This is a genomic window from Bradyrhizobium sp. 613_E4_N2_2, from assembly GCF_052075995.1.
GTDB classification, from domain to species: domain Bacteria; phylum Pseudomonadota; class Alphaproteobacteria; order Rhizobiales; family Xanthobacteraceae; genus Bradyrhizobium; species Bradyrhizobium barranii.
In genome coordinates this window covers 1-230686 of sequence record NZ_CP197234.1, presented here as the reverse complement: position 1 = coordinate 230686, position 230686 = coordinate 1, and the positions used below count along the sequence as shown (strand labels likewise).

The 230686-nt window shown below is 64.7% G+C and carries 200 protein-coding genes, 2 tRNA genes and 2 pseudogenes (1 of these 204 cut by a window edge); 91 read left to right on the top strand and 113 right to left on the bottom strand.

The window, feature by feature from the left end:
• On the top strand, nucleotides 1–524 hold the 3' portion of the coding sequence (locus AB7290_RS01020; RefSeq protein WP_441253346.1) for a tetratricopeptide repeat protein. It extends 250 nt beyond the left edge of the window; only the last 524 of its 774 coding nucleotides appear in the window; the start codon falls outside the window, past its left edge; its stop codon occupies nucleotides 522–524.
• Between the two features lie 30 nt (nucleotides 525–554).
• Here the strand turns inward: AB7290_RS01020 and AB7290_RS01015 are convergent, their stop codons facing one another.
• The 7 genes from AB7290_RS01015 to rsmI all read right to left on the bottom strand — a co-directional run bounded on the left by AB7290_RS01015 (nucleotide 555) and on the right by rsmI (nucleotide 7682).
• Nucleotides 555–1847, bottom strand: coding sequence for an AAA family ATPase (locus AB7290_RS01015; RefSeq protein WP_085404966.1), 1293 nt, complete (start codon nucleotides 1845–1847; stop codon nucleotides 555–557).
• Complete coding sequence (locus tag AB7290_RS01010; protein ID WP_085404967.1) at nucleotides 1844–2578, bottom strand: CpaD family pilus assembly protein; 735 nt, start codon at nucleotides 2576–2578, stop codon at nucleotides 1844–1846. Before AB7290_RS01010 ends, AB7290_RS01015 begins: the two co-directional genes overlap by 4 nt.
• Nucleotides 2579–2630: 52 nt before the next feature.
• Nucleotides 2631–4148, bottom strand: a complete 1518-nt coding sequence (locus tag AB7290_RS01005) for a type II and III secretion system protein family protein (protein ID WP_085404968.1) — start codon at nucleotides 4146–4148, stop codon at nucleotides 2631–2633.
• Between the two features lie 13 nt (nucleotides 4149–4161).
• The gene (gene cpaB, locus AB7290_RS01000; protein ID WP_014490823.1) at nucleotides 4162–4977 is read right to left on the bottom strand and encodes a Flp pilus assembly protein CpaB; all 816 of its coding nucleotides are present in this window, start codon (nucleotides 4975–4977) and stop codon (nucleotides 4162–4164) included.
• A 414-nt stretch (nucleotides 4978–5391) separates the two neighbouring features.
• Entirely contained in the window at nucleotides 5392–6336 is a 945-nt protein-coding gene (gshB, locus tag AB7290_RS00995) for a glutathione synthase (protein WP_085404969.1), read from the bottom strand.
• 10 nt (nucleotides 6337–6346) lie between these two features.
• Nucleotides 6347–6745: a YraN family protein gene (locus AB7290_RS00990; protein ID WP_028155515.1), complete on the bottom strand. Its 399-nt coding sequence runs from the start codon at nucleotides 6743–6745 to the stop codon at nucleotides 6347–6349.
• Complete coding sequence (rsmI, locus tag AB7290_RS00985) at nucleotides 6732–7682, bottom strand: 16S rRNA (cytidine(1402)-2'-O)-methyltransferase (protein WP_354077165.1); 951 nt, start codon at nucleotides 7680–7682, stop codon at nucleotides 6732–6734. Before rsmI ends, AB7290_RS00990 begins: the two co-directional genes overlap by 14 nt.
• 339 nt (nucleotides 7683–8021) lie before the next feature.
• Here rsmI and AB7290_RS00980 point away from each other — a divergent pair, with 339 nt between their 5' ends.
• Nucleotides 8022–9263, top strand: a complete 1242-nt coding sequence (locus AB7290_RS00980) for a penicillin-binding protein activator (protein ID WP_085404971.1) — start codon at nucleotides 8022–8024, stop codon at nucleotides 9261–9263.
• Between the two features lie 101 nt (nucleotides 9264–9364).
• On the opposite strand, the gene hemW is transcribed toward AB7290_RS00980, so the two are convergent.
• From hemW to rph, 3 genes are read right to left on the bottom strand one after another with little or no spacing between them, the layout of a single operon-like run.
• Nucleotides 9365–10519 carry a radical SAM family heme chaperone HemW gene (hemW, locus tag AB7290_RS00975; RefSeq protein ID WP_085404972.1) on the bottom strand — a complete coding sequence of 385 codons (1155 nt, stop codon included), beginning with the start codon at nucleotides 10517–10519 and terminating at the stop codon, nucleotides 9365–9367.
• Entirely contained in the window at nucleotides 10506–11141 is a 636-nt protein-coding gene (rdgB, locus tag AB7290_RS00970) for an RdgB/HAM1 family non-canonical purine NTP pyrophosphatase (protein ID WP_085404973.1), read from the bottom strand. The genes hemW and rdgB overlap by 14 nt, the downstream gene beginning before the upstream one ends.
• Nucleotides 11142–11152: 11 nt before the next feature.
• Entirely contained in the window at nucleotides 11153–11866 is a 714-nt protein-coding gene (gene rph / locus AB7290_RS00965; RefSeq protein WP_014490830.1) for a ribonuclease PH, read from the bottom strand.
• A 168-nt stretch (nucleotides 11867–12034) separates the two neighbouring features.
• On the opposite strand from rph, the gene hrcA reads away from it, so the two are divergent.
• Both hrcA and grpE read left to right on the top strand, forming a co-directional pair.
• Nucleotides 12035–13123, top strand: coding sequence for a heat-inducible transcriptional repressor HrcA (gene hrcA / locus AB7290_RS00960; RefSeq protein ID WP_063980248.1), 1089 nt, complete (start codon nucleotides 12035–12037; stop codon nucleotides 13121–13123).
• A 96-nt stretch (nucleotides 13124–13219) separates the two neighbouring features.
• Nucleotides 13220–13825, top strand: a complete 606-nt coding sequence (gene grpE, locus AB7290_RS00955; protein WP_063980247.1) for a nucleotide exchange factor GrpE — start codon at nucleotides 13220–13222, stop codon at nucleotides 13823–13825.
• A 71-nt stretch (nucleotides 13826–13896) separates the two neighbouring features.
• Here grpE and pncA read toward each other — a convergent pair whose 3' ends face one another.
• Both pncA and AB7290_RS00945 read right to left on the bottom strand, forming a co-directional pair.
• Nucleotides 13897–14619 (bottom strand): bifunctional nicotinamidase/pyrazinamidase, encoded by a 723-nt coding sequence (gene pncA / locus AB7290_RS00950; RefSeq protein WP_028155509.1) that lies wholly within the window; start codon nucleotides 14617–14619, stop codon nucleotides 13897–13899.
• Nucleotides 14620–14732: 113 nt separating this feature from the next.
• Nucleotides 14733–15674, bottom strand: a complete 942-nt coding sequence (locus tag AB7290_RS00945; protein ID WP_085404974.1) for a hypothetical protein — start codon at nucleotides 15672–15674, stop codon at nucleotides 14733–14735.
• A 395-nt stretch (nucleotides 15675–16069) separates the two neighbouring features.
• On the opposite strand from AB7290_RS00945, the gene dnaK reads away from it, so the two are divergent.
• The 13 genes from dnaK (at nucleotide 16070) to AB7290_RS00880 (ending at nucleotide 30598) form a co-directional block, all read left to right on the top strand.
• Complete coding sequence (dnaK, locus tag AB7290_RS00940) at nucleotides 16070–17971, top strand: molecular chaperone DnaK (RefSeq protein WP_028148797.1); 1902 nt, start codon at nucleotides 16070–16072, stop codon at nucleotides 17969–17971.
• Nucleotides 17972–18216: 245 nt separating this feature from the next.
• On the top strand, nucleotides 18217–19344 hold the full coding sequence (gene dnaJ / locus AB7290_RS00935) for a molecular chaperone DnaJ (RefSeq protein ID WP_063980245.1): 1128 nt from the start codon (nucleotides 18217–18219) through the stop codon (nucleotides 19342–19344).
• A gap of 88 nt (nucleotides 19345–19432) precedes the next feature.
• Nucleotides 19433–20032 carry a class I SAM-dependent methyltransferase gene (locus tag AB7290_RS00930; protein ID WP_028148799.1) on the top strand — a complete coding sequence of 200 codons (600 nt, stop codon included), beginning with the start codon at nucleotides 19433–19435 and terminating at the stop codon, nucleotides 20030–20032.
• 57 nt (nucleotides 20033–20089) lie between these two features.
• Nucleotides 20090–20668: an NADPH-dependent FMN reductase gene (locus AB7290_RS00925; RefSeq protein WP_085405104.1), complete on the top strand. Its 579-nt coding sequence runs from the start codon at nucleotides 20090–20092 to the stop codon at nucleotides 20666–20668.
• Between the two features lie 6 nt (nucleotides 20669–20674).
• Entirely contained in the window at nucleotides 20675–21388 is a 714-nt protein-coding gene (pyrF, locus tag AB7290_RS00920) for an orotidine-5'-phosphate decarboxylase (protein WP_085404975.1), read from the top strand.
• A gap of 62 nt (nucleotides 21389–21450) precedes the next feature.
• Nucleotides 21451–21753, top strand: coding sequence for a DUF1330 domain-containing protein (locus tag AB7290_RS00915; protein WP_063980243.1), 303 nt, complete (start codon nucleotides 21451–21453; stop codon nucleotides 21751–21753).
• Nucleotides 21754–22162: 409 nt separating this feature from the next.
• Nucleotides 22163–23464, top strand: coding sequence for a calcium-binding protein (locus AB7290_RS00910; protein WP_245344265.1), 1302 nt, complete (start codon nucleotides 22163–22165; stop codon nucleotides 23462–23464).
• Nucleotides 23465–23586: 122 nt separating this feature from the next.
• Nucleotides 23587–25302, top strand: coding sequence for a type I secretion system permease/ATPase (locus tag AB7290_RS00905; RefSeq protein WP_245344266.1), 1716 nt, complete (start codon nucleotides 23587–23589; stop codon nucleotides 25300–25302).
• Entirely contained in the window at nucleotides 25299–26660 is a 1362-nt protein-coding gene (locus tag AB7290_RS00900; protein WP_085404977.1) for an HlyD family type I secretion periplasmic adaptor subunit, read from the top strand. Before AB7290_RS00905 ends, AB7290_RS00900 begins: the two co-directional genes overlap by 4 nt.
• Before the next feature lie 178 nt (nucleotides 26661–26838).
• Entirely contained in the window at nucleotides 26839–27921 is a 1083-nt protein-coding gene (locus AB7290_RS00895; protein WP_085404978.1) for a helix-turn-helix transcriptional regulator, read from the top strand.
• 29 nt (nucleotides 27922–27950) lie between these two features.
• The gene (locus AB7290_RS00890) at nucleotides 27951–28949 is read left to right on the top strand and encodes a M23 family metallopeptidase (protein WP_085405106.1); all 999 of its coding nucleotides are present in this window, start codon (nucleotides 27951–27953) and stop codon (nucleotides 28947–28949) included.
• Nucleotides 28950–29052: 103 nt separating this feature from the next.
• The gene (gene dapB / locus AB7290_RS00885; protein ID WP_028148808.1) at nucleotides 29053–29868 is read left to right on the top strand and encodes a 4-hydroxy-tetrahydrodipicolinate reductase; all 816 of its coding nucleotides are present in this window, start codon (nucleotides 29053–29055) and stop codon (nucleotides 29866–29868) included.
• A 106-nt stretch (nucleotides 29869–29974) separates the two neighbouring features.
• The gene (locus AB7290_RS00880; RefSeq protein ID WP_085404979.1) at nucleotides 29975–30598 is read left to right on the top strand and encodes a 2,3-bisphosphoglycerate-dependent phosphoglycerate mutase; all 624 of its coding nucleotides are present in this window, start codon (nucleotides 29975–29977) and stop codon (nucleotides 30596–30598) included.
• A 123-nt stretch (nucleotides 30599–30721) separates the two neighbouring features.
• Here AB7290_RS00880 and AB7290_RS00875 read toward each other — a convergent pair whose 3' ends face one another.
• Together AB7290_RS00875 and AB7290_RS00870 are read right to left on the bottom strand one after the other, a co-directional pair.
• A complete protein-coding gene (locus AB7290_RS00875) occupies nucleotides 30722–31618 on the bottom strand; it encodes a methylated-DNA--[protein]-cysteine S-methyltransferase (RefSeq protein ID WP_038932694.1) in 897 nt (298 codons plus the stop codon).
• Nucleotides 31619–31673: 55 nt separating this feature from the next.
• On the bottom strand, nucleotides 31674–32207 hold the full coding sequence (locus AB7290_RS00870) for a DUF2244 domain-containing protein (protein WP_085404980.1): 534 nt from the start codon (nucleotides 32205–32207) through the stop codon (nucleotides 31674–31676).
• Nucleotides 32208–32229: 22 nt separating this feature from the next.
• Here AB7290_RS00870 and nth point away from each other — a divergent pair, with 22 nt between their 5' ends.
• The 3 genes from nth to AB7290_RS00855 are packed head-to-tail and all read left to right on the top strand — an operon-like array spanning nucleotide 32230 to nucleotide 35816.
• The gene (gene nth / locus AB7290_RS00865; RefSeq protein ID WP_085405107.1) at nucleotides 32230–32997 is read left to right on the top strand and encodes an endonuclease III; all 768 of its coding nucleotides are present in this window, start codon (nucleotides 32230–32232) and stop codon (nucleotides 32995–32997) included.
• Nucleotides 32998–33052: 55 nt separating this feature from the next.
• Nucleotides 33053–34201, top strand: coding sequence for an HlyD family secretion protein (locus AB7290_RS00860; protein ID WP_085404981.1), 1149 nt, complete (start codon nucleotides 33053–33055; stop codon nucleotides 34199–34201).
• Nucleotides 34188–35816: an MFS transporter gene (locus AB7290_RS00855; RefSeq protein ID WP_085404982.1), complete on the top strand. Its 1629-nt coding sequence runs from the start codon at nucleotides 34188–34190 to the stop codon at nucleotides 35814–35816. The genes AB7290_RS00860 and AB7290_RS00855 overlap by 14 nt, the downstream gene beginning before the upstream one ends.
• A 6-nt stretch (nucleotides 35817–35822) precedes the next feature.
• Here the strand turns inward: AB7290_RS00855 and AB7290_RS00850 are convergent, their stop codons facing one another.
• The 3 genes from AB7290_RS00850 to AB7290_RS00840 all read right to left on the bottom strand — a co-directional run bounded on the left by AB7290_RS00850 (nucleotide 35823) and on the right by AB7290_RS00840 (nucleotide 40018).
• Complete coding sequence (locus AB7290_RS00850) at nucleotides 35823–36563, bottom strand: sulfate transporter family protein (protein ID WP_063980234.1); 741 nt, start codon at nucleotides 36561–36563, stop codon at nucleotides 35823–35825.
• 191 nt (nucleotides 36564–36754) lie between these two features.
• Nucleotides 36755–38782, bottom strand: a complete 2028-nt coding sequence (locus AB7290_RS00845) for a S8 family serine peptidase (RefSeq protein ID WP_354115253.1) — start codon at nucleotides 38780–38782, stop codon at nucleotides 36755–36757.
• A 63-nt stretch (nucleotides 38783–38845) separates the two neighbouring features.
• Complete coding sequence (locus AB7290_RS00840; protein WP_085404984.1) at nucleotides 38846–40018, bottom strand: phosphorylase family protein; 1173 nt, start codon at nucleotides 40016–40018, stop codon at nucleotides 38846–38848.
• 287 nt (nucleotides 40019–40305) lie between these two features.
• On the opposite strand from AB7290_RS00840, the gene AB7290_RS00835 reads away from it, so the two are divergent.
• Nucleotides 40306–41949, top strand: a complete 1644-nt coding sequence (locus tag AB7290_RS00835) for a S53 family peptidase (protein ID WP_085404985.1) — start codon at nucleotides 40306–40308, stop codon at nucleotides 41947–41949.
• 174 nt (nucleotides 41950–42123) lie between these two features.
• Here the strand turns inward: AB7290_RS00835 and nikR are convergent, their stop codons facing one another.
• The gene (gene nikR, locus AB7290_RS00830; RefSeq protein ID WP_085404986.1) at nucleotides 42124–42570 is read right to left on the bottom strand and encodes a nickel-responsive transcriptional regulator NikR; all 447 of its coding nucleotides are present in this window, start codon (nucleotides 42568–42570) and stop codon (nucleotides 42124–42126) included.
• A 214-nt stretch (nucleotides 42571–42784) separates the two neighbouring features.
• A complete protein-coding gene (locus AB7290_RS00825) occupies nucleotides 42785–45262 on the bottom strand; it encodes a heavy metal translocating P-type ATPase (protein WP_085405108.1) in 2478 nt (825 codons plus the stop codon).
• Nucleotides 45263–45312: 50 nt separating this feature from the next.
• Between AB7290_RS00825 and AB7290_RS00820 the strand changes: the two genes are divergently transcribed.
• The gene (locus AB7290_RS00820; RefSeq protein ID WP_007598521.1) at nucleotides 45313–45588 is read left to right on the top strand and encodes a metal-sensitive transcriptional regulator; all 276 of its coding nucleotides are present in this window, start codon (nucleotides 45313–45315) and stop codon (nucleotides 45586–45588) included.
• Nucleotides 45589–45745: 157 nt separating this feature from the next.
• Here the strand turns inward: AB7290_RS00820 and AB7290_RS00815 are convergent, their stop codons facing one another.
• Complete coding sequence (locus tag AB7290_RS00815) at nucleotides 45746–46717, bottom strand: YiiX/YebB-like N1pC/P60 family cysteine hydrolase (RefSeq protein ID WP_085404987.1); 972 nt, start codon at nucleotides 46715–46717, stop codon at nucleotides 45746–45748.
• 192 nt (nucleotides 46718–46909) lie between these two features.
• Between AB7290_RS00815 and AB7290_RS00810 the strand changes: the two genes are divergently transcribed.
• A complete protein-coding gene (locus tag AB7290_RS00810) occupies nucleotides 46910–48307 on the top strand; it encodes a flavin monoamine oxidase family protein (protein WP_085404988.1) in 1398 nt (465 codons plus the stop codon).
• On the opposite strand, the gene AB7290_RS00805 is transcribed toward AB7290_RS00810, so the two are convergent.
• Genes AB7290_RS00805 through pheS form a run of 3 tightly spaced genes read right to left on the bottom strand, consistent with a single transcriptional unit; the run spans nucleotide 48304 to nucleotide 52558 of the window.
• Nucleotides 48304–49074 (bottom strand): sulfite exporter TauE/SafE family protein, encoded by a 771-nt coding sequence (locus tag AB7290_RS00805; RefSeq protein ID WP_085404989.1) that lies wholly within the window; start codon nucleotides 49072–49074, stop codon nucleotides 48304–48306. The genes AB7290_RS00810 and AB7290_RS00805 overlap by 4 nt on opposite strands.
• The gene (pheT, locus tag AB7290_RS00800; RefSeq protein ID WP_085404990.1) at nucleotides 49071–51479 is read right to left on the bottom strand and encodes a phenylalanine--tRNA ligase subunit beta; all 2409 of its coding nucleotides are present in this window, start codon (nucleotides 51477–51479) and stop codon (nucleotides 49071–49073) included. Before pheT ends, AB7290_RS00805 begins: the two co-directional genes overlap by 4 nt.
• Complete coding sequence (pheS, locus tag AB7290_RS00795; protein WP_038932708.1) at nucleotides 51476–52558, bottom strand: phenylalanine--tRNA ligase subunit alpha; 1083 nt, start codon at nucleotides 52556–52558, stop codon at nucleotides 51476–51478. The genes pheT and pheS overlap by 4 nt, the downstream gene beginning before the upstream one ends.
• Before the next feature lie 136 nt (nucleotides 52559–52694).
• Here pheS and AB7290_RS00790 point away from each other — a divergent pair, with 136 nt between their 5' ends.
• Nucleotides 52695–53102: a hypothetical protein gene (locus AB7290_RS00790; protein ID WP_028148823.1), complete on the top strand. Its 408-nt coding sequence runs from the start codon at nucleotides 52695–52697 to the stop codon at nucleotides 53100–53102.
• 26 nt (nucleotides 53103–53128) lie between these two features.
• Here the strand turns inward: AB7290_RS00790 and rplT are convergent, their stop codons facing one another.
• Both rplT and rpmI read right to left on the bottom strand, forming a co-directional pair.
• Nucleotides 53129–53488: a 50S ribosomal protein L20 gene (gene rplT, locus AB7290_RS00785; protein ID WP_014490867.1), complete on the bottom strand. Its 360-nt coding sequence runs from the start codon at nucleotides 53486–53488 to the stop codon at nucleotides 53129–53131.
• An 88-nt stretch (nucleotides 53489–53576) separates the two neighbouring features.
• Nucleotides 53577–53777 (bottom strand): 50S ribosomal protein L35, encoded by a 201-nt coding sequence (gene rpmI / locus AB7290_RS00780; RefSeq protein ID WP_008539890.1) that lies wholly within the window; start codon nucleotides 53775–53777, stop codon nucleotides 53577–53579.
• A gap of 271 nt (nucleotides 53778–54048) precedes the next feature.
• Here rpmI and AB7290_RS00775 point away from each other — a divergent pair, with 271 nt between their 5' ends.
• Nucleotides 54049–54453 carry a hypothetical protein gene (locus AB7290_RS00775; RefSeq protein WP_085404991.1) on the top strand — a complete coding sequence of 135 codons (405 nt, stop codon included), beginning with the start codon at nucleotides 54049–54051 and terminating at the stop codon, nucleotides 54451–54453.
• Nucleotides 54454–54516: 63 nt separating this feature from the next.
• Here AB7290_RS00775 and infC read toward each other — a convergent pair whose 3' ends face one another.
• Nucleotides 54517–55056: a translation initiation factor IF-3 gene (infC, locus tag AB7290_RS00770; protein WP_071917037.1), complete on the bottom strand. Its 540-nt coding sequence runs from the start codon at nucleotides 55054–55056 to the stop codon at nucleotides 54517–54519.
• Between the two features lie 248 nt (nucleotides 55057–55304).
• On the opposite strand from infC, the gene AB7290_RS00765 reads away from it, so the two are divergent.
• Both AB7290_RS00765 and AB7290_RS00760 read left to right on the top strand, forming a co-directional pair.
• Nucleotides 55305–56093 carry an alpha/beta hydrolase gene (locus AB7290_RS00765; RefSeq protein WP_085404992.1) on the top strand — a complete coding sequence of 263 codons (789 nt, stop codon included), beginning with the start codon at nucleotides 55305–55307 and terminating at the stop codon, nucleotides 56091–56093.
• Between the two features lie 216 nt (nucleotides 56094–56309).
• Nucleotides 56310–56777, top strand: a complete 468-nt coding sequence (locus AB7290_RS00760) for a nuclear transport factor 2 family protein (RefSeq protein ID WP_085404993.1) — start codon at nucleotides 56310–56312, stop codon at nucleotides 56775–56777.
• A 66-nt stretch (nucleotides 56778–56843) separates the two neighbouring features.
• On the opposite strand, the gene AB7290_RS00755 is transcribed toward AB7290_RS00760, so the two are convergent.
• From AB7290_RS00755 to AB7290_RS00745, 3 genes are all read right to left on the bottom strand, one after another.
• Nucleotides 56844–57641: an acyl-CoA thioesterase domain-containing protein gene (locus tag AB7290_RS00755; RefSeq protein WP_354115254.1), complete on the bottom strand. Its 798-nt coding sequence runs from the start codon at nucleotides 57639–57641 to the stop codon at nucleotides 56844–56846.
• Nucleotides 57642–57782: 141 nt separating this feature from the next.
• Complete coding sequence (gene queG / locus AB7290_RS00750; RefSeq protein WP_085404994.1) at nucleotides 57783–59018, bottom strand: tRNA epoxyqueuosine(34) reductase QueG; 1236 nt, start codon at nucleotides 59016–59018, stop codon at nucleotides 57783–57785.
• A complete protein-coding gene (locus AB7290_RS00745; RefSeq protein WP_014490874.1) occupies nucleotides 58967–59659 on the bottom strand; it encodes a glutathione S-transferase family protein in 693 nt (230 codons plus the stop codon). The genes queG and AB7290_RS00745 overlap by 52 nt, the downstream gene beginning before the upstream one ends.
• 169 nt (nucleotides 59660–59828) lie before the next feature.
• Here AB7290_RS00745 and AB7290_RS00740 point away from each other — a divergent pair, with 169 nt between their 5' ends.
• The 3 genes from AB7290_RS00740 (at nucleotide 59829) to AB7290_RS00730 (ending at nucleotide 62806) form a co-directional block, all read left to right on the top strand.
• Nucleotides 59829–60635, top strand: a complete 807-nt coding sequence (locus AB7290_RS00740; RefSeq protein WP_063980219.1) for an undecaprenyl-diphosphate phosphatase — start codon at nucleotides 59829–59831, stop codon at nucleotides 60633–60635.
• Nucleotides 60636–60736: 101 nt separating this feature from the next.
• The gene (locus AB7290_RS00735; RefSeq protein WP_085404995.1) at nucleotides 60737–62062 is read left to right on the top strand and encodes an FAD-binding oxidoreductase; all 1326 of its coding nucleotides are present in this window, start codon (nucleotides 60737–60739) and stop codon (nucleotides 62060–62062) included.
• A gap of 3 nt (nucleotides 62063–62065) precedes the next feature.
• A complete protein-coding gene (locus AB7290_RS00730; RefSeq protein WP_085404996.1) occupies nucleotides 62066–62806 on the top strand; it encodes an SDR family oxidoreductase in 741 nt (246 codons plus the stop codon).
• Between the two features lie 125 nt (nucleotides 62807–62931).
• On the opposite strand, the gene AB7290_RS00725 is transcribed toward AB7290_RS00730, so the two are convergent.
• Nucleotides 62932–63897 carry a complex I NDUFA9 subunit family protein gene (locus AB7290_RS00725; RefSeq protein ID WP_085405109.1) on the bottom strand — a complete coding sequence of 322 codons (966 nt, stop codon included), beginning with the start codon at nucleotides 63895–63897 and terminating at the stop codon, nucleotides 62932–62934.
• Between the two features lie 163 nt (nucleotides 63898–64060).
• On the opposite strand from AB7290_RS00725, the gene AB7290_RS00720 reads away from it, so the two are divergent.
• The 5 genes from AB7290_RS00720 (at nucleotide 64061) to AB7290_RS00700 (ending at nucleotide 71157) form a co-directional block, all read left to right on the top strand.
• Nucleotides 64061–64147: transfer RNA gene (locus AB7290_RS00720), tRNA-Leu, on the top strand.
• A 665-nt stretch (nucleotides 64148–64812) separates the two neighbouring features.
• Nucleotides 64813–65508, top strand: a complete 696-nt coding sequence (locus AB7290_RS00715) for a PIN-like domain-containing protein (RefSeq protein ID WP_144030859.1) — start codon at nucleotides 64813–64815, stop codon at nucleotides 65506–65508.
• A 1030-nt stretch (nucleotides 65509–66538) separates the two neighbouring features.
• Nucleotides 66539–69493 carry a formate dehydrogenase subunit alpha gene (locus tag AB7290_RS00710; RefSeq protein WP_354077200.1) on the top strand — a complete coding sequence of 985 codons (2955 nt, stop codon included), beginning with the start codon at nucleotides 66539–66541 and terminating at the stop codon, nucleotides 69491–69493.
• A gap of 12 nt (nucleotides 69494–69505) precedes the next feature.
• A complete protein-coding gene (fdh3B, locus tag AB7290_RS00705) occupies nucleotides 69506–70108 on the top strand; it encodes a formate dehydrogenase FDH3 subunit beta (RefSeq protein WP_014490880.1) in 603 nt (200 codons plus the stop codon).
• 50 nt (nucleotides 70109–70158) lie between these two features.
• On the top strand, nucleotides 70159–71157 hold the full coding sequence (locus tag AB7290_RS00700) for a formate dehydrogenase subunit gamma (RefSeq protein ID WP_085404999.1): 999 nt from the start codon (nucleotides 70159–70161) through the stop codon (nucleotides 71155–71157).
• 35 nt (nucleotides 71158–71192) lie between these two features.
• Here the strand turns inward: AB7290_RS00700 and AB7290_RS00695 are convergent, their stop codons facing one another.
• The gene (locus AB7290_RS00695; RefSeq protein ID WP_085405000.1) at nucleotides 71193–73178 is read right to left on the bottom strand and encodes a 4Fe-4S binding protein; all 1986 of its coding nucleotides are present in this window, start codon (nucleotides 73176–73178) and stop codon (nucleotides 71193–71195) included.
• Between the two features lie 249 nt (nucleotides 73179–73427).
• Between AB7290_RS00695 and AB7290_RS00690 the strand changes: the two genes are divergently transcribed.
• The 5 genes from AB7290_RS00690 to AB7290_RS00670 all read left to right on the top strand — a co-directional run bounded on the left by AB7290_RS00690 (nucleotide 73428) and on the right by AB7290_RS00670 (nucleotide 75659).
• Nucleotides 73428–73889, top strand: coding sequence for a DUF3305 domain-containing protein (locus AB7290_RS00690; RefSeq protein ID WP_085405001.1), 462 nt, complete (start codon nucleotides 73428–73430; stop codon nucleotides 73887–73889).
• A gap of 20 nt (nucleotides 73890–73909) precedes the next feature.
• Nucleotides 73910–74545 carry a DUF3306 domain-containing protein gene (locus AB7290_RS00685; protein WP_085405002.1) on the top strand — a complete coding sequence of 212 codons (636 nt, stop codon included), beginning with the start codon at nucleotides 73910–73912 and terminating at the stop codon, nucleotides 74543–74545.
• Between the two features lie 36 nt (nucleotides 74546–74581).
• Nucleotides 74582–75193 carry a TorD/DmsD family molecular chaperone gene (locus tag AB7290_RS00680; protein ID WP_244623067.1) on the top strand — a complete coding sequence of 204 codons (612 nt, stop codon included), beginning with the start codon at nucleotides 74582–74584 and terminating at the stop codon, nucleotides 75191–75193.
• Nucleotides 75194–75267: 74 nt separating this feature from the next.
• Nucleotides 75268–75393, top strand: coding sequence for a hypothetical protein (locus AB7290_RS00675; protein ID WP_256468676.1), 126 nt, complete (start codon nucleotides 75268–75270; stop codon nucleotides 75391–75393).
• A gap of 56 nt (nucleotides 75394–75449) precedes the next feature.
• Complete coding sequence (locus AB7290_RS00670) at nucleotides 75450–75659, top strand: hypothetical protein (RefSeq protein WP_085405004.1); 210 nt, start codon at nucleotides 75450–75452, stop codon at nucleotides 75657–75659.
• Nucleotides 75660–75691: 32 nt separating this feature from the next.
• Here the strand turns inward: AB7290_RS00670 and AB7290_RS00665 are convergent, their stop codons facing one another.
• Nucleotides 75692–76861 (bottom strand): GAF domain-containing sensor histidine kinase, encoded by a 1170-nt coding sequence (locus tag AB7290_RS00665; RefSeq protein ID WP_085405005.1) that lies wholly within the window; start codon nucleotides 76859–76861, stop codon nucleotides 75692–75694.
• Nucleotides 76862–76964: 103 nt separating this feature from the next.
• On the opposite strand from AB7290_RS00665, the gene AB7290_RS00660 reads away from it, so the two are divergent.
• Nucleotides 76965–77348, top strand: coding sequence for a response regulator (locus AB7290_RS00660; protein ID WP_071908878.1), 384 nt, complete (start codon nucleotides 76965–76967; stop codon nucleotides 77346–77348).
• 21 nt (nucleotides 77349–77369) lie between these two features.
• On the opposite strand, the gene AB7290_RS00655 is transcribed toward AB7290_RS00660, so the two are convergent.
• Nucleotides 77370–78641, bottom strand: coding sequence for an MFS transporter (locus tag AB7290_RS00655; RefSeq protein WP_085405110.1), 1272 nt, complete (start codon nucleotides 78639–78641; stop codon nucleotides 77370–77372).
• A gap of 299 nt (nucleotides 78642–78940) precedes the next feature.
• Between AB7290_RS00655 and AB7290_RS00650 the strand changes: the two genes are divergently transcribed.
• The 11 genes from AB7290_RS00650 to AB7290_RS00600 all read left to right on the top strand — a co-directional run bounded on the left by AB7290_RS00650 (nucleotide 78941) and on the right by AB7290_RS00600 (nucleotide 93794).
• Nucleotides 78941–80266, top strand: coding sequence for a UbiA family prenyltransferase (locus tag AB7290_RS00650; protein WP_085405006.1), 1326 nt, complete (start codon nucleotides 78941–78943; stop codon nucleotides 80264–80266).
• 117 nt (nucleotides 80267–80383) lie between these two features.
• Nucleotides 80384–80998, top strand: a complete 615-nt coding sequence (locus tag AB7290_RS00645) for a ribonuclease D (protein WP_071908880.1) — start codon at nucleotides 80384–80386, stop codon at nucleotides 80996–80998.
• Between the two features lie 146 nt (nucleotides 80999–81144).
• Nucleotides 81145–81876 carry an LPS export ABC transporter periplasmic protein LptC gene (gene lptC / locus AB7290_RS00640; RefSeq protein WP_063985962.1) on the top strand — a complete coding sequence of 244 codons (732 nt, stop codon included), beginning with the start codon at nucleotides 81145–81147 and terminating at the stop codon, nucleotides 81874–81876.
• Between the two features lie 5 nt (nucleotides 81877–81881).
• Nucleotides 81882–82598, top strand: coding sequence for an LptA/OstA family protein (locus tag AB7290_RS00635; protein ID WP_071917040.1), 717 nt, complete (start codon nucleotides 81882–81884; stop codon nucleotides 82596–82598).
• Between the two features lie 246 nt (nucleotides 82599–82844).
• The gene (lptB, locus tag AB7290_RS00630; RefSeq protein WP_085405007.1) at nucleotides 82845–83855 is read left to right on the top strand and encodes an LPS export ABC transporter ATP-binding protein; all 1011 of its coding nucleotides are present in this window, start codon (nucleotides 82845–82847) and stop codon (nucleotides 83853–83855) included.
• 90 nt (nucleotides 83856–83945) lie between these two features.
• Nucleotides 83946–85559, top strand: coding sequence for an RNA polymerase factor sigma-54 (gene rpoN / locus AB7290_RS00625; protein WP_063980190.1), 1614 nt, complete (start codon nucleotides 83946–83948; stop codon nucleotides 85557–85559).
• Nucleotides 85560–85643: 84 nt separating this feature from the next.
• Complete coding sequence (hpf, locus tag AB7290_RS00620) at nucleotides 85644–86243, top strand: ribosome hibernation-promoting factor, HPF/YfiA family (protein ID WP_028149778.1); 600 nt, start codon at nucleotides 85644–85646, stop codon at nucleotides 86241–86243.
• A 221-nt stretch (nucleotides 86244–86464) separates the two neighbouring features.
• Nucleotides 86465–86926, top strand: a complete 462-nt coding sequence (gene ptsN / locus AB7290_RS00615) for a PTS IIA-like nitrogen regulatory protein PtsN (RefSeq protein WP_008141251.1) — start codon at nucleotides 86465–86467, stop codon at nucleotides 86924–86926.
• 322 nt (nucleotides 86927–87248) lie between these two features.
• On the top strand, nucleotides 87249–88937 hold the full coding sequence (locus AB7290_RS00610; RefSeq protein WP_354077213.1) for a ShlB/FhaC/HecB family hemolysin secretion/activation protein: 1689 nt from the start codon (nucleotides 87249–87251) through the stop codon (nucleotides 88935–88937).
• Nucleotides 88938–88956: 19 nt separating this feature from the next.
• Nucleotides 88957–92469, top strand: coding sequence for a two-partner secretion domain-containing protein (locus AB7290_RS00605; RefSeq protein ID WP_354077215.1), 3513 nt, complete (start codon nucleotides 88957–88959; stop codon nucleotides 92467–92469).
• A 212-nt stretch (nucleotides 92470–92681) separates the two neighbouring features.
• Nucleotides 92682–93794, top strand: coding sequence for a tetratricopeptide repeat protein (locus AB7290_RS00600; RefSeq protein WP_085405010.1), 1113 nt, complete (start codon nucleotides 92682–92684; stop codon nucleotides 93792–93794).
• Between the two features lie 125 nt (nucleotides 93795–93919).
• On the opposite strand, the gene AB7290_RS00595 is transcribed toward AB7290_RS00600, so the two are convergent.
• The gene (locus AB7290_RS00595; RefSeq protein ID WP_085405011.1) at nucleotides 93920–94558 is read right to left on the bottom strand and encodes a TetR/AcrR family transcriptional regulator; all 639 of its coding nucleotides are present in this window, start codon (nucleotides 94556–94558) and stop codon (nucleotides 93920–93922) included.
• A 280-nt stretch (nucleotides 94559–94838) separates the two neighbouring features.
• On the opposite strand from AB7290_RS00595, the gene AB7290_RS00590 reads away from it, so the two are divergent.
• The 4 genes from AB7290_RS00590 to AB7290_RS00575 all read left to right on the top strand — a co-directional run bounded on the left by AB7290_RS00590 (nucleotide 94839) and on the right by AB7290_RS00575 (nucleotide 99430).
• A complete protein-coding gene (locus AB7290_RS00590; RefSeq protein WP_085405012.1) occupies nucleotides 94839–95642 on the top strand; it encodes an SDR family NAD(P)-dependent oxidoreductase in 804 nt (267 codons plus the stop codon).
• 36 nt (nucleotides 95643–95678) lie between these two features.
• On the top strand, nucleotides 95679–96809 hold the full coding sequence (locus tag AB7290_RS00585; protein ID WP_085405013.1) for a DUF5938 domain-containing protein: 1131 nt from the start codon (nucleotides 95679–95681) through the stop codon (nucleotides 96807–96809).
• Between the two features lie 57 nt (nucleotides 96810–96866).
• Complete coding sequence (locus AB7290_RS00580) at nucleotides 96867–98405, top strand: AMP-binding protein (RefSeq protein WP_085405111.1); 1539 nt, start codon at nucleotides 96867–96869, stop codon at nucleotides 98403–98405.
• Nucleotides 98406–98578: 173 nt separating this feature from the next.
• Entirely contained in the window at nucleotides 98579–99430 is an 852-nt protein-coding gene (locus tag AB7290_RS00575) for a DUF1194 domain-containing protein (protein WP_071908888.1), read from the top strand.
• Here AB7290_RS00575 and AB7290_RS00570 read toward each other — a convergent pair.
• From AB7290_RS00570 to AB7290_RS00530, 9 genes are all read right to left on the bottom strand, one after another.
• Nucleotides 99427–100794 (bottom strand): prenyltransferase, encoded by a 1368-nt coding sequence (locus AB7290_RS00570; RefSeq protein WP_085405014.1) that lies wholly within the window; start codon nucleotides 100792–100794, stop codon nucleotides 99427–99429. The genes AB7290_RS00575 and AB7290_RS00570 overlap by 4 nt on opposite strands.
• A 152-nt stretch (nucleotides 100795–100946) precedes the next feature.
• Complete coding sequence (locus AB7290_RS00565; RefSeq protein ID WP_011083553.1) at nucleotides 100947–101219, bottom strand: DUF1150 family protein; 273 nt, start codon at nucleotides 101217–101219, stop codon at nucleotides 100947–100949.
• 51 nt (nucleotides 101220–101270) lie between these two features.
• Nucleotides 101271–101696 (bottom strand): Hsp20 family protein, encoded by a 426-nt coding sequence (locus AB7290_RS00560; RefSeq protein ID WP_018645065.1) that lies wholly within the window; start codon nucleotides 101694–101696, stop codon nucleotides 101271–101273.
• A gap of 308 nt (nucleotides 101697–102004) precedes the next feature.
• Entirely contained in the window at nucleotides 102005–103090 is a 1086-nt protein-coding gene (locus tag AB7290_RS00555; protein WP_085405015.1) for a sn-glycerol-3-phosphate import ATP-binding protein UgpC, read from the bottom strand.
• Nucleotides 103091–103102: 12 nt separating this feature from the next.
• Nucleotides 103103–103951 (bottom strand): sn-glycerol-3-phosphate ABC transporter permease UgpE, encoded by an 849-nt coding sequence (gene ugpE / locus AB7290_RS00550; protein WP_063980180.1) that lies wholly within the window; start codon nucleotides 103949–103951, stop codon nucleotides 103103–103105.
• The gene (gene ugpA / locus AB7290_RS00545) at nucleotides 103951–104832 is read right to left on the bottom strand and encodes a sn-glycerol-3-phosphate ABC transporter permease UgpA (RefSeq protein WP_063980179.1); all 882 of its coding nucleotides are present in this window, start codon (nucleotides 104830–104832) and stop codon (nucleotides 103951–103953) included. The genes ugpE and ugpA overlap by 1 nt, the downstream gene beginning before the upstream one ends.
• 47 nt (nucleotides 104833–104879) lie before the next feature.
• The gene (gene ugpB, locus AB7290_RS00540) at nucleotides 104880–106196 is read right to left on the bottom strand and encodes a sn-glycerol-3-phosphate ABC transporter substrate-binding protein UgpB (protein WP_085405016.1); all 1317 of its coding nucleotides are present in this window, start codon (nucleotides 106194–106196) and stop codon (nucleotides 104880–104882) included.
• Nucleotides 106197–106416: 220 nt separating this feature from the next.
• Nucleotides 106417–107619 carry a CaiB/BaiF CoA transferase family protein gene (locus tag AB7290_RS00535; protein ID WP_085405017.1) on the bottom strand — a complete coding sequence of 401 codons (1203 nt, stop codon included), beginning with the start codon at nucleotides 107617–107619 and terminating at the stop codon, nucleotides 106417–106419.
• A gap of 185 nt (nucleotides 107620–107804) precedes the next feature.
• Nucleotides 107805–108230, bottom strand: a complete 426-nt coding sequence (locus tag AB7290_RS00530; protein ID WP_085405018.1) for an organic hydroperoxide resistance protein — start codon at nucleotides 108228–108230, stop codon at nucleotides 107805–107807.
• A gap of 151 nt (nucleotides 108231–108381) precedes the next feature.
• Between AB7290_RS00530 and AB7290_RS00525 the strand changes: the two genes are divergently transcribed.
• Nucleotides 108382–108840 carry a MarR family winged helix-turn-helix transcriptional regulator gene (locus tag AB7290_RS00525; protein ID WP_014490915.1) on the top strand — a complete coding sequence of 153 codons (459 nt, stop codon included), beginning with the start codon at nucleotides 108382–108384 and terminating at the stop codon, nucleotides 108838–108840.
• 8 nt (nucleotides 108841–108848) lie between these two features.
• On the opposite strand, the gene AB7290_RS00520 is transcribed toward AB7290_RS00525, so the two are convergent.
• The 3 genes from AB7290_RS00520 to AB7290_RS00510 all read right to left on the bottom strand — a co-directional run bounded on the left by AB7290_RS00520 (nucleotide 108849) and on the right by AB7290_RS00510 (nucleotide 109840).
• Nucleotides 108849–109085: a GIY-YIG nuclease family protein gene (locus AB7290_RS00520; RefSeq protein ID WP_161495934.1), complete on the bottom strand. Its 237-nt coding sequence runs from the start codon at nucleotides 109083–109085 to the stop codon at nucleotides 108849–108851.
• Between the two features lie 175 nt (nucleotides 109086–109260).
• Nucleotides 109261–109336, bottom strand: a tRNA-Ala gene (locus AB7290_RS00515).
• Between the two features lie 96 nt (nucleotides 109337–109432).
• On the bottom strand, nucleotides 109433–109840 hold the full coding sequence (locus tag AB7290_RS00510; RefSeq protein WP_063980175.1) for a TIGR02300 family protein: 408 nt from the start codon (nucleotides 109838–109840) through the stop codon (nucleotides 109433–109435).
• Nucleotides 109841–110010: 170 nt separating this feature from the next.
• Between AB7290_RS00510 and aroA the strand changes: the two genes are divergently transcribed.
• The 13 genes from aroA (at nucleotide 110011) to AB7290_RS00445 (ending at nucleotide 122863) form a co-directional block, all read left to right on the top strand.
• The gene (gene aroA / locus AB7290_RS00505) at nucleotides 110011–111348 is read left to right on the top strand and encodes a 3-phosphoshikimate 1-carboxyvinyltransferase (RefSeq protein WP_085405020.1); all 1338 of its coding nucleotides are present in this window, start codon (nucleotides 110011–110013) and stop codon (nucleotides 111346–111348) included.
• On the top strand, nucleotides 111345–111983 hold the full coding sequence (gene cmk / locus AB7290_RS00500; protein WP_063980173.1) for a (d)CMP kinase: 639 nt from the start codon (nucleotides 111345–111347) through the stop codon (nucleotides 111981–111983). Before aroA ends, cmk begins: the two co-directional genes overlap by 4 nt.
• A gap of 266 nt (nucleotides 111984–112249) precedes the next feature.
• Nucleotides 112250–113953, top strand: a complete 1704-nt coding sequence (gene rpsA / locus AB7290_RS00495) for a 30S ribosomal protein S1 (RefSeq protein WP_063980172.1) — start codon at nucleotides 112250–112252, stop codon at nucleotides 113951–113953.
• A gap of 397 nt (nucleotides 113954–114350) precedes the next feature.
• Complete coding sequence (gene sppA / locus AB7290_RS00490) at nucleotides 114351–115331, top strand: signal peptide peptidase SppA (RefSeq protein ID WP_085405021.1); 981 nt, start codon at nucleotides 114351–114353, stop codon at nucleotides 115329–115331.
• A 171-nt stretch (nucleotides 115332–115502) separates the two neighbouring features.
• Complete coding sequence (locus AB7290_RS00485) at nucleotides 115503–115808, top strand: integration host factor subunit beta (protein ID WP_007598410.1); 306 nt, start codon at nucleotides 115503–115505, stop codon at nucleotides 115806–115808.
• A gap of 71 nt (nucleotides 115809–115879) precedes the next feature.
• Nucleotides 115880–116272 (top strand): lipopolysaccharide assembly protein LapA domain-containing protein, encoded by a 393-nt coding sequence (locus AB7290_RS00480; RefSeq protein ID WP_085405022.1) that lies wholly within the window; start codon nucleotides 115880–115882, stop codon nucleotides 116270–116272.
• 66 nt (nucleotides 116273–116338) lie between these two features.
• The gene (locus tag AB7290_RS00475) at nucleotides 116339–117010 is read left to right on the top strand and encodes a phosphoribosylanthranilate isomerase (RefSeq protein ID WP_085405023.1); all 672 of its coding nucleotides are present in this window, start codon (nucleotides 116339–116341) and stop codon (nucleotides 117008–117010) included.
• Nucleotides 117007–118224, top strand: a complete 1218-nt coding sequence (gene trpB, locus AB7290_RS00470; RefSeq protein WP_028149800.1) for a tryptophan synthase subunit beta — start codon at nucleotides 117007–117009, stop codon at nucleotides 118222–118224. Before AB7290_RS00475 ends, trpB begins: the two co-directional genes overlap by 4 nt.
• The gene (trpA, locus tag AB7290_RS00465) at nucleotides 118221–119057 is read left to right on the top strand and encodes a tryptophan synthase subunit alpha (protein WP_085405024.1); all 837 of its coding nucleotides are present in this window, start codon (nucleotides 118221–118223) and stop codon (nucleotides 119055–119057) included. The genes trpB and trpA overlap by 4 nt, the downstream gene beginning before the upstream one ends.
• Before the next feature lie 112 nt (nucleotides 119058–119169).
• Nucleotides 119170–120111 carry an acetyl-CoA carboxylase, carboxyltransferase subunit beta gene (gene accD, locus AB7290_RS00460; RefSeq protein ID WP_063980168.1) on the top strand — a complete coding sequence of 314 codons (942 nt, stop codon included), beginning with the start codon at nucleotides 119170–119172 and terminating at the stop codon, nucleotides 120109–120111.
• Entirely contained in the window at nucleotides 120108–121451 is a 1344-nt protein-coding gene (locus AB7290_RS00455; RefSeq protein ID WP_085405025.1) for a bifunctional folylpolyglutamate synthase/dihydrofolate synthase, read from the top strand. Before accD ends, AB7290_RS00455 begins: the two co-directional genes overlap by 4 nt.
• Before the next feature lie 163 nt (nucleotides 121452–121614).
• Nucleotides 121615–122355, top strand: coding sequence for a metallophosphoesterase family protein (locus AB7290_RS00450; protein WP_085405026.1), 741 nt, complete (start codon nucleotides 121615–121617; stop codon nucleotides 122353–122355).
• Nucleotides 122356–122434: 79 nt separating this feature from the next.
• A complete protein-coding gene (locus AB7290_RS00445; RefSeq protein WP_085405027.1) occupies nucleotides 122435–122863 on the top strand; it encodes an SRPBCC family protein in 429 nt (142 codons plus the stop codon).
• Between the two features lie 74 nt (nucleotides 122864–122937).
• On the opposite strand, the gene trxA is transcribed toward AB7290_RS00445, so the two are convergent.
• The 11 genes from trxA to ubiE form a co-directional block, all read right to left on the bottom strand.
• Nucleotides 122938–123258, bottom strand: a complete 321-nt coding sequence (trxA, locus tag AB7290_RS00440) for a thioredoxin (RefSeq protein WP_007598398.1) — start codon at nucleotides 123256–123258, stop codon at nucleotides 122938–122940.
• 69 nt (nucleotides 123259–123327) lie between these two features.
• Nucleotides 123328–126837 carry a double-strand break repair helicase AddA gene (addA, locus tag AB7290_RS00435; RefSeq protein ID WP_085405028.1) on the bottom strand — a complete coding sequence of 1170 codons (3510 nt, stop codon included), beginning with the start codon at nucleotides 126835–126837 and terminating at the stop codon, nucleotides 123328–123330.
• Nucleotides 126831–129977, bottom strand: coding sequence for a double-strand break repair protein AddB (gene addB, locus AB7290_RS00430; RefSeq protein WP_085405029.1), 3147 nt, complete (start codon nucleotides 129975–129977; stop codon nucleotides 126831–126833). Before addB ends, addA begins: the two co-directional genes overlap by 7 nt.
• A gap of 243 nt (nucleotides 129978–130220) precedes the next feature.
• A complete protein-coding gene (locus AB7290_RS00425) occupies nucleotides 130221–130943 on the bottom strand; it encodes a nucleotidyltransferase family protein (protein ID WP_071908906.1) in 723 nt (240 codons plus the stop codon).
• Nucleotides 130944–131098: 155 nt separating this feature from the next.
• On the bottom strand, nucleotides 131099–131416 hold the full coding sequence (locus AB7290_RS00420; RefSeq protein ID WP_014490931.1) for a PilZ domain-containing protein: 318 nt from the start codon (nucleotides 131414–131416) through the stop codon (nucleotides 131099–131101).
• Between the two features lie 89 nt (nucleotides 131417–131505).
• On the bottom strand, nucleotides 131506–133086 hold the full coding sequence (tsaE, locus tag AB7290_RS00415) for a tRNA (adenosine(37)-N6)-threonylcarbamoyltransferase complex ATPase subunit type 1 TsaE (protein ID WP_354077233.1): 1581 nt from the start codon (nucleotides 133084–133086) through the stop codon (nucleotides 131506–131508).
• A complete protein-coding gene (locus AB7290_RS00410) occupies nucleotides 133083–135587 on the bottom strand; it encodes a sensor histidine kinase (RefSeq protein WP_063980160.1) in 2505 nt (834 codons plus the stop codon). The genes tsaE and AB7290_RS00410 overlap by 4 nt, the downstream gene beginning before the upstream one ends.
• Nucleotides 135588–135777: 190 nt before the next feature.
• A complete protein-coding gene (gene dut, locus AB7290_RS00405; protein ID WP_085405031.1) occupies nucleotides 135778–136236 on the bottom strand; it encodes a dUTP diphosphatase in 459 nt (152 codons plus the stop codon).
• The gene (gene coaBC / locus AB7290_RS00400; protein WP_085405032.1) at nucleotides 136233–137684 is read right to left on the bottom strand and encodes a bifunctional phosphopantothenoylcysteine decarboxylase/phosphopantothenate--cysteine ligase CoaBC; all 1452 of its coding nucleotides are present in this window, start codon (nucleotides 137682–137684) and stop codon (nucleotides 136233–136235) included. Before coaBC ends, dut begins: the two co-directional genes overlap by 4 nt.
• Before the next feature lie 57 nt (nucleotides 137685–137741).
• A complete protein-coding gene (ubiB, locus tag AB7290_RS00395; protein WP_085405033.1) occupies nucleotides 137742–139316 on the bottom strand; it encodes a 2-polyprenylphenol 6-hydroxylase in 1575 nt (524 codons plus the stop codon).
• Entirely contained in the window at nucleotides 139313–140074 is a 762-nt protein-coding gene (gene ubiE, locus AB7290_RS00390) for a bifunctional demethylmenaquinone methyltransferase/2-methoxy-6-polyprenyl-1,4-benzoquinol methylase UbiE (RefSeq protein ID WP_085405034.1), read from the bottom strand. Before ubiE ends, ubiB begins: the two co-directional genes overlap by 4 nt.
• An 81-nt stretch (nucleotides 140075–140155) precedes the next feature.
• Here ubiE and mutM point away from each other — a divergent pair, with 81 nt between their 5' ends.
• The gene (gene mutM, locus AB7290_RS00385; protein ID WP_028149815.1) at nucleotides 140156–141055 is read left to right on the top strand and encodes a bifunctional DNA-formamidopyrimidine glycosylase/DNA-(apurinic or apyrimidinic site) lyase; all 900 of its coding nucleotides are present in this window, start codon (nucleotides 140156–140158) and stop codon (nucleotides 141053–141055) included.
• A gap of 273 nt (nucleotides 141056–141328) precedes the next feature.
• Here the strand turns inward: mutM and AB7290_RS00380 are convergent, their stop codons facing one another.
• Nucleotides 141329–142072, bottom strand: a complete 744-nt coding sequence (locus tag AB7290_RS00380) for a ParA family protein (RefSeq protein WP_085405035.1) — start codon at nucleotides 142070–142072, stop codon at nucleotides 141329–141331.
• 244 nt (nucleotides 142073–142316) lie between these two features.
• Here AB7290_RS00380 and ggt point away from each other — a divergent pair, with 244 nt between their 5' ends.
• The gene (gene ggt, locus AB7290_RS00375) at nucleotides 142317–143996 is read left to right on the top strand and encodes a gamma-glutamyltransferase (RefSeq protein WP_354077240.1); all 1680 of its coding nucleotides are present in this window, start codon (nucleotides 142317–142319) and stop codon (nucleotides 143994–143996) included.
• Between the two features lie 372 nt (nucleotides 143997–144368).
• The gene (locus AB7290_RS00370; protein WP_245344268.1) at nucleotides 144369–145337 is read left to right on the top strand and encodes a sensor histidine kinase; all 969 of its coding nucleotides are present in this window, start codon (nucleotides 144369–144371) and stop codon (nucleotides 145335–145337) included.
• Between the two features lie 87 nt (nucleotides 145338–145424).
• Here AB7290_RS00370 and AB7290_RS00365 read toward each other — a convergent pair whose 3' ends face one another.
• Nucleotides 145425–146783 carry a serine protease gene (locus AB7290_RS00365; protein WP_085405038.1) on the bottom strand — a complete coding sequence of 453 codons (1359 nt, stop codon included), beginning with the start codon at nucleotides 146781–146783 and terminating at the stop codon, nucleotides 145425–145427.
• Nucleotides 146784–146909: 126 nt separating this feature from the next.
• On the opposite strand from AB7290_RS00365, the gene AB7290_RS00360 reads away from it, so the two are divergent.
• Complete coding sequence (locus tag AB7290_RS00360) at nucleotides 146910–147713, top strand: HesA/MoeB/ThiF family protein (protein WP_039155124.1); 804 nt, start codon at nucleotides 146910–146912, stop codon at nucleotides 147711–147713.
• 9 nt (nucleotides 147714–147722) lie between these two features.
• Here AB7290_RS00360 and AB7290_RS00355 read toward each other — a convergent pair whose 3' ends face one another.
• Nucleotides 147723–148730, bottom strand: a complete 1008-nt coding sequence (locus tag AB7290_RS00355) for an aldo/keto reductase (protein ID WP_085405039.1) — start codon at nucleotides 148728–148730, stop codon at nucleotides 147723–147725.
• A gap of 120 nt (nucleotides 148731–148850) precedes the next feature.
• On the opposite strand from AB7290_RS00355, the pseudogene AB7290_RS00350 reads away from it, so the two are divergent.
• A pseudogene (locus AB7290_RS00350) lies at nucleotides 148851–149763 on the top strand (LysR family transcriptional regulator).
• Nucleotides 149764–149899: 136 nt separating this feature from the next.
• On the opposite strand, the gene AB7290_RS00345 reads toward AB7290_RS00350, so the two are convergent.
• Nucleotides 149900–150901 (bottom strand): 2-hydroxyacid dehydrogenase, encoded by a 1002-nt coding sequence (locus tag AB7290_RS00345; protein WP_028149823.1) that lies wholly within the window; start codon nucleotides 150899–150901, stop codon nucleotides 149900–149902.
• A 312-nt stretch (nucleotides 150902–151213) separates the two neighbouring features.
• On the opposite strand from AB7290_RS00345, the gene AB7290_RS00340 reads away from it, so the two are divergent.
• Complete coding sequence (locus tag AB7290_RS00340) at nucleotides 151214–151744, top strand: SH3 domain-containing protein (RefSeq protein WP_085405040.1); 531 nt, start codon at nucleotides 151214–151216, stop codon at nucleotides 151742–151744.
• A gap of 182 nt (nucleotides 151745–151926) precedes the next feature.
• Here the strand turns inward: AB7290_RS00340 and irrA are convergent, their stop codons facing one another.
• The gene (irrA, locus tag AB7290_RS00335) at nucleotides 151927–152418 is read right to left on the bottom strand and encodes an iron response transcriptional regulator IrrA (protein ID WP_063980150.1); all 492 of its coding nucleotides are present in this window, start codon (nucleotides 152416–152418) and stop codon (nucleotides 151927–151929) included.
• A 352-nt stretch (nucleotides 152419–152770) separates the two neighbouring features.
• On the opposite strand from irrA, the gene fabA reads away from it, so the two are divergent.
• The 3 genes from fabA (at nucleotide 152771) to fabI (ending at nucleotide 155498) form a co-directional block, all read left to right on the top strand.
• Nucleotides 152771–153292 carry a bifunctional 3-hydroxydecanoyl-ACP dehydratase/trans-2-decenoyl-ACP isomerase gene (gene fabA, locus AB7290_RS00330; RefSeq protein WP_063980149.1) on the top strand — a complete coding sequence of 174 codons (522 nt, stop codon included), beginning with the start codon at nucleotides 152771–152773 and terminating at the stop codon, nucleotides 153290–153292.
• 42 nt (nucleotides 153293–153334) lie between these two features.
• Nucleotides 153335–154558: a beta-ketoacyl-ACP synthase I gene (gene fabB / locus AB7290_RS00325; protein WP_071908918.1), complete on the top strand. Its 1224-nt coding sequence runs from the start codon at nucleotides 153335–153337 to the stop codon at nucleotides 154556–154558.
• 139 nt (nucleotides 154559–154697) lie between these two features.
• On the top strand, nucleotides 154698–155498 hold the full coding sequence (gene fabI / locus AB7290_RS00320; RefSeq protein ID WP_085405041.1) for an enoyl-ACP reductase FabI: 801 nt from the start codon (nucleotides 154698–154700) through the stop codon (nucleotides 155496–155498).
• Between the two features lie 104 nt (nucleotides 155499–155602).
• On the opposite strand, the gene AB7290_RS00315 is transcribed toward fabI, so the two are convergent.
• From AB7290_RS00315 to AB7290_RS00295, 5 genes are all read right to left on the bottom strand, one after another.
• Nucleotides 155603–156199, bottom strand: coding sequence for a glutathione S-transferase family protein (locus tag AB7290_RS00315; protein ID WP_085405042.1), 597 nt, complete (start codon nucleotides 156197–156199; stop codon nucleotides 155603–155605).
• Between the two features lie 116 nt (nucleotides 156200–156315).
• Nucleotides 156316–157119 carry a hypothetical protein gene (locus tag AB7290_RS00310; RefSeq protein ID WP_354077244.1) on the bottom strand — a complete coding sequence of 268 codons (804 nt, stop codon included), beginning with the start codon at nucleotides 157117–157119 and terminating at the stop codon, nucleotides 156316–156318.
• Between the two features lie 19 nt (nucleotides 157120–157138).
• Nucleotides 157139–157954: a hypothetical protein gene (locus tag AB7290_RS00305; RefSeq protein ID WP_441253345.1), complete on the bottom strand. Its 816-nt coding sequence runs from the start codon at nucleotides 157952–157954 to the stop codon at nucleotides 157139–157141.
• A gap of 111 nt (nucleotides 157955–158065) precedes the next feature.
• Nucleotides 158066–158530, bottom strand: coding sequence for a GNAT family N-acetyltransferase (locus AB7290_RS00300; RefSeq protein ID WP_085405045.1), 465 nt, complete (start codon nucleotides 158528–158530; stop codon nucleotides 158066–158068).
• A 77-nt stretch (nucleotides 158531–158607) separates the two neighbouring features.
• On the bottom strand, nucleotides 158608–159534 hold the full coding sequence (locus AB7290_RS00295) for a hydrogen peroxide-inducible genes activator (protein ID WP_028150571.1): 927 nt from the start codon (nucleotides 159532–159534) through the stop codon (nucleotides 158608–158610).
• Between the two features lie 114 nt (nucleotides 159535–159648).
• Here AB7290_RS00295 and katG point away from each other — a divergent pair, with 114 nt between their 5' ends.
• The gene (gene katG, locus AB7290_RS00290) at nucleotides 159649–161814 is read left to right on the top strand and encodes a catalase/peroxidase HPI (protein ID WP_085405046.1); all 2166 of its coding nucleotides are present in this window, start codon (nucleotides 159649–159651) and stop codon (nucleotides 161812–161814) included.
• 76 nt (nucleotides 161815–161890) lie between these two features.
• Here katG and pnp read toward each other — a convergent pair whose 3' ends face one another.
• The 8 genes from pnp to rimP all read right to left on the bottom strand — a co-directional run bounded on the left by pnp (nucleotide 161891) and on the right by rimP (nucleotide 172257).
• Entirely contained in the window at nucleotides 161891–164047 is a 2157-nt protein-coding gene (gene pnp / locus AB7290_RS00285) for a polyribonucleotide nucleotidyltransferase (RefSeq protein ID WP_085405047.1), read from the bottom strand.
• 375 nt (nucleotides 164048–164422) lie between these two features.
• Nucleotides 164423–164692: a 30S ribosomal protein S15 gene (gene rpsO, locus AB7290_RS00280; RefSeq protein WP_008131787.1), complete on the bottom strand. Its 270-nt coding sequence runs from the start codon at nucleotides 164690–164692 to the stop codon at nucleotides 164423–164425.
• Between the two features lie 2 nt (nucleotides 164693–164694).
• On the bottom strand, nucleotides 164695–165813 hold the full coding sequence (gene truB, locus AB7290_RS00275; protein WP_063980141.1) for a tRNA pseudouridine(55) synthase TruB: 1119 nt from the start codon (nucleotides 165811–165813) through the stop codon (nucleotides 164695–164697).
• The gene (gene rbfA / locus AB7290_RS00270) at nucleotides 165810–166241 is read right to left on the bottom strand and encodes a 30S ribosome-binding factor RbfA (protein ID WP_028150575.1); all 432 of its coding nucleotides are present in this window, start codon (nucleotides 166239–166241) and stop codon (nucleotides 165810–165812) included. The genes truB and rbfA overlap by 4 nt, the downstream gene beginning before the upstream one ends.
• A gap of 156 nt (nucleotides 166242–166397) precedes the next feature.
• Nucleotides 166398–169106, bottom strand: coding sequence for a translation initiation factor IF-2 (gene infB, locus AB7290_RS00265; RefSeq protein ID WP_071908927.1), 2709 nt, complete (start codon nucleotides 169104–169106; stop codon nucleotides 166398–166400).
• A gap of 72 nt (nucleotides 169107–169178) precedes the next feature.
• Nucleotides 169179–169862, bottom strand: coding sequence for an RNA-binding protein (locus AB7290_RS00260; protein ID WP_063980138.1), 684 nt, complete (start codon nucleotides 169860–169862; stop codon nucleotides 169179–169181).
• 23 nt (nucleotides 169863–169885) lie between these two features.
• A complete protein-coding gene (gene nusA / locus AB7290_RS00255; RefSeq protein WP_085405048.1) occupies nucleotides 169886–171496 on the bottom strand; it encodes a transcription termination factor NusA in 1611 nt (536 codons plus the stop codon).
• 2 nt (nucleotides 171497–171498) lie between these two features.
• Nucleotides 171499–172257 (bottom strand): ribosome maturation factor RimP, encoded by a 759-nt coding sequence (gene rimP, locus AB7290_RS00250; RefSeq protein WP_063980137.1) that lies wholly within the window; start codon nucleotides 172255–172257, stop codon nucleotides 171499–171501.
• A 383-nt stretch (nucleotides 172258–172640) separates the two neighbouring features.
• Between rimP and AB7290_RS00245 the strand changes: the two genes are divergently transcribed.
• Nucleotides 172641–173723: a DUF2336 domain-containing protein gene (locus AB7290_RS00245; protein ID WP_071908931.1), complete on the top strand. Its 1083-nt coding sequence runs from the start codon at nucleotides 172641–172643 to the stop codon at nucleotides 173721–173723.
• Here the strand turns inward: AB7290_RS00245 and AB7290_RS00240 are convergent.
• The 12 genes from AB7290_RS00240 to tsaB form a co-directional block, all read right to left on the bottom strand.
• Nucleotides 173720–174430: a tRNA (guanine(46)-N(7))-methyltransferase TrmB gene (locus tag AB7290_RS00240; RefSeq protein ID WP_085405049.1), complete on the bottom strand. Its 711-nt coding sequence runs from the start codon at nucleotides 174428–174430 to the stop codon at nucleotides 173720–173722. The two genes, AB7290_RS00245 and AB7290_RS00240, sit on opposite strands and share 4 nt — an antisense overlap.
• The gene (locus tag AB7290_RS00235; RefSeq protein WP_085405050.1) at nucleotides 174427–175584 is read right to left on the bottom strand and encodes a M20 family metallopeptidase; all 1158 of its coding nucleotides are present in this window, start codon (nucleotides 175582–175584) and stop codon (nucleotides 174427–174429) included. The genes AB7290_RS00240 and AB7290_RS00235 overlap by 4 nt, the downstream gene beginning before the upstream one ends.
• An 86-nt stretch (nucleotides 175585–175670) precedes the next feature.
• Nucleotides 175671–176084, bottom strand: coding sequence for a helix-turn-helix domain-containing protein (locus tag AB7290_RS00230; protein WP_008131807.1), 414 nt, complete (start codon nucleotides 176082–176084; stop codon nucleotides 175671–175673).
• Nucleotides 176085–176303: 219 nt separating this feature from the next.
• Entirely contained in the window at nucleotides 176304–177917 is a 1614-nt protein-coding gene (lnt, locus tag AB7290_RS00225) for an apolipoprotein N-acyltransferase (RefSeq protein WP_085405051.1), read from the bottom strand.
• A complete protein-coding gene (locus AB7290_RS00220; protein ID WP_085405052.1) occupies nucleotides 177914–179032 on the bottom strand; it encodes a hemolysin family protein in 1119 nt (372 codons plus the stop codon). Before AB7290_RS00220 ends, lnt begins: the two co-directional genes overlap by 4 nt.
• A 1-nt stretch (nucleotide 179033) precedes the next feature.
• Complete coding sequence (gene ybeY / locus AB7290_RS00215) at nucleotides 179034–179522, bottom strand: rRNA maturation RNase YbeY (RefSeq protein ID WP_223153827.1); 489 nt, start codon at nucleotides 179520–179522, stop codon at nucleotides 179034–179036.
• Nucleotides 179523–179604: 82 nt separating this feature from the next.
• Nucleotides 179605–180600 (bottom strand): PhoH family protein, encoded by a 996-nt coding sequence (locus tag AB7290_RS00210; protein WP_071908935.1) that lies wholly within the window; start codon nucleotides 180598–180600, stop codon nucleotides 179605–179607.
• Between the two features lie 64 nt (nucleotides 180601–180664).
• A complete protein-coding gene (gene miaB, locus AB7290_RS00205) occupies nucleotides 180665–182059 on the bottom strand; it encodes a tRNA (N6-isopentenyl adenosine(37)-C2)-methylthiotransferase MiaB (protein ID WP_028150587.1) in 1395 nt (464 codons plus the stop codon).
• Nucleotides 182060–182248: 189 nt separating this feature from the next.
• Complete coding sequence (locus tag AB7290_RS00200) at nucleotides 182249–182929, bottom strand: HAD family hydrolase (RefSeq protein WP_085405053.1); 681 nt, start codon at nucleotides 182927–182929, stop codon at nucleotides 182249–182251.
• A gap of 52 nt (nucleotides 182930–182981) precedes the next feature.
• Nucleotides 182982–183437 (bottom strand): Fur family transcriptional regulator, encoded by a 456-nt coding sequence (locus AB7290_RS00195; RefSeq protein ID WP_028150589.1) that lies wholly within the window; start codon nucleotides 183435–183437, stop codon nucleotides 182982–182984.
• Between the two features lie 39 nt (nucleotides 183438–183476).
• Nucleotides 183477–183962 (bottom strand): ribosomal protein S18-alanine N-acetyltransferase, encoded by a 486-nt coding sequence (gene rimI, locus AB7290_RS00190; protein WP_063980127.1) that lies wholly within the window; start codon nucleotides 183960–183962, stop codon nucleotides 183477–183479.
• Nucleotides 183959–184654: a tRNA (adenosine(37)-N6)-threonylcarbamoyltransferase complex dimerization subunit type 1 TsaB gene (gene tsaB, locus AB7290_RS00185; protein WP_085405054.1), complete on the bottom strand. Its 696-nt coding sequence runs from the start codon at nucleotides 184652–184654 to the stop codon at nucleotides 183959–183961. The genes rimI and tsaB overlap by 4 nt, the downstream gene beginning before the upstream one ends.
• Nucleotides 184655–184960: 306 nt before the next feature.
• On the opposite strand from tsaB, the gene AB7290_RS00180 reads away from it, so the two are divergent.
• Entirely contained in the window at nucleotides 184961–186646 is a 1686-nt protein-coding gene (locus AB7290_RS00180) for a methyl-accepting chemotaxis protein (protein ID WP_167767946.1), read from the top strand.
• A gap of 110 nt (nucleotides 186647–186756) precedes the next feature.
• Here the strand turns inward: AB7290_RS00180 and AB7290_RS00175 are convergent, their stop codons facing one another.
• The 4 genes from AB7290_RS00175 to murJ all read right to left on the bottom strand — a co-directional run bounded on the left by AB7290_RS00175 (nucleotide 186757) and on the right by murJ (nucleotide 190871).
• Nucleotides 186757–187326, bottom strand: a complete 570-nt coding sequence (locus tag AB7290_RS00175) for a NifU family protein (protein WP_085405056.1) — start codon at nucleotides 187324–187326, stop codon at nucleotides 186757–186759.
• A gap of 261 nt (nucleotides 187327–187587) precedes the next feature.
• Nucleotides 187588–188082 carry a universal stress protein gene (locus tag AB7290_RS00170; RefSeq protein WP_063980124.1) on the bottom strand — a complete coding sequence of 165 codons (495 nt, stop codon included), beginning with the start codon at nucleotides 188080–188082 and terminating at the stop codon, nucleotides 187588–187590.
• A 110-nt stretch (nucleotides 188083–188192) separates the two neighbouring features.
• Nucleotides 188193–189245, bottom strand: coding sequence for a tryptophan--tRNA ligase (trpS, locus tag AB7290_RS00165; protein WP_085405057.1), 1053 nt, complete (start codon nucleotides 189243–189245; stop codon nucleotides 188193–188195).
• A gap of 75 nt (nucleotides 189246–189320) precedes the next feature.
• A complete protein-coding gene (gene murJ / locus AB7290_RS00160) occupies nucleotides 189321–190871 on the bottom strand; it encodes a murein biosynthesis integral membrane protein MurJ (RefSeq protein WP_085405058.1) in 1551 nt (516 codons plus the stop codon).
• A gap of 125 nt (nucleotides 190872–190996) precedes the next feature.
• Here murJ and AB7290_RS00155 point away from each other — a divergent pair, with 125 nt between their 5' ends.
• Complete coding sequence (locus AB7290_RS00155; protein WP_085405059.1) at nucleotides 190997–191998, top strand: adenosine kinase; 1002 nt, start codon at nucleotides 190997–190999, stop codon at nucleotides 191996–191998.
• Nucleotides 191999–192105: 107 nt separating this feature from the next.
• Here AB7290_RS00155 and AB7290_RS00150 read toward each other — a convergent pair whose 3' ends face one another.
• Both AB7290_RS00150 and AB7290_RS00145 read right to left on the bottom strand, forming a co-directional pair.
• Entirely contained in the window at nucleotides 192106–193800 is a 1695-nt protein-coding gene (locus AB7290_RS00150; RefSeq protein WP_085405112.1) for an AMP-binding protein, read from the bottom strand.
• Between the two features lie 118 nt (nucleotides 193801–193918).
• On the bottom strand, nucleotides 193919–195112 hold the full coding sequence (locus tag AB7290_RS00145) for a serine hydrolase domain-containing protein (protein WP_071908942.1): 1194 nt from the start codon (nucleotides 195110–195112) through the stop codon (nucleotides 193919–193921).
• Between the two features lie 347 nt (nucleotides 195113–195459).
• Between AB7290_RS00145 and AB7290_RS00140 the strand changes: the two genes are divergently transcribed.
• Nucleotides 195460–195780 (top strand): hypothetical protein, encoded by a 321-nt coding sequence (locus AB7290_RS00140; RefSeq protein WP_028150598.1) that lies wholly within the window; start codon nucleotides 195460–195462, stop codon nucleotides 195778–195780.
• A 112-nt stretch (nucleotides 195781–195892) separates the two neighbouring features.
• Nucleotides 195893–197386, top strand: coding sequence for an NAD-dependent succinate-semialdehyde dehydrogenase (locus AB7290_RS00135; protein WP_071908943.1), 1494 nt, complete (start codon nucleotides 195893–195895; stop codon nucleotides 197384–197386).
• A gap of 13 nt (nucleotides 197387–197399) precedes the next feature.
• On the opposite strand, the gene AB7290_RS00130 is transcribed toward AB7290_RS00135, so the two are convergent.
• Nucleotides 197400–198023: a helix-turn-helix domain-containing protein gene (locus tag AB7290_RS00130; protein WP_161495935.1), complete on the bottom strand. Its 624-nt coding sequence runs from the start codon at nucleotides 198021–198023 to the stop codon at nucleotides 197400–197402.
• Nucleotides 198024–198329: 306 nt separating this feature from the next.
• Here AB7290_RS00130 and AB7290_RS00125 point away from each other — a divergent pair, with 306 nt between their 5' ends.
• A complete protein-coding gene (locus AB7290_RS00125; RefSeq protein WP_085405061.1) occupies nucleotides 198330–199250 on the top strand; it encodes an NAD(P)H-binding protein in 921 nt (306 codons plus the stop codon).
• 8 nt (nucleotides 199251–199258) lie between these two features.
• Nucleotides 199259–199612: a nuclear transport factor 2 family protein gene (locus AB7290_RS00120; RefSeq protein WP_167767947.1), complete on the top strand. Its 354-nt coding sequence runs from the start codon at nucleotides 199259–199261 to the stop codon at nucleotides 199610–199612.
• A 45-nt stretch (nucleotides 199613–199657) separates the two neighbouring features.
• Here the strand turns inward: AB7290_RS00120 and AB7290_RS00115 are convergent, their stop codons facing one another.
• The 3 genes from AB7290_RS00115 to AB7290_RS00105 all read right to left on the bottom strand — a co-directional run bounded on the left by AB7290_RS00115 (nucleotide 199658) and on the right by AB7290_RS00105 (nucleotide 204164).
• Complete coding sequence (locus tag AB7290_RS00115) at nucleotides 199658–201874, bottom strand: SLC26A/SulP transporter family protein (protein WP_085405063.1); 2217 nt, start codon at nucleotides 201872–201874, stop codon at nucleotides 199658–199660.
• Between the two features lie 379 nt (nucleotides 201875–202253).
• Complete coding sequence (locus AB7290_RS00110) at nucleotides 202254–203168, bottom strand: phosphoribosylaminoimidazolesuccinocarboxamide synthase (protein WP_085405113.1); 915 nt, start codon at nucleotides 203166–203168, stop codon at nucleotides 202254–202256.
• A gap of 78 nt (nucleotides 203169–203246) precedes the next feature.
• On the bottom strand, nucleotides 203247–204164 hold the full coding sequence (locus AB7290_RS00105; protein WP_085405114.1) for a pirin family protein: 918 nt from the start codon (nucleotides 204162–204164) through the stop codon (nucleotides 203247–203249).
• Between the two features lie 64 nt (nucleotides 204165–204228).
• Here AB7290_RS00105 and AB7290_RS00100 point away from each other — a divergent pair, with 64 nt between their 5' ends.
• From AB7290_RS00100 to AB7290_RS00090, 3 genes are all read left to right on the top strand, one after another.
• Nucleotides 204229–204801: a GNAT family N-acetyltransferase gene (locus AB7290_RS00100; RefSeq protein WP_085405064.1), complete on the top strand. Its 573-nt coding sequence runs from the start codon at nucleotides 204229–204231 to the stop codon at nucleotides 204799–204801.
• Between the two features lie 62 nt (nucleotides 204802–204863).
• Complete coding sequence (locus AB7290_RS00095) at nucleotides 204864–205928, top strand: helix-turn-helix domain-containing protein (protein ID WP_085405115.1); 1065 nt, start codon at nucleotides 204864–204866, stop codon at nucleotides 205926–205928.
• Between the two features lie 213 nt (nucleotides 205929–206141).
• The gene (locus tag AB7290_RS00090) at nucleotides 206142–207569 is read left to right on the top strand and encodes a serine hydrolase domain-containing protein (RefSeq protein ID WP_085405065.1); all 1428 of its coding nucleotides are present in this window, start codon (nucleotides 206142–206144) and stop codon (nucleotides 207567–207569) included.
• Nucleotides 207570–207769: 200 nt separating this feature from the next.
• Here the strand turns inward: AB7290_RS00090 and AB7290_RS00085 are convergent, their stop codons facing one another.
• Nucleotides 207770–209137 (bottom strand): MmgE/PrpD family protein, encoded by a 1368-nt coding sequence (locus AB7290_RS00085; protein WP_085405066.1) that lies wholly within the window; start codon nucleotides 209135–209137, stop codon nucleotides 207770–207772.
• Between the two features lie 120 nt (nucleotides 209138–209257).
• Between AB7290_RS00085 and AB7290_RS00080 the strand changes: the two genes are divergently transcribed.
• A complete protein-coding gene (locus AB7290_RS00080) occupies nucleotides 209258–210373 on the top strand; it encodes an FUSC family protein (protein ID WP_085405067.1) in 1116 nt (371 codons plus the stop codon).
• A 6-nt stretch (nucleotides 210374–210379) separates the two neighbouring features.
• Here the strand turns inward: AB7290_RS00080 and AB7290_RS00075 are convergent, their stop codons facing one another.
• From AB7290_RS00075 to dnaA, 15 genes and pseudogenes are all read right to left on the bottom strand, one after another.
• Complete coding sequence (locus AB7290_RS00075) at nucleotides 210380–211693, bottom strand: SMI1/KNR4 family protein (protein ID WP_085405068.1); 1314 nt, start codon at nucleotides 211691–211693, stop codon at nucleotides 210380–210382.
• A 143-nt stretch (nucleotides 211694–211836) separates the two neighbouring features.
• Nucleotides 211837–212487, bottom strand: coding sequence for a 2-hydroxychromene-2-carboxylate isomerase (locus AB7290_RS00070; protein ID WP_085405069.1), 651 nt, complete (start codon nucleotides 212485–212487; stop codon nucleotides 211837–211839).
• 22 nt (nucleotides 212488–212509) lie between these two features.
• Nucleotides 212510–213904 carry an MATE family efflux transporter gene (locus tag AB7290_RS00065; protein WP_085405070.1) on the bottom strand — a complete coding sequence of 465 codons (1395 nt, stop codon included), beginning with the start codon at nucleotides 213902–213904 and terminating at the stop codon, nucleotides 212510–212512.
• A 223-nt stretch (nucleotides 213905–214127) separates the two neighbouring features.
• Complete coding sequence (gene murA, locus AB7290_RS00060) at nucleotides 214128–215423, bottom strand: UDP-N-acetylglucosamine 1-carboxyvinyltransferase (RefSeq protein WP_014491005.1); 1296 nt, start codon at nucleotides 215421–215423, stop codon at nucleotides 214128–214130.
• Between the two features lie 248 nt (nucleotides 215424–215671).
• Entirely contained in the window at nucleotides 215672–216139 is a 468-nt protein-coding gene (locus AB7290_RS00055) for a hypothetical protein (protein WP_085405071.1), read from the bottom strand.
• 241 nt (nucleotides 216140–216380) lie between these two features.
• A complete protein-coding gene (gene gyrB / locus AB7290_RS00050; protein WP_085405072.1) occupies nucleotides 216381–218816 on the bottom strand; it encodes a DNA topoisomerase (ATP-hydrolyzing) subunit B in 2436 nt (811 codons plus the stop codon).
• A 205-nt stretch (nucleotides 218817–219021) separates the two neighbouring features.
• On the bottom strand, nucleotides 219022–219843 hold the full coding sequence (locus AB7290_RS00045; RefSeq protein WP_245344269.1) for a hypothetical protein: 822 nt from the start codon (nucleotides 219841–219843) through the stop codon (nucleotides 219022–219024).
• Nucleotides 219844–219982: 139 nt separating this feature from the next.
• Nucleotides 219983–220168: pseudogene (locus tag AB7290_RS00040) on the bottom strand (hypothetical protein); the annotation flags it as partial.
• Between the two features lie 164 nt (nucleotides 220169–220332).
• Nucleotides 220333–222873, bottom strand: a complete 2541-nt coding sequence (locus tag AB7290_RS00035; protein ID WP_085405073.1) for an arylsulfatase — start codon at nucleotides 222871–222873, stop codon at nucleotides 220333–220335.
• A gap of 143 nt (nucleotides 222874–223016) precedes the next feature.
• Entirely contained in the window at nucleotides 223017–225185 is a 2169-nt protein-coding gene (locus AB7290_RS00030; RefSeq protein WP_085405074.1) for a hypothetical protein, read from the bottom strand.
• A 106-nt stretch (nucleotides 225186–225291) separates the two neighbouring features.
• Nucleotides 225292–226035, bottom strand: a complete 744-nt coding sequence (locus tag AB7290_RS00025) for a hypothetical protein (RefSeq protein WP_085405117.1) — start codon at nucleotides 226033–226035, stop codon at nucleotides 225292–225294.
• Nucleotides 226036–226154: 119 nt separating this feature from the next.
• Nucleotides 226155–227291 carry a DNA replication/repair protein RecF gene (gene recF / locus AB7290_RS00020; protein ID WP_085405075.1) on the bottom strand — a complete coding sequence of 379 codons (1137 nt, stop codon included), beginning with the start codon at nucleotides 227289–227291 and terminating at the stop codon, nucleotides 226155–226157.
• A gap of 90 nt (nucleotides 227292–227381) precedes the next feature.
• Nucleotides 227382–227747, bottom strand: coding sequence for an endonuclease domain-containing protein (locus tag AB7290_RS00015; protein WP_085405118.1), 366 nt, complete (start codon nucleotides 227745–227747; stop codon nucleotides 227382–227384).
• A 127-nt stretch (nucleotides 227748–227874) separates the two neighbouring features.
• A complete protein-coding gene (dnaN, locus tag AB7290_RS00010) occupies nucleotides 227875–228993 on the bottom strand; it encodes a DNA polymerase III subunit beta (RefSeq protein ID WP_014491013.1) in 1119 nt (372 codons plus the stop codon).
• A 280-nt stretch (nucleotides 228994–229273) separates the two neighbouring features.
• Nucleotides 229274–230686, bottom strand: a 1413-nt coding sequence (gene dnaA, locus AB7290_RS00005; RefSeq protein ID WP_063980098.1) for a chromosomal replication initiator protein DnaA, incomplete at its 5' end; no start/stop codon positions are given.

The following is a 230686-nucleotide window of genomic DNA, read 5'->3' as shown; positions in this document are numbered from 1 at the left end:
AGCGCGCCCAGGCCGTGGCGGTGATGGAGCAGGCCGTGCTCGCCCATCCGAGCAACAAGGCGCTGCTCGCCGGCTACGGCCGCGCGCTCGCCGACAGCGGCAATTTCCAGCAGGCTTTCGATGTGCTCAGCCGCGCGCATACGCCTGAGGATCCGGACTGGCGCATCCTGTCGGCGCAAGGCGCAGCGCTCGATCAGCTCGGTCGCAACGAAGAGGCGCAGCAATATTATTCGGCAGCGCTGAAGATCGTGCCCGAGGAGCCGCAGGTTCTGTCCAATCTCGGCCTGTCCTACATGCTCCAGAACAATCTGCCGCGGGCCGAGGAAACACTGCGCCGCGCCTATGAGCGCAATCGCGCCGATTCCCGCGTGCGCGCCAATCTGGCGCTCGTCGTGGGACTGCAGGGAAAGCAGGCCGAGGCCGAGACCATCGTGAAGGCCGACCTGCCGCCGGATCAGGCCGCGGCAAAGGTCACGGCGCTGCGGCAGTTGCTCGCGAAGAAGCAGCAGCGGGCGGACAAATAGCCCGCCCTCGTTTCTCGTTCTCGTTGGTGCTTACGACACCTTGCGATGCGGGGCTGACCCGCGACCCGCCCTGCCCTTGAGCCTCTTCAGGAGCGGCCCGAGCAGCGAGCGCTTCGGCTTCTTCACCTCGCCACGCCCGGCGAGGCGGTTCGCCATGTTCTGGAACAGAAGGGTGGTGCGGTGGTTCTTGGAGACCTCCGCGATCATCTGGCCGTTATTGGCCGCGGTCGAGAACAATTTCGAGTCGAACGGGATCGCCGCGATCGGCTGGCTCTCCATGGTCTTGGCGAACGCCTTGACGTCGATCTCCGCGCGCTTGTGCATGCCGACCTGGTTGATGCAGTACAGCGGCGGACGGTCGTTCGGTCGTGCCGCCTTGAGCACGCTCAGCATGTTCCTGGTGTTGCGCAGATTGGCCAGATCGGGCTCGGCCACGATGACGATGTCGTCGGCATTGACGAGCGCGCGGCGCGTCCAGCCCGACCATTGGTGGGGAACGTCGAGCACGATGCAGGGCGTGGTCATGCGCAGCGTGTCGAAGATCGCATCAAAAGCTTCGGCGCCGAAATCGTAGACGCGGTCGAGCGTTGCGGGCGCCGCGAGGAGGCTGAGGCGCTCGGTGCATTTGGCGAGCAGGCGCTCCATCAGCGCCGTGTCCGGCCGTTCCTGCGAGAGCACCGCGTTGGCGATGCCCTGCGCCGGGTCCTGGTTGTAGTCGAGGCCGGCGGTGCCGAAGGCGAGGTCGAGATCGATCACGACGGAATCGAGCGCGAGGTCGCGCGCGATGGTCCAGGCCACGTTGTGCGCGACCGTGGACGCACCGACGCCGCCCTTGGCGCCGACCACCGCGATGACGCGGCCGGTGATGATGGCTTCCGACGCCGAGAACAGGCTGCAGATGGAGCGGACGACGTCGAGGGTTTCGACCGGTCCCACCACGTAGTCGTTGACGCCGCGGCGGACCAGCTCGCGATAGGGCGCGGTGTCGTTGGGGTTGCCGATCACGACCACGCGGGTGCCGGGATCGCAGACGCCGGCGAGATCGTCGAGGCCCTCGAGGATATCGCGTGTGCCGTCGGATTCGATCACGATGACGTTCGGCGTCGGCATCGTGTCATAGACTTCGATGGCCGCGGCAAGGCCGCCGCCCTTGGCGGTGAGATGCGCCTTGGCGAGACGGCGATCCTGCCCGGCCGCGGTGATCGCGGCGAGCGTCTGCTCGGTCTCGCAAAAGGCCTGCACCGAGATGCGAGGAACCGGCGCAATATGGTCCTCGGGGTGCCGCGGGTCGTCCGCTTCTTCGTCGTCGTGAAGACTTGTCATTTGCCTGTGTCGCTGAGTTTGGCCTTTTCGGCCTCGGGATACATGGTCGTGGTCGCCATGCCCTTGCGGTAGCGCTCGAAGGCGATCTCGCGCCGTGCGGTGTAGGCAGGCGTCTCCGCCCTCGGCTGCTCGAGGTCGGCGGGGTTGTCGATCATGGCCGCGAGGTTGCGCTGGCTGGCGCAGCCCAGATTGAAGTATGGCCGGTTCTCGTTGTAGCCGGGGTCGAGGATGTTCGGACCGACGTCTTCCGGCCACAGCCCGCAGGGGCCGGCGACCGCGGCGATCTTCGAATAGCTCAGGCGGATGGTCGGCAGCAGGCCGGGATCCTCGGGGCGATAGGGATGCTGGACGATGGCGCGCGACGGCACGCCGCCGGATGCGAGCACCGACCGGATTTCGTGATAGGTCGCCGCCGCGGCGCGCGAATTCGCAGCGTCGCTCGGCACGTCGACGATCACCGAACCGGTGCCTTCGCGCACCCAGTCCCTGGCAATGCCCGCGACGTCCGCGTGCTGCGCGGTGGAGAGGCCCCCGCGCGCCTTGCCGACGAAGATCACGATCGACTTCTTGGCTTCCTGCACCGCGATCGGGTGGCGCTGGCGATAGTCGGTCGGCACCGTCTGGGTGACGATGTCACCGGTGGTGTTGCAGGCGCCGAGCATGACGGAAAGCCCCGTCAGCGCGAGCGCGATCCGCAGGTTGCGACGTCGATCGGCGATCGTCTTCGTCATCGCTTTGTCCCCTCTTGCCCCGTTTCCTGTCCCGGTCCCCAAACCGTCCGTCTCAGTCGATGATGAAGCCGAAATCGCCGCGGCTGCCTTCGATCGGATCGACGCTGCGCGCGATGCCGTAGAGCCGGTTCATGCGGCCGAGCAGCGCCGTCTGCGCGTCCGAGGCCGGCGCAAAGCCGTCGTCGGGCCGCGACAATTCCTTCTGGGCAACCGCGCGCACCACGTAGGGCGTCACGATCACCATCAGCTCGGTCTCGTTGTTGACGAAGTCCTGGCTGCGGAACAGCGCGCCGATGATCGGCACCTGGTCGACGCCGGGCAGGCCGTTGATCGCCTGCTTGGTCTTCTGCTGGATCAGGCCGGCCATCGCCATCGAGCCCCCGGAGGGAATTTCCAGCGTGGTCTCGGCGCGGCGGGTCTGGACCGAGGGGATCGTGATCGAGTTGCTCGAGGTCGAGGACACCGCCTGCGTCAGCGTGATCGCGTTGGTGTTCGACAGCTCCGAGACCTCGGTCATCACGCGCAGGCTGATACGGCCTTCGCTGAGCACGAGCGGGGTGAAGTTCAGCGAGATGCCGAACTTCTTGTAGGTGACCTGGGTGGTACAGACGTGGGTGACCGGATCGCAGGAATAGCCTGCAGGGATCGGGAATTCGCCGCCGGCGATGAAGGTGGCGGATTCGCCCGAGATCGCGGTCAGGCTCGGTTCGGCCAGCGTGCGCATGACGCCGGCGCTTTCCATTGCGCGCATCGTGGCGCTGACGGTGGCGACACCCTTGGCGAGGCCGGCCACGCCGAGCCCGTTGCTGCCGACGATCGGTCCGCCGCTGACCGAGAACGGGTTGGAATTGTTGAAGTTCACGACCGCGGTGCCGGCATTCAGGCTGGCGCTGAGGTCGACGCCCAGCTGCTTGACGATGTCGCGGCGGACTTCGCCGACGACGACCTTGAGCATCACCTGGTCGCGGCCGCGCACGACGATGTTGTTGACGACCTTGTCCGCGCCGCCAACGAGTTTTGCGGCGACGTCGCCGGCCTGCTGGGCCTCGATCGGGCTCGACACCGAGCCGGTCAGCATCACGCTGTCGCCGACGCCTTCGATCTGCACGCCCGGCAGAGATTGGCGCAGCGCCGTGCGCATGCCGTTGAGATCGCGCTTCACGGCGATGTCGTAGGCGGCAACCTGCTGGCCGTCGGCGCTGAAGAACACGACGTTGGTCTGGCCGACCTGGCCGCCGATGATATAGGCGCGCTGCGACGAGCGGATCACTGCATTGGCGATCTTGGGATCGGCCACCAGCACGTCCTTGACCTCGCGCGGCAGATCGATGACGACGGACTTGCCGACGCCGAGCGACAGCGAGCGCGTGCGCGCAGGCGCGATGGTCGAAACCGGCGACACGCCGAGATCCGGCGCCTGCATCGGCGCCTGATCGCCGACCGGCGCATCCGCCGCGTTGACGACGTCGGGGGCTGCGATCAGCCCCAGCATCAGCACCGCCCCCGTCCAGAACGAGCGCGCGCGCTTCCCCCGAATGCGCAGGCCCGTCCGATCATCCCCGTAGTTCATGGTGTCCCCATCATCACTTCTGTGACGTCAGTTGCCGTGCCTGCACCCCGTAGCGGATCACGTTCACGCCGCCGGGCCGCTTGGCCGCCAGGTCTTCGATCGAAATCTCCGACGCGTTGGCATCGGCGATGCTTCGCAACGCGAGCGTCAGCGTGCCGCCCTGGCGCGAGGCCGACAGCGTCGCAACCTGGTCCGGCTTGAGCTCGAGCGTGACGGTCTTGCCGAGCACGGCGTTCTGGCCGTCTTTTTCTTTCGGCGCCTGGTCGATCGCGAGCACGCGGATGTTGCTCAGGATGACCTCGGACAGGATCAGGTCGTTGCCGCCGGTCGCGCCGTTGGCGCCATCGGGATTCTTCAGGCGCCGCGTCAGAACGATGTCTACGCGGTCGTTCGGCAGGATGAAGCCGCCGGCGCCGGTCTCGGCTGAAATCTCGGTGGAGACGGCCCGCATGCCGGAGGGCAGGATCGCGGCCATGAAGCCCGAGCCCTCGGCCCGCACCAGCTTCTGCTCGCGGATCGGCTCGCCCTGCATCAACGGCACGCGCGCGATCGAGCCTGCGATCTGGGTCTGGGCGTCGGGCCTGCTGTCGCGGCGGATGAAGGCGCTGCTCGCGGTCGCCGCCGGCCAGGACTGCCATTGCAGATCCTCGGGCTTGACGGCCTGGCCGAGCTGGATGTCGTTCTTCGCGATCAGCACCTCGACCGTCGGCAGCTTCTCGGCGACGGGAAGGGCAGGCGCGGGCTTGTTGTCAAAGCCGCTCGCCAGATACGCAGCGACGCCGCCGGCGCCCAGCGCGATGACGAGAACGACAATGCGTGCGGTGTTCATACGCTTCTACTCTTACGCGGGGCACTCGAACCGCACGTGGCGGGTTCCCCTGCGTCGATGAGTAGGGAGTAAAAGTATAAGGGGTGTTGCGAGGCCGAGTGTGATGGCCCGTGACGATGCGCGTTCTGGGCAGATGGTGAACGTCGCGTTATCCGCTCGGCCAATGGCCCCGTAGATTCACGCAGGGCGGGACGTTCGTTCGAACGATGCGCGCGACGTCATGGTGAATGGGTGGTTAGTCATCGGCGCTTCGCGCAGCGTGCGCGGTAGTCGCTCCTCAGGGTGAGGAGCGTACTTCCTCGTGTTTCAATTGATGTCCGTAGCCCGGATGGAGCGAAGCGCAATCCGGGCTCGTGCAGCGCGTTGTGAGATCCCGGATTTCGCTGCGCTCCATCCGGGCTACGAGTGAGCGCCCTACTTCGCCCGCTTCTGCTCGATCACGTCCCAGACCTTCGCCGCGACATCCGGACCGCCGAGCCGCGCGATGGCGCGGATGCCCGTCGGCGACGTCACGTTGATCTCGGTGAGGTTGCCGTTGATGACGTCGATGCCGACGAACAGCAGGCCGTGCTCGCGCAGCGCCGGGCCGACGGTCGCGCAGATCTCGCGCTCGCGTGGCGTGAGCTCGGTTTCCTGCGCGGCGCCGCCACGCACCATGTTGGAGCGGAGGTCGTCGGCGGCCGGCACGCGGTTGACCGCGCCGGCGAACTCGCCGTTGACCAGGATGATGCGCTTGTCGCCGTGCTTCACCTCGGGGATGAACTGCTGGATCACCCACGGCTCCTTGAAGGTTACCGAGAACATGTCGAATAGCGAGCCGAAATTCATGTCCTGCGGCATCACGCGGAACACCGCCGCGCCGCCATGGCCGTGCAGCGGCTTCATGACGACGGCGCCGTGCTTATCCCGGAACGCGTTGATCTCGTCGAGGTCGCGCGAGATCAGCGTCGGCGGCATCAGCTGCGGAAAGTTCATCACGAACAGTTTTTCCGGCGCGTTGCGCACCGAGGCGGGGTTGTTGACGACCAGCGTCTTCGGATGGATGCGCTCCAGGAAATGCGTCGAGGTGATGTAGGCGAGATCGAACGGCGGATCCTGGCGCAGCAGCACGACGTCGAAGCCGTTGAGCGCTTCGCGCCTGGGCTCGCCCAGCGTGAAGTGATTGCCGGGCTCGTCGCGCACGGTCAGGAGCTGAATGGGCGCGACGATCTCCTCGCCGACCATCGAGAGCTTGTCGGGCGTGTAATAGGACAGGCCGTGGCCGCGCTTCTGCGCCTCCAGGAGCAGTGCAAAGGTGGAATCGCCCTTGATGTTGATACGGGCGATGGGGTCCATCTGGACGGCGACGTTCAGTTTCATGGTCTGCCTTTCAGGTCGAGGCGTCGAATGCCGCCAACACATGGCGCGGAAGTGAGCGCGGCGCAATCAGCATGGCGTCGAATCGCAGTTCGAATTCGGCATGCTCGGGATGCGCCACGAGCCAGCCTTGCGCGGCGTCGATGATGCGCTGCTGCTGGCGCGGGGTCACGGCGAAGGCGGCGTCATCCAGCGTCGCGCGGGCCTTGACCTCGACGAAGGCGATCAGGTTGCGGCGGCGCGCCACGATGTCGATCTCGCCATGGGGGGTGCGGTAGCGCCTGGCGAGGATGCGGTAGCCCTTGGCCATGAGATAGGCGGCGGCGCGGCTCTCCGCGGAGATGCCGGTGCGGAACGCGGCGACGCGCTCGGGCGAGGCGACTTTCGGTTCCGCGCCCTCAGTCTTCGCCATCGCCGTCCCTCAGGCCCTTTGCGAGCTCGAGCGCGCGGGCATAGACCTCGCGGCGCGGCCGGCCCGAGAGCGCGACCGCATGCGCGACGGCGTCCTTGACGCTGTGCGCGGCGAGCTGCTCGCGCAGGAGACCGTCGAGCGCATCCGGCGTCAGCAGCTCCGCGTCCGCCGCAGGCGGCGCGATCACCAGCACGAATTCGCCGCGCGTCTCCAGCGTGTCCGCCCCGCGTGCCAGCTCCTGCAGCGGCGCGCGCGAAATCTCCTCGTGCAGTTTCGTCAATTCGCGGCAGATCGCGGCTTCGCGCGTCCCCATGATCTCGGCAAGCTCGGCGAGCGTGTCCTGCACGCGGTTGCCGGAGTCGAACATCACCAGCGTCGCATCGATGCGGGCGAGCTCTGCAAGGCGCGACTTTCGCGCGGCGGATTTCGCCGGCAGAAAGCCCTCGAAGAAGAAGCGGTCGGTCGGCAATGCGGCGACCGACAGCGCGGCCAGCACCGAGGACGGGCCGGGCAGCGCGTAGACCGCATGGCCGGCTGCGCAGACCTCGCGCACCAGCTTGAAACCGGGGTCGGAGATCAGCGGCGTGCCGGCATCCGACACCAGTGCGATCGAGCCGCCCTGCCCCAGCGCCTCCAGGATCCTCGGACGCGCCGCTTCGGCGTTGTGCTCGTGATATTGCTTGAGCTGCGCCGTGATGGCGTAGCGCTCGGTCAGGCGCCGCGTGATGCGGGTGTCCTCGCAGGCGATGACGTCGACGCCGGCGAGCGTCTGAAGCGCGCGCAGCGTGATGTCGCCGAGATTGCCGATGGGGGTGGCGACCAGATGGAGGCCCGGCGCCGCCTTCGGCGCCGTCAGCCGATGGGCGTCGATGGAGAAACCGCGCGAGGCGGGATCCGTCGTCTCAGGTGTATTTATCGGGCTCGGCTTTACGCGCATAATGAATCGAACTTAGGCATGATCCCGGGGGCTGGGAACCGGTCCTCGGAAAAAGATCGCGCCAGGTCAGGGGTGAGGAAGGACTGGAATGTGATCCATCCGGCATCACATTGCAGAGGGAATGAAGCGTCGGCGCCACATTCGCGGCGGAAACGCCGCCTTGATGCGGGTGACGGATGGTGGACAGCTAGCCAGGGCTTGAGGTGCGGCCGCGTTAAGTGGTCATTATCCTTTTGTTTTAGTTAACTATTTGCCGACAATATGCCTAAATCCGCGGCTTGTGTCGTGGAAAGAATGTTGTGACCGGCCGGCCGACGGCCGGTCAGAAGAGAAGTTGTGATGCTGGGCCCGCGCGATCCAAAATCTCCCGTTCAGGGCTCTCGATTATCAGGGGCGACCCGGCGGAGCGCGCTCGGCCTGTTGCTCGGCGCCCCCTTGCTGTCGGCCTGCGCCGGCGTGCAGCAGAGTCTCAGCCAGTTTTCCAACCCGTTCAGCAGCTCCTCCCCGGCCCCGGCCCCGGCTCAGCCGGCCGGCCCGCCGCAACAGGCCACCACCGCCGGCAGCGGCGGGGTGAAGGTTGCCGTGATCCTGCCGCTCTCGGCCGCCGGCAATGCCGGCCTCGCCGCGCAGTCGATGCGCAACGCCGCCGAGATGGCGCTGGCCGAGTTCCAGAATCCCAATATCCAGCTCCTGATCAAGGACGACAACGGCAGCCCGCAAGGCGCGCAGGCGGGGGCGCAGCAGGCGGTCGACGAGGGCGCCGAGATCATTTTGGGCCCGCTGTTCGCGCAGTCGGTGCCGGCGGTGGCGCAGGTCGCGCGTACGCGCGGCATCTCGGTGATCGCGTTCTCGACCGATTCCAGCATCGCCGGCCGCGGCGTCTTTCTGCTGAGCTTCCTGCCGGAGTCCGACGTCAACCGCATCGTCGAATATTCCGCGAGCATCGGAAAGCGCTCGGTCGCCGTGCTCGTGCCCGACAACGCCTATGGCAATGTCGTCGAGGCCGCGGTGAAGGCGGCGGTGCCGCGGCGCGGCGGCCGCATTGTCGCCTTCGAGAAATACGGCGCCGATCGCGCGACGCCGGCACGTACCGTGGCGCAGCAGCTCGGCAGCGCGGATGCGCTGTTCATCGCCGATGACGGCGATGCCGTCGTCGCGGTGGCCGATGCGATGACGGCCGCGGGCGCGAATTTGCGCAACATCCAGCTGCTCGGCACCGGCCTGTGGGACAGTCCGCGCGTCTATGCCAATGCAAACTTGCAAGGCGGTCTCTACGCCGCGCCGGACCCGGCCGGCTTCCGCGCCTTCTCCGGCCGCTACCGCACCAAATACGGCGCCGAGCCGATCCGCACCGCGACGCTCGCCTATGACGCGGTCGCCCTCGTCGCCGCGCTCGCGCGCACGCAAGGCCCGACGCGCTTCTCGCCGGACGTGCTCACCAACCCTTCAGGCTTCGCCGGCATCGACGGCCTGTTCCGCTTCCGCGCCGATGGCACGAATGAGCGTGGGTTAGCGGTGATGAAGGTGACGACAGGTGGTGGCGTGGCGGTCGCGGGCTCGCCGAAGAGTTTTGGGGCTTGATGGCTTCGTAGCCCGGATGGAGCGCAGCGCAATCCGGGTTCTATCCGAGTGGCGAAAGCGTCCCGGATTACGCTGCGCTCCATCCGGGCTACGGCAGCTCGCTATGCCGCCAGATCCGCGACCACTGCATCAAGCACCGGAAATCCGCTGCTCGTGACCCGCAAGCGCCCTGTCGCATCGACGATGATCGCACCTTCTTCGCGCAACAGCGCGATGCGCTTGGGATCGAGCGGTCGGCCCGACAGCGCGCTGTAGCGCTCGGGGTCGATGCCCTCGGCGAGACGCAATCCCATCAGCAAAAATTCGTCGGCGCGCTCCTCGCTGTTGAGGAGATCGTCGGTGACGTTGCCGTGGCCGTTGGTCTCGACCCGCATCAGCCAGGCCTCGGGACGCTTCTCGGTGGCGGTGGCGTGCCTGATACCGTCGATGTCGAGGCGGCCATGGGCACCGGGGCCGATGCCGGCATATTCATCGCCGCGCCAGTACACCAGATTGTGCCGGCATTCGGCGCCGCGCCGCGCGTGATTTGAAATCTCGTAGGCGGGCAGGCCGAGCTTGTCGCAGGTCTCCTGCGTCACGTCGTAGAGCGCGCGCGCGACCGCTTCGTCCGGCGTCTTCAATTTGCCGGCCTGGTGCAGGCCGAAGAACGGCGTGCCTTCCTCGATCGTCAATTGATAGAGCGACAGATGCTCCGCCGCTTCGTCGATCGCCAGACGCAGCTCGTCGGCCCACATCGCCGGCGTCTGGTCGGGGCGGGCGTAGATCAGGTCGAACGAATAACGGTCGAACGAGCGGCGCGCGATGGCGACCGCATCGAGCGCCTCGCGGGCGCTGTGCATGCGGCCCAGCGCTTTCAGCGAGGCATCGTCGAGGGCCTGCACGCCGAGCGAGACGCGGTTGACACCGGCGGCGCGATAGCCGGCAAAACGCGTGGCCTCGACACTGGTCGGGTTTGCCTCGAGCGTCACTTCGACATCGCTGGCGACAGTCCAGTGCTTGCCGATCGCATCGAGCACCGCGCCGACGGTTGCGGGCTGCATCAGCGACGGCGTGCCGCCGCCGAGGAAGATCGAGGTGACTTCACGCCCGGGCGCACGCTGTGCGGTCGTTTCGATTTCACGCGCGAAAGCTGAAGCGAAGCGCGTCTCGTCGATCGCGGCGTGGCGGACGTGGCTGTTGAAGTCGCAATAGGGGCACTTCGACAGGCAGAACGGCCAGTGCACATAGACGCCGAAAGCTTGCTTAGCGCGGCTCAAGGCAGATCTCCGCCAGTTTCACGAAGGCGCGGGCGCGATGCGACAGGCCGAGGCCAAGCGGCGGCAGGCCGTGCTTCTCGATGCTGGTCATCTCGCCGAACGTGCGATCGTGGCCATTGGGCAGGAACATCGGATCATAACCGAAGCCGGCCGTGCCGCGCGGCGGCCAGACCAAGCTGCCGTCGACGCGCGCCTCGACCTCTTCGAGATGATCGTCGGGCCAGGCGACGCAGAGCGCGGATACGAAATGCGCGGTGCGCTTGTCGGGCGTGGTGGCGCCGCGCTCCTGCAACAGGCGCTCGATCTGCGCCATCGCGGCGGCAAAATCCTTTGCTGGACCAGCCCAGCGCGCGCTGTAGATGCCGGGCGCGCCATCGAGCGCGTCGACCACGATGCCGGAATCGTCGGCGAAGGAGGGAAGCTTGGTCGCCCGCGCCGCCGCGATCGCCTTGATCGCGGCATTGCTGCGGAAATCGTTGCCGGTCTCGTCGGGCTCGGGCAGGCCGAGCTCACCGGCCGACACCGCCTCGATGCCGCAAGGCGCGAGCAACTCCTTCATCTCGGCGAGCTTGCCGGGATTGTGGGTCGCGATGACGAGCTTTCCGGTGATTCGGCGGTGCATGGGCCTATTGACTACGCCACGGCCAGTTTCTGCAAGTCCACGAGCCGCGCGATACCCTTCTGGGCCAGCGCCATCAGCGCGAGGAATTCGTCCTGCGTGAACGGTTCGCGTTCCGCGGTGCCCTGCACCTCGATGATGCGGCCATCGCCGGTCAGGACGAAATTGGCGTCGGTCTGGGCCTCCGAATCCTCAGCATAGTCGAGGTCGAGCACGGGCGTGCCGTTGTAGATGCCGCAGGAGATCGCGGCGACGTTGTCGCGCAGCACCTTGGCCTTGATCATGTTGCGCGCCTTCATCCAGTTGATGCAATCGGCGAGCGCGACCCAGGCACCGGTGATCGAGGCCGTGCGCGTGCCACCGTCGGCCTGGAGCACGTCGCAATCGACCGTGATCTGGCGCTCACCGAGCGCTTCGAGATCGACGATGGTGCGAAGCGAGCGGCCGATCAGGCGCTGAATCTCGACGGTGCGGCCGCTTTGCTTGCCGGCGGAGGCCTCGCGGCGGGTGCGTTCGGAGGTCGCGCGGGGCAGCATGCCGTATTCGGCGGTGACCCAGCCGCGGCCCTGGCCCTTCAGCCACGGCGGCAGGCGGTCTTCCAGCGTGGCGGTGACCAGCACATGGGTGTCGCCGAATTTCACCAGGCAGGAGCCTTCCGCATATTTGACCACGCCGCGCTCCAGCGTCACGGGGCGCAATTCGTCGGGCGCACGGCGGCTTGGCCGCATGGGAAATCCTCCAAAACTCTCGGAAAAGGGCTATTCGCGGTGCTTGTAGGTGGGGTGAGGGTGGGCGGCAAGGCTTTTTCACCCCGGGTTTTCCACCCCGCAAACGCCACGCTTGTCAGAACCCTCCGGGATGGACAAATTATAAGCGTCTGAGAGGAGTTACCGTCCGTGGCCCATCACGATCCGATCCATCTGATCGCGCCGCGCGCAGGCCTCGCCCAGCTCAACGAGCGCTCCCGCGACATCTTTCGTCAAATTGTCGAAAGCTATCTCGCGACCGGCGAGCCGGTCGGCTCGCGCAATATCTCGCGGCTGATCGCGATGCCGCTGTCGCCGGCCTCGGTCCGCAACGTCATGGCCGACCTGGAACAGCTCGGCCTGATCTATGCGCCCCACACCTCCGCCGGCCGTTTGCCGACGGAACTGGGCTTACGCTTCTTCGTCGACGCCCTGATGCAGGTCGGCGACCTCAATGACGCCGAGCGGCAGTCGATCCAGAGCCAGTTGACGTCGGTGGGTCACGCCCAATCGGTCGAGGCGGCGCTGTCGGAGGCGCTGACGCGGCTGTCCGGTCTCACCCGCGCCGCAGCGGTCGTGTTGACCCCGAAATCCAATGCGCGGCTGAAACACATCGAATTCGTCCGGCTGGAACCCGAAAAGGCGCTGGTGATCCTGGTCGGCGAGGACGGTCAGGTCGAAAACCGCGTGCTGTCGCTGCCGCCGGGAGTTCCCTCCTCGGCGCTCACGGAAGCCGGTAATTTCCTCAACGCGCGGATCCGCGGCCGCACGCTGGCCGAGGCGCGGCTCGAGCTCGAAACCGCGCTCGGCGAAGCCCGTGCCGAGCTCGACCAACTGACGCAGAAGGTGATTTCGGCCGGCATTGCGAGCTGGTCCGGCGGCGAGAACGAGGACCGCCAGCTGATCGTTCGCGGCCACGCCAATCTGCTCGAGGATCTGCACGCGCTGGAGGATCTCGAGCGCGTTCGCCTGCTGTTCGACGATCTCGAGACCAAGCGCGGCGTGATCGACCTTCTGGGGCGCGCCGAGACCGCTGAGGGCGTGCGGATCTTCATCGGTTCGGAGAACAAACTGTTTTCCTTGTCGGGCTCCTCCACCATCATCTCGCCCTATCGGGATGCCGCCGGCCACATCGTCGGTGTTTTGGGCGTGATCGGGCCGACGCGGCTGAATTATGCCCGCGTAATCCCGACCGTGGACTACGCCGCGCGCATCGTCAGCCGCCTCCTGGGGGGCTGATCGGCGTTTCCTCCGATCACGGGCGCTTGATTTTCGTGAGCTTAGGCACGATATCCGGGCCAACAATCCCTTGAGACGAGTTCGAGAAGAGAGCCGATGACCGATCGAGACCGGCAGCCCGACGACACGACCCCACCGACCGACGAGCCGGTGGTGTCAAAACCCTACATCATGCCCGACGATCCGGAGCCCGGCTCGGTCGAGCTGTTGCAGAAGGAAGCCGCCGAGGCGCGCGACCGCATGCTGCGGACGCTGGCCGAGATGGAAAATCTGCGCAAGCGCACCACCAAGGAAGTCGCCGATGCCCGCCTCTACGGCATCACCGGCTTCGCCCGCGACGTGCTCGACATCGCCGACAATCTCCAGCGTGCGCTCGATGCCGTTCCGGCCGAGGCCCGTGCCGCGGCCGATCCGGGCCTGACCTCGCTGATCGAGGGCGTCGAGCTCACCGAGCGCTCGCTGCTCAACGCGCTGGAAAAGCACGGCGTCAAGAAGTTCGATCCGCAGGGCCAGAAGTTCGACCCGAACTTCCAGCAGGCGATGTACGAGGTGCCGGATGCGTCGGTGCCTGCGGGCACCGTCGTGCAGGTCATGCAGGCCGGCTACACCATCGGCGAGCGCGTGCTGCGCCCGGCGCTGGTCGGTGTCGCCAAGGGCGGCACGAAGGCTGCGCCGGCTGCGAACAGCAACGAAGTGAACTGAGCGGCGAACTAAGCCTTGGCGTCATTCCGGGTTCGATGCCTTGCATCGCCCCGGAACGACCGATTGCTATCTTACGCGCTCACCGCGATATCCGCGGACTGGATCCGCTTCACGCCGGCCTTGGCCATGTCGGCCCAGGCTTTTGCGAGCGAACCCTGCGTGTCGATGCCGCGGCAGGCGTCCTCCACCACATAGACCTCGAAGCCCGCCTTGCGCGCGTCGAGCGCGGTCCAGGCGACGCAGAAGTCTGTCGCGAGGCCGGCGACGAAGACGCGCTTGATCTTGCGGCCCTTCAGGTAACCGGCGAGGCCTGTCGAGGTCTTGCCGTCGGCTTCCAGGAAGGCCGAATAGCTGTCGACGTCCTTGTGAAAACCCTTGCGGATGATGAGCTCGGCATGCGGGATCGCAAGATCCTTCGACAGCGCGGCGCCGTCGGTGCCCTGCACGCAATGGTCGGGCCACAGCACCTGCTTGCCGTAAGGGAGGTCGACGGTCTCGAACGGCTTCTTGCCGGAGTGCACCGACGCAAACGAAATGTGGCCCGGCGTGTGCCAGTCCTGAGTCATCACCACGTTCGCAAACGCTTTCGCCATCTTGTTGATGACGGGAACGACCTGCTCGCCTTCCTTCACGGCGAGGCTGCCGCCGGGCAGGAAGCAGTTTTGCACGTCGATCACGAGCAGCGCGGAGGCATCGTCCGGCTTGATCGATGCGGCCGCAAGGAGCGCGGTTGGAGCAAGGGCTACGAGAGCGCTTGTCCCAAGCGCCGCGAGGATTTGTCGTCGATCAAGCATCGTTCGCCTCCCTCCAGGATGATCCAATGGAAGGAAGCCTAGTTCCGTTCGTATACGAACAGAAGCCCGAAAATGCAGCCGGTTCTGTCCAGCGCTTGGGCTAACCCTTGAGACTAACCCTTGGGCTGGATGCCGTCGCGCACGGCGCGGAAGCGGGTGAAGGCGGCCGACCACTGGTCGCGCGGGGCGCTGGCGATGATGCGCAGCGAGGCACCGCCGCTCGAGAAGCGGATCCACTGCACCACGGTCACGGGCGTCTTGTCCTTGCCGCTGACGCCGTCGATCCGGGTCTCAAAACCCTGCTGGCCGTTGATGCGGATCGGCTCCGACATGGTGACGCGGGATTCGCGCACGCCGGGAATCTGCAACGCGGCCTCCTGGGCAAAGCGGGCGCGATCGTCGGCCTGCTGCGGGGTGGCGCCGATCAGGCCGAGGATCATGAACGGCTTGGATTCATAGCCCGAGCTCTCATTGCCGTCGGCCAGGATGATGCTGGAGCCCGGCGCCAGGGTGCGGATGTCCTTGAAATCGGCGAGATCGGTGATCTTGAACGGCATCAGCCCGATCTGCTCTTCGGCCGAGACCTGCTTGCGGGTGACGGCGCTCGCAAACATCTGCCGCACCGCCTCGTCGGTGTAGATCTTGGTCGCGTTCTCCGGGATCTGCACCGCGACATAGCCGGAGAAACCGGCGCCCGGCACGATCATCGAGTAGCGCTTCACCGGCGTCTCGCCGGCCTTGCCGCTTTCCATGGTGAAATAAGCAAGACCCGCGGGGGTCTCGAGCTTGTCCTGCTTGACGCCGGCGGTGCCGCCGGGATTGGAATTGAAGGCGCTCACGACCTCGCCATAGGCCGCCGGCGGCAGCTCGGTGATCAGCACCTTGACGCTGCCGTCCTCGCTCTCGAAGCCCGGAAACGTCTTGGCCGTGCTCAGGCCGACCAGCGGCACCATGCCGAGGCGCAAGCCGGGCGGGAAAACGGCATCGGCCGCAAGGGCGGGAAGCGCCGTGGCGACGAGAACGGCGAGCGCGGCGAGGGGGCGAATGAGCTTCATGGGCACTCTGATTGGTTCACATTGAGGCCGTTCGATGGTCGGCCATTGGGCCGCTTTGTCGCGCAAAGCCGCCTTGATGGCGGCGGTCCGGCCGCCCGCCTTTTAACGGGTTTGGCCCGCCGGTAACAGGGCGGGGCAGATCACGGTGGCGGGGGCCGGCTGACGCCTGAACCTGTTAATAATTCCTCACCCGCAAGGGCGGTTGAGCCCGGATATGATCTTCCAAAACCCAATGTTTTCATGGCCGAAACTTGCGTTCGGTCCTTGCGGGCCCCTCCCCCCCTCCTATATGAGCGTCAACCATCGCAATATCGCGGATGTTTGATCTTAGGGGGTTTGGAGCGGGTGCCTCTTGGGCCCAGCCAACCTGCCGCAAAAACAAGGATATCAGGACCATGGGAAAGGTCATTGGGATCGACCTCGGCACCACGAATTCGTGCGTCGCCGTGATGGATGGCAAGAACGCCAAAGTCATCGAGAATTCCGAAGGCATGCGCACGACGCCTTCGATCGTCGCCGTGACGGACGACGGTGAGCGCCTCGTCGGCCAGCCTGCCAAGCGCCAGGCCGTTACCAATCCCGAGCGTACGTTCTTCGCAGTGAAGCGCCTCATCGGCCGCCGCTACGACGACCCGATGGTCGAGAAGGACAAGAAGCTCGTTCCGTACAAGATCGTGAAGGCTTCCAACGGCGACGCCTGGGTCGAGGCCGACGGCCAGACCTACTCGCCCTCGCAGGTGTCTGCGTTCATCCTGCAGAAGATGAAGGAGACCGCGGAGGCCCATCTCGGCCAGAAGGTCGACCAGGCCGTCATCACCGTTCCCGCTTACTTCAACGACGCCCAGCGCCAGGCGACCAAGGACGCCGGCAAGATCGCGGGCCTTGAAGTGCTGCGCATCATCAACGAGCCGACCGCGGCCGCGCTCGCCTATGGTCTGGACAAGACCAAGACCGGCACGATCGCCGTGTACGATCTCGGCGGCGGCACGTTCGATATCTCCATTCTCGAAATCGGCGACGGCGTGTTCGAGGTGAAGTCGACCAACGGCGACACCTTCCTCGGCGGCGAAGACTTCGACATGCGCCTCGTGGGTTATCTGGCCGACGAGTTCCAGAAGGAGCAGGGCATCAACCTGCGCAACGACAAGCTCGCGTTGCAGCGCCTGAAGGAAGCCGCTGAAAAGGCCAAGATCGAGCTGTCGTCGACGACGCAGACCGAGATCAACCTGCCCTTCATCACCGCGGACCAGACCGGCCCCAAGCATCTGACGATGAAGCTCACCCGCGCCAAGTTCGAGGCGCTGGTCGACGACCTCGTCCAGAAGACGGTCGAGCCCTGCCGCAAGGCGCTGAAGGACGCCGGCGTCACCGCCGGTGAGATCGGCGAAGTCGTTCTGGTCGGCGGCATGTCGCGCATGCCGAAGGTCCAGGAAGTCGTGAAGCAGCTGTTCGGCAAGGAGCCGCACAAGGGCGTCAACCCGGACGAAGTCGTGGCGATCGGTGCCGCGATCCAGGCCGGCGTGCTCCAGGGCGACGTCAAGGACGTGCTGCTGCTCGACGTGACCCCGCTGTCGCTGGGCATCGAGACGCTGGGCGGCGTGTTCACCCGCATCATCGACCGCAACACCACGATCCCGACCAAGAAGAGCCAGGTGTTCTCGACTGCCGAGGACAACCAGAACGCGGTCACCATCCGCGTCTTCCAGGGCGAGCGTGAAATGGCGGCCGACAACAAGATGCTCGGCCAGTTCGACCTGATGGGCATTCCGCCGGCTCCGCGCGGCATGCCGCAGATCGAGGTGACCTTCGACATCGACGCCAACGGCATCGTCAACGTCTCGGCCAAGGACAAGGCCACGGCCAAGGAGCAGCAGATCCGCATCCAGGCCTCCGGCGGCCTGTCGGAAGCCGACATCGAGAAGATGGTCAAGGACGCCGAGGCCAACGCCGAGGCGGACAAGAAGCGCCGCGAGGCCGTCACCGCCAAGAACGAGGCGGATGGCTTGGTGCATTCGACCGAGAAGGCCCTGGCCGAGCACGGTTCGAAGGTCGCTGAGCCCGAGCGCCGCGCCATCGAGGATGCCGTCAGCGACCTCAAGGAAGCGCTGAAGGGCGACGATGCCGAGGCGATCAAGGCCAAGACCCAGACGCTGGCCCAGGCTTCGATGAAGCTCGGCGAGGCCATGTACAAGCAGCAGGCCGAGGCCGACGCCAAGAAGGATGCGGCCAAGGACGACGTCGTCGACGCGGAATTCACCGAAGTCGACGACGACAAGAACAACAAGAAGTCCGCCTGATCCCCAAGAGGGTGATGATGCGGACGGCTTGGACCCCACACGCGCAACCGGCCTCCTCCCCCACGGGGGAGGCCGTCGTGTTGGGCTCGGCGGGGCGTGTCCCCGTTACGATCGATCAATTCCCAGCCGTTATGATGAACGTCGCCGTGCCGCCCTCTGCCGCGAAGCAAAGGGCTGCCTATATCGTCTCCTGGCGACGTTGTTCCGCTCCGACTTGAATCGCGATTGGATAGACCGAGTTCAACATGTCCACGTCCACCAAGCGCTGCTATTACGAAACGCTCGAAGTCGAACGCACTGCCGACGATTCCGTCCTGAAATCGTCCTTCCGCAAGCTTGCGATGAAATTCCACCCGGACCGCAACCCCGGGGACGACACCAGCGAAGTCAAGTTCAAGGAAATCAACGAGGCCTACGAGGTCCTCAAGGACAAGGACAAGCGCGCGGCCTATGACCGCTTCGGCCATGCGGCCTTCGAGCAGGGCGGCGGCGGCGCCGGTTTCGGTGCGGGCTTCGCCTCCTCCTTCTCCGACATCTTCGAAGACCTGTTCGGCATGGCCGGGCAGCGCGGCCGCGGTGGCCGCGAGCGTGGCGCCGACCTGCGCTACAACATGGAAATCACGCTCGAGGAAGCCTTTGGCGGCAAGACCGCGCAGATCGAGATTCCGGTCTCGGTCACCTGCGAGGCCTGCTCGGGCATCGGCGCCAAGGCCGGCACCAAGCCGAAGACCTGCTCGAGCTGCGGCGGCGCTGGCCGCGTGCGACAGTCGCAGGGCTTCTTCACGCTGGAGCGCACCTGTCCGAGCTGCCAGGGCCGCGGCCAGATGATCGAGGATGCCTGCCCGTCCTGCTCCGGCCAGGGCCGGGTCACCCGCGAGCGAACACTGTCGGTCAACATTCCCCCGGGGGTCGAGGACGGCACCCGGATCAGGCTCGCCGGCGAAGGCGAGGCCGGGGTTCGCGGCGGCCCGCCCGGCGACCTCTACATCTTCCTGTCGCTGGCCCAGCACCAGCTCTTCCAGCGCGACGGCGCCGATTTGCACTGCCGGGTGCCGATCTCGATGGTGACGGCCGCCCTCGGCGGCGAATTCGAGGTGCCGACCATCGACAGCGGCAAAACCAAGGTGAAGGTGCCGGCCGGAACCCAGTCGGGCCGCCGATTCCGCATTGCATCAAAAGGCATGCCGGTGCTGCGCTCGCGCCAGATGGGCGACATGTACGTTCAGGTTGCCGTCGAGACCCCGCAGAATCTCACCAAGAAGCAGCAGGAATTGCTGGCGGAATTCGAAAAGCTCTCCTCCGGCAATACCCAGCCGGAATCGGTCGGCTTCTTCGCCAAGGTCAAGGATCTATTCAGTAATCGGGCGACCTGACTCGTCTTGACCGTATCGCCTTCGGCCTATACCTGTTTATGACCATTTTCTGACACGCCGCGGTCCCGCGGTCCCGTCCGGTCCCGACATGCCATTGCCATCGTCCGCGCGTGCGTTGAAGAAGCCCCGTCTCGACGACGAGGTGCGCTTTCTAAGGTCGTGGATCGAAAAGCCGCTGCACATGGGTGCAGTGATGCCTTCGGGCAAGCTGCTCGCCCGGACCATGGCGCATTACGTCGACGTCAATTCAGACGCACCCGTGGTCGAGCTCGGGCCCGGCACCGGCGCTATCACCTCGGCCCTGGTCGAGCGGGGCGTCGACCAGAAGCGCCTCGTCCTCGTCGAATACAATCCCGGCTTCTGCGCCTTGCTGCGCGACCGCTATCCGCAAGCCAAGGTGGTGCAGGGCGATGCTTATCGCCTGCGCGACACGCTCTGGAACGTGCTCAGCGCGCCGGCCTCCGCCGTCGTCTCCGGCCTTCCGCTCGTGACAAAACCGATGCTGACGCGGCTCCGGCTGGTCCGCGACGCCTTCGCGGCGCTGACCCCGGGCGCGCCCTTCGTGCAGTTCACCTATGCGGTGGTGCCGCCGATCCCGAAATCGCTGCCCGGCGTGTCCACAGAGGCCTCGGAACGGATCTGGATGAACCTTCCGCCGGCCCGCGTCTGGGTGTATCGCAAGGACTAATTCCGTCGGCATTCCCTTTTGCGCGGCGGACTCGTTTCGCCGAACGCATGGAAGTGGATGTCCGCACCCAAAATCCTGGTCATTCCCGGCTCGCTGCGCACCGGCTCGCACAATGCGAAGCTGGCGGCGGTCGCCGCCTATGAATTCGCCCAGGCCGGCGTCGACGTCACCCGCATCTCGCTCGCCGATTTTCCGCTGCCGATCTATGACGGCGATCTCCAGGCCAAGTCGGGCGCGCCCAAGCACGCGATCAATCTCAAGCGCATGATCGGCGCGCATCATGGCGTGCTGATCGTTTCGCCCGAATATAACGCCTCGGTGCCGCCGCTGCTCAAGAACGCGATCGACTGGATCAGCCGCGTACATGAGCTGCACGAGACGCGCGGCGACGTGTTTCGCAACCGCGCCTTCGCGCTCGCCGGCGCCTCGCAGAGCCGGCTCGGTGCGGCCCGTGCGCTCCAGGCGCTGCGGCTGATCCTGACCTCCTGCCACGCCAATGTGATTGCCAGCCAGCTCACGCTCGCCTTTGCCGACCAGGCCTATGACGATATGGACAGGCTGAAGAACGAGGGCGACATCGCCGCGTTGAAGGAGCTGGTGCGGCAATTGATCGACATTTCCCAACGCATGATGTGAGGTGACATGACGCCAGCCGAGATCGCTCCGAAGGACCGCCTGATCGTAGCGCTCGACCTGCCCAGCGTTGACGCCGCGGAGGCGATGATCGCAAGGCTCGGCGACAGCGTCACCTTCTACAAGATCGGTTATCAGCTCGCTTATGCCGGCGGCCTGCCGCTGATCGGCAAGCTCGCCGACAAGGGCAAGAAGGTGTTCGCCGATCTCAAGATGCACGACATCGGCAACACCGTCACGCGTGGTGTGGAGAGCGTGGCCAGGCTGGGCGCGACTTTCCTCACCGTGCACGCCTATCCGCAGACCATGAAGGGCGCGGTCGAAGGCCGCGGCAGCGCGAGCCTGAAGATTCTCGCCGTCACGGTGCTGACGTCCTACAACGACGACGATCTGCACGCGGCCGGCTATCGGCTCAGCGTCGCCGAGCTGGTCGAAGCGCGCGCGCAGCAGGCGCAGGTGCTCGGCGTCGACGGGCTGGTGTCATCGCCCGAGGAGGTCGGCGCCTTGCGCAAGATCGTCGGCCACCAGATGCATCTCGTCACCCCAGGCATCCGGCCGGCGGGTTCTGCGAGCGGCGACCAGAAACGCATCATGACGCCGGGCCGCGCAATTGCCGCGGGCGCCGATTATCTCGTCGTCGGACGGCCGGTGGTGGAAGCCGCCGACCCCAAGGCGATCGCTGAAGCCATCCAGGCCGAGATCGCGCAGGCGCTCGGCGCATGATTCGGAAAAACCGCGCAGCGGTTTCATGCTTAGATAGAGACCGACAAACAGGGAGAAGAACAATGGCAAAGGGCTACTGGATCGGGCGCGTGGATGTGAGCAGTGACGAGGGCTACAAGCCTTATGCCGTCGCCAACGGTCCGATCTTCAAGAAATGGGGTGGCCGCTTCGTCGTCCGCGCCGGCAAATTCACCACCGTCGAAGGCGCCAGCCGCTCGCGCAACGTCGTGATTGAATTTCCGGACTACGAGACCGCGATCGCCTGCTACAACTCGCCGGAATACCAAGCCAACATCAAGGTGCGCCAGCCGCACTCCATCGCCGACCTCATCATCATCGAGGGCTATGACGGCCCGCAGCCATGAAGACGGATCGTCGCGAGAGCCTATCCTGGATTGACGCGAGCATCATCCGGCTCTAGCGGACAGCACGCGCGTGCGATCATCGCACGCGATCAGGAGAGCGTCGCGGACATCTCCGCTCGCACTCACGTCGACATCAAGTTGCATCACCTTGACGGACTCATTCGCTTGAACGCCTGAGGGTCGTTCGCGCCTGAGACGAAGACCGTGGCCGTCATTGGGTCCACCAGCTTGCCGTATTCTTTTGTCCCCAAATGGGGATTGCTGGATCGCTCTCGTTTCATCCAAGGTTGCTTGATCGGAGCCCACATCGATCGGTGATGGGCATCAAGCCAACCCGAAATCTGCGACGTCCGTGACGGGCCGCAAGGCGACCCGCATCGCGCATTTCCATGCAAAGGGAGTGAAGATCATGGCACTGATCATCGGAACAGCAGGCGACGATGTGTTGCCTGGCACGAATGTAGACGATCAGATCTTTGGCCTTCAAGGCAACGACACCATTACTGGCCTGGACGGCAATGATGACGTAAGCGGCGGCGCGGGCAATGATTCCATCGATGGCGGTGCCGGCAACGACATCCTTGATGGAAATGCCGGTATCGATACGATCACCGGTGGCGCCGGCGACGACACGATCAACGGCGGCGCGGGCGACGACACGCTGAACGGAAATGCCGGCGCCGACATCGTCCATGGCGACCAAGGCAACGACACCATCGATGGCGGAAACGGCGCTGACCAGCTCTTTGGTGACGCCGGCGACGACAGCATCCACGGCGGCGACGGCAATGATGACATTCATGGCGGTGCGGGTGCCGACACCCTGTGGGGCGACGCCGGCGACGATACGTTGAGCGGCGACGCCGGCAATGACGTCTTGAATGGCGGCGACGGTAACGACCTACTCAACGGTGGATTCGGAGATGACACTCTGAATGGCGATGCCGGCAACGACACGCTGAACGGCGGACTTGGCAATGACGTGCTGAACGGCGGTACCGGTGACGACATCCTGAACGGCGGTTTGGGCGCCGATACGCTCGACGGTGGCGATGGCAACGACACCATGCACGGCGACGCGGGCGACGACATCATGGACGGCGGCGCCGGTAACGATACGATGTTCGGCGATGCCGGAGACGACGAGATGGCCGGCGGCGCGGGCAACGATGCCATGAGCGGCGGCGCCGGTGATGACGAAATGAGCGGCGGAACCGGCAACGACACGCTCGACGGCGACGCCGGAGATGACACGCTCGATGGCGGCGACGGCACCGATGTCCTGAACGGCGGGGCTGGGGCTGACATCCTGTCGGGCGGCGCCGGCAATGACACCCTGAACGGCGGTAACGGCGATGACGAGTTGTCCGGCGGCAATGGCGCCGACGTCCTCAACGGTGGACTCGGCGATGATGTGCTGACGGGCGGTGCTGGTACCGATACGCACAATTTCGGCGACAACACAGCTACGAACTTCGGCAACGATGAAGTCACCGATCTCAGCTTTGCCGATGGCGATGCCGTTGTTGTCGACGCTCCGCCAGGCTTTGACCCGGCTACAGTGGTAGTGGACGACGACGGCACCAACACCGTGCTGGATTTCGGCTTCGGCGCCATCCAGCTCGATGGCATCACGGGCGGCGCGACACCGTTCGAGTCGATCGCCGAAATCAACACTGCCGCCGGTTATACGGCCGTTGACGTTGTCTAGTCCCGACTAGTAGCGGGGCGGCTGTCAGGCCGCCCCGCCCTCATTTCAGTCAGTGATAGTGCCGGCAAGTTATGTATTCGCGTAACCGTGGTGTGATCCCAGCATCTGGTCAGAGATTGCTGGTGGCCTTGATTCCGGGACGATTCGCATTGGTGTGGATCGTCTGTTTCAGCGTGTCCGTAAACCTGCTGCTGCTGGTCGTACCTTTCTTTTCCATCGAAGTGTTCGACCGCGTGCTCAGCAGCGGAAGCGTCGAGACGCTTGTCGGCCTCACCGTCATCGCCGTCGGCGCTCTCGCCTTCAGCGCCGCCTTCGACACGTTTCGTAACCGCCTGTTGAGCCGGTTCGCGGTCGGGTTCGAGCACTGCCTCGCTCCGATCATCCTTGAAGGCAGCATCACCGGCGCGGCGCCGGGCGACGGCCGGCAGCACGATCTGGTCAAGCTTCGCGAGTTGAGAACTTTCCTGTCGAGCGGAACGGTCACATCGCTGATAGATGCTCCATTCCTCCCGGTGTTCATTCTCATCCTGTTCTTCCTGCACCCCTGGTATGGCGTCATAGCCCTGATCGGGGTGGGGGTCCTGCTGGCGATGGGTGTCGCAAGCCACTGGATCGCGCGCGGGGAAATTGCGCAGGCTTCGCAGGCCGCGTTGAAGACGCAGGCCTTGCTCGATGGAATCGTCCGGCACTCCAGCGTGGTGCGGGCGATGGGCTGGACCCGGGGCGCCATCCGCGCGTTCATGAGCCTCAATGACGAAGCCCTGGCTCCGGTGGTGCGGGCCAGCGAACGCATCTACACGATCAGCGCCGCCGCGCGAATGGTCAGGACCATTCTGCAGATTGCCGCGATCGGATGCGGTGCCTGGCTCGTGCTCCAGAACGAGGTGCTGTCCGGCAGTCTGATCGCGAGCTCGATCCTGATAGCGCGCACATTGCAGCCCATGGAAGGATTGGTCTCGGCCTGGCGCGCGCTGGCATCTGCGCAGGACGCCTGGACGCAGGTCTGCAACGCCGCGATGCCGGTGCTTGCGCGTCCGCGGAAGACGTTGCTTCCGCCGCCAGCCGGCATGCTCAAGGTCGAACGGGTGACATTCCGGATTGGCGGGACGCAGCGTCCCATCCTCGCGGGCATATCATTTCAATGCCGGCCGTCCGAGCTTGTCGTCGTGATCGGGCCGACCGGCGCCGGAAAATCCACATTGCTGCGCTTGATGGCAGGCCTCGATCGGCCGACCAGCGGTACGATCCGGTTGGACCACGCAGCACTCCATACCTGGGATCCCGACCAGCTTGGGCAATTCGTCGGCTATCTCCCCCAGGACGTGCAGCTCCTGGATGGAACGGTGGCCGAAGCCATTGCCGGGTTCGACGAATACGCACGGGACGAGGCCATCGTCGCCGCGGCCATGCTCGCGCAGGCGCATGAGATGATCCTGTCCCTTCCGGCCGGCTACCAGACCGAGATCGGCCGCGACGGCTGCAGGCTATCCGGTGGCCAGCGTCAGCGCATTGGTCTTGCACGCGCCTTCTTCGGCGATCGCAAATTGATCCTGCTGGATGAGCCCAATGCCAATCTCGACCCGGACGGCGAAGAAGCGTTGTGCTCCGCCATTCAATCGGCCAAAGCGCGCGGCGCGGCGTCGGTGATCGTCACCCACCGGCCGCGGCTGTTGACCATCGCCGATGCCGTGCTGCTGTTGAGGGACGGCAACCAGGTCGCCTTCGGACCGCCATATGATGTTCTTCGCGCCCAGCGGCCGGCACCGGTACCGGGTTCGCCAGGGCTCCCGCGCAATGTCGAACCTCAGAGGTTGCCAGGCAGGAGGGTCATTCCATGACGCAGACCGGTCATGCCTCCGCGATGTCCGCGCCTGTTGCAGGTCCGTCGAAGACCTGGCCGACGGAGCAACCGCGATCCGACATGCGACGGATCATCGCATGGGGCTGTGTATTGCTCGTCCTGCAATTTTGCGGCTTCGGCTTGTGGGCAACCACGGTTCCGCTCCGCGGCGCTGTCGTGGCACCAGGATTCATCAAGGTCCATTCGAAGCGCAAGGCTGTGCAACATCTGGAAGGCGGAATCATCAAATCGATCTATGTCCGGGAGAACGATCACGTCGAAGCCGGTCAACTCATTGCACGGCTCGACACCGCGCAGATCGAAGGGAGCCTTGGTTCCCTCGAAACGAAGTTCTTTGCTGATCTGGCGATGGAGGCCCGGCTGGCGGCGGAGCAGGACGCCGCGAAGTCAATCCGGTTTCCGGACGAATTGCGGGAAAGTGCGACGCGTCTCTCCGCACGTATCGCCATTCAAACCCAGGAGGCCGAATTTGCCGCGCGACTGGCCGCGATTGAGAACGAGCGCAAGGTGATCGATCAGCAGATGCTGCAAAACGCGGACACCATCCGCGGCCTGCAGAGCAACACCCAAGGGCTTGAACAGCAACTCAAGCTGTTGCGGGAAGAAATCGCCGACACGAGTTATCTCCTCGCAAAGGGCCTCGCCCGGAAACCACGTTTGCTGGCCTTGCAACGCGCCGAAGCCGAGGCCACCGGACAGGTCGATCGTAATGCCGCGTCAATCTCGGAGATGCAGGGCAAGATCGCGGAGTTGCAGGACAGACGCCGGCAGCTGGGGTTCAACCAAAATCAGGATATCGCCAAGCAGCGGCATGCGACCAGCGAGGAGATCGGCGACCTCAGACATCGAATTGCCGCGTTGCGTGCCCAGCTTGTCCGGTCTGAATTGCGTGCCCCGGAAAGTGGAAGGATCGTCGGCCTCAACAGCAGGGACCTCAATGCCGTGCTTGGACCTCGGGAAACCCTTTTGGAAATCGTTCCGATGCAAGATCGGCTTGTCATCGAGGCGACATTGAAGCCTGCCGATCGGGAAGAGGTCTATGTCGGACAGATGGCGCGTGTGCGAGTTCACGCGCTGAACATTCGCCGCCGGCCGATGCTTGAGGGAAGGGTGGTCGGCGTTGCGGCAGACGCACTGACCGACACCCATTCCGGTGACAGCTCCTATTTGGCCGAGGTTGAGCTGGACCCCAACGCGCCGACGGCCTCCTACATCTCCACATTGATGCCTGGAATGCCTGTCGAGATATTTGTCGAGACGGGGGAACGAACCTTTGCGGAATATCTTTTGCAGCCGATGACGTTACGGATCAACCGTGCGTTCAGGGAGAATTAAGCGCTGGTAAGGGGTGGGCCGGCCTATGAGGGAGGCGACCGTGCATGAGTGCAGTAAGGCACTACCTTCCGCACAGGATGATTTTCGTTCCGATTGCGTCGAGCGCGCCTCGAAGCAAGGCAATGACGGATGCGGTCCGTCTGGGTCTTGTCCGGAGCCACGCCCGCAACAGGCCGCAATGGAATATTTCGCGAAGGCCATGGCGGAATTGCTCGGCTGCCGGAGCTGCTACGTAGCCATGCTATCCGCCTCCGGGCTGGAAGAAGCCAGGATCGGAGATGCTCCTGCCGATCCGTCATGCGCGGCGATGGTTGAGCGATTTGCGCGCAAGGGTACGGCCGAGGACGTCGCCTCGCTCGAGCCGATCAATTCCCGGACCTCCTTCGTCCGCAAGTTGATCGGCGCGGAACCCCCGGTAAAGAGTCATTCGGTCATCGGCAGGTTTGCTTCCGATGAGCGAACCACGGTCGTATTCGTGGCCGGATGGCGACCGGCCGCACTTGCGGCATCGGAGATTCCCGGCTTGGCGCATACCGTGCGCCCGTTATGGAAGGCTGCTCATTCACTTGCCCGGCAAGCGCCGGGGCAGGTCGATGCGCAACTCTGGCTCGAAGAGCTGACCTTTCCCGCCATCGTCGTGGACCAGGGCCTGCACATTTACGCAGTCAATCGTGGTGGACGCGTGCTGCTTGCCAAGCGCGAGCTGCTCAGGATGGAAGGAGGCAGGCTCGCTGGCTCATGCGCTTCCGTGACCGAGAGCTTGCGGGGGGCAATCGGGAAAGTGCTCATCGAGAGCGGGACTCATGGATGGTTCAACACTACGGTACCGCTTTCGACGGATCGTCAGCAATTCGCCTTCGCCAAGATCGGCGCTGTTCCAACGCATGACAAGCTGGGACAGGCCCTCATCGTCGTGCCGCAATTCGATGACGTGCAGGGCGCGCACTGCATCGCATCTGCCTTCGGCTTGAACTGGGCTGAGGAAAGAATCGTCGCCCGGATTCTTCAATTCCAGTGCCCTCGCGATATTGGAGCCGAGCTTGGGCTGACCGAGGCAACGGTGCGAACCTACACCAAGAGGATCATGCTCAAACTGGGGATCAACCGACAGTCGGAGTTCTTTCTTCTGTATCATCTCACCCAATCGCCTTTTGGCGCTGGCAGGCGCGAGAACTGGGTGAGCCGGCCGGCCTCCGACGGTCGATTGGACGAAGAGGGTCCGATGAGATTGCGGACGGCTGGCAAGCATTCGCCTGACTGAGTACGGGGTTCTCCGCGATGTCGAGGCGCATGAGCTGCGCAGGTTTTCTCTACCGGGCGTTCGCTGCCCTGGCATTGGCCGGGGCCGGCTTCTCTGCCGATGCCCAGAGCATTCAATTGGCGCTTCCGATTGCCTGCGAGCCTGGCCGCACCTGCTACATCCAGAATTACACGGATCTCGATCCGTCGCGGTCGGCGCGAGATTACAAGTGCGGCACGCTGACTTATGACGACCACAACGGCACTGACTTTCGTCTGCCCTCACTGGCAGTGCAAAAGGCCGGCGTGGACGTGCGCGCAGCGGCGGGCGGCCGCATTCTTCGTACACGCAATGACGCGCCGGACGGCGCTTTCACAAGGTCGGGACGCGAAGCGGTGCGCGAGGCCGAATGTGGCAATGGCGTCGTCATCGAACATCCGGAGCAGTGGGAAACCCAGTACTGCCACCTCGCCGCCGGCAGTGTGTTGGTCAAGCCTGGAGACAAGGTCGACCTAGGACAGCCGCTCGGCCGTGTCGGACTCTCCGGCCTCACGGAGTATCCTCACCTGCATTTCACCGTGAGGCACAATGGCGCGGTGGTCGATCCCTTTGCGTACGGCGTTCGTCCCGAGTCTTGCGAGGGCGGTCAATCGCTCTGGCTTGCTGCCCTCCGCCCGAAACTCGAGTACCAGGAACGAGCCATCCTCAATGCGGGCTTTACGACGGGGCCGGTCACGATGGAACTCATCGAGGACGGCAGTGCCGAGAGCCAAAAGCCGTCCGCCGGTTCGATGGCGATCGTCGCGTTCGTGCGGGCCATCGGGCTGAAGGCAGGCGATGCGCAATGGCTGGTCATCAAGGATCCCCTCGACAACGTCATCGCGGAAAATCGGTCTGCACCACTTCAGGCCAACAAGGCGCAATTCATGCTCTTCGCGGGGAAGAAGCGGCCTCCCGGGGGGTGGGAACGCGGCTCCTACAAGGCGACCTATGTTGTCGAGCGCGATGGTCAGATCGTGCTCAGGAAAGACCTGGAGCTCATGCTCTAGCGTTGCACCTGTGCGCGGGGAGACCCGCGCCACGGGCCTTTTGAAGGCCTGATCGGTTGCCGGAACGGCCCGCTCCCGCTATAGGGCGTGGAGAGGGTGAACCATGTCCGATATGCGTTTGATTGTTGCTGGGGCAGGCGGCCGGATGGGCCGGGCGCTGGCACGAGCGATTGCCGACACCGAAGGCGCGGTGCTGGCGGGAGCCCTGGAGGCGCCCGGCTCGGAGCTGCTCGGCAAGGATGCCGGCGTACTCGCGGGCCTGCCGGCCAACGGCGTCAAACTCTCGGCCGACCTCTGGGCGATGTCGAAGGACGCCGACGGCATCCTGGATTTCACCGTGCCGGCCGCGACCATCGCCAATGTCGCGATCGCGGCCGAGCGCGGCATCGTGCACGTCATCGGCACCACCGGACTGTCGGCCTCCGACAACGCCGTGATCAAGAGCGTCACCAACCGTGCGGTCGTGGTGCAGTCGGGCAATATGAGCCTGGGCGTCAATCTGCTCGCCGCGGTGGTCAAGCGCGTCGCCAAGGCACTCGACGAGAGCTTCGACATCGAGGTCGTGGAAACCCACCACCGCATGAAGATCGATGCGCCCTCGGGCACTGCGCTGATGCTGGGCCAGGCCGCTGCCGCCGGCCGCGGCATCTCGCTCGATGAGCATTCGGATCGCGGCCGCGACGGCATCACCGGCGCGCGCAAGCCGGGCGACATCGGCTTTGCCTCCTTGCGCGGCGGCACCGTCGCCGGCGAGCACAGCGTGACCTTCCTCGGTCCGTTCGAACGCCTGACGCTGTCGCATCTCGCCGAAGACCGCATGCTGTTCGCACATGGCGCGCTCAAGGCGGCGCTGTGGGCGCATGGCAAGAAGCCGGGGCACTACTCCATGGCCGACGTGCTCGGTCTCGCAGACATCTGAGCGAGCCGGAGCATGAACCGGACCCGAAGGGCCGCGTCAGCGCAAGATGTGAAGCGGCTTTCCGCCAAGATCATTCCTCAACAATAACCTGAATGGAAAGCAGTCAATGAGCGAACGTCTCCTCGTGCTCGTGCGCCACGGTCAGAGCGAGTGGAATCTGAAGAACCTGTTCACGGGCTGGAAGGATCCTGATCTCACCGAGCTCGGCGTGAAGGAAGCCACGGAAGCCGGCCGCAAGCTGAAGGCGCAGGGCCTCGTGTTCGACGTCGCCTACACCTCGGTCTTGACGCGCGCGCAGCACACGCTCGATCTCATTCTCGGCGAGCTCGACCAGAAGGGCCTGCCGACCTCCAAAGACATCGCGCTGAACGAGCGCGACTATGGCGATCTCTCCGGCCTCAACAAGGACGACGCCCGCAAGAAATGGGGCGAGGACCAGGTGCTGATCTGGCGCCGCTCCTACGATGTGCCGCCGCCCGGCGGCGAAAGCCTGAAGGACACGCTGGCGCGCGCGCTGCCCTACTACGTGCAGGAGATCCTGCCCGGCGTGCTCAACGGCAAGCGCACGCTGGTCGCCGCCCACGGCAACTCGCTGCGCGCGCTGATCATGGTGCTGGAAAAGCTCTCGCCCGAAGGCATTTTGAAGCGCGAGCTCGCGACCGGTGTGCCGATCATCTACCGGCTCAACGCGGATTCGACGGTGGCCTCGAAGCTGGATCTGGCGGGCTGAGCTTCGCCACAAGCGCGGAGTCGTAGGGTCGGCAAAGCGTAGCGTGCCCACCATGTGTCAGCGATCGCGGAAGAATGGTGGGTACGGCGCTATGCGCCTTTGCCCACCCTACGGAAGCGGGGCCTACTGCATCCCCAGCTGCCCGGCCTCCCAGCCCAGCATCGCCTGCTTGCGGGTGATGCCCCAGTGATAGCCGGTGAGCGTGCCGCTCTTGCCGAGCGCGCGGTGGCAGGGCACGACGAACGAGACCGGGTTCTTGCCGACCGCAGCGCCGACGGCGCGTGAGGCCTTCGGGCTGTTGATGTTGCAGGCGATGTCGGAATAGGACACCGCGCGACCCATCGGGATCTTCAGCAGCGTCTCCCACACCCGTACCTCGAAATCGGTGCCGATCATCACCACGCGCAACGGCTGATCCGGCCGCCACAGCTTCGTGTCGAAGATGCGCTGTGCGAGCGGCGCGGTGCCTTCGTGATCCTCGACGTAAGTTGCGTTGCGCCATCGCCGCGTCATGTCGGCGAGCGCGACCTTCTCCTCACCGGGATCGGCGAACGCAAGGCCTGACAGGCCGCGGTCGGTGGCGATCACGATCGCCGTGCCGAAGGGCGAGGGATGGAAGCCGTAGCGCAGCGTCAGGCCCGCGCCGCCGTTCTTCCATTCGCCGGGCGACATCGCTTCATGGGTGACGAAGAGATCGTGCAGCCGGCCCGGTCCTGAAAGACCTGAGTCGAGCGCGGCATCGAGAATGCTCGCGGAATCTCGCAACAGTCCCTTGGCGTGATCGAGCGTCAGCGCCTGCATGAACGCCTTCGGCGTGATCGAGGCCCAGCGGCGGAACAGATGGTGCAGCTCATCCGGCGTGACGCCCGCCGCATCCGCCATCGCTTCGATGGCCGGCTGGGTGCGCCAGTTCTCCGAGATGAACGCGATCGCCCGGCGCACGGAATCATAATCGCGCAACGCGGCGTTCTGGGAGCCTGGCTTGGCCAGGCGCTGGTCATTTATGGCGAGTGTCATCATGACTGGAAATGTAGGCGTGGCGCCGGGCCGAAACCACCCGATTTCCGATCCGGACTCAGGAGACCGGGTTGTAGGTCGGGCCGCGCTTGGCGGCGTTCAGGGCCTCAACCAAGCCTTTGTAAAAACTTGCCTTTTCGTCCGGGCCCAGGAAGCGGGCGATCTGGATCTGGTGGCCGCGCGAGATCAGATAGAGATGCTCGATGCCAAAATCCTCGTCGACCTCCATGTCGAGGCGGACCCAGAGCGGATTGAACGTCCATTCGGCGACCTGGCCGCGATGACTGACGCGCCGCACCCGCAGCTCGGACGTCGTGACCGAAATCTCCTCGCGCGCCCGCGCGCTGCGGAAATTGGCCTTGAAGGCCCACCAGATCACCAGCACGTCGAGGCCGAAGAAGCCGAACACCGGCCACGCACCCATCATCAGGAAGGCGAGGCCGGTGGCAAAGCTCACCACGCTCAGGAACAGCATCACGGCGAGGAAGCCGGTGCGGTTCAGCGAGCGGTGCGGCGTCAAGAGCGCGGAGAAGATCTGAGGGTCCGTCTCGCTTTCAGATCGCCCGCGCTCAATTTCGTTGCCTGTGCTCATCGTCCCTCAGTATATCCGGATCATGGCGAAAATCACCCGCAAGCCGGCCCCGCGCAAAGCGTCCGTGCCGAAGAAAAAGGCAAAGGCGATAGTTGCGAAGCCGAAGGCTCCCGCCAGGAAATCGCTCAAGGCCGCAAGACCCAATTCTACCAAACCTTGGACGCCGGCCGAGATCCACGAGGTCTTCAGCCGTCTCCGCAAGGCCAATCCGGAGCCGAAAGGCGAGCTCGAGCACGTCAATCCCTTCACGCTGCTGGTCGCCGTGGTGCTGTCGGCGCAGGCCACCGATGCCGGGGTCAACAAGGCGACACGCGCATTGTTCGAGATCGCCGACACGCCGCAGAAGATGCTCGACCTCGGCGAAGAACGCTTGCGCGAATACATCAAGACCATCGGCCTTTATCGCACCAAGGCGAAGAACGTCATTGCGCTCTCGGCAAAAGTGCTCAGCGATTTCGGCGGCGAGGTGCCGCGCACGCGAGCCGAGATCGAGTCGCTGCCCGGCGCCGGGCGCAAGACCGCCAACGTCGTGCTCAACATGGCCTTCGGCGAGCACACCATGGCGGTGGACACGCATGTGTTTCGCGTCGGCAACCGCACCGGGATGGCGCCCGGCAAGACGCCGCTCGAAGTCGAGCTTGGTCTCGAAAAGGTGATCCCGGCCGAGTTCATGTTGCACGCCCATCATTGGCTGATTCTGCATGGCCGCTATACTTGCCTCGCGCGCAAGCCGCGCTGCGAGGTTTGCCTGATCAACGATCTCTGCCGATGGCCGGAGAAGACGGTCTGAGGTGGCGCCGTCGTTTCGGGGGCGATGTGAAGCAAGCCGGTTTTGGGGACATGTTGTGAGTCAGCAAGAACAAATCTCATCGCCATCGCCGGCGCCACCGCCGGCCGCGGCACCGGCTCCGCCGCCGAAGCCGACGCAGCGGCCGGCGAGCTCGCTCTGGAGCCGGCTCGCGATCCCCCTGTTCGCCGTGATCGTCGCGCTCGCCTTCGTGGCACTGGCGACGCTCCGCTTCGACGAATGGGTCGGCAACGCCGTGGTCCAGACCACCAACGACGCCTATGTGCGCGCCGACCTGACGCGGCTTGCAAGCCGCGTCTCCGGCGAAGTGCTGACCGTCGGGGTCTCCGACTTCCAGCGCGTCAAGGCCGGCGATCTCCTGATCCAGATCGATCCCGCCGACTACCAGGCCCAGGTCGCGCAGTCCGAGGCCGCTGTCGCCGCCGCGCAGGCCGTGCTCGACAATCTGAGCAACCAGGTCGAGCTGCAATATGCGACCATCGCGCAGGCGCAGGCCGCGCAGCTGTCAGCGGAAGCGTTGGAGGTCGAGGCCCGGCAGGAGCAGGATCGCCAGAAATCCCTGACGCAGACGGAAGCCGGCACGCGGCAGCGGCTGGAACAGGCCGTCGCGGGCTACGCGAAGGCGCAGGCCGACGTGCGCGCCAGTCGCGCCGTCATCGCCGCGCAGCAGCATCAACTCGAAGTTCTGCAGGGCACCAAGAAGCAGCGCGCCGCCGATGTCGCGGCGGCCAAGGCGACGCTGGCGAGCGCGAAGCTGAAGCTCGGCTATACCAGGATCACCGCGCCGTTCGACGGCGTCGTCGGCGAACGCCAGGTGCAGCCCGGCGACTACGTCAACATCGGCACCAACCTCATCAATGTGGTGCCGCTGCCGAAGGTCTACGTGATCGCGAATTACAAGGAGACCCAGCTCACGCATGTCGCGCCGGGCCAGCCGGTCGAGATCACCGTCGATGGCTTCCCGCGCGAGAAGCTGCGCGGCAAGGTCGAGCGCATTGCCCCCGCGACCGGCGCGCAGGTGGCCCTGCTGCCGCCGGACAATGCGACCGGCAATTTCACCAAAGTCGTGCAGCGCATTCCCGTGCGCATCCAGTTCGACGACAACCAGCCGCTGCTGGCGCGGCTGGTGCCGGGCATGTCGGTCGTCACCAGCATCGACACGAAGGCCGCGAATGGCGGAAAATGACGATGCCGGTCGCGGGCCTCTCTCGCGCGGCGGCATCGCGCCACAGCCCTTGTTTGCCGTGGCGGCGGTGCTGCTCGGCTCGTTCCTCGCCAATTTCGACAGCCGGCTGACCACGGTCGGCCTGCCGGACCTGCGCGGTGCGTTCTCGCTCTCGTTCGACGAGGGCGCCTGGCTTTCGACCGCCGGCATCGGCTCGCAGATCCTGATTGCGCCAGCGGTGGCGTGGCTCGCGACGGTGTTCGGCCTGCGCCGCGTGCTCGGCATTCCGAGCCTCATCTACGCCGCGGTGTCGCTGATCATTCCCTTCGTGCACGATTATCCGACGCTGCTCACGCTCAGCGTCGTGCACGGCCTGCTGCTCGGCACCTTCGTGCCTGCGACGCTCATGATCGTGCTACGAAACCTGCCGATCCGATGGTGGGTGCCGGCGATCTCGCTCTATTCGATCCGGGTCGGCTTTGCGCTGGATACGTCGAGCTCCCTGGTCGGCTTCTATGTCGACCATCTCGGCTGGCAATGGATGTATTGGCAGGGCGTCGTGGTCGCGCCGCTGATGGGTCTGATGGTTTATCTGGGCACGCCGAGCGAGCCGGTGAACCGCACGCTGCTGCGCGAGGCCGATTGGGGCGGCATGCTGCTGCTCGGCGCTTCGGTCTCGATGATCTATGCTGGCCTCGACCAGGGCAATCGGCTGGACTGGCTGGGCTCGGGGACGGTGATGGCGCTGCTCGTCAGCGGTGTGGTGCTGTTCGCAGGCTTCCTCGTCAACGAGTCGCTGGTGCGACAGCCCTGGGCACATGTGAACGTGCTGTTCTCGCGCAATGTCGGGTTGGGGCTGGTCTTGATCCTGCTCTACACGCTGACCAGCCTCTCCAACTCGTCGCTGGTGCCGAACTTCCTCGGCAATGTCGTTCTGCTCCGGCCGGAGCAGAGCGGGATGCTGCTGCTCACCTATGGCGCGCTGCCGATGTTCGTGCTGGTGCCGATCTCGATCTGGCTGCTGCGGCATTTCGATACGCGGCTCGTCGTGGTGCTGGGTTTTGCCTGCTTTGCCGCGGCCAATCTCTGGGGCACGCAGCTCAGCCATGTCTGGGCGCGCGAGGATTTTGTCGGCATCGTGCTGCTCCAGGCGATCGGGCAGTCGCTGCTCCTGCTGCCGATCATCATCACGCTGCTGTCGAACGCCGATCCGAGCCGCGCCACCTCCTTTGCCGCCTACATCCAGATCATGCGGCTCGGCGGCGCGGAGATCGGCATCGCGCTGATGGGAACGTGGCTGCGCGTGCGCGAGCAGGTCCATTCCTTCTATCTCGGCCAGGACCTTGTGGTCGGCAATGCCGACGTGGTGGGTAGGCTCAAGCAGCTCGCCGATTACTTCGCGGCCCATGGCACCGGCATGGCGCAGGCTCGCGCGGTCGGCACGCTCGCGGGCCTGGTGCAGCGCGAGGCCAATGTGCTCGCCTATATCGACGGCTTCTGGCTGTGCTTCTGGCTAGCGATGGTCGCGCTCGGCGTCGTCGCGCTGATCACCCGGGCGCCACCGGGCCCGTTCACGCCGGCGCCGTTCGGTTTCGCCAAGATGCTGCTGCGCAAATGCGGGGTGCAAGTGAACTGAGAGGCCTCACCGCATCTGCCGCGCCGGCTCGATCAGCTCGGGCCGCGGCCCCGACAGGCGCTTGTGCATGTGGACCATGAACGCCATGCCGAAGATCGGCGTCGCCAGATTGACGATCGGGATCGAGACGAAGGCCGCAATGAAAAGGCCGGCGGTGAAGATGGTCGCGGCGTTGTCGCGCCGCATCGCCCTGGCCTCCTCCGGCGAACGGAAGCGCATCGCGGCGAGCTCGAAATATTCGCGCCCGAGCAGCCAGGCGGCGGCGACGAAGAAGATCAGGAATCCGGCACCGGCGAACAGGACCAGCGGCAACGCCACCAGATAGACCACGATCGTCAGCAGCGCGGTCTTGACGCCCTCGTAGATCGCCTGGCTGAACGGCAGCGCAGCGCCCGGCCGCTCGGCGGGATAGTGCTCGCGCTCGACGATGTCGGCGACGTCGTCGACGAACAGGCTCGCCACCAGCGAGGTGATCGCAGGCATCAGGAACACGCCGCCGAACACGACGCCGAGGCCCGCCGTGATCGAGACGATCCAGGCGAGGACCTCGAGCGAGGAATGCCAGCTCGGCCCGAGCAGGCCTTCCAGCCAGACCTCGCCATAGGTCGCAAACCAGCTCAGCAGCCGCTGCAAGCCGATCGCCAGCACGATGATCAGGACCAGTGCAAGCCCGATCGATCGCCACAGGATCGAGCGCATCGGCGGCGAGATCAATTGCGACAGCGCCTTTACGGCGGCATCGAGCATCGGAGTACCTCTCAGCAAAACTACCCGCGAGAGGTAGACATGCGCGGAAGGTTCGACAAGAGGCCGAGCTTTCCGGGACAGATTGCCGCGCCTGGAGCTTGGGTTCTGAGTGAATCAGAACGGAAGCTCAAGGCGCTTGTTTTGACGCGTTTTCTTCGCGCGAGCCGGCAGCCACTTCGCTTGAAGACGCTCTAGCTCACCCTGATGACGAGGGCATAGTTCTGCGGCGCGACGGCGATGGAATGAGCGATGACCGATATCACCGCTTCGCCGGCCGGCAGATTCGCGAAGATGACCTGCTCGACATTGTTCCTGCGGTCGAAGTCCTTCGAGCCGGCCGGCATGTTGCCATGGCGTTCCTGCTTGTTGGCCACCACGACGAGATCGAGGTCGCTTTGCAGGCCTTCGCCGGGCGGATCGGTCCAGACCAGCGTGACCTTCAGGCGGCTGCTTCCCGCCGGTATCGTGACCGTGCGGTCTTCGCGTTCGCCTGCGTCGAGCTTCTTCTTCTCGTCGAAGAACTGCAAGGCTTCCTTCGCAGCAAGGGGGCCGACCACGGCCTGGACGTCGACTCGGCCGAAACCCTGACTGTTGTTTGCGACAGAGCCCGCCTCCGAGGGAATGTATTGGCCAGCAATGCTACGAGCTCCGTTGATGATGAGTGCCTTCAGCAGTGCGGCGCTCGGCGACTTCAGCCCGTGGCTCTTCCTCAGGAACGACCGGACCACCGCGACGCATCCGGCCACCAGCGGCGTGGCCATGCTGGTACCGCCTTCGAACATGTAGAGCGGGTCCTTCGAGAGCTTCCATCCCTTCGATTTCGTGACGCGGGAGCGCGTTGACAGGATGAAAGATCCTGGCGCCACGACGTCGGGCTTGATGCGATCGTCGTTGGTGGGTCCCCGGCTGCTGAACGCCACCATCCCTTCGGGATCGTTGGCGACGGGATCGGGGTTGATGGGAATGGCCGGAAAATCGCGTGGCCAGGCCTCTCCGTAGGTCATGGGCTCGTTGGGGCGATTGTTCTCGCATGCGCCGATGGTGAGGCAGTTCTTGGCCGTACCAGGCGGCGTCACGGAGTTGGGGTCGACCTGGCCATTGCCATCCTTGTCGCTGCCTTCATTTCCCGCGGCAAAGCAGATCAGCATGTCGCGATGCGCGTAGACGAACGTGTCGAGCTCGTTGGCCTGGGAGTCATACACGCCGAAATTTCCGACGCTGCCCCAGGAGTTGGAATGAATTCGTGCCTTGTCCGTCTTATAGGGCGGGCCGAACAGCGCATCGAGGCTGTCGGGCAGGCCGCCGAGATTGCCGCCGCTGTCGAGCACGGATTGCAGAACCAGCTTGGCGCCGGGAGCCGTGCCGCGGATCGGGCCGTCGCTTTTCGATACGCCGTCGCCGAGGGCAGAACCCGCGACATGAGTGCCGTGACCATCAGGATCGTCTTTGCGCCCGGGCCGCCCGAGCGCGTAGAGCTTCTTGACGCGCCCCTTGAAGGCCGGGTGCGTGTTCGTGGTCGATCCCTTGTCGAAGCCGGTATCGGCGATCGCGATGATCTCGCCCGCGCCTTCGCCGCCGTTGCTCGGCGTCGCCGCGGGAACGCGAAGAATGCCCCGCGCGATGTTGTTGAGCAGCTTGCGCGGAAAGACCTTCTCGACGCTGCGTACCTCGTCGAGCGCCGCGACGTCGGCAAGACGGCGCATCTTCAGCGTCACACGCACCTTGGCCGTGCCCGGAACGACGTCGTCGAGCTGCACATGCGCCGCTTCCGCGATCTTCTTTGCAGCGGCCTTCACGCCGACATTGCGGTGGAGCATGACGTCGACGGTCACGCTGGTGCGGTCGAGCGCCGCCGGCTTTGCCGCAAGCGCGCGCGCCGCAGCGACGCCTCCGGGTTGGGTGTCGAGGTTGCGCAGTGCCGGCGCGATCTTCACGATGCCCGGGTAGAGGTCTGCCCATGTCACGAACGGCAGTTTCCGCACCTTGTCGAGCCCGGCCGCCGGAAAGTGACAGATGACGGCGCTGCCCGGGACGGCTTCCAGGATCTCGGCGCCGGCCTTGGCGAGCTGCCCTCTGCGCTCGGCGTTGAGCGGCTGGTTGGTCTGCACAATGATGTAGTCGGATTCCTTCGCATTCGCATGATCCAGCGACAGCGCGGCGCGTTCCGCGTGCGGAGCCGAAGGATCGATCGTGATGCCGTTGATCGTGATCTGCGCCATGGCCGTTCCACTCTCCCTGATTGATCGTCCGTCCTTTGTCGTCTGCGCTGGCCGGATCGCTCGCTAGGGCTCCGCCGCGATGCTGGCCCAGCAGGTGATGGCGCTACAGACCGTGCTCCAGCGGCCGAACCCCTTGTAGATCTGGGCGGCGATCTGCTCCTGCTGCTGCAAGGTGCCTTCGGCCTTGATCTGCGGATCGGAGACGTTGCGGATCGCGAGCCAGCGCGGTGCCTTGTCGCCCATCTCCTGCGCGACCAGGCCAAGGATGGCATCGCCCATTTCGGAGACGTCGCCGAGCCCCTGGAGATGGAAGTGGTCGTCCGAGGTGTCGAAGCCGAAGAAGTCGGTGGTGACCACGGAGGAGGACAGGCCGCTCGGCTTCACGACGAAGATCTTCGGCGCCCTTGTATTGTCCTTCGGCAATTGCCCGGCATTGGCCTTGAACAGCGTCTTGGCCTGCGCGAATTTCTTCGTCACCGCGGATCTGCTGGAAAAATGCTCCTGCGCGAACGGCTGCTTCTTGAACTTCGACAGGCAGTCGAAGCGAACGATCGGGCTGACGACGACGTCGCCGACCTCGAATTCCTTGCCGATGCCGCCGGCCGTGCCCGTGGTGATGACGAGCGTCGGCTGCACCTCGGTGATGATCTGGCGCCAGACGTCGATGTTCGGCAGTTGCGGGCCGTCCTGCGACATGTGCGAATCGGATTTGAAGATCACGACCTTCTTCTTGCCGATCGTGGTGGTCCAGTAGGTGCCGAGCCGTTTCAGCTGCTTGGCCGGACACCCGTTGCGCATCTTCTTGGAGATGGCCGCGTAATTGTGCGTGTAGGGTAGGTAATCATTGCGGGAGTCCTTGCCCGGCGTCAGCACGCGGCTGAGGGCGTGCCCTTCGTCGACGGTCCAGGTCACGACCAGCACGTCGGCGCGCGGCAGCGGTCCCTTGCCGTTGCCTTTCGGCTTCGGCCCGGTTTGCGGCGCCAGCCCTTTCGGCCAGGCAATGTCGGTGAAGCGCGACAGCCCGGTCGAGGTCGAGAAGGCCATGAACTCGCGGCCCTCGCTCGATTCGGAATCGAAATCGATGATCTCGCGCCGAAAGTCCTCGGTCGTGACCTTCGCGGATTTCTTCACCGCGCCCTTGGCCACGCGTTTCACCGCGAAGGTGTCGGGCGGGGGTGGCGTCGTGATCGGATCGAAACCGAGATTTCTCTCAACCCATTTGCGGTCAGCACGCATCGCATTGTCTCCGCCAAATTGATTTCCAGACGTCTGATTTCGACAAACGCCTTCCGTTGGTCGGCCAGACAAGCCAACGGTTGCAATTTTAAATCGAAATCCTTGTCGTCGAATGGTCGTGAATATTGACCGATTCCGTGCCGATCTGAGCCAGTCGGATGTTGCCCCTGCCAAACAAGAGGTTTTCTGAAAAAATATCGCTCAAATGCCTGAACCAATTTGGGTTTGAGATTACACCTATAGTTGAGGTGCGACAATCTGCCTTCCAATCACAAACGGAGGAAGTCATGGCAAGCTCGACCACGCGCGTGACGCTGGCGAACAGCGCACGGAAATTGCCGAAGGGGGCCAAGCTCGTCGGCGCGGCCGATCCCAAGCAGGAAATCGAGATCAGCGTCCGCCTGCGCGCGAAGCGTGCCGACGATGAGCAGGTGATAACGCTCGGCGCGCAACCGCCGCGCGAGCGGCAGTATCTCTCGCGTGCCGAGTTCGGCGCAGAGATGGGCGCGGATACCGCCGACGTCGCCAAGATCGACGATTTCGCTCATCACCACGATCTCAACGTCAAGAGCGTGCATCTGGCGTCCCGCACCGTGAAGCTGACCGGGACGGTGAAGGCCATGAGCGCAGCCTTCGGCGTCAAGCTCAACAAGGTCAGATACGAGGGCGCGACCCATCGCATGCGTAAAGGTAGCGTGCAGATCCCGGCCGAGCTCGCAGGTATCGTGGTCGGCGTGCACGGCCTGGACAACCGGCCGGTGGCGCAACCCCACTTCCGCCGCAAGCTGCCGCAGAAGGGCGCAGCCGCACGCGCCGCGCAGGGCGGCAGCTTCTCGGTCGATCAGATCGCCCAGCTCTACAATTTCCCGGGCGGCGAGACCGGCGCCGGCCAGTGCATCGCCATCATCGAGCTCAACGACATCGACCAGAAGGGCCATCCCACGGGCGCCGGCTACAAAACGTCAGACCTGCGCACCTTCTTCAAGAAGGCGGGCATCGCGATGCCGAAGATCGCACCCGCGAGCGTCGACGGCGGCGCCAACAAGCCCGGCCATTCGGACGCCGACGGCGAGGTCGTGCTCGACATCGAGGTGGCCGGTGCGATCGCGCCCGGCGCCAGGATCGTGGTCTATTTCGCGCCCAACACCACCAACGGCTTCATCGATGCGGTCAAGGCCGCCGTCCACGACACCGCGCGAAAACCTTCGGTGATCTCGATCAGCTGGGGCGGGCCGGAAGACCAGGAAGGCTCGCAGCAATTCGTCGACGGCCTGAACGAGGCGATCCGCGACGCCGCCGCGATGGGCGTCACCGTCTGCGTTGCCTCCGGCGACAATGGTTCGGCTGACATGGGTGCGGACTGGGACGGCAAGCCACATGCAGATTTCCCGGCCTCGAGCCCGTTTGCACTCGCCTGCGGCGGCACCAATCTGAAGGCGCCGAACGGCCAGATCAACGAGGTGGTCTGGAACGGCGGGCCGCAGGGCGGCGCAGGCGGCGGCGGTGTCAGCGTCGTGTTCCCGCGGCCGCAATACCAGGCCCAGGCCCATGTGCCGAAATCACCGACGCATCACAACGGCCGCGGGGTGCCCGATGTTGCCGGCGATGCCGATCCTGCGACCGGTTACCAGATCTTCCTCAACGGCGTCGGCACCACCATCGGCGGCACAAGTGCCGTGGCGCCGCTGATGGCGGGGTTGATCGCCCGCATCAACGAGGCGACGACGAAGAAATTCGGCAAGACCGTCGGCTTCATCAACCCGCTGATCTATGCCTCGCACACGCAAGGCGTGTTCCGCGACATCACGGTCGGCAATAACGACATCACCGGCGATCTGCACGGCATGTACAAGGCCGGCCCCGGCTGGGACGCCTGCTCCGGCCTCGGCGTCCCCAACGGCGAAGCGCTGCAGAATTTACTCTCGGCGTGAGGTTTGTCTCTTCCTTCTCCCCTTGTGGGAGAAGGTGGCGCGAAGCGCCGGATGAGGGGTGTGCTTCCGCGAGTTCAGAATTCGCGGAGAAATACCCCTCACCCGTCTCACCGCTGCGCGGTGAGCCACCCTCTCCCACAAGGGGAGAGGGTTAAGCGCGTGTGCGGCTCGCTCCTACTCGTGCCGGTGCCCGTGCTTGCTCGCCTTCGCCTGCTTCCCTTCACCGGTCGGGATCATCACTACGCGGCCGTAGCGGACGCCGCGTTCGGCGATGATGTGGTCGGCGAAATGCCTGACCTCGCCGGCGTCGCCGCGCAGCGCCGTCATCTCCATGCAATTGTTGTCGTCGAGATGGACATGCAGGGTGGCCAGCGCGAGCTCGTGGTGGCCGTGGAATTCCTGTACCAGGCGTTTCGAGAGATCGCGCGCGGCGTGGTCGTAGACGTAGACGAGGCCGGCGACGCAGGGGCCGGTCTGCGCGGTGTCCTCGGTGCTCTGTTGCAGGCCGGCGCGCGCGAGGTCGCGGATGATCTCGGAGCGGTTCTGGTAGCCGCGCGCTTCCGCCGCCGCGTCGATCTCCGCCAAAAGATCGTCCTCGATGGTGATCGTAATCCGCTGCATCAGGTCCTCTCCGCGCGTACCGCCCTTGTTACCTCGCCCCGCTTGCGGGGAGAGGTCGGAGTTCAAGCGTAGCTTGAATTCCGGGTGAGGGGGACTCTCCACGAGTCCAATTGTCACCGCGGTCGCGGAAGCAGCCCCTCACCCCGACCCTCTCAGTGCGAGCGAAGCTCGTCGCGGCCCCGTAAGAACGGCGCGAGGGAGCGCGCCGTCATCATCACAGCCGCGTCCCGCGCAGCCGCAGCGCATTCCCGACCACGCTCACCGAGGACAGCGCCATCGCCGCCGCGGCGATGATCGGGGACAGCAGGATGCCGAACGCCGGGTAGAGGATGCCGGCCGCGATCGGAATGCCGGCGGCGTTGTAGATGAAGGCGAAGAACAGGTTTTGGCGGATATTGCTCATGGTCGCCTGCGACAGTCTTCGCGCACGCACGATGCCGGTGAGATCACCGCTCAACAGGGTGACGCCGGCGCTCTCCATCGCCACGTCCGTGCCGGTGCCCATGGCGATGCCGACCTCGGCGGCCGCCAGTGCGGGCGCGTCGTTGACGCCGTCGCCCGCCATCGCGACGCTGCGCCCGGCCTTTTGCAGCTTCGTCACCACCGCGCTCTTCTGGTCGGGCAGAACCTCGGCCTCGACCTCGGCGATACCGAGCCGGCGCGCCACCGCTTCCGCCGTCGTGCGATTGTCGCCGGTCAGCATGATGACCTTGATGCCTTCATCGGCCAGCGCCCTCAGCGCTTCCGGGGTCGAGGCCTTGACCGGATCGGCGATCGCGAACAGGCCGGCCAGCTTGCCGTCGACGGCCATGTTGATCACGGTGGCGCCGTCCTGGCGCATCCGTTCGGCCTCGGCATCGAGCGCCGTGGTGTCGATGCCGATCGACCCCAGGTATCTTGCGTTGCCGAGCACGATGCTCCTGCCGTCGATTTTTCCGGTCGCGCCCTTGCCCGTCGGCGAGTCGAACTGTTCGACCTGAGCGAGGGTGAGTTGCTTCTCCTTCGCGGCGCGCACGATGGCGTCGGCGAGGGGATGCTCGCTGGCGCGCTCGACGCTGGCCGCAATGCGGAGGATGTCGTTCTCCGCAAAGCCGGCAGCCGGAACGATCGCGACCACCTTCGGCTTGCCCTCGGTCAGCGTGCCGGTCTTGTCGACCACCAGCGTGTCGATCTTCTCCATCCGCTCCAACGCCTCGGCGTTCTTGATCAGCACGCCGGCCTGCGCGCCGCGGCCGACGCCGACCATGATCGACATCGGGGTCGCCAGGCCGAGCGCGCAGGGGCAGGCGATGATCAGCACGCTGACGGCGGCAACGAGGCCGAAGGCAAGCCGCGGCTCCGGTCCGAACCAGGCCCAGGCGGCAAAGGCGGCGATGGCAACGGCGATCACGGTCGGCACGAACCAGCCCGCGACCTGATCGGCCAGACGCTGGATCGGCGCACGCGAGCGCTGCGCGTCCGCGACCATCTGCACGATCTGCGACAGCAGCGTCTCGCGCCCGACCTTGTCGGCGCGCATGATGAAGCCGCCCGACTGGTTGAGCGTGCCGGCAATGACCTTTGCGCCGGTCTCCTTGGTCACCGGCATGGATTCGCCGGTGACGAGGGATTCGTCGAGCGCGGAGCGTCCCTCGAGGATAATTCCGTCGACTGGCACCTTCTCGCCGGGGCGGACGCGCAAATGGTCGCCGGCGTGGAGCGCATCGATCTCGACCTCGTGCTCGCCGCCATCGGCATCGACGCGGCGCGCGGTCTTCGGCGCAAGCTGCAATAGCGCCTTGATCGCACCCGACGTCGCGTCGCGGGCGCGCAGCTCCAGCACCTGGCCGAGCAGCACCAGCACGGTGATCACAGCGGCGGGCTCGAAATAGACGGCAACGGCACCATCATGACTGCGGAAGGTCGCCGGGAAAATCTGCGGCGCGACAGTCGCGACGACGCTGTAGACATAGGCGACGCCTGTGCCCATCGCGATCAGCGTGAACATGTTGAGGTTGCGGGTGACCAGCGACTGCCAACCTCGGACGAAGAACGGCCAGCCGGCCCACAGCACGGCGGGCGTGGTGACGACGAGCTGGATCCAGTTCGACAGCGCCGGATCGATCCAGTCGTGAGGGCCGGCGAGATGGCCGCCCATCTCCAGCACCACCGCCGGTAGCGCCAGCGCGCCACCGATCCAGAACCGCCGCGTCATGTCGGCAAGCTCGGGATTGGGGCCGGTGTCCAGGCTCGCGACCTCCGGCTCCAGCGCCATGCCGCAGATCGGGCAGCTGCCGGGTCCGACCTGGCGGATCTCCGGATGCATCGGGCAGGTGTAGATCGTGCCCGCGGGCATCTCGGGTTCGGGCGCCTTCTCTCTGGCGAGATACTTTGCGGGATCGGCGGCGAATTTGGTGCGGCAGCCGGCCGAGCAGAAATGGAAGGTCTCGCCGTGATGTGTGTGGTGATGCTTCGAGGTCGCGGGATCGACCGTCATGCCGCAGACGGGATCGAGGACTGTGGTCGCGGCGGCGCCATGGTCATGCGCGTGGTGCTGGGCATGATCGCCGCGCCCGCCGCAGCAGGAGGACGCCGCGGGCTTGTCGGCTGGCGGGGCGGCCTCGGGAGCAGCCTTGGGGGTGGCCTTGGCGGAACAGCCGCATCCGGACGGTGTTTCCGACGTGTGATGGTGCCCGTTTTCGGCGTCGTTCATTGCCATGCTCCGGCCTTGCAACATATACCCTAGGGGGGTATATAGAACGCATGCGCAAGGACATCAAGGCATCCGTCGGAAAACGTCTTGGCCGGATCGAGGGTCAGGTTCGCGGCCTCTCGAAAATGGTCGAGGAGGACCGCTACTGCATCGACATCGTGACGCAGATCTCGGCCGTGCGTGCCGCGCTGCGCCGGGTCGAGGAAGAGGTTCTGAAGGATCACGTCGCCCATTGCGTCGAGCACGCGATCGCGAGCGGCGACAAGGCCGATCAGCGCGAGAAGATCGCGGAGCTGATGGCGGTGATCGGGCGGGCGGAACGGTAGGCTCTCACCATCGTCATTGCGAGGAGCGCAGCGACGAAGCAATCCAGATTGCCTCCGCCGAGGGACTCTGGATTGCTTCGCTACGCTCGCAATGACGGTGGAAAGAGCGGTGCAACGTCTCTCCCGGCCTTTGCCGGAACGACGGCAGGCGCGATGCTTACGCCGCCATCTCCTGCGCGCGCCCCCGCGCGCGGTACATCGCCAGTTCGTTCAGCAGCACAAAATGCTCGGAGCAGGTGGCGCCCATCTCCGCGGGCTGCGCGCTCACTTCTTCAGCCGGAACTTCAGTCGGCGCTTCTTCGTCAACCGTCTCAGGAACGAGCGGCGGCGCACTGAGCGTTTCTGGAAACACACTGAATGTGCCCGCTACCTCCTCGAGCGGCTTCTGCTTGTCGGCCCAGTGCAGCGCGGTGTAGTCGAAGCCGTGCACGATGGTGGGTTTGACGACTTCGAAATAGGGCGAGATGTCGAAGTCGCGGGGCATGTAGAGCGAGGAATCGCGGATGTGCAGGATCTCGCGGCGGGCGGCGCGGCTGCCGGCCTTGGTGATCTTCGGCAGGATCGGATAGCGCACGGCGTCGAAGGCCTGCGCGATCAGCGCCGAGCAGATGATTTTTGTCGGATCGCCCGAGCCGATCGAGATCATGCGCCGCCGCCAGCGTTGCGGGATCGGCAACGGGAACAGGAAGCGCATCAGGTCGACGATGTTCTTGGTGTCATAGCCGAAGCCGATGCGATTGATCGCATAGCGGCAGACCGTGGTGCGGTCCTCATAGGACAGCCCGACCGGGCGGCAGACACGGGTGTGATACGGGAAATATTTCGACAGCGGCGCCGAGGTGACGCCCTCGCCGATATTGGCCTCGATCAGCACGTGCGGCTCGCCGTTGGGCTCCGTGGCGCCCTCGACCGGACCGACATAGAGCGCGGCATGGGACCAGGTCGACTGCGTCAGATATTTGATGATGCCGGAGATGCGGTTGTTGCCCTCGACCAGCAGCACGTCGCCGGGCTCGATGACGCCGCGCAGGTGCTCCGGGTCGCTCGGCGTGAACGGCTCGTAGCCCGGCACCTCCTTCGAGAGGTACGCGGCAATCAGCTTGCCGACTGAGTCCAGAACCGTCCCCATTTCAAACTCCCCCCACGGCCTTTTCCGGCCGTCTTTTTCCCTTCTCTATCATGGTCGAAACGTGTTGCAATTCGGTTCATCACTCTGTGAGATCAAGCACGATTGATTCACCATGATGGTTGCCGTGCAACACCAGATGCAGCAAGGTTCGCGGGCTGTTCCCGTTCGCCGCAAGTTCCCGGAAACCATGACATGACAATCACGCGCCGCAGCTTCCTATCGGCGTCGGCGGCTCTTGCCGCGATGCCGGTCCTGCGCGCGACTGCCGCACCCCTGCCGCGCGAGGCCGACATCGTCGTGATCGGCGCGGGAGCGGCCGGAATTGCCGCGGCGCGGCGCATCATGGCCGCCAACCGCAAGGTCGTGGTGGTGGAAGCGGCATCCCAGATCGGCGGCCGCTGTATCACGGACAGTACGACCTTCGACGTGCCGTTCGATCGCGGCGCGCGCTGGATGCACAATCCCGAGACCAATCCGATGATCCGGCTGGCGCGCAGTGCCGGGCTCGACGTGCTGCCGGCACCGACCGGCCAGAAGATGCGTATCGGCCGCCGCAATGCGCGCGCGGGCGAGACCGAACAGTTCCTGGCGGCGCTGGTGCGGGCCAACCGCGCCATCGACGAGGCCGGGCGCGGCAAGCTCGATACGGCCTGCGCCTCGGTGTTGCCGAAGGATCTCGGCGACTGGGCCGGTGCGGCCGAATTCGTGCTTGGTGCGAGCTTTGCGGGCAAAGACCTCAAGGAGCTGTCGGCGATCGACAAGGCGCGTGCGCAGGACCGCAACACCGCGATCGCCTGCCGCCAGGGCCTGGGGACCCTGATCACCAGGCTCGGCGAACAGGCGCCGGTGGCGCTGTCGACGCCGGTGAGCAGGATTGTCTGGAGCAATCGCGACGTCAGCGTGGAGACGCCATCCGGCAGGATCGCCGCACGCGCCGCCATCGTCACGGTCTCGACCAATGTGCTGACGTCGGGCGCGATCAAGTTCGGGCCTGATATTCCCAAGCGCACGCTCGATGCGGCGTCAAAGCTCACGCTCGGCAGCTACGATCGCATCGTGCTGCAACTGCCGGGTAATCCGCTGGGGCTCTCGCGCGACGACATCCTCATCGAGCAGAGCAATTCGACACGCACGGCGCTGATGCTCGCCAATATCGGCGGCTCCTCACTGTGTTCGATCGATGTCGGCGGCTCGTTCGGCCGCGATCTCTCCGAGCAGGGCGAGAAGGCGATGGTCGCCTTCGCCAGGGAATGGATCACGAAGCTGTTCGGCAGCGAGGCGGCGGCCGCCGTGCAGAAGACCACCGCGACGCGCTGGAACGCCTCGCCTTTCGTGATGGGCGCGATGTCGGCGTCCTCGCCCGGCGGCCAGCTCTCGCGAAAAATCCTGACCGAGCCGATCGGCAACCTGTTCCTCGCCGGCGAAGCCACGCACGAGACGCTGTGGGGCACCGTCGACGGCGCCTGGGAAAGCGGCGAGCGCGCGGCGGATGCGGCCTTGCGCAAGATCGGCGCGCTCAAGGACGAGTCGGCCGACGTGCCGACGCAGTCGACGAAGAAGCGCCGCGCGCCGCGGCAGCAGGGCAATTAGCGCAAAATCCCGTCCAACACCGGCAGCCCCGCGATCACCGCCATCGCGATCAGACCGTAGCAAATCGCGCGAAACAATTTTTCGCTGGCGCGGCCGAACAGCGATGCACCGAACGCGACGCCGATGGCATAGACCGGGCCGACGATCAGCGACAGCACCAGCGATTCGCGTGAGATCAGGCCGGTCGTCGCGTAGCTGACCATCGAGAAGAAATCCGACGCGCTGAAGAACAGCACGATATTGGCGCGCGCGACAATCGGCGCGATGGGGCGGCCGAGCCAGTAGCCGACGATCGGCGGGCCGCCGGTCTGCGCCAGACCGCTGCAGAAGCCCGAGAGGCCGCCGATGCCGACCGAGAGCCAGGCGTGGTCCTCGCCGCGATAGCGCCAGCCCGACAGCAGCAGCAGCAACAGCGCAGCGACGAAGCAGGAGATGATCCAGCGCGTGGTGACGGGCTCGAGCACGCTGAGGAAATAGGTGCCCACCGGCACGCCGACCAGCGCGCCCAGCACGATCACCGCGGTGGCCTTGCGGTCGGCCTTGCGCCAGGCGTCGGGCAGCAGCGGCAGGGCCGCGACGAAATCGATCACGAGGAGCAGCGCGGCCACGAGACGCGGCGCCGCGATGCTGCTCGCCAGCGGCATGAAGATCAGCGCCGAGCCGAAGCCGGAGAAGCCGCGCGCGGTCCCTGAAACGAAAGCGACGGCGCAGAGCGCCATCGCAATGGTGAGGCCGACGTCCTTCGGAAGAACATCCGCAAGGGTCATCCGCGCAAGACGCCGCCAGTCTTCTTCGTGACTTCCGCCACGATCTTCCCGGCGACGGCCTCGATCTCCTGATCGGTCAGCGTCTTCTCGCGCGGCTGGATCGTCACGGCGATCGCGATCGACTTCTTGCCGTCATCGATGCCCTTGCCCTCGTAGACGTCGAAGACATTCACGCCGGTGATCAGCTTCTTGTCGACGCCTTGGGCGGCGCGAACGATGTCGCCGGCCTTTACGGTGCGGTCGACAATGAAGGCGAAGTCGCGCGTAACAGGCTGGAAGGCCGACAGCTCGATCACGGGCTTGGCGCGGGTCGGCTTCTTCTTCGCCTCGGGGATGCGATCCAGGATCACCTCGAACACCATCAGCGGGCCATCGGCACCGAGCGCCTCGAGCGCGCGCGGATGCATCTCGCCGAAATAGCCGAGCACGTTCTGCGGGCCGATCTGGATCGTGCCCGAGCGACCCGGATGCAGCCAGGCTGGCCCGCCCGCGACGATCTGCAGCGCCTGCATCGGTGCACCGGCAACGGCAAGCACCGCGAGCGCGTCGGCCTTGGCGTCGAACAGTTCGGCCTGCGCCGAACCCGACCAGTGCCGTCCCAGACCTTCTGACGAAGCAAAGCCGCGGCGCACGCCGCTGGCCGCCATGAACTGATCCTGCGGGCGGTCGCCTTTGAACAGCTGGCCGACCTCGAACAGCGCGACATCGCCAAAGCCGCGATCGGCGTTGGCCTGCGCCGCCGCGATCAGGCCCGCCAACAGGGTCGGACGCATGTCGGACAGATCCGAGGCGATCGGATTGGCGACTTCGAGTTCGCGCTGGCCGCCGCCGAACAGGGTTGCTGCAGACTTGGTGATGAAGGACCAGGTCACCGCTTCGATGATGCCGCGGCTCGCGAGTGCGCGCTTGGCGCGACGGGTGCGGAGCTGGAGCGGCGTCAGCACCGGCTTGCGCGCGTCCTCGCCGCGCTCGAACGGCGTCATCGGCACCTTGTCGACGCCGTAGATGCGCACGATCTCCTCGACGAGGTCGGCCTTGCCATGCACATCGGTGCGCCACGAGGGCACTGCGACCTTCACCACCGGACCCGGGCCGGCCATCATGAAGCCGAGATGGGTCAGGATGCGCTTCATCTCCGGCTGCGGCACCTCGATGCCGGAGAGCCGCTTGACCTCGGTAACAGGAAAATCGATCACGCGATCGTCGCCGAAGGCCTTTCCGACCACGACGTTCTCCGATGGCGCGCCGCCGCACATCTCCATCACGAGCTTGGTCGCGAGCTCCAGCCCCGGCACCATGAAGGCCGGATCGACGCCGCGCTCGAAGCGGTAGCGCGCGTCCGAATTGATGCCGAGCTTGCGGCCGGTCTGGGCGATGTTGATCTCGTTCCACAGCGCCGATTCGATCAGCACGTCGGTGGTGTTTTCGTCGCAGCCCGAGGCCTCGCCGCCCATGATGCCGGCGAGCGATTCGACGCCGTGCTCGTCCGCGATCACGCAGATGGCGGGATCGAGATTGTAGGTGCGGCCGTCGAGCGCCAGCAGCGTCTCGCCGTCGCGGGCGCGGCGCACCACGAGATTGCCCTTCACCTTCTTGGCGTCGAACACGTGCAGCGGGCGGGCGCGGTCGTAGGTCATGAAGTTGGTGATGTCGACCAGCGCATTGATCGGACGCAGCCCGATCGCGGTCAGCCGCTTCTGCAGCCATTCCGGCGACGGCCCGTTCTTCACCCCGCGCACCAGGCGCAGCGCGAAGCCCGGACACAGCGTGGCGTCCTCGACCGCGACCTTCACGGTGCACGGGAATTCACCCTTGATCGGCTTGATCGTGGGGTCCTTGAACTTGCCCATGTCGGCCGCGGCAAGATCGCGGGCGATGCCGTGCACGCCGGTGCAGTCCTGTCGGTTCGGCGTCAGATTGATCTCGACCACGGGATCGCCGAGACCTGCCCATGCGGCATAAGCAGCGCCGATCGGCGCATCCGCCGGCAGCTCCATGATGCCGTCATGGTCGTTGGAGATCTGGAGCTCGGCCGCCGAGCACAGCATGCCGCGGCTCTCGACGCCGCGGATGGTGCCGACACCGAGCGTGATGTCCTTGCCGGGAATGTAGGTCCCCGGCGGCGAGAACACGCTGACCAGGCCGGTGCGCGCATTCGGCGCGCCGCACACGACCTGCACCGGTGCGCCACCATCGCCGGTATCGACCATGCAGACGCGCAGGCGATCCGCATTCGGATGCTGCTCGGCCGAGATCACCTTCGCGATGGTGAACGGCTTCAGCGCCTTCGCCTTGTCCTCGATGTTCTCGACCTCGAGCCCGATCATGGTGAGCTTGTCGGCGAGCTTTTCCAGGGGCTCGTCGGTGTCGAGATGATCCTTCAGCCAGGAGAGGGTGAATTTCACGAGCTCAGTCCTCCCGCAAGCGTCGGCACTTCGAGCGGCTTGAAGCCGTAATGGGACAGCCAGCGGACGTCGCTGTCGAACAGCTGGCGCAAATCGGCGATGCCGTATTTCAGCATCGCGATACGGTCGATGCCCATGCCCCAGGCAAAGCCCTGGTACTCGTCAGGATCGATGCCGCAGGCGCGCAGCACGTTCGGATGCACCATGCCGCAGCCGAGAATCTCGAGCCAGTCCTCGCCCTCGCCGAACCGGATCTCGCCCTTGTCGCGGCGGCACTGGATGTCGACTTCCAGCGACGGCTCGGTGAACGGGAAGAACGACGGCCGGAAGCGCATGTTGATGTGGTCGACCTCGAAGAACGCCTTGCAGAACTCGTGCAGGATCCATTTGAGGTGGCCGAGATGCGAGTGCTTGTCGATGACGAGGCCTTCGACCTGGTGGAATTGCGGTGTGTGGGTCGCGTCGGAATCGATGCGGTAGGTGCGGCCCGGGCAGATCACGCGGATCGGCGGCTTCTGGCTCAGCATGGTGCGCACCTGCACCGGCGAGGTGTGGGTCCGCAGCAGCATGCGCGAGCCATCCTCCTTCGGATGGAAGAAGAAGGTGTCGTGCATCTCGCGGGCGGGATGGCCTTCCGGAAAATTCAGCTTGGTGAAGTTGTAGTCGTCGGTCTCGATGTCGGGGCCTTCCGCGACCGAGAATCCCATGTCGGCGAAGATCGTCGTCAACTCGTCCCAGACCTGGCTCAGCGGATGGATGCGGCCGGCTTCAGTCGGCGCATCGCGCAGCGGCAAGGTGACGTCGATGGTTTCGGATGCGAGCCGCGCGTCGAGCGCCGCCGACTTCAGCACGTCGCGCCGCGCGGCGAGGGCCTGGGTGACCTCGTCCTTGGCCTGGTTGATCGCCGCGCCTTGCGTCTTGCGCTCGTCCGGCGACATCTTGCCGAGCGTCGCAAGCAAGGCGGAGATCGAGCCCTTCTTGCCGAGGGACGCGACGCGGACGGCTTCGAGGGCGGCTTCGTCCCCGGCAGCACTGATCTGCGCGAGGATGGATTGGACGAGACTGGCGAGGTCGGACACGGTCGGATCCTTTCAAAACGCTGCCGGTTGTGGCCGCAGCCGGGCCGGAACGTCAAGCCGTATAGCCGTCGTAAATGCAGGGCATTCGAACCCTATAGGCATGGCTGGCACCAACCTGAAGTCGAGGGAGAAGACGATGCGTTTACGATCCTGGGTGGTCGGCTTGAGCTTGGTTCTTTTGGGGAGCGCGGCTCACGCCGCGGAGGAATGCCCGGCCAAATCGACGTCGATGGATGACATCATCGCGGTCCTGAACGCGGCGCCGAGCTGCGACCGTGCCATGACGCTGTTCGATGCTTGCGCGTACGGCGCCAGCGGCGACGTGCAATTCGGCGAAGCGGTCGAGAAGAAGTGCGAGGCCGATTTTGTCGGCCGGCTGAGAACGCCGCAGAAGCTCAGCTATCAGCGCGAGTTGCGGGTCTGCGACCGGAAGTACCGGAACAAGTCCGGCACCATGTATATCTCGGCCACGGCCTTCTGCCGGGCGGAGGTCGCCCAGCGTTACTCGCGACGTGCGCTGAAGGCCGGCGGAGCCGGCCGTTAGTGCTGGGCTTGCTCTGAAGCAGCCGCTTAGGCGGCCAGCGCAGCCTTGGCCTTCTCGGCGATCGCCTGGAACGACGCAGGCTCGTGGATCGCGAGATCCGACAGCACCTTGCGGTCCACGGTGATGCCCGACTTGGCGAGACCGTCGATAAATCGGCTGTAGGTCAGGCCGAACGGACGCACGGCGGCGTTGAGACGCTGGATCCAGAGCGCGCGGAAAGTCCGCTTCTTGCGCTTGCGATCACGGAACGCGTACTGCTGGGCCTTTTCCACGGCCGGCTTGGCGGCGCGGATGGTGTTCTTGCGGCGGCCATAGAAACCCTTGGCGGCCTTGTAGACTTTCTTGTGCTTGGCGTGGGCGGTCACACCGCGTTTGACGCGAGACATGACAAAATCCTTCAGAGATGACTTGGTTTTCGGATCGCCGCGCGAGCGCGGCGGAGGTGGCAATGATCTTCGACGATCTTGGACGCGATCAGGCGTTCGGCAAGAAGTACTTCTTGACGTTGTCGCCGTCGGTCTTGAACAGCACGCGAGTGCCGCGCAGCTGACGGATCTGCTTCTTCGTCCGCTTGATCATGCCGTGACGCTTGCCGCGCTGGGCGTGCATCACTTTGCCGGTGGCAGTCACCTTGAAGCGCTTTTTAGCGCCCGATTTGGTCTTCAGCTTGGGCATTTGGCTCTCCTAATGGCCACAGAAATCCGCCCGCGAAGGCGGCTGGCCGTCAAAAATGCTCGTTAGAGCGTTGATTGTGCTCAGGTTTTACGAACAAGCGCGAAACCCGCACGGACACCGCCACGGCAGCCCTTAATCAGCCGGGCGATGAAGGCTGGGCTTATGACAGAGGACAAGCCAAATGGCAACGCTGAACCGCCGAAACCTGCCCGGCGACTATTCGGAGTTACCACCCATATGTCCAAGCCATGTCGCCTGGAGCAAGACCAAAATGGCCCATTTTCCCCGATCGCTTTCGTCCTTGACGGACCTCGCCCGCCCGCGCCGCCTGGCGCTGCTTGCCGTGCTGGCCACGGCCATGCTGCCCTCGACCGCCGACGCCCGTATCGGCAGCTATGACGGCATCTGGAATGTCACTTTCGCCACCACGCGGGGCAATTGCAGTTCCGGTTACAGCGTCCCCTTCACCGTCACCGGCGGCCGGGTGTCATCCGCCGGCGGCGGCCGGGTCTCCGGCACGGTCCGTCGCGGCGGCGCCGTCGCGGTCCAGGTCTCGGTCGGCGCGTCCCACGCCAGTGGAGGCGGCCGGCTCGGCGGGGTGGCCGGTGCAGGCTCCTGGAACGGCATCATTTCCGGCGACCGCTGCAGCGGCATCTGGCATGCGACCCGGTCCTGATACACAAACGGCCCGCCGGAAATCCGGACGGGCCGTTGAACTCTCAGTCCTGAAAAACGGACGTCAGCGCGGCGCCAGCACCATGACGACCTGACGGCCCTCGAACCTGGCGTCCTGCTCGACCTTGGCGAGCTCGGCGACGTCGTTCTTGATCTTGTCCAGAAGCTTGGTGCCGATCTCCTGGTGCGCCATTTCGCGGCCGCGATAGCGCAGCGTGATCTTGACCTTGTCGCCCTCTTCGAAGAACCGCTGCATCGCGCGCATCTTCACGTCGTAATCGTGGTCGTCGATCATCGGGCGGAGCTTGATCTCCTTGATCTCGACGATCTTCTGCCGCTTGCGGGCTTCGGCGGCCTTTTTCTGGGCGGAATACTTGTACTTCCCGTAGTCCATGATCTTGCAGACGGGAGGGCTGACATTCGGCGAAATCTCGACCAGATCCATGCCAGCTTCCTGGGCCATACGGATGGCCATGACGGTTTCGACCGTGCCCTTGTTGTCACCGGTCTGATCGATCAGCTGGATTTGCGCATTGCGAATATCATCATTGATGCGCGGCCCGTCTTTGCTGGCAACGGGCGGGGCTTTATTGGGACGGCGAATGGGTGGTTCTCCAAAATTGTGAAAGAGGCGGCTAGTCTGAAGGAAGATGCGTTTGCGGGCAAGCAAGTCGCGTGCGGGAGGCGAAAAAGCCTCAAATGCGAGGCATTTTGGTCACGCCCATGGGCACGCTGCAGGACATAGACACCTTGCTTCTGTTCCGCAAGCGTCCCAAAGGGCAATAGCGATGCTGGGCTGGGCCCCGGAACGCATCCAGACAGTTCAAACCGAACAACCAGAGTAAACGTTCCATGAGCAATGCAATTCCTGAAGCCGTGCTCGGCTTCATCGATGTGGGCGAGGGCCCGTCCGCACGCAGGATCGCGGTGCGCAGCCGCGCGGGTCGAGGACCCGGACTGGTCTGGCTCGGCGGGTTCAAGTCGGACATGCAGGGCAGCAAGGCCGTGGCGCTGGATGCCTGGGCCGCGGACCATGGCCGCGCCGCGGTCCGGTTCGATTATTCCGGCCATGGCGAATCCGGCGGCGAGTTCGCCGATGGAACCATCGGAAGCTGGCTCGAGGACAGCGTGGCGGTGTTCGAGCGGTTCTGCGACGGCCCGCAGGTCCTGATCGGTTCCTCCATGGGCGGCTGGATGGCGCTGCTGCTCGCGCGCGAGATCAGGAAGCGGGCCAGTCAAGCGTCGCTTGCGGGCCTGGTGCTGATCGCGCCGGCGCCCGACTTCACCGAGGAGCTGATGTGGAAGAATTTTTCGGCCGGGGTGAAGAAAGAAATCGAGACCAAGGGCTTCTGGCTGCGGCCGTCGGACTATGGCGATGGCTCGCCCTATCCGATCACGCGGAATCTGATTGAGGAGGGCCGCAATCACCTCGTGCTCGGCAGCGCCATCGATCTCGGCTGTCCCGTCCGCATCCTCCAGGGCGCGCAGGATCCGGATGTGCCCTGGCAGCACGCCTTCGCGCTGACGCATCGCCTGCCGGCCGACGACGTCGTGCTCACCATGATCCAGGACGGCGATCACCGCCTCTCCCGTCCGCAGGACATCGCCCGCATTCTTGCCGCGGTGGCCGAGATCGGGTGAGACTGCCGCGCAACATTCGGTGTCATCGCCCGACTTGCCGCCTTCGCTAAGGCTTCGGCGGCCGAGTGAGTTCTTGGCCCGGCGAAGCCTTGGCGGAGACGGGATCGGGCGATCCAGTATTCCAGAGGCCATCGTGCTTTAGCCGAGAAGCCGCGGCGTACTGGATGCCCCGGTCAAGCCGGGGCATGACGGAGAGCGAGAATGGGAGAAATGCCAATGACCGCCACCACGATGCTGCGCACCTTTTGCGACGCCGTCGAACAGCGTAACGGAAAAGCCTTCGCGGATCTCTTCACCGAGGACGGCGTCTATCACGATGTCTTCTACGGCGCCTTCGAAGGCCGCGAAAAGATCGCAGCGATGGTCGACGACTGGTTCTATCGCACGGCGACCGATTTCCGCTGGGACATGCATGATCCCGTCACCGACGGCACCACGCTCTATGCGCGCTACACTTTCAGCTATCGCTCGACCTTGGCCGAAGCGAACGGCGCGCGGGCGATGTTCGAGGGCGTCGCGATCATGACGCTGCGCGACGGCAGGATCGTGAGCTATCACGAGGTCGCCAACACCGCGCCGGCGTTCGTCGATCTGAAGTTTGCGCCGGAACGGATTGCGAAGATCGTCGGCAAGCAGGGCGCCGAGCTGAAAGCGCGGCCTGAGATGCAGCGGCATCTGGCGTAGCCGCGCGGCCCTCTCCTCTTGTCATTCCGGGCTCGCGCTACGCGCGCCCCGGAATGACAGCAGCGACTACCGCTTCGACGGATTCGCCATCGGCTTGCGCTGTGCCAGTGCTGCGACCGTGGCGGTGCCGATCGGGCCTTGCTCGTCGTAGAGCCAGCATTCGCCGATCGCGACACCATCGGTCGCCTGGTGATTGACCACGTCGAAGCCGATCCAGTTCGTCACCGGCAGCCGGTGCAGATAGATCGTCACGTCGCTGTTGATGTAGCCGAGCCCGTTGTCGCCGGCGTTCGCAAAGGGGCTTGCGAAATCGGCGCCGACAGCGACATGCACGAACGGCGTCATCGGCACGCCGGCCACCAGCTCGCGCACCTCGCTCATCCAGAGCCGGCGCGGACCGAGCGAGCCCATATGGCCGACGATCGGCCGCGTCGTCCATTTGCCGTTCATGCCGAGCCTGGGATCGGTCGGCTTGGGAATGTCATCCGGCTTCGGCACGTCCCAGTTCGGCGGCGACCAGACGTTGCCGTCCGGATTCTGCGTTTTGCGCAGCAGCTGGCACGAGGCACGCGCCACGCTGACGCCGCCGGAGACAAATTCGGCCTCGACCACGCGAATGCGTAGTCCGTCGCGCACCAGCCGCGTCGTCACCTCGATCGGCTTGTCGATGGTCGGCAGCCGAAACATGTCGACCGTGAGCCGCGCCGGGACGAATTCAGGGCCGGAATGGCGCTCCTCGATGGCGAAGCCGAGCAGTCCGACGATGACGCGTCCGTGCAGCGATTTCGGATCCCAGGGACCGTTGGCCACTTCCGTCGGATGGAATGTATCGCCGTCGCGGGTGAAGAAAGGCATGTTTGTCATGACGCGCGACTTTGAGGAAAGCTGCGGGGAAATCAAGGTCCCCCAATCCTCAGTATGAGGAGGCGCGAAGCGCTCTCACCACAACAACGGTGTCATCGCCCGGCTTGACCGGGCGATCCAGTACTCCGAGACGATTGTGGTTCAATCGAGAGGCCGCGGCGTACTGGATGCCCCGCCTTCGCGGGGTATGACAGTGGAGAGTTGGGAAGCGGCTTGCCACTCCTCACGCACGCTTTCGTCACGCTCTATGCTCGCCGCCGCGGACTTCATCGCATCGAACTCTTCCCGCGACACCAGCTGTTCCAGCGCCCACACCGCAGCGCCACGCACCAACGCGCTCTCATCGCCAAGCAATCGCCGGGCCTCCGTCGCCAGCGCCGTATCGCCGGAGTTACCAATCGCGATCAGCACATTCCGCAAAAAGCGGTCGCGGCCGATGCGCTTGACCGGCGACTTCGTGAACAGCGCGCGAAACGATGCATCGTCGAGGCGTGCGAGTTCGGCAAGCGACGGCGCGCGCAATTCGTCGCGCGCGGCGAGCTTTGCCTCGCGTCCTTCCTGCGCGAACTTGTTCCAGGGACAGGCCGCAAGGCAATCGTCGCAGCCATAGATGCGGTTGCCGATGGCTTTGCGAAACTCGCGCGGGATCGGTCCCTTGTTCTCGATGGTGAGATACGAGATGCAACGGCGCGCATCGAGCTTGTAGGGCGCCGGAAACGCCGACGTCGGGCAGATGTCGAGGCACGCCCGGCATGAGCCGCAATGATCGATCTCGGCGTCGTCGCGCGGCAGCTCGAGCGTCGTGTAGATCGCACCGAGGAATAGCCAGGAGCCGAACTCGCGCGAGACGAGATTGGTGTGCTTGCCCTGCCAGCCGAGATGCGCGGCTTGCGCCAACGGCTTCTCCATCACCGCCGCGGTGTCGACGAACACCTTGACGTCCGACGGCGCGGTCGCCACCAGCCAACGCGCCAATGCCTTCAGGCGCTTCTTGATGAGATCGTGGTAGTCGTCGCCCTGCGCATAGACCGAGATCGCGGCGCGCGTGCGCTGCTGCAGGATCGCGAGCGGATCCTGGTCGGGCCCGTAATTGACGCCGAGCATGATGACGCTGCGCACGTCCTGCCATAGGCCGCGCGGATCGACGCGGCGCTCGGGGTGTGCTGCAAGCCAGTCCATGTCGCCATGGCCGCCCGAGGCGATGAATTCGAGAAAATGCTTCCCGGCGTTCTCGATCGTGCCGGAAGCGGTGATGCCGATGCAATCGAAGCCGAGCGCGCGTGCCTCGTTTGCAAGCGCCGCCTTCAGTTCGGTCGGATCGAAGTTCAGAAGTCGAGGTCCACGTAGGTCCGCGATGCCGGCACGCCCGCCAGCCATTCGCTCAGCAGCGGACGGAACGACGGGCGGGATTTCACCCGCGCGTACCACGCCTTTGCTGCGTCGTCCTCGCTCCATGGCACGTCGCCCAGATAGTCGATCGCCGAGAGATGCGCCGCGGCGGCGAGATCCGCGTAGGTGAGCCGGTCGCCGGCGAGGAAGTTCCGCGTCTGCGCCAGCCAGCCGATATAGGCCAGATGATAGCGCACGTTGGCCTTGGCGGCTCGCATCACGTCGGCCGAGGGCGCGCCGCCGCCGTTCTCCTCGCTCATGAAGCGCTTGTAGATGCGCTCGGTGACCAGAGGATGCGAGACCTCCTCGAAGAATTTTTCGTTGAACCAGGCCATCAGCCGGCGCACCTCGATGCGCTCGGCGACCGTTTCCGGCATCAGGCGCTTCGGTCCCATGTCGGCGCCATAGGCCTCGTCGACATATTCAGCGATGATCGCCGCGCCCGGTATGGGCGATTGTTCCTTGTCCACCAGGACGGGCGTGGTGCCGGCCGCATTGAGCAGCAGAAACGCCTCGCGCCGCTCCCAGCTGCGCTCTTCGACCAGCCGCAGTTCGAGCCCGTATTCTCCCGCGATCAGGCGGATGAAACGCGAATGCGGGCAGAACGGATGATGAAACAGCGTAAACATGAAGCCTTTGACTATTTGATGGTGATTAAGAATCCATCAATGTTTGTGCGGCGCCACACTAGTTCTTCAAAACCGCGAAGCAAGGGTGCGATGCCGCATTTTGCGATTGCGGCAAAGAGGCGAATAGGCGAGAAGAGCCCCGCTTTTCCAGCGGAAATGGACCGTAAATATGTCAGACGCAATACGGGCAGTGATCCTCGGCATCATCGAGGGTGTGACCGAGTTCCTTCCCGTGTCCTCGACCGGCCACCTTCTGCTCGCGGAGCGCTTCTTCCATCTCGGCGAAGGCGCCTTCTGGGATTCGTTTACCGTTCTGATCCAGCTCGGCGCGATCCTCGCGATCGTCGTGCTGTACTTCAAGAAATTGTGGGACGTCGCGATCGGTATGTTCACCGGCGACGCCTATGCGCGCCGCTTCGTGATCGGCGTGCTGGTGGCGTTCCTGCCCGCGGTCATCGTCGGCCTCGTTGCCGGCAAATACATCAAGAGCCTGCTGTTCAATCCGTGGGTCGTGTGCTTCTCGCTGATCGTCGGCGGGGCCATCCTGCTGTGGGTCGATCGGCTGGATCTCAAGGCGCGCGAGCATGACGCCACCCGCTTTCCGCTGCTGATGTATCTCTATATCGGCATTGCGCAGTGCATCGCGATGATCCCGGGCGTGTCGCGCTCCGGCGCCAGCATCGTCGCCGCGATGTTTCTGGGCGCCGACAAGCGCGCGGCGGCGGAGTTCTCGTTCTTCCTCGCCATTCCCACCATGATCGGCGCGTTCGCCTACGATTTCTACAAGAACCGCTCCGAGATGACGATGGACCACATGGGCATCGTCGCGATCGGCTTCGTGGTGTCGTTCATCACTGCGATCATCGTGGTGAAGACGTTTTTGAGCTACGTCACCCGCCACGGCTTCGCGGTGTTTGCCTGGTGGCGCGTGATCGTCGGCACGCTCGGCCTGATCGCACTGGCGCTCGGCCGTTAACCTCTCGAAAACTCACTGACGCGCCTCAACGCAATATAAGCTTTTGATCGGTAGGCAGTTTCCAGAGCAGGGCGGCGCGCGCCCGGCACAGGAGCTGAACTATGACCCTCGTCAGCGGCTGGGGGCGTTTCCCGGTCGTCGATAGCGAGCTGCTGCGGCCGCGGTCGTTCGAGGCCGTGGGCGAAGCCGTGGTGACGGGCTCCGTGGCTCGGGGCAATGGCCGCGCCTATGGCGATGCCGCGATCGGCGCCGCAAGGACCATCGCGATGACGGGGTTCGACCGGGTCCGGTCGTTCGATCCCGTGACCGGACGCATCCGGCTCGAAGTCGGCGTGCTGCTGTCAGACCTAATCGACACCTTTGGTCCGCGCGGTTTCCTGCCCTTCGTGGTTCCCGGAACGCGCTTCGTCTCGGTCGGCGGTGCCATTGCCGCCGATGTCCACGGCAAGAACCATCATTGCGAGGGCGGTTTCGGCCGCTATGTCGACAGCATCCTGCTGCGCACCGGGCAGGGCGAGACCATCGAGGCCTCGCGCGAACAGAATTCCGATGCCTTCTTCGCGACCGTCGGCGGCATGGGCCTCACCGGGGTGATCCTCGAGGCGACGATGCGGCTACGACCGGTCGAAACGGGGTGGATCCGCGAGCGGGTGATCTCCGCATCCGATCTCGATGCCGCGATGCGCGCGCTCGATGCGGGCGATTCCGCGACCTATTCGGTGGCCTGGATCGATTGTGCCGCACGCGGCAGCGATCTCGGCCGCTCGCTGATCTATCTCGGCGAGCACGCAAGGACGGGCGAGATTGCCGACGGCGCCGGTGCATTTCCCGCCGGCAAAAATCCCGGCCTCGCGGTGCCCGTCGACCTGCCGTCGATGACGCTGAACCGCTACAGCATCCGCGCCTTCAACGAGCTCTACTACCGCATGGGCGCGCGGCGCGCCGGCGCCAGCCATGTGGTCTCGCTCTATCCGTATTTCTTCCCGCTCGACAGCATCAGTGACTGGAACCGCATCTACGGCCGGCGCGGTTTTCTCCAGCATCAATGCGTGATCCCGGAGCTGGGCGCCCGCGCCGTGCTCGGCGAGATCCTCGATCGCGTCGCCCGGCGCGGCGATGCCTCCTTCCTCGCGGTGCTCAAGAAACTCGGCCAGGGCGACGGCATCCTGTCGTTCCCGCTGCCCGGCTACACGCTGGCGCTGGATTTCCCGGTGAAGGGCGACATCCTGAATTTCCTCGACGAGATCGATCGCCTGGTCGTCGCCGCCGGTGGCCGGCTTTATCTGGCCAAGGATGCCCGCCAGTCGCGCGCCACGTTCGAAGCCGGCTATCCGGCCTTGCGGCGCTTCAACGCGATCCGCAAATTGCTCGATCCCGCCGGGACCATCCGCTCAAAACTTTCACAACGCCTGTTCGATGAGGTTTAAGCCGTGACGTCACGCAAGTCCGCAATTGTGCTCGGTGGCTCCTCCGATATCGGCCGCGCCGCCGCGCGCGCCTTTGCCAAGGCCGGATACGATGTCGCCCTCGCGGGCCGTGACGTCGCCGCACTCGAGCCTGACGCCGCCGATCTGCGCGCGCGCTACAATGTCGAGGTTGGCCTCCACAAATTCGATGTGCTCGATACCGCTTCGTTCGAGGGCTTTGTGAGCGGCCTTGCTGCGTTGCCTGATGTCGTCATCTCGATCGTCGGCCTGCTGGGCGTGCAGCAAAATGCCGAGAGCGATCTCGCGCATGCCACCACGATCATGCGCTCGAACTACGAGGGCCCCTCGCTGATTCTCGGCCTGTTCGCGGAAAAGTTTTTGGCGCGCGGCAATGGCACGATTGTCGGCGTGTCCTCGGTCGCCGGCGATCGCGGCCGTGCCTCCAATTATGTCTACGGATCGGCGAAAGCAGGCTTCTCCGCCTTCCTGTCGGGCCTGCGCGCCCGCGCCAGCCGCGGTGGCGTTCACGTCGTCACGGTGAAGCCCGGCTTCGTCCGCACAAAAATGACGGAGGGCATGAAGCTGATCGGCCCGCTCACCGTCGAGGCGCCGGTCGTCGGCGATGCGATCCTCAACGCCGTCGAGAAGAAGACCGACGTCGTCTATGTCAGCGGCAAATGGCGTCTCGTGATGCTGATCATCAAGACGCTGCCGGAAGCGGTGTTCAAGAAGCTGAAGTTTTGACGCGGTTGCGACCCGCACCACAGTCTCGTCATGCCCGGCCTTGTGCCGGGCATCCACGTTCTTGGTGGCCGCGGTGAGAAGACGTGGATGGCCGGGTCAAGCCCGGCCATGACGCTGCGGAAACCTCAAACGCTCATTCGCTGGAACTGCCCGGCCGCGCGAAAACGCCAGAGATATTGCGGGGCGATGGCCTCCAGCGAATCCCCGGCAATGCCGAGGCCTTCCAGCGTCAGCCCCGCCGCCTTGGCCGCCTCCGACACGACATTGTCGTGCTCGAGCAGCGTGACCTGGTCCGGCGTAAGCTTCAGCGCACCCGGCGCGAATTGCAGGAAGTTGGCCTGGAAGCGAGCAACGCCGAACGACAGCGGGACCAGCGCCCGCTTGCGGTCGGTGATGGCCAAAATGGCCTCGATGATCTCGCGCATGGTCAGCACTTCCGGCCCGCCGAGCTCGTAGGTCGCGCCCGCCTTGGCCTTGCCGTCGACCGCATCCGCGATCGCGGTGGCGACGTCGCCGACATAGACCGGCTGCATCCTGGTCTCGCCGCCGATCAGCGGCAGCACCGGCGACATCCGCGCCAGCGCGGCAAAGCGGTTGGTGAACTGGTCCTCGGGGCCGAACATCACGGAGGGACGGAAGATGGTGGCCGAGGGCACCGCGGCCAGCACCGCCGCTTCGCCGGCCGCCTTGGCCTTGGCATAGCGCGAGGGCGATTCCGCATCGGCGCCGATCGCCGAGACATGCACCAGGCGCGCCCCGGCAGCGGCCGCCGCCTTGGCGACGGTCTCGGCGCCCCTCGCCTGGACGGCGTCAAAGCTCTGCGCGCCGCCCTCGGTGAGGATGCCGACCAGATTGATCACGACATGCGAATCACGCATCGCCGCCTCGACCGAGGCCGGATAGCGCAGATTCGCCTGCACGGTGTGGACCTGCCCGACCTTGCCGGAGGGCTGGAGGTATCCGGCCAGTTCCGGCCGCCGCACCGCGACGCGGACCCGGTAGTCCCGCCGGCACAGCGCGCGGACGACATTCCGGCCCAAAAACCCCGATCCGCCGAAAACCGTGACGAGAGTTTCCAGATTCGATGCCATGGGATCCATTCCTGGGGTCCATTCCTGCGGAAAGAGTGCGTGTTATCAGGCTTGTATCGGGCCGGTTTGCGATGCGCAATCCGCATCCCCGCGCAGGTGCCAAGCAGCATTTGACAACCGCGTCACCGAACCGTAGTAACCGCCTCCGTGCCCCAAACGGCATGCCCAGGTGGTGGAATTGGTAGACGCGCTGGCTTCAGGTGCCAGTGGCTTAACGGCCGTGAAGGTTCGAGTCCTTTCCTGGGCACCATCATCTCCCGATGATGTTGATTTTGTTGAAGTTCCTGTTATTCAAGGGTGATCGACCGTCTCAACTGGTACACAGAGACGGTGCACATTCTCCTGAGAATGCCATCGCCAGTTCGCCCAAAAGGTTCTTCGGTCCATTACCTTCGTGAGCGCGTTCCTACGGAGGTCTTCGACAAGGCCAAGGGCCGGATGCTGCAAGTCCCGGTCGGGGATGAGACTTTCCCGTACGCGTTGGCGACAATGGCATCGTGAAGGTTTCGCTTCGTACGCACGATCCCCGTTGTGCGAAATGACGCCAAGCAAAAGGGTCCTTGCCTACCTCGAAGACGTCTGGCGCGGCCTCCGCGAGTGCCCGATACGGCTCAATCACCGGCAGGTCATACCCTCTCTGGCAAATGGTATCGGGAGATGATTTCGGCCCGGTCGCGCTTGTCCGCACAGGCATACCCATCCATCGGCTACGCGCTCAAGCACGAGAAGCCGATGGAGACGCCCTAATCGCGGTTCGATAATGATGTTCGAGCGCGGAGTAGGAACTGGGCGTTCATACCTAAGGTTGGGAATAGGTCAGATTGCTTATTGCCGATAACCAACTCAAAATTGCAACATTGGACTTCATTACAAGGGGGCAGCCATGAATGCTTCAAAGAACATTTGGAGCGCCTAGTGAAGAATCGTTTTGCCGGCCATTACCGACCAACCGACGAAGAGTTCAAGAAACTCTGGAGCGAATGTCTGTTTCTTCCCGATGCAAACATTCTCCTGCACCTTTTTAGGTACGGGGCGAAAACCCGAGCGCAGGTCTTGGAGACTCTCGAACAGCTAAAGCCGCGTGTTTGGATCCCTTACAGAGTCGGATTTGAGTTTCATCGGCGATGGAGGGACGTTGATCAAAACAATAGAGATGCGTACGAAAAATTGAAGAAAGAGATTGAAAGTTACGGCCGGAAGATGGGCGGCTTGTTTGATGAATACACGCGGCATCAAACCATAGATGCGAAGAGCGAGCAGAAAGCTATCGACGAATTCATAAAGGAATTTCTCCGTCGACTATCAACAAGTCAATCCAAGCATCCGAGTCGCAAAGAAGCAGAGCAAGTGTTTATCCAGGTCTCGGAATTGGTGGGGGATGCCCGAGCCATCCAGCAGGCCCGCCACGGAGGCTCTCGAGCAGCTGTTGGTTTCAACTCTCAGCAAATGGCTGTACTTTGGGGAGACTGCGGTCGTCAGTCTTTTTATCACGGCCGAAGCGCAGAATCGATCGATGTCCACCGGGTGTTAGCTCCTCTTTGGCGAAAGCGACGATGGCGCCTCGATTCGCGAACCAGTTGGCGGCCATCGAGGGCGCCAACGCCGGTCTAGGATAGCGAGGCCCACGAGATGGGGGCTCGAGGGCTGACTGAATTCGGTTTTTGGCGACGGCGATGAGCTCCGAGGCGAGTCGCTCTTGGCATCCGGCATGGCCAGCAATTTAGAGGAAAACTGTATTCGATCAGTCGCTCCTTGTGTGGCGTGACAAAGATGGTGCAACGAAGGGGTGCGACCTTGCCGATGCGCCGGGACGGGTCTTGCGTCGGTCATTCAAGCAGCGCATTCCGGCCGAATTGTCGGCGCCTGGCAACCGACCTGACGCGACTGCGGATAGCTCTTGGCGGGTCGCATCGAGATGCGCCCCGAGGCGGCACGCGCAATCGTACTGGTGTTGTGGTGGCCATCTGGCTTGTACCCTCGGTGCGGATGGTTCCCAATCGCGGCCAGTGACAGGCGGGTCGCTTTGAACTCCCATCGCGAGGGGGAAGCGCCCATTCGCCTGCGACGACGTCTCGCCCCGAATTGACTCTCGACTCGACGCGGATTTCGGTGATCGCTCACGATGCCGACGCGTCATTCGGTTGCATCGCGAGCCCGTCACTCCATGCCGCGTGTGACGTCACCCAAACGGCAATCATCTGCTCGATGTTTCGCCGTTTCCAATTCGCACGACAATCTGCGGAGCCGAACGGCTGATAACAATGATGTTGACGGCGATTGACCGCTTGTTGCGGTAACACAAGCGCAAAGCTGCGTGCATGGCCGCCCCTGCAGATTATGCAACGCAGGTCTGTGATTGATGTCCGGCGCAAAACTCGGATAGCCTTCGGGAAGGCCTGACCCCGACAGGGAGTGTGCTTCGTTGAAGAATGATCAAGCGCCAAAGCTTCTTCGACGTGACTTGCTTCGGCTGACGATTGTCGGTGCCGGTGCGTTGGGTGCCGGCCAATTGTTGCCGGCGGCGGCTTCCGCAAAGCCCGTTGATCTCGATCAGAAGCGGAAGGCTCGCTATCGACCTGACTCCCAGGAAGTCAGGAATTTCTACCGCGTCAACAGCTATCCCGCTCGATAGGAGACTTCCGTGCTGATCAGGAAGTCCGAGCGTCGTCCGGAGCGTGCCAGGCTTTTCGATGCGGCGGCCGACGAAGCATCGGCGAAGCTGGACCGGCGGACGTTCCTGAAGCGCTCTGGAGTCACGGCCGGCGCATTGGCCGCGGTGGGTGAACTCGCGCTGCACAGCGTGCGCAAGGCCGAAGCCGGTCCGCCGCCACCCGTCGGCGCAACGGTCACGACCCGCAAGAACGTCTGCACGCACTGCTCGGTCGGTTGCTCGGTGATCGCCAAGGTCGCCAACGGCGTATGGATCGGGCAGGAGCCCGACTACGACAGTCCGATCAATCGCGGCTCGCATTGCTGCAAGGGCGCGGCAGTTCGCGACGACGTGTTGAACGAACGACGCCTGCGTTACCCCGTCAAGCTCGTCAACGGACAGTGGACGCGCATCTCCTGGGAGACGGCGATCGACGAGATCGGCGACAAGCTGCTGGATATCCGCCAGAAGGCGGGGCCCGACTCGGTCTATTGGCTTGGCTCCGCCAAGTTCACCAACGAGGCCGCTTATCTCAATCGCAAGCTTGCGGCGTTCTGGGGCACCAATAATTCCGATCACCAGGCGCGGATCTGCCACTCCACGACGGTCACCGGTGTAGCCAATACCTGGGGCTACGGCGCGATGACCAACAGCTACAACGATATCCGCAACGCCAAGACCATCCTGTTGATGGGTGGCAATCCCGCCGAGGCCCATCCGGTTTCCCTGCAGCACATTCTTGAAGGCAAGGAGCTCAACCGCGCCAACATGATCGTGGTCGATCCCCGGATGACGCGGACCGCTGCGCACGCGACCGAATATGTCCGGGTTCGCCCCGGCACGCATATCGCCACGATCTACGGCATGCTGTGGCACATTTTCGAGAATGGCTGGGAGGACAAGGAATTCCTCGCTCAGCGCGTCTATGGCCTGGATGAGGTCCGGAAGCAGGTTGCGAAGTGGCCGCCCAAGGAGGTCGAGCGCGTGACCGGCCTGCCGGAGGCGCAGGTCAAGCACGTCGCCGAACTGTTCGCCAAACAGAAGCCGTCCACCCTGATCTGGGCGATGGGGCAGACCCAGTTCACCACCGGCACCGCCAATGTCCGCGCCAGCTGCCTGTTGCTGCTCGCCACCGGCAACATGGGGCTGCCCGGCGCAGGCGCCAACATTTTCCGCGGCCACACCAACGTGCAGGGTGCAACCGATCTCGGTCTCGATGTCACGTCGCTGCCGCTGTACTACGGTCTTGCCGAGGAGGCCTGGCGGCATTGGTGCCGGGTATGGGAGGTCGACTACGACTGGATGAAGTCGCGCTTCCCCGACAAGAAGCTGATGGAAACGCCGGGCATTCCCAGCACGCGCTGGTTCGACGCAACCTTGTTGCCAAAGAATCAGATCAGCCAGCCCAATCCGGTGCAGGCCATGTTCATCATGGGCCATGGCGTCAACACCATCACGCGGATGCCTGAAGCGGTGAAGGGCATCGAGAAGCTGGAGTTGCTGGTGGTCTGCGATCCCTATCCGACCGCCTGGTCGGTGCTGTCGGAGCGCAAGAACGGCACCTACCTCCTGCCGGCCTGCACGAGTTTCGAGATGGAAGGTTCGCGCACCAACTCGAACCGCTCCCTGCAATGGGGCGAAAAGATCGTCGATCCGGTCTTCGAATCGAAGAACGACTACGACACCATGTACCTGTTCGCCCGCAAGTTCGGATTTGCCGACCTGATGTTCAAGAACATCAAGGTCGAGAACGGCGCGGTCTCGGCGGAGGACATCCTGCGCGAGATCAACCGCGGCGGCTGGTCGACGGGCTATTGCGGCCAGTCGCCGGAGCGGCTCAAGGCCCACATGAGAAACCAGCACAAGTTCGACCTGGTGACGCTGCGGGCGCCGAAGGATGATCCGGAGGTTGGTGGAGATTATTACGGCCTGCCATGGCCGTGCTGGGGCACGCCCGAGTACAGGCATCCGGGCACGCCGATCCTCTACAATACCAACCTTCCGGTGAAGGAGGGCGGCGGCACCTTCCGCGCGCGGTTCGGAGTCGAGCGCGTCGTGAAGCGCAAGGTGATGGAGAACGGGCAGGAGGTGGAGCGGGAAGATCACGATAATCTTCTTGCCGAAGGCTCTTACTCCGTCGGTTCGGAGATCAAGGACGGTTATCCCGAGTTCACCCTTGGCGTGCTGAAGAAACTCGGCTGGGACAAGGACCTCACGACGCAAGAACGCGAGGTGATCGAGCGCATCAATCCGGCCGATCCCGACAAGGTGTCATGGTCGACCGATCTGTCCGGCGGCATCCAGCGGGTCGCGATCGAACACGGGTGTTCGCCTTACGGAAACGCCAAGGCCCGCATGATTGCGTGGAATCTTCCCGATCCGGTTCCGGTGCATCGCGAGCCGATCTACACGCCGCGTCCCGACCTCGTCGCCGACTATCCGACCTTGCCGGACGCGAAGCAATTCCGCGTGCCCAATATCGGCTTCTCCGTGCAGAAGGCCGCCGTCGATCGCGCAATCTCGAAGCAGTTCCCGCTGATCCTGAGCTCGGGCCGTCTGGTTGAATACGAAGGCGGTGGCGAGGAAACGCGGTCCAACAGATGGCTCGCCGAACTGAAGCAGCACATGTACGTCGAGATCAACCCGGCGGACGCAGCCGAGCGCGGCATCGTCGATGGCGGCTGGGTTTGGGTGACCGGTGCAGAGAACAGCTCGCGGGCCCGGATGAAGGCGCAGGTGACTGAACGCGTCGGCAAGGGCGTTGCCTGGATGCCGTTCCATTTCGCCGGCTGGTACGAGGGAGCCGACCTTCGGGCGAAATATCCAACGGGGGCCGATCCCATCGTGCTCGGCGAGAGCAACAACACGCTGACGACCTATGGCTATGATCCTGCCACCGGCATGCAGGAGCCGAAAGCCACGCTGTGTCAGATCAGGGCCGCATGAGAGGTTAGACCAATGGCACGCATGAAATTCCTGTGCGATGCGGACCGTTGCATCGACTGCAATGCCTGTGTGACCGCCTGCAAGAACGAGAACGAGGTGCCTTGGGGCATCAACCGGCGTCGCGTCGTCACCATCAATGACGGCAAGCCCGGCGAGCGGTCGGTGTCGATGGCCTGCATGCACTGTACCGATGCGCCTTGCGCGTCGGTGTGTCCGGTCAAGTGCATCTACCCGACCGAAGACGGCATCGTCCTGCACGACAAGGATCTGTGCATCGGCTGCGGCTATTGCTTCTACGCCTGTCCGTTCGGAGCGCCGCAATATCCCCAGGTCGGGAATTTTGGCTCGCGCGGCAAGATGGACAAGTGCACCTATTGCGCGGGCGGCGGCGGACCGGAGGCGCCGGGCAGCGCCGAAGAATATGCGAAATACGGATCGAACCGCTTCGGCGAAGGCAAGCTGCCGATGTGCGCCGAGATGTGCTCGACCAAGTCGCTGCTCGCAGGCGATGGCGACATCATCGCCCAGATCTACGAGGAGCGCGTCGAGAAGCGCGGCTACGGCTCCGGAGCCTGGGGCTGGACAACCGCCTATCACGAGGACGTCAAGTCGTAAGGGGACCTGCGCTTACCGCGACGATTAGGGACGAAGATTGGGTATCCGTCATGACGGCTTTCGCACGCATTCGGTTCGTAGCGCTGTTGTTGATGCTGTTCGGTCTCACGACAGCCCCGGTGCTCGCCCAGAAGCTCGGTCCCGACGGGGCGCCCAATCCGACCGCCAGTGTGGCCAATCAGAAGACGCTTCTCGAGCAGGCGCCGCGCATCCAGGGCCGGATCGACATTCCAGATGTCAAAGCCAGCGTGCTGATGCAGCCGGCGGGACGGACCTGGGATTATTTCCACGAGGTCCTGCTGCACTGGGGTGGGGCGGTGGTGATCGTCGGCATGCTTGCAGTGCTCGCGCTCGCCTATCTGATCATGGGCCGGCTTCGCATCGAAGCGGGGCGCTCCGGCCGGACGATTGTCCGCTTCAAGGCCTTCGAGCGGTTCGCGCATTGGCTGACGGCGGTCTCTTTCGTGCTGCTCGGGTTGACCGGCCTGAACATCACCTTCGGCAAGGTCCTGCTGCTGCCGCTGGTCGGCCCGGATCTATTCTCGGACATCTCCCAGGTCGCCAAGTACGTGCACAATTTCACGAGCTTCGCCTTCGTGGCGGGCCTCGTTCTGATCACGGTGCTTTTCTTCCGGGACAATCTGTTCAAGCGAGTCGATGTTGACTGGGTCAAGCAGGGGGGCGGCTTCATCAAGTCGAAACATGCGCCTGCAGGCCGCTTCAATCTCGGTGAGAAATTCGTCTATTGGCTGTCGGTCGCAGCCGGCCTCCTGGTCTCCGCATCGGGATTCGTGCTGCTGTTTCCCTTCTACGGGACCAACATTGCGGACATGCAGATCGCCCAGGTCGCCCACGCCGTCATCGCGATCCTTTTCATCGCGCTGATCCTGGGACACATCTATATCGGCACGCTCGGCATGGAAGGCGCGTTCGAAGCCATGGGTACGGGCGAGGTCGATATCAATTGGGCGAGAGAGCATCACGACCGCTGGCTCGCCGAAAAGCTCGAAGCGGAAGGCCGGCAAGCCCCGGCCACGCCGGCTGAATAGCGCGATCGCGCGCGGACCAACCTGAACCGGGCAATTCAGTTGGAGCGGCCGTCCGGGTCTTGCTTCGCGTCCCGGTCACGCAGGTAATCGTCGGTGGTGCGGACGGTCGGGCCAGGTGCGCCATAAGATTCAAAACCTTGTTCGGCGACGAAGCCGACGCGGCAGTCGCCACACATCTTGATGGCGTCGAGCCGCTGCGCCGAGCCCGAATACATCCAGTGCTGGCCTTCGAGCTTCGCGACCACACGCTCGATGCTGCTCTTGACGCCGAACGGCTTGCCGCAGCGGATGCAGCAAAACGGCTCCTCTTCCTTGAGAACCCGGGTCGGCGCCCGACTGGCACGGAAATCGATCTGCGGAACCAGCGTGATGACGTTTTCCGGGCACGTCGTCCGGCACAGGCCGCACTGAACGCAGGAGTCTTCGACGAACCGCAACGCCGGGCGCTCGGGGTCGTCGCGCAGGGCACTCGTCGGACAGACCGACACGCAGGACAGGCAAAGTGTGCAGCCCGCAGCATCGATCTCTACGGCCCCGAACGGCGCCCCCTCGGGCAACGGAATGACATCGACGGGTGCAGGTGCCGCGCGGTGCAGTTCGGCCAGCGCAAAGCGCAGCGCGTCGCGCTTGCCGCCCACGGCGCGGAAGCTCGCAGGGCGCGGAGTGGGCGCGTCGACCGGCGCGGTGCGGAGCGCTTCGATCAGACGGTCCGGATCGTCGGTCGCTATGACGGAAAGCCGGGCTGGGCCGAAGCCGAGTCCGACAAGGATCGGATCGGCGAGCGCGACCGTCCGCGTCAATCCGGAGACGTCATGGCGCGGCTTGGCCCGCAGCAGGAAACGTACCGCCGACACGCCATAGGCAAAAGCCGCGATGATGCTCTCCAACCCGACTTGCGTGACCTCGTTGACCGCGAACGGCAGCACGTTCGCGGGCAAGCCGTCGCCGAACCGCGACAGCGCGTCGATCAGCGGCGCGCCGTGGCTTTCGTCATGGACGAGGACAACGGCCCGCTCGCCGCCCGCCTGACGGTATGCGAGCAGCATGGCACGCAGCTTTCTGACCACCGCGTCCTCCGCCGGCAGCGCATAGGACGCGGCGCCGGTGGGACAGGCCGTCGCACATTGGCCGCAGCCCGCGCAGATGTTGGCGTCGATCGCCACATGGTTGCCGGCAGGCGTGATCGCGCCGGCCGGACAGGAATCGAGACAGCGGGTGCAGCCGGTCCGCTTCGAGCGCGAATGTGCGCAAAGCTCGGCGTCGAAGGTGACGTAGCGCGGCTTCTCGAAGGTCCCGACGAGGTCGCGCGCCTTCAGCACGGCCTGGAGGATAGCTGCGGGACTGCCGGGATCCGCGCGCAGATAGCCGTCGCGCAAGTCGGCCGGAACCAGCGCTGGCCCGCCGGTCAAGTCGAGGACGATGTCGCAGGTCGAACGGGCGTTGTTGCGTGAGGCGCCAAACGTCAGGGCTCGACGCGAGGACGGTGCGGCTTCGGCGAAATCGTCGACCACGACATCGAACGCGCCCAGGTGTCCCTTGACACTCGTTATCCGGCCCTTGGCAATCGGATAGTCGGCGTTACGTGGCGGTGCGATCGCGGCTGGCGGCGCGATCAGCACGGTGACGTCGAGATGCTCCTTCAGCAAGTCGCCAGCCTCGATCGCGGCCTCGTCGCGGCCGTAGATCAGGATGACCCCGCTGCTTTCCAGCTGGACCATCGGCGCGGGTGCGGCGACTTCGGCCGCGGCGGCCAGCAGCGCGGCCATCTTCGGTCCCGCGCGGTCGGCATCGCCGGACCATCCGGCGGTCTCGCGGATGTTGGCAAACTGTATCGAATTCGCACGATTATTTTCGGAAGCAACCTGCGAAAACAACGCCGCCTGTTGCGTGCAGGCCACCGTGAGCGGACCATCTTCGGCGGCGACAGCCTTGAATCGGCCGAGTTCGGCGCCGCAGAGCTGCGTCGCTGCCGTCACTTCACCGCGGCAGCCGCGGCGAATTGCGTCTGCATCGAGCGGCATCGTCCCTTCGCACGAGCAGATCAGGAGGCGCCTGCCGGTGTCAGATATGACGGTCACAATATCTCGCGGCTCCCAAAATAGAGCGGCCACCTACTGGCCCGTTCACCCCCGAAGTATATACTCCGCGTATCGGAAAAGACGACGCCCGTATCATGGGCGCACGATTATCGCTCTCGCCGGGGGCGAGCGCGCAGCGTCGCTGGATTGGCTTCGGAAGCAGGAACCACGTCTCGATCGCGAGAGGGCACATTGATATCGACGAGTCTTGCACGCATTGCTGTCGGTGTCGCAATCGAACGGCGCAAGGCGAAGAGTGCGTGGGCCGATTTTCTGTGGCGGCCCGTCTCGGTGTTCGCGGGAGAGCCGACTGCGAAGCCGTGGACTCCGATTGGAGGCGAAGGCGACGTCACGTTGTTCTACGCCGGTGATGCCGTGATCGAGCTGCACCGGACCGAAACCACCAACTATCGCGAAAATCTCACGTCAGGATCGCCGACGCTGTGGGTCAATTTGCGCCCGACCGGTTCCGAGCCGCCCTACGAGTTGCTCGCGGTCACGGCCGATCCGGCGGAGGGCGAGGCGTTTACCGATGCAGGCAGCAATCTGGTCGAAGCCGTGCCGATGCCACCAGGCATCTCCGAGATCGTCGGCCGGTTCGTCGCCGAGCATCATGTCGAACGACCATTCGTCAAACGGCAGCGCAATCGTTAGCAGCGGCATGAAAGAGATCGATGTCAGAGACTAACGTCTTCGTTCGCTGGGCGCGGCTCAAGCAAGCCTCGAGAAGCCAAAACGCTGAACTTGCTCCGGCCGACCAAGAGCGAGCTGCCGAGCCGTCCGTAGCGAATGACGGGAACGACCAGCCTTTCGATCTCGCCAGTTTACCGTCGATCGAATCGATCACCGCTCACACCGACATTGCGGCGTTCCTGCAGACGGGCGTTCCGGCCGAACTGACGCGCCTGGCATTGCGCCGTGCCTGGGCAACCGACCCTGCGATCCGCGACTTCATCGGAATCGCAGAGAATCAGTGGGATTTCAACGATCCCAACGCAATTCCCGGATTTGGCCCGCTCGATCCGGCGGACAACGTCGCCGATCTTGTCGCGCGGATGTCAAAGGGGCTCGAGCAGGTGGGTGACGCGCTTGCGGACGTGCAGCCGCCAACCGAGCTCATTCCGCAAGGGCGGCCCGATGCCGAACAGCCCATTCTCGAACCGACGATATTGGCAGCTCAATCGCTGCCCGATGATGCGACGGCACGACCGGACCAGGACCGGAATGAGAGCATGCAGTCCGTCAGTCCTGCTGCCGGAGAGCCGCCCTCCCGGCGAGCACGACGTCATGGCAGCGCATTGCCCCGCTAGCAACCGGCAGGATCATATGTCTTGCGCGATCGAATAATGATGGATCCAACTTCAACAATCGCTTCAGTGCGTATCGTCGATGAATTCGACCTCGCCCGGGCGCAGGAATATGCGCTGTTGGCGACGTTGCTGACGCGCAGCCCCGACACGCAGCTGCTGCACCGGATCTCTGCATTGCACGGCGATGCAAGTGCGATGGGCGCGGCACACATGGCGCTGGCGGATGCAGCGCGCCGGACCAACGAGCAGGCCGCATCGCGCGAGTTCTTCGCCCTCTTTGCAGGGTTGGGCAAGGGGGCGCTGCTGCCTTATGCGTCACACTACCTGTCCGACACCCTGTATGGCCGTCCACTCGCGCGGTTGCGGGAAACTCTCGGGGGTCTCGGCCTCGAAAAGGCTCCGGAGCGTACGGAGCCCGAAGATCACGCGGGATTTCTCTGTGAGATCATGGCAGGCCTCGCCGGCGGGAGCCTTGCAGCGCCAGCGGGCGCCGAGCGCCTCTTCTTTGATCAGCATGTCTCACGCTGGATGAGGCGCTTTTTCGCCGATCTCGAGCGCGCGCGGTCGGCTCACTTCTATGCCGCCGTTGGCGCGCTCGGACGGACGTTCATCGATATCGAGGCGGAGGCCTTCGCACTTCCAGGTTGAACACGGCGTTTTGTACGGCCGCTGCACAAATCCGTTTGGGAGCGTGCTAGATTATAGATGTAGGGATCAACAGAATGCGCGTTTTCATAATTGCCTGTCTGTTCGCCGTCGTCGTCGCACTCGGTGCCGCCGGCATCCTTGATCATTTCGTGCAGGAGTCCGCCACAACGGCGTTCGCTGAGTCGAGCGCCCGCGTTTAGCGGTCATTATTGTTTGTTAAGCTTTCTGTTCTCCACATAGACGTGGGAGACGCCATATGCGCCGGTTGCTGATCGCCTGTTTCGTCGTTGCAGCTCTGATCGCCGCTTCTGCTCTGATCTTCAGGACGCAACCTCGCTCGATAGAGCTGTCCGCCGCGGCCATGCCGTCCTTGGTCGAGCTGCACGCCATGGCGGGCGTCCATCAGCTCGCGGATCAGGAGATCGACGATCAGTCGCTCATTTTCCCGGCCAGCGTAAAGCAATAACCTGGCTCCAGACGATCCTGCTCCCGGCCCGCCTAGATCGGCATCTCGAAAGAGAAGGTCGTTTCGCGTCCGGTCGATATCGCACTCAATTTGCCGCCATGGGCCTGGGCGATTTGCGAAGCAATGTAGAGACCAAGTCCCAGACCCTGCTGACTGGGCCGGTCGCCTCGCGTGTATGGCTTGAAGAGGTTTGCCAGCGCCTTTTCGGAGATTGGCGGGCCTTCGTTGGACACCGTCAGATCGAACGTTCCGTCCAAGGTTCTGGCTACGACGTGGATCGGCCTACTCTGGTCACCGTACGTAATTGCATTCCCGAGCAGGTTCGAGAAAAGTTGGCCCATCTTGCTCCGATCGCAGCTGATGGGCACTTCGATCTGGACCGATGAGCTGATCGTCACGGTCGGCCAGGCCGTCCTGAACTCCGCGATGATTTGCTCCAGCACCGGCGCCAAAGGCAGCGTCGCATCTCGCTTGATCGTAAGGCCTCCGCCAAGTCGGCCTCGCGCGAAGTCCATGACGTTTTCGACGATGCCGGCCATGCGATAGACGGCTTTTTGAACGCCGAGCGCGATTTCGGGCGCCCGCCCGGTGTCGAGGTTCTTCAGCAGCACGCGCATTCCCGCATCGACGGCTGCGAGGGGATTGCGAAGATCGTGCCCCAATACGCCGATGAACTGCTCGCGAAGCTCTGCCGTTTTTCGCTCGTCGATGAGATCGGCCTGGCTCCGCTCCAGACGTTGATTGAGTTCGAGCTGCGCAGCGATCAGTTCCGCCAACAGCTGAAACGTGTCGAGGATTTCAGGCGTACGAAGTTGTCGAGGCGTGGGGTCGATGGCGCACAATGTTCCCCAGACGGCTCCGTCGATCAGGACGATGGGAGCTGAGATGTAGCTGCGAAATCCATACATGGCCGGTGTCGGATGATTGCAGAAGACGTCGTCCGTCTGCACATCGTTGATGACGACCGTGTTGCCGTGCTGCCGGATCTCGTTGCAGATGGTCGTCTCGACACGCAGTTCTCCGCCCGGCTCAAGGCCAAAGGCGATGCTGTCCCGAACGGCGCAGCAAATCCATTGATCTGAAGTCACGCGCGCTATCGCGACGAAGCCCATGCCCGTTATGCGTGCGGCCAAATCCAAAACTTTGGGAACTGCCCCAATCTGCTGGACGGCATCCACGTCCGCCTTGATGTCAATTGCCATGGTGAACCCTAACGCCCTACTCTAACAAACGCGATCCTTTGCAAGACGTTCGGTGGAACAAAGAAGCCGTTCAAACCTTATGCTCGGTTATGCCGGAGCATAAGTGTCCAATCTCAGCCAGCATAGGGACGTGATCCTCATCGTGGAAGATGACTTCCTCATCCGCGTGAACGCGGCTGACATGGTGCGGGATATGGGCTTCGATGTCTTCGAGGCGGCCGACGCAGACGAGGCTGTCAATCTGCTGGAGACGGAACCGGCGATCACCGTCGTCTTCACAGACATTCAGATGCCCGGCTCGATGGATGGCCTTCGGCTGGCGGCGGTGATCAGAGATCGATGGCCGCCCGTGCGGCTCCTCATTACGTCCGGCCAAGTCAGCCCGGCAGCGGATGACATCCCGCTCGGGGCGAGGTTCATCCCCAAGCCGTATCTTCCTGCGCAGCTGCACGACCAGCTTGAAATGCTGGCCGGCGGGCGGGCATAGCGGGCTTTTCAAGTCGAGCCCTCAGACCATCCGTCTCCCGGTCCGCTCCGCCACTGCCTTCTGCACAAAGTACATCGCCACCAGCGAGACGATTGCCGACGCGACGACGACGTAGCCGATCCGGTCGAAATGGAGCAGCGAACCATCCGGTTGTTGCGCGATGATGGCGGCGGCGAGGACCGAACCGAGCCCCCCGGAGAGCTGCTGAAGCGACGCGCTGACCGCACTGAACGAGCCGCGCTGGCTGGGGTCGGGGATCGCCGACATCAGCGCCTGCGACGGGATCATGCGCGAGAAGATGCCGACGAACATCAGCACGTTGACGAGGATCGCGGTCGCGAGCGAGACGTGGCCGAGATGGGTGTAGATCAGCACCATGATGACAGACACCACACTGCCGAAGACGAAGGTCGGGTACTTGCCGAACGCGTCGCTCGCCCTGCCGACCAGCGGCCCCGTGACGATGCTGAACAGGCCGGAGACGAGATAGATCGTCGGCAGATGCGTGATGTCGATGCCGAGATTATGCACGGTGAAGGCGCTGGAGAACGGCATCAGCATGTACCCGCCCGTCGCCAGCAGCGTCGTGACGGCGAAGGCCAGCGTATAGCGGGGTTGTCCGACGGTCGCGATCAGATGGCGGAACGGATTTCTGTCCTGCTTAAGCTTCAGATGCGCGTCGACCGGCTCCATGGCGAAGGCGATGACTGCGATCGCGACGATCGACAGGCCGACGATCGCAATGAAGCAGACATGCCAGTTCCAGTGATTGGCGAGAAACAGCCCGGCGGGTATGCCGAGCACCTGGCTCGCGGCGAACGCCGTCTGGACGAAGCCCATCACGCGGCCGCGCAGGTGCAGCGCGAACAAATCGGTGATGATGGCCAGCACGACCGAGCCGATCACGCCGCCGAACAATCCGGTCACGATCCTGCCGAGCAGCAGCACGTGGTAGGTCTGCGCGGCGGCACAGAGCAGGGTCCCGAGCGTGAAGCCGACATAGAAGAACAACAGCAGGCGCTTGCGGTCGAAGCGATCGGCAAAGCCGGCGGCCAGGATTCCCGATAGTCCCGCGCTGAACGCGTAGGCCGAGACCGCGACGCCGAATTGTCCGGCCGTGATGTCGAGCGCCGGCATCAGGATGGCGCCGAGCGGCGACATGATGATGAAATCGAGAATGATCGTGAACTGCGTGAACGCAAGCAGCGCGATCAGGAGCGCCTGGTAGCGCGTAAAGCCGCGCTGGCGTTCCTGTTGGTCGTCGATAGGCGCAGCGAGCGTCTGTTCGGTCATGACACCTGATTTCATTGTGGGCGGGGCGGGCGAGCGCGCGAAAACTGGCAGATGGGGTCGGCCGGGAGGATTTTCACGGGGCGCGCGGCAAAAGCCCTGCCGGAACGCGAAGCTGGCGCCGGGTTGTGGGATCCATGCAACAGCAGGGTGCATGGTTTGGACCCGGCATCCCCCAGGGGCCGCCGGCCCTCAGCCGGATTAAGCCGCCCTTAGCGAATGCCGCCTAGGCTCTCGGCCGTCCATTTCCCTGCTCCCCGGCTTCAGGGCCGGTCATGTTGCGGCCAATAGAGCGTTTTCGGATGGAGCAGCCTGCCTGGCACTACGATTCGGGCGTCCCCACACCGTCGGCGACCCCCGCCGCGGCGCGGACGCTTGTCATCGATCTCGAAGGCGCCCTGCTCCGTTCCGAGCTGCTGCTGGAAGCGCTGTTTTCCAGCCCCGGCCGGATGCTGGCCCGCTTCGGCGCGGGCGGACGCCCGGGCATGGCGGCGCTCACCGATATCCTGGCGCAGGCCGAGCTCGACTACGCCCATCTTCCCTATGACGCCGACGTGCTGAACCAGGCGCTGGCGGCGCGGGCGCGGGGCGAGACAATCTATCTGGTTGCCGGCCGGTTTGCGCACCATGCGGCGGGCATTGCCGCGCATCTCGGGTTCGATGGCGTCGTTGCGCCGGCCGATCTCGCGGCGGGCGACCGGCTGCCGTTCGACCGCGCCTCCATGGAGCGCATCGAGACGCGCGGCAGCAGCCGTGCCAGCCTCAAAACCTGGGCGCAGGCGCTGCGCATCTATCAATACGCAAAGAACACGCTGGTGTTCGTGCCGGCGATCACGGCGCATCAGATTAATCTTGCGACGCTCGGCTATGCGTTGCTGGCGTTCCTGGCGTTCTCGGCCTGTGCGTCGGGCGCTTATCTGATGAACGATCTGCTCGACCTCGCCGCCGACCGGCAGCATCCGACCAAGCGGCATCGCGCGCTGGCGGCAGGTCGACTGCCGATGTCCTCGGCGCTGCTTGCGATCCCCGCGCTGTGGCTGCTCGCGGTCGCCGCCAGCCTCTGCATCTCGCCTTTGTTCCTCGGCGTGCTCGGTGGCTATCTCGCCACCACGATCGCCTATTCGCTCGTGCTCAAGCGCAAGATGCTGGTCGACGTCGTGACACTCGCCGGCCTCTACACGCTACGCATCATCGCCGGCGCGGTCGGCGTCGGCGTGGTGCTGTCGGAATGGCTCTTGATCTTCTCGCTGTTCGTGTTCACCTCGCTGGCGCTGATCAAGCGCTTCAGCGAGCTCAGCATGCGCGAGAACGCCGGCCTCGCCGATCCCTCCAACCGCGATTACAGGATCACCGACCTGCACATCATCGGCGCGATGGCGGCGGCGAGCGCCATGAACGCGGTGACCGTGTTCTCGCTCTACGTCTCCTCCTCCGCCGTGACGCCGCTCTACAGCCGTCCCTGGATGCTGTGGCTGCTCAACCCGCTGCTGCTCTACTGGTTCGGCCGCGCCCTGATGATGGCCCATCGCCGCGAGATGCCCGACGACCCGATTCTCTACACTTTTCGCGATGGCGCCAGCCGCGCGACGGTGGCGGCGATGATCTGCATCATGCTGGCGGCGATCTGACCGCGCCCCGGCGGGACCAGCTGCCGCTTGCGCGGCCCGCCGCCAGTGGCTACATCGCGGGCAATCCGATTAGCTTATGATGCCGACCGACCAATTCGATTGAGGTTTTGAAACGCCATGACCGTACGCCTGCATCGCGGCGACCTGCCCGACCTGTCCCGCTACACCGGAGCGGTGGCGATCGACACCGAGACCATGGGGCTGAACCCGCACCGCGACCGGCTCTGCGTGGTGCAGCTCTCGCCCGGCGACGGCAGCGCCGACGTGGTGCAGATCCCCAAGGGTCACACCGACGCGCCGAACCTGAAGGCCCTGCTGGCCAATCCCGGGATCACGAAGATCTTCCACTTCGCGCGGTTCGACGTCGCGGTACTGTACCAGACCTTCGGCGTCATGACCGGCCCGATTTATTGCACCAAGATTGCCTCCCGCCTGACCCGCACCTACACCGACCGGCATGGCCTCAAGGACCTCGTGCGCGAGGTGCTCAATGTCGACCTCTCCAAGCAGCAGCAATCCAGCGACTGGGGTTCCGACAGCCTGACCGAGCCGCAGCTCGCCTACGCCGCCTCCGACGTGCTGCACCTTCATGCCCTGCGCGAGCGGCTCGACGCCATGCTGGTGCGGGAAGGCCGCACCGCGCTGGCAAAAGCCTGTTTCGACTTCCTGCCGACCCGCGCCCTGCTCGATCTCCAGGGCTGGGCGGAAGAGGACATTTTCGCGCATTCCTGAGGCCTCGGGCCGCTGTTAGCTTAGGGCTGCCGCCCCGTTTCGGACACTTTCGTGCGGCCTGTCGCAGGCTGCATATTCAGGCGGCGCCGGATACAATGGCGTGCGCCCGTCAACCGGACGAGACGAGCGACACCTCGGGAGCTCAGGTGAATTCGGCCCAGAATCCAACCTACGACGCCGCGCTTGCGGCGAAGTTTGCCAGCGCGGCGCGCCACAGCCGCCTGGTGCGGATTCTGCGCATCGCGGTGCCGGTGACGGTGGCTGCGTCCATGGCCGCGATCGTCGCCGTCTCGACCTTCCTCAATCCCTTCCAGATCCCCGTGAAGCTCGACTCCGGAAATCTCGTGGTGACGGGCACCAAGATCACGATGGAAACGCCGCATATGTCCGGCTTCACCCCGGACCAGCGGCCCTACGAACTCTGGGCCAAGACCGCGACGCAGGACATCACCGACCCCGATCATGTCGATCTCAACGATTTGCGCGCAAAGGTGCTGATGGAAGACAAATCCACTTTGCTGCTCGATGCGCGCACCGGCCGCTTCGACAACAAGCAGCAGCAGCTCGACCTGCACAAGGACATCTTCCTGCGCACCTCGTCCGGCTATGAGGCGCGGCTGAACTCGGCCTTCGTCGACATGGGCAAGGGAACGGTCTCCTCGGATGAGCATGTCGACGTCAAGCTGACCAACGGAACGCTAACCGCCGACCGGCTGCGGATCACGGAAGGCGGCGACGTCATCCGCTTCGAGGGCAATGTGGTGATGCATCTGGACAAGCTGGATGACCCCGCCGCTGCCCAGCCTGCGCCGGCCGAGCAGCCCGCGCCGCCGGTGAAGACACGCACGCCTCAGAACAAGTCTGCCAATTCAAAGTGATTTTCATGGTGAGATTCTTTTCGCGCAACGAGGACAAGCGGTGCGCCATTCTCGGTGCGGCTGCGCTCGCCGCCACTGTTGCGCTGGTCGCAACCGGTGCGGCCGTCGCACAGAGCACGATGCAGGGCGTGCCCAACGCAATGCAGGGCTTTTCGCAAAACCGCGACCAGCCGATCCAGATCGAAGCTGCCTCGCTCGAGATGCGCGACAAGAAGAAGGAGGCGACCTTCTCCGGCAATGTGAAGGTCATCCAGGGCGACACCACCATGACCTCGAAGACGCTCGTGGTGTTTTACGACTCCGGCGGCGGCGACAAGCCGGCCGCGCCGCAGCCCGCGGCGAAGGGGACCAAGGGTGCGCCGATGCAGTCGGCGCAGCCGGGGCCGGGCGGCAGTTCCTCGATCAAGCGGCTGGAAGCGCGCGGCAATGTCGTCGTCACCCAGAAGGACCAGGTGGTGACCGGCGAGACAGCCGTGTTCGACACCAAGACCAATCTCATCACCATGCTCGGCGGCGTCGTCCTCACGCAGTGCAGGAACGTGCTGCGCGGCGACCGTCTGGCGGTCGACATGACCACGGGCGTCTCGCGGGTGGAATCCGACAGCGGCAGGGTGCAGGCATTGCTGCCGCAGGGCGGCAGCAATGATTGCGGATCGGGGAGCCCGGGCAAGCCCGCTCCGGCGCCGCCTCTGCAATTGCCCGGCGCAGGCAAACAAAAGTAAATTCCTGAAGTAACTTCAAGCGCTTGGGCCAGATTCTCCCGATCCGAGGTTGAAGCTTGCCCGGCGAGGCTGTATCTAGCGCGAAGGGCTTTCCAAGCGGGGTTCGCCGCTTTTCGGGCGTGTTTCACTGGGCATGAGACATCCCTTCACTCATGCTGTGCTGGCGAATCGCAAGGCCGGTGCGGCAGATCGCGGGATCACGCGCGGATCATCGCGCAGGATTGTCGTGAAAGGCTAGAAGGCGGGATGGTCGATCTCTTCAGCATGTTCCGTCGGCGCCCCGCCAAGCGCGGCCGGCCAGGATTTGCGCGCCAGGACATCACCACCCTCGGTGACAGCGTCGGCGGTCTCGTGCCCAGCCCGGTGCGGGATGCATCGCCGATCGCCCGTGACCAGCCGATGCGCGCGCCCGACCATTTCCAGGCCGACTACCAAGCCGACTACCAGACCGAGCCGCCGCGTGCCCAGGCGGTGCATCCCGTGAGGGCCGCCAGCAGGCCTAACGGCGCCGGCGGACCGCAGCTTCTGAAGCGGCCGGGTTTCCTGGCTGTGCATAGCGTGGAAAAGAGTTTCGGCAGCCGCCAGGTGGTGCGCGGCGTCAGCATCTATGTGCGCCGCGGCGAAGCGGTCGGCCTGCTCGGCCCGAACGGCGCCGGCAAGACCACCGTGTTTTACATGATCACCGGCCTGATCAAGCCCGATCGCGGCGCGATCGAGCTCGACGGCCACGACGTCACCAAGCTGCCGATGTATCAGCGCGCGCGGCTCGGCATCGGCTATCTGCCGCAGGAAGCCTCGATCTTTCGCGGCCTCACCGTCGAGCAGAACATCCGCGCCGTGCTCGAAGTGGTCGAGCCCTCGCGCAAGAAGCGCGAGCAGCAGCTCGACTCGCTGCTCGACGAATTCAACATCACGCGCTTGCGGAAATCGCCGTCGATCGCGCTGTCGGGCGGCGAGCGCCGCCGCGTCGAGATCGCGCGCGCGCTGGCGACGCGTCCGAACTACATGCTGCTCGACGAGCCTTTCGCGGGAATCGATCCGATCGCGGTCGGCGACATTCAGGACCTCGTCCGCCATCTCACCAACCGCGGCATCGGCGTGTTGATCACCGACCACAATGTCCGCGAGACGCTCGGCCTGACCGATCGCGCCTATATCGTCTATGCCGGTGAAATCTTGACCGAGGGTAGCCCGGATGAGATCGTCGCCGATCCCGACGTTCGCCGGCTCTACCTTGGCGAGGAATTCCGCCTCTAGCCCTTTTTTCCCGTTCGTCAAGCCGTGTACATCGTGCCAAGACTAGGATAAGCAAAAATCGGACCAACTTTTGGGATCGGTTCTTGCTTCATGGCGCTCACGCAGAGATTAGAGTTCCGGCAATCGCAGTCGCTGGTCATGACGCCGCAGCTGATGCAGGCGATCAAGCTGCTGCAATTGTCCAATCTCGATCTCACGACCTTCGTGGAAGAGGAACTCGAGCGGAACCCCCTGCTGGAGCGGGCCAACGACGAGCCGCCCGCGGGTGAAGCCCCGGCCGAGACCGGCCAGTTCAGCGATTCCGACGGGGGCCACAACGACGAGCCGGGCGGCGGTCCGGGCGAGGCGTTCGAGCCGGGCCAGGAAGAATGGATGAGCAAGGATCTCGGCACCCGCGCCGAGATCGAGCAGACCCTGGATACGGGCCTGGACAACGTCTTCTCCGAGGAACCGGCCGAGGCCGCCGCGCGCAACGCCCAGGATGCGGCGCCGACCACCTATACCGAATGGGGCGGCGGTGCCTCCGGCGACGAGGACTACAATCTCGAAGCCTTCGTCGCCGCGGAGATCACGCTCGGCGACCATCTTGCCGAGCAGCTTTCGGTCGCCTTCACCGGCCCGGCGCAGCGCATGATCGGCCAGTACCTGATCGACCTCGTCGACGAGGCCGGCTACCTGCCGCCGGATCTCGGCCAGGCCGCCGAGCGCCTTGGCGCATCGCAAGCCGACGTCGAGGACGTCCTTGCCGTGCTGCAAAAATTCGATCCGCCCGGCGTCTGTGCGCGCAATTTGAGCGAATGCCTGGCGATCCAGCTCCGCGAGCTCGATCGCTACGATCCGGCGATGCAGGCCCTCGTCGAGCACCTCGATCTGCTGGCGAAGCGCGACATCGCTTCGCTGCGCAAGCTCTGCGGCGTCGACGACGAGGACATCGCCGACATGATCGGCGAGATCCGCCGCCTCAATCCCAAGCCCGGCATGAAGTTCGGCTCGGCGCGGCTCCAGACCATGGTGCCCGACGTCTATGTCCGCCCGGGTCCCGACGGCGGCTGGCATGTCGAGCTCAACAGCGACACCTTGCCGCGCGTGCTGGTCAACCAGACCTACTATTCGCAACTCTCGAAGAAAGTCGGCAAGGACGGCGACAAGTCCTATTTCACCGACGCGCTCCAGAACGCGACCTGGCTGGTGCGCGCGCTTGATCAGCGGGCCCGCACTATCCTGAAAGTTGCGACGGAAATCGTGCGCCAGCAGGACGGCTTCTTCACCCATGGCGTGGCGCATCTGCGGCCGCTGAATCTGAAGGCCGTTGCCGACGCCATCCAGATGCATGAATCCACGGTGTCGCGCGTCACCGCCAACAAGTACATGGCGACAAATCGCGGCACATTCGAATTGAAATATTTCTTCACGGCTTCGATCGCCTCCGCCGACGGCGGCGAGGCGCATTCCGCCGAGGCCGTGCGCCACCACATCAAGCAGCTGATCGATTCGGAAGCGCCGTCGGCGATCCTGTCGGACGACACGATCGTGGAACGCTTACGCGCCTCGGGAATTGATATTGCCCGCCGCACGGTCGCGAAGTACCGCGAAGCCATGCGCATTCCCTCTTCGGTGCAACGCCGCCGTGACAAGCAGAGCGCTCTTGGTAACGTCCTCTCCACCGCAATGCCCGATCGCTCCCGCAACACCGAGCCGGCCTGATTGCGCTGGCGCGAAATCGCGCTACTCTCGATCCCCCATCGAGACCGATCCAAGCTGGGCACTTAAAACCAAGCGAGGCATCACATGACCCTCAGAATCTCGGGAAAGAGCGTCAGCGTCGGCGACGCCCTGCGCGGCCGCGTGACCGATCGGACCGACGAGGTCCTGCGTAAATATTTCGACGGGAACTATTCCGGCCACATCACCCTGAGCAAGGATGGCTTCGGCTTCCGCACCGACTGTGCCCTGCATCTTGATACGGGAATTACGCTGGAGGCCGATTCGAACGCGCCGGATGCCTATGCCAGCGCCGACCAGGCGCTCCTGATGATCGAGAAGCGGCTCAAGCGCTACAAGAGCCGGCTCAAGGACCGCTCGGCCCGCAAGGCCCATGTCGCCTCCGCGGCGCTGGCCGCCATGGACGCCACGAGCTACGTGCTGGAGGCGCCGGGCGAGGGTGAGGACGAGGACGAGGTCACCGGCTACAGTCCCGTCATCATCGCCGAGGCCACCACCTCGCTGAAGCAGCTGTCGGTGAGCGAGGCCGTGATGGAGCTGGACCTCAGCGGAGCGCCCTGCCTGGTATTCCAGCACGGCTCCAGCGGCCGGGTGAACATCATTTACCGCCGGGCCGACGGCAATGTCGGCTGGATCGACCCGCCGGGGGCCAAACCGGACGGTTAAGGGCTGGAACCGGCCCCCGTACCAACCGCAGCCCTTAACAATGAGCGGGGCAAAGCCGCACGCAGCAGTTGGCACCGGGATTGCGTTGGAGTAGAAGCGCCCCACATCAGGATCGGGGCTAAGTCCCCCTCCTGCTTCACCTTCTTGATGCCGGCCAGGCATGGTTCGACCAAGCTGGCCAATTCGGAACCTGACGGTTTAATTCACCTCGGAAACCTTCCATGCCGATTACCGATCTGGTCGCACCCGAGGCGATTCTCCCGGCATTGAAGGTCAACAGCAAGAAGCAGGCGCTTCAGGAGCTCGCGGCCAAGGCCGCCGAGCTGACCGGGCAGAACGAACGCTCTGTGTTCGAGGTTCTGCTGCAGCGTGAGAAGCTCGGCACCACCGCGGTCGGCTACGGCGTCGCCATTCCCCACGGCAAGCTGCCCAAGCTCGAAAAGATCTTCGGCCTGTTCGCGCGCCTCGATCGCCCGATCGATTTCGAGGCGATGGACGGCCAGCCGGTCGATCTGGTCTTCCTGCTGCTCGCCCCCGAAGGCGCCGGCGCCGATCACCTCAAGGCGCTCGCCCGCATCGCCCGCCTCCTGCGCGACCAGGACATCGCCAAGAAGCTCCGCGCCTCGCGCGACGCCCAGGCGATCTATTCGGTGCTGGCGCTGCCGCCCGCGACCGCGGCGTAACGTCGCCGGTCCTCGTCGTCTGCTGAGAAGCGGAATCGATCTACGCAATTGCCAATGTACGCCGGCCATCTCCTTGGCATGCGCGCGGGATGTCGTGATCTCGTCATCGCCGACAAGATGACGCGAAAAATTTCCCCAGTTGAGACGTCCGGCACATCGCGCCTTGTCGGAGTCCGCTAAAGACGCCCACGAACGCAAGTGGCGCTTGGATCGACGCGCCGTCCTGCGCTTTCGCTGAGGTCGTTACCTATCGCCCGAAGGTCGGGCCCGTAGGATGAAAGTGGTTGGCGCGGTGCAGAGCAGGGCTGTTGTGGTGGGGCTAGTGATAGCAGGTACCGCAGTCCCGGCCGTCGCGCAGGATGCCGGATCGCTGCTCCGCGAGATGCAGCGGCAGCAGGAGTTGCAGCGGCAGGAAAGGCTGCCGGCCCCTGGCGAGATTCGACCGCAGCAGGCGCCCGCCGCCATCCCCGACCGGGGCGAGCGCATCATCGTGAAGGGCGTTCGCTTCACCGGCAAGGTGGAGCTGCTGCCACAGGCCGAGCGCGAGCAGCTCGTTGCCTCGGTGCGCGGCAAGCGCCTCGGCATCAAAGGGCTCTATGCGCTGGCCGATCAGGTGACGGCCGTGCTCCAGGGCCGCGGCCGGTTGCTGGCGCGCGCGCTGCTGCCGCCTCAGGACATCACCAACGGCATCGTCACGATCGAGATCGCCGAGGGCGCGCTCAAGACCATCACGCTCGATCGCGCCAAGGGCGTGCGCGTGCGTGAGGACCTGTTGCGCGCGATCATCGAGGGTCGTCTCAAGCCGGACGGCGTGACGCGGCAGGATCTGGAAGACGCGCTGTTGCGGATGAACGACCTGCCGGGCGTGTCGGTGCATGCCAAGCTCGCGCCGGGCGACGCGCCGAACACCAGCAAGCTCGTCGTCGGCGTCGCGCAGGCGCCCATTCTCGGGGGCGGTATTTGGGCCGATAATTACGGCAGCTCCAACGTGGGCAAGGCGCAGGGCAACGGGCTTATCTCGCTCACCGACGTGTCCGGCTACGGCGACCTGACGCGGCTCTCCGGCACGGTATCGCAAGGGCAGGAGTACGGCTCGCTGGTGACGAGCGTGCCGCTCGGCGCCAGCGGCTTCATTGCCAATGCGAGCTACGGCTATCTCGACTACCACAATATCGACGCCATCGGCAGCGCCCTCGGTCTCACCGGTTTTGCCCATTTCGCCAATGGCGGCGTCGACTACAGCCTGATCCGCTCGCGCGATTTCAACCTCCAGCTTGGCGGCACCGTGACCTGGAAGGCGCTGGTCGACGACAGCATCGTCGGAACGCTTCAGGACAAGCGGTCGACCTCCGGCACGCTCAGCCTCAACGGCGACCGGCGCGACGCGCTGCTCGGCGGCGGCATCACCAACTGGTCGGTGAGCTGGACTTTTGGCGACCTCGATCTCGCGCGCGTAGCGAGCGCGCTCGCGGTGGACCAGGCTGGGCTCCGGACGCAAGGGCCGTTCAATCGGATCAATGCCTCGGTTGCACGGCTTCAGGCCTTGCCCGACGACTTCGCACTGTTCGGTCGCCTCTACGGGCAATGGGCCGACAAGAATCTCGATTCCTCGGAAGATTTTGCGCTGGGCGGCCCGTTCGGCGTGCGCGGCTATCCCGTCGGCGAGGCGCGCGGCGACATGGGCGTGCTCGGCACGCTGGAGCTTCGCTACAACGCGCCGGTGCCTGTGCGCTTCGGCAGCCTGCAACTCGCGAGCTTCCTGGACGGCGGCTACGTCAAGATCAACGTGTCGCCGAACGGCATCGCGCCGGTCACTGTCTGCGGCTGCAACGATTACGGGCTCGCCAGCGCCGGCCTCGCCGCGCGCTGGACGCGCGAGTGGCTGAACGTCTCGGCGAGCTGGGCCCATACGCTGGGCGACAATCCCGGCCGTTCCATCATCACCGGCGCCAATGCCGATGGCGTCAAGGCCAACGATCAGTTCTGGCTGCAAGCTGGCATTCGCTTCTGATGTTTCGAGGGGGCACGCGATGACATCGACCCTGCCGCGGATGCGACTCGCAATCGCGCTGTCCGCGACCACGATGCTGACGCCGCCGGCGCTGGCGCAGACGCTGCCGACCGGCGGCCAGGTCGTGTCGGGACAGGCCACGATCAGTCAGTCCGGCAACGCCATGACGATCAACCAGTCGAGCGACCGGATGATCGCAAACTGGCAGAGTTTTTCGATCGGCGCCGGCAACTCCGTGACCTTCAACCAGCCCGGCGCATCCTCGGTCGCGCTGAACCGTGTCGTCGGCCAGGACCCGTCAAAAATCCTCGGCAGCCTCAGCGCCAATGGACAAGTGTTCCTGATCAATCCGAACGGCATCGCCATCGGCAAGACCGGCAGCGTGCAGACCGGCGGCTTCGTCGCCTCCACGCTCGGCATCAGCAACGCTGATTTTCTGGCCGGCCGCTACAATTTCACCGGCAGCGGCGGCGCGATCACCAATGAGGGCAGCATCTCCGGCAAGGTGGTGGCGCTGATCTCGCCGAGTGTCAGCAATTCCGGCACCATCACCGGCAGCACGGCGCTCGCCGCCGGCACCGACGTACTGCTCGACTTCAACGGCGACGGCCTGCTCTCGGTCGAGGTCAAGGCCTCTACCGTCAAGACCCTGGTCGAGAACAAGGGATTGATCCGCGCCGATGGTGGGCTCGCCATCCTCACCGCCAAGGGCGCGAGCGATGCCATGAAGGGCGTCGTTAACAACACCGGCGTGGTGCAGGCCGCGAGCATCGGCAGCAGGAACGGCCGCATCCTGCTGCTCGGCGATGCCAAGCACGGCGAGGTCAATGCCGGCGGCACGCTGCGGGCGCGCTCGGTCGAAACCTCCGCCGCCAAGGTCAATCTCGCTGCCGATCTGAAGGTCGATACGCTCGGCGGGCATTGGCTGATCGATCCCGTCAACATCACCATCGACGCGAACTACGCTGGCGTCTTGCAGACGGCGCTTGCGAGCGGCGACGTGACGGTGACGACCTCGGGCAGCGGCACCGATGAAGGCAACGTCACGGTCAACTCCGCCGTCACCTGGGGCTCGCATATCCTGACGCTGCGGGCCGACAACAACATCGTCATCAATGCGCCGCTGACGTCGACCGGCACGACGAGCAGTGACGGCCTGGTCCTGCAATACGCACAGACCACGGCCACCGGTGGCTACACCATCAACGCGCCGGTCAACCTGGCGGCGGGTAGCCTGTTCCAGACCCGGAAAGGAACTGATGCCGCCATCACCTATGCGGTGATCACCGACGTGAATGCCCTGCAGGACATCAACACCAACCGGTCCGGCAACTATGTGCTCGGCGCGAACATCGATGCCAGCGCGACGGCGGGTTGGAATGGTGGCGCCGGCTTCACACCGATCGGCGGCATCGGCGATATCAGCAAATATTTTTCCGGCATTTTCGACGGGCTCGGTCACCGCATCAGCAACCTGACCATCAACCGGCCGTCCAGCGATAACATCGGCCTGTTCGGCTACATCGATGGCGGGACCATCCGCAATGTCGGAATGGAAGGCGGCAGCGTGACGGGCAACAATTCCGTCGGCGGGCTGGTGGGGTCGAGCGGCCTCTGGGTCTACGGCGGCACGAGCAGCGTCGCTTACAACACCATCAGCAACGTTTACAACACCGGCAATGTGACCGGCAGCGGCGCCATGGTCGGCGGGCTGGTCGGCGACGCCTATATCACGACGATCAGCAACTCATATGCCACCGGCACGGTCGCGGGCTATGGCGCCGCCGGCGGGCTGGGAGGGCGCGTCGTCGCCTCGTTCGTCTCCAACTCGTATGCGACCGGCAACGTGTCCGCTAGCTGGGAAGGTGCTGGCGGGCTGATAGGGTACAATATCGGCACGTGGATGGGACCGGGCCCCGCGGATTATGCTATCGGGACGGTGAGCCACTCTTATGCCACGGGTACCGTATCTGGCGGCATCAATGTCGGTGGCTTGTTGGGGTACAGCAACCTCGGTCTCGTCACCGACAGTTACGCCAGCGGCAATGTATCAGGCACCGGCGCAGTTGGCGGCACAGGCACAGCTGCCGGCGGACTGGTGGGGTTCCAACAGTACAGCCGGGTGGAGCGATCTTACGCCACCGGCAACGTGTCCGGTGTCGATGCGGTCGGCGGGCTGGTGGGAGGCAGCTGGTACGGCGCCGTGGTAAGCCAGTCTTACGCAACCGGCAATGTGTCGGGAACGCGTTCGATTGGCGGGCTGGTCGGGCACAGCAATGAAGCCGTTTCAGTGCTCGATTCCTACGCCACGGGAACGGTTTCAGGAAATTCCGAGGTCGGCGGGCTGGTGGGGGTGAATCAGGAAAGCCATGTGAGCCGAAGCTACTTCGCGGGCACCGTGTCGGGAACCAGCAATGTCGGCGCGATCGTGGGGATGAACTGGGATGGCGGCGACGTCACCCAAAGCTATGCGAACAGGGAGACATCGGGGCAGAGCGCCGCCTGTGGCGCATCCTTCGGCGGCGGCATCTGCGATGGCGGCATGCTCACCACGGCGCAGCTGCGCGATCCCTTCATCTTCATCAACAACGGTTATGACTTCGCCGCTGTCTGGGGCAAGTCCGTCAGCGGCGCCAATAACGGCATGCCGGTGCTGCGCGCGTTCGGCGAAATCGTCTACGATGCCTATGTCAACGTCGCGGGCTCGGCCAGCACCACCTATGGCACGCTGGCCTCGCTCGGCGGCTTGACGATGACCGGCGTGAACGCCAATCGTGTCACGCTCGGCTGGGGCAGCGCAGTCACCACCGCATTGGGCGCGGGCAGCTACAATCTCAGCGGCCCCGACGTTCTCAGCGCGACCGGCTCGGGGGGCGCGGTCTATGTCGGCTCGGTCGCGGTCGGCCTCACCATCGACAGGGCGCCGCTCACCATCAGCGCCAACACGTCCAAGACCTATGACGGCCTCGCCTTCTCCGGCGGCAGCGCCGCTTATTCCGGCTTCATGAATGGCGAGACTGCATCCGTGCTGTCGGGCACGCTTCTTTATGGCGGCACGGCGCAGGGCGCGGTGAATGCCGGCCGCTACAGCCTGACGGCGTCGGGCCTCTCCTCGGCCAATTATGTGATCACCTATGTCGACGGTTCGCTGACCGTCAACAAGGCGCCGCTCACCATTGCAGTCAACGGCGTCACGAAGAATTACGACGGCGTCCCGTTCTCCGGCGGCAGCGCGATCTATTCCGGCTTCGTGAACGGGGAGGGGCTGTCCGCGCTATCAGGCACGCTCGTCTACGGCGGCTCGGCCCAGGGCACGCGTAATCCCGGGGTCTACAGCATCGCTGCCTCGGGGCTGACATCCGCGAACTACGACATCACCTATGTCGACGGCCGGCTCGCGATCATTCCGCGCGACGCGGGCGTCTGCTCGCTTGGGGCCGGCGGCAACCCGTTCTGCGGCGCCACTCCGCCCGATCCCGCCGCGCCCCTCGGGTTGAACGACCAGGCGCCGATCGAGGTCGTGCTGCGTTAGAGCACCCGGTCGCGGCACAATCGCAGCTACGCCGGCAAGGGCGTCCTGCGCTACGCCTGGTGAGACCGCAGGGGCGGCCCTCACTCTTCGAACCGAAGCCCCGCCGTCTGCGACTTATTTTCGCAGCCGGGCGCTGTGATGTTTCTCCGCCGGATACGACCGTCGCCCGGTGGCGCGTCCCGGCGCGGCTTCGGGTGCGGGGTTTTTGAGCCATGAATTGCGGTTCGATCGGCCGGATTTTCGGTCTGCTTTGCTCTGTCACCATTGCCGTGACGGTTGCCGTTCATGCTGACGATACGTCCAACGACCGCGTCATCGCCGAAAAGACCGAGATCATTGCGGCTGATCCGACCAACGCGGTTGCTTACGAGCTGCGTGGCGAAGCCTGGTACATCAAGCGGGACAAGGATCGCGCCTTCGAGGATTGCAGCGCCGCGATACGGATCGATCCGAATTTCGGGCGGGCTTATAACTGCCGCGGCCGCGCCTATTCGGCGAGGGGTGAACGGGATCACGCTTTGGCCGATTACAACGAGGCCATTCGCCTCGATCCCGGCTACGGTCCGTCCTACACCTCCCGTGCCCTCGAATATTTCAACCAGCGCGACTTCGATCTGGCGATCGGCGCGTTTACCGAGGCCATCGAACGCAATCCCAAGCAAGCCTACTTTGCTCTTATCAAGAGAGGGGAAGCGTATGCGGCGAAGCGCGACTCCGATCATGCCGTCGCCGATTACAACGAGGCGATGCGGCGCAATCCCGCCGCCGCATGGCCCTACGAGCTGCGAAGCACCGTCCATTTCAATAAGGGCGAGATCGACGAGGCTCTCGACGACTGCAACACCGCCGTTCGTCTGGAGCCCGGGAGTGCTGGCGGCCATTATTGCCGGGCCATCGTTCTCCTGAAAAAGGACGACACCGACAACGCCATCCGCGAGCTTGATGACGTCACCAGGATCATGCCTTCCTTCGAGAAGGCCTACTTCGTTCGCGCAACCGCCTGGCGCAAGAAGGGCGATGATCGTCGCGCCATTGCCGATTTCGACGAGGGCATCCGGCTGCAGCCGGGAAATTCGATGGCCTACAGCAATCGCGCCAGCACGCTGCGCGACATCGGAGAGCACGCCCGCGCGCTCGCCGACTACAATGAGGCGATCCGGCTCGATCCCAACAATCAGGTCGCTCTGGTCAATCGCGGCATCCTCTATATGAAGCTGTCCGACGCCAAACATGCGCGCGCCGATTTCAATAGCGTGCTCGCACTGCCGCCGGGCGACCAATGGGCCGCGGACACGGCGCGCGAAGGACTTGGCTTTTTGAAGTGATGCGTCTCGAAGGAGCGCGCGTCTCCGCTCTCGTGCCCCGGACGCAGCGCAGCGCTTCCCTCGCGATGCGAAGCATCGTCGAGAGTGGTGCGCCGCAGAGCCTTCGCCGGCGCCGCTCGTGCGCTTCAGCAGACCGTCGGCAGCAGGCGCCGGACTTCGTCGAGCAGTTCGGGAATCGCCGTCTTGTCACCCGCGAGGTGCTTAAGCAGCGCACTTTGGAATAGACCGTCGAACAGCGCATAGAGCGCGGCGGGCGACGACGCCGGCCGCTTGCCGCCGAGCTCGGCATAGCGGGAGGCGATGCGCCAGATCATCGCTTCCAGGCTCTTGTCGATCTCGAGTACGTCCTTGCGAAACGCCGCCTCGAACATCGCCTGCGAGCGCAGGTCGTACCAAAGGCGGTGCATACGGGCTTCGTTCTGCAGCGTTGCTGCGAGCTTGGCGAGGAAACCCTCCGTCAATTCGTCGCGGCTCGTTGCTGTCGCGACGACATCGTCATATCGCGTCACGCACTTCGCCTTGTAGTGGCGGACGCAGCAGCAGATCAGGTCGAGCTTGTCGCTGAAATAATAGTGGAACACGCCGTGCGTGAACGCCGAGTTCTGCGCGATTTCGCGCAGGCTGGTGCGTGCGAAGCCGAGCTCTCCAAGCGTTTCGAGCGCGGCCTCGGCAAGCTCGACGCGCCGCGCGTTGAACTTCTCGTCGCGCAGCACCTCGGCCGCATCAGCCACACGCCGGGCCGCTCCCGTCACCTGCCGCGCCATCTTGTCCTTATCCTCAGTCCCGTTCTTTCAAGGACTTATACCGCGTCGACCGCGGAATGCTCCATCCCCTCACAACCACTTCCTTTGACAACTGTCAAATTCGTTCTTGACAAGTGTCAAGATTTTGGCGGAGGTTCGCATCAAGAATTTGGACAGTCGTCAAGACGTCCGACCATGGAGGAACGCTTCGCTGGGTGCCGCCGAAAGGCCTGCGCCCATCGACCTGGTGCGCGCCGATTGGCGCAGCACGAATCGATCACCAGCAACGGAGGAGTGCGTCATGAGTGGGAAGAGCCTTGCAGGCAGGAAAGCCCTGGTCACCGGCGGTGCTAGAGGAATCGGCGCGGCCATCGCGCAAGCGTTGGCGCGAGCCGGCGCCTCGATCATGATCGCCGACATCCTGGAAGAGACCGGCCGTGCCAGCGCAGCCGCTATCGCGAAGGAAGACGTCGCCACGGGCTTCGTCCAGCTCGACGTCACCGACGACGCTCAATGGGAGCGGGCGGTTGCCACGACCGTCGCAACCCTCGGCGGCTACGACATTCTGATCAACAATGCCGGCATCGAGATCACGTCGCTGATCTCCGAGGTCAAGGCCGAGGACGCGCGGCGGATGTGCGACGTCAATATCGTTGGCACCGTGCTTGGCATGAAGCACGCCTTCCGTGCCATGCGCCCGGGCGGGCCGGCCGGCAAGGGCGGCGCCGTCGTCAACATCGCCTCGGTTGCGGCAACGATCGCCTTTCCCAGCATCGCGGTCTATTCGGGCACCAAATCCGCGGTTGACCGCATGACGCGGGTCGGAGCGATGGAAGCCGGCAAGCTCGGCTTCGGCGTGCGCGTAAACTGCATCTATCCGGGCCTGATCCCGACCGACATGGGCATGCAGCTCGCCAACGACATCGTCAAGGTCGGGCTCGCGGCTGACGTCAACGCCGCAGTCGGCTCGGTGGTGGAGCAAACCCCGCTCGGCCGTCTCGCCGAGGTCACGGACATCGGCGATGCCGCGGTGTTCCTGTGCTCGAACGAGGCGCGCTTCATCACCGGCATCGGACTGCCGGTCGATGGCGGCATGGGCATGTAGCAACAAAGCCGACAACAAGCATTTCGGAGGAACGCAATGAGCGAGAAGAAGCCCGTCATCGTCTATGGCGCTTCCGGCTATACTGGCCGGCTGGTCTGTGAATACTTACGCGAATACAACATCCCCTTCATCGCCGCCGGCCGCAGCAATGAGAAGCTCAACGCCGCGATGAAGTCGAATGTAGCGGGCATCGAGACCGCCGACTACGAGGTGGTCAAGGTGCCGCACACCGTGGCTGCGCTGACTGAATTGTTCAAGGGCGCCTCGGTGGTGCTCAACACCGTGGGTCCCTTCGCCAAGTTCGGCGGCGAAGTGGTGCAGGCTTGCCTCGCTTCCAAGTGTCATTACACCGACACCACCGGTGAGCAGGACTGGCTGATCACGCTCGAGCAGGAGTGGGGCGCGAAGTTCGCCAATGCCGGGCTGCTGTTGGCGCCAGGCATCGCACAGATGTACACCACCGGCGAGATCGCCGCGCAGCTGTGCCTGGAGACGCCCGGCCTCGACACACTTGATATCGCCGTGTTCTGGGGCGGCAGCCCGACCATCGCATCGACGCAGACCATCCTGGTCAACGCCGCGATGGCCAAGGCCTACTATCTGGAGCAGAACAAATACGTCGAGCATCAGCCCGATGCCGGCCTCTACAACCTCGCCATCCCCGGCCAGCACGAGCTGGCGCTGGCGCTGCCCTGGGGCGGCACCTCGCATCCGGTGTGGTTCAAGCGCGATCCGCGCGTCGCCAACGTGAAGGTGCTGGGCGGCGTGTTCAACCGCGGGCTGATGTTGGCTGTGCCGCAGATCGTCGCGGCCGCGCTGGAGGCGACCAAGGATATGAATCCCGACGACCGCTACGCCGCATTGGCGCAGACCGCTGCCGGTGTGATGAACACCATGCCGCCGCGCGAGAACCCGCGCGTCAACAAGTCGATGGATTCGGTGCATGCCTCCGGCCCGTTGGGGCGCGCGCACTGCGTCATCAACGGCAACAGCAACTACAAGCAGACCGGCATGTTGCAGGCCTATGCTGCGGCCCATCTGTTGCAGCAGCCGCCCAAGCGCGTAGGCTTCGCCTCCGGCTGCCAGGCGTTCGGCCATCACGAGCTGCTCGGGCAGTTGCGCAGCTTCGGGCTCGTCAGCAAGCCTGTTCTGACCGTGCACGATTAAGTCAATCGCGGGTGGCGCGGTCCTCCGCGTCACCCGCTGCTGCTTCGGGTGTTGATCATGCGCTTCATCGATTACCTGGACAAAGGTGCCTCGCTCGGCGCCGACGCGCCGTGCCTCACCATGGATGGACGCGACCTCAGCTATGGCGAAGTGCAGCGGCTGAGCTACCGCGTCGCGCGCGGGCTCGCGCGATCGGGCATTGCTGCCGGCGAGAAGGTCGCAATCCTTTCCGGCAACGATCCGGTCGCGTTTGCCTGCGTGTTCGGCCTTTCCCGCGCGGGCTCGGTCTGGTGCCCGATCAATCCGCGTAACGAGGCGGCCGAAAATCGGCTCATCCTCGAGCAATTCGACTGCAGCCTGCTGTTGTTTCATTCAAGCTTCGCAGCGATGGTCGAGGCGGTGCGTGCAGAGCTGCCAAGGCTGCGCGCCGTCGTCTGCCTCGATGCTGAGTTGTCCTTCGCGCCCTCGTTCGACAGCTGGCTCGCCGGCCTTGCAGACGACCACTATCAACGCGAGACGATCGACGATCTCGCGATGATCCCGGGCACCGGCGGCACCACCGGCAAGCCGAAGGGGGTCATGCTGTCGGGCCGCAACATCGAGGCTATGACGGCACTGACGCTGATGGGCTATCCCTTCAAGGGTCGCCCGATCTACCTCGCGCTTGCGCCGCTGACCCACGCGGCCGGCGTGCTGTGTTTCCCGATCATGGCGCTCGGCGGCCGCATCGTGATCATGCATCACCCCGACATCGCGGAATTTCTCGATCTGATCGAGCGCTACCGTGTCACGCACACCTTCCTGCCGCCGACCGTGATCTACATGCTGCTCGATCATCCGAAGCTCGACTCCGCGAGGCTCGGGTCTCTGCAATGTTTCTGGTACGGCGCGGCGCCGATCTCGGCCGCGCGGCTTGCGGAAGCGCTCCAGCGTATCGGGCCGATGGCGCAGTTGTTCGGTCAGACCGAAGCGCCGATGATGATCTCGATGATGGCACCTAGCGAGCATTACAATGCCGACGGCACGATCGCGATGGAGCGTCTCGCCTCGGCCGGGCGGATCAGCCCGCTGGTGCAGGCCGGTATCATGGATGGCGACGGCAATTTGCTGCCGACCGGCGCCCGCGGCGAGATCGTGGTCCGCGGTTCGCTGGTGATGGAGGGCTATTACAAAAATCCCGAGGCTACGGCGGAAGCCTCCGCGCATGGTTGGCACCACACCGGCGACATCGGCTATATCGACGACGACGGCTACCTCTATATCGTCGATCGCGCCAAGGACATGATCATCACCGGCGGGTTCAACGTCTACTCGATCGAGGTCGAGAACGCGCTGCGGGCGCATGAGGCGGTGCAGGATTGCGCCGTGATTGGCCTTTCGGACGAGAAATGGGGTGAGCGGATCGTCGCCGTGGTGCAGCCCCGCGCCGGCCAAAGCGTCGATGCGACGGCGCTGGCGGCCTTCGTCAAGGCGCGGATCGGCAGCGTCAAGACACCGAAGCAGATCGAAGTCTGGGACGACCTGCCGCGTTCCAAGGTCGGCAAGGTCTTGAAGCCGGACATCCGCGCGCGGCTGGCGGAGCGTTCAGGCGGCTGAGGCGCATCTTATTGCAGCGCCCATCGCTTCGAAGATATCCGCGAGACGCGCTGACGCGGACATTCGCGCGGGCCTGGAACTCTCATCCGTGTCCGGGCAGGCAAAGGCATGTTTCCGCTTTTCGATGCGCGTTTTGGGTGTCACCATGCTTTTGAACGGACGGGAGGGCCGCCATGCGCTGGTGTGTCTCGGTCGGGGCGGTGCTTGTTGCGGGGGCGATCGTCGGCGGTGACGTTGCCAGCATTGCCGCGCCGAGCCCGAAATCAGGGATAGCCGACGCCAGGCACAGCGCACTGTCCGTCAATGTCGAGCTCGTTATCGCCGTCGACGTCTCCTATTCGATGGATCTGGACGAACTCGCCATTCAGCGCGAGGGCTATGCACAGGCCATCGTCTCGAAAGACTTTCTTCAGGCGCTAAGGGCCCGTCCGGCCAGCAAGGTCGCTCTGACCTATTTCGAGTGGTCGATGTCGGGCGACGACAGGATCATCATTCCGTGGCGCGTGATCGACGGCCCGGAATCGGCGGACGCTGTGGCCGCCGAGATCATGAAAACGCCGATTCGCCGAGGTTCGAGCACCTCGATTTCCGGCGCGATCAATTTCGCAGTGCAGCTGTTCGAAGAGAATCCCTATCGCGGGTCGCGGCGCGTCATCGACATTTCCGGCGATGGGCCGAACAACGACGGAGCCCCCGTCACCGGCGCGCGCGACGCTGCCGTTGAGAAAGGCATCATCATCAACGGCCTGCCGATCATGGTGAAGGAGCCGTCCTATTTGACGACCGATATCGAGAATCTCGATCTCTATTACGAGGACTGCGTGATCGGAGGGCCGGGTGCCTTCATCATGACAATCAAGGATCGCGAAAAATTCCAGGAAGCGATCCGGACCAAGCTTGTTCTCGAAGTTGCGGGCCTCACGCCGGAGGGGAGGATCGTCCGAACCGCCGAGAAAGAGCCCCGGGTGTCCTGTCTGGTCGGCGAAGAAAAATGGCGGGAGCGCGGGCGACGGATCATGCGCTAGTTGCCCGTCAGCAAAGCGAACCGACGTCGGTCGATCGCCTCACGCGCCACCAGCCCTGCCGCCTTGCAAAGATCTGGCGCATAGAGTTGGCAGCGCCGTCCCTGCTTCTCGATAGCCTTGTCGATCAACCCCAGCAGTCGTGCGGGGGCCATTCCCGCGGGAGCGGCAATTCGCCCCGTGACGACGTGCTTTTCTATTCCCTCGTGACGGTCGTGATCGAGATCGGGGTCGCGCCAGCAATTCGCGCATATCATCTCGAAGCTCTGGGAATGCGAATAGACGACGGCGTCCTCATCCAGCTCTGCGGTCAAGTCCGCCAGTTGCCGTGCCGAATCCTGTGTGCCGGCGAAGTCGAATAGCTGATAGTTCCGCCGCTCCAGCGTCGCCAAATGCGGAAAAACCGGGACCTGCACCTCACCATACGTGTGATGTGTAATCGGCGCGCCGTCGATCAGGATGACGTCGCCATAGTCCACGCCGAGCTTCTGGTAGAGCACACTGCGGACGATGCCGTGGCACGGGCTCAACCGTTCGATCCAGATGGTTTCCTCCGCGCCCGGATCGTCCTGATCGGCCGTGCGCTCCGCCAGGGGCCGCTCCGCCAGCTTGACCTTGCATTGAGACAATGAGCATTCCGGCAAGCCAAAGCGCCCGATCTCGATCGCAAGCCCCATGCGCCTCCAGACATCCAGTGCCAGAGAGGCATTCTTTGCGCCGGTGGCGCAGATACCAAGATTCCACTCGTAACTCTCGGTGACTTCGTCCGCGAGGCTGGCTGCGATCTGGTTTGCGGTCGCGCCATCTGCGAATCTGCCGCGTGTCTTGTAGAAAAGACCCAGATTGTAATGGTGGGTGCTGTTTTGCGGATTGAGTTCGGTGAGTTTCCGATAGCTGCTCTCGGCAATCGCATCTTGCTGGCGCGACAGCATTCGCGCCGCAGTGGCCAGACCTTCGAGAATCGGTTCCTGTTCGGGTTGCCCCTCGTGGACCTTGGCCAACCCGCTCAGTTTTTCGACGACCAAACGGAACAATGCAATATCGGGCGGCGGTGCATTGAGATCGTCAATGTCGCGCGCTGCTTCAAGGCAGAGCCCTACAGTCGAGAGAATCCAGAAGTCCTGATCGTGAGATTGTGCGACCTCTGACAGAACGTCTATCGCGGCTTCTCTTTGCAAGCATCGATCATGGACAACCCGCAGCAATGCCATGGCGGCTTCGGGCTGCCGGGGCTGCGCTTTTCGCAGCGGCATCAGCTTGTGCAACGCGGCCTGTGTTCTTCCCGCCTGAGCTTCCGCAATGGCATCGCGCGCAATCGCCTCGATCTCATCGGATGAGAGCACCGCACTTGGACCGTCCGACGTCATTCTCGATTCTCTTCTCAGAGCACCCGCTTCGGCGTTGAGCCCGATGCTAGGCCGGAACGTCGACGCTTCGCCAGATGGCCCATAAAAAATGCGCGGGCCGCCTTGAGGCATGCCCGCGCATTTGAATTCGCAGATGTCGCGCTAAGCGTGCGTCAGTGCACGCTCACGGCTTGCAGCTCGTTGCTCCAGGCGTTGGCGACCGCGGCTTCGCGGCTGTCGGTCAGCATGATCGGCGTGCCGTCGGCGGCGTGGAGCGCGAAGAGCTTGAGGCCCGGCGCGATCTTTGGCGCTTCGGGAAACAGGCCCGGCACATCCTCGGAGCGGATCTGCTTCACATAGGCGATATGACCTTCGCCGAGAGTTGCCAGCGTCTCGGGCGAGACGTTCTTGGCTTCGTATTCGAACGCAACGTGACCTTCACTCATGGTCTCGACTCCTTCACAGAAACTAAGCGGTCGAGTCCGCTACTCGTTCCATTATTCGTGCTCATTGATAGCGATTGTCTTAACGATCCTCTCCGGTTCAGGCCGGGCAAGATCGACCGACAGCAGCCCGTTCTTCAGATCCGCTCCCAGCACGAGCATCCCCTCCGCCAGCACGAAGGTGCGCTGGAAGTGGCGCGCGGCGATGCCGCGATGGATGTATTGCCGGGACTTGTCGTCCTGCTGCCGCCCGCGAATCACGAGCTGGTTTTCCTCAATGGTTACATCGAGTTGGTCGCGGGTGAATCCGGCGACCGCCAGCGTGATCCGCAATCGCTCGGGCTGGCCGTCCGACCGGTCGCACCTCTCGATATTGTAGGGAGGATAGCCGTCGGCACCTTTGACGACGCGATCAAGCACGCGCTCGATCTCGTCGAAGCCCAGAAGGAACGGACTGGAAAGCGTGGGAACACGAGACATAGTTTACAAAGTCCTCTCGAAGCGACTTTGGCATTTCAGGGCCCGGAAGCGGCGCCCCTTGGTCAGCAATATGGTCATAACCCCTTGGGGGTTCAAGGACGTAGCGGGGGCCTGTGGATTGCCCATTTTCGCGCCTGACCCCGACCGCGGTCGCGCGGAAGCGCCCAATTCGTCACCGGGAACGCAAATGCTCAGGCAAGCCCGGGCATGACGAATCGGCCGACGATTTATCTCAATGAAATCAAACCCCCGGCTACTGTGCATGGGGTTGTTTTTCGCGTTTTTGATCGGCCGGCCCTCGGAAGCGGTCAGGCCTCGATCCGCGTCCGCCCGTCGCCGCTGAAAAGGTGCAGCTTCGGCCGTACCGCGGCGACGCGGATCCTCTCACCGATGGCTGGGGCCTCGGTTCCGGGAATGCGGACGATGACCTCGCCGGGCGGCAGCTCGCCGGGGGTGGCGGCGACGCGCTGCTCGTCCTGGGCCCGCGTGCCGTAGACGAAAGTCTCGGCGCCGACGCGCTCGATCGCTTCCACGGTCAGCGGCAGTGCGACACCGCCGGCCGGGGTCTGGTCGGTGATGACGAAATCTTCCGGGCGGATGCCGAGGATGCCGGCCTCGCCCGCGCCGCCGTCGAGCTGCGATTTGATCTCATCGGCGCGCGTCGACATCAGGTTCATCGGCGGTGCCCCGATGAACGAGGCGACGAAGGTCGTCGCCGGCTTCTCGTAGATCGCCAGCGGATTGCCGACCTGCTCGACCTGGCCGCCATTCATGACCACGAGAATATCGGCGAGCGTCATCGCCTCGAGCTGGTCGTGGGTGACGTAGATCGAGGTCGTGTTGAGCCGGCGCTGTAATTTGCGGATCTCGACCCGCATAGCGATGCGCAGCTTTGCGTCCAGGTTCGACAGCGGCTCGTCGAACAGAAACACTTTCGGCTGGCGCACGATGGCGCGGCCCATGGCGACGCGCTGGCGCTGGCCGCCGGAGAGCTGACGCGGCTTGCGCTCCAGCATCGGCGTGAGCTCGAGCACGCGTGCGGCCTCGTCGACGCGGGTCTTGACCTCGGCCTCCTTCATGCCGCGGTTGCGCAGGCCGTAGGCCATGTTGTTGAAGACGCTCATATGCGGATAGAGCGCGTAGTTCTGGAACACCATCGCGATGTCGCGATCGGCGGGCTCGATCTGGTTGACGATTCGGCCGCCGATGTCGATCTCGCCGCCGGTGACAGTCTCGAGACCTGCGACCATGCGCAGCAGCGTGGACTTGCCGCAGCCGGAGGGACCGACCAGCACGCAGAACTGACCGTCGCCGACATCGACGTTGACGCCCTTGATGGCCTCGAAGCCGCCGGGATAGGTCTTGCGGACGTTGCGCAGGGTAACGTTAGCCATGAAAACTCGCTTCTACTTTTCCGTCTCGACCAGGCCGCGCACGAACAATTTCTGCATGGCGACGACGACGAACACCGGCGGCAGCATGGCGAGCACGGCGGTGGCCATCACGATCGGCCATTCGGTCAGCGCATCGGTGGTGGTGATCATCTTGCGGATGCCGACCTGGATGGTCTGCATGTCGTCGCGCGTGGTGATCAGCAGCGGCCAGAGATATTGATTCCAGCCGAGGATGAAGAGGATCACGAACAGCGCCGCCATGTTGGTGCGCGACAGCGGCAGCAGCGTATCCCAGAAGAAACGCAAGGGGCCGGCACCGTCGATGCGCGAGGCCTCCAGCAGCTCGTCCGGCACGGTCATGAAGAACTGGCGGAACAGCAGCGTCGCGGTGGCCGACGCGATCAGCGGCAGCGCGAGGCCGGCATAGCTGTCGAGCATGTGCAGATCGGCGACGATCTTGTAGGTCGGGTAGATGCGCACCTCGACCGGCAGCATCAACGTGATGAAGATGATCCAGAAGATCGCCATCCGGAACGGAAAGCGGAAATACACGATCGCATAGGCCGAGATGATCGAGATCGCGATCTTGCCGATCGCGATCGCCAGCGCCATTACCAGCGAGTTCAGCATCATGTTGCCGACGGGCTCGCGGGTCGATCCGCTCGTGCCGACGAAGATGGTCTTGTAGTAGACCTCGAAGAAATGGCCGCCCGGCAGCAGCGACATCTGCCCGTTCGCGATCAGGGCGTTGTCCTGGGTCGAGGCGACGATCGCGATGTAGACCGGGAATGCGACGATCGCGATCCCGATCCAGAGAATCGCGTGGGCGACGTAGCGCCGAAAGCCCTCTTCTTCGACCATCAGTAGGTCACCTTGCGTTCGACGAAGCGGAACTGGATTCCCGTCAGCACGATCACCATGACCATCAGGATCACCGATTGCGCTGCCGAGCTGCCGAGATTGCCGCCGAGCAGGCCGTCGGAATAGACCTTGTAGACCAGCGTGACCGTCGATGTGCCGGGACCGCCGCGGGTCATGGTGTCGATGATGCCGAAGGTGTCGAAGAAGGCGTAGACGATGTTGACGACCAGCAGGAAGAAGATCGTGGGCGACAGCAGCGGGAAGGTCACTGTCCAGAACCGCCGCATCGGACGGGCGCCGTCGATCGCGGCGGCCTCGAACACGCTTCGGGGGATGGCTTGCAGGCCGGCGAGGAAGAACAGGAAATTATAGGAGATCTGCTTCCACGCCGCGGCGAGGATGATCAGCCCAGCCGCCTGGTTGCCGTCAAGCAGCGGATTCCAGTCGACGCCCAGGTTGCGCAGATAGCGCGACAGCACGCCGAGCGAAGGATGCAGCATGAAGATCCAGAGCACGCCGACCACGGGCGGCGCCACTGCATAGGGCCAGATCAGCAGCGTGCGGTAGAGCATTGAGCCGCGCAGCGGCTTGTCCGCCATCACGGCGAGCAAGAGCGCGAAGGACAGCGACGAGACGGCGATGGCGAACGAAAAGACGAACGTACGGACAACCGCCTCGAAATAGGCCGGGTCCTTGAACAGGTCCTGATAATTCTCGAACCAGACGAAGCTTGTCGACAGACCGAAGGCATCCTGGAGCAGGAAGGATTGGATCACCGCCTGCGCGGCCGGCCAGTAGAAAAAAATCAGGACGATCGCGAGCTGGGGCGCAACCAGCGCGTAGGGCAATAGTTTTGCTTGGAAAATGGCTTGCTTTTGCATGATGTCAGGTGAGCGGCAGGCCGGCTTGCGGCCTGCCGCTCATCGCCTCACTTGACGGCGGTTTTTTCGAACTGCCGCAGCATCGTGTTGCCGCGCTCGACGGCAGCATCCAGCGCCTGCTTGGCGGTCTTCTTGCCGGCCAGCGCCTGCTCGATCTCTTCCGACCAGACGTCACGCAGCTGAACCATGTTGCCGAGACGCAATCCGCGCGAATTCTCGGTCGGCTCCTTGTTGGTCAGCTCGAGCAGCGGGGTCTCGAGATAGGGCTGATCCTTGTAGAAACCTTCTTCCTTCGCCTTGGCGTAGGCCGCCTTGGTGATCGGCAGATAGCCCGAGGCCTTGTGGATGTAGACTTGGCGATCGGTGTCGGAGAGGAAGGTCAGGAACTTCGCGACACCCTTGTATTCGTCGGCCGACTTGCCGCCCATCACCCAGAGCGAAGCGCCGCCGATGATCGAGTTCTGCGGCGCGCCCTTGACGTCCGGATAGTATGGCATCGGCACGGCGGTGAAGTTGAACTTGGCCTGCGCCTTGACGTTGCCGAAGAATGCCGACGAGGTCAGGTAGATCGGGCATTCGCCGGAGGTGAAGCGGCCTTCGCCGGTGTTGGTGCGGCCGGCATAGTCGTAGGTCTTGGTCTTCTGGAGCTCGACCAGGGTTTCGAGATGCTTGACCTGAAGCGGGCCGTTGAACTCCAGCACGGTGTCGAAGCCGTCGAGGCCGTTGGCCTTGCTGGCGAGCGGCACGTTGTGCCAGGCGGAGAGCTGCTCGAGATTGACCCAGGTGACCCAGGAGCCGGAGAAGCCGCAGGTGTCATGACCCGCAGCCTTCAGCTTCTTGGCGGCCTCGAACGTTTCGGGCCAGGTCTTGGGGATCTCGACGTTCGCCTTCTTGAGCTCGTCGAGGTTGACCCACATGACGGTCGACGACGAGTTGAACGGGAACGACAGCATCTCGCCCTTCGAGGTCGAGTAGTAGCCGGTGATGGCGGGCAGATAGATCTTGGGGTCGAACTTCTCGCCGGCCTCGGCCATCAGCTTGTAGACGGGTTTTACGGCGCCGGTCGCGGCCATCATGGTCGCGGTGCCGACTTCGAACACCTGCATGATGTGCGGGGCGTTGCCGGCGCGGAACGCCGCGATGCCGGCGTTCATCGTATCGGGATAGTTGCCCTTGTAGGTCGGGATCACCTTGTAGTCGGTCTGCGAGGCGTTGAAGTCGGTGGCGAGCTTGACGATGACGTCGTTGTTGGCGCCGGTCATCGCGTGCCACCACTGGATTTCGGTCACGGCCAAGGCCGGCGATGCGCCCATGCCGAACGTGATTGCAACTGCGGCAGCCGCCCCAAAGTGTCGAAGAGCCATCAAGTAAACCTCCCTTGGCCGTCAAAAAGAAGCGCTTGCGCTAGCAGCGCCATATGACGTTCACATGACTGTGTAAGCGGGAGAAACGAAAGCAGCAAGCGCGGCCAAAAGGGAAGCCGTCAAATAGGCGAATGCCGAGCGCGCAGCCTCCTCCGTTCGCGGTGCACATGCGTGCCCGCGCCGCAGTGCGGCATTTGCTCGGGTGAGGCGGCGAGGGCGTTTAGCGCTTGCGCTCGGGGCCGCAGACGGTGCCCTGCTCGACCATCGCGTCGATCTCCGATTTGGAGTAGCCGAACTCGCCCAGCACCTCCTGGGAGTGCTGGCTGAATTTCGGCGGCAGGCGCCGCAGGCTCGGCTTGCTGCGATCGAGCCGGATCGGCGAGGCCACGCCCTTGTACCAGTCCTTCTCGATGACATCGCCGCGGGCGATCGTGTGCGCGTTGGTCAAGGCCTGGTCGATCTTCTGCACGGGACCTGCGGGCAGGCCGGCGGCGAGCAGACGATTGCACAGCGGCTCGGCCTCGTGCTGGCTGAACACGGCGGCAAGCTCGGCCCGCAGCGCCTCGCGATTGGCGATGCGATCCTTGTTGCGGGCAAAGCGCGGATCGGTGCCGAGCTCGGGCTTGCCGATCTCCTTGGCGAGCTTGCGGAAGGTGCCGTCATTGCCGACACCGATGAAGATGTCGTCGGTCTTGGTCGGGAAGATCGCGTAAGGCACGAGGTTGGGATGCTCGTTGCCGGTGAGCGACGGCGGCTTGCCGTGCATGAAATAATTCGCGGTGTGCGGATGCATGATGGCAAGGCCGGTCTCATACAGCGTCGTCTCCAGGAACTGGCCCTGGCCCGAGCGCTGCCGCTCCGACAGCGCCATCAGGATGCCGATCGCCGCATAGAGGCCGGTGGTGATGTCGACCAGCGGCACGCCGATCCGCATCGGTCCGCTCTCGGGCGAACCGGTCGCCGCGATCATGCCGGTCATCGCCTGGATGATGGCGTCATAGCCGGGATTGCCGCCGCGCGGACCGTCGGCGCCGAAGCCGCAGATCCGGCAATGCACGAGGCGCGGGAATTTCTTGCTGAGCACATCGTTGCCGATGCCCCATTTCTCCAGCGTGCCCGGCTTGAAATTCTCGATCAGGACGTCGGCGGTCTCCAGCATCTTGAGCAGCACGAGGCGGCCGCCCTCGGAGGCGAGGTCGAGGCCGATCGAGCGCTTGTTACGGTTGATGCCGATGAAATAGGCCGCGTCTTCGTCGTGGAACGGAGGGCCCCAGTCGCGCACCTCGTCGCCGGCGGGCGGCTCGACCTTGATCACGTCGGCGCCGTGGTCGGCGAGGATCTGGGTGCAGTAGGGACCGCCGAGCACGCGCGTGAGATCGATGACGCGCAGTCCGCTCATTGCGCCCAAAACGGCTTCAGTCATGCCTTCGCTTCCCCTGTGTCGATGATTGATCACAGGCCTAGCGAGGTTTTTTTGCGCCAGCAATGGCTTGGTGCGTAGGGGCGTATGCGGTGCCGCCGTGCAATCCCGCAACGTGGCAAAACAACTAGACTAAAGGGAAGCGGCCGGCCCGAGGGGGATCTCGGGCCAGCCAATCCGCCGTTTGATCAGACGACCGTCAGGCGAACGTCGACATTGCCGCGCGTGGCATTGGAGTAGGGGCACACCTGGTGGGCCTTCTCGACCAGCGCCTCAGCTTCCGCCCGGGCAAGGCCCGGCAGCGAGACGGCAAGATCGATGTCGAGACCGAAGCCGCCGGCCGAGCGCTGGCCGATGCCGACGGTGGAGGTGACCGAGGCGTCAGCCGGAACCTTCGGCCCGCCCTGCGAGGCCACGAACTTCATCGCGCCGATGAAGCAGGCGGCATAGCCGGCCGCAAACAGCTGCTCGGGATTGTTGCCGGCGCCGCCTCCGCCGCCGAGCTCCTTCGGGGTGGTGAGCTTGACGTCGAGCGCGCCGTCGAGGGTCGCCGCATGGCCGTCGCGGCCGCCGGTGGCTTTGGCGCTGGTCTTGTACAGGACGTTTACCGACATTTTCGTCTCCTCAGGTCTTCGGGTTGGGGAACCTACATCGCAAACAATTAGATTGCGCGCAATTGAAATCTGCATGCCTCACATTTAATTGTTCGCAATTGAATGTACGGCCGCCCGGTCCCAGAATGGAGGAAACCGCGTGAGATTCTCGATGCCCCGGAAATTATCGGCGCTGGACCCGCAGCGCCTCGACAATCAGATCTGCTTCGCGGTCTATTCGGCCGCGCATGCCTTCAACCGCGTCTACAAGCCGCTGCTCGACCGGCTCGGCCTGACCTATCCGCAATATCTGGTGATGCTGGTGCTGTGGGAGCGTGACGACGTGCCGGTCAAGGACATCGGCGAAAAGCTGTTCCTGGATTCGGGCACGCTGACACCGCTGCTCAAGCGCCTCGAGGCCGCCCACCTCGTTAAGCGCACGCGCTCGCGCGAGGACGAACGTCAGGTGCTGATCGCGCTGACCCCGCAGGGCCATGCCTTGAAGGAAAAAGCGCGCGCCGTGCCGCAATCGATCCTGGCGGCGTCGGATTGCTCGGTGTCGGAGCTGGTCGCGATGAAGGACGAGATCGTCGCGCTGCGGGATCGGTTGAATGCGGTGATCGGGGAGTAGGGGGGCGATCAGAAGTGCTTCTTCGCGAAGGCGCGCCCCGAGCCCGATTTCAGGTATCGCTCGAACGCGACAGCGCGTGCCGCGTCATCAAAGGCGAAATAGGTCCGAATTCTCCAAGGCCCATATTTCGACGTGTGTGGCACCTCGCCGGCGTTATGCTTGGCTAAACGGGCCCGTAGGTCGTCGGTGATGCCGACGTAGAAATGCTCGGAATTGAGACTTTCGAGGATATAGACGTATTTCATTCTGCTTCCTCCCCGGAGGGCAGGATAGCAGCTTGGAACCATCACGGGGCTTCGCTGGTGATCCTCGATGAAGTCCGCCGCCGCCCTTCGGGCTATGGCGGGACAGCCTTCGCTCACTTCGCTACGAGGGACTTCCCGGGCTTGCCCAGCCGAAGCTCGCGAAGCGAGCGAAGGCTGGTGGAGCCAGGCGGGATCGAACCGCCGACCTCTTGCATGCCATGCAAGCGCTCTCCCAGCTGAGCTATGGCCCCTTAGTCTTCCAGTTGGCAGGATCCTGGTGGATCACTCCCGACCGCCGAGCCTGGTGACTCGCGCGGTGCACCCTTTTTCACAGATCAGGGCTGATCTCAAGTCTCTTCATCACCTCCGACATCACCAATGATGTCCGTGACGTCCTCATCGCCCTCTTCGTCGTCGGCGATAAAGGTCGAATCATCGTCGTCATCGTCCTCGATGGTCTCGTCGACCTCGATGTCGTCCTCGGATTCGGGCACCGCGGCCTTGACCTTGCCGGTGTTTTCCTCGGCGTCGGCCTCCTCGAGCGAGACCTCTTCGACTTCTGCCGGCTCCGGCGTGGTGTCGGCAGCCGGCGTGTGGCGAGGTTCGGCGCCGCGAGTCGCGCGGGCCGGCGCCACAGGCGCGATCGGGACGACTTCGCCGGTATAGGGCGAGATCACCGGATTCTTGTTGAGGTCATAGAACTTCTTGCCCGTGGTCGGGCAAATACGTTTGGTTCCGAGTTCGGACTTGGCCACGGCAGGAATCCTGGGAATGTCTGAAAAGCGGTGTTTCACTTGGCTAGTTGGCGGCCCGCTGTCAATAGCGCATTACGGGAGAAAGACATGCCCGTGACGGCGGGCAGACCTTGTGGTACCTGCCCCGCGAGCCCCGCAGGGACGTTTCGGGCCTATCCAAGGACACAAACTTGACTGATTCCGACAAGCCGACGCCGCTTCAGTCGCGCGCAAGCGGTCCCCTGACCGGGAAAGTACGGGTCCCCGGGGACAAGTCGATCTCCCACCGCGCCCTCATCCTGGGCGCGCTCGCGGTCGGCGAGACCCGGATTTCGGGCTTGCTCGAGGGCGAGGACGTCCTCAACACCGCCAAATCCATGCAGGCGCTGGGCGCCAGGGTCGAGCGCACGGGCGATTTCGCCTGGAAGGTGAACGGCGTCGGCGTCGCCGGCTTTGCCGAGCCCAGGGCGCCGCTTGATTTCGGCAACTCCGGCACCGGCTGCCGGCTCGTCATGGGCGCCGTCGCCGGCTGCCCGATTTCGGCGGTTTTCGACGGCGATGCCTCTCTGCGCAGCCGCCCCATGCGCCGGATCCTCGATCCGCTCGAGAAGATGGGCGCCAAAGTGGTGTCCGGCGGCGAGGGCGGACGTCTGCCGCTGACCGTCCAGGGCGCGCGCGATCCGCTGCCGATCACCTACAAGACCCCGGTCGCCTCGGCCCAGATCAAATCGGCCGTGCTGCTGGCGGGCCTGGCCGCGCCCGGCACCACGACGGTGATCGAGACCGAGGCCAGCCGCGACCATACCGAGCTGATGCTGAAGCACTTTGGCGCCGACATTACCTCCGCGCAGGAGGGTCAGCACGGCCGCCGCATCACGCTCATTGGCCAGCCCGAGCTGCATGGCGCCACCGTCGTGGTGCCCGCCGATCCCTCCTCTGCGGCCTTCCCAATCGTCGCGGCGCTGATCGTCGAAGGCTCCGATGTCGTCCTGTCCGACGTGATGACCAATCCGCTGCGTACCGGCCTGTTCACCACGCTGCGCGAAATGGGCGCCTCGATCGAGGAAAGCCAAGTCCGCGGCGATGCCGGCGAGCCGATGGCGCAGCTGCGCGTGCGCGCGTCGAAACTGCGCGGCGTCGAGGTGCCGCCGGAGCGCGCACCCTCGATGATCGACGAATATCTCGTGCTGGCGGTGGCGGCTTCCTTCGCCGAGGGCACGACGATCATGCGCGGCCTCCAGGAGCTGCGCGTCAAGGAATCCGATCGGCTTGAGGCCACCGCCGACATGCTCCGCGTCAACGGCGTGAAGGTGGAGGTTTCCGGCGACGATCTGATCGTCGAGGGCCGCGGCCACGTTCCGGGCGGCGGCACTGTCGCCACGCACATGGATCATCGCATCGCGATGTCCGCGCTGGTGATGGGCTGCGCCTCCGACCAGCCCGTGACCGTCGACGACACCGCCTTCATCGCCACCAGTTTCCCGGACTTCATCCCGATGATGCGTTCGCTTGGGGCCGAGTTTTCATGATCATCGCCATCGACGGGCCCGCGGCCTCGGGCAAGGGGACGCTCGGCAAGCGCCTCGCCCACCATTACGGCTATCGTCATCTCGATACCGGCGTCATTTATCGCGCGGTGGCCTACGCCGTGGTGGAATCCGGTCATGATCTCCGGGACGAGGCGGCTGCGGTGCAGGCTGCGCTGGAGCTTGATCCCGAAAAGTTCGGCAATCCCGCCCTGAAGACCCAGGAGGCCGGCGAGGGCGCCTCGATCGTCTCGGCGATCCCCAGGGTTCGCGAGGTCCTGCTCAATTTCCAGCGGCAATTCGCCGCCGATCCGCCCGGCGCCGTGCTCGACGGCCGGGACATTGGAACCGTGATCTGCCCCCATGCCGACGTGAAGATCTTCGTCGTGGCCGACCCCAGGGTCCGCGCCCACCGCAGGACCATGGAGGCCAAGGCGAGGGGCGAGGAGGCGGACGAGGCGGCGGTGCTCGCTGACATCATCCGGCGCGACGAGCGCGACAAGAACCGGCCGATTGCGCCCTTGAAACCGGCCCCGGATGCTTACTTGCTAGATAACTCCCAACTGGATATAGAAGGCGGCGTCCGGGCCGCCATCGACATTATCGAGGCCGTCCGAGCGGGCCGGTCGCGGGGTTAAGCCGCCGCCGTCATTGGAGGAAGCGCCCGCTCCCGCTCTTTGAGGTCGATAACCCCGGTCCCCTGTTTGGGCCCGGCGCGATCCAGGCTCCGGACCAAGATTTCCACGTATCGAACGCGCGGGCCTCAGCCGGCCCGCCTCCGCTGTTCCGCCTCCATGCCGGAGCAACGAGCGGTCGCTCGAAGGTCTTGCGGACCTTCCGACACTGCGTGTGCGATGCGCCCATGAACCCAACGGCCGGCACGACATCCGCAACTGGAGAACAAATGGCTTCGATTTCTGCTGATACCTATAGCCCGTCGCGCGACGATTTCGCCGCGATGCTCGACGAGTCCTTCGCAGGTGGCAACCTGCAGGAGAGCTCCGTCGTCAAGGGCAAGGTGGTTGCAATTGAAAAAGACATGGCCGTCATCGACGTCGGCCTGAAGACCGAGGGCCGCGTTGCCCTGCGCGAATTTTCCGGCCCCGGCCGTGAGAGCGAGATCAAGGTCGGCGACGAGGTCGAAGTGTTCCTCGATCGCATCGAGAACGCCCTCGGCGAAGCCGTGTTGTCGCGCGACAAGGCGCGCCGCGAAGAGAGCTGGGGCAAGCTCGAGAAGGCCTTCCAGAACAACGAGAAGGTCAACGGCGTCATCTTCAACCAGGTCAAGGGCGGCTTCACCGTCGACCTCGACGGTGCCGTGGCCTTCCTGCCGCGCTCGCAGGTCGACATCCGTCCGATCCGCGACGTTGCGCCGCTGATGAACAACTCGCAGCCGTTCCAGATCCTCAAGATGGATCGCCGCCGCGGCAACATCGTCGTCTCCCGCCGCACGGTGCTGGAAGAGACCCGCGCCGAGCAGCGTCAGGAGCTGGTGCAGAACCTCGAAGAGGGTCAGGTCATCGACGGCGTGGTCAAGAACATCACCGATTACGGTGCGTTCGTTGATCTCGGCGGTATCGACGGTCTGCTGCACGTCACCGACATCGCGTGGCGCCGCGTCAACCACCCGACCGAGGTGCTCTCGATCGGCCAGACCGTGAAGGTCAAGATCATCAAGATCAACCACGAGACGCACCGCATCTCGCTGGGCATGAAGCAGCTGCTGGACGATCCGTGGCAGGGCATCGAAGCCAAGTACCCGCTGGGTGCCCGCTTCACCGGCCGCGTCACCAACATCACCGACTACGGTGCGTTCGTCGAGCTCGAGCCGGGCATCGAAGGCCTGATCCACGTCTCCGAGATGTCGTGGACCAAGAAGAACATGCACCCCGGCAAGATCGTTTCGACCTCGCAGGAAGTCGAAGTGCAGGTGCTGGAAGTCGATTCCGTCAAGCGCCGCATCTCGCTCGGCCTCAAGCAGACCATGCGCAACCCGTGGGAGGTCTTCGTCGAAGGTCACCCGACCGGTTCGGTGGTCGAGGGCGAAGTCAAGAACAAGACCGAGTTCGGTCTGTTCCTGGGCCTCGAGGGCGACGTCGACGGCATGGTCCATCTCTCCGACCTCGACTGGAAGCTTCCGGGCGAGCAGGTGATCGACAACTACAAGAAGGGCGACGTGGTGAAAGCCGTGGTGCTCGATGTGGACGTCGAGAAGGAGCGTATCTCGCTCGGCATCAAGCAGCTCGAAGGCGACCCCTTCGCCGAGCCGGGCGATGTCAAGAAGGGCGCGGTCGTGACCTGCGAAGTGCTCGAAGTGAAGGAAAGCGGCATCGAGGTGAAGATCACCGGTACCGACTTCTCGACCTTCATCAAGCGTTCGGAGCTCGCCCGTGACCGCAACGACCAGCGCGCCGAGCGCTTCGCCGTCGGCGAGAAGGTCGATGCCCGCGTGATCCAGTTCGACAAGAAGGCCCGCAAGGTCCAGGTGTCGATCAAGGCGCTCGAAGTCGCCGAAGAGAAGGAAGCCATCGCGCAGTACGGCTCCTCCGATTCGGGGGCGACGCTCGGTGACATTCTCGGCACCGCGCTCAAGAACCGCGACAAGTAAGCGAAACACCCGTTTCGCAACCATCAAAGCCCCGGCGCGAGCCGGGGCTTTTTTGTTGCGGCGGCATACCCAATTGTCATCCCGCGGCGCGCGACTTGTCCGCCGTAGCTCGAAGAGCGAAGGCGGAAGCGCGAGCCCGGGACCCATAACCACAGGATCGAGTTTGGCGAAGACTCGTGGTTGCCAACTCGCGCGACAACTTCTCCCTGGGGTTATGGATCCCCGCGCCCGTGCGCAATTGCGCACTAGGCGGGGATGACATCTGAGTGCTTGGCTACCATCCGGCCTCACGCAGCCTTGTTTTCTTCAAATTACGCCGCAATTGATGTATCCAGATAAGCCAATGGTCACGCTGTGACGGCACAACGCGCCCAGCCTTTCATTTGGAGATATTCCGATGTCGCTCGATTCGGACATCATCGTCGATCGCCGCAGGATTCGTCGCAAGCTGACGTTCTGGCGCGTGATGGCTGCGCTGATCGCGATCGCGGCGATCGCGGGCGTCGCGCTGATCGCAACACCCGGTGCGCGCGGCACGTTCGCATCCGCCGGCTCGATCGCGCGGGTCCAGATCGATGGCCTGATCCGCAGCGACTCCGATCGCACCCAGGCGCTGGAGCGACTGGAGAACTCGCAGGCCGCCGCCGTCATCATTCACATCAACTCGCCGGGTGGCACCACCGCCGGCTCCGAGCAGCTTTATGACTCGCTTGTGAGGCTGAAGGCGAAGAAGCCGCTGGTCGTCGTGGTCGAAGGCCTCGCCGCGTCCGGCGGTTACATCACGGCGATTGCGAGCGACCACATCATTGCCCAGCAGAGCTCGCTGGTCGGTTCGATCGGCGTGCTGTTCCAGTTTCCCAACGTCACGGAGCTGCTGAAGACCGTCGGTGTGAAGGTCGAGGAGGTCAAATCCTCGCCGCTGAAGGCCGCGCCGAACGGTTTTGAGCCGACCAGCCCCGAGGCACGCGCCGCGCTCGATGCGCTGGTGAAGGATTCCTATGCCTGGTTCAAGGGATTGGTGAAGGAGCGGCGTGGCATGGATGACACGCAGCTCGAAAAAGTCGCCGATGGCCGCGTCTTCACCGGACGCCAGGCGATCGATCTCAAGCTGATCGATCAGCTCGGCGACGAGAAGACCGCCGTGACCTGGCTGGTCGAGCAGAAGGGCGTCAAGAAGGGGCTCACCGTCCGCGATTACAAGCTCCAGCCCCGCTTTGGCGATCTGCCGTTCCTTAAAACGGCTGCTGTCGTCACGCTGGAAGCGCTTGGTTTAGGCTCGATTGCGCATCAGATCGGGCAAACCGGCGTCGCGCAGGCCGTCGATCGGCTCGGAATGGATGGAATGCTGGCCCTGTGGCAGCCGGCTGCGTCAAATTGATGGAACCGGGCGAGCTTCAGAGGCTTTTCCCGTCTGGCGGGTGGCGGGGCAGCCCGCTTTTTCGGCATTTGTCACGCATTTTCCCGACGCTCAACCTTCATTTAGCGTCTTGACAGATCACAGTATTTTCACGGAAATGGTCATCCGCACGCTTCCGGGTCCTATCTCTCGATGATCAAATCCGAACTTGTTCAGCGTATCGCCGAGCACAACCCGCATCTGTACCAGCGGGATGTCGAGAACATTGTGAATGCGATTCTCGAAGAGATCGTAGCGGCTCTCGCGCGCGGTGATCGCGTCGAGTTGCGCGGCTTCGGTGCCTTCTCGGTCAAGCATCGCCCTGCGCGCGCAGGGCGCAATCCGCGCACCGGCGCCCATGTACCCGTCGATCAGAAGAGCGTTCCGTTCTTCAAGACCGGCAAGGAAATGCGCGAACGGCTGAACCGCGACCATCCGGATCCAGGCGCGCCAGACTGAGACCGGCGTCAGGGTTTTCCGCGGTCGCGAGCGATGCGGCCGGAAGCTTGATTCAAGGCGAGCGAAGCGAGATGCGAAAGTTCCTGACCGCGCTGATCGTGATTCCGTTGGGCCTGATCCTGGTGACCTTTGCCGTCGCCAACCGGCATTTCGTCACGGTCTCATTCGATCCCTTCATTACGAACGACCCGTCATTCTCGGTGACGTTGCCGCTGTTCCTGCTCCTCATCCTGGTGGCGGCCCTCGGGGTCCTCGCGGGCGGCTGCGCTGTCTGGTTCGGCCAGCGGCGCTGGCGCCGCGCGGCGCGCCGGAATGATGCGGAGGCACGGGCTGCCAGGACCCAATTGGCCGATCTGCGGGCCCAGGCAGCCGCAGCGAAGCCCCAGCCCCAGCGCCTCCCCGTTCCCTCCGGGGTTGGCCTTTACGGGCCCATCGGGCGAGACAAGCAGCGCGCGACGTTGTAGAAGCGGCCGCAACCGAAAACTCGGTTTTCCGGCCGCAGACCCTCGGCCTTCACCTGCTTTGAGACCATGTCCCTGCTCGTCAAAATCTGCGGCCTGTCCACGGGCGAGACGCTCGAAACAGCGCTCAACGCCGGCGCCGACATGGTGGGGTTCGTGTTCTTTCCGCCGTCGCCGCGGCACGTCTCTCTGGAGCTTGGCCGCGACCTCGGCCGCCAGGTGAAGCGGCGCGCGCTCAAGGTCGCGCTCACGGTCGATGCCGATGACGCCACGCTCGACAACATCATGGACGCGCTGTCGCCGGATATCCTTCAGCTCCACGGCAAGGAGAGCGTCGCGCGCCTGCGCGACATCAAGCAGCGGTTCGGCCGTCCGGTGATGAAAGCGGTGCCGGTCGCAACCGCCGCCGATCTCGCCGTGCTGCCTGGCTACGCAGAGGTTGCCGATCGCATCCTGTTCGACGCGCGGGCGCCAAAGGACGCGACACGTCCCGGCGGCCTCGGCGCCGCCTTCGATTGGCATCTGCTCGAAAACCTGGAACTCAAGCTGCCGTATATGGTCTCGGGCGGACTTGATGCCCACAACGTCGCCGAGGCTCTTCGGGTCACGCGCGCCGGCGGCGTCGACGTCTCCTCCGGTGTCGAGAGCGCCTCCGGCGTCAAGGATCCCGAGCTGATCAAGGCCTTCATTCGCGCCGCGCGCGCCACCCAAGATGCAAGTCAAGAGTTGAGCGTTCGATGAACATCGCCAAACCAAATTCCTACCGCAGCGGTCCCGACGAGCGCGGGCACTTCGGCATTTTCGGCGGCCGCTTCGTCGCCGAAACCCTGATGCCGCTGATCCTCGATCTGGAAAAGGCCTACACCGCGGCCAAGGCCGATCCGGCCTTCCAGGCCGAGATGAACGGCTATCTCAAGAACTATGTCGGCCGGCCTTCGCCGCTCTATTTCGCCGAGCGCCTCACCGAGCATCTCGGCGGCGCCAAGATCTACCTCAAGCGCGAGGAGCTCAACCACACCGGTTCGCACAAGGTGAACAACGTGCTCGGCCAGATCATGCTGGCACGGCGCATGGGCAAGAAGCGCATCATCGCCGAGACCGGCGCCGGCCAGCACGGCGTTGCCACCGCGACGCTGTGCGCGCGCTTCGGCCTCGAATGCGTGGTCTATATGGGCGCCGTCGACGTCGAACGGCAGCAGCCCAACGTCATCCGCATGGAGATGCTGGGCGCAACGGTGGTCCCGGTGCAGTCGGGCACGCGCACGCTGAAGGACGCCATGAACGAGGCGCTGCGCGACTGGGTCACCAACGTGCACAACACGTTCTATTGCATCGGCACGGTGGCGGGCCCGCATCCCTATCCGACGCTGGTGCGCGACTTCCAGTCGATCATCGGCAACGAGACCAAGACGCAGATGCAGGAGGTCGAGGGACGCCTGCCGGATTCGCTGGTCGCCTGCATCGGCGGCGGCTCGAACGCGATGGGCCTGTTTCATCCGTTCCTCGACGATCCCTCCGTCGAAATCTTTGGCGTCGAAGCCGCCGGCCATGGGCTCACGCAACTGCATGCGGCCTCGATCGCAGGCGGCCGTCCCGGCGTGCTGCACGGCAACCGCACCTATCTCTTGATGGATGCGGACGGCCAGATCCAGGACGCGCATTCGATCTCCGCCGGCCTCGACTATCCCGGCATCGGCCCCGAGCATTCCTGGCTGCATGAGATCGGCCGCGTCAACTATCTCTCCGCGACTGATGACGAGGCACTCGCAGCGTTCCAGCTGCTGTCGCGGCTCGAAGGCATCATCCCCGCGCTCGAACCGGCGCATGCCATCGCCAAGGTGATGGAGCTCGCGCCGAAGCGGCCGAGAGATCACCTGATGGTCGTCAATCTCTCCGGCCGCGGCGACAAGGACGTCCCGCAGGTCGGCGACATCCTGAGGGGCAAGAGCAAGTGACCACGCGTATCGACACCCGTTTCGCCGAGCTGAAGAAAGCGGGCCGCTCGGCCTTCGTCACCTATGTGATGGCCGGCGATCCCGATCTCTCGACGTCGCTCAATATCGTCAAGGCGCTGCCCAAGGCAGGCGCCGACGTCATCGAACTCGGCATTCCCTTCACCGATCCGATGGCCGATGGTCCCTCGATTCAGGCGGCAGGTCTGCGCGCGCTCAAGAACGGCATGACCTTGAAGAAGACGCTGGAACTGGTGCGCGACTTCCGCAAGGACGACAACGTCACGCCGCTGGTGCTGATGGGCTATTACAATCCGATCTACATTTACGGTGTCGACAAGTTTTTGGCCGATGCCAAGACGGCCGGCGTTGACGGCCTGATCATCGTCGATTTGCCGCCGGAGGAAGACGACGAGCTCTGCATTCCCGCGCTGAAGGCGGGCCTGAACTTCATTCGCCTCGCGACCCCGACCACCGACGACAAGCGCCTGCCCGCGGTGCTCGCGAACACATCAGGCTTTGTCTACTACGTCTCTATCGCCGGCATCACCGGTGCCGCGGCGGCGGATGCGAATGCCGTCGGTGAAGCTGTCGCGCGCATCAAGCGGCATACCAAGCTGCCGATCTGCGTTGGTTTTGGCATCCGCACGCCAGAGGCGGCGCGCGCCATTGCCGAGAAGGCCGATGGTTCGGTGGTCGGCACGGCACTGGTCGATGCACTCAAGAACAGCCTCGATGCCGAGGGTCGCGCGACCGCCAAAACCGTTAACGCCGTGGCCGAGCTGACGGCGGCCCTGGCCCAGGGTGTCAAGGGCGCGAAAGCTGCGGCCGAATAGGCCATAATTCCGCTTTGGGGGCGGGCGAACACGGCGGCTTGCCGGGCAGAGGCCCGGCCGCCATATATCCTTCAGGCGGCCCTTCCGCGGGGCGCGCACATCGGAGCAAACCATGAACTGGCTTACCAATGTGGTTCGGCCGAAGATCCGCAACATGCTGCGGCGGGAGACGCCGGAGAATCTGTGGATCAAGTGCCCGGATTCCGGACAGCTCGTGTTCTACAAGGACGTCGAGGCCAACCAGTTCGTCATCCCCGGCTCGAACTACCACATGCGCATGGGTGCGGTGGCGCGTCTGAAGTCGATCTTCGACAACGAGACCTGGTACGACGTCGCGCTGCCCGACGTCACGCCCGATCCGCTCAAGTTCCGTGACGAGAAAAAGTATGTCGACCGCATCAAGGATGCGCGCGCTCGCACCAATCTGAACGATGCGATCAAGGTCGGCTACGGCAAGCTCGAAGGCGCCGCCGTCGTCGTCGCCGTGCAGGATTTCGATTTCATGGGCGGCTCGCTCGGCATGGCCGCAGGCGAAGCCATCGTGCGCGGGCTGGAGCTCGCGGTCGAGAAGAAGTCGCCCTTCATCGTGTTCGCCGCGTCCGGCGGCGCGCGCATGCAGGAAGGCATCCTGTCGCTGATGCAGATGCCGCGCACCACGGTCGCGGTGCAGATGCTGCGCGAGGCGAAACAGCCCTACATCGTCGTGCTGACCAACCCGACCACTGGCGGCGTCACCGCGTCCTACGCGATGTTGGGTGACGTCCAGATCGCCGAGCCCGGCGCGCTGATCGGTTTCGCCGGCGCGCGCGTGATCGAGCAGACCATCCGCGAGAAATTGCCGGAAGGCTTCCAGCGCGCCGAATATCTGAAGGATCACGGCATGGTCGACATGGTCGTGCATCGTCACGAACTGCGCCCGACCCTGGCGCGGCTGTGCCGCCTGCTGACCAGGGCGCCGGCGCAGGAAGGCGCATCGAAATCAGTGCAGCCGGTCGTCAGTCCGGCGCAGATCGTCTCGGCCGCCGAGACGGCGCCGGCCGCGCCGCACGCGTGAACGCGTACTCTGACAGCGCAAAGCCGCCGCTCGGTGAATTGATCGGGCGGCTGTCGGCCCTGCATCAGAAGCGCATCGATCTCGGGCTGGAGCGGATGCACCGCCTGCTCGAGCGGCTCGGCCATCCCGAAAACAAGCTGCCGCCGGTGATCCACATCGCCGGCACCAACGGCAAGGGCTCGACGCTCGCTTATCTGCGCGCGACGCTGGAGGCCGCCGGCCTGCGTGTCCACGCCTACACCTCGCCCTATCTCGTCCGCATCAACGAATGCTTCCGGCTCGGCCGCGTCGGCGGCGGGGTGCTCGTCGGCGACGATGAATTGCGCGCGGCTCTGGAAGAGGTCGAGCGGGTCAATGCCGGCGAAGCCGCGACCGTGTTCGAGCTGAAGACCGCGGCTGCCTTCCATCTGTTCGCGCAGAACCCTGCCGATGTCGTGCTGCTCGAGGTCGGCCTCGGCGGCCGGCTTGATTCGACCAATGTGATCGACACGCCGGCGGCCTGCGTGATCACGCCGATCAGCATGGATCATATGGATTTCCTCGGCGATACGCTGACCTCCATCGCCGGCGAGAAGGCCGCGATCATCAAGCGCGGCGTGCCCGTGATTTGCGCCGAGCAGACGGGCGAGGCGATGGCCGTGATCGAGGCGCAGGCCAGGCGCATGCGCGCGCCGCTGCTTGCCGCGGGCGAGAGCTGGCACGTCAATGTCGAGCACGGGCGCCTGGTCTATTCCGACGATCGCGGCCTGATGGATCTGGCGGCGCCGCGCCTGTTCGGCCGTCACCAGTTCGACAATGCCGGCCTTGCGATCGCGACGCTGCGCGCGATTCCGGCTTTCAAGGTCAACCAGGCGGCCTTCGAGGCGGGCATCGTCGGCGCTGAATGGCCGGCGCGGATGCAGCGCATCACCTCGGGCGAGCTGCTCGCGCTCGGACCGCAGGGCTCGGAGATCTGGCTCGACGGCGGCCACAATGCCGAAGGCGGGCGCGTTGCAGCAGCCGCGCTCGGCGATCTCGAAGAGCGGGTGTCGCGGCCGCTGGTCGTGATCGCGGGCATGATGGCCAACAAGGACGCGCAAGGTTTTCTCGCCAATTTCGCCGGCCTGACCCGTCACATCATCGCGGTGCCGATCCCCGACACCGAAAATGCAATGCCGGTCGACCGCCTCGCGGATGCCGCGCGCAGCCTCGGCATGCGCGTCGAGACCGCGCCCGGGATCGAAGCCGCGCTGCGCGGCTTGGCGAAGCTCGCCTACGAAGTGCCGCCGCGCATCCTGATCACCGGCTCGCTTTATCTTGCCGGCCACGTGCTGGGCATCAACGGCACGCCTCCTGCATAGTCTCTTGTCCCGGACGCGCTGCAACGCGTAAGCGTTGCTGCGCAGAGCCGGGACCCAGAGGCCACATGGGCCCCGGCTCTGCAGCGCACCGCACTCGACGATGCTTCGCATCGCGAGGGAAGCGCTGCGCTGCGTCCGGGGCACGAGAGTGACGAGAATGCCAATGCGTTTCGCCGCGATTGCCGACGTCCACGGAAACCATCTCGCGCTGGAGGCGGTGCTCGCCGACATCCACGCCCAGGGCATCGCCGACATCGTCAATCTCGGCGACATGCTGAGCGGCCCGCTCGATGCGCGACGGACCATCGAGATCCTGATGCAGCTCGACGCCGTGCACGTGCTCGGCAATCACGACCGCTACCTCCTCGACCGCCCGCCGGAAAAGATGGGCTCGTGGGACCGTCCCGCCTACGAAGCGCTCAACACCGCCCACCTCGACTGGCTGCGCGCGCAGCCGATGACGCGGGTGTTTGGCGAGCAGGTCTTCCTCTGTCACGCGACACCTGATGACGATGAAGTCTATTGGCTCGATACCGTGCACCCCGACGGCACCGTCGCACTCTCGCCGCTCGACCGCATCGAGCAGTTCGCGCAAGGCGTCACGCAGTCGCTGATCCTCTGCGCCCACACCCATCTTGCCCGCGCGGTGCGGTTGCGCGACGGCCGGCTGATCGTCAATCCCGGCAGCGTCGGTAGCCCCGGCTATCGCGACGTGCATCCATTCCCGCATGTCGTCGAAGCCGGTACGCCGCACGCGCGCTATGCGATCCTCGAGCTTGTCGGGAGTGCATGGCAGGTGACGTTCCGGCACGTCGCATATGACCACGAGGCGATGGCCGCGCTCGCGCGCCGCAATGGCCAGCCGGAGCTGGCCAATGCATTGGCGACGGGGTGGATCGGATAGGGGCACTTCGTCCCGGTTGCCTCGACTCCTGAATAAGCGCGCTTATGATGAGCGTACTTATCAAAGAGGGCAGCGTGCGATGAACGACGACAATGTCTGGCGGGGCGAATACGCGGTCGAGACATCGGCAGCCCCGGAGACGATCTGGAGCATCTTCCGCGATGTGCCCGGTTGGAAAACCTGGAACGCAGGTATCGAGCAGATCGACATTGGCGGGCCATTTGCGGCCGGGACGTGGTTCACGATGAAGCCTCCCGGCGAGGAGGCGCTGCGCTCGCAGCTGATCGAGATCCGCGAGAACGCGTGCTTCATCGACGAAACGCGGGTCGGCGATCTCGTCATCAAGGTCGCCCATCGCATCGAATCCCTTGGGGCAGGACGCACGCGCATCGTTTACGCCGTTGACGCGCGAGGGCCGCAAGCGTCCGAGATCGGTCCGGCTGTCGCGTCGGACTTTCCCGATGTTCTCGCCAGTCTCGCCAAACTCGCCGAAACGAGATCGGCGTGATTGCCGTCGAGCAAAAATAAAACGGCCGGCGTGTTGCCGGCCGTTGAAGAATTCTCAGTTATGCGCGAAGCGGATCAGACCGCCGACGTGATCCACTGCTGAAGCTTCGCCTTCGGCGCGGCGCCGACCTGGCGGGAGGCCATCTCGCCGCCCTTGAAGATCATCAGCGTCGGGATCGACATCACGCCATACTTGGACGCGGTCTTCGGGCTCTCGTCGACGTTGAGCTTGACGATCTTGACCTTGTCGCCCATCGCGCCGGCGATCTCGTCGAGGGCGGGTGCGATCATGCGGCAGGGGCCGCACCATTCGGCCCAGAAATCGACGACCACAGGGCCGTTCGCCTTGAGCACTTCGGCTTCGAAATCGGTATCGGAAACCTTGCCAACGGCCATTGGAGCACCTCGTACGGTTGAAAGAGAATCGGCGCGACGTGGAATCGCGCCCCGGATCATGGCGTCAACCTATGAACGGCTCCTTGCCGGGTCAAGGACGCTCACGCCGACATGAAGGGATGCCAGCGCCGCGTCCAGCGCGGGGGCTGAAATCTCCATATATTCAAGGGCCTCGGTCCAGAGCAGGACGGCCCGGATCGGCTTTTGGGGATAAAGCCGCGCCAGCACCGCCCGGTACAGCGCGAGCTGCCGGACATAGGCGGCGGGCGCCTCAGCGGCGCTTTTGGGCGCCGCCTGGTTGGTCTTGAAATCGACGATCAGAACCTCGTCCGGACCAACGACCAGCCGGTCGATCTGCCCCGACACCAGCGCTGGCGGCCGCCCGGGCCGGTCCAATCGGCCGACGATCGAGACCTCGGCACGGCTGCCGGCGGCAAACACCGGGGCAAAGCGTGGTTCGGCGATCAGGGCGAGAACCTTGTCGGCCAGCGCGGTCCGGTCGGCCTCCGTCCAGTCGGGCGCGTTGCGCGCCATGAAGCCAAGCGCGGCGTCGCGCCGGCGCTCGAGGGCGATGTCGGGGAGGGATTGCAGCAGCCGGTGCACCAGCGTGCCGCGCTGCAGCGCAATCGCGCGCGACTGCACCGATTCGCCTGATCGCACGCTACGGCCTTCCTCGGCCGACTGGCCGGAGGGGCGCACTGGATCGTCATCGACGCTCTCGTGCGGTAACGGCGTCCGCAGCCAGTCCGGCAATGCGATCGATTGATCCACCGACATCGCAGGCGTGCCGAGCGCCCCGACATCCTCCGGCCGGGCGAATCGGGTCACCTTGCCGAGCGGCGTCTCGATCGTCTGCTTGTCCAGGCCCGAGCCGGTGAGCCCGGTGTCGATGAGGTCATACCAGCTCAGCTTGCGGACCGTCTTCATGTTACCGGGCATGCAGCCGCCGACGATCAGCCGATCGGCCGCGCGCGTCATCGCGACATATAGCAGGCGGCGATACTCGTCCTCGGTCTCCTCGATCATGGCCTTGCGTGCGTCGGCGACGGGCTTGGGATCATCGGCCTTGCGCCCGGCCCAGACCACGACCTCGCCGCCATTGCCGCGCGGCACGTGGATCAGCCGGACCCGCTGCGAATCCGCGGGCGATGATGTCGTGTCGACCATGAACACGACCGAGGCTTCGAGGCCCTTGGCGCCGTGCACCGTCATCACCCGCACCTCGTCGCGCGAGATCTCCATGTCGCGCTTCACCTCGGTGTCGGCCGAGCGCAGCCAGGCCATGAAACCCTGCAGGGAGGCCGGTGCCTTGCGCTCGTAATTCAGCGCCAGCTCCAGGAACTCGTCGAGCGCGTCGTTGGCCTCATGGCCGAGCCGGCGCAGGATGCGCGCACGTCCGCCGTCGCCGCCGAGCAGCCAGGCGTAGAAGGCGAACGGAGTCTCGTCGCGCGACAGCGCCTCGCAGGCTTCAAGCCGCCGCAGTGCCGTGGCGAACGTCTCGCTTGTGGCGGCATGTTCTGCAAGCGCGCGGCGCAGCGAGCCCTTGCGGCCCCAGGCGAGCTGAAACAGGTCGTCGTCATCGAGCCCGAACAGAGGGCTCTTCAGCGCAACCGCGAGCGCGAGATCGTCCTGCGGCAGCAGCAGCGCGTCCGCAAGATTCATCAGGTCGATGATCGCGATGTGCTCGGTCAGCTTAAGCCGGTCGGCGCCGGCGACCGGAACATTGGCGTGCTTCAGCGCCTGGATCACGGCGTCGAACGCATTGCCGCGCCGGCGCACCAGGATCAGCATGTCGCCATAGCGCAGGGGGCGGCGCTCGCCTTCATGCCCGGTCAGGGTGCCGCTCTCGACCAGTTGCTTGATCTCGGTCTGGATGCGGCGGGCGAGCTTCACCTCGGGGCTGGTGGCGGCGACGCCATCGAACGGCGCGCGCCAGCCCTCGATCTCCTGCCTGTCGTCGGGCTCGGCGAGATCCCACAGCTCGATCACGCTCGGGCCCGCATCGGCGAGCGCATTGTGCAGGGGATGGCCGATCTCGACCGAATGGATGCTCTTGTAGATCTGGGGCTCGCGGAAGACGTGGTCGACCGAGTGCAGGATCGCCGCGCCCGAGCGGAACGAATAGGTGAAGGCGACCGGATCGAATTTCAGCCCGGCGGCGGTGAACTTGCGGTGCAGCTCGCGCCGGCGTGCGTCGAACTCTCGGGGCTGGGCGCCCTGAAAGGAGAAGATCGACTGCTTCTCGTCGCCGACGGCGAAGACCGTGCGGCTCAATCCTTCACGCGCGCCTTCGCCGGCGGTGAACTCCGAAATGATATGCGCGACGATGTCCCACTGCCGCGGGCTGGTGTCCTGGGCCTCGTCGATCAACACATGATCGACGCCGCGATCGAGCTTGTAATGCACCCAGCCCGAAGAGACGCGGTTCAGCATCGCCAGCGTCTTGTCGATCAGATCGTCGTAGTCGAGCAGCCCGCGCTCCTGCTTCTCGCGGCGGTAGTTTGCGGCGGCCGCGGTCGCGATGTGCAGCAGGGCCGCCGTGCGGTCGCGCATGGTCACCGCACGGCGCTTCTCGATCAATCCGCTGAGGCGCTGCACCTCGTTCTCGAACAGGCGGGCGACGGATGGGTTGTGATCGCCAAACTTCTTGGTCAGCACCGCCTTGCGCGGCAGCTTTTCGTCCGTGAGGAAGACGCCGAGATAGGCATCGACCTGTGCAGCGCCGGAAAACACCTTGGCCTCGCGGAAACGAGCGGCCTGGCTCTTGTCGGAAGAGGTGCCGTCTTCCAGCGCGAAGGCGATGTCGTCCCAGCGCGACCGCGGCAGGAACGGGCCGTCGAGAATCTCCGTTTCGACGTCCTCGATGCGATCGCTCGCATCAACGCCCAGCACCGCCGCCATCTGCTCAGCAGCTGCCCCGGCGTTGCCGGCCTCGTCGGTCCAGGCCATGAAATGATCGCGGCTGAGACAGGCCTCGCGCACGACCTCCTTGAAAGTGACGTCGGCCGCACTCGCCATCGCGGTGAGCAGCGCGCGGCCGGTGACCGTCTCCGGATCGCGCGCGGCCTCGAGCAGCACCTTCAGATTGGCGCGCTCCATCATGTCGGTCTGGTCGCGCTCGTCGATCACGGCAAAGCGCGCCGGCACGTTGGCCTCGAACGGAAACTGCTGAAGCAGCCGGGTACAGAGCGCGTGGATGGTCTGCACCTTCAGCCCACCCGGCGTCTCCAGCGCGCAGGCGAACAGCTTTCGCGCTTCGCGGCGTATTTTTCGATCGGGATGTGGGATGCCGACCGCTTTAATCGCCGCGTCGAGTGCGTTGTCGTCCAGCGTGACCCAATGGCCAAGCGTCGTGAACACGCGCTCGGCCATGTTGGCGGCGGCGGCCTTGGTGAAGGTGATGCAGAGGATCTTTTCCGGCGGCACGCCCGACAGCAGCAGTCGGATCACGCGCTGCACCAGCACATGGGTCTTGCCCGAGCCGGCATTGGCCGACACGAAGGCCGACGCAGTCGGATCGGACGCGCGCGCCTGCCGCGCACGCACTTCGTCGGGAATGGGACGCGGCAGCTTCACCATTCCTCGATCCCCAAGCCGCCGGCCGCGGACCATTCCTTGATCCGGGCGAGGTCGTCATAGGTGCCGTAGCGGTTGGTCCACATCGGCAGGTTCAGCGAGGTGTACGCCTGATTCTCGTCCTCGAAGGCGCGGATCAGCGCCTCGAGCTTGGCCCGTGCTTCGGCGGCGGCCGTGTCCGGCGGCTGCGGCTCGTCGCCTTGCCTATACTTGAGCTCGAGGATGCGCTCTTCACCGGGGGGATTGTTGCCGCTCAGGCGCACATAGACGAGCTGGCTGACGGACGAACCCGCGTCGATGTCAGGGAAACCGCCCTCGCGCAGGATCGCCGCTTCGAGAGTGAGCTGCGGCGACAGGCCCATGCGGACCTGCTTGCCGGTCGGCGGCTGCCCGGTCTTGTAGTCGAGGATGGCATAGCTGCCGCCCTGGCGCCGCTCGATGCGGTCGGCGCGGGCGGAGAGCTGGAAGCTGCGTTCGTGGTCGAGCCGGATCGAGATCTCGCCACGCGTCTCCGCAGTGATGACCTCGATCACGTCGCGGCGTGCCGTCTCCCATTCGCCAAACCAGCGCGCGATGCGCTGGAAGCGCGGCCACCACAGCGCGCGCGCTTCGGGGCGCTCCATCAGCGGCGCAAAATACTTTTCGCCGATCGCGCGCAGCACGCGCGCGGGATCGTCGGGCAGGCGCGTGGCGTAGCTTTCCGTGAACTCGCCGAGCGCATCGTGAATCGCCGAGCCGCGGTCGGCGGCCGACAGCGGCATGTCGACGGGATCGAGCGCATCGAGCCGCAAAATGTGCTTTGCGTAGATCGTGTAGGGATCGCGCAGCCAGTCCTCGATCGCGGTGACCGACATCTTCAGCGGCCGCGTCGCGCGCGGTGGCCGCGGCTCGGGCTGCTTGACCGGCTTGACCTCGTCGGGCTGGTCCAGCGCGCCGGCAAACTGCACGTATTTTTCGCCCGCGCGGATGGCCGTCTTCCAGAGCTCGGCGCCCGCGACCGCCTCTAACCGGTGCAGGAAGCGCGAGGCGACCGCCGGTGCGCCGCCGGCCTTGGCGGAATGGGTCAGGATCACCTCGTCGCCGCCGAGCAGTTGCGCGAAGTCGTGTGCGGAGAGGCCGATGCGGCGCTCCGGCAAATCGAGGCCAAGCTCGTGCCGCATCGGCCGGCTGAGCCAGGGATCGATGCGCGGCGCCGGCGGCCAGACGCCCTCGATCAGGCCGCCGACGATGATCCGGTCGGCCTGCATCAGGCGCGATTCCAGCGGGCCGTAGATCTGCAGCCGCGCGCCGGGTTTGTCCCGCCGCCGCACGGCGCGATCGCCGAATGCGGTCTGGAAAACGTCGGCGTAGTCAGGCAGCGTCACCATCAATCCGCTGGTGGTCCCGCCGCGCAGGAGGTCGTCGAAGGCGGCTGCGAGCGCCAGGCCCTCGCGCTCCTCGAAGGCGAGCGGGATGCCCTGCTCGTCGCGTGAAAGCTCGATCATGATCTCGCGGTGCCGGTGCGCGAGCTCGGCGAAGTCGTACGGCTTCGATGACGCGAGATTCTCGATCGGCGCCAACGCTTGTCGCAGGGCATCGATCAGCGCCTGGATGCGATCGAGGTCCTCCGCCTTCAGACGCGCACGCGGCTCCGCACGGTGCAGCGCGGAGACCTCGCTGCGCCACAGCTTTGCCAGCTCCTCGCGGAAACGATTGAATTCGCGCAGCAGGCCCGCGGTGCCCGCAGGCGGCCGCGTGCCGCGCAGGACTGCAAGCTCGAGGCCCTCGATTGCCGCCTTCCATGCGCCAGGCAGCCGGCCAAGCCGGCACAGCGGATGCTTCAGCATCGCCAGCAGCGTCGGCGGCTCCAATCCCTTGGTCGCCGCTTCCGATGCCAGGCGCGCAAAAACGCCGGCGGACGTTTCCATCAGCACGTCGCCGCCGGAATCGTCGAAGGCGAGATCCCATCGCGTGAGCGCGGCCATCACCCGCCGCGCCAGCGCGCGGTCCGGCGTCACCAGCGCCGCTGATTTGTCGAGATGGCGCGCCTCGCGCATCGCAATGGCGATCGCGAGGGCCTCCATTTCGGGATTGGGCGCCTCGACCACCGCGAGGTTTGACATGCCGCCGGCGATCTTCGCTGCGACATCCGGTTGCTTCAGCCGGTCGTGCCAGACTTCCGTCTTGGCAGATGGCCGCATCGATTCGGAGGCGAGCAGATCGCGGCCGCCGTCCGCTGCCGGTTGAAGCAGCTCGACATCGCAGCGCTTGATGCCGAAGCGATCCAGCAGCGCGTGCATGGCATATTGCGGATGGTTCGACGCCGGATGCTCCGCGAACTTGCCGAGCGAATCGCGCACGCCGCCGATGCTGCGCCAGGCGTCGTCGTCGAGGTCGGTGTCGAGGCCGGGCAGCACCACGGCACCATGCGGCAGCGATGCGACCGCATGCAGGAATTTTGCGGTGGCCGGCATCGAGCCGGTCGAGCCCGCCGCGATCACGGGGCCATGGGGATGCGCGGTCAATCGCCTGGCTTCCGCCGCGATCAGGAGGTCGCGCCGCGCCGCGGGCTCGATCCGGTTGATCTCGGCGAGATGGCCGGGCCACGCGATGCGCGCGATCCGCAAAAATTCGAGCGAGTGCTGCCAGTAGCGGTCGAGCATGTCGGGCACGAGGCCGTCGAGCGCGCTCCAGTCGACGCCGCGCGTCACCATGTCGTCGATCAGGCGTGCGAGGTCGCCGGCCAGCGCGAGTGTCGAGGCGGGGCCGCCGACCACCAGCGGGGACAGCACCGGGCCCTTGGCCCAGGCGGCGACGAGCTGCGCCAGCGTCAGCCGCCGTTCGAGCTCGCCAAGCCGTGGCGGAATGTCGAGCGGCGCTCCGCCGGAGAACTGCTCGCCCTCGTCGGCGAAAGCGAGCTCGTCCTCGTCGATGTCGCCGAGCGCGACGATGCGCGGCAGGACCACCGCATCGGCGGCCATCTCGTCGAGAAAGATCTCGCGCACGACGCGCATGGCGCGCCTTGTCGGCAGGTACAGCGTGGCATCCGCAAGCCGCGCCGGTTCCTTGCGCGCCTCGAATCCGTCGACCAGCCGGCCGTCGAGCAGGCTCGAGACGACCGTGCGCAGGAACGGAACTGAGATGGGAACGCTGAAAACGCGCATGGGCTGCCTGATTCGGGAATCAGGCGCCAATATAGGGAGGCGGATTCAAATGGATATGGGTGGAGGGGAGATAGTCCCCGCTGTTCGCTTTACACCGCTCTCGTCCCCCGGACGCAACGCGGCATGAAATGACGCGTTGCTGAGCCGGAGCCTATGCTGCTTGGTCGAATTTGTGAGCTTGCCGGGTCCCGGCTCTGCGGAGCGGCACTTCGCGCCGCACCGCGTCCGGGACACGAGAGCGGCTTACGCCACGCTCTCCAGAAATGCCTCTTCCGCCGCATGCACGGCATCGGGCGTGCCGACATGCATCCAGACGCCGTCGAGGCGGAGGCCGAACAGCCGCTCCTGCTCGTTGGCGCGGTCGAACATCTTGGTCAGCGAGAACTCGCCCTGCGGTGCGTTGGCGAAGATCGAGGGCGACAGGATCGCAGCGCCGGCATAGACGAACGGAACGACCTCTTTTTCCTTGCGCTTGCGCAGGGCGCCGTCGGGCAGCATGCCGTAATCGCCACGGCCGCTATAGCCGATGCTGGTCGCGGTCGGCGCCATCAAGAGCAGGATGTCCATGCGCTCAGGGTCGAAGTTTTCCGCAAGCCGCGCCAGGTTCGAGCGCACGCCGTCGATCCACAGCGTGTCGGAATTGACATGGAAGAACGGCGCGTCACCGAGCAGCGGCAGCGCCTTGACCACACCACCGCCGGTGCCGAGCACCTGGTCGCGCTCGTCCGAGATGGTCACGCGCGGATGCTGGCGGGATGCGGTGTGGTTGATGATCTGGTCCGGCAGATAGTGCACATTGACGATCGCCTCGGTCACGCCGGCGTCGCCGAGCTTGTCGAGCACATGATCCAGCAGCGGCTGGCCCGCCACCGGCACGAGCGGCTTCGGCATCTTCTCCGTCAACGGACGCATGCGCAGCCCGAACCCCGCAGCGAGCACCATGGCTTTGGTCGGTTTGACGGACATCGTTCGCTTTCTCAGACTCGTCTTTCCCGGAATCCTGGACTTGAGAACTTTTGAAGTTCGCGTACGCAGCAATCCTAACACGGACCGCAATTGGCCGCACCGCGTCTTAACCGCCTTAACCACCTGCCGTGACGGTTGTACGACGGGTGTGGCCGTCACGCCCCAACGGATGTGGAACGCGCCTTCTTCTTCTTGTCGCCGAGCTTGAGAAAATTGACGCCGATCTGGTCGCCGTTGACCCACGCCAGCTCACAGCGACGGTACGCAAGTCCGGTGGACGACAGCAGGAGAAAAAATTCCTTCAGATGCAGGCCCTCGACCGAGCCGTCGATGGTCAGCTTGGCGCCGCTCTCGGAGACGTCCTCCATGGTGCACTCGCGCCGCCAGGTGCCGTCGATCCCCATCATCTGGGCCGGTATCCCGCGCTCGAAAACAACCCGGCTGTTGCCACGATGGTCCGTCTTGACCGCCATCTGCCCTTGCTCCAGCCCCGTCCTTGTCCGGCTGCCTGCGGGCGATCATACCGATGCGATGGCTAACAGGCGGTAAATCGGGCTGCGAATCAGGCTTGGGGCTGATTTTGGGGCTGCTCTTGAGGCTGCTCTTCGGACGGCTCTTGGGACGCCCCCCGGGGCGGCGGGACGTTGGCGAGATACCAGTCGCGCAGGTGAGCCAGCGCGGGATGTGCCAGCGAGCGCTGGAGGTAGGTCCAGATCCGCGGCTGGTGGCGCAGATAATGCGGCTTACCGTCGCGGCGGTTGAGGCGGGCGAAGGTGCCGAGCAGGCGCGTGTTCCGCTGCGCCGACATGATGGCGTAGAGCTCGGCGAAGCCGGCCGGATCGAAGCTCGCATCGGCCGTGCGCCGCGCCTTGATGTAGCGCGACAGCAGTGTCAGCTCGAGGGTCTCAGGGACGTCGATACGCGCGTCCTGCAGCAGCGACACTACGTCATAGGAGCGCGGCCCGAGCACGGTGTCCTGGAAGTCGATCACGCCGACGCGCGCCATGCCAGTACGATCGGCGAGCCAGATCAGATTGGGCGAGTGGTAGTCGCGGATGATCCAGGTTTTTGGCGCGGCCAGCGGCGTCTTCAGCAGCTCGCGCCACATCGCGAAGAATTCCGCGCGCTTCTCGTCGCTCAGCGGCGCGTTGCGATCGGGCAGATACCATTCCGGCATCAACCCGATCTCGATCAGCAGCGCCTCGGTGTCGAAGGCAGGAATGGTGTAGGTCTGATCCGCCAGCCGCAGCGTCTCCGGCAATGTCTTGCTGTGCAGCACGGCCAGCACGTCGGTCGCAGCTTCGTAACGTTCGGCGATCGGGCGCGGCGGATCGCCTTCGATCACGCCGTCGCTGCCGAAATCCTCGGAGATCAGGAAGCCGTGGTCGAGATCGTAATGGTGGATCGCGGGCGCTGAGACTCCCGCCACGCGCAGGCCTTCGTCGACGGCAACGAACGGCTTGATGTTCTCGGCAAGATGCACCGCCGCGCTGTAGGATTTTCCGTTGTACATCGCAGCGCCGTCAGGCCGCTGCGGAAAGTTCATGAGGATGACGATCTCGTCGTTACGCAGCAGCCGCGCATAGGAGCGGGTCGAGGCATCGCCGGCCATGTGCTTGCGCGTTGCATCCATGTAGCCGGATGCCTCGAGGAATTCCCGCAGCGCCTTCAGCCGCGCGACTTGCGCGGCGGCCTTGCCGTAACCTGTGATGTCGGCGGCGCGTGCATTCGAGCCCAGCGCCGGCCGGTGCGTCAGTGCGATGTCGATGCGGTCTTCCGGCATCGCCGACGGCGCGCGTTCCGGCCATTCGATCAGGACGAGCGTGGCATCGGGAAGCGGCGACAGGCCGATCTCCTCGAGCTCGCTCTCGTCTTCGACGCGGTAGAGATCGGCATGCACCACCGGAAACGGCGGCAGCTCGTAACCCTGCACCAGCGTGAAGGTCGGGCTCGGGACTTCCAGCGTCTCGTCGCCGGCGAGATAGCGGATCATGGCGCGCGCAGCCGCAGTCTTGCCGGCACCGAGATCGCCGGTGAGGGTGATGACATCGCCGGGGCCGACCAGCAGCGCGAGGTCGGCCATCAATTGCGCAGTGGCCGTCTCGTTGACAAGCGCGACGGAGAATGTGGTCGGTTCAGTCATTCGGCGGCGTCGCGATGCGCCGCCTGGTCGGTCGGGAAGTCACAGATCACGACCGTGCCCCTGCCCACGATCGAATCCACCCGCACCTTGCCGCCATGCAGCTCGACGAAGGAGCGCACCAGCGACAGGCCGAGTCCGGCGCCGCGGTGACGCGACCCCTGCGAGCGGCTTTCGAACCAGTTGAACACCTTGTCCTTCATGTCGGCAGGTATTCCAGGCCCGGAATCTGTCACAGTGAAGACCACGCTGCGTTCGGTGCGGCGTGCGCTGATGCCGACGGTGGAATCCTGTGGAGAAAACCCGACGGCGTTGGCGAGGAGGTTATAGAGCACCTGCACCACGCGCTTCTCGTCGCCGACGAAGCTGCCGATATCGGGCGCGATCTCGACCTTGAGGCGGATGCGGTCGGTGGCGAGGCGGTCCTGGATACCCTCGGCGGCGAGCTCGATGGCCTTGCTGACGTCGACCGGGCCGAGTTCCAGCTTCATGGCGCCGGCGTCGATCGTGGCGAGATCCAGGATGTTGTTGGTCAGCGCCAGCAGGGCGTTGGTCGATTTGGTGACGTAGTCGAGATATTCGGCCTGTTTCGGCGTCAGCGGCCCGGTCGAGGGATCGCTGAGGAAATGCGCGAAGCCGATGATGGTGGTGAGCGGCGAGCGCAGCTCGTAGGAGACGTGGTGGACGAAATCCACCTTCATCTGGTCGGCAGCCTCAAGCGCCTCGTTGCGCTCGCGCAGCGCACGCTCGACATTCTCGGTGTCGGTGATGTCCTGGAACGTCAGCATGGTCGCGCCGTCATGCAGCGGACGGATCATGCCGTCGAGCACGCTGCCGTCCTTGCGCTCCAGCTTCAGCGGCACGTCGGCGCGGCTCTCGATCGAGGTGACGGCCTCGCGGATCTGCCGCCAGACTTGCGGGTCGTCGAACAGCTGATGGCACCAGCCTTCGACCGTCTGGATGTGCGGCTCGTCGCGCATGGCGTCGCTCGACAGCTTCCACATCCGGACGAAGGCCGGGTTGAACAGCTGCGCCCTGCCGTTGCTGCCGAACACCGCGACGCCCTCGGCGAGGCTGTCCAGCGTCTCGCGCTGGACGCGGATCATGCCGTCGAAGCGGCGGGCGAGCTCGAGGCTTTCGGTGACGTCGTCGAACAGATAGGTGACGCCGCCTTCCGGATTCGGCGTGGTGACGACGGAGAGCGCGCGGCCGTCGGGCAGGTACCAGGTGTCCTTGGCGGCCTCGACCGCGCGATAGGCCTCGTGCAGCTTGGCCTTCCAGGCGCGGAAGTCCGGCTGCTCCGGCAGCTTGCGCGCTGCGCGGAGTTGGTCGAGCACGCTGGAATCGTCGGGATTGGCGTCGAGGAAGATGCGGTCGAGGTCCCACAGCCGGCGGTAGGAATCGTTGTAGAAGGCGAGCCGTCGCTGGCCGTCGAACACGGCAACGCCTGAGGAGAGCTGGTCGAGCGTGCGCCGATGCGCCTCCGCCATCCGCACCAGCGCCGAGCTCAGCGCATCCGCCTCGCTGGCATCGATGGCGACGCCGACATTGCCGCTGCCGACATTGACCGCGCGGACGTCGTAGATGCGCCGCTCGCCGCCGATCACGATCGGCAGTCGCGAGGTGAAGCTGGCCGCGTCCTTCAGGCCCCGCTCCATCGCGGTCCGGTCGGCACTGTCGAGCAGCTCGAGCTTGCGCTGCTGGGCGTCGGTGACGCTGCTTGCCTCGGTCGCGCGCACATAGGCCGGATTGGCGTAGGACAGCGCGCCGTTCTCGGCCTTGGCCCAGATCGGCCAGGGTGCGGCGGCGGCAAAGCCGCGCAGCATCTCGGTCTCGTCGGCGAGGGCCTTGTAACGCAGATTGGTCTCGGCCAGATCGCGCCGGAGCCCGGAGAGTTCGCGAATCCTGACGATGGCCTGGCCGCCGATGGCGCGGCCGATGGCCTCCAGCGTGTGGCCGTGCGCGGTGGTCAGCGTCAGCTGGAACCCGTCGCCACGGTCACGCAGCGCATCGACCGCGTGATCCATTTGAAGCGCGGGTTCCGGCGGCAGCCATGTTCCGAACGCGAGGACGCGCTGGGGCGAGGAATCGCGCGGCAGCACCATGGAGATGTCGCCGGAAATCTGCGCGCGGTTGTCGCCGGCCGGCCAGGAGATCAGGATCTGCGGCTCGGCGAACAGCAACGCGCCGAAGCGGTCGGACTGGAGTTGCAGTTCCCCGATGCGTGCGCGCAGCCGCGCCTCGTTGTTCGCCGTGCGCACGCGCGTGCGCATCAACAGGATCGCGGCCACGACCGAGAAGCCGAGCAGCGCGAGCGCGGTGGCCAGCACCGCGAGTTCCTGCCGGTTGAAGTCCAGCATTATGGAAAGTGTGTCGACGAGGTCGGCAGCCTCAGCCGGCGCAGCCGGCAGCAGCGCCGCGAGAGCGCCTCCCAACAAGCCGTTGCGCGCCAACGATGTGCACGACAGCAGCGTCCGACGCATCGACACGATCACGCCTGACATAGTTGCCCCAGATCGCACGAATTTGCGCGCGGCGACCCCCGTCGCGCGCGAATCAAACGACAATACCCCCACCGTGACTCCAGCGGTAAGAGTCCAGATCGTGAACGCAAAGGCGGTCCCACAAAAATGCCGGGCGCGCTGTTCCAATCCACCTAGTTCTTCGGGATGATTCGGCTGGAGTTGCCGTGTGTTAGCGGCCGGTCGAGCCGAAGCCGCCGGCGCCGCGATCGGTCGCGGACAATGTCGCCACGGGAACCAGCGCGGCCTGCACCACCGGCGCGATCACCATCTGCGCGATACGCTCGCCGCGCTTGACCACGAAGGGCGCCGCGCCGTGGTTGATCAGGATCACCTTGATCTCGCCGCGATAGTCCGCATCGATCGTGCCGGGCGAGTTCAGCACGGTGACGCCGTGCTTGGCGGCAAGGCCCGAGCGTGGCCGCACCTGCGCCTCGTGGCCGGGCGGCAGCGCGATCGCGAGGCCCGTCGGCACCAGCGCATATTGGCCGGCGGCGAGCGTCATCGGCTCGCTGTCGGGAACTGCGGCCATCAGGTCGAGGCCGGCGGCTTCGGAGGTCTGGTAGGCCGGCAGAGGAAGGCCTTCGGCGTGGGCCAGTTGCTGCAGTTCGACCGTGACTTTCGTGCTCAAGATGCCGGCTCCCGGGATTTGTCGGTCACGCTCTTGACGACATGCGCGACCAGCTCGATAGCGACCTGTTCCTTGGTCATCACCGGCCAGGAATCAACTGCGATCTCGCCGTCCTCCTCACCATTCTTGCGACTGATCAGATGCACGGTGTTGCGGTCGCCGCCCATCACGCCGGTTGCCGGCGAGACGTCATTGGCGACAATCCAGTCGCAGCCCTTTCGGGCCAGCTTGGACTTGGCGTTGTCGATGAGGTGCTCGGTCTCGGCGGCAAAGCCGATCACCAGCGGCGGGCGCCGGTCGGTCAGCTTCGAGATCGTGGCGAGGATGTCGGGATTCTCGACCAGCTGAAGCGGCCGCATGCCGGCCGAGGTCTTCTTCAGCTTCTGCTCGCCCTCACTGGCGACCCGCCAGTCGGCGACCGCGGCCGCGAAGATCGCGATGTCGGCCGGAAGCGCCGCCTGCACCTGCTCCAGCATCTGCCGGGCCGATTCCACGCGCTTCACCGTCACGCCCGGGGGATCGCCGAGATCGACCGGGCCGCTGACCAAAATCACCTCGGCGCCGGCAGCCTGCGCGGCGGCGGCGATGGCAAAGCCCTGCTTGCCGGAGGAGCGGTTGGCGATATAGCGCACCGGGTCGATCGGCTCGTGGGTGGGACCTGCGGTGATCAGCACGCGCTTGCCGGCGAGCGGGCGCGGCACCGGCGGCCGCAGCAGGCGCTCGGCGGCGGTGGCGATCTCGATCGCCTCGGACATACGGCCGATTCCGGCTTCGCCGGCCTCGGCCATTTCGCCGGAATTCGGGCCGATCAGCACTACGCCATCACGCTGAAGCTGCGTGACGTTGCGGCGGGTCGCCGCATTGTTCCACATCAGTGGGTTCATCGCCGGCGCCAGCAGGACCTTGCGGTTGGTCGCAAGCAGGATGGCGCTGGCGAGATCGTCGGCATGGCCATTGGCCATCTTCGCCAGGAGGTCGGCGGTCGCGGGCGCGACGACGATCAGGTCGCAGTCGCGCGCCAGGCGAATGTGCCCGGCGTCGAACTCGCTCTGGGGGTCGAACAGGTCAGTGTAGACACGCTCATGCGACAGCGCGCTGACGGCCAGCGGCGTGACGAATTGCTGCGCCGCCTTGGTCAATACGCAGCGGACCTCGATCCGGCGTTCCTTGAGCCGGCGGATCAGGTCGAGCGACTTATAGGCCGCGATGCCGCCGCCGATGATCAGGGTGACGCTGGCCTCGGGAAGGGCGCCGGTCCGTTGCGGCGTGGGGGCGGTGGACTGGGCCGGCGGCAACGCAAACGGCGTCAGCGGCTCCTCGCGGCCCTCGATCAGCTCCCCGAGGATGACCCGGACCTCTTCCTCGACCGACCTGCGGTTCCTGGCCGAGCGCAGGCGCAAATAGGTTTTGACGCCCTCGTCGAGCTTGCGGATGGTCAGGCTTGCCATGACGCCCCTCCAGCACGGAATGATAGCGATGCTATCGTTTCCGTGATTGCAGTGCAATCACAGATTCCGGACGGCGATCAGGATTCCGATGAAGGTGGCGGCAATGATCCAGAGCGCCACGGTGCGCCAGCGGTTCTTGCGGCCTTCGCTGCGCCCCATCGCGGCGATGCTCTCCGGCGACAGCCGGATGCCTTCCCGCGTCATGGTCTCGAGCTGCTCGAGCACCGCGACCGAGCGCTGCGCGATGTCGGGCAGGCGCATCAGCACGCGGGCGAGGTCGCTGCCGCCGGAGAGCGCGCCCTGCACCCGGCCGAGCGGGCCCAGATTGCGCTCGATCCATTCGCGCACCACGGGGTCGGCGACCTTCCAGATGTCGAGCTTGGGATCGAAGGCGCGCGCGACGCCCTCGACCACCACCATGGTCTTCTGCAGCAGGATCAGCTCGGGCCGCGTCGTCATGTCGAACAGACCGGTGACCTCGAGCAGCAGCGTCAGCAGCCGCGCCATCGAGATCTCTTCCGCCGTGCGGTTGTGAATGGGTTCACCGATGGCGCGGATCGCTTGCGCAAAGTTCTCGACCGAGTGGTGCGCCGGCACATAGCCCGCCTCGAAATGCACCTCGGCGACGCGGCGATAGTCGCGGGTGATGAAGCCGAGCAGGATCTCGGCGAGGAAGCGCCGCTCCTTCATCCCGAGCCGGCCCATGATGCCGAAATCGACCGCGACCAGACGGCCGGCGTCATCCAGGAACAGGTTGCCGGGATGCATGTCGGCGTGGAAGAAGCCGTCGCGCAGCGCGTGGCGCAGAAAACTCTGGATCACCTTGCGGCCGAGATCGGGCAGGTCGACCTGCGCCTCTGCCAGGCGCTTGTGATCGTTCAGCGCGATGCCGTCGATCCACTCCATCGTCAGCACGTTGTGCGTGGTGCGATCCCAGTCGACGGTCGGCACGCGAAAATCAGGATCGTCGCCCGTGTTCTCCGCCATCTCCGACATTGCAGCCGCTTCCAGCCGCAGGTCCATCTCCATCGCGACCGAGCGCGACATGGTGTTGATGACTTCGATCAGGCGCAAACGCCGCGCCTCGCTCGAATAGGTCTCGGCCTTGTGCGCGACGTAGAAGAAATCGGAGAGATCGCGGCGGAATCGCGAGGCCACGTTGGGCCGCAGCACTTTTACGGCGACCGGCTTGCGGATGCCGTCGCGCAAGACTTCGCCGCGATGCACCTGCGCGATCGAGGCTGCCGCGACCGGCGGGCCGAGGCTCGCGAACACGTCCTTGAGCGGACGCTCCAGCGAGCTCGCGATCGCGGCTTCCGCTTCGGCTTGCGAAAACGGCGGCAAGCGATCCTGGAGGCTTTCCAGATCACGCGCCATGACGACGCCGACGACGTCGGGACGCGTGGCCAGAAACTGCCCGAGCTTGAGATAGGCTGGGCCCATCCGGGTCAGCGCGCGCGTCAGCCGTGGTCCGTGCTTTGGACCGCGCCGTTCGACGAGGCGCGCGAGCTTCAGCGCGAGTTGCCCTGGCGGCGGCACCAGGGTCGGATCGACGGAACCGAACACGCCCTCGCGCGCAAACACGAACGCGGCGCGGATCAGGCGCGAAATGTGGGTAATGGAAGAAATCACAAACGCCAGCCCGAATGCAGTGCGACGATGCCGCCGGACAATGTCTGCCAGCTGACGCGGGCGAAGCCGGCGTCGCGGATCATGTCGGCGAAGGCGTTGGGTTTCGGAAACTTGCGGATCGATTCGACGAGATACTGGTAGGACTCGGCGTCGCCCGTGACCATGCGGCCGAGCGGCGGGATCACCTTGAACGAGAACAGGTCATAGATCCGGTCGAGCCCAGGCATCTCGACGGTGGAGAATTCCAGGCACAGGAAGCGGCTGCCGGGCTTCAGCACGCGATAGGCCTCGCGCAGCGCCAGGTCGATCCGCGGCACATTGCGAATGCCGAAAGCGATCGTATATGCGTCAAAGCTGCGGTCGGCGAAGGCGAGCGCTTCGGCATTGCCCTCGACGAAATCGACCTGGGTCTCGAGATGCCGCTTCGCGGCACGCTCGCGGCCCACGGCCAGCATCTCGGCGTTGATGTCGCACACCGTGGCATGGAAGCCGGGACCTGCCGCCTTGGCAGCGCGGAACGAGATGTCGCCGGTGCCGCCGGCAACGTCGAGCAGCGCGAACGGCCGGTCACCCCGCGGCGGGTTGAGCGCGGTGATCATGATGTCCTTCCAGACCCGGTGCAGGCCACCGGACATCAGGTCGTTCATCAAGTCATAGCGCGACGCCACGCTGTGAAACACATCGTTCACCAGCGTCTGCTTGTCCCCCAGGGGAACGTCCCTGAAGCCAAAATGCGTGGTTTCGCCCGGCCGATCCATTACTCTACTCCACTGGGCGGACCATAGCGCGGCCGCCGCAATGGCGCTATCACACCGCCCTCATAAGGTGAATGCCTGACCATGCCTGAATTGCCCGAAGTCGAGACCGTCCGCCGCGGCCTTCAGCCCGTCATGGAGGGTGCGAAAATCCTCGTCGCAGAGGCCCGCAGGCCGGATCTGCGCTTTCCCTTCCAGCCCGATTTCGTGGCCCGGCTCCAGGGGCAGGTCGTCACGGGGCTTGGCCGCCGTGCAAAATATCTCATGGCCGATCTCGCCTCCGGCGACGTGCTGCTGATGCATCTGGGCATGTCGGGCTCGTTCCGCGTCATCAAGCCGGACAACGAGGCCGCGCCGGGCGAGTTTCACTACCCGCGTGGCAAGGACTCCACGCACGACCACGTGCTGTTTCGGATGTCCTCCGGCGCCGACATCGTGTTCAACGACCCGCGCCGCTTCGGTTACATGAAAGTGATCGCGCGCAACGCGCTTGAGGACGAGCCACTGCTGCGCGACCTCGGTCCCGAGCCGCTCGGCAACGAATTCGATGCTGCGATGCTGGCGCGGTCGTGCGAGGGCAAGACGACGAGCCTGAAGGCCGCGCTGCTCGACCAGCGCGTGGTCGCCGGGCTCGGCAACATCTATGTCTGCGAAGCGCTGCATCGCTCGCATCTGTCACCGCGCCGCATTGCCGCGACACTCGCGACCAAGGGTCGCAAGGGCGTCGGCGGCGGCGAGCCGACCGATCATGCGAAGCGGTTGGTGAGTGCCATTCACACCGTGCTGAACGACGCGATCAAGGCCGGCGGCTCCAGCTTGCGCGACCATCGCCAGACCTCGGGCGAACTCGGCTATTTCCAGCACTCCTTCAAGGTCTATGACCGCGAGGGCGAGACCTGCAAGACGCCAGGGTGCGGCGGCACCGTGAAGCGATTCACCCAGAACGGGCGCTCCACCTTCTGGTGTCAGAAATGTCAGAAGTGAAGATCGGGCCTGCCGCCGATAGGCCGTGAGTCTCGGCGAAGGCGACGACCCCACCACGCCGTCATTGCGAGCGCAGCGAAGCAATCCAGAATCCCTCCGCGGAAAGACTCTGGATTGCTTCGCTGCGCTCGCAATGACGAAGAGGATGGTTGCTCGCCTGAAAAAACGCGAAGCGAAGCAATCCGGCCGGGCTGGTGGCCGGATTGATTCGTCGCTTGGGCTCTTCAACCGGATAAGTGAAGAGGCCGCCTGTCGTCCGAGCGATCGCCCCGCTCAGGACGCCAGTGTCGTGGTCTCGTCCGCCGCGTGTTCGGCGGCGACGTGCAGCATCCCGTCCGCGACCGAGATGACCTGGTCGATCAGGACGTTGGTCGTGGCTTCGAGCTCGAGACGGGTCTCGATCCAGCGCCAGAGGCCGCGGATCTCGTCCGCCGACTTGCCGTTCGGCGCGAATTCGCTGACGGCGAGGCCGCTCGCGAGCGAGTCCTGGTGGTCGTTGCGCATCACGATCAGCGGGCGCGCGAGCACCTCGGCGAGATCGAGCGCGGCTTCCTCGGCGAGCGTGTTGGCGGCGTTGTCGATGCGCTGGCCGCGGATCGGCGCCTGGTTCAGCACGAAGCCGTAGGGCCGCTTCCAGGCGCGCGCGACGCTCAGCGTCGAGACGGTCGCCTCGATGTCGGCAACGCTCGGGCGAGCCGGAATCAGGCAGAGGTCGGAATGGCGGATCGCGGCGGTGGTCGCGGCGCTGAGGCCGGCCGCGGTGTCGACGATCGCGAGCTGCAAGCCGCTGTCGGCCAGCATCTTCAGGCGCGGCGCGATGTCGGCCGCGTGATAGATCGGCTCGACGACGAGATCGTCAGCGTGGCGGCGACGCAGCCAGTTGGACAGGGTACCCTGGGGGTCGGTTTCGATCAGGCGGACGGTGAAGCCGGCCTGCTTGGCCGCCAGCGCGAGGCCGATGGCAAGCGTGCTCTTGCCACTGCCACCCTTTTGGGTGGCCAGTACGATCGTGTGCATGGAAAGTTGAATCCTTTGGAATGCTTGGGTCTGTGGGGTAACGCCACGCGAACGTGCATCGCTTCTCGATGCTGAGCTCTACTCGCTCAGGACGTGCCCTGCCCGATCCAAAGGGGACCGCGGATGTCCGAATCAACGCCAACGATGATGGCAGAATCGGGAATGCCAGCTAATCCGTACCAATACTGGACCCGTCATCGCCCGTATGATGTGCTTGCCGCCGTGAATAAAAGGGGCAGGCGGCATGGGCGGAAACTGGCGCGACCGGACGGCAACGACCTTTGAATGCCAGAAGATGCCGGCGGTCTCGAGCCGCGGCATGGTGGTCAGCAACCATCCACTGGCCTCCAGCGCCGGCGCCGAGATGCTGGCCGCGGGCGGCAACGCCATCGACGCCGCGATCGCGACCCTGTTCACGCTGACCGTGGTCGAGCCGATGATGGTCGGCATCATCGGCGGCGGTATGGCGCATATACGTCTGGCTGACGGCAGCCACCGCTTCATCGACGGCCAGAGCACCGTGCCTGCGGCGGTGCGTGACACCAGCTTTACCTCCGCGCCGGGCGCGGCGCATGACGTGTTCGACACCGTCGGCAACGAGAATCTCAACGGCCCGAAGGCGGTCGCCACGCCGGGCTCGCTGAAAGCCTGGTGCGAGACGCTGCGCCGCTTCGGCACCATGAGCCTCGCCGACGTCATGCAGCCCGCGATCAAGCATGCCGCGCGCGGCTATGCGGCGACGCCGTATTTGCACGAATGCATCAGCGAGAGCGCCGCCGAGATGCGCAAGGACAAGCCGATTGCGGCGATCTATTTGCCTGATGGCGAGCCGCTCAAGGTCGGCGAACGCGTGGTGCAGGCCGAATATGCCGCGACGCTCCGCACCATCGCCGACCACGGCGAGACCGCGTTCTACGAGGGGCCGCTTGGTGACATCCTCGTCGACTACATGGAGAAGGCTGGCGGCTTCATCCGCCGCAACGATCTCACCGGCTACAAGACCGTCGAACGGCAACCGATCCGCGCCGACTATCGCGGTTGGACCATCCTTGGCCCGCCGCCGCCCGCGGCCTCCGGCGTCCACATCGCGCAGATGCTGAACATTCTGGAGGGCTATGACATCGGAGATCTCGGCTTCGGCACGCCGGAGACGATCCACTATCTCGCCGAAGTTCTGAAGATCGCCTTCGCCGATCGCGCCGCGGCCAGCGGCGATCCGGATTATGTCGGCGTCCCCGTGGAGCGGCTGACGTCGAAGGCCTATGCCGAGGAACGCCGCCGTGCCATCGATCCGGCGCGGGCGCAGGCCTGGGGCGCCGGCGTCTCGCAACTCGAAGGCGCGCACACCACGCACATGACCGCGGCGGACGCGTTTGGTAACGTCGTCGCGACCACGCAGACCATCAACAATCTCTTTGGCGCCAAGATCATGATCCCGGGCCTGGGCGCCATCGCCAACAACTACATGAACCTGTTCGATCCGCGCCCCGGCCACGCGCTGTCACTGGCGCCGGGCAAGCGCGTCACCACCTCGATGTCGCCGATGATGGCGCTGCGCGACGGCAAGCTGCGCTATGCGCTCGGCCTGCCCGGGGGAAAACGCATCTTCCCCAGCGCGATGCAGGCGCTGGTCAATCTGATCGACCACGGCATGAGCCTGCAGGAAGCGGTCGAGGCGCCGCGCATCTGGACCGAAGGCAACGCGCTCGAAGTCGAGCAGAAGGTGCCGGAGGCCGTGCGCGCGAAGCTTGCGGTCCTCGGCCACAAGGTGCAGCCCGTCGCGACGGTGGCGGGCGGCATGAACGGCATTGCCTTCCACGACGACGGCACCATGACCGGCGCCGCCTGCTGGCGCGCGGACGGCACGCCGGTCGGGATCTCTGGAGGGCTTGCGCGCAGTGGTGTCAGATTCAGGTTGGGTTGACCGCGCATTCACAAGGACGGTGCGCTCGTACCTCTTGTCCAACTGACGTCGTCCAATCGCTGCAGGTGTCGCGACCGCAAATCCAGCGGTTCGCGGTTTTCGAACCTCCGCGGTATTTTTCGGTGCGAGGCAGATGTCGCCTATGCGGCCCGATCCGCGCAGATGACGGCAAAAGCTCGGCAATGTAGGGTGCGGAACACTGGCGGCAGGCTCGTCGATCAGCGTCTGAGTAAGGCTGTGCGTATGGGCGGCGATATAAGCGGCGACTTCCTGGCTGGCGGCGGCGAGATGGGCGCTTTGACGCGAGCGTTTGACTGGTCGAGTACATCCGTGGGCTCTCCGGAAACTTGGCCCCAAAGTCTTCGAGTTACAGTGCGGCTCGTTCTCACCTCGCGGCACCCGATGTTCATTTGGTGGGGACCAGAACTCATCCAGTTCTACAACGATGCATACCGGGAGACGATGGGGCCGGAAAGGCACCCAAGCGCTTTGGGGGCGCGCGGCCGTGAGTGTTGGGCTGAGATCTGGGACATCATTGGTCCCCAGATCGAGTACGTCATGTCGGGCAAGGGGGCGACCTGGAATGAGGACCAGCTGGTGCCGGTGACTCGTCACGGCCGCCGCGAGGACGTTTGGTGGACGTACAGCTTTGGTCCAATTGATCTTGAAGGCAAGGTGGGCGGCGTGCTTGTCGTCTGCAGGGATGTCACGTCCGAGCATATGGCAAGGGAAGCGCTGAACCTCATCAATGAGGAGCTGAAGCATCGCGTCAAGAACACGCTTGCAGTGTTGAGCGCGGTAGCTGCCCAGACATTTCGCGACCCGACGAGCAAAGCCGATCTCGAAAAGTACCAGGCACGGCTCGGCGCGTTTGGACGAGCGCAGGACCTGCTGACCGCATCAAATTGGGCGGCCGCGCCACTCCACGATGTGATCGGCACTGCTCTTGCACCTTATCGGACAGGCGAAGGCCGCTTCATCGTCTCGGGTCCTCCACTCGTCGTGAAATCTCGACAAGCGCTGGCTCTGTCATTGGCGCTCCACGAGCTCGCGACCAACGCTTCGAAGTACGGCGCTCTGACCGTAGCGGGAGGCTGCGTATCGATTACATGGTCAGCCGAGGCTCAGGATGGCGAGTCAAAATTTGTCTTTGTCTGGCAGGAGATTGGCGGTCCATCCGTATCGAAACCCGTCGGCACAGGCTTTGGCTCCAGGCTGATTTCCCGGGTGCTGAAGGACGATTTCAGCGGTTCCGTTGACGTTTCGTATGGCGCAGCCGGGCTTACATGCAGGCTGACCGCGCCCCTCGAAAATCTGGGACCTTCGCCAAAGAGCACGTGAGACCGTGCAGGAGCTGCGTGGCTCAACGGAGAGGCATTGCGTTCCGCACCGCGTCCGGGACACGAGAGAAGTGTTATTCTCTCTCGCCTACTTCCGCACGCAGATCACGCGGACGACGGCCGCCTTCGCATCCGTCGACGTGCCGTTCGCCGTGACATCGTTCGCCTTCAGGAAATTACGCACCGCTTCTGCAGACACCATCACCGCCTGCGACGCCGGCACCGATGTCGCGGGCCCCGCGACCATCGCCGGCTTCAACAGCGCGACGCCGGCGAACTTGCCGTCGCCGTCGATGGCCGGGCTGCCGGAGAAGCCGACCGCCGGAGGAGGGGAAAGCGCGGAATCGCTTGCTGTGACCGGCGCCAGCGCGCCCTTGAGGCTCGACACGCCCGCGGCTCCGCCCTGGCTCTGCGGATCGGCAATGCCGATGACGTCGACACTCGTCTTCGCTGTGCCGCCGGTGAGGCTGAGCGGCTTCAGGCCGCGCGCGCCGTAAATGTGCAGGAGTGCGAGATCGTGCTCCTTATCCTCGGCGAGACGGTCGGCGTTGCCATGGCCGGCAATGGTGATCGCGAGACAGCTATCGGTGACGAGGCGGTCCGTGACAATCGCGCCGTCGTCGCTGACGACGATGCCGGTGCCGTATTCGACGGTCTTGCGCGGCGGCGGCCCGGCCTGCGGTCCCGTCGGAAACGCATTGAACGCGCTCGACATCGCGATCACCACCGGCTCGACGGTATTCTCGGTCGCCTGGTCGTAGAGGATCGTCATGGTGCGGACTTCGTCGCCCTTAAAGGTGCCTCGCACGTAGAATTTCTTGAGGCCCTGCAATCCCGACAGTACGAAGAAGTCGGGCTTCACCACGGTGTAGTCGACCTTGCGCCCCGACGGCTCCTTCTCCAGCTCGGCGAGTTTCGCCGTGGTCGGGTTGGCTTCCTTGCGGCGGCTCAGCAGCACCTGCACCGTGCCGGTCGGCGAAGTCCATTTCGAGCCGTTGGCATCGGTCGCCTGCTGCGGCACCAATTTGCCGGGGATACCGAGCCGGGCGCCGCTGGTCGGCTCCATCACGATCTTCCAGCCGACGCTCTCCTGCTTCCGCCGCGCGATCTCGGCGAGCGCGGCGCGCTCCTGCGGATTGAGCACGCCGGTCGGCTTGCCGCCCTTGGCCTTCTGATACTCCTTGATCGCCTCGACCATGCGCGCGCTGACGTCGCCGGTGATGGCGCCGTTATATTGGCCGACCCAGGCGAGGTCGGACTGGAGCGACAGCCGTTCCGCCTGCGCCATCGCATCGGCCGTCGCTGACGGCGTCTGCAGTGCGGGAGGTCGGATCGGCACGGTCTGGACCGGCTTCGGCTTGGTGCCGGGGATCTCTGGCGCCGTCATCTGGGCGCTCGCGCCTGTGGCAGCCGCAAACATCAGTGTTGCCGCAAGCATCGATCTCATGACAAATCCAGCCAGCCCATTGAACGTGCTACCATTGAAGCACATCTCGTTGGTCGCGAACAATGTCGGGGTGGTTCAGGTGTTGCGCCGCCTCACCACGAGGGGCGAGAGGTACGAAGGACGACGATGCTGAGCCCGGACGAACTTGAACGCTATGCCCGGCATATCGTGCTGCGCGACGTCGGCGGGCCGGGCCAGGCTGCGCTGAAGCGGGCCTCCGTGCTGGTGATCGGCGCCGGCGGGCTCGGCGCGCCCGCGCTGATGTATCTGGCGGCCGCCGGCGTCGGCACGCTCGGCGTGGTCGATGACGACGTGGTCTCGCTGTCAAACCTCCAGCGCCAGGTGATCCATACGACGCCCGATATCGGCCGGCACAAGGTCGAGAGCGCGGCCGAGCGGATCTCCGCGCTCAATCCGCATGTCCGCTTCGTCGGCCATGCCACCTGGCTCAATGCCGATAATGCGCTGAGCATGATCGGAGACTACGATCTCGTGCTCGACGGCTCCGACAATTTCTCGACGCGTTATCTGGTCTCAGATGCCTGCTTCTTCGCGAAGCGGCCGCTGATCACGGCGGCGCTCGGTACGTTCGACGGCTCGCTCACCACCATCCGCGCGCATGAGAAGAACGAGCAGGGCGTGTTCAATCCGACCTATCGCTGCCTGTTTCCGGAAGCGCCGCCGCCCGGCACGGTGCCGGCCTGCGCGGAGGCCGGCGTCATGGGCGCGCTTGCGGGCGTGATGGGCTCGATGATGGCGCTGGAGGCGATCCGCGAGATCGTCGGCTTCGGCGACGGCCTCGTCGGCCGCCTTCTGATGATCGATGCGCGCGCGATGCGCTTCGAGACGCTGCGCTACGCGCGCGATCCGGCCAATCCGCTCAACGGCGATGGGCCTGTGATCACCGATCTCAGCGCCCATCGCACCTGATCGCCGCCGCTACCGCGTGGCTGGCTTCTCGCTGTCGAGATGCGCCATCTGCTCGGCCGCGTAGCGTGTGCCGGAAGCGATGTCGGGCGGAAATGCTTTTGCAAGCGCCGCAAGATGCGCCGGCGTCAGCGTTACCTTCGCCGCGCCGAGCGCTTCGGTGAGACGGTTGCGGGTGCGTGCGCCGACCAGCGGCACGATCTCCTTGCCTTGAGCCGCCACCCAGGCGATTGCGACCTGCGCCGGCGTTGCGCCGATCTCTGTGGCGATCGCCCGCAGGGATTCCACCAGCGCGAGATTGGCGTCGAGATTTGCGCCCTGGAAGCGCGGCGTCATCAGCCGGTAATCCCTGCCGGTCTTGCCGGAGTCCTTCGACCAATGGCCGCTGATCAGGCCGCGCGCCAGCACGCCGTAGGCCGTGATGCCGATGCCGAGCTCACGGCAGGTGTTGAGGATGTCGCGTTCGATGCCGCGCTCGATCAACGAATATTCGATCTGGAGATCGGCGATCGGATGCACGGCGTGCGCGCGGCGGATGGTGTCGGAGCCCACCTCGGACAGGCCGATATGCCTGATGTAGCCGGCCTTCACGAGATCGGCGAGGCCGCCGATCGTCTCCTCGATGGGAACGTTGGGATCGAGACGCGCCGGACGGTAGATGTCGATGTAATCGGTGCCGAGGCGCTGCAGCGAATAAGCCAGGAAGTTTTTGGTCGCGGCTGGCCTTGTGTCCATGCCGGAGAATTCGCCGGCGGGACCGCGCAGCGCGCCGAACTTCACGCTGATCTGCACCTTGTCGCGCGACACATCCTTCAGGGCCTCGCGCACCAGCATTTCATTGTGGCCCATGGCGTAGAAATCGCCGGTGTCCAGCAGTGTGATGCCGGCATCGAGCGCCGAACGGACCGTGGCGATGCTTTCGCCGCGGTCGGCGGGGCCATAGACCTCCGACATGCCCATGCAGCCGAGACCAAGGGCGGAGACGGTCGGGCCGGTTGAACCGAGTTTGCGCTGTTCCATGATGGTTCTCCTCGAAAAGGCGGCAGGCTGATTGTGCCGCGTGACGAGGCCAGATATGCGCCTGACCGATTAGGCCGATAAGCTGGACAATCCAGAATGGCTTGTTCATCATAACGAACAATGGCCGAGCCCGATCTGCGTGATCTCGACGTCTTCGTGGCGGTTGCCCGCACCCGCAATTTCCGGCGTGCGGCGATTGAAATTCGCGTGTCGGTGTCGAGCCTTAGCCAGCGGCTGCGGGACCTGGAGGAGCGCCTTGGCGTCCGCCTGATGAACCGCACCACCCGCAGCGTCGCACTGACCGAGGCGGGCGAGCTGCTGCTGTCCCGCATCGCTCCGGCGCTGCGACGTCGGCGATGCCCTGGATCAGGTCCGCGGCCTGCGCGAGGTGGCTTCGGGCCGCCTGCGCATCAACGCGCCGCCGCCGGCGGTGGACCTCGTGCTGGCGCCGATGGTCGGGCCGTTCCTTGCGACCTACCCGCAGGTCGATCTCGACGTCGTTTCCGAAAGCGGCTTCGTCGACATCGTCAGCGCCGGCTACGATGCCGGCGTGCGTTATGGCGAGCACCTCGCGCAGGACATGGTGGCGATCCCGCTGAGCGGTCAGCAGAGCTATGTCGTCGTCGCATCGCCTGCGTACATCGCGCGCCGCGGCACGCCGAAGCATCCGAAAGATCTGCTCGACCATGATTGCATCCGCGCCCGCTACTCGAGCGGTGTCATGCATGATCTGGAGTTCGAGAAGGCTGGCCAGATCGTGAAAGTCGATCCGCCGGCAAAGCTGATCTCGACCAACATGGGCCTTGCCATGCGGGCTGCGCTCGACGGCGCCGGCATCTGGGCGACGCTCGATGGCTACGTCCATGACGCAGTGACGTCCGGCGCGCTGGTCAGCTTGATGGAAGATTGGTGCGAGCCGTTTCCGGGCCCGTTCCTGTACTATCCGAGCCGGCGCCAGACGCCGCCCGCGCTACGCGCGTTCATCGATTTCGCCGCGGATTGGCGGAAGCGTAGGACGAGCGGAGACAGTTGATCCTCATGGTGAGGAGCGCGGAACGCGCGTCTCGAACCATGCAGGCCCGGCTCTCGCCCGCGGCCATCCTTCGAGACGCCGCTTCGCGGCTCCTCAGGATGAGGACGGAAGGCTTGTCACGCAGTCGGTTGGAAACTCAGAGCATGCTCGGCAGCACGCGATCCGGCGGCTTGTGCGCGTCGAGGAAGGTGCGGATGTTGATGATCACCTTCTCGCCCATCTCGACGCGGCCCTCGATCGTGGCCGAGCCCATATGCGGCAGCAGCGTCACCTTGCCGGCCTTGGCGAGCCGCACCAGCTTTGGATTGACCGCAGGCTCGTGCTCGTAGACGTCGAGGCCGGCGCCGCCGATCTCGCCGCCCTCGATCAGCTTGATCAGCGTGTCCTCGTCGGTCACCTCGCCGCGCGCGGTGTTGACGATGTAGGCGTCCTTGCGGATCAGCTTCAGCCGCCGCGCCGACAGCAGATGATAGGTCGCCGGCGTGTGCGGACAGTTCACCGAGATGATGTCCATCCGCGCCAGCATCTGGTCGAGGCTTTCCCAATAGGTCGCGCCAAGCTCTTCGGCGATCTTCGGCGCCACCGGGCGGCGGTTGTGGTAGTGGATCTGGAGCCCGAAGGCGCGGGCGCGGCGCGCGACCGCCTGGCCGATGCGGCCCATGCCGATGATGCCGAGACGCTTGCCGCCGATGCGGTGGCCGAGCATCCAGGTCGGCGACCAACCGGGCCAGGGCTTTCCTTCGGTCAGGATCGAGGCGCCTTCGATCATCCGCCGAGGTACGGCCAGGATCAGCGCCATGGTCATGTCGGCGGTGTCTTCGGTCAGAACCTTTGGCGTGTTGGTGACGGTGATGCCGCGGGCATGCGCGGCCTCGACGTCGATGTTGTCGACGCCGTTGCCGAAATTGGCGATCAGGCGGAGCTTGCAGTCGGGCTGGTTGACGATGTCGGCGGTGATGTGGTCGGTGACGGTCGGAACCAGCACGTCGGCGGTGCGCGCGGCCTCAGCGATCTGCTCGGCCGACATCGGTGTGTCCTCGAGATTGATCCGCGCGTCGAACAGCTCGCGCATCCGGGTCTCGATCGAGTCCGGCAGCTTGCGCGTTACCACCACGAGGGGCTTTTTCTTCACCGACATGTCATGCCCTCATGAGGCGCCGCAAGCCGCCTCTGTTACCAAAGGCCGGCCGTTGAGGCCTCATTAACCCGGTTGTTCGACACTGCCTTGGCCGTGTCGTCCCCGGCGCTTCCTTCAAGCTCTCCCGACATTTCCGACCGGAAAATCGGGGCAAACTGGTTGTTCAAGTGTCCGTCCTCTCTAGCAGAAGGCCGGGCCAAGACAAGAACCACGGGTTAAGGCGTCGGGAACACGGGAGATAGGCTTGCGCGGCAGGTTCGGAATTTGGGGTGAGGGCCCGGCGTGGCGGGGCCCTCGACAGGAGACGGGTTGATGGCGTTGGGGCGTTTTTGTTCGGTGATGGCGCTCGTTTGCACCTGGTTGAGCGCCTTGGTCAGCCCCGGGCATTCGGCGAAGGACAGCACCCCCCAGACCGCGAGCGGCCTGCCGGTGCCGCGTTATGTCAGCCTCAAATCGGATCACGTGAACGTCCGCGCCGGCCCGACCAAGGACAATGACGTGGCCTGGGTCTACACCCGCGCCGGCCTGCCGGTCGAAATCACCGCCGAGTTCGAGAACTGGCGCCGGGTGCGCGATTCCGAAGGCGCCGAGGGCTGGGTCTATCATTCGCTGTTGTCGGGCCGCCGTACCGCGGTCGTCACCATGAAGCACAAGGACGAGCTCGCGCCGATCTACGACCGGGCCGATCCTGACAGCGCGGTTGCGGCCAAGCTCCAGGCCGGCGTCGTCACGCAGGTCAAGAAGTGCACTGCAAACTGGTGTCGCGTCACCGGCAACGGCTTTGACGGCTGGATCCAGCAGGAGCGCCTCTGGGGCGTCTATTCGGACGAGCAGGTGAACTGACGGTCGGGCAGAAGAGCAAACTGTCGCCCCGACGTCATGCCCGGGCATAGCCGTCCGAAGGACGGCGTCGCTTCCGCTCGCCTATGTCCCGGGCATCCACGGACTTCTGCACCTAGCCCAAAAACGGGGATGGCCGGGACAAGCCCGGCCATGACGACAAATTCAGCAGCTTTGGATCGATCTCAGCGCTTCTTGCGCAGGCGCACGACCATGTCGATGCGCGCGATCTCGTAACCCTCGGGCACCTCCGGCATCTTGGACAGCGCCAGATGCGGATCCTCGATATCGACTAGCTCGTGGCTGTTCTCGAGGTAATAATGGTGGTGGGTGGTGACGTTGGTGTCGAAATAGGTCTTGGTACCGTCGACGCTGACCTGGCGCAGCAAGCCGGCATCGGTCAGCTGGTTCAGCGTGTTATAGACGGTCGCGAGCGACACCGGCACCTTGGCCAGCGTCGCCTCCTCGTAGAGCATTTCAGCCGTGAGGTGGCGAGCACCCTTGCCGAACAGGAGCCAGCCGAGCGCCATGCGCTGGCGCGTCGGACGAAGCCCCGCGGACTGGAGCATTTCGTTGACGTCGTGCCACGGGCAGCCGGTCAAGGCCGGCTGGCGGCCGGACAGGAGGGCGGCGGAATGGACGTCGTCGTCGTGATGGGGCGCGGGATTCTCGCTCATTTCCAGATTTCGGGCACGCGTGGACACTGCATCTATATGCAATATATGGACAGATAGATGCAGATGCAAGTTTCTCGCAACTAGAGAGGTTCTAATGAGAAGTGGAACCGGGCGAGCAGGTGGTCACTTTACCTTCATGAGATCGCTTTGCCACCCGAAATGCCTGTGTTAGAGAGCCCGCGGTTCCGCTTGGCCGATTATGGCGCAGCCGGGCATTGAGGCCCGGCCCGCAGTCCATCCTGGCTCGTGGCAGCCGCGCCTGATGACGGGAATTGGCGCGGCTTTCCGAACGAAACGGGGCCCATTTTCGCCAGAAACGCCGCTCAATCGGGATTTGAACAGAGGCTTCCGCATGCTGAACAGGCGCAACGGCTACGAATACGAAGATCTGCTGGCATGTGGCCGCGGCGAAATGTTCGGCCCGGGCAATGCCCAGCTGCCGCTGCCGCCGATGCTCATGTTCGACCGCATCGCGGAAATCAACGACAATGGCGGGGAGTTCGGCAAGGGAATGGTGCGGGCCGAGCTCGACGTGAAGCCCGACCTCTGGTTCTTCGGCTGCCACTTCAAGAACGATCCCGTCATGCCCGGCTGCCTCGGCCTCGATGCGCTGTGGCAAATGGTCGGCTTCTATTTGGGCTGGAGCGGCGGTGAAGGGCGCGGCCGCGCGCTTGGCCTGAACGAGCTGAAGTTCAGCGGCCAGGTGCTGCCCGAGGCCCGTAAGGTTGTGTACAACATCGATATCAAGCGCGTGATGCGTTCAAAGCTGGTGCTCGGCATCGCCGACGGATGGCTTTCGGTCGATGACCAGATTATCTATCGCGCGAAGGATCTGAAGGTCGGCCTGTTCAAGCAGGGCGTGAGCCTGGGCTGAGCGCATCACATCAAGAAAGACAACGATTTAGGCGAGGCTGTCATGAGGCGGGTTGTGGTCACCGGGATGGGTATCGTCTCGTCCATCGGAAACAACACCCAGGAAGTGCTTGCGAGCCTTCACGAGGCGAAGTCAGGTATTTCGCGGGCTGAAAAATATGCCGAACTCGGTTTCCGTTCGCAGGTGCAAGGTGCGCCGACGATCGATCCTGCGACGGTCGTCGACCGGCGTGCGATGCGCTTCCTCGGCCAGGGCGCGGGGTGGAATCACATCGCGATGGAGCAGGCGATCCAGGATTCCGGTCTGTCGCCCGAAGAAATCTCCAACATCCGCACCGGCATCATCATGGGTTCCGGCGGCCCGTCGGCACGCACTATCGTCGAATCCGCCGACATCACCCGCACCAAGGGGCCGAAGCGCGTCGGACCGTTTGCCGTGCCGAAGGCGATGTCGTCCACGGCCTCCGCGACGCTCGCGACCTGGTTCAAGATCAAGGGCGTGAACTATTCGATCTCCTCGGCCTGCGCGACGTCGAACCATTGCGTCGGCAACGCCTACGAGACGATCCAGATCGGCAAGCAGGACATCATTTTCGCCGGCGGCTGCGAGGAGCTGGACTGGTCGCTCTCGGTGCTGTTCGACGCCATGGGCGCGATGTCGTCGAAGTACAACGATACGCCCGCCACCGCCTCGCGTCCCTATGACGTCAACCGCGACGGCTTCGTCATTGCCGGCGGCGCCGGCGTGCTGGTGCTGGAAGAGCTTGAACATGCCAAGGCGCGCGGCGCGCGCATTTACGGCGAGATCGTCGGCTACGGCGCGACGTCGGACGGCTACGACATGGTCGCGCCCTCCGGTGAAGGCGCCGAGCGCTGCATGCGCATGGCGATGTCGACGGTGAAGACCAAGGTCGATTACATCAATCCGCACGCGACCTCGACGCCGGCCGGCGATCCGCCGGAGATCGACGCGCTCCGTCGCGTGTTCGGTGCCGGCGAGAAGTGCCCGCCGATCTCGGCGACCAAGGCGCTGACCGGTCACTCGCTGGGCGCAACCGGTGTGCAGGAGGCGATCTACTCGCTGCTGATGATGAACAACGGCTTCATCTGCGAGAGCGCTCACATCCAGGAGCTCGATCCCGTGTTCGCCGACATGCCGATCGTGCGCAAGCGCATCGACAACGTCAAGATCGGCACCGTGCTGTCGAACTCCTTCGGCTTCGGCGGCACCAACGCCACGCTGGTGTTCAGCCGGCTGGATGTGTGACGTCATTGCGGACGCACTGATAGTTTTTTCGTCATGGCCGGGCTCGTCCCGGCCATCCACGTCTTTGCTACCGGTTGCGGAAGAACGTGGATGCCCGGGACAAGCCCGGCCATGACGGAGAGCGGAGAGTAATTGCGAGATGGAAGGACTGATGAAAGGCAAGCGCGGTCTGATCATGGGCATCGCCAATGATCATTCGATCGCCTGGGGCATGGCGAAGGCGCTGCATGCCCACGGTGCCGAGCTTGCCTTCACCTTCCAGGGCGAGGCGCTGGGCAAGCGCGTCAAGCCATTGGCGGAGCAGCTCGGCGTGGAATTGGTGCTGCCTTGCGACGTCGAGGACATTGCCAGCGTTGATACGACCTTCGCCGTGCTGCGCGAGAAATGGGGCAAGCTCGATTTCGTCATCCACGCCATCGGCTTTGCCGACAAGAACGAGCTGAAGGGCCGCTACGCCGACACCAGCCGCGAGAATTTTTCGCGCACCATGGTGATCTCCTGCTTCTCGTTCACTGAGGTCGCAAAACGCGCCGCCGAGCTGATGACGGAGGGCGGCAGCATGATCACGCTGACCTTCGGCGCCTCTGAGCGCGCGATGCCGAACTACAACGTGATGGGTGTCGCCAAGGCGGCGCTGGAAGCTTCCGTGCGCTACCTCGCCTCCGATTTCGGACCGCGCGGCATCCGCGTCAACGCCATCTCCGCAGGCCCCATCCGTACGCTCGCCGGCTCGGGCATCGGCGAGGCGCGTGCGATGTTCGGCTTCATGCAGAAACATTCGCCGCTCCGCCGCGGCGTCACGCTCGACGAGCTCGGCGGCTCGGCGCTGTATCTGTTGTCGGATCTCTCCGGCGGCGTGACCGGCGAGATCCACTATGTCGATTCCGGCTACAACGTCATCCTGATGCCGAGGCCGGACGACCTGAAATCGTCAGAGTAGTTCGTAGGGTGGGCAAAGGCGCACTTGCGCCGTGCCCACCATTTCTCCCCGATCGCGCAGAGGTGGTGGGCACGCTCCGCTTTGCCCACCCTACGAGAGTTGGTTTATCCCGCCGCGATCTTCTCCGCGCTCTGGAACGCCGGCCGCGCCATGCAGCGCGCGAGATAGGCATCGAAGGCCGGGCGGGACGGCACCATCTTGAACAGGCGGACGGCGAAGTTCAGGCCGGAGCCGACCGTGATGTCGGCTGCCGAAAATTCCTCGCCGAGGATCCACGGTCCCTTCGCGAGCGCAGCTTCCAGCACGTCGAACACCTGCGTGGCGCTGCCCCAGGCCGCGGTCGAGGTCGGGATCTCGATCTTGGTGAAGATCTGGATGATGGCAGGCTCGATGCAGCCTGGCGAAAAGAACAGCCATTGCAGATAGCGCGCACGACGCGGATCGGTTACCGCGGGCGCGAGCTTCGCTTCGGGATAGCGGTCGGCGATGTAGGCGCAGATCGCGGCGGCCTCGCCGAGCGCGGCATCGCCGTCGGCGAGCGCCGGCACCTTGCCCATCGGATTGACCTTGAGGAAATCCGGCGCCTTCTGCGCGCCGGTCGAGATGTCGGTCAGCACGCGCTCATAGGGCAGGCCGCTCTCTTCCATCAGCCAGAGCGTCGTGAACGAGCGCGAACGGGGCGACCAATAGAGCTTGATCATGGCGAGAACTTTCCATTGGCGTAACGGCGGGCGAGGGCAGATTCATTGCGTGTTTGCGCCCGATGCGCAACGCACTATGCCTAGATGGATGCGCCGTTCTGCGAGCGATATCTTGGTCAACGTGACGGCGACGGACGTTGCAGCAGGGCCGGCAGCGTCTTGTCGAGACTCTTCGTCAGCATCGTGCGTACCCCGTCGCGCAGCACCGGGTTGTTGACTGCGTCCGCCGGCTTCTCCGGAAACATCGCGTGATCCAGCTCGCTCGACGGACCGCCGAGCGGATTGTGCAGCAAGCGCTCCACGTACGTGTCCTCGGTCATCAAGGCGGGTGCCTCCTTGATCAACGCGAAGGTGGTACCGTCATAGACCCGGATGTACATCATCGCGAAGAGATGGACTGGCCCACCGTAAGGGTATTGTGAGATACCGATGCCGGATTCCCGATGCGTTCCGTGATTCCGGTGGACGACGATGTAGCGCTCACACCGCAGTTTGGGCGCGAGGAAGCGAACGAAGTTTCCGATGTCGGTCGCTGCGCTGTAAAAAAACGGATGCTGCTTTTCGCGACCACCGGACTTGAGCTCTTCGACGGTGTAGGGAATTCTCTTCACGGAACTGCCGGCCGCAGCGGCGCGAACGCGCGAGACGACGAGGTCGTCGAGCGCCCACGCCGCAATCGAGACCCGCGCACGTTTGTCCATGAACGTGAAAGGCCCGAACTTCTCGACCACGAATAGGTCACCGCCGACCGGTATCACGCCGATTTGGCACGGGCCGCTTTCAACCGGTCCGCTTGGCTTGACGCCTGCCGGTTTCTTGATCGCGGGCTTGACCACTTCCGGCTTTGGCGCCGGTTGCACCTGCCCGCCTGTCGGCGACAGCAGCGCGTATGATACCAATGCGGCGGCAAGCAGATTCATCGTCGTACGCCAACGCGCCTTATTGCGCGAAATACGGCGGCAAGATCTTGTCCAGCCGTTTGGTCAGGAAGTCGCGGGTGGTATCGCGCAGGGCGGTGTTGCTGGCGGCGTCCGCGGCCGTCTCCGGAAACATGGACTTGTCCACCTTCTGCAGAAGTTCGTTCGAAACGAAGTTGTCTGCCATATGCTTCATGACACCTTCGAACGTTACGGCGGGGCCCTTCATGATTTCGAAGGTGCGGCCATCGACCCATGTCACGCCGATATAGGCGAAGACATATGCATATGAGATGAGACCAACGCCCCGGCTGAAGATGCCGACGCCGCTGAGCGACTGATTGGTCCCGTCAAGCTGTCCTTCGCTGCGCATGACGACGAGATAGCGCTCGCAACCGGCATTGCCCGCGACCTGTCGGATCAGGTTCGACAGCTCTTCGCGCCGATTGCGGAACAGGCCGGATTTGGGGTGATAGTAGGAATCGAGCGCGCCCTTGGCGTAAGTGATCCGTCGCACCGGCGTGTTGCCTGCTGCGGCCCGCACCCGGGCAAAGACAAGATCGTCAAGGCCCCAGGATACCGGGACTTCTGCATAGTCGTTGCCGAACACGGTCAGACCGATCTTCTGGACGACAAAGATGTCCCCGGTCCCCGCAATCACGCCGACGCCGCAAGGACCGGCAGTCGCCGGCTCCGCAGGCTTGGCTGTCGCCTTCGGCTTCGTCGTCGCTTTCTTGGCTGTCGGCTTTGCCTGTGGTGTGGTCTGAGCGGCGGGAGCGGTGGTTGCGGGAGGGGTTTGCGCTGCTGCCGAAGTCAGGAAGGACAGCAGGATGAGCACCGGGGCAGCAAGTCGAAACATGGATTCCAAGGATCAGAGGCGGGAGGTCATCGGATACGCCACACTAGGGTGGGATCGTGACAACCGCAAGCTGCAGCCCGGGATCGCTGTCTATCCGGTGAGCCGCGGCCGCCTCCACCGATAATACTTCATCACGAACCCATTCGACGGCTCGATCTCTTCCTTCTCGAATACAAACCCTTCGCGCTCGTACCAGCGCCAGGCTTTCTCGTTCTCGCGCACGCAGCGCAGGTACATCTCGTCGGGCATTTGCGTGCGCGTGAAGGCCAGCAGCTTCCGCCCGAGCGATTGCCCCTGATAGGCAGGGCCGACGAACAGCATGTCGAGATAGAGTTTTGGCAGATGCAGCGCCAGCATGGCGGCGATCGTGCCGTTGTCGTCGGCGACGAACAGGCTCCAGCCGTTCTCGATCTCGCGCCTGATGCGCGCGCGCAGATTTGCCAACAGGAACTCACTCGCCTCGGCGAGGCCGGTCGAGACCCAGCTTTCCATCCAGACGCGGCCGATCTCGTCATATTCGTCGGCGCGGGCGGGGCGGATGACGGGATCAGACATTGGCGCTCTCAGTTCGATCTGCCCGCCTTGCGCGGGGGCTCGCTTGAGTGATCCCGGCTATTCAGGAAAATTCCCGCCTACCCACGTTGGCCGCGCGTGGCTTGCCGCGGGCGCGCCTTGCCGGCCGACAGGCACACCACCTCGGAGATCTGCAGCAGCTGCCGCGCCAGCGGGCTGGTCTTGCGCCAGACCATGCCGATGGTGCGCGAGGGCTCGGGATCGCGGAAGCGCGACAGCGAGACCGAGGCCGATCGCGTCTCCACCGACACCGCCATTTCCGGGATCAAGGTGACGCCGATGCCGGCGCTGACCATCTGGACCAGCGTCGACAGCGAATTCGCATCCAGCATCTCGCGCGGCGGCGCCGATTGCATGTTGCAGAACGACAGCGCCTGATCGCGGAAGCAGTGCCCCTCTTCGAGCAGCAGCAGCCGCATCTCGCGCATCATCTCGCGCGATGGCACCGGCGTGCCTTCGTCGGAGCCCGGCCGCACCAGCAGGAATTTCTCGTCGAACAGCGCGACCTCGGTGAGCGAAGGCTCGGACACCGGCAGTGCGACGATGGCGGTGTCGAGCCGGCCTTCCACCAGTTCCTGGATCAGCCGCGGCGTCATCGTCTCGCGCACGCGGATGTCGAGCTCCGGATGCATGCGCGTGAGATTCTTGGTGATCTTCGGCAGCAGATAGGGCGCGATCGTCGGGATCATGCCGATCCGCAGCCGGCCCGCAAACCGGTCCTGTGACGCGCGCGCGAAATCGCCGAGCTCATCGACCGAGCGCAGGATGTCGCGGACGCGCGGTGCGAGCTCCTCGCCGAACCGGGTCAGCGCCACCTGCCGGGCGCTGCGCTCCAGCAGCAGGCCGCCGAGCGCCTCCTCCAGTTCCTTGATCTGCATCGACAGGGCCGGCTGGGAGATCGAGCTTGCCTCCGCCGCGCGGCCGAAATGGCCGTGACGCGCCAGCGCGTCGAAATATCTGAGCTGGCGCATCGTCACGTTGGCCATCAGAAAATCCTATCGCAGCGATCATTAAAGTCAACTTCCCCTGATCGAATGCGAAGCCTAGAGTAATTCTACCTGGTCAAAGGCGCGAGTTCGACGCCACCAGAGGAGGTATTCATGGATGACACTTCGAAGTGCCCGTTTTCGGGCGGAAAACCCACGCGCGTGAACCGCGACTGGTGGCCGACCCAGCTCAGCATCGAGATGCTGCACAAGAATTCGACCCTGTCCGACCCGATGGGCAAGGAGTTCGACTATGCCAAGGAGTTCAAGTCGCTCGACCTGAATGCCGTCATCAAGGACCTGACGGCTCTGATGACGGACTCGCAGGAATGGTGGCCTGCCGATTTCGGCCACTATGGCGGCCTCATGATCCGCATGGCCTGGCACAGCGCGGGCACCTATCGCACCACGGACGGCCGCGGTGGCGCCGGTGCCGGTCAGCAGCGTTTCGCACCGCTGAACAGCTGGCCCGACAACGCCAATCTCGACAAGGCGCGCCGTCTGCTCTGGCCGATCAAGCAGAAATACGGCCGCAAGATCTCCTGGGCCGATCTGATGGTGCTCGCCGGCAACGTCGCGCTGGAATCGATGGGCTTCAAGACCTTCGGCTTCGCCGGCGGCCGCGCCGACGTGTGGGAGCCGGAAGAGCTCTATTGGGGTCCTGAAGGCACGTGGCTGGGCGACGAGCGCTACAGCGGCGAACGCCAGCTCGCCGAGCCGCTCGGCGCGGTGCAGATGGGCCTGATCTACGTCAATCCGGAAGGCCCGAACGGCAAGCCTGACCCGGTCGCCGCGGCCAAGGACATCCGCGAGACGTTCGCCCGCATGGCGATGAACGACGAGGAAACCGTCGCGCTGATCGCCGGCGGCCACACCTTCGGCAAGACCCACGGCGCGGGCGATCCGTCGCTGGTCGGTCCGGAGCCGGAAGCGGGCGCGCTCGAGGATCAGGGCCTCGGCTGGAAGAGCAAGTACGCTTCCGGCCAGGCGGGCGATTCCATCACCAGCGGTATCGAGGTGACATGGACGACGACGCCGACGAAGTGGAGCAACAACTTCTTCGAGAACCTGTTCAAGTACGAATGGGAGCTGACGAAGAGCCCGGGCGGTGCGAATCAGTGGACGGCCAAGGGTGCCGACGCGATCATTCCTGATGCCTTCGACAAGTCGAAGAAGCACCGGCCGACGATGCTGACGACCGACCTCTCGCTGCGTCTCGATCCGGCCTACGAGAAGATCTCGCGTCGCTTCTTCGAAAACCCGGATCAGTTCGCGGACGCCTTTGCCCGCGCCTGGTTCAAGCTCACCCACCGCGATATGGGTCCGATTCAGCGCTATCTCGGCCCGCTGGTGCCGAAGGAAACGCTGATCTGGCAGGATCCGATTCCGAAGGTGAACCACGAGCTGGTCGGCGACCAGGACATCGCTGCGCTGAAGACCAAGATACTGGCTTCGGGCCTCTCGGTCTCCGAGCTGGTCTCGACCGCCTGGGCGTCGGCTTCGACGTTCCGCGGCTCCGACAAGCGCGGCGGCGCCAACGGCGCGCGCATCCGTCTGGCCCCGCAGAAGGATTGGGAGGTGAACCAGCCGGCTCAGCTCTCCAAGGTTCTCGGCAAGCTCGAAGCGATCCAGAAGGACTTCAACGCATCGGCAGGTGCGAAGAAGGTCTCGCTCGCCGACCTCATCGTCCTCGGCGGTTCTGCCGCGGTCGAGAAGGCCGCGAAGGATGCCGGCGTTGACGTGAAGCTTGGCTTCACGCCGGGCCGCATGGATGCTTCGCAGGAGCAGACCGACGCGGAATCCTTCGCCCCGCTGGAGCCGCGGGCCGATGGCTTCCGCAACTACGTCGGCAAGAAGCATCAGTTCCTGCAGCAGGAGGAAGCTCTTGTCGATCGCGCGCAGCTGCTGAAGCTGTCCGGTCCCGAGCTGACCGCGCTCGTCGGCGGTCTGCGTGTGCTCGGCGCCAATGCGGGCGGTTCGAAGCACGGCGTCTTGACCTCGAAGGTCGGAACGCTGAGCAACGACTTCTTCATCAACCTGCTCGACATGAGCGCGCAGTGGACGCCGGCGGCTGACGGCACCTACGAGGCCCGCGACCGCAAGACCAACGCGGTGAAGTGGACCGGCACGCGCGCCGACCTGATCTTCGGTGCGCACTCGCAGCTCCGCGCCTTCGCCGAGGTCTATGCCTCGTCGGACGCCAAGCAGCAGTTCGTGCAGGACTTCGCCAAGGCCTGGACCAAGGTGATGAACCTCGACCGGTACGACCTCGCGGCCTGATCCCCGGGCTTAAGCAAGCGACAAACAAAAAGGGCGGCCGCGAGGCCGCCCTTCGTGTTTCTGATGTGCGGATCGATTACTCGCCGGCGGCTTCGCGCGGGGTCTTCTCGCCGTCGCCGCCCTTGCCTTCGAGGTCTTCGCCGGTGGTCTGGTCGACCACCTTCATCGACAGCCGGGTCTTGCCGCGGTCGTCGAAGCCGAGCAGCTTGACCTTGACCTTGTCGCCTTCCTTGACGACGTCGGAGGTCTTCTGCACGCGCGCCGAAGCGAGCTGGCTGATGTGGACGAGGCCGTCCTTGGAACCGAAGAAGTTCACGAAGGCGCCGAACTCCATCACCTTGACGACGGTGCCGTCATAGATCTGGCCGACTTCCGGATCGGAGGCGATCGACTTGATCCACTTGATCGCGGCCTTCATCGCCTCGCCATCGGAGGAGGCGACCTTCACGGTGCCGTCGTCCTCGATGTTGACTTTGGCGCCGGTCTTCTCGACGATCTCGCGGATCACCTTGCCGCCGGTGCCGATCACTTCGCGGATCTTGTCGGTGGCGATCTTGAAGGTCTCGATGCGCGGCGCGTACTCGCCGAGCTCGGCGCGGGCGTTGGTGAGCGCCTTGGCCATTTCACCGAGGATGTGGATACGGCCATCCTTGGCCTGACCGAGCGCCACCTTCATGATCTCTTCGGTGATGCCCTCGATCTTGATGTCCATCTGGAGCGAGGTGATGCCTTGCTCGGTACCGGCGACCTTGAAGTCCATGTCGCCGAGATGGTCCTCGTCACCGAGGATGTCCGAGAGAACCGCGAAGCGCTTGTCTTCGAGGATCAGGCCCATCGCGATGCCCGCGGTCGGCCGCTTCAACGGCACGCCGGCATCCATCAGCGCCAGCGAAGCGCCGCAGACCGAAGCCATCGAGGACGAGCCGTTCGACTCGGTGATCTCCGACACCACGCGCGTGGTGTAGGGGAACTCGTGATGCGGCGGCAGCACCGGGTGGATCGCGCGCCAGGCGAGCTTGCCGTGGCCGATCTCGCGACGCTTGGTGCCGCCGAGGCGGCCGGTCTCACCGACCGAGTAGGGAGGGAAGTTGTAGTGCAGCAGGAACGTCTCTTTGTACGTTCCGGACAGCGCGTCGATGTACTGCTCGTCCTCGCCGGTGCCGAGCGTGGTCACGACCAGCGCCTGGGTCTCGCCGCGGGTGAACAGCGCCGAGCCGTGGGCACGGGGCAGCACGCCGACTTCGGCGATGATGTTGCGCACGGTCTTGGAATCGCGGCCGTCGATGCGCTTGCCGGTGTCGAGGATGTTCCAGCGAACGATCTTCGCTTCCAGCTCCTTGAACACGCCGCCGATGCGCAGCTTGTCGTATTTCGGCTCCTGGCCTTCGGGGAAGTAGTGAGCGATCACCTTTTCCTTGACCTTGCCGACCGCGGCGTAGCGATCCTGCTTGATCGGAATGGCATAGGCGGCGCGCAGCTCCTGCTCGACGAGGCCGAGCATTTCCTTCTCGAGCGCCGAATTGTCGATGACGGTGACTTCGCGCGGCTCCTTGGCAGCCTTCTCGGCCAGCTCGATGATCGCGTTGATCACCGGCTGGAAGTGGCGGTGACCGAACATCACGGCGCCGAGCATCACCTCTTCGTTGAGCTCCTTGGCTTCCGATTCCACCATCAGCACGGCGTCGGCGGTGCCGGCGACGACGAGGTCGAGCTGGGTGTCGACCATCTCGTCGAGCGTCGGGTTGAGGATGAACTCGTCATTGGCGAAGCCGACGCGCGCTGCGCCGATCGGGCCCTTGAAGGGCGCGCCGGACAGGGTCAGCGCAGCCGATGAGGCCACCAGCGCCACGATATCGGGATCGTTCTCCATGTCGTGCGACAGCACGGTGACGATCACCTGGGTCTCGTTGCGCCAGCCGTCGACGAACAGCGGACGGATCGGACGGTCGATCAGGCGGGAGACCAGCGTCTCCTTCTCGGTCGGACGACCCTCGCGCTTGAAATAGCCGCCGGGAATGCGGCCGGCTGCGTAGGTCTTCTCCTGGTAGTCGACCGTCAGCGGCAGGAAGTCGACGCCTTCGCGCGGCGCCTTCGCCGCGACGACGGTGGCGAGCACCACGGTCTCGCCATAGGTGGCGACGACGGCGCCGTCGGCCTGACGTGCGATCTTGCCGGTTTCGAGCTTGAGAGGGCGTCCACCCCAGTCGATCTCGACTGAATGCTTATTGAACATAGATGTCTTCTTTCATGGGTTCTCGAAAGAAGGACGGCCCGAAAAACAAAAACCATGCGCAAGATTGCGGGACGTTGATCGAAGCGGGCGATCAGCGTCCTGCGATCCTGCCATGGTTTTCGGATTTCGGATGGCGTCCATCCTTTCGGGTCATACGGGCGCCTTGCCCGTTGTGCCCAGCCGCCGGATTGCTGCTGAACTGTCAGTCGGCACGAACGCGAACACCGGATTGCGGTCCTCGCCCATCGTGCCCGGGTGCTAGCCGTCAACGGCTCGCACCCGACGCGCACGCAGCCTCGATCAAAAACCTTTAAACAAACGCTTTCGCTCGAAACCGCGCACGAAAACGCGCGCCAGTGGCGCGCGCAGGAACACTTAACGACGAATGTTGTGCTTCTCGAGCAGCGCCTTGTAACGCGCCTCGTCCCTCTTCTTGAGGTAGTCGAGCAGCGAGCGGCGGGTCGAAACCAGCTTCAAGAGGCCGCGACGCGAATGGTTGTCCTTCACGTGGGTCTTGAAATGGTTGGTGAGGTTGTTGATGCGTTCCGACAGGATCGCGACCTGAACCTCCGGCGAGCCGGTGTCGCCGGCCTTGTTGGCATTCGTCTTGATGACTTCCGCTTTGCGTTCTGCGGCAATCGACATCGTCAATTTCTCTCGTTGCGACCGGTGCTGGCAGTCAGACCGGTCAGGTTGAACACACGCTTGGGGATGATTTCGCCGTTGCCGACTTCAGCAAGCGCCAATAGACGGCCTGCCACCGTGACATAGACTGTGCCGCTACTAGTGGGCGCATCCCGTCCGCGCAATAAAACGGCCTGGCCCCGATGGAGCCTTGCCGCATCAGCCCGAGTGACGGCCAGTGCCGGGATGTCGTCCAGCGCGGTCTCAACGGGCATAAGCGCGTCGGCGAGGCTGCCCTCGCCGGACGCGGCTCTATCGCATAAAGCCTCCAACTGATCCAGCGGAATCATGTCGTTCTCGTCAAATGGGCCGACCAGGGTCCGCCGCAGCGCGCAGATGTGGCCGTAAGTGCCGAGAATCCGGCCCATATCGCGGGCCAGCGCCCGGACATAGGTGCCCTTGCCGCACTCCGCCTCGAACACTGCCCGGTCGCTATCCGGTTGATCCACAAGGGTTAAATGATGAATTTCGACGGGACGGGGGGCCAGTTCCACAACCTCGCCGTCGCGGGCGAGGTCGTAGGCGCGCTCGCCCTGGACCTTGATCGCGGAATAGCGCGGCGGGATCTGCTCGATCACCCCGGTGAAGCGGGGCAGCAGGGCCAGGATGGCCTCCTGGGTCGGGCGCTGGTCGGAGGTCGCGGTGACCCGGCCCTCGATATCATCGGTGTCGCGCTCCTCGCCCCAGCACACGGTGAACTGGTAGCGCTTGCGGCCGTCCATCACGAAGGGAACGGTCTTGGTGGCCTCGCCGAGCGCAATCGGCAGGCCGCCGGAGGCGAGCGGGTCGAGCGTGCCGGCGTGTCCCGCGCGCTTGGCGTTGAACAGGCGCTTGAGCACGGCGACGGCTTGCGTCGAGGTCATGCCAATCGGCTTGTCGAGCACGACCCAGCCATGGACGTCGCGGCGGTCGCGGCGCGGCTGGTTGCCCTTCTGCTTGTTGGCGCGGGGATCGTTGTTGACGCGGCGCGGCTCCTGATGCGGCTGGGAATCGCCGCCGAGATCCGCAAAATTATTTTTCTGCACGTCGCGCTGATCGGTCTCTTCGCCGCCGATCGTGCCGTGAGCCGGGTCCATCGTCATCGCTCTTCTTCCCGATCCGAATCCGGATCCTGTTCCAGGTCCTTCTGCACCGCAGGTGTTCGCAAAAGCTTCTCGATCCGTTCCGCTTCGTCGAATCGTTCGTCGACGCGGAAACGAAGGTCAGGTGCAAATTTCAGGTTAACGCGCCGCGCGACTTCGCCGCGCAGGAATTTCTTGTTGCGCTCGAGCGCAGCGATGATGACCTCGGTGTCGCGGCCACCGAGCGGCATCACGTAAACCGTTGCGAGCTTCAGGTCGGGCGACATCCGAACCTCCGGCACGGTGATGATGTGACCTTCGAGGTCCGCATCATGCACATTGCCTTGCGCCAGAATCTCGGCCATCGCGTGGCGAACCTGCTCGCCGACACGCAACTGGCGTTGCGAGCCGCCCGGCGCGGAACTTTTCTTCTGATGGTGGCGGGGCATGGTTGAAAATCACCTCGTCGTGCCCGCGTTTGGGACACGAGCATTGTCATTTGTCCTGTTGAAACGAATGCGGCGCGGATGGCCGGAATAAATCCGGCCATCGCACTCCCGCAATTTCAGCTCAAAAAGATCCGGGCGCTTCGGTAAGATTTGGACTTACAGGGAGCGCTGGATCGTCTCCACGCGATAACACTCGATCACGTCACCGGCACGCATGTCGTGGTAGTTCTCGAAGGCCATACCGCATTCCTGACCGGACTGCACTTCCTTCACTTCGTCCTTGAAGCGCTTCAGCGTCGACAGCTTGCCTTCATGTACGACGACATTGTCGCGGATCAGGCGCACATTGGCGCCGCGTTCCACGGTGCCGTCGGTGACGCGGCAGCCGGCGACCTTGCCGACCTTGGAGATGTTGAAGATCTCCAGGATCGCGGCATTGCCCAGCATGGTTTCGCGCAAGGTCGGCGCGAGCAGGCCGCTCATCGCCTTCTTCACGTCGTCCACGAGGTCGTAGATGATGTTGTAGTAGCGGATCTCGATGCCGTTGCGCTTGGCGGCCGCAGCCGCCTCCTTGTTGGCACGAACCGAGAAGCCGATGATCGCGGCGTTGAAGCCTTCCGCGAGCGTCACGTCCGATTCCGAGATGCCGCCGACGCCGGCATGCAGGATGCGGGCTGCGACTTCGTCGGTGCCGAGCTTCTCCAGCGAGCCGAGGATCGCTTCGAGCGAGCCCTGCACGTCGGCCTTGATGATCAGCGGGAATTCCTTGCGGCCCGCCGTCTTCAATTGCGACATCATCTGCTCGAGCGAGCCGCGCATGCCGGAGATCGAGGCAGCCGCGTTCTCGCGCTTCTGGTGCGCGCGATAGCTGGTGACCTGGCGGGCGCGGGCTTCGTTCTCGACCACCGCGAGACGATCGCCGGCCTCCGGCGGACCGTTGAAGCCGAGCACCTCGACCGGAACCGAAGGACCGGCCTCATGCACCGTCTCGCCCTGATCCGAGATCAGCGCGCGGACGCGGCCCATCTCGGCGCCGGCGACAATGATGTCACCGACACGAAGCGTGCCGCGCTGGACCAGCACGGTCGCGACCGGGCCACGGCCGCGATCGAGCTTGGCTTCGATCACGGTGCCTTCGGCCGGACGCTCCGAATTGGTCTTCAAGTCGAGGATGTCGGCCTGGAGCGCGATCATCTCGAGCAGCTTGTCGAGATTGGTCTTGTTCTTGGCTGACACTTCGACGTCGACGACTTCGCCGCCGAAGGATTCGACCTGCACCTCGTGCTGGAGCAGCTCGGTGCGCACGCGCTCGGGCTTCGCATCGGGCTTGTCGATCTTGTTGATGGCAACGATGATCGGCACCCGCGCCGCCTTGGCGTGGTTGATGGCTTCGATCGTCTGCGGCATGACGCCGTCATCGGCAGCAACCACCAGCACGACGATGTCGGTCACCTTGGCGCCGCGGGCGCGCATCGCGGTGAACGCGGCGTGGCCGGGCGTGTCGATGAAGGTGATCTTCTTGCCGCTTTCGGGCGACAGCACCTGATAGGCGCCGATATGCTGGGTGATGCCGCCGGCTTCGCCGGAGACAACGTTGGCATGGCGGAGCGCGTCGAGCAGCGAGGTCTTGCCGTGGTCGACGTGACCCATCACGGTCACGACGGGCGAACGCGTCTCGGTGTCGGTGGAATCGTCGGTGGCGTCGAACAGGCCTTCTTCAACGTCGGACGCGGCAACGCGCTTGACGGTGTGACCAAGCTCTTCGGCGATCAGCTGCGCAGTGTCGGCGTCGATCACGTCGGTGATCTTGTGAATCGCGCCCTGTTTCATCAGCATGCGGATGATTTCCACCGCGCGCTCGGCCATGCGGTTGGCGAGCTCCTGGATGGTGATCGCTTCCGGAATGACCACCTCGCGGATGAGCTTTTCCTTCGGCTCGTTCGCGGCATGGCCCTTCAGGCGCTGAGTGCGGCGGCGGAACGAGGCGATCGAGCGCTCGCGCACGTCGTCGGCATTGAATGCGGTCACGACCGTCAGGCGACCGCGCTCCTTCTGCGGGCCGGGTTTGTGGGTGGGCTTGGGGGCTACCACGGGACGCGCGGCGCCGCCGGGACCGCGACGGATCTGGCGCGGACCATCGTCCTCGTCCGGTCCGGCTGCGACCGCGGGAGCGCGACCCAACGGGCCGCCTCCCGGCCTTGCGGTGGTCGTTCCAGGGCGCGCGGTGGTTGTTCCCGGGCGCGCCGTGGTCGTGGTGGTGCCGGGGCGTGCTGCGGGCGCGCCAGGACGTGGCGCGGGAGCGGCCGGGGCGGCAGTTGCAGGGCGCGCGGCTGACGCCGGCTGTTCGCCTTCGCCAAAACGCTTCTTGGCCTCGGTTTCGGCCTTGCGCTTGGCTTCCTCTTCGTGGCGGTGGCGCTCATCCTCGGCCTTGCGGCGGGCCTCGGCGGCTTCGCGCTCGACGCGTTCGGCGGCTTCGCGGACAGCGCGGCGCTGGGCTTCGTCTTCGGCCTGGCGGCGCTCTTCGACTTCGCGCACCTTGGCGTCGGCCAGCGCGCTGGCGCGGGCGGAACGTTCGTCCTCGGTCAGCGTGCGCAGCACCACGCCGGAGCCGGCGTTGCGCGGCGGAGCCGGGCGTGCCGGAGCGGGAGCAGGCGCGGCCGGTGCCGGCTTTGCAACAACCGCGGGAGCTTGCGGTTCGGGGCTGCCGTCGACGCGGCGCTTGCCGCGCTTCTCGACCACGACCTGCTTGCTGCGGCCATGGCTGAAGCTCTGACGCACAGTGCCCGTTTCGACGCGCGGCTTGAGCGATAGCGTCTTGCTCGGAACGCTCAGCTTCTTGTCGTCAGGGGTCTTGGTATCAACCATTCAGCAGTCCTAATCCTGATCTTTGTTAACGTTGTGCGTTGCCGCACCGTCCTATCGGGTCGTCGTTGTCTCTCAGAAATCCTGGCCGGGCTTTTCGGCAGTCTTGTCATCGTCCGCCATCCGGTATCGGACCAGCATCTGGCTACGTGACAGGAATGACTTGCTCGCCGGGCCCGCGAGCAGGGCAGCATGTATCACATTTGACCGGGTAAGTGCCAAATCCAATTCTATCGATTTCAACGCAGTGACGACGGGAATCTGCGGCTTGGCGCCGCGATTCCCGTCATTTTGACGTGCCAGCATGTCCAATTTGCGGATTCCGTCCGCGGCCCCGTCGCTGGCATGGATCAGGACCTCGGCCGTGCCCTCCCGCAGGGCGCTTTCGACCTTGCCGAAGCCGGCCACAATCTGGCCCGCCTTGGCGGCAATCCCAAGGGCTTCCGTCACGCTCCGAACCAGGAGCGCCTCGATGTCGGCGGGAAGCGTCTGGGGAGTGCGCAGCTCGCGCTTGAAGGCTTTGCTAAATTGGTGACGCCGCACGGCTTCCGCAACCACCTCGCGCGAGGCGGTGACCCACATGCCGCGTCCGGGCAGCTTGCGCTTGAGATCGGGAACTATGTCGCCTTGCGGCGAAATGACGAAGCGGATCAGCTCGTCGATCGGCCGGACCTCGCGACTGACCGCGCACATCCGCATGGTCGCGGACCTTTCGGTCCGCGGTCCATGGTCGAGATCGTGGTCAGTATCTGCGAGCATCCGGGCGACATTCTCCTTCGTCCTTAAGCCGGCTGATCTTCGGTCGCCTCGGCCTCTTCGGCGGGCTTCGCGAGATCGGCTTCGGTGATCCAGCCGGCCTTGACGCGGGCCTGCATGATCATGGCTTCAGCATCGTCACGGGAGATCTCGATACCGTCGAGCGCACCCGGATATTTGGTCTGCTCGCCGCCTTCCTTGCGCTCGGTCCAGCCGACCAGGTCGTCGGTGGCGCAGCCGGCGAGGTCTTCGACGGTCTTGATGTCGTTCTCGCCGAATTTCACCAGCATCTTGGAGGTGACGCCCGGCACGTCCTTGACGGCGTCCTCGACACCGAGCTCCTTGCGCTTGGCCTCGATCTCGGCCTCCTGCTGCTCGAGATATTCGCGGGCACGGTTCTGGAGCTCTTGCGCGGTCTCCTCGTCGAAGCCTTCGATGCCGGCGAGTTCCTTGAGGTCCACCATCGCGAGTTCCTCGACCGAGGTGAAGCCTTCGGACGCCAGCAATTGGCCGACCACTTCGTCGACGTTGAGCGATTCCATGAAGACGCGGGTGGAGTTCTCGAAGTCGGCCTGGCGGCGCTCCGATTCCTCCTGCTCGGTCAGGATGTCGATGTCCCAGCCGGTGAGCTGCGAGGCCAGACGCACGTTCTGGCCGCGGCGGCCGATCGCCAGCGAGAGCTGGTTGTTGGTGTCGGGCACGACGACCTCGATGCGCTCGCGGTCTTCGTCGATGACGACCTTGGAGACTTCCGCCGGCGCCAGCGCGTTGACCACGAAGGTCGCGATGTCGGGCGACCACGGGATGATGTCGATCTTCTCGCCCTGCAGCTCGTTCACCACCGCCTGCACGCGCGAGCCGCGCATACCGACGCAGGCGCCGACCGGATCGACCGAGGAATCGCGGGAAATCACGCCGATTTTCGCGCGCGAGCCAGGATCGCGGGCCACCGCCTTGATCTCGACGATGCCGTCATAGATTTCAGGCACTTCCTGCGCGAACAGCTTCGCCATGAACTGCGGATGGGTGCGGGAGAGGAAGATCTGCGGGCCGCGGGTCTCGCGGCGGACGTCGAAGATGTAGGCGCGGACGCGGTCGCCGTTGCGGAACACTTCGCGCGGCAGCATCTCGTCGCGGCGGATGATGGCTTCACCGCGGCCGAGGTCGACGATCACGCTGCCATATTCGACGCGCTTGACGACGCCGTTGACGATGTCGCCGATGCGGTCCTTGAATTCCTGATATTGCCGGTCGCGCTCGGCCTCGCGCACCTTCTGCACGATCACCTGCTTGGCCGATTGCGCGGCGATGCGGCCATATTCCAGCGGCGGCAGCGTATCGGCGATGGTGTCACCGACCTGGGCGCCGGGATTGGCGCGCTGCGCATCCACCAGCGAGATCTGGTTGGAATGATTTTCGACCTTCTCGACCACCAGCATGTGGCGCGACAGCCGCAGCTCGCCCTTCTTCGGGTCGATCTCGGCATGAACGTCAGTCTCGCTGCCGTAACGTGCCCGTGCCGCCTTGGCGATGGCGTCTTCCATCGCCGCGATGACGATGCCGCGGTCGATCGATTTCTCGCGCGCGACGGCATCGGCGATCTGGAGCAATTCAAGTCGATTGGCGCTGACTGCCATGGCTAGTCTCCTTCGTCAGGCTCGATCTCGCCCCGCCGCGCGCGTTCGGCGGCCAGGCGGTGCTTCTTCGTATTGGTCGGTGCCGGCTTCTTTTTTTGCGGCTTGGTGTTCTTGGTGATCTTCGCACTGATTTCCGCGTGCGGTGCAGCCGGCGGCTCGATGCCGAGATCGCGGCGCATCTGGCGCTCCTCGGCCTTGCCGCGGCGCATGGATTCCGCGATCAGCTCGTCGGTCAGCACCAAGCGTGCCTCACCGATGTCTTCCATCGTCAGGAGAACGTCGGGATTATCGTTCGCCTTGACGTCGTCGCGATGCAGGTGCACGCGGTCGCCTTCGACGGCACCAAGCATGCCACGGAACCGCTTCCGCCCCTCATGGGCGACCGCCATGTCGATCTTCACCAGATAGCCGGAATAGCGCTCGAAATCCGAGCGGCGCACCAGCGGACGGTCGATCCCCGGCGAGGAGATTTCCAGCCGATAAGCGCGGTCGATGGGGTCCGCGACGTCGAGCACGGGCGACAGCGCCCGCGAGATCGCTTCGCAATCCTCGAGCTGCATCGAGCCGTCCGGCCGCTCGGCCATGATCTGCACGGTGCAGCCGGCCTCGCCGGAGATGCGGATCCGCACCAGGCGGTAGCCCATGCCCTCGAGCACCGGACCTGCGACCGCAGACACCCGTGCCGCCACGCCCGGCTCGACCACGAGCCTCGGCTCGGCCAGCAACTCGGCATCCGTGGAACCAGTGTTTGGTTCGGTCATATCAGGGGTCAAGGCGCTCGATGGTTAAGGCTTGGTTAAGACTTGAACAGATTAGGATTTGCAGAGCCTGTTTCGGAACTCTTTATCCCGGCAGCTCGCCGGGCCGCATATCTTCCACCAAGCCGCGCTCAGGTAATAAAAAAGAGCGGGTCCTTTCGGGCCCACTCTCACTACGCGGATCGTATGAGAAGATGAATTGGCGCTGATATAGCCCTTTCCGTCCTCCCGGACAAGGCCCATCGCGGGAAAGACGAGGCTTTTTGCGCCCGGCCTGTGGCCCCCCGCGCAACGCTTCCTTCATCTAGCAGGCCTAAATTCCCTGATTGTGGGGCGACTTGGACCAAGGGCGCACCCGCGGCGTGCCCTGTACGAGTTGCGTTTTCATGACCGCTGCCACGTCGCTCATTCCCGGACTGGACGAGATCGTCAAACGCGGCGACCCCCGGCGTCGCGGTGAGATCGCGCGCGCCATCGCCCAATTGTTCTTCCAGGACGCCGAGAAGCTCCGTCCCGATCTCGTCGATCTGTTCGACAATCTGCTGATCGATCTCGTTCCGCATGCCGAGCTTGCCTCGCGCGTCGACCTCGCCGAGCGCTTCTCGCGCCTGAACAATGCGCCGCCGCATCTGGTGAGCCAGCTCGCGCGCGAAAACGAGATCATGGTGGCGGGCCCCGTGCTGCGCCGCTCGCCGGTGCTCGACGACGCCGCTCTCGTCGAGATCGCGCGGCTGAAGGGCCAGGGCCATCTGCTGGCGATGACCGAGCGCCCCGCACTGTCGGCGGTCATCACCGACGTACTGGTCGAGCGCGGCGATCGCGACGTGGTGCGTCGCGCCGCGGGCAATGCCGGTGCGGTGTTCTCGCAAGGCAGCTATTCCGAGCTGATCAAACGTGCGTCGCAGGACGGCGTGCTGACGCTCAAGATCGGCCAGCGCAACGATCTCTCGGGCGAGCACCTGAAACAGCTGCTCGACGGCACGCTCGACGTCATCCGCCGCCGCCTCTCGAGCGTGGTCAATCCCGTGCGTCAGGTCGAGATCAAGCGCGCCATGGCGGCGATCGAGGAGGCCGCGCTGCCGCCGGGGCCGCGCCGCGATTTTTCGGATGCACAGCGCACGGTGTTGACCTTGCATCGCGAGGGGCATCTCGGCGAGAGCGCGCTGCTCGGCTTCGCCAAGGCGCTCAAATATGAGGAATCGATCGCCTCGCTCGCGGCGATGTCCGGTGTCCGCCTCTCGATCCTCGATCGCCTGGTCGCGGGCGACCGCTACGATCCGATTCTGATTCTGGGGCGCGTGCTCAATCTCGGCTGGCCCACGGTGCGCGCGCTGATCCTGATGTGGTACGGCCCGCATCGCACGCCGGCCGATGCCGATCTCGAGCAGGCGCGCGTGAACTTCACGCGCCTGATGCCGTCGACGGCCGAGCGCGTCGTGAAATTCTGGCGCAACCGCCAGACGATCTAGCGCCGCCTGAACCGCAGATATGTGGTCTTGCGCCCTTCGCGCGTGGCCTTCCGGCCGTAGCGCGTCATGGTGTAGCCCGCCCATGGCTGCCGGAAATCATCGGCGCATTCGGCGAGCCACTGAAAATCCGTCGACCGCGACAGATGCAGCAGCGTCCACGCGCAGTAATCGTCGATGTCGCAGACGAAACGGAATTCGCCGCCCGCCTTCAGCACGCGTGCCATCGCGGCGATGGTGCGGTCCTGGACGAAGCGCCGCTTCCAGTGCCGCCGCTTCGGCCAGGGATCGGGATGGATCAGGTCGATCCGCGACAGCGATGCCTGCGGCAGCCAGGCCAGCAGCTCGGCGGCATCGCCCGCGAACAGGCGGATGTTGCTGATGTTGGCGGCCTCGATCTGCGCGAGGATCTTTGCCATGCCGTTGACATAGGGCTCGCAGCCGATGAAGCCGGTCGTGGCGAAGGTCTGTGCCTCGGCCGCAAGATGCTCGCCGCCGCCGAAGCCGATCTCGAGCCGCACATCGTCGGCCGCGGGATCGAAGAGCTCGTTGGCATTCGCCGGCTTCTCGCCCTCGATGTCGAGTGAAAGATGCGGCAGCAGATGATCGATCAGCTCGGCCTGGTGCTGCCTGAGCTTGTGGCCCTTGCGGCGACCGAAGAAGGCGCGCTCGCTGTCATCGCGATCGGGATCTGATTTTCGTTCGCTCATCGCAGCGTCTGGTACAGGCGATGGAGCAGCCGCGCGCGGGGTTCGAGCGACGAGACGTAGATCTGCTCATAATGGGTGTGTGCGCCCTTGCCGTCGACGCCGAGTCCGTCGAGCGTTGCGGTGTGGGCGGCGGTGAAATTTCCATCCGAGCCGCCGCCGGTGTGGGTGTCGATCAGCTCGAAGCCGATCTCGGTGGCAAGCGACTTCGCATGCTCGTACAGCGAGGCGCCTGCATTGCTCTTCTCGTAGGGCGGACGGTTGAGCCCGCCCCTGACCTTGACGGTGACGCCATCCGTCTTCGATGTCAGCCCGAGGATCTTGCCGACGAACTCTTCCGCGTCGGCAAAGCTTGGCACGCGCAGGTCGACTTCGGCAAAGGCCTCTTCCGGCGTGACGTTGGGGCGCGTGCCGCCGCGCGCCACGCCGACATTCACCGTAACGCCGCGTGCCAGATCATTCATCGCTTCCAGCGCCAGGATGACGTTGGCAAGCTCGCGGATCGCGCTGCGGCCATCCTGGGGCCTCGTGCCGGCATGTGCGGGCACACCCTTGATGAATACTTCGAATCGTCCGACGCCCTTGCGTCCGGTGACGATCTTGCCGCCGTCGCGCGCGGGCTCCGTCACCAGCACGTATTTGGCCTTGCGCCCTTCCGCCTCGATCAGCGCGCGCGAGGTCGGGCTGCCGATCTCCTCGTCGGAGGTGAACAAATGGGTGATGCCGAGCGGCGAGCGATCGCCGGCGGCGCAGAGCGCGCGAAAGGCGTGATGGGCGATATAGGCGCCGCCCTTCATGTCGTAGATGCCGGGACCGAACGCGCTGTCGCCTTCGACCTTGAACGGCAGGCGCTCGATGAATCCCATCGGGTGAACGGTATCGAGGTGGCTCAGCACCAAAATGCCCGGCCGGTCCTGGCCCCAGGTCGAGCGTGCAGCGAGATGATCGCCGCAGCCATCGACGCCGGCGACGCGCTCGAGCGTAACCGGCAGATCGCGGTATTGCTCCGCGACCACGGAGATCAGCTTGTTGACCTGTTCAGGTGTGTCCGTCGGCGTCTCGATCTCCACCCAGCGGCGGATGCCATCGAGAATAGTTTGTGAATCGAACCAATTGGACTTGGTCATGAACGCATCTGTGCCTTTGAACCGCATCATCGAACAGGGCGCGCACCAAAAACGCGTCCGCAAATGACGACATAGGCCAGATTTGACGCAGTCTCAAATCGGATTGAGCCGTCGCGTCAGCGTTTGTCGGGACCTTCGCGGGCGGCGATCTGCTCGACGAGATCGACGATCGAGCGGCGCATCTTCGAATCAGTGATTCGGGTGAACGCCTTGGTCAGAGCGAGACCTTCGGAGGTCGCGAGGAAGTCCGAGACATAGGACGGCGAGGCGCCTTCGGCGAAGCCGTCCGGGCCGGCCACGCCGCTCGGTCCGCCCTCGAACAGGAACGACACCGGCACCTGCAAAATCTCGGCGATCTGCTGGATCCGGCTCGCGCCGACGCGATTCGTGCCCTTCTCGTACTTCTGGATCTGCTGGAAAGTCAGGCCCAAAGCTTCACCGAGCTTTTCCTGGCTCATGCCCAACATGATGCGGCGCATACGCACGCGGCTGCCGACATATTTGTCAACAGGGTTGGGCGCTTTCGACATTTCCTCAGCCTCCAAACATCACCTTCGGCGCAATCACAAGAATGCCTCCGGTGCCAGCAGCGTCAAAATCAAACCCTGTTATTGGGAAACATTGCGGAGAAATTTAGCAACGCCCACTGTCTTTTGCAGCCGGTGCAGAATGAGGAGGGCGCGTGCAGTCTGTCAACCGTGGGACTACGGTTGTCAAAGGATTCCGGTCGCGGCGGCCGCGAGGCGTGATCAGGGGTGCCGTTTGGCAACACGTCGGCGGACCGCCAGAAACACGGCCAGCGCAACGAGCATGGCTGCGGGCACGTCGCCCACCCGCGCATAGACGGTCGGCGGAATTGCGGCGGGCAGGTTTGCATCCAAAATGCCTTCGACGCCGAGGCCGAGGCTGGCAACGGTTCGTCCCACCGGATCGATCACCGCTGACACGCCGGTATTGGCGGACCGGACCAGCGGCAATCCGAGCTCGATTGCGCGCATCCGGGCCTGCTCGAGATGCTGATAGGGACCGGTCGATATGCCGAACCAGCCGTCATTGGTGAGATTCACGATCCAGCCCGGACGCTCATTGCGGCCGGCGACCTCGCCTGGAAAAATTGCTTCGTAACAGATCAGCGGCAGCGCGGGCGGCGCGCCGGGCACCGATAGCGCATGTCGCACGCTGCCCGGAATGAATCCGCCGCGCACGCGCGTGAGTTGCTCGAAGCCGAGCTTCTCCATCAAGTCCTGGTAGGGCAGGAATTCGCCGAACGGCACGAGGTGCAGCTTGTCGTAGACCGAGAGCACGCTGCCGTCGTGATCGATCACGTAGATCGAGTTATAGGCGCGCGTGATCGGCGTGCCCCGCGGCAGGTCGGGGGCGCGGACCGAGCCCGTGATCAGCACTGTGCCCTTCGGCAGCAATTCGGCGATCTGCGCCATCGCGTCGGCTTCGCGGGTCAGGAAGAACGGAAAGGCGGATTCCGGCCAGATCAGGATGGTGGCATCGCGCACGCCAGTGGATTGCGGCCCCGAGGCGCGGTCCGACAGCGCCAGGTATTTCTTCATCACCTCCGCCTTGGCGGCGTAGTTGAATTTCGCATCCTGCTGGAGGTCCGGCTGCATCAGGCGCAGCTTCGCGCCCGCGACCATCGTGGTCGGATGCAGCGACAGGCGGATCGCGCCGAAGACGCTCATGACAATCAGAAGTGCAATCGCAGCCGCCGGCGCGCGCCATGCCGGGCGGCGATCGGGCGTACGGTCGATCAGCGCCGCCGGGCTTGCGAAGATCGCGACGCTAAGGAACGTCATGCCCCACAGGCCGATCAGCGACGCCGTCTGCGCCAGCGGCAGCGGCTCCGACAGGGCATAGCCGAACGCGTTCCAGGGGAAACCGGTCAATGCGTGACCACGCAGCCATTCGGCGATGGTGAGACTTGCGGCGAGCGCGAGGATGCGCGTGGCATCCTTGGTCCAGAGCAGGCGGGCCAGCGCGAATCCGATCGCGGTGAAGATGGAGAGATAGGCCGGCAGGCCAAGCACGGCGAACGGCGTCAGCCACGCGAACACGTCGGCGTCGACGAAGAAGGCGTAGCCGATCCAGTAGAGGCCGGGGACGAAATAGCCGAGCCCGAACCAATAGCCCGTCAGTGCCGCGGCAGGGACGCCGCGATATCGTCCGGCGCCCGCGCCGTCGATCAGCCAGACCAGCACCGGGAAGGTGATGAACAGCACCGGAAAGACATTGAATGGCGCCAGCGCCAGCACCGACAGCGCACCGCATCCCATCGCGATGAGCGCACGCTTCCATCCCCAGGTGAGGATGATGGCAAGCGCAATCTGCCGAAACCGCTGGAACGGGCTCACTGCGAACCGGTCCCGTCGCTTGGCGGCGGGACGGGCGTGTCGCTGGAAGGCGGTTGACCGCTCTCCGGCGTGGCTTCGCGGCGGCGGCTCTCGCGCTGGGTACGCGGCGCGGGACGCTCCTTCCGTGTCGAGATGCGCAACCGCTTGACGCGGCGCGGATCGGCATCGAGCACCTCGATCTCGTAATTGCCGGGGCCGGAGATCACCTCGCCGCGCACCGGCAGGCGCCCGACGAAGCTGACGAGATAGCCGCCGAGCGTCTCGACTTCCTCACCCGCCTCGCCAGTGACAAAATCCTCGCCGATCACCGTGCGGACGTCGTCGAGGCTAGCGCGGGCGTCTGCAATGAAGGCGTTGTCGGGCAGGCGCACGATCGAGGGCGGCTCGTCGCTGTCATGCTCGTCGTCGATCTCGCCGACGATCTGCTCGACGATGTCCTCGAGCGAGACCAGTCCGTCGCTGCCGCCATATTCGTCGACCACCAGCGCCAGATGAATGCGCGTGGCCTGCATCTGCGCCAGCAAGTCGATCGCCCGCATCGACGGCGGCACGTAGAGCAGCTTGCGGATGATGCGCGCATCCTGCAGCGGTAACGCCAGGTCGACCGTACGCAGGTCGAGGCCGGCCGGCAGCGGCTTCTTGCGCTTGGTTTTCGTGGCCTCGGACACGCGTGCGCGCGCGGTCATGAAGGCGAGCAGATCGCGGATGTGGACGATGCCGATGGGGTCGTCCAGCGTCTCGTTGTAGACGACGAGGCGCGAATGGCCGGCGCTCTCGAAGCGGTCCATCAATTCGCCGAGCGGGATGTCGCGCTTCACCGCGATGATGTCGGCACGATGCACCATGACGTCGGCGATGCGGCGCTCGTGCAGGCCGAGGATGTTGCGCAACATGGTGCGCTCGACGGTCGAGAAGCCGGTGTCGTCCGGCGTCGTGGCATCGAGCACGACCTGGAGATCGTCGCGCACCGATCCCGCCTTCCAGCCGAACAGGGTGCGAATGGCACGCAGCAGCCAGCCTTCCGCGGTCGGCCGCATCACCTCGCCTGATGTCACCACGACCGGCAAATTGGCGGTATTGCGCGGATTGTCGTGAATAGGGTCGGAATCGGGCATCTCAATGCGTCCCCGGGCGGTCTGCATAGGGATCGGGTATGCCGAGATGAGACAGGATCTCTCGTTCGAGCGCTTCCATCTCCTCCGCGTCGCCATCGTTCTCGTGGTCGTAGCCGACCAGGTGCAGGAAACCATGCACGGCGAGATGGCTCAAATGATGATCGAACGGCTTCTGTTCCTCGTCCGCCTCGCGCCGCATGGTCTCGTAGGCGATCGCGATGTCGCCGAGCATACGCGGCGCATCGCCTTCCTTCCACTCACCCTCCGGCTGGAGCGCGGGGAACGACAGCACGTTGGTCGGCTTGTCGATGCCGCGCCAGTTGCTGTTGAGCGTGCGGATGCCGGCATCATCGGTCAGCATCACGGCCACTTCGGCGTCGGCAACGTCCTCGTCGACACTTTCGGCGGCGGCCGCCACCGCACGCTGGATCACCGCTTCGGAATCGGGCTCGCGCTGCCAGCAATCGGCAACGACGAGGACCTCGGTCATGGGAAGGTTTGGATGTGACATCTTGTCTGTTCGGAACCAAAGGACGCCCTGTCCGCGCCCGTATGGTCCGGTTGTTGTCTCGCTAGGATTTACCGGTGGCCGGCCGCTGCGGCTGCCCCTCATAGGCAGAGACGATTCGTGCCACGAGCTCGTGGCGGATCACGTCCTCGGCTTTGAAATGAACTTGTGCAATACCTTCGACGCCGCCCAGCAGGCGCGTCGCTTCCGCAAGGCCCGAAGTCTGGCCGTTCGGCAGGTCGATCTGCGAGGGATCGCCGGTCACGATCATGCGGCTGTTCTCGCCGAGACGGGTCAAGAACATCTTCATCTGCATCGACGTGGTGTTCTGCGCCTCGTCCAGGATGATCGCAGCGTTGGTCAGCGTGCGGCCGCGCATGAAGGCGAGCGGCGCGATCTCGATCTCGCCGGTCTGGAGCGCCCGCTCGACGATGCGCGCGTCCATGAGGTCGTAAAGCGCGTCGTAGATCGGACGGAGATACGGATCGACCTTCTCGCGGAGATCGCCGGGCAAAAAGCCGAGCCGCTCGCCGGCCTCGACCGCCGGACGCGACAGTATGATCTTGTCGACTTCCTTGCGCTCGAACAGCTGCGCGGCATGCGCGACCGCGAGCCAGGTCTTGCCGGTGCCGGCGGGGCCGATGCCGAAGACCAGCTCGTGGCGCTTCAGCGCGCGGATGTAGGAATCCTGCGCGGCAGTGCGCGCGCGCACCGGCCGCTTGCGCAAATTGATGCTGTCGAAGGTGGATTTGGCCGATTTGGCGTCGAATTCGAACAGCGAGCCCTGCGCGATCACGGCGCGGATCGCGCCTTCGACTTCGCCCTGGTCGAGATCCTGCCCCTTCACGGCCTGCGCGTAGAGTGTCTCCAGCACGCGGCGCGCGGCGTCGCAGCCGTCGCGCGTGCCGCCGATGGTGATGTGGTTGCCCTTGGAGTCGACCACGACGCCGAGCCGCCGCTCGATCTGGGCGAGATGCTGGCCGTAGGGGCCGACCAGCGCGGAAGCGGCGCGATTGTCGTCGAAGTCGATGACGACCTGCGTCTCGGGCGGAACTTGCATGTCGCGGTCAAATTTGCGGCTGGGAGCGAACGAAGACGAATCCGATGCGCTTTTTGGCAAGGGTTCAGGCTCCAATGGCTTGCGATAAAGCGGGCTCGCGCGCGTTACGCGGCGTCACGAGCTCACCGAGGAAACTATAGCGTTCGAGGCTGTCGATCCGGACCGGCAGGATCTGTCCGATGATGTCGGGCGAGGCCATCACATGCGCAGGTTGAAGGAAGGCAGTGCGGCCGACGATCTGGCCCTCCTTGCGGGCCGGACGCTCGAACAGCACATCGACCGTTGAGCCAATCGCGGCCTTGTTGAAGGCCGATTGCTGGCTGTCGATCAGTTCCTGGAGCCGCTCCAATCGCTGGTCCATCTCGGCGGGGGACACCGTCTCCTGCATATCCGCGGCCGGCGTTCCCGGCCGGGCGGAGTATTTGAACGAATATGCGGCAGCGTAGCCGATTTGCGTGACAAGCGCGAGGGTGGCGAGAAAATCTTGCTCGCTTTCGCCGGGGAAGCCCACGATAAAATCTGATGAAAAAGCAATGTCTTGGCGCGCGGACCGGAAACGGTCGATGACACGCCGATAATCATCGGCGGTATGTTTCCGGTTCATGGCGGCGAGAATCCGGTCCGAACCCGACTGCACCGGCAGGTGCACGAACGGCATCAGTTCACCGAGATCGCGATGGGCTGCAATCAAACTGTCATCGACATCGCGGGGATGGCTGGTCGAATAGCGCAGCCGCGCGATGCCGGGAATCTTCGCCAGGTGTTCGAGCAACCGGCCGAGCGGCCAGCTTGTCCCGTCCGGTCCCTCGCCGTGATAGCCGTTGACGTTCTGCCCGATCAGCGTGAGCTCGCGCACGCCGTTGTCGGCGAGCCGCTTCACGTCGTCGACGATCTTCGCCACGGGACGTGAGACTTCGGCGCCGCGCGTATAGGGCACGACGCAGAAGGTGCAGAACTTGTCGCAGCCTTCCTGCACCGTGACGAAAGCGGAAATGCCGCGCGCGCGAATCGCATCGGGTTTTGGCTGGGCCAGGAAGCCGAACTTGTCGGCTGCGGGAAACTCGGTCTCGATCGCACGGCCTTCGTCGCGCGCGCGCTTCAAAAGCTCCGGAAGGTGATGATAGCTCTGCGGGCCGACCACGACGTCAACCACCGGCGCGCGGCGCGTGATCTCCCCACCCTCGGCCTGCGCCACGCAGCCCGCCACCGCGATCTGCATCGCCCGGCCCCCGCGCGCGGCCTCGTCCTTGGCGACCCGCAGCCGGCCGAGCTCGGAATAGACCTTTTCGGAGGCCTTCTCGCGGATATGGCAGGTGTTGAGGATGACGAGGTCGGCATCCTCCGCGTTGGCCGTCTCCACGAATCCTTCCGGAGCCAGCGTGTCCACCATGCGCTGGGCATCGTAGACGTTCATCTGGCAGCCATATGATTTGATGTGCAGCTTGCGCGGCGGCGTCATGGAACCCGGAATTGAGGTGGAGGACGCCCCTCAGATATAGGCTGGAGGGGCGAAAATCCAGCGATTGACACCCAGCGGGGTGGTTCCTAGGCGCCCGCAAGGCGGGAGAACCCGGATTCCAGAGGTTTTGGCGCGAGATTCCGGGTTCATACGCGTTGCGTGTGCCTGGGAATGACGACGGGGCCGAAATCAGCCCGCCCGGGTGTTCCCCGCGACCCGCCGGACCAGGTCCGGCAAGTGCCGCATATCGTCGAACGTCAATCCGGCGCCGGCGGCACGCAGCCTCTCGGCGTGACCCGGCGGGCAATGGCTGCCGCCGTGAAAGCCCAGCACGCTCATCCCGGCGGCATGCGCGCCGGTCACTCCGGGGACGCTGTCCTCGATCACGACGCACCGTTCCGGCGCGGCTTTCATCCGTTCGGCGGCAAACAGGAACAGATCGGGTGCGGGCTTGCCGCGAGCGACCTGGCTCGCGGAAAAGATGTTCGGGGCGAGCAGGTCGTAGAGCCCGGCGCATGTCAGGCCGTGATGGATCTTCTCCGGCGTGCCGCTCGATGCGACGCATTTCGGCAAATCGATTGCGGCAATCGCTGCGGCCACGTGGGTGATCGGCTGCAAATCGCTGGCGTAAAATTGCAGCGTGGCCGCATTCACTTGGCTCTCAAGATCGTCGGGGAGGTTGTGGCCGATTTCCTGTTCGACCATCCGCCGCGCGTCTTTCTCGGATACGCCGAGGAAGCGGACCAGCACCTGCTCCGACGTGATCGGATAGCCGTGCCGTGTCAGCACGTCCGCATGTGCGCGACAGGAGATCACCTCGCTGTCCACGAGCACGCCGTCGCAATCGAAGATGATGAGATCTATAGGCACTACGGCATGATCCGGAAAAGTGTGAAGCGGTTTTCCGACAAGATCATGCCACTCAAGACGTCGGCTTGTCGTCGTCGAGCGGAACGCAATAGAGCTCGAGCCGGTGATCGACCAGCTTGTAGCCGAGCTTGCGGGCGATCTCGGCCTGCAGCTTCTCGATCTCCTCGGAGGTGAACTCGATCACCTTGCCGTCGCGCAGATTGATGAGGTGGTCGTGATGGCTGTCGCGCATCGTCTCGTAGCGCGCGCGGCCCTCGCGGAAATCATGGCGCTCGATGATGCCGGCATCCTCGAACAGCTTGACGGTGCGATACACGGTCGAGATCGAGATCTTGTCGTCGACGGCGACGCAGCGCCGGTAAAGTTCCTCGACGTCGGGATGGTCGACCGATTCCGCCAGCACGCGGGCGATGACGCGGCGCTGCTCGGTCATGCGCATGCCGGTGGCGGCGCAGCGAGCCTCGATGCCGGTCGCCTTGGAGGCGGAGGAAGGTTTAAGTCCAGTCATAGTGTGTCTGCCTGACGGGGGCGCTTTCTGCCATCAATGTTACGACAAGTCACGTCGCATCAGAAGTGCGTTCAATTGTTCCCCGTTGGGCTGCTTATAGTAGCGTTCGCGGCGCCCGACCACCATGAATCCGGCCCGATCGTAGAGCCGCCGCGCCGGCTGGTTATTTTCCTCGACTTCGAGAAATATTGTGCGCACGCCGCGCCCTGCGAGGTGGCCGAGATGCGTCATCAGCAGCGTGCCGGACAGCCCGCGGCCGCGGTGAGCCTGGTCGACCGCGATGGAGAGGATTTCTGCTTCGTCCGCGCCGATTCGCGAGACCGCGAATCCGATGGTCTTGCGGCCGAGCCGCAACCGGTGCACGAGCGTGTTGCGCTCGCCGATCATGCCTTCGAACTCGCCTTCGCCCCAGCCGCGGGCAAAGGATTGTCCGTGCAACTGCGCCAGCCGCGCGGCGTCGCGCGTGGAGGCCGGCTCGACGGCGGCCGTGCCGCCGCGCCACCATTCCGAAAGCCATCTCATCATGAGGTTGCGGCTTGTGCTGCGAACGGTGGCTGTGCGGCCGGCTTTGCGTCGGGCGCCTTCAGATAGAACGGCCGCGCCGGCGTGGTTTCGGGATTGGCCGCGGCGCCGAGCCAGGCGATCCAGCCGATGTCAGGCGCGGGCTGCGCGTCGACCGCAACGGGTTGCGGACCGTTCTTCGGCCAGCGATCGGCGAGGATCTTTGCGGCATTGCCGACCAGATGCGGCGCACCGAATTGCGAGGCCGCAATCGCCGCGTCAATTGGCACGACGCTCGGCCGCACCAGCGGGCTGCCGTCGCCGGCTACGATCTGGAAGTAGACGTGATCGTGCCGCGCATCGATCGCCGAGATCACCGGCGCCGTTCCGCTCTGGCCGACGACGGTGGCGGCATAGGCCGAAAGCGTCGTCAGCCCGACGGCGGGCCGCTTCGCCGCGAGCGCAAGGCCGCGCGCCGCCGAAATGCCCACCCGCAGGCCCGTGAAGCTGCCGGGACCGACGGTGACGGCGATGCGGTCGAGCGAGGTGAAGGCAAGATCGGCCGATTGCATCACGCGCGCGATCATCGGCATCAGCGCTTCGGCGTGGCCGCGCTTCATCAGAAGCGATTCCTCCGCAAGCAGCTGGCCGGCGTCGGTGTCGAGAACGGCGGCCGCGCACGCCTCCAGCGCAGTATCGATGGCAAGGATCAGCATCGAATCAGCTTAGTCGGTCGAGCCGCGGTCGAACCAGTCCAAGTTTGATTTCTCGACAGGCGCACGATCGGCCCCGTAATTCTACGTGGGCGCGAAGGCGACAAAATTTTCGCTCCCCATTTTCGATGCGGATGCATCAATTTGCAACCTTAGAGATAGCTAAGTGATTGAAATGTTGTCATTTTAAGTAATCATTAGCAAACCAATGACACCGTCAACGGGCGGGAGAGCGAGTCAACGACGACTCAGACGGGGCGCTTTGGCAGATCAAGCCGCGCCTGTTCGGTCATTTGGAAGGGTTCATTTATGTCTTTTTGGCGAAGCGGTTCTTCGGCTAGGGAGGCCTTGGCTCAGGTCATTGCACTCGGCAAGTCGCAGGCGGTCATCGAATTCAATCTCGACGGCACCATTATCACGGCCAACCAGAATTTCCTGGACGCGATGGGCTACCGGCTCGACGAGGTCGCCGGCAAGCACCACAGCATGTTCGTGATGCCGGAGGAGCGGGGCAGCGCGGCCTATCGCGAGTTCTGGGCGCAGCTCGGCCGCGGCGAATATCAATCAGCCGAATACAAGCGGCTCGGCAAGGGCGGTCGCGAGATCTGGATCCAGGCGTCCTATAATCCGATCATCGACGAGGCCGGCAAACCGGTGAAGGTCGTCAAGTTCGCGACCGACATCACCGCGCGCAAGATCCGCAGCCTCGAAGATGCCGGCAAGATTTCCGCGATCGGCCGCGCCCAGGCGGTGATCGAGTTTAATCTCGACGGCACCATCATCACCGCCAACGAGAATTTCCTGAGCACGGTGGGCTATCGGCTCGACGAGATCCAGGGGCAGCATCACAGCATATTCGTGGGGGCAGGTGAGCGCGATAGCGCAGCCTATCGCGAATTCTGGGCGAAGCTCGGCCGCGGCGAATTCCAGTCCGGCGAGTACAAGCGCTTCGGCAAGGGCGGCAAGGAGGTCTGGATTCTCGCTTCCTACAATCCGATCCTCGATGAGACCGGCAAGCCGTTCAAGGTGGTGAAGTTCGCCACCGACGTCAGCGCGCAGAAGCTGTCGAATGCGAATTTCGCCGGCCAGATCGAGGCGATCGGCAAGTCGCAGGCCGTGATCGAGTTCAGCATGGACGGCAAGGTTTTGACGGCCAATGAAAACTTCCTCGGCGCGCTCGGCTATACGCTGTCCGAGATCGTCGGCAAGCATCACAGCATGTTCGTGGGCGCCGACGAGCGCGACAGCGAAGCCTATCGCGCCTTCTGGGCCAGGCTGAACGCCGGTGAATTCCAGTCCGGTGAATATCAGCGCGTCGGCAAGGGCGGCCGGCAGGTCTGGATTCAGGCCTCCTACAATCCGATCCGCGATCTCAACGGCAATCCGTTCAAGGTCGTGAAATACGCCTCCGACACCACCGCCCAGGTGATCGCGCGCAAGCGCAGCGAAAAGGTGCGCGACATGATGGAATCGGTCGCCGCCGGTGCCGAGGAGCTCAACGCCTCGGTGCGCGAGATCGCGGAAGCCATGACGCGCTCGCGCGAGACCGCATCGACCGCGGTCGATCGGGTCGAGGCGGCGGACCATCAGGCGCAGCGGCTGACTCAGGCGGCGGAGTCGATGAGCATGATCGTGCAGCTGATCGGCAGCATCACCGGTCAGATCAATCTGCTGGCGCTGAACGCCACCATCGAATCCGCGCGCGCCGGCGAGGCCGGTCGCGGCTTTGCCGTGGTGGCATCTGAAGTGAAGAACCTCGCCAATCAGGCCAAGCAGGCGGCTGATCGGATCGAGCAGGAGATCGGCAATCTCAACGGCATCTCGGTCGACGTGGTCGCCGCGCTGGGGGCGATCCGGGGCGCGATCGAGGGCGTCAGCGAATATGTGTCGTCAACGGCCGCCGCCGTCGAGGAGCAGAGCACCGTCACCAGCGAAATGTCGGCGAGCATGCGCAAGGCCGCGGAAGAGGCGGCGAGCATCGGCCGGGCGGCGTAGGAGAGATCTCGTAGGGTGGGCAAAGCGAAGCGTGCCCACCTCTTCTTTTCGCGATGATTGCACGGTGGGCACGGCGCAAGCGCGCCTTTGCCCACCCTACGGCACTTCGCCTACATCGGCCGGACTTCGACCACGTCGGGCACGAAATGCTTGAGCAAATTCTGGATGCCGTGCTGGAGCGTCGCGGTCGACGACGGGCAGCCGGCGCAGGAGCCCTTCATGTTGAGATAGACGATACCGTCCTTGAAGCCGCGGAAGGTGATGTCGCCGCCGTCATTGGCGACCGCGGGCCGCACGCGGGTCTCGATCAGATCCTTGATCATGTCGACCGTCTCGGCATCGGACTCGTCGAAGAACTCATCCTCGTCGTCGAGGTCGACATCGCTTGGAGCCGCGCCATCGGCGAGCAACGGCGCGCCGGACATGTAGTGCTCCATGATGGCGCCGAGGATCGCGGGCTTGAGCTGCTGCCATTCACCGTTCGCCTTGGTCACGGTGATGAAATCCGATCCATAGAACACGCCGGTGACGCCGGGCACGTCGAACAGCTTTTCGGCCAGCGGCGAGCGCGTGGCCGCTTCGCGGCTCGAAAATTCCATCGGGCCGCCGTCGACGACGACACGGCCGGGAATGAACTTCAGCGTGGCGGGATTGGGGGTGGCTTCGGTTTGAATGAACATGGTTTTCTCCAGACGTCGCCGGTTCAAGGCCGGCGCGCAAGCTATCCAGTAGCAGATGGCGACGAGGAACGCACGGTCAAGGGGCGGGGAGGGCGTTTCGTTGCGATATCAGCGAGTTAGGACACTTTAATATTCCCGCGCCGTCATGGCCGGGCTTGTCCCGGCCATCCACGCCTTGCTTGGTGGCGCCAAGAACGTGGATGCCCGGGACAAGCCCGAGCATGACGGATATCTGGTTGGCCGCAGTCCAGATAGGGACGCCTACGACAGCGAATCCACGCTTCCGTCGCTCAGCGCGCCCGAGATGATCGTCACCGGCACCGGGAACGTGCCCAGTTCATGCGCCAGCAGCGAGACCAGCGGTCCCGGACCCTCCGCGCCGGGATTGGCGGCGAGCACCAGCATGGCGATGTCAGGGTCCTCGTCGATCACGGCGAGCAGTTGTTCCATTGCATCGCCTTCGCGGATCACCCGCTCCGGCGTGATCGCGGCGATGCCGTTGGCGCGGCCGGCGGCGCGGTCGAGCGCGGCTTCCGCCGCCTCCTGCGCCTCGGCGCGCATGATCTCGGCCACCCCAAGCCATTCCTGACTCTGCTGCTCGGGCTCGATGATGCGCAGCATGACCACGCCGCCGCCGGCGCGGATCGCCCAGCGGCTGGCATAGTAGACCGCGCGATCCCATTCGGCGGTGTCATCGACGATCACGAGGCATTTGGGCTTGTGACCCGGCTCGAAGCAAAGTCGCTTGCTGGTCATGCATGTCCCGGAATGTGCACGGCCGGCATGCTGCCACACTCCCTCACGCTTGGGGAGAGGAGAAGCGGCCGGCGCAGTGGGCGCCGGCCGGGTCTCGCAAATGCGGGGAATCAGCGCCGGCGGATGAAGCCGACGATGTCCTTCGAGAGCTTCATGGTCTCGTCGGCGATGGCGCGGGCCCGGTCGGCGCCATCGTTCAGGATCGCGTCGATATGGCCGGGGTCGGCGACGAGGCGCTTCATCTCGCCGGCGATCGGCGAGAGTTTTGTCACGCACAGATCCACCAGCGCATTCTTGAAGCTGGAGAACTGGCCGCCGCCGAATTCTCTGAGCACGTCGGCCTTGGAGCGGCCGGAGAGCGCGGCGAAGATACCGACGAGATTGTCGGCCTCGGGGCGCGCTTCCAGGCCCTTTTCCTCTGACGGCAGCGGCTCGGGGTCGGTCTTCGCCTTGCGCACCTTCTGCGCGATGGTGTCGGCGTCGTCGGTCAAATTGATGCGCGAATTGTCGGAGGCGTCCGACTTCGACATCTTCTTGGTGCCGTCGCGCAGGCTCATCACGCGCGTCGCCGGTCCCGTGATCAGCGGTTCCGGCAGCGGGAAGAACAGGCCGTCATTGGCGCCGAGGCTGCGGATCGAGTCACCAAAGTCGTTGTTGAACTTCTGCGCGATGTCGCGCGAGAGCTCGAGATGCTGCTTCTGGTCCTCGCCGACCGGAACGTGGGTGGCGCGGTACAGCAGAATGTCGGCGGCCATCAGCACGGGATAGTCGAAGAGGCCAACGGACGCGTTCTCGCGGTCCTTGCCGGCCTTCTCCTTGAACTGGGTCATGCGGCCCAGCCAACCCATGCGCGCGACGCAGTTGAAGATCCAGGCGAGCTCGGCATGGCCCGAGACCTGGCTCTGGTTGAACACGATGTGCTTTTTCGGATCGATGCCGCTCGCGATGAACGCCGCGGTCACCTCGCGGGTGTTGCGCGCGAGCTCGACCGGCCCGCCCCAGACGTCCACGCCTTGCGTGATCGCGTGCATGTCGACGACGCAATAGATGCAGTTGTGGGTTTCCTGCATCTTCACGAAGTTCACGATCGCGCCGAGGTAATTGCCGAGATGCAGATTGCCCGTCGGCTGGACGCCCGAAAAGACCCGTTCAACGAATGCCATGGTAAGTCTTCCTGGAAGGTATTCGGCCGTCGTTTCCAACAGCGGCGCTGCCCCGTCAAGGGTAATTCGATGGCGTCACGCCTCGGACTCGGTCCGGGCCGGGCGCTTCAGCACGTTAACCGCCTCGCGCCATGAGGCCGCGCCGAGGACCTGCAGGAGCACGCCATAGACGGCGATTCCGGCTGCGATCTGCACGCCCAGGACGATGAAGCGGATCAGCCCATGCGCCTCGGCGGGCGTCAGACCGGTCGTGAGCCAGAGCAGGGCGCCCATGGCAGCCGCGGCGAGCACGATCCGCGGCAGCCGGTTGCGGGCGGCCGCATCGACCGAGAAGCCGAACTCGCTGGTGCCTTTCCGCAGCAGCGAGATCGCACTGCTCCAGGCGCCGGCCGCGATGCTGGCAGCGATTCCGCTCGCGCCAAGGACGTGTCCGAGCACGACAGCGAGGGCGATCGCGACCACAAAGCCCTTGGCGGTCGCCAGCAGCGGCGTCATCGTGTCGCTGCGGGCATAGTAGGCCGGCGACAGCGCCTTGATCAGCACATGCGCCGGTAGGCCCAGCGCCAGCCACATCAGCGCATGCGCGGTGGCCGTACTGTCGTCCGCGCTGAATGCGCCATGCTCGAACAACAGCCGCACGATTGGTTCGGCCAGCACGACGAGGCCGAGCGTCGCCGGCAGCGCCAGCCCGGTTGCCAGTTCCAGCGCCCGCGATTCCGCATGCGCCACGGCGTCACGGTCGCCGCTACGCACCGCGCGCGTCAGCTCCGGCACCAGCACCGTGCCCATGGCGACGCCGACGATGCCGAGCGGCAGCTCGATCAGGCGGTTGGCGAAATAGAGCCAGGACACGGCGGAGGGCGTTGCCGAGGCGATGATCGCGCCCGCGACCATCAGCCATTGCGGGCCCGAGCTTGCGATCATGCCCGGGATGGCTTTGGCAAAGAAGGCGCGCATCTCCGCGTCGAAGCTGATCCGCAGCGGCGTCGCCAGTCGCGCGCTTCGCTGCGACAGCAGCATCAGCAATTGCAGCAGGCCGGCCACGCCGACGGTCGCCGCCAGCATCCATGCTGCGAAGCCGGCGTCGGCATGCCAGACGAGCAGCATCGCAATGGCCGCAATCAGCGCGATGTTGAACAGCAGCGGCGAGAATGCGGTGAGTGCAAAGCGCCCCTGCGCATTGAGCAGCCCCATCAGCACGGTGACAGGTCCGGCGAAGGCGAGATAGGGGAGCATCAGCCGCGCGTTCGCGACGGCAAGATCGAGCGTGCCGCTACCCAGAAATCCAGGCGCGATCACCGTGATGATCAGTGGCATCACAAGCGCGATGACGATCGAAATCGCGATCAGCGCCGCGCTGACCGTGCCGAGCACGCGTCCCGCGAAGGCGGAAGCGGCCGCTTCGCCATCACGGTCACGGACGCGTAGCCAGGCCGGGATCAGGGCAGCGTTCAGCGCCCCCTCACTGAGCAGCCGTCGCACCACATTGACGAGCTGGAACGCTGCCAGAAACGCGTCCGCCACCGCGCCCGTGCCCAACAGAGCGGCAATCATGGAATCGCGGGCAAAGCCGAGCAGCCGCGAGGCCAGTGTTCCCGTTGAAACTGTCAGGAAAGAGCGGATCATTGCGCCGACATAATACCGTTGCTTGCCCGCTTGGGGCCGGTCGTGATAGGCCGCGAGCCAGATTTCAGACCGACAGGAAGCGGATTTCCGCGGGTATCGCAATCCGCCAAACAGGATCAAGGTGAATGGCTGACGTGAAATATGACGTTCTCGGCATCGGCAACGCGCTGTTCGACGTGCTGGTCAAGACCGACGAGGCCTTTTTGGGCAAGCACGGTATGACCAAGGGCAGCATGTCCCTGATCGACGAGGCGCGGGCCGCCGCCATCTACAAGGACATGGGGCCGGCGACCGAAGTCTCGGGCGGATCTGCCGCCAACACCATCGTCGGCATCGGCAGCCTCGGCGCACGCGCGGCCTATGTCGGCAAGGTCAAGGACGACCAGATCGGCAAGCTCTATGTCCACGACATCCGCGCTGCCGGCGTCGCCTTCAACACGCCCGCTGCGAAGGATGGCCCTGCGACCGGCTGTTCCTACATCCTGGTCACCGATGACGGCGAGCGCACCATGAACACCTATCTCGGTGCCGCGCAGGATTTGTCGCCCGCCGACATCGATCCGGCCGAGATCGCTTCTGCCGGCATCGTCTATCTCGAAGGCTATCTCTGGGACCCCAAGAACGCCAAGGACGCCTTCGTCAAGGCGGCCCAGATCGCGCATGATGCCAAGCGCAAGGTGGCGCTGACGCTGTCGGATTCGTTCTGCGTCGATCGCTATCGCGACGAATTCCTCGGACTGATGCGCAACGGCACCGTCGACATCGTGTTCGCCAACGAATCCGAGCTGCATTCGCTCTACACGACCTCGGACTTCGACACCGCCCTGAAGCAGCTGCGCAACGACGTCAAGCTCGGCGTGGTCACCCGCAGCGAGAAGGGCTGCGTGGTGGTGACGCCGACCGAGGCCGTCGCAGCGCCGGCCTCACCGATCGCGAAGCTGGTGGACACCACCGGTGCCGGTGATCTCTTCGCCGCCGGTTTCCTGTACGGTCTCGCGCGCAACCTTGCGCACAAGCAGTGCGGCGAGCTCGGCGCGCTCGCGGCCGCCGAAGTGATCCAGCACATCGGCGCGCGTCCGCAGGTGTCGCTGAAGGAGCTGGCGCAGCAGCGCGGGTTGACGGTTTAACTCCGCTTTCTCCCCGTCATTGCGAGGAGCGTAGCGACGAAGCAATCCAGACTATCTCCGCAGAGGCAGACTGGATTGCTTCGCTGCGCTCGCAATGACGCCGTACCCTAAGCCGTCTTCGCCGCCTTCAATCCCAGCCGCTGCTCCACCGCATCGCGCATCACGAATTTCTGAATCTTGCCGGTCACGGTCATCGGAAACTCGTCGACGAACTCCACATAGCGCGGGATCTTGTTGTGCGCGATCTGGCCGTCGCAGAACGCGCGAACCTCTTCGGCCGTCAGCGTCTCGCCCGGCCTGACGCGGATCCAGGCGCAGAGCTCCTCGCCATAGCGAGTGTCTGCCACGCCAAAAATCTGCACGTCCTGAATCTTGGGGTGGCGATACAAAAACTCCTCGATCTCGCGCGGATAGAGGTTCTCGCCGCCGCGGATCACCAGATCCTTGATGCGGCCGACGATGTTGCAATAGCCCTCGTCGTCGATGGTGGCGAGATCGCCGGTGTGCATCCAGCCATTGGCATCGAGCACGTCCGCCGTCTTTTCCTTCTCCTCCCAATAGCCCAGCATGATGCTGTAGCCGCGGGTGCAGAGCTCGCCGCGTTCGCCGCGCTTGACGATCCTGCCCTCGAGATCGACGACCTTGACCTCGACATGCGGATGAATCCGCCCGACGGTCGAGACGCGCCGTTCGAGCGGGTCGTCCGTCGCGCTCTGGAAGCTGACCGGACTGGTCTCGGTCATGCCGTAGGCGATGGTGACCTCGCGCATGTTCATCTCGGTGTTGACGCGCTTCATCACCTCGATCGGGCAGGGCGCGCCCGCCATGATGCCGGTGCGCAGCGATGTCAGGTCGAACTTCGGGAAGTCGGGGTGATCGAGCTCCGCGATGAACATCGTCGGCACGCCGTACAGCGCCGTGCACTTTTCCTGCTCGACCGCGCGCAGCGTCGCGAGCGGATCGAAACCCTCGCCGGGATATACCATCGTCGTGCCGAGCGTGACGGAGGCGAGGTTGCCCATCACCATGCCGAAGCAGTGATAGAGCGGCACCGGAATGCAGATGCGATCCTGCTCGGTCAGGTGCATCGCACGTCCGGTGAAATAGCCGTTGTTGAGGATATTGTGGTGCGTCAGCGTCACGCCCTTGGGCGATCCCGTGGTGCCGCTGGTGAACTGGATGTTGACGGGATCGTCGAATTGCAAGGCAGCGCCGAGTGCAGTGAGCTGCTCGCGATGCTGCGCTCCGCCGATGCGCGCGATTTCTTCGAACGGGATCGTGCCCGATGCCGCGGGGCCACCGATCTGGATCACCATCCGCAACTCCGGCAGTCGCGCTGCGTTTAGTTGTCCGGGCTTGGCGCTGGCCAGTTCCGGCAGCAGCGTGTTGAGCATCTCCAAGTAATGACTGGTCTTGAACACGGTCGCCGTGACGATCGCCTTACAGCCGACCTTGCGCAGCGCGAACTCCAACTCGCTCAAGCGGTAGGCGGGATTGATCGTCACCAGGATCAGGCCGGCCTTGGCGGCGGCGAACTGGGTCAGCGTCCATTCCGGCCGGTTCAGCGACCAGATGCCGATCCGCTGCCCCCGCTCGAGGCCGAGCGCGATAAAGCCGGCGGCGAGCGCGTCGACCCGTTCGGCGAATTCGGTCCAGGTCCATCGCACGCCGTGGCTAGGCGAGACCAGCGCCTCGCGATGGCCCCAGCGCCGCACGGCGCGGTCAAGGCTGCGGCCGATGGTTTCGCCGAGCAGCGGCGTGTCCGAGATGCCGCAAACATAGCTGTCGGCTTTGTCAGCCAAATTGTCCACCAAGCTCGTCTCCTCAAAGCTCTTGCCTCGTGCCTGAAGCCGATGGCCTTGGCACGAGGTTATCCATTGCAGCGAAGGCGCGCGACGCCGCGCGCCTCATACTAAGGGGTTAGGCCGCCTTCTTCCCGCTGCCCGCATCGAGCCCGGCATAGACACCACGCTCGAAGCCCGTGAAGGCCTCGATGCACTTGGCGTCGACGAACGGCAACACCTGCATCAGGATCACGCCGGAAACATCGCGCGCCGGGTCGATCCAGAAATAGGTGTTGGCGAGACCGGCCCAGGCGAGGCTGCCGGCGCTGCGGCCCTCCGGCGTCTTGGCAGTATTGATCAGGAAGGACAGCCCCCACTTCTTCACGATGTCGGGGAAGAGATCGACATCGTTGGTGTACATGGGCGCAACCGTCGTCATCTTGCCAATGGTGAGATCGCCGATGTGGTTCTGGCCCATCAGCGCGACCGTCTCGGGCTTCAGCACCTGGTTGCCGTTGCCGCGGCCCTTGTTGAGGATCATCTGGGTGAACTTGATGTAGTCGCCGGCAGTGCCGTAAAGGCCGCCGCCGCCCATGCAAAATTCCGGATTCTGCTCGATCTCGAACGGAATCGGCGCCAGCGATCCATCCTCGCCGCGAGCATGGGTGGCGACCAGCCGCTGGCGCATGTTGTCGGTGATCTTGAAGCCGGTGTCGCTCATACCGAGCGGAGTGAAGAGATTGTCGCGCAGATAGGCATCGAGCCGCTTGCCGCTCACGGCTTCCACTGCCTTGCCGACGAAGTCGATGTTGATGCCGTATTCCCAGCGCGTACCGGGATCAGACATGATCGGCGTCTTCAGCGCGACGTCCTGGCAGGAGAAGATGTTCGGGGTTCCGGTCTTCTCCAGATAGACCGCGAGATCGCCGTTCCACACATTGTAAGCAAAACCGGCGGTGTGGGTCATGAGCTGGCGTAGCGTGATCGCGCCCTTCGCCGGCCGCAGTTTTGGCTCGCCCTTGGCATCAAAACCTTCGAGCACCTGCGGCTTGGCGAGGTCGGGCAGCACCGAACCGATCGGCGCATCCAGCGACAGCTTGCCCTGCTCGACGAGCTGCATCGCGCCCGCTGAAGTCACCGCCTTCGTCATCGAGGCGATCCAGAACACGCTGTCGTCAGTCATCGCATCGGGCTTGGACAGGTCGCGCTTGCCGAACGCGCCTTGATAGATCACGTCGTTGCCGCTGGCGGCGATCGCGACGACGCCGGGAATCTCCTTGGCGTCGCTCTTCTGGCGCAGGATCTCGTCGATCTGGGCTTTGCTTTGCATACGCGTTTCCTCCGGTTTGATTATTGTTGGAAGCGAATGATTGTCCTCCTGCACGGTCCGCGCGGCAAGCGCGTCCAGATGCCCGCGCCGGTCGCGATGTCGTGACTTGACGGTGCGTGGCGTGCGCAGGACGAGAGAGGGCTGAACTGCAACACTCCGTCACAATCTGCGGTGGATGGCCGCAACTCACCGTGACCGTGGATAGGCTCTGGCGATATGTTTCACGTGTTTGAAGCACTTGAAACATTTTGTGCGTTGCGGCGTTTCCGCACGCGGCCAATCGACGGCCAACGTTAAGACTTGATGCAAATATTGGCGGTCGTTCATGACCGCGAGGGGGACCTCAGATGATTTCGACTTGGAGCGAATGGAAGCGCTATCCCCGTCCCGGACGGGGCGACAATCTCGAGGCGCCGATTTCGCCCGGCATTTACGAGGTCCGGATCGCCGGCACCGGCGCGCTCTATTCGTTCGGCGCCGTCGACAATCTGGCGCAGGCGCTGGCGCTGCTTCCTGTGGGCTCGAAATCCTGGTTCGGCCGCCGCGACACCTCCGACGTTCCCGATCTCGAATATCGGACGTGCGCGACGTCCTCGAAGGCCGACGCCAAGGCAGCCGCTGAGCGCATGATCGGCCGGCGCGAGACCTATATGAGCGGCGCGGCATAACCGCGCCGTTGCCACTTTAACTCCCAGCAGATGTGCGTTGCGGGACGGTGCATTGCGCGCCGTCTGTCCCTATATTCGGGGCCGATCCGATCGCGCCCCGAGGAGTAACGCCATGACCCCGACTGCCGCCGCACGCGCCCCGCAAGCCACGTCCAATCTGCGCGACCGGTTGAAGGATCCGTCGTTGCTGAAGGAGGCCTGCTACATCGACGGCGCCTGGGTCGGCTCGCCGGTCTTCGCGGTGAACAATCCTGCGACCGGCATCGAGCTCGCGAAGGTTCCGCAGCTTGGTGCGGACGATACGACCAAGGCGGTCGAAGCCGCCGAGCGCGCCTTTCCGGCCTGGGCCAAGCACACCGCCAAGCAGCGCTCCAACATCCTGCGCAAATGGTTCGAGCTGATCATCGCCAACCGTGAGGATCTCGCGCTGATCCTCACCTCCGAGCAGGGCAAGCCGCTCTCCGAGGCGCTCGGCGAGGTCGATATCGGTGCCGCCTATATCGAATTCTTCGCCGAGGAAGCCCGTCGCGTCTATGGCGAGACCATCCCGACGCAGCGGCCCGATGCGCGCCTGCTCGCGATCAAGCAGCCGATCGGCGTCTGCGGCGCCATCACGCCGTGGAATTTCCCGAACTCGATGATTACCCGCAAGGTTTCGCCGGCGCTGGCGGCCGGCTGCACCGTGGTGCTGAAGCCCGCCAACGAGACGCCGCTCTCGGCGCTGGCGCTGGCCGTGCTCGCCGAGAAGGCCGGCGTGCCCAAGGGCGTGCTCAATATCATCACCGGTGACGCGCCGCCGATCGGCAAGGTGCTGTGCGAGCACCCGGCGGTGCGCTTCGTCGGCTTCACCGGCTCGACCGCGGTCGGCAAGATCCTCTACCAGCAGGCCGCCGTCGGCGTGAAGCGGCTCGGCCTCGAGCTCGGCGGCAATGCGCCGTTCGTGGTGTTCGACGATGCCGATATCGATGCCGCGGTCGAAGGCGCGATCGTCTCGAAATACCGCAACATGGGTCAGACCTGCGTCTGCGCCAACCGCATCTACGCCCAGGACAAGATCTACGACGAGTTCGTGCAGAAGCTCTCGAAGAAGGTCGCGGCGATGAAGATCGGCGATGGTACCGAGAGCGGCGTCACGCAGGGCCCGCTGATCAATTTGAAAGCGGTCGACAAGGTCGAGCGCCACATCGCGGACGCGGTCAAGCGCGGCGCCAAGGTCGTCACCGGCGGCAAGCGCAGTGAGCTCGGACGCTCCTTCTTCGAGCCGACGGTGCTTGCCGACGTCAAGCCGGACTCGCTGGTGGCGCAGGAAGAAACGTTTGGCCCGCTCGCGCCGGTGATCCGCTTCAAGGACGAGGCCGATGTGATCGCGATGTGCAACGCCTCACCGTTTGGCTTGGCTTCGTACTTCTACTCCCGCGATCTCGGCCGCGTCTGGCGCGTCGCCGAAGCGCTGGAATCCGGCATGGTCGGCGTCAACACCGGCCTGATCACGACCGAAGTCGCGCCCTTCGGCGGCGTCAAGGAAAGCGGCCTTGGCCGCGAAGGCTCGCGTCACGGCATGGAAGAATATGTCGAGATCAAATACGTGATGATGGCGGGGGTGTAGGGCCCGCCGCCGATCAGTCCTTGCTTCGACGTAGTTCGCTGGGACTGCGTCCGAGTTCGCGTCGCATCCATTTGGCCAGATGGGACTGATGGGCAAAGCCGGCTGCGAGGGCAACATCGCTTAGCTTGCGATCGCCTTGAAGGAGAAGCTGGCGCGCGTGCTCGACTCTCCTTCTCAGGATGTAGCGATGAATCGTGATATCCATGGCCGCTTTGAACCAGGTCCGCAGATGCGAGCTGCTGACGCCGGCCTCGCGGCTGAGAATGTCGATTGTGAGCGGCTGGTCGAGATTTGCATCGATATAGGCGAGGACTCTCTGGAGCTGCGCGTTCGAGAGGCGGATGGCCTCTCCCGGCGGATCATTCGCCAGGTTGATCAATTCGACCGCCAGGGCCATTCCCACGTTTTCGGCAAACAGCGGCCCGCTCGGCGAGCCCGCTTTCACGTCGCTTTCGAGTGCCTGTCCGAGCAGAACGATACGGTCATTCCGCAGCATATGATGATGCGCGAGCCGGGCGGATGCCAATTGCCGGCTCCTGGATGCTGCGTGGTCCAGCATGCTTGGTGCGAGCCGGATCTGAAGCGACTGGTAGGGCGTCTCCGCAACGAAGCCACCGATCGCGCCCGACGGAACCACATCGATATCGCCGGCCTGACGTAGAAACTGCTCCCCGGTCTCGAGACAGAATGAGCGCGTCGCCCGGCTGAGGTGGATGATGATGCGGTGATCGCCGATCGGCTCCAGCGCAACGGCGTCAGGCTCGGTTCGCCTGGCCGCAGCGGTGGCGCCGGCCGATGTTGACGCCGAACTCGATCTCGCACGCATGGGTCAGGCTCCAGATCTTGGCGGAACGTGTTCGATATTTGGCGGATCGTGCGCGATTTTCAACGGCGCCGGCGTCAAAGAACTCATCTGTCGTTTCCCGACAAATGAGGATGCCAAGTGAGTCACTACGTGATTGTGGGAGCCGGCCCGGTCGGGCGCGAAACCGCGCGCCTTCTGGCGGAAGAAGGGCACAGTGTCATCCTGACCAGCAGGAATGCCGGATCGCTCAATGCCGGCGATGTGCGTACGGTTTCGTCGGATGCCACCGATGCCGCACAGCTGGCGGTACTCAGCAAGGGCGCGGATGCGATCTTCATGTGCGCGATGGCGGCCTATCATCGTTGGCCGACCGACTTCTTTCCGATCATGGACGGAACGGTCAAGGCGGCCGAGCAGGTTGGTGCCAGGCTGCTCGTGGTCGGGAATGTCTATGGCTATGGCGCGGGGGCTGCGAGCCCGCTCACGCCAAACATGGAGCCGGACCCGACCACCCGAAAGGGCACGACCCGGCACATCATGTGGCAGCGTGCGTTGCGATCGAGCGTTCCCGCCCTTGAAGTGCGGGCGAGCGATTATCTCGGCGAGGGCGCAGTCGCCTATTTTTCCCTGCTGGCGTTGCCGTCGCTGCTTAGGAACGAGGCGGTTGCCTTCCTCGGCGATCCGGATGCCGCGCATGCCTGGTCTTTCACCAAGGACACGGCGAAGACGCTGGTTGCGGCGTCGCGCTTCACCGGAGAATGGGGCCGCGCCTTTCACGTGCCGTCGCAGTCGGCGTCGGTGCGCGAACTGGTACGGAGATTCGCAGCCGCACTGAAGATCGACGCTCCTGGCCTGTCGCGACTCGCCCCGGCTGAGCTGGAAGGCATCGGCTTCAGCGAAGGGATCGAGATGGCCTATTTGTTCGAAAAGCCGCTTTTGCTCGATGCCGGCGATACAGAGAAACTGCTGGGCGTCACCGCGAGCAGTCTGGACACGATGGTTCGCGACACACTTTCGCAAGTAGCAGACATGGATGCGACAGAGAAGGAAGCAAAATGAGTGAACAGGTGACCAATCTCGTCCAGAACTACATCGCGGTCTGGAACGAGAGAGATGCCGGGAAGCGCCGGTTGCTGATCGACAGAGTCTTCAGCGACGCGTGCGTCTATATCGATCCGAATGACTCGGTGGCTGGAAAGGACGCGATCGAGCGCCTGGTGCAAGCCTTGCAGGCGAGACTTCCGGATCTCCGCTTCACGCTCGCCGGTCACGTGAACGCGCATCACGATCAGGTCCTGTTCGGCTGGACGCTGGCTGCGCCCGGAGCCGCAACACCTGCCGCCACAGGCGTCGACATGGCGGTGTTGGACGGTGACCGCATTCGGCAGCTTCATGGATTTGTAAATCCGAGGGACCAATAGCGTGTAGCCCGGATTGCGCTCCGCTCGATCCGGGCTACAGGCCCGTCACCGCCGCAACACCGCAATCGTCCGGTTCGCGAACGTCAGCCGCTCGGCCATGACCGACACGAAAAAGGTCAGCAGCTTGTGGCTGAGCGCGGGGTCCTCGTCCCTGATCGCGTCGAACTGGAGCGTGTTGAGCACGTAGAGCACGCTGGCGACCTCGGCCTGGATCGTCGCGCTGCGCGGCGTGTTCGACACCAGTCCCATCTCGCCGATCGTGGTGTAGCGCCCCAGGCTGCGCACGCGCGTGGTGCGGTCGTCGTCGGCGGGGACCATGATGCCGACGCGGCCGTCGAGGATGAAATGCATGGAATCGGCGGGGTCGCCGGCCTGCACGATGATGTCGCCGGCCTCGACCTCGAGGCGCTGGCAGCGGTGGATCAGCGCGTCGGCGTCGGCCTCGCTGTCGAGTATCCCGGTGAACCAGTCGCGCAGGCTGGCTTCTTCCTGCACCCGCCCCTGATGCTGCGAGATGATCTCGTTCTCGCACCATTCCAGCGCATGATCGAGCTCGCCGATGATGGTGACGCCTTCACCGACGAAGTCGCTGGAGCGCAGCACCTTCTCGGCCGCCGCCGACAGATGCACCAGGATCAGCTCGACGCCGAGGTCATGCGCGCTGCGCTTGATCTGGGCGAAGCTGTAGGCAGCCGAGGAGTCGACGCCGGTGACGAGCTTGAAGTCGAACAGCAGATAACGGCACTCCGGGCGCTCCTGGAGCAGCTGCTTGACGTGCTGGTAGAGCCGGTTGGCGGAGCCGAAGAACAGATAGCTCTGCAAGTTCAGGCCCTGGATGTTGCCGCCATGGGCCAGCAGCACGTCCTGGTCGTCGCGCGAGCGGTCGAGCGAGGAGCGATATTCCGAGCCGTCGAAACTGTATTTGATCGACTCCACCCGTGCGGCGCTGAACGCAAACGTCGCGCAGCCAATGATCACGCCGATCAGGATGCCCGGGACGAAGCCCCAGGCGACGATGATCGCGATGATGGCGATCAGGGAGATATATTCGAGCTTCGAGAGCCGCTTGCGCGACTCGATGATCCATTTGTGGAGTTGGTCGGCGCCGAGATAGAGCAGAAGGCCACCGATGACGAATTTCGGGATGAAACCGAGCAGATCGGGCGCGACGGCAAGCATCAGCAGGGACAGCGCCGCGACCGTAAGGCCGGACAGGCGCCCGCGGCCGCCGCTGGAGAAATTGAGGATCGAACGGCTGATCGAGCTGCACCCGGCATAGCCACCCAGCATGCCGGTCAGGATATTGGCGGCGCCGGTGACGTTCAGCTCGCGCTCCAGATTGGCCTCGCGATGCACGGCAACCTCGATGCCGGTGGTGTTGAACAGCGTGCTTGAGGCCGTGACGAAGATGACGGCAACCACGTTGCCGAGCAGGTCCGGCACGGCAAACCAGGGATAGCGGGCGAGTTCGTCGGTGTGCCAGGGCAGCATGAAGACCGCCTGCGGCGGCGGCTGAAACGTCCAGCCCAGGGCGCGAGCGTGATCGAATGAAACACCGGTGATCCAGAACGCCAGATGCGCCGTGAGCACGCCGCCGACCAGGATGATCGGCAGTCCGAACGGGCTGCGCGAGCGATGCCAGGTCAAGTACAGCACCAGCGCCATCGCGCAGGCGGCGCCCAGCTCCAGCAATGTGGTGCCGTTGGCGAAGTGCGTCAGCGTCGTGAACTGGAGCGGGTGGTTGGTGATCACCCGCACCGCGCCCAGGGCGATGAGAAGCCCGGTGGCGCCGAGGAAGCCGCCGACGACGGGATAGGGCACGTAGCGGATGGCGCGGCCCAGCCGCGTCAGGCCCAATCCGCACAGCACCAATCCTGTCAGCACCGTCGACAGGCCGAGCGTGATCAGAACCGGCGAGAGCAGCGGTGCCGACAGGTTCGCCGTCTCGAGGCGTTCGACCACCGAGGCCGCCAGAATTCCCGTCACCGCCGCGGTCGAGCTGTCGGGAGCACCAACTGCGAAGGGCAGGGAGCTGCCGAGCCCGATGACGATCGCAAGCACCGCGGAACTGACGAACGTCGCCGTGATTCCGTAGGACAGGTAAGGCGAGAGCGGCCCGGCGAAGATCAGCAGCGAATAGGACAGCCCGAAGGTGACGGTCAGGACGCTGGCCGCCGTTCCGCCCAATATATCATTCAACGCACGCTTGAGGGCCGGATTGAATCGCGAAGCCGGGCTGAGAATAATTGCTGGATCGGTCACGCCGTTGCGCTCGCCCCTGAAAAGTCCCGTCCCGAGACGTAGACGAGTACGGGCCTAGCGCAACTGGATTCTTGTAACTGTGAAATATCCGACAGTTTTGCGGTGAGGATCTCCATTCACGACATGTGAATGGTCAACCATATGGTGGACGGAAAAACCGAAGCTTTGGCGCACATTTAGTGTCGTGGCAGAAAGCCGTTCCACGCCCACCGCTGTCATTCCCCGCGAAAGCGGGGAATCCAGTACGCCGCAGCCTCTCCGTATCCCATCGCCGTCTCTGGAATACTGGATCGCCCGGTCGAGCCGGGCGATGACAGTTGAGGGTGTAGCGGACAGCCTCCCCAATCACGTCATTGCAAGCGCAGCGGTGGCGCCGAAGCTAGATCTTCAGCTCTTTCCCCGTCACGCGCCTGTAAGCTTCGAGATAGCGCTTGCTGGTTGCGTCCACGACGCTGGCGGGCAGCGGGGGCGGTGGCGCGTCGCCGTTCCAGCGGCCGGCGTGGCGCTCGACGTCGAGATAATCGCGCAAAGGCTGCTTGTCGAAGCTCGCCTGCGGCTGGCCGGGCTTGTAGGCATCGACCGCCCAGAAGCGCGAAGAATCCGGCGTCATGACTTCGTCGATCAGGATGATACGGCCGTCCTTGTCGCGGCCGAACTCGAACTTGGTGTCGGCGATGATAATGCCCTGCTCGCGGGCGAGCTCCTCGCCGAGCGTATAGACCGCGCGCGTCATGCTCTCGAGCGTGTAGGCGACCTCGTCGCCGACGACTTCTCGCATCTTGGCGATGGTGATGTTCTCGTCATGGCCAGTCTCGGCCTTGGTCGCCGGGCTGAAGATCGAAGGCTCCAGCTTCTCGCTCTCGACGAGGCCCGCCTTCAGCTTCTCGCCGGCCAGCGTGCCGCTGGCGGCATATTCCTTCCAGGCGGAGCCCGAGAGATAGCCGCGGATCACGCATTCGATCGGGAAGACGGTGGTGCGGCGCGAGAGCATGGCGCGGCCGAGGATCTCGGCGCGATGCGGCTTCAAGGCCGGCACGGCGGCAATGATCTCGTCGGCGTCGGCGCTGATCATGTGATGCGGCACCACGCCTTCGAGCTCGTTGAACCAGAATGCGCTGATCTGGGTCAGCACCGCGCCCTTCATCGGGATGGTCTCGCCCATCACGACGTCGAAGGCGCTGATGCGGTCGGTGGTGACGAGCAGCAGGCGGTCGTCGTCGACGGCGTAGATATCGCGCACCTTGCCGCGTCCGATCTTGGGCAGGGGCAGGTCGCTGGAGAGCATGGCGGTCATCGGCAGGGCCTTCGCAGACAAGTCCATCGGACAGGAGATTCAGGCCGCACTGGATGGTACGGCCTAAATCGGGATAGCCTATTCCGGCAGCGGAATGAACTCATGTTCCTGCGGAACCGCGGCGAAGCGGCCGGTTTTCCAGTCCTCCTTGGCCTGCTCGATCCGCTCCTTGCTGGAGGAGACGAAATTCCACCAGATGTGGCGCGGGCCTTCCAATGCATCGCCACCGAGAAACATCATGCGCGTCGCTTTCAACGCCTTCACGGTGATGTGGTCGCCGGGCCGGAAGATCAGGAGCCGCGGCCCCTCGTACCGCTCGTTCGCGATCTCGACCTCGCCGTCGACGACGTAGATGGCGCGCTCCTCGTGGTCGGGGTCGAGCGGCACGCTGGCGCCCGCGACCGCCGTGACCTCGGTGTAGAACCAGGGCGACACCATCGTAACCGGCGAGGTGATGCCGAACGCGGAGCCCGCGATCACCCGCGCGGTAAAATCGCGCTCGGAAATCATCGGCAGATCGCCCGCTCCGTAATGCTGGAACGACGGCGCGATCTCCTCGGATCCGGCCGGCAGCGCGATCCAGCTTTGCAGGCCCAGCATCTGCTGGCCCGAGGCGCGCTGCGCGTCCGGGGTGCGCTCGGAATGGGCGATGCCGCGGCCGGCGGTCATCAGATTCATCGCGCCGGGCGCGATCTCCTGGACGTTGCCCTCGCTGTCGCGATGCATGATCGAGCCGTCGAACAGATAGGTGACGGTGGCAAGCCCGATATGCGGATGCGGCCGCACGTCCATGCCCTTGCCGGAGACGAACTGCACCGGGCCGAAATGATCGAAGAAGATGAAGGGCCCGACCATTTGCCGCCTGCCATGCGGGAGCGCGCGCCGCACCACGAACCCGTCGCCGAGGTCGCGGGTGCGTGGCACGATGACGAGATCGAGTGCGTCGCAGGACATGGGATCGCCGAGCACGGGATCGTTCGAGGGTTGCCAGCTCATCTTGGTCTCCTGTTTCTTGCTGGTATGATCGTAACAGAACAATGTCGGGAACGGGAGAAGACCGATGATCCCACCGCTCAAGCCAGGCGCCAGGCTGCTCGAGGTCACGGGCCCCAGAATCGAGACGGAACATTTGATCCTGCGGCCATGGCGAGCGAGCGATATTGCACCGAACGCCGCGATGCTGTCCGATCCCGGCACCGCCCGCTTCATCGCCGCCGACGGCAAGCCGGTCACGACCGAGATTGCCGGCTGGCGTAACGCGGCCGTGATCTCCGGGCACTGGGCGCTCCACGGCTTCTGCATGTTTGCTGTCGAGGAGAAATCGAGCGGCAGCTACATCGGGCGGGTTGGTCCGTGGTGCCCGCCGGGCTGGCCCGGCTTCGAGGTCGGTTGGGGCATCGCCAGGGAATTCCGCGGCAAAGGTTATGCGGTGGAAGCGGCCAGCGCATCGATCGACTGGGTGTTCGACAGCTTTGAGATCGACGAGATCATGCACTGTATCGAGAGCACGAATATGCCGTCGCAGGGCGTGGCGCGCAGCCTGGGAGCCCGGAAGGAGCGCGAGATCGATCTGTTCGGCAAGCCGGCCGACGCCTGGATCACGTCGCGCGCCGCGTGGACCCGGCGAAATTGAATCGGTCTCTGATCTGAACTAGGTTCGCGTCACGCGCGTGCGTGCGCGATCGGGTCGACCGGATGCTGCTTGCCCATCTCGAACTTGCCTTTCGCGCCGGCGCCGTGGCGCTGCTGTTGGTGTTGGCGGCATCGTTGTTCTCGGACTTCCGCAACGTGCTGGCGGCTCGCCTCGGCGCAGCCTTCGCGCTCGGCTCGGCCGCACATGCGGTGAGCTATTCGGTGGGCGTGACGTCGCTGGTGCCGGCCTGGCATGCGCCGCTGATCGCACTGTCGACCGGCAATATCGTGGTGTTCTGGCTGTTCACGCGCGCGCTGTTCGACGACGATTTTCGCTTGCGCTGGTGGCATGGGTTGATTTGGGCTCTGGTGACAGCGTTCAGCTTCGCCGGGTGCGTCTGGATCGCGCCGGGCGGCCATGTGCGGTTCTCCGTCACCGTGGTGAACCTGATCGTGCTCGGCTTCATCGCGCTCGCGGTGGGGCAGACGATCGCCTCGTGGCCGGCCGACCTGGTCGAGCGCCGGCGGCGTGCCCGCGTCTTCATCGTCTGCGCTGCCGCGCTCTATGGCGGGCTGAACGCGCTGCTCCAGATTGCCGTCGCCGGCAGCGACGTCGGCGATGCCGCCAACACCATCAATGCCGGCGTGCTGGCCTGCGTCGTCGCGGCCATCGCCACCGCGATGATGCGTGTCGATGGCGCGGACCTGTTTCCGTCGACGGCGGGCATCACGCCAGCGGTCATTCTGAGCCATCCCACAGCCACCGATGAAGCCGCCGACCAGAAGCTGATCGATGCCCTGATGCGGCTGATGGCGGACGAGCGGATCTATCGCCAGGAGAACATCACCATTGGCGTGCTGGCGGGCCGGCTGAAAATTCCCGAATACCGGCTGCGCCGGCTGATCAACCAGCGGCTCGGCTACCGCAATTTCAATGTGTTCCTGAACAACCACCGGATCGAGGAAGCCAAGGCCGCGCTCGCCGATCCCGCGCAGGCCGAGGTCCCCGTCATCACCATCGCGATGGACGCCGGCTTCCAGTCGCTCGGTCCCTTCAACCGGGCCTTCAAGGCGGTCACGGGCGTGACGCCGACGGAATACCGGCGGCTGAAGGTGAGTGCGGCGTAACGGGCTCTTCGCCTCTCCCCGCTTGCGGGGCGAGGGAGCACGCCGCCGACAGGGTGGCAGTTTCCTCGAAAGTAAGAATTTGAAATAACTGGCTATTTTCATAATCGACCAGCCCGGTTCAGTTTCAGCCAGTCCATTTTCCAAATCCGGCGAGCACTCCTCCGCTCACTCCGGCTTCCTGCCCGGCACGTTCCCCGAAGCCGGAGAAAGCCCGTGACCCGCCGCCGCAAGATCATCCTCTTCACCACCACCGTCGCCTGTATCGGCCTCGCATTCGGCGCGGCTCGCGCGCGCAACGCGCCGCAGGTCGCCACCGGCTTCCTCGCCGACATCCTCTGCGCCGAGACATTTGTCTCCGGCCTCGATCCGCAGCGCACCTTCATCGAGACCACCGACGCGATGCCCGGCTCGGGACTGATCACCTGGGCGATGGACTACCGGATCGACCGGGCGCGCAAGGACGTCACCGTGACGCTGTTCGGCCTCGGCCGCAGCCATGCCGTCTATCGCGAGGGGCTGGGCTGTACGCTGGAGCACGGCGCTGATATCGCCGACGTCGCGCCGCCGGCGGAGGACAAGCAGCCCGCATTGCTCCCCGAGATCGCGGGACCTTCGATCGTGCCGCCGCAAAGCGAGGGGCTATCGGCCGCACTCGATCGCGCCTTCACCGAACCGGCGCAGCCGCCCGCCCGCCGCACCCGCGCCATCGTCGTCATGAAGTCGGGCCGCGTCATCGCCGAGCGCTATGCGGATGGTGTCGGGCCGGAGACGCCGCTGCTCGGCTTCTCCATGACGAAGTCGGTGATCTCGGCGCTAACAGGCATTCTCGTGCGCCAGGGCAAGCTCAAGCTCGACGAGCCCGCGCCGGTTGCCGCGTGGACAAATCCGGACGATCCCCGCCACGCCATCACCGTCGACCAGCTGCTTCGGCACACCGCGGGCCTCGCGCTCGGCAGCTCGCTGCAGGCTTCGCTCGGCTCCGCCTTCGAACCGGTCAATCGCATGAAATTCATCGAGGACGACATGGCCGCCTATGCTGCGAGCATGCCGCTTGCGACCGCGCCGGGCACGGTGTGGAATTATCACGACGGCAACACCATCATGCTCGCGCACCTGATCCGCAACGCCGCCGGCGGCACCCCCGCGGACGCGCTGCGCTTCGCGCGCCGTGAATTGTTCGCGCCGCTCGGCATGCGCCATGTCACGCTCCAGCTCGACGGCGCCGGCACGATCGAGGGATCGAGCGAGATGCTGGCCTCCGCGCGCGACTGGACGCGCTTCGGTCAGCTCTATCTCAATGACGGCGTCGCCGGCGGCAAGCGTATCCTCCCCGAGGGCTGGGTGAATTACGCGGCGTCAGCCACGCCGAATGCCTGGGTCGGCATCGGCGCCGGCTTCTGGACCAACCAGGGCGACAGTTTCGGCGCGAATTTCCGCGTGGAGCACGGCTGGCCGCGCGATGCCTTCTTCGCCAAGGGCACGATCGGGCAGTACACGATCGTGATCCCGTCGGAGCGTCTGGTGATCGTGCGGCTGGGACGCTCGCCGAACTGGCCGCCGGAAGCGGACGGCGTGTTCGATCTGGTGCGGGATGTCGTGGCAGCCACGCGCGAGAAGGGGAAAATGGCGGGGGTGGATTGATGACAGCAGCGGAGCGCGGTCTCTTCTTCCTTCTCCCCTTGTGGGAGAAGGTGGCGCGAAGCGCCGGATGAGGGGTCTCTATCCGCGAATTAGACCGCTAGAGAGTCGCGCGCGGAGAGAACCCCTCACCCGGCTGCGCTTCGCGCATCCACCCTCTCCCACAAGGGGCGAGGGTGCACCGTCTGCGCGGAGGGAATCTCCTACCTCCCGAGCTCCGTGGCCTTCGCCACGCGGTCGAACCGCTCCAGCGTCATGATCGCGTCGGCAAACTTCTCCGCGCGCGCGTTCAGCACCGGGCGTGCCAGCGTCAGAAACTTCTGCTGCATCGCCTGCGCATCGGGGAACGAATTCGGCTCGCCCGAGGGATCAGCATAGAGCCGCTCATGCACGCCATCGTCCGTGGTGATGCTGACGCGCGCACCGAACGGATGGGTGCGGCCGACCTCGAGCCGGTCGTCCTGCACCACGTCGAACTTGTCGGCGAGCGCGTCGATGGCGGCGTCGCCCAGGCGGTTGTAATCATCCCAGCCGAACGAGCCCTGGTCGAGCGCGAGCGCGCCGGTGAAGAACATCGAGAACTGGCCGCCGACGATCGAGGTGGGATGCCGCTTGGTCGCGGCATCGCCGGTCAAGGTGATGCCGTTCCGATGCAAACCGATCTCGACGCGCTTGACCTGATCGGGCGTCAGATTGTGCTCGCGCCGCATCGCGATCAGCGCGTCGATCGCCGCATGGGTGTAGCGGCAGCTCGGATATGGTTTGACGCCGATCTTCATGGTCTCATAGGTCTTGCCGAGCTCGGCCACCGCCTTGTCGGGATGCGCATCATCGGTGTAGCCGGCGAGCAGGCCGTGCTTGCCCTCGACCGATTCCGTCGCGCCGACGAAATCGTTGCGCGCCAGCGTCGCGGCGATCACGCCATTCATCGCGGCGGCGCCGACCTGGTAGCGCTTGTTCCAGGCGCCGTTGACCAGGAATTGCAGCGAGCCCGCGGCCTGGCTGCCGGAGACGCCGAACGCGGCGACGATCTGCGCCTCGGACAGGCCGAACAATTTGCCGGCGGCGGCCGCCGCGCCATAGGTGCCGGCGGTCGCGGTCGGATGGAAGCCGCGCGCATAATGCGAGGTCGGGTCGAGCGCGTTGCCGAGCCGGCAGCAGACCTCATAGCCCGCCACGATCGCGGTCAGCACGTCGCGGCCCGAGGCGCCGACCATCTCGCCGACGGCGAAGGCGGCCGGAACCACCGGCGCGCTCGGATGCAGCGAGGAATCGGCGTGGGTGTCGTCGAAGTCGAGGGAATGGCCGAGCGCGCCGTTGAGGAGGGCGGCGACCGCCGGCGTCCAGGTCTTGCTGTCGCCGAACACGGTGGACTCACCCTTGGTGTCGAGCGCGAGCGCTTCCAGCATCTTCAGGATCGAGGGGGTGGATTCCGCCTCGCTGCGGGCCCGGATGGCGCTGCCGAGGAAGTCCAGCGTCAGCACCTTGGCGCGATCGAGCACCTCCGCCGGAATATCCTGGTATTTCAGATTGACGACGTAGGCGGCGAGCGTTGCGGTTTCGTGAGCCATCGTGTTTCCTCGTTTTGGCGCGCAAGTTAGGCGGGCTGATTTGGCCTTTCAAGCGGCCTTGGGGCCGCGAGCACCAGCTATGCTTTTGGCAGGCTCCAAAAAGGATCGGGACTTCTGACGATGGCATTTGCAAAACAGCTGTTCGACCGGATCAGGTCGCGGCGGACGCAACTCGGATTGGCGATCCGGGTCACGGTGGCCGCGGTGGCGGCCTATGCGATCGCCACCGCGCTGCATCTGCTATTGCCGCTCTGGGCCGTGCTGACCTCGCTGATCGTGACCCAGATGAGCGTCGGCCGCTCGTTGAAGGCGACGCGCGACTACGTGCTCGGCACCATCGGCGGCGCCATCTATGGCGGCGCCATCGCGATCCTGATCCCTTATTCGACCGAGGCGGGCCTGTTGGGGCTGCTGGTGCTGGCGGTCGCGCCGCTCGCCTTCGTGGCTGCGATCAACCCAAGCCTCAACGCCGCCACGGTGACGGCGATCATCGTGCTGCTGGTTCCGACCATGCATCATTCCGATCCCATGGCGTCGGCGATCGACCGCGTCAGCGAGGTCGGGGTCGGCGCCATCACGGGCCTGCTGGTCTCATTCCTGGTGCTACCGTCGCGCGCCGTGCGGCAGATCCGCGCCAGCGCGGCCACGCTGCTTGAGCTGATCGCGGATGCCTTCACCGAACTGCTCGCGGGGCTCACGCGCGGCCGCGACAACGACGCGCTGCACCGGATCCAGGACGGCATCGGCACGGCAATGGTGGGCATGAATGCCATCGGAGCCGAAGCCGAGCGTGAGCGCTCCGCGCGACTGTCGAGCGGGCCCGACACCGGCCCGCTGCTGCGTACCGTGCTGCGGCTGCGCCATGACGTCGTGATGATCGGCCGTGCCACGGTGGTGCCGCTGCCGGCCGAGGTGCAGATGCGGCTTGCAGCCCCGCTGACGGAAGTCTCGACCGTGATCGCGCGATTCCTTCGCTCCGCCGCTGCTGCCTTGCGCGAGGGTGTCGGCGCGCCGGCGATCCATCCCGTCCACGTCGCGCTCCAGCATTATGCCGAGGCCGTTGCCGCCGTCCGTCATGACGGCCTGATCCGAGGCCAGCCCGGCGACACCGCCGAGCGCTTCTTCGCGATCGGCTTCTCGCTGGAGCAGATGCACCAGAACCTCTGCGACCTCGATCGCGTCGTCGGCGAATGGTCGGAAGCCTCGACCGACAAGTCCGCGCGCGTGGCGGAATGAGTCGCGTTACAGATCGAAGAACGCGAGTTGCGTTGCGTCGCGCCGCTCGATGCCATCGGTCAGCGTCTTCAGCGCGACGTCAAAACCCGGCTGCTGCTGCTCCAGCTCCCACGCGCCGTCATGGTCCCACTGAAAGCACTGGCCATAGCGTTCGCCGGGCTCGACATGGAGCAGCAGGCAGCGGCTGAGCTGCGACGGCTCGGCAACCGGCACCAGATGTTTCAGCGAGACGCCGTATTCCTGACGGAAATAGGCGCAGGCCTCTTCGAGCTCGTCCTCGGAATGGGCAATGAAGTCCAGGACATTGCGAAGCTGCGTGGCGAGTTCATCAGGCGCATAGAAGCGAAGCTCGGACGATGATTCAGGCAGCCGCACCATCAATTCGGTCTCACCGCGCGTCAGCAGGAACTTGCGATAGTCATCGGGGAGCCGGACGCCGAGCGCCTGCTCCGCTTTGCTCACGTCCGCTTCGCTCGCCGGCGTACCGGATTTCCAGCGCCAGCCTTTGCTTGATGTTCCCGCCTTGCGCTGGGCCTCGTAGTCCTCATAGCCCGGAAACGCCATGATGTCCTCATAGCCGCCGAACCGCGACCATTGAAAGGCGTCGTCGAAGGCCTCTTCGCGCCGCTCGGGAAAATAGCCGCAGAGCAGCTCGGCGCGCTTGAGGATGCGCGTGTGGTTCGGGGCGGTCTTGCAAAGATGCTCGATCGTCTTCAGTGATGCCTCGGGATTGTCGGCCTGAAGATAGGTATCGCTCAGTAATTCCAGGATGCGTCCTTCGAGATCGTTCTCGTTGAGCGACCACGCATAATGCGGCTGCCCGGCAGCGCGCCGCGCAACGAGCGTATCGCGCGCCTGTTCGGCAAAGCGCACCGCCTGTGCGAGATCTTCACCGGCGACCTTGCCGCGGCGAGCGGCGTGCCAGAGATACAACGGCTCATGTTCGGCCGGCGTGCCCTTGAGCGCGTCGAGCTGCGCGGCCTGCTCGGCCATCGGCGCGCTGAGCGCCAGGATCATCAGCTCATCGAGCCCCTTCTGCCAGTCCGGCTTGGCTTGCGGATCGGACCCGAGGTCGCGCAGCGTGTAGTTGGTATGATCCGTCTCGACATAGCCGGCCGCGACCAGCTTGGCGACATGACGGCGGAAAGCCGCGGCCGTGTCGGCGATGCCGGGAAATTCCTTGCGCAGAAATTCGTTCGCGTCGGGATCACCCTTCCAGTTCATGTGAACGCCGATCACCATGGGATCGCTGCCCGGGACCAGCATCAATTCGCGATCGTCATCGCCGGGCGCGCGGTGGAAGAACTTTGCCAGATACATGCGACCCTCCGAACGCGCCGCCGGGATCGGGGCGCCACGTCTCAGTCGCAGATTCAGGGAAACCGGTTCATGCCGGCCGGCAAGAGCGTTTTCGAGCGAAGTGGATAGCGGTTCGCGTGAAGAAAACGCGTCCAAAACAACGATCAGCGCCTTTTCAGGCCCTTATCCACCATGCGCCAGACCAGCAGATCGATGCGGTCCTGGCCGAAGAACGGCTCGTTCTCGAACACGAAGGTCGGCACGCCCCAATGGCCGGAGGCGGCATGGTCCTTCTCGTTCTCGGCGATCACCCGCTCGTAGCGATCGGGGTCTGCGCTGATCGCTTCATCCATCGCGGCGAGATCGAAGCCGGCCGCCTCAGCGGCGCGCGCGAGGTGATCGCCTTCGTTCCAGCCCGCCACCGAGCCGTCCCACAGCACGCGCGCGATCGCATCGGTGAATGCGAGCGAGCGGCCTTCGAGCTGCGCCATCGCGCCCAGCCGGGTCAGGCGGTGGATGTAGGGCTGCTCGGCCGCAACATCGAATGTCGTCTTGTCCTGCACGATCGGATCGGGTCTCGGAAAGCGGAACGGGATGCCCTCGTGCTGCGCCACGCGCGTGCTGTCGAGCACCACATAGCGAATGAAGTTCGGGCTGGCCTTCTTGAAGAAGCCGGGCACGCGGACGGCGAGCGGATAGACCGGCCGCAAATTCACCGCGAGATCGTACTGTTCGACGAGCTTGAGCGTCTTCGGCAGTGCCAGATAGCTGAAGGGACTGCGGTAGGAGTAGAAGAGGTCCACGGACAGGGTCATCGCACCGGCTCCATGATCCCGATCATCCCGCCAGTCTGCGCGTCAGCATGCGGAAGCGCAAGATCAGGAGGCCGGCATAGACGAACGTGCCGGTCGAGAACCCGATCCAGACGCCGACCGCGCCGAGCCCGACATTGAAGGCCAGCACCCAGGCGATGGGAAAGGCGACGCACCAATAGCCGATCGCCGCGAACAGCAACGTCATCCTTGTATCGTTGATGCCGCGCAGCGCGCCGGCCATGATGGTCTGGAGGCCGTCGGCGATGAAGAAGGTCGCGCCGACCAGCAGCAGGGTCGCCGTCAGCTCGACGGTGGCCGCGCTGGCCTCGCTGCTCCCGAAGAACAGCCGTCCGAGCTCGTAGCGGCCGAGGATGATGGCAACGGTCAGGGCCGAGACCAACGCTACGCCAAGCACCGCCGCGACGAGGCCCGCGCGCCTCACCGCGGCCGGGTCGTCGCGGCCGAAAGCATGGCCGACACGGACCGTCGCCGCCATGCCGATGCCAAGCGGGACCATGAACAGCACGGCCGTGACCTGGAGCGCGATCTGGTGCGCGGCAAGCGCCGTGGTCGAGATCAATCCCATCAGCAGCGCGGCGGACGAGAACAGGCCGTATTCCAGCAGCAGGGAAAACGAGATCGGCGCGCCGACCGCGATGAGCTGTCGCATCAGGGGCCAGTCGATCCGCCACAGATGAGCGAGCGGGCGGTAGTCCGCGAACGGCTTTCGCCATGCGGCGATGGCAAGCACGGCGAGGAAGGTGCCGAGATTGACGAGCGTGGTCGCAAGCCCCGCGCCGAACAGGCCGAGCTCCGGCAGGCCGAACAGGCCGTGGATCAGGCAATAGACCAGCGCCGCGTTGGCGGGGATCGCTGCAACGGTGATCCACAGCGGCGGCTGCGGCCGGTTCACCGCGCTCATCATGCTGCGCAACGCGATGAAGCCGAGCGCCGGCGCGATGCCCCAGGCCAGCCCGTTCAGATAGCGCTGCGCGAGCGCGGCCGATTGCGGCGCCTGTCCGAGCGCCAGCAGGATGCGCTCGCCATAGAGCGGCGAGGCCATCATCGGCAGCGAGATCAGGAGTGCGATCCACAGGCCGGCGCGCAGCGAGCGGCGGATGCGCTTGACGTCGCCGGCACCGAACGCCTGCGCGGCCAGCGGCGACACCGCGGCCATCAATCCGAGCCCGAAGGTGAAGCTGACGAAATAGACCGTGTGCGCCAGCGCGGCGGCTGCGACCGCATCCTCGCCAAGCCGCCCGATCAGCGCGAGATCGGTCGTGATCATCGCGATCTGCCCGAGCTGCGTCAGCATCATCGGCACGGCCAGCCGCAGCGTCTCGACGAACTCTTCGGCGAGATGGTTTTGCGGCACGCCGGCTTGCGGCTGCGGACGAGGCTGGACGGTGTCGAGCATGGCGGTTGCAATAGCACAGCCGCACGTCGAAAACATGGCCCCCGAGTGCGAGATGCTTCTTCACCCTCTCCCCTTGTGGGAGAGGGTGGCTCGCCGCGCAGCGGCGAGACGGGTGAGGGGTATGTCTCCGCGAATTCAAATCAGAGTGGATTCGCGGAGACATACCCCTCATCCGGCGCTTCGCGCCACCTTCTCCCACAAGGGGAGAAGGGAAGAGGAGCCCTCAGCCCTTCCTTTCAGGCACGCGCCTGATCTTCGCGCCGAGCGCGTTCAGGCGTTCGTCGATGCGCTCGTAGCCGCGCTCGATCTGGTCGGCGTTGTTGATCGTGGAGGTGCCCTCGGCGCAGACCGCGGCGAGCAGCATCGCCATGCCGGCGCGGATGTCGGGCGAGATCATCGATGCGCCGCGCAGGCGGCTGGGGCCGGCGATGATGGCACGATGAGGGTCACAAAGAACAATTCGCGCGCCCATGGCGATCAGCTTGTCGACGAAGAACATCCGTGATTCGAACATCTTCTCGAACATCAGGATCACGCCGTCGCATTGCGTGGCGGTGACGATCGCGATCGACATCAGATCAGCCGGGAAGGCCGGCCAGGGCTGGTCTTCCAGCTTCGGCACGTGGCCGCCGAAATCGTCCTGGATCTTCAGCGTCTGGTTCGAGGGCACGATGAGATCGTCGCCCTCGATGCGGCAGACGATGCCGAGCCGCTCGAACCCCATGCGGATCGAACGCAGATGCTCGACGCCGGCGCGCACGATGCGAAGCGGGGAGCGCGTGACGGCCGCAAGCCCGATCAGCGAGCCGACCTCGATATGATCGGGCTGGATCCGGTAGGTCGTGGCGCCCAGCGTCGCCGGTCCATGCACGATCATGGTGTTGGTGCCGATGCCCTCGATTCGCGCGCCGAGCGCGACCAGGAAATTGGCGAGGTCCTGCACATGCGGCTCGGAGGCTGCGTTGCGCAAATGGGTGACGCCGTCGGCGGCGACCGCCGCGACCAGCGCGTTCTCGGTTGCGGTGACGCTCGGCTCGTCCAGAAACACGTCGGCACCGGCGAGCTTTGCCGCGCGGAATTCGAGCCGGTCGGTGGCGGTGACCTTGGCGCCCAGTTGTTCGAGCGCGAGCACATGGGTGTCCAGACGGCGGCGGCCGATGACGTCGCCGCCGGGCGGCGGCAGCATCACTTCGCCGCAGCGGGCGAGCAGGGGGCCCGCGAGCAGGATCGAGGCGCGGATGCGCACGCACAGCTCGGGGTCGAGGTCGGCGGCACGGATGCTCTTGGCGTGGATATGCAGCGTGTTGCGGGCGGTCCATTCCGCCGCCGCGCCGACCGAGCGGATCAGCTCGACCAGCGTCTCGGTGTCACGGATCCGCGGCACGTTCTCCAGCGTCACCGGATGCTCGGTGAGCAGGGCGGCTGCGATGATCGGCAGCGCCGAATTCTTGTTGCCGGACGGCTCGATCGAGCCCGAGAGCCGGTGACCGCCCTCGACAATGTACTGGATGGGCGCCACGGGGTTCTCGCTGTCCTGTTGGGTGGGGCTGTTTCGGGCGGAAACTACAGAGATTTGAGCGCGGGAGCAATTGCGGCGGCCGCAGTTGGTGGCCCCGAGGAAGGTCTGAGACCCTCATGGTGAGGAGCGCGGAACGCGCGTCTCGAACCATAGAGGCCCGGCTCGCGCCCGCAGCCATCCTTCGAGACGCCCGCTATCGCGGGCTCCTCAGGATGAGGTCCGGAGCTTGTGGCGCGGCAGGCCGCTCATCAAAACAGCCCGATGATATTCGCGACCACATAGAGGATCGCGATCAGGATCAGCGCGCCGATCATGACGAAGGAAATCTCGATCGCGATGGCGCCGGTGCCGAGGATGGCGGCCACGGCGGCAAGGAGCCGCTCCTCCCGAAAGATCAGCGCGAGGACCGAGAGCAGGATGGCGAGCAGGCCGAGCGAGATCGCGGTGGCCGAAGCGGTTTCGCTCCAGCTCCGTCCAGCCGATTTCTCGACCTTCGGCGCCTGATACTCCACGCCCTTCACGCGCGCGATCACGCGGTCCTTGATGCGATGGCCGGTGTCGACGATGACCTGGTCCGCCGGGGGCGGCGGGAAGATCATCGGCACCACCCAGTGCGGCAGCACCGCCGCCATCAGCGCCAGCACACCGACAATGCTGCCGATGATGCCGAGACGGCGGGAGGGGAGGGCGGAACTGGTCGACGCGGAGGCGGTCATGGCATGGCGTTTTCCCGGCCGGAATTGGCCTTACGGGTTCATGCCGTTTCGTCGCGATGGTGGGGGGTGAGGTTCAGCGATGCTGGGATCGGCCTAACCGTCATGCCCGGGCTTGTCCCGCCTGCGCGGCCGAAGCCGCTTCGGCGAGGCGAAGGCCCGGGCATCCACGTTCCTTGTTCCGCGGAGCAAGGCGTGGATGGCCGGGACAAGCCCGGCCATGACGCTGCGGAAGCCACGCGCCTCAGATATCGATCGTCGCGCTCAGCGAGTGTTCCTGGATGAAGTCGCGGCGCGGCTCGACCACGTCGCCCATCAGCTTGGTGAAGATGTCGTCGGCCTCGTCGACCTCCTTGACCTTCACCTGCAGCAGCGAGCGCGCATCGATGTCCAGCGTCGTTTCCCAGAGCTGCTCCGGGTTCATCTCGCCCAGACCTTTGTAGCGCTGCAGCGTGATGCCCTTGCGGCCGGCGTCGGTGACCGCTTCGAACAGGTCGACCGGGCCGTAGACCATGTGCTCGATGTCCTTGCGCCGCAGCTTGCCAGGGCGGGCATAAACGTCCTGGAGCTTCACGGTGTATTCGTCGAGCTTGCGGGCTTCGACCGAGCCCAGGAAGGCGGCGTCGATGACGGCGGCTTCCTTGACGCCGCGCACGGTGCGCTCGAACTGGAAGCCCTGGCCTTCCACGTACTGGCCGACCCAGCCGCGCTCGACCTCCTCGGCCTGGTTGTCCAGCCGTCCCGCGATGTATTGTGCCGCTGCGGCGGCTTTCTCGGGATCGCCGTAGATCGCCTTGTTGAGCACGCCGGTGATGGCGGCCTGCTCGATCACCTTGCGATTGTAGCGGCTGTGCAGATTGCGCAGGACGCTGCGGACGGTGCGGGCGTCGTCGACCAGCGAACGCAAGTCGCGGCCGGTGCGATCACCGCCGACGCCGGGAATGAAGACGCAGTCGTCGAGGCCTGTGTCGATCAGATAATCCTCGAGCGCCCGCTCGTCCTTCAGATATTGCTCGGACTTGCCGCGGCTGACCTTATAGAGCGGCGGCTGGGCGATATAGAGGTAACCGCCGTCGATGATGTCGCGCATCTGACGGTAGAAGAAGGTCAGCAGCAGCGTGCGGATGTGGGCGCCGTCGACGTCGGCGTCCGTCATCACGATGATCTTGTGATAGCGCAGCTTATCGATCGAGAACTCGTCGCTGATGCCGGTGCCGAGCGCGGTGATCAGCGTGCCGATCTGCTCGCTTCCCAGCATCTTGTCGGGGCGGACGCGCTCGACGTTGAGGATCTTGCCGCGCAGCGGCAGCACCGCCTGGAATTCGCGGTTGCGGCCCTGCTTGGCGCTGCCGCCTGCCGAGTCGCCCTCGACGATGAAGAGTTCGGACTTCGCCGGGTCCTTTTCCTGGCAGTCGGCGAGCTTGCCGGGCAGCGAGGAGACCGAGAGCGGGCTCTTGCGCGTCAGCTCGCGCGCCTTTCGTGCGGCTTCACGCGCCGCGGCGGCCTGGATCACCTTGCCGACGATCATCTTGGCCTCGGACGGGTGCTCCTCGAACCAGGCCTGGAGCGCCTCGTTGAGGACGTTCTCGACCACGGGACGCACTTCCGAGGACACCAGCTTGTCCTTGGTCTGCGACGAGAATTTCGGATCGGGCACCTTCACCGAGAGAACGGCGGTGAGGCCTTCACGGCAGTCGTCGCCGGTCAGCGCGATCTTTTCCTTTTTGGCGTTGGCCTCGGCATAGCCGTTGACCTGGCGCGTCAGCGCGCCGCGGAAACCGGCCAGATGGGTGCCGCCGTCACGCTGCGGGATGTTGTTGGTGAAGCACAGCACGTTCTCGTGGTAGCTGTCGTTCCACCACAGTGCGGCCTCGACGCCGATGCCGTTGGCTTCCGCGCGCACCATGATCGGCGCCGGCACGATCGCCTTCTTGTTGCGGTCGAGATATTTGACGAACTCCTCGACGCCGCCGGAATAGTGCATCTCCTCGCGCTTCTCGACCGCATGGCGCATGTCGGAGAGGGCGATGTTGACGCCGGAATTGAGGAAGGCGAGCTCGCGCAGCCGGTGCTCCAGCGTCGCAAAATCATATTCGATGTTCTTGAAGGTTTCCGTTGAGGCCTGGAACGTCACCTCGGTGCCGCGCTTGCCCGGCGCGTCGCCGACCACCACCAGCGGTGCGACTGCATCGCCATGGGCGAACTCGATGTAGTGCTCCTTGTTGTCGCGCCAGATGCGCAAGCCGAGCTTGCTCGACAGCGCGTTGACGACGGAGACGCCGACGCCGTGCAGGCCGCCGGAGACCTTGTAGGAATTCTGGTCGAACTTTCCGCCGGCATGGAGCTGGGTCATGATGACCTCGGCCGCGGAGATGCCTTCACCCTTGTGGATGTCGACGGGAATGCCGCGGCCGTCGTCGCGCACCGTGACGGAATTGTCGGCATTGAGCACGACGTCGACGCGCGTGGCATGGCCCGCCAGCGCCTCGTCGATCGCGTTGTCGACGACCTCGTAGACCATGTGGTGCAGGCCCGAGCCGTCGTCGGTGTCGCCGATATACATGCCCGGGCGCTTGCGGACGGCGTCGAGACCCTTGAGCACGCGGATCGATTCCGCCCCGTAATCGCTCGGATTTGAGGGCTCGTTTTCGGCAGGCGTCTGCCGAGCAGGTTCTGTCATGAGAGGCCTTCGAGATGTCGCCCGAATCAGCCGCGCAAAAGGCGCTGATTTGCAGGCTATTTGTGCCATGAAAGACCGCTTGCGCCTAGCGCAAAGTATCTTCCGGCAACCCTTTGACGAAATAGGGATTTTTTGCCGGTTTTCAAGGCTCCTGGAGGCCGATTCTGGGGCTTGCGAAAAGGGCGATTCGAGGTCCTTTTTTTAGCTATTGAAGGCGTGGATTTTGCGGGGCGGAGAAGCGCGTTCCCAGGCGCCTTGGCGCCTCTGAACAGGTCACTGGGTTCAGTAGATCTGATCCGGCTTCTTTGTCGTCGTCGCCCAAGCTGAGGGACCAGGCCTCGCCTGAGGCCACGGTGATGGTATCGGTGCGCACCGGATAGCCCGACACGACCAGCTTGTAGGAATATTTGCCGGGCGGCAGATCCAGCGTTTGTGGGTGATTGACGCCGCCCGCGATCTTGATGGTCTGATCGTTGATCGTGAGCGAAGCCGTGTCCGGCGCGAGATAGCCGAATATCAGCCGCGCTTGTCCTGCTATCGGCAGGAAATTGGCCTTCGCCGCGGCCTCCGTATTCCGCTGCACCAGGCTGACAATGGTCTCGTCCTGCGCGCGGCCAAGCTTCAGGGTGGCTGGCCCCTTGGGGGAGGCGAAGGCGAGCTGCACATGATCGGTGGCAACCACAGCTCCATCCGGCTTTTCCTCCCAGCCGCGCTTTGCGAGCTCCGCGCGGTAGAAGGCGAGCACATCGCCGAGCTCGGCCTGCACATGGGCTTCGAGTCCGACCCGCAGCGGGATTTCGATGCCGGTCATATGGGTGGTGTTGGAGCTGGAGAAGTTGTGTTGCTTCGGCACCGGCATCTCGGCGTCTGGATCCGCCGGTGTGAGTGCGGCCGAAGTTTGCGGTGACGGGTGCGGCAGCCATCCGCCGGCGCCTGCGGCGACCAGGCCGCCCGCGAGAAGAGCGAGGCCGCACGCGAACAGCCGCCATCGTGCCGGGACCTTCGTTCTGCGCCTCACCGTCGTCATGCCACTCTCCAGGGATGTCGCGCGTTGTAGTCTTCGCGCGATGCAGCGGCTGCGACACAGTCGCCGCCGCCTCCGGACGACTAGTCGCCCCACCAACTGGACAGGTTCAACCTAGCCGTTACAGGCACAGGCGGCGGGATCAATACATCTGAAGCGGCAGCACGTCGTCGCTTGGCCCCACGAGGAGGCCCCAGGCGTCGCCGGCGGCTACGGTCAGGGTCTCGTTGCGAGTGGGCTGCCCGGGCAGGCGCAGCGCGTACTGGTACTTGCCGGGCGGCAGGCCGAGCATCGGGCCTTTCGGCGATTGCGGGCCGCCGGCGCCGGCAACGCATCCAGCGCGCCAAAGGAAGAATCCACTGCCGGCACTCCCTTCTATACGCGATGATATTTCGCGCAGGCTTTCGAAGCGGATCCCGCCGAACGATTTCTTAGCGAAGAAGGATGAGTCGTGGCGTTGGGGCCGACATGAATCGCCACGACTTGTCGCGCTCAGTCCCTCGCTCTTTCGAGCGCGTGTCGAATGACCTTTTGCTCATCCTCCGTCATCTGCGTCGCGCCAAGCTTGAAGGTCAGCTTGTCGATCTTGCCGGTGAAGCGGAAGGGCAGCTTATAGCTGTCGTCCACCGTCGTGCGGGTGTCGCTGCCGATGTCAAACGTTTCGTCGATGGCCATAAGAAACGGAATCGTGTGCGGGATCGTCTTTGCGGCCACCAGCTTGCCATCGGCCGTCAGTACACCGGTGCCACCCTTGCCCGGACCGGGTCCGTTGTACTTGAAGTCGAATACAATGGTGTGCTTGCCCGGCTTGAGCGCATCGGTAAACAAGTCGCGACCGCCAATGCCACCTTCCCAGCGGTACCGTTCTAGATCGAGCAGGTTATAGACGAAGACCGGCTTGCCTTTGAGCAGGTAGAGGGCGTATCCGCCAAAGCGACCGCCTAGAGTGGCGATCATTCCTTCCGCGCCGCCCTTAGGAACGGTAACCTCGGCCGTGATCGTGTAATCCTTATTGAGAAGGCTCGGAGCGTTAGCGTCAGGGATGCCAGCGTTCTCACCAGAATATGTGAAAACGGTTCGTCCGGCGGTCGCGCTTGGGCGCGGTGTCACAATGCGGGGCAGGACCGAGTTGTCCAGCGGAAAGACCTGGTATTTCGCCGCCTCCGACAGGAACAACGCTTGCAACTCCTTGAGCTTGTCGGGATTCTTGGCTGCGAGGTCATTGGCCTGCGAGTAATCCTCGGCGATGTTGTAAAGCTCCCACTTGTATTCATTGATCCCCGGCAGCTTGGCGGTGCCCAGAAGCCAGGGAGGGGCAGGCGGCGTCGTACATGCATACCAACCATCGTGATAGATGCCGCGGTTGGCGAACATCTCGAAATATTGCGTGTCGCGCTTTGACGGTGCATTGGCGTTGGCCTGGTCGAACGTATAGGCCATGCTGACGCCCTCGATGGGCCTTTGCTTGATGCCATTGACGGTGTCGGGAGCCTGAATGCCGGTGGCTTCAAGAATCGTCGGCACGATGTCGATCATGTGATGGAATTGGCTGCGGATGCCGCCGACGTCCTTGATGTGGCCGGGCCATGAGATGGCCATGCCTTGCCGGGTGCCGCCGAAGTGCGATGCCACCTGCTTGGTCCATTTGAACGGGGTATCGAAGGCCCACGACCACGCCACCGACATGTGCGGGTAGGTCTTGTCGGAGCCCCAATCCTCGTAATGGAGCATCAGCTCGGTTTCGGGCAGTTTCAGAATGCCGTTGTAGGCGGTCATCTGGTTCGGCGTGCCCTCGAGGGTTCCTTCGGCGCTGGTGCCATTGTCGCCGCTGATGTAGATGATCAGCGTGTTGTCGAGTTTGCCCATGTCCTCGACCGCCTGGATGACGCGGCCGATTTCGTAGTCGGTATACGCCGCATAGCCGGCAAACACCTCGGCTTCGCGCGCGTACAATTTCTTCTGGATGAACGAGAGCGAGTCCCATTTCGGCAGCGTATCCGGCCAGGGAGTGAGCTGGGTGTTCGCCGGGATCACCCCGAGCCGCTTCTGGTTGGCGAAGATCTGCTCGCGCAGCTTCTCCCAACCCATGTCGAACTTGCCCTTGAACTTCTCGCTCCATTCCTTCTTCGGCTGATGTGGCGAATGGGTGCCGCCGGGCACGTAGTAGACGAAGAACGGCTTCTCGGGCGCCGCCGCGTTCAGTCCGTTCATGTAGTTGATGGCGTCATCCGCCATGTCGGTGATGAGGTTGTAGCCGGTCTTGCCGACCCATGGAAAAACCTGGCTCGTGTTGCGGAAAAGGTAAGGCGTCCACTGGTCGGTCTCGCCGCCCATGAACCCATAAAAATACTGAAATCCCATGCCGATTGGCCATTGGTCGAACGGCCCGGCCGAGCTGTACAGATAGGTCGGGGTGTTGTGGTTCTTGCCGAACCATGAGGTGGCAAATCCATTGTCCCGAAGGATAGTCCCGACCGTTGCACTGTCGGGGCCGATGACGGAATCGTAGCCGGGAAAGCCGGTGGACATTTCACCGATCACGCCAAACCCCACCGAGTGGTGGTTGCGGCCGGTGATCAGCGCTGCCCGCGTCGGCGAGCAGAGCGCTGTCGAGTGAAACTGCGTGTAACGCAGGCCCGCCTTGGCGATGCGATCCATGTTCGGGGTCGGGACCACCCCACCGAAGGTGCCGGTCACGCCATAACCCTGGTCGTCGGTCATGATCAGCAGCACGTTCGGCGCGCCTTTGGGCGGCACAACGGACGGTGGCCAGTATGGCTTGGAGTCCGTGGCATCTTCCTTGATCACGCCTTCGAACTTCGGAGGTTCAGGCGGAAGCTGCTTGCCATCGATGGTTGTCGTGGCGCTCGGCGAACCCGGCGTGCCGGTGGTTTGCTGCGCGAGGCAGGTCGTCTCCAGAGCACACAGCCAAAAAGCGACGGTCAGTGCGGTGCCGCAAAGCAGCAAGTTGCGGTGGTTTAGTAAGCGGCTTTCTGGCTTTGAGCTATCGTCAACGTGACGGGTACGCGTCATTGGAAGCTCCCTCTTGGAGACGTCAGAACCCTGTTGACGCCTATTCGGGACGCGATGCCGCAACGCTCTGTTGATCTAGATCAACTTTCCGCCCACGGGTCCGAAACGCCGGCTGTGCGTGGGCGCACCTGCTTCGTCGCACCTCAATACATTTGCAGCGGAAGCACGTCGCCGCTTGGTCCCACCAGGAGGCCCCAGGCATCGCCGGCGGCAACGGTGAGGGTGTCGGTGCGGGCGGGCTGACCGGGCATACGCAGCGCGTACTGGTACTTGCCGGGCGGGAGGTCGAGCATCGGGCCTTTCGGCGATTGCGGGCCGCCGGCGCCGGCCGCGATCTTGATGGTCTGCTTGTTGATCGTCAGCGACGCCTCCTTCGGCCCGATATTGCCGAGCATCAGCCTGGCCTGGCCCGCCTTGGGCATGATGTCGGCCTTGGCCGCGGCCTGCGGATTCCGCTGCACCAGGCTGACCGTTGTCTCCTCCCTGGCGCGGCCGAGCTTCAGCATGGCCGGACCCTCCGGCGAGGCGAACGCCAGCTCCGCCCGCTCGGCGGTAACAGTCGCGCCGTCAGTCTTTTCCTGCCAGCCGCGCTTGGTGAGCTCTGCGCGATAGAAGGCGAGGACATCTGAGAGCTCAGCCGGAATGCTGGCTTCGAGCTCCTTGCGGAAAGACTGGTCGCTGCCGGGGAATTTCGTCGAGCTGATCCCGCTCGAGCTGCGCTGCGTCGGCACCGGCAGGGCGGAATCGGGATCGGGCTTCAGCGGCTCGGTCGATTTGGCTTGGATCGGCTTTGCTTCTGCCGATTTGGCCTCAACCGGCTTCGCCGCAGCCACCATGAGGCCGGATCCGGTGGCGCTGACATTCACCTTCGGGCCCATCTGCATCACGGTCATCGAGATCGATTTGCCGGCCTTGGAGAATTCCATCACCGCCATGTTGGGCTGGTTGATGACGGAGGGCTGCTCTTTCCAGCCCGCGTTCTTCAGCGATGCGCGGTAGAAGCTGCCGAGCGCCTTCACGCTCGACGTGGAAGAGAATTCGAGCCGGCCGTCGCCGCCTTCGAACGTCACGCCTTCGGCGGTCTCGGGCAGCGGCACCGGTGTCTTGCTGTTGGCGAGCGCATTGAGCGGCGCATCGGAGAGTCCGGCGGCCTGCACCTTGCGCCGCGCCTCGTCGGCGGCGATGAGTTGCTTGGCCGCACCGAGCGCGTCACCAAGAAATTTCTCATCGGCTTCTTTCTTCGCCTTGGCGCGGGCGGCCAGCGCGGATTCTTTCACCTGCACGTTCAGGCTGATCATGGTGAAATCATATTTGCGGCCAAGCCGCAGCACGCCGGTCTCCTCGGCGTTGGAGACTTTGATTGTGACTTCGTCGCCGGGCGCGAGCGGCGCGCTGCCATCTTCCTGCCAGCCGCGCGCGGCGAGCTCGCGATGATAGAAGGCGAGCACGGCGGGCAGCTCGGCCATCGCGGCGGCCGACATCTCGCGCTTGTTGGAGCTTGCGCTGCCGAGGCCCCTGGCCGTCTTGGTCGGATTCGGCCGCGGCAGCCCGGCCAGATCGCTATCGGCCTTGAGCTCGCTGGGCAGGGCGAAGGGCGCGACGCGGATATCGACATTGGTGCGGCCGTCGTCGCGGCGCGTCAGTGTCAGCATGACCGGCTTCTGCTGGTAGAAGCCGGTGTCCTTGCTGTCGGGGTGCGCGTAGAAGGCGCGCAGGCCGTTGGGAACGGTTTCATCGAGGCTGGTCGTCCAGCGCGCGGCGGTTTCCGGCGTGAGCTTCTGCCAGCCGATCGCAGCCATCTGGCTGGCGTAGAAATCCGACGTCGCATCGAGCGCGCTCGGCGCGATGCAGCCGAGATAGGGCCGGGTCCCATCGAACATGATGTCGCTCGCGCCGTCCGGAAACGGCACGTTCCCGTAGATCCGGTCGGTCGTGTAGTAGACCACGGATTGATCGGGCCGGCCGAGGGCCTGCGTGAAGTGAACCGAAAGGCCCTGCCGTCCCTTCTTGAAGTTCAGCGTGGTGCTCTTCTCCTCCAGCGGCCTCACATAGGGCACCCAGCCGTCGGCGCTCAGGAGTTTCTTCACCGCCGGCGACGTCACGGCTTCCGGCGTCGGCATGCGGTATTCGACGCGGTAGGGATCGGGGCGCGAGGTGTCTTCCACGGCGCCCTCGAGCTGCGGCAGCGCATGGACGTCGACAATGCCTCCGTCGGCAGCGGCCGCGATCGAGCAGCTCGCCATCAGGACAAGGCCGCAGGCAAGCAGCTGCCATCGTGCCGGGACTTGCGTCCCGCGCGGGATCATCGACATCGTCACGTCTCCTGGATATCGCGCAAGGCTCAGGCGCGCGCATTTGCAGGCTGCGACACCGTCGACGCGGCCTCAGACGAGAAGTCGCGGCAGAAACCCGGGAGGTTCAATACAGCAGGAGCGGCGACCATGCCTCTCCGTCGCGCCCGACCGTAAGCTCCCAGGTATCGCCGGCGGCGAAGTTGAGGATGTTCGTCGTGGCTGGATGGCCCGGCACGCTCACCTCGTAGGAATATTGGCCGGGCTGCAGATCCAGCGAAACCGCGTAGGCGCCGGCAGCGTGCTTGATGGTCCGGTCGTTGATCGTGAGCGTGGCTTCCGTTTCGCTGATATTGGAGAACACCAGCTTCGCCTGGCCGGGCTCGGGCATCACGTTCGCATTGGCCGCGACAGATGCGTTCTTCTGCACGAGATTGACGGCGGTGCTGGCGTCTTTGCGGTCGAGCGCCAGCATGCCAGGTCCGAGCGGGGAGGCGAAGGCGAGCTTGACGTGATCGGCGGAGACCACCGCGCCATCGCGCTGCTCCTGCCAGCCGAGCTTGCTGAGCTCGGTGCGGTAGAAGGCGAGGACGTCGCCGAGCTCGGCGGGCACGGTGGCCTCCAGCCTTGTGCGGAGCGGCGTTTCAACGCCCTTGACGACGGTGGTGTGCGTTCCTCGGTAGCTGTAACGGGTCGGAGCGGGCAGCTTGGCAGCGGGGTCCGGCGTGAGCGCCGATGCGAACAGCGGCGACAGATGCGGCACCCAGGCGCTGGCGCTTGCTGCGAGCATGCAGACCGCGAGCAAGAGGAGGCCGCACGCAAACGCCAGCCATTGAGCCGGGACCCGCGCCCCGGTCCTTACCGTCCGCATCTCATTCTCCAGGGTTTTCGCGCGTGATGTCATTTGCGCGCTGGCGAAGGCCGTGACAGGCATCGCCGCGGCCTCAAAGGCTAGTCGCGATTGCAAACGGCCGGGTTCAACGGCGCGGTCTAGCGCCGGGCGGAGACACGTCCGCTCTCGACGTCAAAGACATCGCCGCCTGCGCCAATGTCGGCGAAGGCGGCGGGGTCGGCACCGGTCAGCCACACCTGCGCGCCGAGCTTGCGCAGCTCCTCGAACAGCGCCGCGCGCCGGTTCGGATCGAGATGCGCGACGACCTCGTCGAGCAGCAGCAGCGGCACGATGCCGGTCATCTCGGCGACCAGGCTCGCATGCGCCAGCACGAGGCCAATCAGCAGCGCCTTCTGCTCGCCGGTCGAGGCATCGCGCGCCGGCATGCTCTTCGGCGCATAGATCACCTGGAGATCGGTGAGGTGCGGACCGTCGGTGGTGCGGCCGGCGATGGCGTCGCGCGGGCGGTTGTCGCGCAGGATTTGGCGGTAGCGGTCCTCGACCGACGTCGCGGTCTCGTTGAGCAGCGCGTTCTCCATCCAGCCGTCCAGCGCGATTTGCGCGGACGGAAAGGCGGATTCCTGCGCGCGGGCGTTGAGCATGCCCGTCAAACGCGCCGCAGTCTGGCCGCGCGTTGCGGCGACCGCGACCGCAAGCTCCGCGGTCTCGCGCTCGATTGCGTCACACCAATGGTCGTCGTAATTGCGCGTCTCGAGCAGGCGGTTGCGCGACCGCAGGGAGCGTTCGAGCGCGGAGATGCGGCTGGAATGCTCGCTGTCGATCGCCAGCACCAGGCGGTCGAAGAAGCGCCGCCGCTCGGAGGCCGCGCCCATGAACAGCCCGTCCATCGCCGGCGTCAGCCACACCATGCGGATATGGTCGCCGAAGGCGGTGGCCGAATTGACCGGCTCGCGGTCGATGCGGCAGCGCCGGCTGACTGTGGCGTCCGCGCGCGGCGCGTCGATGCCGGTGCCGAGCGTGGCGAGCCCCAGCGCGCCCTCGACCTGCGCCGACACCGCCCAGGAGCCGTCGCCCTGGTTGTCGGCGACATCTTCCAGCGTGGCGCGCCGCAAGCCGCGGCCCGGCGACAGGAACGAGATCGCCTCGATACAATTGGTCTTGCCGGCCCCGTTCGGCCCGACCAGCGCCACCATGTCAGCCGCCGTCTCGAGCCCCGCCGCCCGGTAATTGCGAAAATGCGTCAGCGTCAGGCGTTGAATGCGGGAGGGGGTCATATCACTCTGTCATTGCCGGGCAGTGCCTTCCCTCCCCCCTTGTGGGGGAGGGTGGCGCCTCACGAAGTGAGGCGACGGGTGAGGGGTATCTTACCGCCCGGCAAGCTTTGCAAGGATGTCTTCCAACACAGAAGCGGGTTGCTGTAGCACGTCATTGTTCCAGTAGCGCGCTATGGCGAAACCTTTGGCGGACAAGGCCGCGTCACGAGCTGCGTCGCTTTCCGATTCTGCATGTTGGCTTCCGTCAATCTCGATCACGAGTCTTTTCTCGAAACAGACAAAGTCGAGAATGTAGTTCTTGAACGGCTCCTGTCGGCGAAACTTGAATGTGGAGAGCCGACGATCCCTCAGCAAGCGCCACATTGCCATTTCGGCGTCAGTCGGCTCGTGCCGCATCTTCCGTGCAAATTGGCGGAGAGGCGGGGAGGTCGGTCGATGGGACGGGTCTCGTGGCACCACCCCCTCACCCAAGTGAGTTTGCGTCAAACACCGGTGCAGCCCTCTCCCACAAGGGGAGAGGGCGCAGTAACGTGCATCGCGCTTGGTTCTAAAGGCAGTGTGCGCTGGCGAGGGAACACGTCCCTCACACCCGCATCGGCATCAGCACATACAGCGCGCTCTTGTCGTCCTTGTCCTGCACCAGCGTCGGCGAGCCGGGGTCGGCGAGCTTCAGCGTGGCGACGTCGCCTTCGATCTGGGCGGCGATGTCGAGGAGGTAGCGGGAGTTGAAGCCGATATCGAGGGCGTCGGAGGCGTATTCGACTTCGAGCTCTTCGGTCGCGCTGCCGGAATCCGGGTTGGTGACCGATAGCACCAGCTTGCCCGGCGACAGCGAGAGCTTCACGGCCCGGCCGCGCTCGCTGGAGATGGTGGAGACGCGGTCGACCGCGTTCTCGAAATCCTTCTTGTCGACGACGAGTTCCTTGTCGTTGCCCTGCGGGATCACGCGGCCATAGTCGGGGAAGGTGCCGTCGATCAGCTTCGAGGTCAGCACCACATTGCCGATGGTGAAGCGGATCTTGGCCTGCGACAGCTCGATCGTGACTTCGGCCTCGTTGTCCTCGATCAGGCGCTGCACCTCGCCGACGGTTTTCCGAGGCACGATCACGCCGGGCATGCCGTCGGCGCCCTTGGGCTGGACCAGGTCGAGCTGGGCGAGCCGGTGGCCGTCGGTGGCAACGCCGCGCAGGGTGGCGGCCGTGGCCGTGCCCGCGGCGTGCAGATAGATGCCGTTGAGGTAATAGCGCGTCTCTTCGGTCGAGATCGCGAACTGGGTGCGGTCGATCAGCCGCTTGACGTCCTTGGCGGCGAGCGAGAACGAATGCGACATGTCGCCGGCGGCCAGATCCGGGAAATCATTCTCCGGCAGGGTCTGCAGCGTGAAGCGCGAGCGGCCGGCGCGGATCGCCAGCACGGCGCGGTCGCCGTCGGCCTCCAGCACGATCTGCGAGCCATCGGGCAGCTTGCGCACGATGTCGTAGAACATGTGCGCCGGCACGGTGGTGGAGCCCGCGGTCGCGGTTTCGGCCGGGAGCGTCTCGGTCACCTCGAGGTCGAGGTCGGTCGCCTTCAGCGACAATTTCGCGTTCTCGGCGCGGACCAGCACGTTGCCGAGGATCGGAATGGTGTTGCGGCGCTCGACCACGCGGTGGACATGACCCAGCGATTTCAGGAGTTGCGCGCGTTCGACCGTAACCTTCATTGCACTACTCGCCCGATCCCCAAGGAAACACAACGTTGGAAAAGCCGGGCGGCGGGACGCGCGCCACGGCATCGAAGACCCCGAAAAGCCGGATCATCCAGCCGATATGACCAAAGCCGTCAGGGTCGCGCAAGGTGGCGCGGAAAGCCATCCGTTTCAAGGGATTGGGGGGTGGTTCCCCACGATTTACAGCCCAAAAGGAGGGCGGCCGTCCCGGCAAACGAACACCGCCGCCCAGGCATGGCCGGGGCGGCGGGAGAATGGCAGGAGCCTTAGGCGTTTATTCCTGAAGCTGGCGCTTCAGCGACTCGACTTCCTCGGACAGCGCCGTGTCCTTGTTGACCAGCGCCTCGATCTTGCGCACAGCGTGCAGCACCGTGGTGTGGTCGCGCCCGCCGAAGCGGCGGCCGATCTCGGGCAGCGAGCGCAGGGTCAGCGTCTTGGCGAGATACATCGCCACCTGGCGCGGACGGACCACGTTGGCGGTGCGGCGCGAGGACAGGAGGTCGGAACGGCTGACATTATACTGCCGCGCCACCACGCGCTGGATGTCCTCGATCTTGATCCGCTTCGGCTCCTGCGGCCGGACCAGATCGCGCACCTCGCGCTCGGCCATCTCCAGCGTCACCGGCTGGTTGTTCAGCTTCGAGTGCGCGAGAAGCCGGTTGATCGCGCCTTCGAGGTCGCGGCCGTTATGGGTGATGGTGCGCGCCAGATAGAGCAGCACCTCCTCCGGCACGTCGAAGGTGGCGTGATGGGCGCGGGCCGCCGCGACGCGCGACTTCAGGATGCCATGCCGCAGTTCTTCGCCGAGCGAGCCCATCTCGACCACGAGACCGCCGGCGAGACGCGAACGCACGCGATCGTCGAGGCTTTCGAGGTCGGACGGCGGACGGTCGGCCGCGATCACGACCTGGCGGCCGGCATCGATCAGCGCGTTCAGCGTGTGACAGAACTCGGCCTGGGTCGACTTGCCCTGCAGGAACTGGAGATCGTCGATCACGAGCACGTCGATGCCGCGCAGCGCTTCCTTGAAGGCGAGCGCCGTCTGCGTCTTCAGCGCGGCGACGAAGCCGTACATGAATTTTTCCGCGGTGAGATAGAGCACCTTGCGCTCGTTGCCGGAATTGCCGGCCCAGGTCACGGCCTGGAGCAGATGCGTCTTGCCCAGCCCAACGCCCGCATGGATGTAGAGCGGGTTGAACATGACGGGATCGCCGCGACGCCCTTCGGCGACCTGACGTGCCGCCGCATGCGCCAGCGTGTTGGAGCGGCCGACGACGAAGCTCGCAAAGGTCAGGCGCGGATCGAGCGGCGAGCCGCCGAGCGCGTCATGATTTGCGGAGACCGGCGCAGTCGCCGTCGAGCGCAGTTCCGGCGCGGGCGCGCGGCGTGTTTCGACCGGCGCAGGCGTCTCCTTCTGCTGCACGACCGGGCGCACCGCGGAGCGAACGGTGAGATCGATGCGATGAACTTCCGGCGCCTCGGCCTGCCAGCACGACAGTACGCGCTCGGCATAATGCGCCTGAATCCAGCTCTTCAGGAAGCGCGTCGGCACCGAGAGCCGCACGCTCTCCTCCTGCACGCCTTCCAGATCCATACGGGCGAACCAGCTCGTATAGACGTCTTCGCCTACGTTCGAGCGCAGCCGGCTCTTCACGCGTGACCAGCGATCCTGTTCCGATGTGTTCAT

Coding starts and splice junctions, on each gene's coding strand:
- AB7290_RS01015 (WP_085404966.1), bottom strand. CDS start 1,847: ATGACAAGTCTTCACGACGACGAAGAAGCGGACGACCCGCGGCACCCC.
- AB7290_RS01010 (WP_085404967.1), bottom strand. CDS start 2,578: ATGACGAAGACGATCGCCGATCGACGTCGCAACCTGCGGATCGCGCTC.
- AB7290_RS01005 (WP_085404968.1), bottom strand. CDS start 4,148: ATGAACTACGGGGATGATCGGACGGGCCTGCGCATTCGGGGGAAGCGC.
- cpaB (WP_014490823.1), bottom strand. CDS start 4,977: ATGAACACCGCACGCATTGTCGTTCTCGTCATCGCGCTGGGCGCCGGC.
- gshB (WP_085404969.1), bottom strand. CDS start 6,336: ATGAAACTGAACGTCGCCGTCCAGATGGACCCCATCGCCCGTATCAAC.
- AB7290_RS00990 (WP_028155515.1), bottom strand. CDS start 6,745: ATGGCGAAGACTGAGGGCGCGGAACCGAAAGTCGCCTCGCCCGAGCGC.
- rsmI (WP_354077165.1), bottom strand. CDS start 7,682: ATGCGCGTAAAGCCGAGCCCGATAAATACACCTGAGACGACGGATCCC.
- AB7290_RS00980 (WP_085404971.1), top strand. CDS start 8,022: ATGCTGGGCCCGCGCGATCCAAAATCTCCCGTTCAGGGCTCTCGATTA.
- rdgB (WP_085404973.1), bottom strand. CDS start 11,141: ATGCACCGCCGAATCACCGGAAAGCTCGTCATCGCGACCCACAATCCC.
- rph (WP_014490830.1), bottom strand. CDS start 11,866: ATGCGGCCAAGCCGCCGTGCGCCCGACGAATTGCGCCCCGTGACGCTG.
- grpE (WP_063980247.1), top strand. CDS start 13,220: ATGACCGATCGAGACCGGCAGCCCGACGACACGACCCCACCGACCGAC.
- pncA (WP_028155509.1), bottom strand. CDS start 14,619: ATGCTTGATCGACGACAAATCCTCGCGGCGCTTGGGACAAGCGCTCTC.
- AB7290_RS00945 (WP_085404974.1), bottom strand. CDS start 15,674: ATGAAGCTCATTCGCCCCCTCGCCGCGCTCGCCGTTCTCGTCGCCACG.
- dnaK (WP_028148797.1), top strand. CDS start 16,070: ATGGGAAAGGTCATTGGGATCGACCTCGGCACCACGAATTCGTGCGTC.
- dnaJ (WP_063980245.1), top strand. CDS start 18,217: ATGTCCACGTCCACCAAGCGCTGCTATTACGAAACGCTCGAAGTCGAA.
- AB7290_RS00930 (WP_028148799.1), top strand. CDS start 19,433: ATGCCATTGCCATCGTCCGCGCGTGCGTTGAAGAAGCCCCGTCTCGAC.
- AB7290_RS00925 (WP_085405104.1), top strand. CDS start 20,090: ATGTCCGCACCCAAAATCCTGGTCATTCCCGGCTCGCTGCGCACCGGC.
- pyrF (WP_085404975.1), top strand. CDS start 20,675: ATGACGCCAGCCGAGATCGCTCCGAAGGACCGCCTGATCGTAGCGCTC.
- AB7290_RS00915 (WP_063980243.1), top strand. CDS start 21,451: ATGGCAAAGGGCTACTGGATCGGGCGCGTGGATGTGAGCAGTGACGAG.
- AB7290_RS00910 (WP_245344265.1), top strand. CDS start 22,163: ATGGCACTGATCATCGGAACAGCAGGCGACGATGTGTTGCCTGGCACG.
- AB7290_RS00900 (WP_085404977.1), top strand. CDS start 25,299: ATGACGCAGACCGGTCATGCCTCCGCGATGTCCGCGCCTGTTGCAGGT.
- AB7290_RS00895 (WP_085404978.1), top strand. CDS start 26,839: ATGGAATATTTCGCGAAGGCCATGGCGGAATTGCTCGGCTGCCGGAGC.
- AB7290_RS00890 (WP_085405106.1), top strand. CDS start 27,951: ATGAGCTGCGCAGGTTTTCTCTACCGGGCGTTCGCTGCCCTGGCATTG.
- dapB (WP_028148808.1), top strand. CDS start 29,053: ATGTCCGATATGCGTTTGATTGTTGCTGGGGCAGGCGGCCGGATGGGC.
- AB7290_RS00880 (WP_085404979.1), top strand. CDS start 29,975: ATGAGCGAACGTCTCCTCGTGCTCGTGCGCCACGGTCAGAGCGAGTGG.
- AB7290_RS00875 (WP_038932694.1), bottom strand. CDS start 31,618: ATGATGACACTCGCCATAAATGACCAGCGCCTGGCCAAGCCAGGCTCC.
- AB7290_RS00870 (WP_085404980.1), bottom strand. CDS start 32,207: ATGAGCACAGGCAACGAAATTGAGCGCGGGCGATCTGAAAGCGAGACG.
- nth (WP_085405107.1), top strand. CDS start 32,230: ATGGCGAAAATCACCCGCAAGCCGGCCCCGCGCAAAGCGTCCGTGCCG.
- AB7290_RS00855 (WP_085404982.1), top strand. CDS start 34,188: ATGGCGGAAAATGACGATGCCGGTCGCGGGCCTCTCTCGCGCGGCGGC.
- AB7290_RS00850 (WP_063980234.1), bottom strand. CDS start 36,563: ATGCTCGATGCCGCCGTAAAGGCGCTGTCGCAATTGATCTCGCCGCCG.
- AB7290_RS00845 (WP_354115253.1), bottom strand. CDS start 38,782: ATGGCGCAGATCACGATCAACGGCATCACGATCGATCCTTCGGCTCCG.
- AB7290_RS00840 (WP_085404984.1), bottom strand. CDS start 40,018: ATGCGTGCTGACCGCAAATGGGTTGAGAGAAATCTCGGTTTCGATCCG.
- AB7290_RS00835 (WP_085404985.1), top strand. CDS start 40,306: ATGGCAAGCTCGACCACGCGCGTGACGCTGGCGAACAGCGCACGGAAA.
- nikR (WP_085404986.1), bottom strand. CDS start 42,570: ATGCAGCGGATTACGATCACCATCGAGGACGATCTTTTGGCGGAGATC.
- AB7290_RS00825 (WP_085405108.1), bottom strand. CDS start 45,262: ATGAACGACGCCGAAAACGGGCACCATCACACGTCGGAAACACCGTCC.
- AB7290_RS00820 (WP_007598521.1), top strand. CDS start 45,313: ATGCGCAAGGACATCAAGGCATCCGTCGGAAAACGTCTTGGCCGGATC.
- AB7290_RS00815 (WP_085404987.1), bottom strand. CDS start 46,717: ATGGGGACGGTTCTGGACTCAGTCGGCAAGCTGATTGCCGCGTACCTC.
- AB7290_RS00810 (WP_085404988.1), top strand. CDS start 46,910: ATGACAATCACGCGCCGCAGCTTCCTATCGGCGTCGGCGGCTCTTGCC.
- AB7290_RS00805 (WP_085404989.1), bottom strand. CDS start 49,074: ATGACCCTTGCGGATGTTCTTCCGAAGGACGTCGGCCTCACCATTGCG.
- AB7290_RS00790 (WP_028148823.1), top strand. CDS start 52,695: ATGCGTTTACGATCCTGGGTGGTCGGCTTGAGCTTGGTTCTTTTGGGG.
- rplT (WP_014490867.1), bottom strand. CDS start 53,488: ATGTCTCGCGTCAAACGCGGTGTGACCGCCCACGCCAAGCACAAGAAA.
- rpmI (WP_008539890.1), bottom strand. CDS start 53,777: ATGCCCAAGCTGAAGACCAAATCGGGCGCTAAAAAGCGCTTCAAGGTG.
- AB7290_RS00775 (WP_085404991.1), top strand. CDS start 54,049: ATGGCCCATTTTCCCCGATCGCTTTCGTCCTTGACGGACCTCGCCCGC.
- AB7290_RS00765 (WP_085404992.1), top strand. CDS start 55,305: ATGAGCAATGCAATTCCTGAAGCCGTGCTCGGCTTCATCGATGTGGGC.
- AB7290_RS00760 (WP_085404993.1), top strand. CDS start 56,310: ATGACCGCCACCACGATGCTGCGCACCTTTTGCGACGCCGTCGAACAG.
- AB7290_RS00755 (WP_354115254.1), bottom strand. CDS start 57,641: ATGACAAACATGCCTTTCTTCACCCGCGACGGCGATACATTCCATCCG.
- queG (WP_085404994.1), bottom strand. CDS start 59,018: ATGGCTGGCGGGCGTGCCGGCATCGCGGACCTACGTGGACCTCGACTT.
- AB7290_RS00745 (WP_014490874.1), bottom strand. CDS start 59,659: ATGTTTACGCTGTTTCATCATCCGTTCTGCCCGCATTCGCGTTTCATC.
- AB7290_RS00740 (WP_063980219.1), top strand. CDS start 59,829: ATGTCAGACGCAATACGGGCAGTGATCCTCGGCATCATCGAGGGTGTG.
- AB7290_RS00735 (WP_085404995.1), top strand. CDS start 60,737: ATGACCCTCGTCAGCGGCTGGGGGCGTTTCCCGGTCGTCGATAGCGAG.
- AB7290_RS00725 (WP_085405109.1), bottom strand. CDS start 63,897: ATGGCATCGAATCTGGAAACTCTCGTCACGGTTTTCGGCGGATCGGGG.
- fdh3B (WP_014490880.1), top strand. CDS start 69,506: ATGGCACGCATGAAATTCCTGTGCGATGCGGACCGTTGCATCGACTGC.
- AB7290_RS00700 (WP_085404999.1), top strand. CDS start 70,159: ATGACGGCTTTCGCACGCATTCGGTTCGTAGCGCTGTTGTTGATGCTG.
- AB7290_RS00695 (WP_085405000.1), bottom strand. CDS start 73,178: ATGCCGCTCGATGCAGACGCAATTCGCCGCGGCTGCCGCGGTGAAGTG.
- AB7290_RS00685 (WP_085405002.1), top strand. CDS start 73,910: ATGTCAGAGACTAACGTCTTCGTTCGCTGGGCGCGGCTCAAGCAAGCC.
- AB7290_RS00680 (WP_244623067.1), top strand. CDS start 74,582: ATGATGGATCCAACTTCAACAATCGCTTCAGTGCGTATCGTCGATGAA.
- AB7290_RS00675 (WP_256468676.1), top strand. CDS start 75,268: ATGCGCGTTTTCATAATTGCCTGTCTGTTCGCCGTCGTCGTCGCACTC.
- AB7290_RS00670 (WP_085405004.1), top strand. CDS start 75,450: ATGCGCCGGTTGCTGATCGCCTGTTTCGTCGTTGCAGCTCTGATCGCC.
- AB7290_RS00665 (WP_085405005.1), bottom strand. CDS start 76,861: ATGGCAATTGACATCAAGGCGGACGTGGATGCCGTCCAGCAGATTGGG.
- AB7290_RS00655 (WP_085405110.1), bottom strand. CDS start 78,641: ATGACCGAACAGACGCTCGCTGCGCCTATCGACGACCAACAGGAACGC.
- AB7290_RS00650 (WP_085405006.1), top strand. CDS start 78,941: ATGGAGCAGCCTGCCTGGCACTACGATTCGGGCGTCCCCACACCGTCG.
- AB7290_RS00645 (WP_071908880.1), top strand. CDS start 80,384: ATGACCGTACGCCTGCATCGCGGCGACCTGCCCGACCTGTCCCGCTAC.
- AB7290_RS00635 (WP_071917040.1), top strand. CDS start 81,882: ATGGTGAGATTCTTTTCGCGCAACGAGGACAAGCGGTGCGCCATTCTC.
- lptB (WP_085405007.1), top strand. CDS start 82,845: ATGGTCGATCTCTTCAGCATGTTCCGTCGGCGCCCCGCCAAGCGCGGC.
- rpoN (WP_063980190.1), top strand. CDS start 83,946: ATGGCGCTCACGCAGAGATTAGAGTTCCGGCAATCGCAGTCGCTGGTC.
- hpf (WP_028149778.1), top strand. CDS start 85,644: ATGACCCTCAGAATCTCGGGAAAGAGCGTCAGCGTCGGCGACGCCCTG.
- ptsN (WP_008141251.1), top strand. CDS start 86,465: ATGCCGATTACCGATCTGGTCGCACCCGAGGCGATTCTCCCGGCATTG.
- AB7290_RS00605 (WP_354077215.1), top strand. CDS start 88,957: ATGACATCGACCCTGCCGCGGATGCGACTCGCAATCGCGCTGTCCGCG.
- AB7290_RS00600 (WP_085405010.1), top strand. CDS start 92,682: ATGAATTGCGGTTCGATCGGCCGGATTTTCGGTCTGCTTTGCTCTGTC.
- AB7290_RS00595 (WP_085405011.1), bottom strand. CDS start 94,558: ATGGCGCGGCAGGTGACGGGAGCGGCCCGGCGTGTGGCTGATGCGGCC.
- AB7290_RS00590 (WP_085405012.1), top strand. CDS start 94,839: ATGAGTGGGAAGAGCCTTGCAGGCAGGAAAGCCCTGGTCACCGGCGGT.
- AB7290_RS00585 (WP_085405013.1), top strand. CDS start 95,679: ATGAGCGAGAAGAAGCCCGTCATCGTCTATGGCGCTTCCGGCTATACT.
- AB7290_RS00580 (WP_085405111.1), top strand. CDS start 96,867: ATGCGCTTCATCGATTACCTGGACAAAGGTGCCTCGCTCGGCGCCGAC.
- AB7290_RS00575 (WP_071908888.1), top strand. CDS start 98,579: ATGCGCTGGTGTGTCTCGGTCGGGGCGGTGCTTGTTGCGGGGGCGATC.
- AB7290_RS00570 (WP_085405014.1), bottom strand. CDS start 100,794: ATGACGTCGGACGGTCCAAGTGCGGTGCTCTCATCCGATGAGATCGAG.
- AB7290_RS00565 (WP_011083553.1), bottom strand. CDS start 101,219: ATGAGTGAAGGTCACGTTGCGTTCGAATACGAAGCCAAGAACGTCTCG.
- AB7290_RS00560 (WP_018645065.1), bottom strand. CDS start 101,696: ATGTCTCGTGTTCCCACGCTTTCCAGTCCGTTCCTTCTGGGCTTCGAC.
- AB7290_RS00555 (WP_085405015.1), bottom strand. CDS start 103,090: ATGGCTAACGTTACCCTGCGCAACGTCCGCAAGACCTATCCCGGCGGC.
- ugpE (WP_063980180.1), bottom strand. CDS start 103,951: ATGGTCGAAGAAGAGGGCTTTCGGCGCTACGTCGCCCACGCGATTCTC.
- ugpA (WP_063980179.1), bottom strand. CDS start 104,832: ATGCAAAAGCAAGCCATTTTCCAAGCAAAACTATTGCCCTACGCGCTG.
- ugpB (WP_085405016.1), bottom strand. CDS start 106,196: ATGGCTCTTCGACACTTTGGGGCGGCTGCCGCAGTTGCAATCACGTTC.
- AB7290_RS00535 (WP_085405017.1), bottom strand. CDS start 107,619: ATGACTGAAGCCGTTTTGGGCGCAATGAGCGGACTGCGCGTCATCGAT.
- AB7290_RS00530 (WP_085405018.1), bottom strand. CDS start 108,230: ATGTCGGTAAACGTCCTGTACAAGACCAGCGCCAAAGCCACCGGCGGC.
- AB7290_RS00525 (WP_014490915.1), top strand. CDS start 108,382: ATGCCCCGGAAATTATCGGCGCTGGACCCGCAGCGCCTCGACAATCAG.
- AB7290_RS00520 (WP_161495934.1), bottom strand. CDS start 109,085: ATGAAATACGTCTATATCCTCGAAAGTCTCAATTCCGAGCATTTCTAC.
- cmk (WP_063980173.1), top strand. CDS start 111,345: ATGATCATCGCCATCGACGGGCCCGCGGCCTCGGGCAAGGGGACGCTC.
- rpsA (WP_063980172.1), top strand. CDS start 112,250: ATGGCTTCGATTTCTGCTGATACCTATAGCCCGTCGCGCGACGATTTC.
- sppA (WP_085405021.1), top strand. CDS start 114,351: ATGTCGCTCGATTCGGACATCATCGTCGATCGCCGCAGGATTCGTCGC.
- AB7290_RS00485 (WP_007598410.1), top strand. CDS start 115,503: ATGATCAAATCCGAACTTGTTCAGCGTATCGCCGAGCACAACCCGCAT.
- AB7290_RS00480 (WP_085405022.1), top strand. CDS start 115,880: ATGCGAAAGTTCCTGACCGCGCTGATCGTGATTCCGTTGGGCCTGATC.
- AB7290_RS00475 (WP_085405023.1), top strand. CDS start 116,339: ATGTCCCTGCTCGTCAAAATCTGCGGCCTGTCCACGGGCGAGACGCTC.
- trpB (WP_028149800.1), top strand. CDS start 117,007: ATGAACATCGCCAAACCAAATTCCTACCGCAGCGGTCCCGACGAGCGC.
- accD (WP_063980168.1), top strand. CDS start 119,170: ATGAACTGGCTTACCAATGTGGTTCGGCCGAAGATCCGCAACATGCTG.
- AB7290_RS00450 (WP_085405026.1), top strand. CDS start 121,615: ATGCGTTTCGCCGCGATTGCCGACGTCCACGGAAACCATCTCGCGCTG.
- AB7290_RS00445 (WP_085405027.1), top strand. CDS start 122,435: ATGAACGACGACAATGTCTGGCGGGGCGAATACGCGGTCGAGACATCG.
- trxA (WP_007598398.1), bottom strand. CDS start 123,258: ATGGCCGTTGGCAAGGTTTCCGATACCGATTTCGAAGCCGAAGTGCTC.
- addA (WP_085405028.1), bottom strand. CDS start 126,837: ATGGTGAAGCTGCCGCGTCCCATTCCCGACGAAGTGCGTGCGCGGCAG.
- addB (WP_085405029.1), bottom strand. CDS start 129,977: ATGCGCGTTTTCAGCGTTCCCATCTCAGTTCCGTTCCTGCGCACGGTC.
- AB7290_RS00425 (WP_071908906.1), bottom strand. CDS start 130,943: ATGTCCGTCAAACCGACCAAAGCCATGGTGCTCGCTGCGGGGTTCGGG.
- AB7290_RS00420 (WP_014490931.1), bottom strand. CDS start 131,416: ATGGCGGTCAAGACGGACCATCGTGGCAACAGCCGGGTTGTTTTCGAG.
- tsaE (WP_354077233.1), bottom strand. CDS start 133,086: ATGACTGAACCGACCACATTCTCCGTCGCGCTTGTCAACGAGACGGCC.
- AB7290_RS00410 (WP_063980160.1), bottom strand. CDS start 135,587: ATGTCAGGCGTGATCGTGTCGATGCGTCGGACGCTGCTGTCGTGCACA.
- coaBC (WP_085405032.1), bottom strand. CDS start 137,684: ATGGCAAGCCTGACCATCCGCAAGCTCGACGAGGGCGTCAAAACCTAT.
- ubiE (WP_085405034.1), bottom strand. CDS start 140,074: ATGGATCGGCCGGGCGAAACCACGCATTTTGGCTTCAGGGACGTTCCC.
- mutM (WP_028149815.1), top strand. CDS start 140,156: ATGCCTGAATTGCCCGAAGTCGAGACCGTCCGCCGCGGCCTTCAGCCC.
- AB7290_RS00380 (WP_085405035.1), bottom strand. CDS start 142,072: ATGCACACGATCGTACTGGCCACCCAAAAGGGTGGCAGTGGCAAGAGC.
- ggt (WP_354077240.1), top strand. CDS start 142,317: ATGGGCGGAAACTGGCGCGACCGGACGGCAACGACCTTTGAATGCCAG.
- AB7290_RS00365 (WP_085405038.1), bottom strand. CDS start 146,783: ATGAGATCGATGCTTGCGGCAACACTGATGTTTGCGGCTGCCACAGGC.
- AB7290_RS00360 (WP_039155124.1), top strand. CDS start 146,910: ATGCTGAGCCCGGACGAACTTGAACGCTATGCCCGGCATATCGTGCTG.
- AB7290_RS00355 (WP_085405039.1), bottom strand. CDS start 148,730: ATGGAACAGCGCAAACTCGGTTCAACCGGCCCGACCGTCTCCGCCCTT.
- AB7290_RS00345 (WP_028149823.1), bottom strand. CDS start 150,901: ATGTCGGTGAAGAAAAAGCCCCTCGTGGTGGTAACGCGCAAGCTGCCG.
- AB7290_RS00340 (WP_085405040.1), top strand. CDS start 151,214: ATGGCGTTGGGGCGTTTTTGTTCGGTGATGGCGCTCGTTTGCACCTGG.
- irrA (WP_063980150.1), bottom strand. CDS start 152,418: ATGAGCGAGAATCCCGCGCCCCATCACGACGACGACGTCCATTCCGCC.
- fabA (WP_063980149.1), top strand. CDS start 152,771: ATGCTGAACAGGCGCAACGGCTACGAATACGAAGATCTGCTGGCATGT.
- fabB (WP_071908918.1), top strand. CDS start 153,335: ATGAGGCGGGTTGTGGTCACCGGGATGGGTATCGTCTCGTCCATCGGA.
- fabI (WP_085405041.1), top strand. CDS start 154,698: ATGGAAGGACTGATGAAAGGCAAGCGCGGTCTGATCATGGGCATCGCC.
- AB7290_RS00315 (WP_085405042.1), bottom strand. CDS start 156,199: ATGATCAAGCTCTATTGGTCGCCCCGTTCGCGCTCGTTCACGACGCTC.
- AB7290_RS00310 (WP_354077244.1), bottom strand. CDS start 157,119: ATGAATCTGCTTGCCGCCGCATTGGTATCATACGCGCTGCTGTCGCCG.
- AB7290_RS00300 (WP_085405045.1), bottom strand. CDS start 158,530: ATGTCTGATCCCGTCATCCGCCCCGCCCGCGCCGACGAATATGACGAG.
- AB7290_RS00295 (WP_028150571.1), bottom strand. CDS start 159,534: ATGGCCAACGTGACGATGCGCCAGCTCAGATATTTCGACGCGCTGGCG.
- katG (WP_085405046.1), top strand. CDS start 159,649: ATGGATGACACTTCGAAGTGCCCGTTTTCGGGCGGAAAACCCACGCGC.
- pnp (WP_085405047.1), bottom strand. CDS start 164,047: ATGTTCAATAAGCATTCAGTCGAGATCGACTGGGGTGGACGCCCTCTC.
- rpsO (WP_008131787.1), bottom strand. CDS start 164,692: ATGTCGATTGCCGCAGAACGCAAAGCGGAAGTCATCAAGACGAATGCC.
- truB (WP_063980141.1), bottom strand. CDS start 165,813: ATGACGATGGACCCGGCTCACGGCACGATCGGCGGCGAAGAGACCGAT.
- rbfA (WP_028150575.1), bottom strand. CDS start 166,241: ATGCCCCGCCACCATCAGAAGAAAAGTTCCGCGCCGGGCGGCTCGCAA.
- infB (WP_071908927.1), bottom strand. CDS start 169,106: ATGGTTGATACCAAGACCCCTGACGACAAGAAGCTGAGCGTTCCGAGC.
- AB7290_RS00260 (WP_063980138.1), bottom strand. CDS start 169,862: ATGCTCGCAGATACTGACCACGATCTCGACCATGGACCGCGGACCGAA.
- nusA (WP_085405048.1), bottom strand. CDS start 171,496: ATGGCAGTCAGCGCCAATCGACTTGAATTGCTCCAGATCGCCGATGCC.
- rimP (WP_063980137.1), bottom strand. CDS start 172,257: ATGACCGAACCAAACACTGGTTCCACGGATGCCGAGTTGCTGGCCGAG.
- AB7290_RS00245 (WP_071908931.1), top strand. CDS start 172,641: ATGACCGCTGCCACGTCGCTCATTCCCGGACTGGACGAGATCGTCAAA.
- AB7290_RS00240 (WP_085405049.1), bottom strand. CDS start 174,430: ATGAGCGAACGAAAATCAGATCCCGATCGCGATGACAGCGAGCGCGCC.
- AB7290_RS00235 (WP_085405050.1), bottom strand. CDS start 175,584: ATGATGCGGTTCAAAGGCACAGATGCGTTCATGACCAAGTCCAATTGG.
- AB7290_RS00230 (WP_008131807.1), bottom strand. CDS start 176,084: ATGTCGAAAGCGCCCAACCCTGTTGACAAATATGTCGGCAGCCGCGTG.
- AB7290_RS00220 (WP_085405052.1), bottom strand. CDS start 179,032: ATGCCCGATTCCGACCCTATTCACGACAATCCGCGCAATACCGCCAAT.
- ybeY (WP_223153827.1), bottom strand. CDS start 179,522: ATGACCGAGGTCCTCGTCGTTGCCGATTGCTGGCAGCGCGAGCCCGAT.
- AB7290_RS00210 (WP_071908935.1), bottom strand. CDS start 180,600: ATGCAAGTTCCGCCCGAGACGCAGGTCGTCATCGACTTCGACGACAAT.
- miaB (WP_028150587.1), bottom strand. CDS start 182,059: ATGACGCCGCCGCGCAAGCTGCACATCAAATCATATGGCTGCCAGATG.
- AB7290_RS00195 (WP_028150589.1), bottom strand. CDS start 183,437: ATGACTGGACTTAAACCTTCCTCCGCCTCCAAGGCGACCGGCATCGAG.
- rimI (WP_063980127.1), bottom strand. CDS start 183,962: ATGATGAGATGGCTTTCGGAATGGTGGCGCGGCGGCACGGCCGCCGTC.
- tsaB (WP_085405054.1), bottom strand. CDS start 184,654: ATGCTGATCCTTGCCATCGATACTGCGCTGGAGGCGTGCGCGGCCGCC.
- AB7290_RS00180 (WP_167767946.1), top strand. CDS start 184,961: ATGTCTTTTTGGCGAAGCGGTTCTTCGGCTAGGGAGGCCTTGGCTCAG.
- AB7290_RS00175 (WP_085405056.1), bottom strand. CDS start 187,326: ATGTTCATTCAAACCGAAGCCACCCCCAATCCCGCCACGCTGAAGTTC.
- AB7290_RS00170 (WP_063980124.1), bottom strand. CDS start 188,082: ATGACCAGCAAGCGACTTTGCTTCGAGCCGGGTCACAAGCCCAAATGC.
- trpS (WP_085405057.1), bottom strand. CDS start 189,245: ATGGCATTCGTTGAACGGGTCTTTTCGGGCGTCCAGCCGACGGGCAAT.
- murJ (WP_085405058.1), bottom strand. CDS start 190,871: ATGATCCGCTCTTTCCTGACAGTTTCAACGGGAACACTGGCCTCGCGG.
- AB7290_RS00155 (WP_085405059.1), top strand. CDS start 190,997: ATGGCTGACGTGAAATATGACGTTCTCGGCATCGGCAACGCGCTGTTC.
- AB7290_RS00145 (WP_071908942.1), bottom strand. CDS start 195,112: ATGCAAAGCAAAGCCCAGATCGACGAGATCCTGCGCCAGAAGAGCGAC.
- AB7290_RS00140 (WP_028150598.1), top strand. CDS start 195,460: ATGATTTCGACTTGGAGCGAATGGAAGCGCTATCCCCGTCCCGGACGG.
- AB7290_RS00135 (WP_071908943.1), top strand. CDS start 195,893: ATGACCCCGACTGCCGCCGCACGCGCCCCGCAAGCCACGTCCAATCTG.
- AB7290_RS00110 (WP_085405113.1), bottom strand. CDS start 203,168: ATGACCGCCATGCTCTCCAGCGACCTGCCCCTGCCCAAGATCGGACGC.
- AB7290_RS00105 (WP_085405114.1), bottom strand. CDS start 204,164: ATGAGCTGGCAACCCTCGAACGATCCCGTGCTCGGCGATCCCATGTCC.
- AB7290_RS00100 (WP_085405064.1), top strand. CDS start 204,229: ATGATCCCACCGCTCAAGCCAGGCGCCAGGCTGCTCGAGGTCACGGGC.
- AB7290_RS00095 (WP_085405115.1), top strand. CDS start 204,864: ATGCTGCTTGCCCATCTCGAACTTGCCTTTCGCGCCGGCGCCGTGGCG.
- AB7290_RS00085 (WP_085405066.1), bottom strand. CDS start 209,137: ATGGCTCACGAAACCGCAACGCTCGCCGCCTACGTCGTCAATCTGAAA.
- AB7290_RS00080 (WP_085405067.1), top strand. CDS start 209,258: ATGGCATTTGCAAAACAGCTGTTCGACCGGATCAGGTCGCGGCGGACG.
- AB7290_RS00075 (WP_085405068.1), bottom strand. CDS start 211,693: ATGTATCTGGCAAAGTTCTTCCACCGCGCGCCCGGCGATGACGATCGC.
- AB7290_RS00070 (WP_085405069.1), bottom strand. CDS start 212,487: ATGACCCTGTCCGTGGACCTCTTCTACTCCTACCGCAGTCCCTTCAGC.
- AB7290_RS00065 (WP_085405070.1), bottom strand. CDS start 213,904: ATGCTCGACACCGTCCAGCCTCGTCCGCAGCCGCAAGCCGGCGTGCCG.
- AB7290_RS00055 (WP_085405071.1), bottom strand. CDS start 216,139: ATGACCGCCTCCGCGTCGACCAGTTCCGCCCTCCCCTCCCGCCGTCTC.
- gyrB (WP_085405072.1), bottom strand. CDS start 218,816: ATGACAGAACCTGCTCGGCAGACGCCTGCCGAAAACGAGCCCTCAAAT.
- AB7290_RS00045 (WP_245344269.1), bottom strand. CDS start 219,843: ATGACGACGGTGAGGCGCAGAACGAAGGTCCCGGCACGATGGCGGCTG.
- AB7290_RS00035 (WP_085405073.1), bottom strand. CDS start 222,873: ATGACGCGTACCCGTCACGTTGACGATAGCTCAAAGCCAGAAAGCCGC.
- AB7290_RS00030 (WP_085405074.1), bottom strand. CDS start 225,185: ATGTCGATGATCCCGCGCGGGACGCAAGTCCCGGCACGATGGCAGCTG.
- AB7290_RS00025 (WP_085405117.1), bottom strand. CDS start 226,035: ATGCGGACGGTAAGGACCGGGGCGCGGGTCCCGGCTCAATGGCTGGCG.
- recF (WP_085405075.1), bottom strand. CDS start 227,291: ATGACCCCCTCCCGCATTCAACGCCTGACGCTGACGCATTTTCGCAAT.
- dnaN (WP_014491013.1), bottom strand. CDS start 228,993: ATGAAGGTTACGGTCGAACGCGCGCAACTCCTGAAATCGCTGGGTCAT.